Source organism: Streptomyces sp. NPDC059009 (genome assembly GCF_042740175.1).
Taxonomy (GTDB): Bacteria; Actinomycetota; Actinomycetes; order Streptomycetales; family Streptomycetaceae; genus Streptomyces.
This window is the reverse complement of record NZ_JBHYJB010000006.1, coordinates 55,683-259,710: the sequence shown is the minus strand read 5'-3', so window position 1 is coordinate 259,710 and position 204,028 is coordinate 55,683. Positions and strand designations below refer to the sequence as shown.

The following is a 204,028-nucleotide window of genomic DNA, read 5'->3' as shown; positions in this document are numbered from 1 at the left end:
CCGCTGTACTCAGCGGGCCGGGCCGGAGGCGTTTTCAGAAGCTGATCCCGTTGATCGTCTCCGCCACGGAGTTGAGGAACCTGTTTATCTCCGGGGCCATGCCCGTCGACGCCAGGAAGAAGCCGAAGAGCACGGCGACGATCGCCGGCCCCCACTTGAGCGACCCCCCGCGGATCAGCACCACAAGGATGATCGCCAACAGCAGTACCACTGACAGCGAAATGGCCACACTGATCACACCCTAGGTCGGTCGCTTCCCGGCCCGGGGGGTACGACCCCGCACACCCCCGCCAGGTCCATCGTGCCACCAACAGGCGTGTCCTATGCGGCTGGTGACGCATCGTCGGCCACCCTGGCGCGGACCTGCCGCGTCCGCTCCGCATTTGCGGGCCGCGAGCGAGGGAATTCGGCGTGATCGTTTCCATGGGCACACAGGTCGCACACAGAGATTGTTCGCCGTAAATTCGAATTGTCGCCGGGGACACATCGCGCGGTGAGCCGACGCCCGTAACCCGGTTGATGAATCGGACATTTCGCCAGAGTCGCCCGCGGGTGTTATGCGCCATTTAAGCGGGATGAGTTGCGACCTAAGGGACATTTTTTGGGCGATGGGGCGGCGATGAGCGGTCATGATCGGCGCTCGATTGCTTTGTGCATCGCTATGTCGACACCACTGATTCGGGGGTACTCGTACTCAAAGCACGGGCATTACACGGAATTGAGTGACGGGTGAGATGAAGGTTTTACGAAAGCACCCGGGCGACGCTAGGGTGCCTCAGATGTTCCACGCTGCCACGACCCCCGCAAGCGCAGTGCGGTCACGGATCGTCTCCCCGAGCTCTTGGTGGGAGGGCCTGTGACGAACTCGGTGCACCCGCACGGCCGCCACCGGGCGCCGCTCCCTCCGGCGCAGCCCGCGTCCGGAGTGCCGAGCCCGCGCGCCCCACACGCCCCCGAATCCCCTTACTCCCCCAGTTCCACGGCCAGTTCGACGGCCGGCTCCACGGCGACCGCCACCGCTCCGCCGGTCGCCCGCTCCGCGCAGGGCGCCCCCCACGCCAAGCCCGCGAAGCAGCGCGACTCGTTCTTCGACAATGCGAAATATCTGGCCATCGTCCTTGTGGCGATGGGTCATTCATGGGAGCCGCTGACCGACCACAGCCGCGCCGCCGAGGCGCTGTACATGGTCGTCTACACGTTCCACATGCCGGCGTTCATCATCATCTCCGGCTATTTCTCGCGCAGTTTCGACATGCGGCCGGACCGGCTGAAGCGGCTCGTCACGGGCATCGCCGTGCCGTACGTCATCTTCGAGGTCGCGTACACCTTCTTCAAGCGGTGGGCCGACGACGACCCGACGCAGCCGATCAGCCTGCTCGACCCCTGGTACCTCACCTGGTTCCTGGTCGCGCTGTTCGTGTGGCGGCTGACCACTCCCCTGTGGAAGCTGGTGCGCTGGCCGGTGCCGATCGCGCTCGGCATCGCCGTCCTCGCCGTGATCTCGCCGGACATCGGCGACGACCTCGACCTGCAGCGCGTCCTGCAGTTCATGCCGTTCTTCGTGCTCGGCCTCTTCATGAAGCCCGAGCACTTCCAGCTCGTACGGCGTCGTGAGGTACGGATCCTGTCCGTGCCGATCTTCGCCTGCGCGGTGCTGCTCGCCTACTGGGCGGGGCCGCGGATGACGTCGGTGTGGTTCTACCGCCGTGACAGCGCCCAGGAGTTGGGCGTGCCGTGGTGGGTCGGTGTCGTGATGACCCTCGCGCTCTTCGGCTGCTCGCTCGTGCTCACCGCGTGCTTCTTCGCGTGGGTGCCGCGGCGGAAGATGTGGTTCACGGTCCTCGGCGCGGGCACCCTGTACGGCTACCTGCTGCACGGGTTCATCGCGAAGGGGTCCCGTTTCTGGGGCTGGTTCGACGACTACCAGTGGCTGCACAAGCCGTACGGCGAGGTCTTCGTGACCCTGGTCGCGGCGGCCGTGGTGACCGCGCTGTGCACCCCGCCGGTGCAGCGGATGTTCCGGTTCGCGATGGAACCGAAGATGGAGTGGGCGTTCAAGCGGGACGCTGCCGCTCTTGCCCGGGAGCGGGCCAGGTCGTAGTCCCTGAGTCCGTAGGGCCTTGTCACAGCCCCAACAGGGCGCGCATGTGGGCGTATTTCGCCTGCAGGCGCGCCCTTGTCGGTTCGTCGAGGACCGCGAGGCGGGCCGGGTCCGCGTTGTGCGCCAGGTCCGCTTCCTTGACCAGGAGGGCGCCGGGGGTGGCGAGGATGCGGGAGGCGTAGGTCTCGGGGGGTTCGCCCTTGCGCTTGGTGAGGGCGCGCACGATGTCCTTCGTGCGGTGCGGCAGGGGGGCGTCGTGCAGCCACTGTTCCGTGAGGGCGTTGTCCTCGATGGAGTCGTGGAGCCAGGCCGCTGCGATCTGGTCCTCTGTGCCGCCCCTTCGACTGACTCCTTCGGCCACTGCCTGGAGGTGCTCTGTGTAGGGGCGGCCTGCTTTGTCGGTCTGCTGGGCGTGGGCCTTGCGGGCCAGGGCTTCTACTTCGGGGAGGGGGAGGTGGGGGCTTGGGTTCATGCGGGGATTCTTTCCCCAAGCCCGCCCCTTCCCGAAATCCCCCGGCTACGCCGGGCCCGGGGCGTCGTCCTGGGGCTTCGCCCCTTGCCCCCTCGATCGGCGCTTCGCGCCTCGTCCTCAAGCGCCGGACGGGCTGAATGGGCCCCGGAGCGGGCTCAGTTGTTCTTCAGCGCCGCCCTTGCCGGAATGACCGTCGCCGCCAGGCCCAGCGCCAGCGCCGAGCCCGCGAACGAGGCGTAGACGAGCGGGGGGATGTACGGGCCCTCGCCCGTCAGGCCCCTCATCATCGGGATCAGGGTCGCCAGGGCGATCGCCGTGCCCAGGACGATGCCCGCGCCCGCCACGAGGAGGGCCTCCCAGCGGACCATGTTCAGGACCTGGGCGCGGGTCGAGCCGATGAGGCGGAGGGTGCCGAGTTCGCGGCGGCGGTCGAGGACCGTCATCACCAGGGTGTTGACGGCGGCCACGGCCGCGAAGCCGCCCAGCACGGCCGCCATCGTGGTGTTCGCCCAGGCGTTGAGCTCGCGGTCCAGGGACTGTGCCGTGGTGTAGTCGGCGCGGTTCTGGATCGTGGTCCCGGGGGTCAGGGAGGTCAGGGAGGTCAGGGCGTGGGGGGTGCCGCCCTTGGTCCAGAGTTCCGTGTCGAAGGGGGACGTCATGTGCTGCTTCAACGCCGTTGCGGGGAGCGTCACTTGGGAGAGGCCGAGGCCGCGGCCATAGGTGGCCACGATCTTCGGGGACACCTTCGTGCCGTCGGGGAGGCGGAGTTCGAGGTGGTCGCCCGTCTTCACGTGGGCCGTGCGGGCGAGGTTCGCGTCGACGGCGATCTCGTTCCTGCCCAGGGTGAGGGAGCCCGTCTCGACGGACAGGTCCTGGACCTTCGCGAGGTCGCGGGGCGAGCCCGTGATGCCCTGGGCCGTCGCGGACTCCAGCCAGCGGTCGCCGCCCGAGCCCGCCGGGACGAGGACCGAGGACTTGAGGATGCCGACCGCGGCGTCCACTCCCGGGGCCTTGGCCGCGCGGGACTGAGCGTCGGGGGCCAGGCCCGCGCCCGACGCGGATGTGACGATGTGGTCCGCCGTGATGCCGTCGCGCTGCTGGTCCGCCGCCACCTTGTCCTCGCTGGTGTGCATGAAGACCAGGACGGAGGAGAAGGCCATCGCCAGGACGATGGGGGTGATCGCGGAGGCCAGCCGGCGGGCGTTCGTACGGGAGTTGGCGGCCGCGAGCGACGCGGACGCGCCCGCGCCGCGCAGCGGGAGGCCGAAGAGGGCCGCGCAGCCGCGGGCCACCAGGGGGCCGAGCAGCGCGACGGCGAGCATGAACAGCATGACGACGCCGAGCGCCGCGTTGGCCGCGTCCTCGCCGGTGGTGGTCGCGGCCAAGCGGGCGCAGATGATGCCGCCGACCGTCGCCGCGACGCCCAGCGGGGTGCGGATCCAGCCGAGGGGCAGCCGCTCCACGGACGCCTCCGTCAGGGCCTGGCCCGGCTTGATGCGGGAGGCGCGGCGGGCGGCCATGTACCCGGCGGCGAGGGCCGTGAGCATGGCGGTGCCGACCGCCGTGAGGAGGGGGATCCAGGAGACGGAGAGGTCGACGGCCTGCGGGATCGCGCCCTTGTCCTGGAGCTGCCCGAACCACCAGCCGGCCAGGGCGATTCCGGGCAGGCAGCCGAGCACGCCCGCGAGCGGGGCGACGAGGAGGGCCTCGGTGGCGATGGAGCGGCGGATCTGCCGCGGGGTGGTGCCGATGGCGCGCAGCAGCGCGAACTCGCGGGCGCGCTGGCCGACGGAGAGCGCGACGGTGCCCGCGGCGGTGAAGACGGCGACCATCGTGGCGATGCCGCCGAAGGAGCCGCCGAGGCCGGTGAGCAGCTCCTTCGCCTCGGCGAGCTGCGCGTCCTCGACGCTGCCCCGGTCGTCGCCGGTGTGCACCTTGGCCTTGCCGCCGAGCGCGTGCGCGACCTGCGACTTCAGCTGGGCGTCGGTGACGCCGTCCTTGGGCAGGACGGCGATGGCGTCGATGCGGCCGGGGTGCCCCGACATCCGTACGGCTTCGGCGTCGGTGAACCAGGCGGTGGGGGCGCCCTGTTGGGCGGCCGTCCCGGAGACGCGGAAGGTGCGGGGGCCGTCGGCCGTGGTGAGCGTGGTGCGGTCGCCGACCTTGGCGCCGGGGGTGGCGAGGACGACCTCGCCGGAGTGCGGGGCGCGACCCGCCGTGAGGTGCTCGCCGGTGAAGGCGGTGGAGCCCCAGCCGTGCGCGGTGACGGCGGTCTTGTCGGACTGCACGGGGAACGTCAGATCGAGTACGGCGCTGCGCGCGCCGGGCGCCGAAGCGGCCTTCGCCACGAGGGAGTCGTCCAGGCGGGCGCGGTCCGGGACCAGGGCGCCGTTGTCGCTGCTGTCGTCGCCGCTGCCGGTGACGAGGTGGGACTGCTGGTCGGCGGCGGCCACGACGGGGGCGTGCGCGTAGCGCTCCGGGGGCACGGTGGCGCGCAGGCCGGTCTCCAGGAGGATGCCGCACGCCGAGACGATCATCGCGGCCATCGCGAGGGCGACGAAGGTGCCGACGAAGGCGGCGGGCTTGAACCGGAGTGCGGCTCGTGCCAGGCCGTTGGGGGCCATCTGTGTCCTCCCGGAGGGGGCTGGTTGTTTCGGTGCGGCTTGTCGGGGGCTGGGCTCTTGCGCAGTTCCCCGCGCCCCTGATGCGTCGGCTCGGGGCGGTTCTTCGAGTGCGGGCGGTCTTCGCTCTTTGCGCAGTTCCCCGCGCCCCTTATGCGGCTGCCGTCGCGTACGCAGGGCGCGTCAGCGTCGTCATGCGCGTCGCGATCTGGGCCGCCGAGCCGCGCTCCAGGCGGTCCGCGATGGTGCCGTCCGCCAGGAACAGGACCCGGTCCGCGTACGTCGCCGCCGTGGGGTCGTGGGTGACCATGACCACCGTGGCGCCCAGCGAGTCGACGGCCGAGCGGAGAAGTCCGAGGATCTCGGCGGCCGTTGTGGTGTCCAGGGCGCCGGTCGGTTCGTCCGCGAAGACCACGTCCGGCTGGGTGACCAGGGCGCGGGCGATCGCGACGCGCTGCTGCTGGCCGCCGGAGAGCTGGCCGGGGCGGCGCCGGCCCTTGTCGGCGAGGCCGACGCGGGCGAGCATCTCGGCGGCCGCGCGCCGGTCGGGGCGGCGGCCCGCGAGGCGCATCGGCAGAAGCACGTTCTGCTCGACCGTGAGCGAGGGCAGCAGGTTGAAGGACTGGAAGACGAAGCCCAGGCGGGTGCGGCGCAGGGCGGTCAGCTTGTTCTCGCCCATCGACGTGATGTCGGTGCCGCCCAGGCGGACCGTGCCCGACGTCGGCCGGTCCAGGCCCGCCGCGCACTGCAGGAACGTGGACTTGCCGGAGCCCGAGGGGCCCATCACCGCGGTGAAGCTGCCGCGCGGGAGCGTCAGGTCGATGCCCGCGAGGGCGTGCACGGCGCCGGAGCCTCGGCCGTACTGGCGGCGCACGCCGTGGAGTTCGACGGCCCGGTCGCCCTGCGGCGCGTGGCCGTGCGACTCGTGGCCGTGCGGCGTGCCGAGGGTCGGCACCGCGTCCTGTGCCGCCCTGTTCTTCTTCCGCCGCAGTCCCATGACCTGTCCGCCTCTCCGTACGAATTCGACCTCTTGAACGTACGGAGCGGGGGGTGCCGTGGACCATGACGGCTTCCGGCGGATCCGAGGTAGGGCAAACCCCACCCCGTCCCCCAGGAAACCTTTTGGTAAGCTAACTATTGACGCGTTCTTTACGAACCCTTGACTCTCTTGACTCTAAGGAGCGGGCCCATCGGACACGCAGACACGTTGATAGCCATGGGCGGCGCCTTTCTCGCCGCCGCAGTCCTCGCCCGCCTCGGCGGCCGCATCGGACTCCCCACGATCCCCCTGTTCATCCTGGCCGGGATCCTCCTCGGCCCCCACACCCCCGGCATCGTCCTGGTCGCCGACCCGCATGACCTGGAGATGCTCTCCGCGCTCGGCCTCGTGCTGCTGCTCTTCTACCTCGGCCTCGAGTTCCACATGGACGACCTCAAGGCGGGCGGGCGCAAGATGGCGCTCGCCGGTGGCACGTATCTCGCCCTGAACGTCGGCGCCGGCCTCGGTTTCGGATTCGCCCTCGGCTGGGGCACCTCCGAAGCTCTGGTCCTCGCCGGGGTGCTCGGCATCTCGTCGTCCGCGATCGTCACCAAGGTGCTCGTCGACACCGGGCGGCTCGGCAACCCCGAGACCAAGCCGATCCTCGGCATCATCGTCGTCGAGGACATCTTCCTGGCGCTGTACCTGGCGGCGCTGCAGCCCATCCTGTCCGGCGCCGACTCCCTGGCCGCGGCCGTCATGGACGGCGGCAAGGCGTTCGCCTTCCTCATCCTGCTCGCGCTCGCCGCGCGGTTCGGGACCCGGATCACGGACCGCCTCTTCTCCATCAAGGACGACGAACTCCTCGTCATCTCCTTCCTGGGCGCGGCCGTGTTCGTCGCCGGGGTCTCGGAGTGGTTCGGGGTCGCGGACGCCATCGGCGCCTTCATGGTCGGTCTGATGCTGGGCAGCACGGCGTCCGGGGCGCGCATCCTGAAGCTGGTGCACCCGCTGCGCGACGCGTTCGGCGCGATCTTCTTCTTCGCGTTCGGGCTGTCAATTGATCCCGGGGACCTGCCCGTTGTGCTGTGGCCGGTGCTCGCCGCCGTCGCCGTGACGCTGCTCATGAACGTCCTTGCCGGGATCGGCGCCGCGCGCGTGTACGGGTTCGGGGGCGGGCCCGCCGCGAACATCTCCACCACCCTGCTGGCGCGCGGCGAGTTCGCGCTGATCCTCGCGACGATGGCGGCCGGTGCGGGCCTCGACGAGCGGCTCTCGCCGTTCATCGCGGGCTATGTGCTGCTGCTCGCCGTGCTCGGACCGCTGGCGGCCGTGCGGTCGGAGTGGCTGGAGCGGGTGCTGCCGGCGCGGCTGCTGCCCGCGCCGGTGTCGGCACCGGAGTCGGTGTCGGCGCCGGAGTCAGTGTCGGAGCCGGGGGCACCCGAGCCCGTGAGCGTCACGCCTCCCGGCAGATGAGCAGCAGCGCCCTGTCGTCGTTGACGTCCTTGGCGACCGCCTCGATCAAGTGCCAGGCGGCGCCGTGGAATCCGCCCGCGACATAGCGGTCGGCCTCGCCGGTCAGCCGGTCGATGCCCTCCGTGATGTCGCGGTCGGACGTCTCGACGATGCCGTCCGTGAACAGCATCAGGACGTCGCCGGGGCGCAGCGAACCCTTCACCGGGTCGAACTGCGCCCCGTCGTAGACGCCGAGCAGCGGGCCCTCGGCCGCCTTCTCCTCCCAGCGGCCGCTGCCCGCGCTGAGGTGCAGGCCCGGCGGGTGGCCCGCCGAGAAGAGCTCGTAGTCGCCCGAGTCCAGGTCCAGGACCAGGTGGATGGAGGTGGCGAAACCTTCGTCCCAGTCCTGGCGCAGCAGATAGCCGTTGGCCGCCGGGAGGAAGGCGTGCGGCGGCAGCGAGCCGAGCAGGCCGCCGAAGGCACCGGACAGCAGCAGGGCGCGCGAGCCCGCGTCCATGCCCTTGCCGGAGACGTCCGTGAGGACGACCTCCACGGTGCGGCCGCCGTTCGTCCGCGCGGCCACCACGAAGTCGCCCGAGAACGACTGGCCGCCCGCCGGGCGCAGCGCCATCTCGCGGTGCCAGCCGCGCGGCAGCTTCGGCAGCTTGCTCTGCACCCGGATCCGTTCGCGCAGGTCGAAGAGCATCGTGCCGCCGCCCCGCCAGGGCACCCCGACCCGGCTGCGGAACTGCGCGATGAGCAGCCCGAAGAAGCCACAGGCCGCGACCACCAGGACGATGCCAGGGGTGACCCGGGACGGGCCCTGGGTGTACGGGCCGAGCCGGACGGACTCCACGATCAGGGCCGCGGCCGCCGCCGCGTACAGGCCGAGCAGGCTGGCGGGGCGCAGCAGCAGCCCGCCCGCGACGATCGGCAGGACGAGGGCGGCCGGTGAGCACCACATCGAGTTCACGAGCGTGCAGCAGGTGATGACCGGGACCGTGAGGAGCAGACCGGCCAGGGCGACCCAGTCCGAGCCGTCGCCGCGGAAGTAGTCGACACCCGATTTGCGCAGCGCGACGCGGACCCGGTGCATCCTCTTCTTGAACCGGGCCGTGAGCGTCTCCGCTTCCGCGCGTCCACCTGCCATTGCTCGTGGACCCTATCCACCGGGCCAGGCGCTTCGCACGGGAGGTACCACTTGTCCCCCGTCAGGGGCACGGCTGTGGCCGGTTGTCGACGGGTGGCCGGGGCGGGGGCAGGGGTGGGGTGGGTGCAGGGGCGGGGCGGGTGCGGGGCAGGGGCGGCCTCGGTCCGGCTGCGGTCCGGCTGCGGTCCGGCCCTCTTCCGGACCGCGGAAATTCTGTCGCTGCCTGCCGTCGGTCCCTGCTACTCATGGCATATGACGACAGATCTGAGGGTGCTGCGCGAGGCCGAGTGGGACACGTACTACGGGCTCCTGGAGCGCGCCTTCGGCGGGGTCATCGAGTCGCCCGAGGAGCGGCGCCTGTGGCGGGACCTCACCGAGTGCGAGCGGTCCCTCGCGGGCTGGGACGGCGAGGAGTGCGTGGCCACCGCCGGGGCGTTCAGCTTCCGGCTCAGCGTGCCCGGCGGCGCCCTCGTCGACGCGGCGGGCGTCACCATGGTGGGCGTCGCCGCCACCCACCGGCGGCGCGGGCTGCTCACCGCGATGATGCGCCGCCAGCTCGACGACGTGCGCGAGCGCGGGGAGAGCCTCGCGGTCCTCACCGCGTCCGAGCCCGTCATCTACGGCCGCTTCGGCTACGGCGCCGCCACTCAGCAGCTGCGCGCCGACATCGACACCACCCAGGTCCGGCTCACCGTCCCGGACGGCACCGACGAGGTGACGCTGCGGTACGCCGACCCCGCCGAGGTCCTCGACGCCTGCGAGGCGGTGTACGCCCGGCTGGTGCCGCTGCGCCCCGGCATGCTCGCCCGGCGCCCCGGCTGGGAGCAGCTCGGGCTCCTCGACCCGGAGAGCGAGCGGAGCGGGGCGTCGCCGCTGCAGTGCGTGGTCGCCGAGCGCTCCAACTCCGGCTCTGGGGCTGGGGCTGGCATTGGCTCTGGCTCCGGGTCCCGGGAAGTCGTGGGATACGCCCGCTTCCAGGTCAAGCCCGAGTGGGACTACGCCGGCCCCAAGGGCGAGGTGCAGCTGCACGACCTGGAGGCGCTCGACCCGGCGGCGAACGCGGCGCTGTGGCGGTTCCTCTTCGACATCGACCTGACGTCGGTGCTCCAGGTGCGCAACCGCCCCGTGGACGACCCCTTCCTCCACCTCGTCACGGACGTGCGCCGCAGCCGGCTGCGGGTGCGGGACTCGCTGTACGTGCGCCTGGTGGACGTGGGCGCGGCCCTGGAGGCACGCACCTACCGGGCGCCCGTGGACGTCGTGCTGGACGTCGCGGACGACTTCTGCCCCTGGAACAGCGGGCGTTGGCGGCTCACCGGCGACGCGAAGGGCGCGAGCTGCAAGCGGCTGCCGGACGGGGACGGCACCCCGGCCGATCTCGCCCTGTCCGTACGGGAGTTGGGCTCCGCCTACCTGGGCGGCGTCTCGCTGTCGGCGCTGGCCGGGGCCGGGCGGGTGCGGGAGCTGCGGCAGGGGGCGGTGGCGGAGGCGGCGCTGGCGTTCGGGGGGGATGTGGCGCCTTGGTTGCCGCATGGGTTCTAGAGCGGCTTGGGCTCTGGAGCGGCGTGAGTTCTGGAGCCGCTTGGGCTCTGGAGCGGCGTGAGTTCTAGAGCCGCTTGGGTTCTGGAGAGGCGAGGGGGATTTCGGATTCTTCTCGTTCTCTCCTTCCGTTCAACTCACTTGCCTCGCTGGCACTTCGGGCACCAGAAGAGGTTGCGGGCCGCCAGGTCCGCCGTGCGGATCTCCGTGCCGCAGATGTGGCACGGGAGGTTCGCCCTGCGGTACACGTACACCTCGCCGCCGTGGTCGTCGACGCGCGGCGGGCGGCCCATGGCCTCGGGGGTGTGCTCGGGCCTGACCGTGTCGATGCGGTTGAGGCGCACGCCCTCGTGCATCAGCTCGACGAGGTCGGACCAGATCGCGTCCCACCGGTCCTCGGTGATGTCCCTGCCCAGGGTGTACGGGTCGATGCCGTGCCGGAAGAGGACCTCGGCGCGGTAGACGTTGCCGACGCCCGCGATGACCTTCTGGTCCATGAGCAGGGCGGCGATGGTGGTGCGGCTGCGGGCGATGCGGCGGTACGCCTTCTCCGGGTCGTTCTCGCCGGTGTCCGGGTCCGTGGGGCGCAGCGGGTCCGGGCCGAGGCGGTCGTGTATCGCCTGCTTCTCGCCGTCCGTGATGAGGGCGCAGGTGGTGGGGCCGCGGAGGTCCGAGTAGTGGGACTTGTTCGCGAGGCGGAGGCGAACCGTGTCCGTGGGGGGTGGGGCGGGGGCGTCGCCGAGGGTGTACTTGCCGAAGAGGCCGAGGTGGATGTGGACCCAGCCGGTTGCGGCGAAGCCGAGGAAGAGGTGCTTTCCGTGGGCTTCTGTGGTGGTGAGGGGCTGGCCGGTGAGGAGGGCGGCGCTGTCGGAGAACTTGCCTTGGGGGCTGGTTGCCGTGAGGGGGGTGCCGGTTGCGAAGCGGGTGCCGTGGTCCGCTGCGAGGCGGTGGATCGTGTGCCCCTCGGGCATGGTGCTCCTCGTGGTGTGCGGGGGTTTGCCTCCGGCGGCTCTTTCCCCAGTCCCGCCCCTTCCCGAAATACGGCGACTCCGTCGCCCCTGGGGTGCCCGTTTTGGGGCTACGCCCCTTGCCCCCGATCGGCCTGGACGGCCTCGTCCTCAATCGCCGGACGGGCTGAGTTGGTCCAGCCTGTCCGGCGGTTTCGGGAAGGGGCGGGACTGGGGAGAGGAAAGCGCCTCAGCCCTGCGGGTGGTGGGCCGGGATCGGGGGGAGTTCGCCCGTCTCCTCGTAGCGGCTCAGCATCTCGATGCGGCGCGTGTGGCGTTCCTCGCCCGAGTACGGGGTGTTGAGGAAGATCTCGACGAACTTCGTCGCGTCCGCCTCCGAGTGCATGCGGCCGCCGATCGAGATGACGTTCGCGTCGTTGTGCTCGCGGCCGAGCGCCGCCGTCTGCTCGCTCCAGGCCAGCGCCGCCCGTACGCCCTTGACCTTGTTCGCGGCGATCTGCTCGCCGTTGCCGGAGCCGCCGATCACGATGCCGAGGGACTCCGGGTCCGCCGCCGTCTTCTCCGCGGCGCGGAGGCAGAACGGGGGGTAGTCGTCCTGGGCGTCATAGATGTGGGGGCCGCAGTCGACGGGGTCGTGGCCCTGGGCCTTCAGCCATTCGACCAGGTGATTCTTCAGTTCGTAACCGGCGTGATCAGAGCCGAGGTAGACGCGCATGGCTCCGAGTGTGGCATGACCCACCCCGGGCAGGCGTGTCCGGGGCCACAGGGAGCGGGGAGGGGGCGAGCGCGGGTGGGACCTTCGGCCTGAATACAACGATCCGGAGTCGGGACTTCCGTCCCGATCATCCCTGAGTTTGAATGCGGGGGCTCGTGACCGTGAACCTAAGGATTCGCCCATGACCTCGCAATCCTCCCTTGCGAAGGAAGACAGCCGCCCCAACGGCCCTGGGGATCCGCAGTCCGGCGGTGCCGGAACCGGCGGAGACGGACTAGGCAGCAATGACAGTGACGGGCTGAAGGCCGGGCTCAAGAACCGTCATCTCTCCATGATCGCCATCGGTGGTGTCATCGGGGCGGGGCTCTTCGTCGGCTCCGGGTCCGGCATCGCCGCCGCCGGGCCCGCGATCCTCATCTCGTACGCCCTCGTCGGCACCATGGTCGTGCTGGTGATGCGGATGCTCGGGGAGATGGCCGCCGCACGGCCCGCCTCCGGCTCCTTCTCCACCTATGCCGATCAGGCCCTCGGGCGCTGGGCCGGGTTCTCCATCGGCTGGCTCTACTGGTTCTTCTGGGTCGTCGTGCTCGCGGTGGAAGCGACCGCCGGTGCCGTCATCCTCAACGGGTGGATACCGGCCGTGCCGCAGTGGGGCTGGGCCCTCATCGTGATGGTCGTGCTGACGGCGACCAACCTCGTGTCGGTCGGCTCCTACGGCGAGTTCGAGTTCTGGTTCGCGGGGATCAAGGTCGTCGCCATCGGGGCGTTCGTCGTCGTCGGGCTGCTGGCTGTGTTCGGTGTGCTGCCCGGGTCCGACAATCCCGGGGACGGGCTCGCGCATCTGACCGATGCCGGCGGGTTCTTCCCGAAGGGCGCGGGCGCCATCCTCACCGGTGTGCTCATGGTCGTCTTCTCGTTCATGGGCTCCGAGATCGTCACGCTCGCCGCCGGTGAGTCGGAGGACCCGCAGAAGGCGGTCACCAAGGCCACCAACAGCGTCATCTGGCGCATCGGCGTCTTCTACCTCGGCTCCATCTTCGTGGTGCTGACACTGCTGCCGTGGAACGACAAGTCGATCACCGAGGACGGGTCGTACGTCGCCGCGCTGAACTCCATCGGGATCCCGCACGCCGGGCAGGTCATGAATGTGATCGTGCTGACCGCCGTGCTGTCCTGTCTCAACTCCGGGCTCTACACCGCCTCCCGCATGGCCTTCTCGCTCGGCCAGCGCGGGGACGCGCCGAAGGCGTTCGCGCGCACCACCTCGCGCGGTGTGCCGCAGACCGCGATCCTCGGCTCCGTCGTCTTCGGCTTCCTCGCCGTCTGGTTCAACTACCAGTGGAAAGACACCGTCTTCGACTTCCTGCTCAACTCCTCGGGCGCGGTGGCCCTGTTCGTGTGGCTCATGATCTGCTTCACGCAGCTGCGCATGCGCGGCATGATCCTGCGCGAGTCGCCGGAGAAGCTGGTCGTGAAGATGTGGCTCTTCCCGTATCTGACGTGGGCGACGATCGCGATGATCTCGTTCGTGCTCTGCTACATGCTGACCGACGCCGCCAACCGCAAGCAGCTGCTGCTCTCGCTTCTGGTCGCGGCGATCGTGGTCGCCATCTCGCTGGTGCGGGAGAAGATGCGCCCCCGCGTCACCGACGCTCCGTAAGGACGCTCTGCAGGAACCCTTCGTAGGGACGCGAGAAAAGTTGACGGTGCCTGTCAGCTTTCTGCGACAGCCTTCCCCTCGTACGCACCACATCGCGTACGAGGGGATCGCCGTACTTACGGAGGCTGACGTGATCGACCACACCGCCGAGCGACTCGTGTTCCGGCCCGGCGACGCCGGGTACGAGGACGAACTCGCCGGATTCCAGACCGGTTTCGCACAGCGGCCCGCGATCGTCTTCGCCGCCTCCTCCGCCGCCGACGTGGCCGCCGCCGTCTCGTACGCCGCCGAGGCCGGGCTCCCCGTGGGGGTGCAGGCCACCGGGCACGGACTGCCGGACGGCGCCGAGGGAGGGGTACTGATCTCCACCCGGCGCATGGACGCCGTGAGCGTCGACGCCGAAGGCCGCACCGCCACCGTCGGCGCGGGCGTGCGCTGGGGGCAGGTCGTCGCGGCCGCCGCCGAGCACGGGCTCGCGCCGCTCAACGGGTCCGCGCCGGGCGTGGGCGCCGTCTCGTACACGCTGGGCGGCGGACTCGGCATCCTGGCGCGGGAGTTCGGGTACACCGCCGACCATGTGCGGTCCCTCGAGGTGGTGACCGCCGACGGTCGGCTGCGCCATGTCACCGCCGAGTCGGAGCCCGAGCTGTACTGGGGGCTCCTCGGTGGCGGGGCGAACCTCGGTGTGGTGACCCGGCTGGCCGTCGGGCTCGTGCCGTTGACGCGGCTGTACGGCGGGGCGATCGACTTCGACGGGGACGAGGTGGACCCGGCGGAGATCCTGCGCGGGTACACGGAGTGGACACGGTCCGTGCCGGACGAGGTGACCTCGTCGGTCGCCGCCCTCGTCTACCCGGACATCCCGCAGGTCCCGCCCCATCTGCGCGGCCGCTACCTGGTGACGGTGCGCGTCGCGTTCACGGGGAGCGAGGAGGAGGGCGAGCGGCTCGTCGCGCCCCTGCGGGCCATCGGCGCCCCCGTGTCCGACTCGCTGCGGGAGATGCCGTACGCCGACAGCCACACCATCCACAGCGACCCGGACTTCCCGCACGCCTACTACGGGGACGGCGTCATGCTCGACGAGCTCGAACTCGCGGGCGCGACCGAGCTGTTCCGGGTCAGCGGGCCCGCCGCCGACGCGATGCACGTCGTCCAGCTCAACCACCTGGGCGGGGCGCTCGCGGAGCCCGCCGGGAACGCGGTGCCGTACCGGGAGGCGGGCTGGCTGATGCGGATCCTGTCACCGCTGGACGAGCGGACGGACCGCGAGGCCGCCCGGGCCCATCACGCACGGGCCTTCCGCTCCGTCGCGGGCCAGACCCTGGGGCGCTCCCTCAACTTCACCTTCGGGGGCGGGGACCGCGGCGCCGAGGGCCTGTACGACGCGGAGACGCGGAAGAGGCTCGCCGGGCTGAAGGCCACTTACGACCCGGCGAACCTCTTCAGGCGGAACTACAACGTCAACTGAGTTACGGGCGTCAGGAGTTGCGGTCGAGCAGCTTCCACGCGGTGGGCAGCGCGCCCATCGCGAGGGCCGCCTTCAGGGCGTCGCCGATCAGGAAGGGCGTGAGCCCGGCGGCGACGGCCTGGGTCAGCGACATGCCGGTGGCGGCCGCGAGGTAGGGGACGCCGACCGCGTAGATGATCGCGGAGCCGAGCACCATGGTGCCCGCGGTGCGCAGCACGGAGCGGTCGCCGCCGCGGCGGGCCAGGGCGCCCACCACCGTGGCGGCGAGCAGCATGCCGAGGACGTAGCCGAGGGTCGGCAGCGCGGCACCGGACTTGGCCTGGGCGAACCACGGCAGGCCGGCCATGCCGACGAGGGCGTACAGCGCGAGGGAGAGGAAGCCGCGGCGGGCGCCGAGCGCGGTGCCGACGAGGAGGGCCGCGAAGGTCTGGCCGGTGACCGGCACGGGCGAGCCGAGGACGGGCAGCGCGATCTGCGCGGCGAGCCCGGTGAGCGCGGCACCGCCGAGCACCAGGGCGGCGTCCCGCACGCGGGGAGCCACTCGGGAAGAGGGGAGCAGGTCGGCGAGGACCTGGCCCGGGCGGGTGGAGAGGGCAGCCGTGCTCATCGGGGCTCCGCGGGTGGTGTGGGTGGTGAGTGGGACGCGTTGACGCTATCCCAGGGCCCGGGGCGGCCACACGGTCTCCGGCTCACAAAGGGATGAGCCGGGGCTTGGTGGGCTCTGCACAAAGGCGGGGACCAAGGCGCCGGTCGGCGTGACGCGCATCACGGAGGCCAGCCCGTTTTGCGCCGGACGGCTCCCGGCGGGGACACTGTAGGTTCTCCCCAATTTCTCTGAGCACCCCGAGAGCAAGCCGATCACCATGCACGCGCCCCAGACCGACCCGGCCGCCACGGCCGCACCCCTCGGGGACGAGAACGAGCCCCTCGGTGGCGGGCTCAAGCAGCGCCACCTCACCATGCTCGGGCTCGGCGGTGTCATCGGGGCCGGGCTCTTCGTCGGCTCCGGGGCCGGGATCGCCGTGGCCGGGCCCGGCATCGTCGTCTCGTATCTGATCGCGGGCACGCTCGCGATGTGTGTGATGCGGATGCTCGGCGAGATGTCCGCCGCGATGCCCGCGTCGGGGTCGTTCTCCGTGCACGCCGAGCGGGCGCTCGGGCGGTGGGCCGGGTTCTCGGTCGGCTGGCTCTACTGGTTCCTGCTCGTGGTCGTGCTCGCCGTGGAGGCGACCGGCGCCGCGCAGATCGCGAACCAGTGGGTGCCCGGCGTGCCGCAGTGGGCGTGGGTGCTGCTCTTCATGTTCGTGTTCACGGGCGCCAACCTCGCGGCCGTGAAGAACTTCGGCGAGTTCGAGTTCTGGTTCGCCGCGCTCAAGGTCTTCGCCATCGTGGCCTTCCTGGTGCTCGGCCTGCTCGCGGTCTTCGGGGTGCTGCCCGACACCAACCCGGTCGGCTTCACGCATCTCACCGGGGACGGCGGCTTCCTGCCGAACGGCTGGAGCGGGGTCGTCTCCGGCGTGCTCGCCGTCGTCTTCGCCTTCGGCGGCCTGGAGGTCGTGACGATCGCGGCGGCCGAGTCGGACGATCCGGTGCGCTCGGTGGCCCGCGCGGTGCGCAGCGCCGTCTTCCGCATCCTCTTCTTCTACGTCGGGTCGATGCTCGTCATCGTGACGGTGCTGCCGTGGACGGCGCAGCAGTCGGGCATCAGCCCCTATGTCACGGTCCTCGACTCGATCGGCGTCCCCTCCGCCGGGACGATCATGAACATCGTGGTGTTCGTGGCGCTGCTCTCGGCGCTCAACGCCAACCTCTACGGCTCGTCCCGGATGGTCTTCTCGCTGGCCGAGCGCGGGGAGGCGCCGAAGGGCCTGCTGAAGGTGTCCGGGGGCGGGGTGCCGCGGCGTGCCGTGCTCGCCTCCGTGGCCTTCGGGTTCGTCTCCGTGCTGCTGAACCTGGAGTGGCCGGACACCGTCTTCTCGTATCTCCTCAACGCCGTGGGCGCGGTGCTCCTTTTTGTCTGGGCGCTGATCGCGGTCTCGCAGCTGCGCCTTCGCCGGCGCATCGAGCGGGAGGCGCCGGAGCGGCTCGTCCTGAAGATGTGGGGCTTCCCGTACGTGACCTGGGCGGCGCTCGTGGCGATGGCCGTCGTCATCGGGCTGATGCTGAACGACGACGGGGCGCGGCCGCAGCTGCTGTGGTCGGCGGGGGCGACGGCGCTGGTGCTCGCGGTGGCGGGGGTACGGGAGTTGAGGGCACGGCGTACGTGACGCAAGGGGCGTACAGGGCGTACGGGTCTGAGCACGCCTCATGTGACGCAGACGTGAACATGACGTGTCGAGATCTGCACCATGTGTGAGCGTGGTGTCCGTATACCGGTCAGCTGTTCCCTGTGAGCGGTGCGGTTGCTCAGACTGTGGGCGCCTGTCTCCCCTGTCTCACCGTCCCCCGTCTCAGCTACCGAACAGGGCACGCCCATGTCACGGACGTCCGCTCCCCAGGACGCAGCACCTGTCGCAGCACCCCCCGGCGAATCCGCGCTCGGCCACGGACTCAAGCAGCGTCATCTTTCCATGATCGCTCTTGGCGGTGTGATCGGGGCCGGGCTCTTCGTGGGCTCCGGTGCGGGCATCGCCGCGGCCGGTCCCTCGATCGTGCTCGCCTATGCGATATCCGGCTGTCTCGTCATGCTCGTGATGCGCATGCTCGGCGAGATGTCCGCGGCCAACCCGGCGTCCGGCTCCTTCTCCGTGCACGCCGAGCGCGCCATCGGCCCCTGGGCGGGCTTCACCGCGGGCTGGTCCTTCTGGTTCCTGCTGTGCGTGGCCGTCGGCCTGGAGGGGATCGGCGCGGCGCAGATCGTGCACGGCTGGGTGCCCGGGGTGCCGGAGTGGGCCTGGGTCGCCCTGTTCATGCTGATGTTCTGCGGCACGAACCTGGCGGCGGTGAAGAACTTCGGTGAGTTCGAGTTCTGGTTCGCCGCGCTCAAGGTGAGCGCGATCGCCCTGTTCCTCGTCATCGGCGTCCTCGCCATCCTCGGCGTCCTGCCCGACACGGACGCCCCCGGCCTGACGAACCTCACCGGCCACGGCGGCTTCATGCCCAACGGCACGGAGGGGCTGATCGCGGGCCTGCTCGCCTCGGTCTTCGCGTACGGCGGTCTGGAGACCGTCACGATCGCGGCGGCCGAGTCGGAGCACCCCATCCAGGGCGTCGCGAAGGCCGTGCGCACCGCGATGTGGCGCATCGCCCTCTTCTACGTCGGCTCGATGGCCGTCGTCGTCGTGCTGCTGCCCTGGACGAAGGAGGAGATCCCGGCCAAGGGCCCGTACGTCGCGACGCTCGATTACCTGGGCATCCCCGCCGCCGGCCAGATCATGAACGTCGTCGTCCTCATCGCCCTGCTCTCCGCGATGAACGCCAACATCTACGGCGCCTCCCGCATGGCGGGCTCCCTGATCGGCCGCGGCCTCGGCCCGCGGGTGATCGGGGCGATCCACGGCGGGGTGCCGCGCATCGCCGTCGTCACCTCGTCGCTCTTCGGCTTCGTCTGCGTGCTGCTCAGCTACTGGCGGCCCGACGACATCTTCCAGTGGCTCCTGAACACCATCGGCGCGCTCATCCTCGTCGTCTGGTTCTTCATCGCCGCCTCGCAGCTGCGGCTGCGCCGCCGCCTGGAGCGGGAGGCGCCCGAGAAGCTCGTCGTGAAGATGTGGGCGTACCCGTACCTGACCTGGCTGGCGCTCGCGGGCATGGCGACCGTGTTCGTGCTGATGGCGCGCCAGGAGGACACCCGGGTGCAGCTGTACTACGCGGGCGGTCTGACCGTGATCCTCGCGGTCGTCGGCTTCGTGTGGCAGAAGCTCGGCCTGCAGCGCGACGCGGCGGAGTAGCACGCTCCCCCACCCCACCACTCTCGAAGGACCCCCGGGCCGCCAACTGGCCCGGGGGTCCTTCGCGTTGTCCGCCTCCGGCTCCGGCCCTAGGTCCAAGGGCCGATCTTCCTGGTCAGACTCCTGCTGCTAGCCTGCACTTGCACATTGATTGCAATAAGCTCTGCATCATGCAGTCAGAGGGCTCGGAGGGCTCGGACATGGCCATTTACACGCTTCCTGAACTTCCGTACGACTACGCGGCGCTCGAACCGGTCATCAACCCGCAGATCATCGAGCTCCACCACGACAAGCACCACGCGGCGTACGTGAAGGGTGCGAACGACACCCTGGAGCAGCTGGCGGAGGCGCGTGACAAGGAGTCGTGGGGCGCCATCAACGGCCTGGAGAAGAACCTCGCGTTCCACCTCTCCGGGCACATCCTGCACAGCATCTACTGGCACAACATGAACAGCCCCAAGGACGGTGGCGGCGGCGAGCCCACGGCCGCCGACGGCGTGGGCGACCTCGCGGACGCGATCACCGAGTCCTTCGGCACCTTCGCCAAGTTCAAGGCGCAGCTGACCAAGGCGTCGGCCACGACGCAGGGTTCGGGTTGGGGCGTCCTCGCCTATGAGCCGCTCAGCGGCCGCCTCGTCGTCGAGCAGATCTACGACCACCAGGGCAACGTCGGCCAGGGTTCGACCCCGATCCTGGTCTTCGACGCCTGGGAGCACGCCTTCTACCTGCAGTACAAGAACCAGAAGGTGGACTTCATCGAGGCGATGTGGGAGGTCGTCAACTGGCAGGACGTGGCGAAGCGTTACGCGGCCGCGAAGGAGCGCGCCGGAGGTCTGCTGCTGGCTCCCTGAGCCGGCGCATGAGTCGTCCTGCTCGTGATCGTCTTCTCAACCTTCACGTGGCGGGCGGACAGAGGGAAGGCCCCCGTGAGGACGTGACTCACGGGGGCCTTTCGGTGGGCCGGGTTCCGGTGGACGGTGACGTCATGACGACGAGGCGCTGCCTGAACTGCGGTGACACGATGCAGAGCTTCCTGAGGCTCACGGACGACGAAAGGGCGCACGTCGCGACCCGGGTCCATGCGGAGGACGTCGACAAGTACCGGCGCTGCGGGAACGGGACGTGCCTGCGGGTCCAGAACTACTTCAACTGGGACCAGGGCTTCGACCTGCCGCCATCGTTCCGCTGACCGTCTCCCCCACCGCCTCGAACTCCCTTGCAAGACCGGTCTCGTGGAGGCGGGCGAAGGGCGCGAAGGGGACGCCGTACTCGGACTCGCCGCGGTCGAAGTTCCAGGACTTGTGGAAGGCGACCGAGTGGATCGCGCTGGTGCGGGTGCCGTCCGGGGCGACCGTGACCGTGCCGCGGACGCGGTACTGGATGCCGCGCAGGGCCAGCCACCAGTCGAGCGAGTCGCGGCGGGCGACGAGCACGCCGCGCCAGCCGCTGTCGGCGGGGTAGGTGCCGGGCGTCTCGGGGGCCTCGGTGCGCCAGCGGCGCGACTGGGCCGTGACCGCCGCGCGCACCGCGGGGACGGCCAGGAGGCGGTCGGCGTCGAGTTCGTACGGGGTTCCCGTGCCGTCGAGGTAGTGGCGCAGGGTGGCCGCCGCCGCCCGCAGGCCGAGCGCGGACCAGAGGGCCGCGAGGGCCCGGCACCCTGCCCGCACCGCGTGGTCGGTCACGCGCGCGGGCAGGGTGGCATGGGGGGCGTTGTCGTTCGGCAGGGCGGGGTCGTCGCGCCCGCCGTCCCTGCCGATCTCCATACAGGGACGTTAAGCCAGGTCAGGACCGCGCGCCTGTTCAGGCGGCGCGGAGGGTCAGTCGAAGATCGGGCCCTGCGTACGCGTGCGCTTGATCTCGTAGAAGCCCGGGATGCTCGCCACCAGGAGCGTGCCGTCCCACAGCTTCGCGGCCTCCTCGCCCTTGGGGGCGGGGGTGACGACGGGGCCGAAGAAGGCGATCTGCTCGCCGTCGGAGCCGGGGACCGCGATGACCGGGGTGCCGACCTCCTGGCCGACCTTGTCGATGCCCTCCTTGTGGGAGGCGCGCAGCTCCGCGTCGTACGTGTCCTTGTCCGCGTATTCGATGAGGTCGGCGGGGAGGCCGACCTCGGCGAGGGCTCCGGCGATCACCTCGGGGGTGATGCCCTCGCCCTGGTTGTGGATGCGGGTGCCGAGCGCGGTGTAGAGCTTGCCGACGACCTCGTCGCCGTGCAGCTGCTGGGCGGCGGTGACGACGCGGACCGGGCCCCATGCCTTGCCGCCGGGGCGCATGTTCTCCACGTACTGCTCGGGGAGCTCGTCGAGCTTGTCCTCGTTCAGGACCGCGAGGCTCATCACGTGCCAGCGGACCTCGACGTCACGGACCTTCTCCACTTCCAGCATCCAGCGGGAGGTCATCCAGGCCCAGGGGCACAGCGGGTCGAACCAGAAGTCGACGGGGGTGCGGTTGGTGGTGCCGTTCTCCGACATGTCTCTCCCTAGGGAATGGGTGCGCCTGGGCGGGAGAACACCGGGGGCACGTCGGGGCATTCCCGGATGTCGGGGCCCCGCGGCACATGCGAGGATCGTAGACATTCGTACGAGTCATGCCAGCTGTCATGCCAGTCATGCGAGCCACAAGGGAGTGCCGCCCGTGCCCGGTGAGAATCTGTCCCGCGACGAGGCCCGTGAAAGGGCCGCCCTGCTGTCCGTCGACGGGTACGAGGTCTTTCTCGACCTGCGCTCCGCGATCGGCGAGAGCAACGCGGAGGAGGGTGCGCCGCGCACGTTCCGGTCGGTGACCACGATCAGGTTCCGCTGCGCCGAGCCGGGCGCCGCCTCGTTCGCCGACCTCATCGCGCCGAGCGTCACGGCCCTCTCGCTGAACGGCACGGATCTGGACCCCTCCGAGGTCTTCGACGGCACCCGCATCACCCTCGAAGACCTCCAGGGGGAGAACGAGCTGGTGGTGGACGCCCAGTGCGCCTACAGCCGCACCGGCGAGGGCATGCACCGCTTCGTCGACCCGGAGGACGGCGAGGTCTACCTGTACACGCAGTACGAGCCGGCGGACTCCCGCCGCGTGTTCGCCAACTTCGAGCAGCCCGACCTGAAGGCTCCCTTCCGTTTCGAGGCGCAGGCCCCTGAGGGCTGGACGGTCTGGTCGAACGGCGTCGGTGAACTGGCCGACGGAGTATGGAAGTTCGCCGAGACCAAGCCGATCTCGACCTACATCACGGCGGTCGTCGCGGGCCCGTACCACTATGTGACGGACACGTACGAGAAGGTCTTCGAGGACGGCTCCAAGCTGGAGATCCCGCTCGGCGCGATGTGCCGCAAGGGCCTCGCCAAGCACTTCGACGCGGACGACGTCTTCCTGGTGACGAAGCAGGGACTCGACTTCTTCCACGAGCACTTCGACTACCCCTACCCCTTCGGGAAGTACGACCAGGCGTTCGTCCCCGAGTACAACCTCGGGGCGATGGAGAACCCGGGCTGTGTGACCTTCCGCGAGGAGTTCATCTTCCGCGGCAAGGTGACCCAGGCGTCGTACGAGCGCCGGGCCAACGTCATCCTGCACGAGATGGCGCACATGTGGTTCGGCGACCTCGTGACGATGCAGTGGTGGGACGACCTGTGGCTCAAGGAGTCCTTCGCGGACTTCATGGGCTCCTTCTCGATGGTCGAGGCCACCCGCTTCACCGACGGCTGGATCACCTTCGCCAACAACCGCAAGGCATGGGCGTACCGCGCCGACCAGCTCCCCTCGACGCACCCGGTCACGGCCGACATCCGCGACCTGGAGGACGCGAAGCTCAACTTCGACGGGATCACCTACGCCAAGGGCGCCTCCGTGCTGAAGCAGCTGGTGGCCTACGTCGGGCGTGACGCCTTCCTGGAGGGCGCCCGCCGCTACTTCAAGCGGCACGCGTACGGCAACACCCGCCTCGGGGACCTCCTTTCGGTCCTGGAGGAGACCAGCGGGCGCGACATGGCCGCCTGGTCGCGCTCCTGGCTGCAGACGGCAGGCGTCAACTCGCTGACGCCGCAGGTCACTTTGAACGCGGAGGGGCGGATCACCGAGCTCGCCGTGGTCCAGGAGGCGGCGGCCTCGCACCCCGAACTGCGGCCGCACCGCGTGGCCGTGGGCCTCTACCGACGGTCCGCGGGCGGCGAGCTCGAGCGGTACGCGCGCGCCGAGGTGGACGTGGACGGGCCCCGCACCGCCGTCGCCGAGCTGGCCGGCGCCGAGGCCCCCGAGCTCGTCCTCGTCAACGACGACGACCTGACGTACTGCAAGATCCGCTTCGACGAGAACTCCCTGGCGACGCTCCGCGGCCACCTCGGCGACATCAGCGACCCTCTCGCCCGCGCGCTGTGCTGGACCGCGCTGTGGAACCTCACACGCGACGGGCTCATGCCCGCCCGGGACTTCATCGGCCTCGTGCTGCGGTTCGCGGGCCGCGAGTCCGGCATCGGCGTCCTGCAGATGCTGCACACCTGGGCCACCTCCGCCCTCGTCCACTACGCGGCGCCGGGCCGGCGCGAGCAGGGCGGCCGCGACCTCGCCGAGGGCGCGCTGCGCGAGCTGCGCATCGCCGAGCCGGGCAGCCAGCACCAGCTGACGTGGGCGCGCTTCTTCGCCTCGGTGGCCTCGTCGGACGCCGATCTCCAGCTGCTCCAGGGCCTGTTGGACGGCACCGCGAAGATCGACGGTCTGGACGTGGACCAGGAGCTGCGCTGGGCCTTCCTCTCCCCGCTCGCCGCGCACGGCGCCGCCGACGAGGAGGCCCTCGCCGCCGAGCTGGCCCGGGACGACACGGCCTCGGGCAAGCGGCACCAGGTCCGGTGCCTGGCCGCGCGGCCCTCGGCGGCGGTCAAGGCTCAGGCGTGGGCGTCCGTGGTGGAGTCGGACGCGCTGTCCAACGCGCTGGTGGAGGCGACGATCGCGGGCTTCCAGCAGCCGTCCCAGCGGGAGCTGACCGCGCCGTACGCGGCGAAGTACTTCGACGCCATCGAGCGGGTCTGGAGCGAGCGGTCCATCCAGATCGGGATGGACGTGGTGCGGGGCCTGTTCCCGCATCTGCAGGACCGAGAGGAGACGGTGGCGGCGGCGGACGCGTGGCTCGCCGCGCACGAGAGCTCGGCACCTGCCTTGCGGCGGCTCGTACTTGAGGCCCGCGACGACCTGGCGCGGGGGCTGCGGGGCCAGGCGTGTGACGCCGCCTCGACGGCGGGCTGAGTAGCTGATGGCCGAGGGTGCGGGGCTCCGGGGTGGGCTCCGCACCCGGTCGGCAGGCCCCGCACCGGGTCCGGAACCCGGGTCACCGACTTGTGACCCTTGGGTTTGGGAACGGCCGTAACCCCCATACGGACCAGGGGGTTTCGGCTGTCGAACGCCCGTACTTTAGGACGGGCTTGTCCGGTTTTGTCGACGGGACTGTAACAGCGGTTAGGGAGCGGATCGGGCCCGGGAATGGCCTGGTCATGAACCACAACACCCCGCTCTCGCCGCTCCCCCTCCGCCACCTCGCCGCCACCCAGCGCCGCGTCATGAGCTCCGCCCAGCTCCGCGCGCACGGCATCTCGACCGCCGACACCGCCGCCCACTGCCGCCCAGACGGGCCCTGGCAGCAGCTCCTGCCCGGCGTCTGCCTGCTCCACCCCGGCCCCCCGACCAGCGAAGAGCGCCTGCACGGCGTCCTGTTGTACGCGGGGCGCCCGCCGGCCAAGGAGGCGCGCACCGTGCCCGCGCAGCCCGGCGCCGGTGAGCCGCACGCCCCGTACGCCGACGCGATGATCACGGGGCTCGCGGCCCTCGCCCTGCACCGGTTCTCGGCCGCGCCCCCGCTGCTCTCCCTCGACCGGATCGACGTCCTCGTGCCCCGCACCCGGCGACTGCGCTCCACCGGCTGCGCCCACCTGGTGCGCACCCACGCGCTGCCCACGGCGGTACAGATCACCGGCGTCCCCGTCGCCCCCGTGCCGCGCGCCCTCGCCGACGCCGTCGCACAGCTCACCGACGCGGGCGCGGTGCGCAGGCTGCTCACCGAGGCGGTGCGCGGCGGGCACTGCGAACCGGCGGCCATCGTCAAGGAGTTGAACCACGCGCGACTCCTTGGCCGGCCCCATGTCGTGGACGCCGTGGACTCGCTGCTCGCCGAGGGGCGGGCCATCGCCGAGGACCGGCTCTACCGGATGGTGCGGGAGCAGGGGCTGCCCGACCCGCTGTGGAACGTGGACCTGCGGCTGCCCGGCGGGCCGCACCTCGGAGGCGTCGACGCCTACTGGCCGGACCAGGCCGTCGCCGTCGAGCTCGACACCCGCGCGCCCCGCCAGGACGAGGACGCCCTCTGGTCCGAGTACGCACGAAAGCGGGAGCATTTGGAGCGACTGGGAATCACCGTCGTCCACATCACACCCAAGAAGCTGCGGGACTCCCTGGAGCAGCAGGCGGCCGTCGTACGGACCGCGCTGATGGCCTCGGACGACCGCGATCCGGCGGCCTATGTGGTGGTGCTGCCCAGATAGCACCGCCCATGGGGTGCCGGAGGCCCCGCACGCGGGGTTCCGGAAGGGGGCAGGAGGGGAGTGAAGGGGCGGATCACCGGTTGCCACCGGGGTCCGCCCCTTCACCTGTGTGCCAACTGCCCCGCTCTCCGGGCTACTTGGCGCAGAACTCCGCCTCCACGACAGCGAACGCCTTGTTCTGCTCGATGTCCCCGTTCAGGTTCAGCGTGAGCGCGTGACGGCCGTCCGCCGTGGTGCCCGCCAGCGTGGAGGCACCGTGCACATCGCCGCCGTGGCCCCAGAACGTCGGGCCGCAGGACAGCTTGACGGGTTCGAGGCCGAGCCCGTAGCGGCGGCCGCCCTCGCCCGCCGGGACCGTCGTCTTCATCTCGGCCAGCTGCTTCTTCGGCAGGAGCCTGCCGCCGAGCAGCGCCCGGTAGAAGCGGTTCAGGTCGGCCGAGTCGGAGATCATCGAGCCCGCCGAGCCCGCGACCGTCGGGTTGAACTCCGTCAGGTCGTGCAGCGTGGCGCCCGGCGCGTCGGACAGCTTCTTGTACCCCCGTGAACTGGGCGCGGGAACCGTCGGATCGGTGCCGGGGAGGCTGGTGGCGCGCAGGCCGAGGGGCTTGATGACCCGGCGCTCGATCTCGTCCCCGTAGTCATGGCCGGTGACCTTCTTGATGATCATCCCGGCGAGGACGTAGTTGGTGTTGGAGTACTTCCAGCCCTGGCCCGGGGCGAAGTCCGGCTTGTGGCGCATCGCCAGGGACACCATCTGCTCCGGGGTCCAGGTGTCGTAGCGGTGCTTCAGGAAGCGCTCGCTGAAGACCCGATCGCGGAACTCCGGGTCGGCCGAGACGTTGAAGACGCCGCTGGTGTGGTTGAGGAGCTGACGGACCGTGATCCCGTCACCGTCGTGGCCGTGCCCCTTGACCACGCCCGGCAGCCACTTCCCCACCGTGTCGTCCAGGTCGATCTCCCCTTCGCCCTGCAGCTGCAACAGGACCGTCGCCACGAACGACTTCGTGACGCTGCCGACCCGGAAGTGGTCGTCCGCGCCGCGCGGGGCGCCGGTCGCCAGGTCGCCGGTGCCCGAAGCGCCCTTCCACACCCCGTTCTTGTCGACGGCCTGCGCCGTCGCGCCGGGGGCGTCCGGGCCGACGGCGGCGGCGAGGGCCCGCTGCGTGGCCTCGTGCGGCCTCGGCCCGTGGGCGCCCGCTGAACCCGCCGACTGTGCCTGGGCCGCCGGTGCCGCGAGCGCCGCCGTGACGGCCGCCGCGACTGCCGTGGCCGCGAGTCCTCTCGCCGTGCCTGTACGTGCTGACATGTGTCGCTCTCTCCTTCGTGCGTGGGCTACTTGCCGCAGTACTCGGCGGTGACGATCGCGTCGACGCTGTCCTCGTCCGTCCAGTCGCCGTTGTAGTTGAAGGCGAGGGAGTGGCGGCCGTCGCCCGTCGTGACGGCCTGGGACGTGGAGCCGTGGATGCCGCCGCCGTGGCCCCAGACCGGGGCGCCGCCGTCGCAGGGCAGCTTGTTCTTCATCAGGCCGAGGCCGTAGGAGGCGTTCGGCGAGTCCTCGCCCATCGGGACCGTCGTCTTCATCTCGGCCAGCTGCTCCTTCGGCAGGAGCCTGCCGCCGAGGAGGGCCGCGTAGAAGCGGTTCAGGTCGGCCGCGTCAGAGATCATCCCGCCCGCCGGGCCCGCGATCGTCGGGTTGAGCTCGGTGACGTCGTACGTGCGGCCCTGCGCGCCCTCCGACAGCTTCGAGTAGGCACGCGAACTGGGCTGCGGCACCGTCGAGTCGGTGCTCGGGACGCTCGTGGCGCGCAGGCCGAGGGGCTTGATGACCCGGCGCTCGATCTCGTCCCCGTAGTCGTGGCCGGTGACCTTCTTGATGACCATTCCAGCGAGGAGGTAGTTGGTGTTGGAGTACTTCCAGCCCTGCCCGGGGGCGAAGTACGGCTTATGGCGCATGGCCAGCTTCACCTGCTGCCCGGGGGCCCAGGTGTCGTAGCGGTGCTTCAGGAAGCCCTTCGTCTCGAAGACCTTCGCCGTGAAGTCCGGGTCGTCGGTGTAGTCGTAGACGCCGCTGGTGTGGTTGAGCAGCTGCCGGACCGTGATCTTGTCGCCGTCGTGGCCATGCCCCTGCACCACGCCCGGCAGCCACTTCCCCACCGGGTCGTCCAGGTCGATCTTCCCCTCGCCCTGCAGCTGCAGCAGCACCGTCGCCACGAACGACTTCGTGATGCTGCCGACGCGGAAGCGGTCGTGCGCACCGCGCGGCGTCTTCGTCCTCAGGTCGCCGACGCCCGAAGTGCCGCGCCACGCCCCGTCCTTGTCGACGGCGTGCGCGGTCACGCCGGGCACGCCGTCCCGCACGGCGCCGTCCAGTGCCTTCTGGGTGGCCTCGTGCCGTCCCGTGTCCGCCGCGGCGGCCGGCCCGGCGAGACTCCCCGCCACCGCCGCCGCCACGACCACGGCCGCTCCCGCAAGCCGCGTACGTGCCCTCATCCGTTCGTCCCTTCCTCCGCCTGATCCATTCGGTCGGGCGGAGGGACTCGCGGTGCGGGGACGGGGGTTGCCCGGGAGCGGGCCGGTTGGGCGAGATCCGGCCGGTGCGGAAGACGGGTGGTGTCCTCAGGTGCGTGTTGGGGCTGTCCCCCGTCACCTCTTGCGGAGAACCAGCTCCGTGTTGCGGTCACCTGGGTCTCCGCCCAGCGTCGGCTTCGCGCCCGGGGCGTTGAAGGACAACTCGCGGTAGAGCGCGGCGAGTCCGGTCTGGGAGAGATCGGCGAAATCCGTGCGGTGCGGGGCGGACGACTCGATGAGCGTGGTGAACAGGGAGACCGTGCCGTCGTGGTTGTCGACGACCTCCACCACCCGGGCCAGCTGCGGGAAGTCGATGTGCGAGGCGGTGGAGACCTCCCAGAACGAGCCCTTCGCGGTGTGGTGCGGCGTGATGTCGTTCTTGTGGCTGTGGCCGTTGACCCACGCCAGGACGGAGCGGTGCCGGGCGAGGACGGAGACGAGCTCCGGGCCGCCGTGCCGCTTCTCGTGCGGGGCGCCGGGCACGGGGCGCAGGTTGCGCATCGTCTTGCTGGTGTGGTGGCTGAACACGATGACGTGCGCGGCGCCGTCCGCCTTCTTCTCGTTGGCCGCCAGCGTGCGCTCCAGCCAGCGCAGTTGGGCGGTGCCGACCGAACCCTCGTAGTGGCCGCCCGGGTCGGTGGTGTCCAGGCTGACGCCGAGGACGTCGTCGCTGATGCGGAACGTGTAGTACTGGGTGCGCTCGGCGAGGTTCGCCTCGGTGTAGCCGTGGCCGACCGGGCCCTGCCCCTTGTGGGCCGGGTCCAAGTGCGCCTTGAGGTACTCGGCGGGGGTGAAGGGCGCCCGGGACTCGTCCGGGGTGACGGAGCGCATGTGCCGGGCCTCGCTCTTCAGGAGCGCCTTGAAGAGGTCACCCTTGGGGTCGCGCCCCTTCTTCACGGCGTCCCACATGGCGCCGCCCCGGCCGGCGTCCAGGTTCATCAACTTCCGCCCGCCGACGGCGAATTCCTGGAAGTACGGGTCTCCGGGCGCCCAGCAGCCGCCGGGCAGCGCGTCGTGGTTGCCGACCGTCGAGTACCAGGGCAGGCCGAGCCCCGGGCTGTTGACCTCGCGGATCGCGGCCTCCAGGAAGCCGTGCAGCCGGGGGAAGCCCAGCTTCTTGTCGGCGTCGCGCAGCGCGGAGTCCGGGTGCCAGTACAGCTTCAGGCCGCTGTCCTGCACGCCCTCGTAGTGGCGCGGGTCGCCGCTGTTGGGGGTGATCCGGCCGCCGCTCATCACCTTCATGAACCACTCCAGCTCGTTGCGGGAGTTGTTGTCGGTGTTGTCGCCGGTCGTCACCACGCAGTTGAGGGGCGCACCGGTGGCGGGGCCGCCGCGCAGCGCGTTGACGCGCTCCACGAGGGCGATCGCGCCGGGCACCGAGAGGGCTTCCTGCGGGCGCCAGGAGCTGGCGGTCTGCGCCCTCAAGTACTCGTAGCGCAAGGGGTGCTGGACATCGACCAGGTGCAGGTCGGTGAACTGCACGAAGGAGCCGAGCGCGGTGCGCCGCCCGGCCCGCCCCGGCTTGGCGGCGGCGAGGTCCCCGCGGACCACCCGGTCCCACGCCGGGCCGTCGCCGAGCCGCCGGTAGCCGGAGCCACCGCGGGCGGTGGCGACGGTCAGGAGAGTGGTGCCGCGCTCGTACGGCAGCTGCGGCACCGAGACGGGCCGGCCGCGCCCGCCGACGACCGGGGTGCGGGCGATGACGGCCGGGTCGGCGGCGGGCCCCGCGGCCGCCTCGCCGCTGCCGGGGCCGAGCGCGTAGCCGACGCCCGCGGCGACGGAGACGGCGCCGGTGGCCGTGAGGAAGGCCCGGCGGTCGAGACCGGCGAGGGTGCGCGCCGCCGTGGCGGCGGAGTGGGCGGCGGCGGTGGAGGTTGCGGTGGCGACAGAGCGTATGCGCGACATGGCGCGGTCTCCCCGGTTGCGAACGCGTCGGCAGTGGTCGCGGGGGCCCGGGCCGTGGTGCGGCCGGCGAACTCCCCGCTCGTACTGGATCGTTGGCATCGGGGGTGAGCTGGGGGTTAACGCTTACGCAACGGGGGGCGCCGATCACCGTACGTGGATCAGTGCGCACCCTTGAGGGCCATGGGGGAATCGTCTGCGGGAGAGGTGGCGGTCACGGTGTGTTCACCTGTCGGGGTACGGGGTGCCCCGGTGGTGCGCGGGAGGCTACTCCTGGTGCCCCGACGCCGGTCGCTTGCGCCAGAGTTCGAGGCCGACGTCCACGAGGCCCACCCGGTCCAGGTCCGGGACGTCGTCCAGGGGATGCCAGGCCGCCAGGTCGGTGGAGCCGTGCTCCTCGTGGCGGAGCGCCCCGCCGGTGATGTGGCCCTCGTACACGATCCGCAGCCCGTGGAAGTCGGCGACGGCGCCCAGGCGGCGCGGGTAGCGGCGGCGCAGGGAGTCGACGCCGAGGAGGGTGGCGGGCTCGACGACATAGCCCGTCTCCTCGTCGACCTCGCGGATCACCGTGTCGTACGGGTCCTCCCCGTGGTCCATGCCGCCCCCGGGCAGCGTCCAGCGCTTGGAGCCGTCGCCCGCCACCCAGCGGGCCAGCAGCACCTGCCCGTCCCGCACGCATACGGCGTAGGCCGCCACCCGGAGCTCTTTCTGCACAGATTGACGCTAGTCCCCATAAGCGGGATGTGCGTGCCGATGGGCGTGTCAGTGATGCGGGTTGGCGGGCGAGTACTCGGGAGGCGACCAGACCAAGGGGCTCGCGCCCGGGGTCTCCACCGCCTCCGTGAGCGTGAAGCGGACCGTGCGGGTGCCGTCGGGTGCGTGGTCGGTGCGGGCCGTGCCGGTGAGCTGGAGGGTCGTGCCGGTCCGCCAGTCGAGGAAGAGGAGACCCGCGCGGGGGTCGGTGGTGAGGTTGCCGAGGGTCAGGAACATGGCGTTGCCGGGGTAGTCGCGCCAGCTCAGTTCGTACGGGGAGACGACCTCGACGAAGCCGGGGTTGCCGCCGCGGTGGCTGGCGTCGGCGCCGCGGGCGTGGACGGTGGCGAGGAAGAAGGTGTCGGCGGCGGCGATGAACGCCCGCTGGTCTGCGGTGAGTTGGGTGCCGTGGTGCGGCCTGCCGGGCCCGCCGAGGGCCCGGCCGTCGTGGAGGTCCCGCTTCTGCAGGTACTTGGGGCAGTTGGAGAACACCTGGTCCGACTCGATCGCGAGGCCGCGCGGGGTGGGGCGGGCGCGGCCGTTGAGGCGCATGCGGCGGCGGGTGCGGGGGTCGAGGGCGAGGGTGCCGACGGGGACGCCCTCGTGGGCGAGGGCGGCGGAGAGGGGGTCGCTTGCGTGGAGCCCGCCCGTGACGGAGACCTGGTGGGGTCCGGTGGCCCGGACGAAGCCGGGGTCACCGGTGAGCAGCGAGGCCCAGACCCGGCCCTCCCGGGAGGCCGCGCCGAGGACCAGCTGGGGCTGGAGTTCCAGGAAGGCGGCGGCGACGGGGCGGATGCCCTGGCCGATGGAGCGACCCACGTGCTCGGCCGCTTCCCGGACCCCTACGCGGTCCTGCACGGTGCGTGAGCCTTGGTGGTAGGGGGTGTGGAGGGGCATGGTGGGGGGTCCTTTCCGTGGGGGCGTGCTCCCCCACGTGCTGTTACGCCGCGGGGGGGGCGGGGAAGTCGGGGGCGGCTGCGCGGGAGAGAGTGCAGCCCCCCACCCACGCCGCGGAGCGGCGGAGATCCGAGGTCGGCTGCGCGGGAGAGAGCGCCGCCCCCCACCCACGCCGCGGAGCGGCGGAGATCCGAGGTCGGCTGCGCGGGAGAGAGATACGGGCGGGCGGGTGGGAGACCGCCGCGGAGCGGCGGGGTGGTCGGCCGCGGAGCGGCGGGGATCCGGACCGCGGAGCGGTCAGTGCAAGGACCGCGGAGCGGTCAGGGCCAGGCCGCGGAGCGGCCTAGAAGAACCCGCACGTGGGCGCCGCCGCGACCGGCGCCTCGCCCACGACCCCCGCATCCGCGAAGATCTCCAGACGCGCCCCGTCCGGGTCATGGAAGAAGATCCCCCCGGACGCCGCCCCCTCCCCGTGCGGCACCACACCCTCGTACACGAACTCCACCCCGTACGACCGCAGCGCCCGCTCGAACTCCCGCACCCGCTCGATGGAGTCGACCTCGATCGCCAGGTGATGCAGGCCCGCGCGCCCGGCCTCGAAGGGCGCCCCGGCCTGCTGCCAGAGCGTGAGGGTGGGGCGCCCGCCGCCGTCCCCGTCGAGGAAGGCGAACACGCGGCCCTCCTCCTTGCCCTCGCCGAGCACCGCGAAGCCGAGCACATCCCGGTAGAACGCGAGCGAGCGGTCGAGGTCCGTGACATTCAGGCCGACGTGACCGATGCGCAGCACAGACATGGCTCTCCCCTTCGTCGACGGCCGCCCCTCCCCACGGAGTGGCTAACCAGTAAAATGAAGGTTAGAGGTTATGAAGCAAGAGCGTCAACCGCTCACGTACCCTTAAGGGGTTAGCAGCGCCCCGCACCCAAGTACCCCACCCCCAAGCACCCCGCACCCCGCACCCAAGGGAGCCCCCATGCCCGCCGCCACCCCCCACGACCCCCGCCCCCTCACCGGCGAGCCCCTCTCCCTCGACCTGCTCAACACCCGCTGGAACCAGGACGGGGCGGCCCAGGACCTCCTGGCCGACGAGGAGGGGCTCGGGATCTGGCTCGCCGCGGGCGGGCTCGACGACCGCTTCGCCGCCGACGCCCCGACCCTGCGCCACACCCTCACCGCCCGCGACGCGCTGCACGCCGTCGTGGACGGAGCCCCGGGCGACGCAGCCGCCCTCGCCCGGGTCGACAAGGTCCTCGGGCACGGCCGCATCCGGGCCACCCTCACCCCCGAAGGGCCGGGCGAGGAGCCCGAGTTCGGGGACCCGGCGTGGGGGCCCGGCTGGCTGGCCGCCCGCGACTACCTCGGCCTGCTCGCCAAGGCGCCCGACCGCATCCGCGCCTGCGCCCACGACGCCTGCGTCCTGCACTTCTTCGACACCTCGCGCAACGGCACCCGCCGCTGGTGCTCCATGGCCGCCTGCGGCAACCGCGCGAAGGCATCCCGGCACTACGCGCGCTCGCGCGAGAGCTGAGCGCATACAACTTCGCCCCGATTAACCCGACTTGGGCGCGATGGCGCATGGCGGAAGTACGCCATGGCCTCACCCCGCCTCGGACAACTCTCCCCAAGCAGCGGTCACTTACGTAAAGCTATGCGGTCACCTGGTCCCGCATTTCGGACCCTTTCCGCCTTTCCGCCTTTACGTACAGGGATGCTGATGACCCCCGATCCCCAGCGCGCGCCCATAACGGGCGCGAGACGCACGGCCCGCCTCGCGATAGCCGTCGGCCTGGCCGCCGCGCTCGGCGCCGCAGCCCCGCTCCCCCTGGCCCTCGCCGCCGACCACCCGGCGCCCGAGCCGGCGCCCGTGAAGTACGCCGCCCAGAAGCTCGGTTCGGCCGACGCCGAGCTGCTCGCCGACGCGAAGGCCGACGGCGACAAGACCGTCACCATGATGGTCGCCACCGCGCCCGGCGCCACCGAGCAGGTCGCCCGCCAGCTGGACGCCGTCAAGGGCGGCTCCGTGGGCCGCACCCACGACAAGCTCGGCTACGTCCGCGCCACCGTCCCGACCTCCCGGGCCGACGCCGCCATCAAGGCCGCCGAGAAGCTCTCGTCCGTGCACGGCATCGACCTGCGGCACGAGATCAAGCTGGACGACCCCAAGCCGCAGGCCGCGAAGACCGCCAAGGGCGTCAAGTCCCGCTCCGGCGCGGCCGGTTACCCCGCCCCGGGCAAGAACACGCCCGCCAAGAACCCGTACAACCCCTCCTTCGAGACCGGCGCCGTCGACTTCGTGAAGGAGCACCCGAAGGCCGACGGGCGCGGCGTCACCATCGGCATCCTCGACTCGGGCATCGACCTCGGGCACCCGGCGCTGCAGAAGACCACCACCGGCGAGCGGAAGATCACCGACTGGGTGACCGCCACCGACCCCATCGTCGACGCCGACGGGACCTGGCGGCGGATGACCAACCCGGTCACCGGCCCCGTCTTCACCTGGGACGGCGAGACGTGGAAGTCCCCGGCCGGCTCCTTCCAGGTCAACCGGTTCCGCGAGTCGGCCACCACCGGCGGCGACGCCAAGGGCGACATGAACCGGGACGGCGACACCACCGACACCTGGGGCGTCCTGTACGACGCGGCCGCAGGAACCGTCCGCGTGGACCTGAACAACAACCACGACTTCACCGACGACGAGGTGATGAAGCCGTACAAGGACGGCCACCAGGTCGCCTACTTCGGCACGGACAACCCCGACACGGACGTCGTCGAGCGGGTGCCCTTCGTCGTCGAGATCCGCAAGGACGTGCCCACCGACCCGTACGGCGGTGACTGGGTCGGCAAGAAGGCCGACTTCGTGAACATCGGCGTCATCGAGTCGGAGCACGGCACGCACGTCGCGGGCATCACCGCCGCCAACTCCCTGTTCGGCAACAAGAACATGAACGGGGCCGCGCCGGGCGCGAAGCTCGTCTCCTCGCGGGCCTGCACCTGGACCGGCGGCTGCACCAACGTCGCGCTGACCGAGGGCATGATCGACCTCGTCACGAAGCGCGGCGTCGACATCGTGAACATGTCGATCGGCGGCCTGCCCGCCCTCAACGACGGCAACAACGCGCGCGCCGAGCTCTACAAGCGCCTCATCGACACGTACGGGGTGCAGCTCGTCATCTCCGCGGGCAACAGCGGTCCGGGCGCCAACACCATCGGGGACCCCGGCCTCGCCGACCACGTCATCTCCGTGGGCGCCGCCATCTCCAAGGAGACCTGGGCCGCCAACTACGGCTCCGAGGTGACCAAGCGGTACGCGATGATGCCGTTCTCCTCGCGCGGCCCGCGTGAGGACGGCGGCTTCCAGCCGGTCATCTCCGCCCCGGGCGCCGCGATCAACACGACGCAGACCTGGCTGCCGGGCTCCCCGGTCGCCGAGGCGGGCTACCAACTCCCCGCCGGTTACTCGATGCTGCAGGGCACCTCGATGGCGTCGCCGCAGGCCGCGGGCGCGTCCGCGCTGCTGCTCAGCGCCGCCAAGCGCGCGAAGGTGAACCTCACCCCGGCGAAGCTGCGCACCGCCCTGACGTCGACCGCGCACCACATCCGCGGCGAGCAGGCGTACGCCGAGGGCTCCGGTCTCATCGACATCGTGGACGCCTGGGACGCGATCGAGGACGGCGCGAGCGCCCACGAGTACACGGTGAAGGCCCCGGTCGACACGGCGCTCGACCAGGAGCTGAAGAAGCCCGGCACCGGTCTCTACGACCGTGAGGGCGGCCTGAAGGCGGGCCAGAAGAAGACGTACGACGTGACGGTCACGCGCACGTCGGGCCCGGACCGCGCGGTCCGCCACGAGCTGGACTTCGCGAACAACCACGAGGACACGTTCCGGATCGTCGGCAAGGACGAGATCTCCCTGCCGCTGAACAAGCCCGTCACCGTGAAGGTCCAGGCGAAGCCCCGGTCCGCCGGGCTGCACAGCGCGATCCTCACCGTGGACGACGAGCGCACCGAGGGCGTCGACCAGCAGATCATGACGACGGTCGTCGTCTCCACGCCGCTGGCCAAGCCCTCGTACACCTTCTCGGCGTCCGGCTCGGTGCAGCGCAACAGCACCACGTCGTACTTCGTGACGGTCCCGCAGGGCGCCAAGTCCCTCGAACTCGCCCTGGGCGGGCTGAAGGACAAGAGCCAGACGCGGTTCATCGCCGTCCACCCGTACGGCGTCCCGGTCGACCCGACCTCGACCGTGAACTGCTACCCGAACTACCCGAACCCCGCCAACACCTGCCGTCCCGACGTGCGTTCGTACGCGGACCCGCAGTCCGGCGTGTGGGAGGTCGAGGTCGAGTCGCGCCGCACGTCGCCGCTGCTCGACAACCCGTACAAGCTGGAGGTGGCGGCGCTCGGCGTCGCCTTCGACCCGGCCGTGCAGAAGGTCCCGGAGGCGAAGGTCGGCACCCCGGCCCCCGTCACTTGGAAGGCCACCAACCAATTCGCCGCTGTCGAAGGCAAGTTGAAGGGCGGCTCGCTCGGCTCGTCGAAGTCCGGCCGGCCCACCATCAAGCAGGGTGACACGGCCACGTCGACGGTCGAGGTGCCCGCGGGCGCGACCCGGCTCGACGTCGCGATCGGCGGCGTCTCGGACACCGCCGCCGACCTGGACCTGACGGTCCTCAAGGACGGCGTGGTCATGGGCTCCTCGGCGGACGGCGACTCGGAGGAGTCGGTGAGCCTCGACAAGCCCGCGGCCGGTACGTACACGATCGAGGTGGCGGGCTACTCGGTGCCGTCGGGGTCGACCGCGTACGACTACCGCGACGTGTTCTTCTCCCCGTCGCTCGGCACCCTCACCGTCGACGAGAACAAGGCGGTGAACCTCCCCAACGGCGCCTCCGCGGACGTCTTTGGCGAGGTCGTCGCCAAGACCCCGGCGGCCGAGGGGCGCCGGCTCTTCGGCGAGGTGTCGCTCCTGAACGGGCGCGGCACGGTCGCGGGCAAGGGCAGCGTGGTGATCGAGAAGGTCACGCCGTAGTCCCGTAGCGGGCATGCGCGGAGGGCGGGCACTTGACCCCAAGTGCCCGCCCTCTTGCCGTACTTGAGGAGCTACCGCTTGAGCGAGCTCACGTCGTACGCGTACGTGCCGACCGCGTGCGCGATCACGTCGATGTTGAGGTCGAACGCCTTGGGGTCGACGTTCTCCAGGGTGTCCCCGGCGCCGTGGTAGTTCGGGTCGAAGGCCACCCCGGCCTTGCCGCCCCACTTCGCCGCCTGCTCCGGGGTCTTGATCTCCTCGGCCCCGGTGTACGTGCCTCCGGCCGGGATGCCCACCGCGATGAACGGCCCGTAGTCGGAGCGGCCGTCGAAGTCGTAGCCCTCGTGCGGGACGCCGCGCTTGTCGAGGTAGCCGTTGATGAGGCCCTCGATCTGCGCCGAACCGGCCGGGCCCGCGCCCGCGCCCTCCTTGTCGGAGTCGTCGCCGTCGTAGACGAGCTGCGCCGGGTTGGGCGAGCCGATCATGTCGAAGTTCAGGTAGAGCTTGATGGCCTTCTTCTGCTTGGCGCTCAGCTGCTTCACATAGTGGTCGGAGCCCAGCAGGCCCAGCTCCTCGCCCGACCACCAGGCGAAGCGGACCTTGTTGGCGGGCTGCTTGCCGCTCTTCTTCGTGGCCTTGGCGAGCTTCTGGGCGACCTCGATGAGGCCCGCGGAGCCGGTGCCGTTGTCGTTGATGCCCGGGCCCTCGGGCACCGAGTCCAGGTGGGCGCCGAGCGCCACGACCCGGTCGGCGCGGCCGCCGCGGGTCTCCGCGATGACGTTGCGGGTCTTCTTCTCGTTGGCCTTGGTCGCGACGTCGAGGTTGACGGTGACCGGCCCCTTGGCCAGGTCGGCGGCGAGCTGCTCGCCGTCGGCCTTGGTGACCCCGGCGGCCGGGATGTGGGCCTGGGACGGGTCGGAGACGCTGCCCGCGACGGGCTTGTCGCCGGAGTGGTTGTAGACGAGGATCCCGGCCGCTCCGGCCTGCGCGGCTGCGGCCTCCTTCTCGCCGAAGGTGCAGGCGCCGCGCTTCACCAGCGCGATCTTCCCGGTGAAGGTGTCGGACGTGTAGTCGTCGGGCGTGCAGCCGGGCGTCTCGTCGACGCGCGCCGCGGCCAGCTGGGCCTTGAGGCCGCCCTTGGGCGTGGCCTTGCTGAACTCGAAGGCCGTGGTCCTCAGGTCGCGGGGCTGCGGCGCGACGACGGAGAGCTTCTCGCGCAGGGTCGTGGACTCGTGGAAGGTGAAGTACTGGTACTTCACCTTGTACCCGGCCTTCTTGAGCTGGCCGTACACGTACGTGGCGGAGGCGTCGTGGCCCGGCGTGCCGGCGGCCCGGTTGCCGCCGTGGGCGTCCGCTATCTCCTGGAACTTCTCCAGGTGGCGGTGGGCGCTCTTGCCGGAGGACGCCTTGACCAGCTTCTTGGCGAGCTTGGCGCCCTGTTTCGCGGGGCGGTCGTGCGGGTCCTGTGCGCCTGCCGGGGGTGCGGAGGCGAACAGGACCGGGACGGCGACGGCCGCGGTGATGAGGGCGGCCGTCGCGCGGCTGCGGCGGGTTGAGCGCACAGAGGTGTCCTTCCTTGCTGGACCGGGGGCGGGTTCGCCGCCGGTCGCGGTGCGAGGAAGGTAGCCCGGGAAAACCCCAGTTCAGGCCGGTTCCCGGGGTCTGCAACGCCGCCTTCACGGACTTGTCACTCAGCCGCAGGAATCGCCCCCGCCCCGGGCGCCGGGCAGGGCGCGCTCGACCCACAGCCGCGTCGTGGCGATGTCCTTGCCGGTGGACCGGATGTCCGGGGCCCGCTGGCCCCGGGGGATGCCGATGAGGGTGCGGTCCCCGGGCCGGAGCCGCGGGTCCACGTTCACTTCCATCTCGAACGTGACTTTCCGGGCCCCCTTGTCCGGCTTGTAGTAGCGCGCGACGTCGAGGGTGATCCGGTCCCGGACGCCGCCGGGCAGCGGCTCGACGCGCGTCACGGTGCCTTCGACGATGAGCCGGGCGCAGGCGACGTAGCCCTCGGGCGACCTCTTCTCGTTCTGACCGCCGTTCTCGGCACCGCTGTCGTGCCCCGGCGAGCGGGGCGCGGCCGCCTTGCCGTCGCTCTTCGCGGCGTCGGCGTCATCGCCGCCCGTTCCCGTCCCGGACCGGGCCATGAGCAGCCCGAGCCCGCCCACGAGCACGCAGGCGAGCACGGCGGCGAGGGCGAGGAAGGCCCGCCGGGCGGCCGAGGAAGAACCGGACGGGCGGGATGAGCCGGACGTCCCAGGCCGAACGCTGCGCCCCGGGGCAACCGGTCCAGCGGGGTGACCCGACTTCGCCGGCCCCCCGGCCAGCCCGTCCCCCACCACGCGCAACTGCTCCCGCAGCACCCGCACATCCGCCACCGCCGCCTCGTACTCCGCCACCAACCCGGCGTCGTCGTGGGCGTCTTGGGGAAGGGCCTCTCCTGTGACGGCCGCCATCAGAACATCGGGGCTCAGGGCATCGGAGTTCTCGGCCACCGTCACACCACCTCCCCTTCGTGCAGCCGCACCCGCAACTGCCGTACCGCCGCGTGCAGCCTGCTCTTCACCGTGCCCTCCGGGACGCCCAGCTCCTCGGCGATCGCGCGCACCGGCAGATCGGCGTAGAAGCGCAGGACGACGACCTGGCGCTGGGTGTCGGGGAGCTCGCCGAGGCCCTGGGCGACGGCGAGGGAGAGGGCCCGGGACTCGGCGGCGTCATCGGTGGCCTCCCGCCAGGTCGCGGCCAGGCGCTCACCGAGCCGCTCCTGGCGGCGGCGGGCCCGGTGCCAGTCCATGGCGAGGTTCGAGGCGACGACGGCGGCCCACGCGGACACGTCGCGCGGCGCCTCCTGACCGCGCGCCGCCCGCTCCAGGAGCCGCAGCCTGACCTGCTGCACCCCGTCCTGCAGCTCGCCGTGCGGGACCCCGCCGAGCGACAGGACGGCGCGCACCCGGTCCTCCTGGGCCGCGTCCAGCGGATCGGCCGCCTGCGCGCGGCGCGCCTTTCTGCGCAGCAAAGCACTCCCCCTCCCGCGTTTCCCCTAGGACGCCGCACGGGGCGGAAACGTTCGCCACGAATGTGGCGTCCCGCACCTCGGACAATGGATTGGACAAGCCGGGCCTGGACAGACGCATGATGGAGAGCATCAAGCCAGGCCGCCAGGCCGCACCCGCGTACGGAGGACACCCCTGTGAAGGTCGGAATCGTCGGAGCCACCGGTCAGGTCGGCACGGTCATGCGCAAGATCCTCACGGAGCGGAAGTTCCCCGTGGACGAGCTGCGCCTGTTCGCCTCGGCCCGCTCGGCCGGTTCGGTGCTCGACGGCGTGACGGTCGAGGACGCCTCCACCGCCGACTACACGGGCCTCGACATCGTGCTCTTCTCGGCCGGTGGCGCCACCTCCAAGGCCCTCGCCGAGAAGGTCGCCTCCCAGGGCGCCGTCGTGATCGACAACTCCTCGGCCTGGCGCCGTCACCCCGAGGTCCCCCTCGTCGTGTCCGAGGTGAACCCGCACGCGATCAAGAACCGCCCCAAGGGCATCATCGCGAACCCGAACTGCACGACGATGGCCGCGATGCCCGTCCTGAAGCCGCTGCACGCCGAGGCGGGCCTCGAGGCGCTCGTCGTCGCCACCTACCAGGCGGTCTCCGGCTCCGGTCTGGCCGGCGTCGAGGAGCTGTACTCGCAGGTCGAGAAGGTCGGCACGGACGCCACGAAGCTCACGCACGACGGCTCGGCCGCCGAGTTCCCCGAGCCCGACAAGTACGTCGCGCCGATCGCGTACAACGTCCTGCCGATGGCGGGCTCGATCGTCGACGACGGTCTGAACGAGACGGACGAGGAGCAGAAGCTCCGCCACGAGTCCCGCAAGATCCTGGAGATCGAGGACCTGCTGGTCTCCGGCACCTGCGTCCGCGTGCCCGTCTTCACCGGCCACTCCCTGCAGATCAACGCCCGCTTCGCGCGCCCGCTGAGCCCCGAGCGCGCCACGGAGATCCTCCGGGGCGCCGAGGGCGTCGTCGTCACGGAGGTGCCGACGCCGCTGGTCGCCGCGGGCAAGGACGACTCGTTCGTGGGCCGCATCCGCAAGGACGAGACGGTGGCGAACGGCCTGGCCTTCTTCGTCTCCGACGACAACCTCCGCAAGGGCGCCGCGCTGAACGCGGTGCAGATCGCGGAGCTGGTCGCGGCCGAGCTCAAGGGCTGAGCCCCGCTCCCGTACGGCTCAAGGGCTGAGCCCCGCTCCCGTACGAGAGGGGCGGTCATCGCGGATGCGCGGTGGCCGCCCCTTCGTATGCCCTCTCACGCGGCCCGCTCCTCCTCCCGGACGCAGGGCGCGGCCCATTCCTTCTCCCGCGCGCAGGCCACCACGAGCAGCGCGGCCCCCGCGAGGCCGCCGCCCAGCCACAGCACGTGCGAGACCCCGCTCGCGTCGGCCACCCGGCCGCCGGCCAGGGCGCCGAGCGCGATCGCCGCGTTGAACACCCCGGCGAAGAGCGCCGACGCCGACTCACGGGCCTGTGGCGCGGCCGCCATCACCCAGTTCTGCGCCGAGACCGAGACCCCGCCGTACGCGAGGCCCCACAGCACGAGCAGCGTCACCGACGCGGCCAGCGAGCCCCCGGCCGGTTCGAAGGCGAGGACCACCGCGGCGAGCCCGGCCGAGACCACGAGCAGCGCCCGCCGCGGGTCACGGGCGGCCACGGCGCCGCCCGCGAAGTTCCCGACGATGCCCGCGACCCCGTAGGCGAGCAGCACCGCGCTGATCAGCCCGGCGCCCACGCCCGGCACCCGCTCCAGGACGGGCCGGACGTACGTGTACGCGGCGAAGTGCCCGGTCACCAGGAGCGCCACCCCGGCGAGCCCGGCCCGCACCCGCCCGATGCCGAGCACACCCCCGTAGGCGCCGGGGCGCACCGCCTGCTCGGCGGGGAGGGCGGGCAGCCACCGCAGCAGCAGCGCCGCGACGGCCAGCGAGAAGGCCCCCATGACGGCGAACGCCCAGCGCCAGCCCGCGAGTTCACCGAGGAAGGTGCCCGCGGGGACGCCGAGGACGGAGGCGACCGCGATCCCGCTGAAGATGACGGCGGTGGCCCGCCCCGCGTCGGCCGCGCGCACCAGGCGCACCGCGAGCGAGGCGGCGATGGCCCAGACGCCGCCGATGCAGACGCCGACCAGGACCCGGGCGGCGAGGAGCACGCCGAAGGCGGGGGCGAGCGCGGAGAGCAGATTGGCGGCGGCGAGCAGCCCCATGAGCACGCCGAGGACCGTGCGCCGGTCGGCGGCGCGCACCGCGACGGGCAGCAGCAGCGCGGCGAGCGCCGCGACGGCGCCGGGCAGCGTGACGGTCAGGCCCGCGGTGCCGTCGGTGACGCCGAGACCGGCGGCGAGGGAGGTGAGCAGGCCGACGGGCAGCATCTCGGTGGTGACGACGGAGAAGGTGGCGGCGGCCGCGACCAGAACGGAGAGTGGTACCAACTTCCCTTTGCTTGAAGGGAGTTGAGGATCACGAAGGGACCCTGCGGGGGTGGTTGTTTCCATGCCGCCCAGCTTTGGGCGCGCGGGCCCGGGGAACAACGGCGAAGATCTCATCCTTGTATGAGCCAGGCTCATCAATCGCGTGAGCCGCGGTGCTGCGGCTGACGTAGGGCATACGGCGTACGGAGGGATGACCGTTGAACGGTCCGGAGCGGGGCCCGGAGATCCGGGGTCTGGAGATCCGGGAGCTGGAGTGCTTCCTCGTGCTCGCGCAGGAGCTGCACTTCGGCCGGGCGGGCGAGCGGCTCTACGTCTCCCAGAGCCGTGTCAGCCAGCTGCTCGCCTCGCTGGAGCAGCGGATCGGCGCCCGCCTGGTGTCGCGCACGAGCCGCCGCGTCCACCTGACGCCGCTGGGAACCCGCTTCCTCTGCGAACTCACTCCCGCTTACGAGGAGTTGGCCTCCGTGGTGGATCGGGCGCGGTCGGCGGCGCGGGGCGTGGAGGGCACGCTGCGGATCGGCTTCCAGGGGACGGCGGACGCCCGCCTCATGACGGCGATCACCACCTTCCAGGAACGGCACCCCGCCTGTGTCACGGAGATCGTGGAGATCCCGTTCGCGGACCCCTTCGGGGCGGTGCGCGCGGGCGATGTGGACGCGGCGATCGTGCTGCTGCCGGTGGAGGAGCCGGACCTGGTGCTCGGCCCGGCGTTCTCGCAGGAGCGGCAGACGGTGGCGGTGTCGGTACGCCACCCCTTCGCGAGCCGGGCGTCCCTCACCTCGGCGGAACTGGCGCAGACCCCCCTGATCTCCGCGACATCCCCCGCCCCGCCCTACTGGCGCACGGCCCACGCCCCCTCCCAGCTGCCCGCGCCCGCCGTGCGCACGCTCCAGGAGGGGCTGACGCTGGTGGCGGCGGAGCGCGGGGCGATGCTGCTGTGCCGCCCGACGGCGGAGTACCACGGGCGCCGTGACGTCACGTTCGTGCCGGTGGAGGGGTTGCCGGACTCGGTGCTCGGGATGGTGTGGCATCGGGAGGGGGAGACGGAGCGGGTGCGGGAGTTCGCGCGGGCGGTGGAGTCGGTGCCGGTGCCGGTACCGCTGCCCCCGTCCCCGTCCCCGTCCCTCAGCCCTGTCGGCGGACCTCGTAGTGGAAGCAGCCGTACTCCACGGCCCTGACGTGCACGAGGGCGACCTCGGGGTCGGCGAACGCCTCGGCGAAGACCTTGTCGAACTGACCGGTGGGTTCCGCCGAGATCTCCACCAACTGGCCGCCGATGATGTGCCCTTGGGCGTTGTAGCGGCGGACGGTACGGAGGGCGCCGGGCCGGTCGAAGGGATAGGTGCCGTCCGTCGGCCCGGGCCCTTCGCAGCCCGCGTCCTCGGCGTGGATGAACACGGGCCCCGTCTCTTCATAGGCCCCGGGCTCGGCTCCCGTCTCCGCGGCCCAGCGGCGGAGAGGGGCGTAGGAGACGAGGGCGATGCGTTCGCCGGGGCGGACGGGGCGGAGGCAGCAGCGGAGGGGGTCGCCGCCCTCGGGGTCTGTGAAGGGTGCGCAGGGGCGGCCTGCGTCGTCGACTTCGCGGAGCTGGGTGAGGGTTTCCCGGGGGATGGGGAGGGGGGTGTAGGCGGTCGTGGTGGTCATGGGTCGAGGGTCGCGTGGGTGGGGGTGGGTGTGCTGGCGGGTCCCGGACGTCGCACTCGCCTCCGGCGGCTCTTCCCCCATCCCGCGCCCATAGGGATAGCCCGTCCGGCGATTGAGGACGAGGCCGTCCAGGCCGAAAAGGGGGTCTAGGGGCGAAGCCCCAGGAGGAGCGCCCCAGGGGCGACGGAGTCGCCGGATCGGGAAGGGGCGGGACTGGGGAAAGGTCACCCCGACGTCCGCCGGTACGCCACCCCCAACTCCCCCAGCTCCGCAGGAGTGAGCACATCACCCACCCGCTCGAACCCCTCCGGCGCCCGCTCCGCCACAGCCCGCAGCACCCGGTCCGCCGGCATGTCCCGGTTCGCGAGGACCACCGCGTTCGCCACCCCCCGCCGCGCCGCCTCGTACGCCCGCAGCCCCGCCACCCGGTCCGCCCCGGCCCGCACCAGACAGTGGGCGAGGGCCGCCGCGTCCAGGACCGCCTGGGAGCCGCCGTTCGAGCCGACGGGGTACATGGGGTGTGCCGCGTCGCCAAGGAGCGTCACCGGGCCGCGCCCCCACCAGGGCAGCGGGTCGCGGTCCACCATCGGGTACTCCAGGATCCGCCGCGTCGAGGCCAGCAGGGCGGGCACGTCCAGGTCGCCGATGCGCCAGCCCGCGTAGTGCGGCAGCACGTCCGAGAGGCGGCCCGACCGGTTCCAGTCCGCGGGGCCCGACCCGGCCGCCCCGTGGTGGTCCACGGGGAACCGCACCTCCGCCACCCAGTTGAGCACCGCACGCCCCCGCGACTCCGCCTCCCTCGAGACGGGGTACACCACCAGCTTCACGCTCGCGTTGCTCCCCGCCACCGCGACCGCGCGCCCGCCGAGCACCGGGTGCCAGTCCGTGACGCCCCGCCACATGCGGATGCCGTTCCACAGGGGTGGGCCTTCCCCCGGGTGCAAGCGCGCTCTCACCCCCGAGTACAGGCCGTCCGCGCCGACCAGTGCCCGCACCCCCACCCCGTACTCCCGGCCCCGCCCCACGTCCCGCAGGATCACCCGCAGCAGCGAGCCCTCCATCTCGGCGAAGCGCACGAACGCCGTGCCCGTGCGCACCGCGTGCTCGCCGAGACGGTCGCGCACGGCCTCCAGGAGGATCAGCTGGAGCGCGCCGCGGTGCACGGAGTACTGCGGCCAGTGGTGGCCCGCGGCACGGCCGCGCGGTTCGCCCCAGATGCGGTTGCCGTGCCGGTCGTAGTGGACGATCTCGTCGGTGGGGACGGCCGTCGCCGCCAGCTCACCGGCCAGGCCGAGGTTGCTCAACTCCCGTACCGCGTGCGGGAGAAGCGTGATGCCGACGCCGTGCGGGCGCAGCTCCTCGACCGTGTCCACGACCCGGACCGGGATGCCCGCGGCGTGCAGGCTGAGCGCGGCGGTGAGCCCGCCGATGCCCGCGCCTGCCACGAGTACGTCGATTCCCATCACCGCTCCCCGGGGCGTGAGTCGAGAGGCGCGGATGCTAGCGGCGCGGGGACGGCCGGACAATGCCGACTTTCGGCCCCTCGCGAACCCCGTACGGCCCTTGTACGGGGCCTTTCCGCGCCCCGTGCCGAGCACCGGGGCTTATCCCCGCCTTATCGGGAGGCAGGGCCGTGAAGCGCCGTGGAAGGATGGCCGGAAACGTCATAAGTCACCACGTCACCGCATCGAGGAGATGACCGCGTGCCCGGCACCAATCTGACCCGTGAAGAGGCGCAGCAGCGGGCGAAGCTGCTCACCGTGGACGCCTATGAGATCGACCTCGATCTGAGCGGCGCGCAGGAGGGCGGTACCTACCGGTCCGTGACCACGGTGCGCTTCGACTGCGCCGAGGCGGGGGCCGAGAGCTTCATCGACCTCGTCGCGCCCGCCGTGCACGAGGCCGTGCTGAACGGCCGTTCGCTGGACGTGGCCGCCGTCTTCCGGGACTCCCGCATCGCCCTGCCCCACCTGGAGCAGGGGCCGAACGAGCTGCGCGTGGTCGCCGACTGCGCGTACACGAACACGGGCGAGGGCCTGCACCGCTTCGTCGACCCGGTCGACCAGCAGGCGTATCTGTACACGCAGTTCGAGGTGCCGGACGCGCGCCGTGTCTTCGCCTCCTTCGAGCAGCCCGACCTGAAGGCCACCTTCCAGTTCACCGTGAAGGCCCCCGAGGGCTGGACCGTCATCTCGAACGCGCCGACCCCGGAGCCGAGCGACAATGTCTGGCGCTTCGAGCCGACGCCGCGCATCTCCACGTACATCACGGCCCTGATCGTCGGCCCGTACCACTCCGTGCACTCCTCGTACGAGAATCCGGAGACGGGCCAGTCCGTGCCGCTCGGCATCTACTGCCGCCCCTCGCTCGCCGAGTTCCTCGACGCGGACGCGATCTTCGACGTCACCCGGCAGGGCTTCGACTGGTTCCAGGAGAAGTTCGACTACGCCTACCCGTTCGCCAAGTACGACCAGCTCTTCGTGCCGGAGTTCAACGCGGGCGCGATGGAGAACGCGGGCGCGGTGACGATCCGCGACCAGTACGTGTTCCGCTCGAAGGTGACGGACGCCGCGTACGAGGTGCGGGCCGCGACGATCCTGCACGAGCTGGCGCACATGTGGTTCGGCGACCTGGTCACCATGGAGTGGTGGAACGACCTGTGGCTGAACGAGTCGTTCGCCACCTACGCGGAGGCCGCCTGCCAGGCGTACGCGCCGGAGTCGAAGTGGCCGCACTCCTGGACCACGTTCGCCAACCAGATGAAGACGTGGGCGTACCGCCAGGACCAGCTGCCGTCCACGCACCCGATCATGGCGGACATCCGCGACCTGGACGACGTGCTCGTGAACTTCGACGGGATCACGTACGCGAAGGGCGCGAGCGTCCTCAAGCAGCTCGTCGCGTACGTCGGGGAGGACGAGTTCTTCCGCGGCGTCCAGGCATACTTCAAGCGGCACGCGTTCGGGAACACGCGCCTGAGCGACCTGCTCGGCGCCCTGGAGGAGACCAGCGGCCGCGATCTGAAGACGTGGTCGAAGAAGTGGCTGGAAACGGCGGGCATCAACGTCCTGCGCCCGGTCGTGGACGTCGACTCCTCCGGCGCCATCACCTCCTTCGCCGTCAAGCAGGAGGCCCCGGCGCTCCCCGCGGGCGCCAAGGGCGAGCCGACGCTGCGCCCGCACCGCATCGCGATCGGCCTGTACGACCTGGACGACGCGTCCGGCAAGCTGCTGCGCACCGACCGCGTGGAGCTCGACGTCGACGGTGAACTGACCCCGGTGGAAGCCCTGGTGGGCAAGGAGCGCCCGGCGGTGATCCTCCTCAACGACGACGACCTGTCGTACGCGAAGGTCCGCCTCGACCCCGAGTCCCTGGCCTTCGTCACGGAGCACCTCGGCGACTTCGAGGCGTCCCTGCCGCGCGCCCTGTGCTGGGCCTCGGCCTGGGACATGACCCGCGACGCCGAACTGCCCACCCGCGACTACCTCTCGCTCGTCCTCTCCGGCATCGGCAAGGAGTCGGACATCGGCGTGGTCCAGTCGCTGCACCGCCAGGTGAAGCTGGCCCTCGACCTGTACGCGGCCCCGGCCGGCCGGGACGCGGCGCTGGCCCGCTGGACCGAGGCGACCCTGGAGCACCTGCGGGCGGCCGAGCCGGGCAGCGACCACCAGCTGGCGTGGGCCCGCGCCTACGCGGCGACGGCCCGCACGGACGCCGAACTCGGCCTGCTGGAAGACCTGTTGACCGGCAAGGAGACGGTCGAGGGTCTCGCCGTCGACACGGAGCTGCGCTGGGCGTTCGTCGCCCGGCTCGCGGCGACGGGCCGCCTGGACGAGGCGGGCATCGACGCGGAGCTGGAGCGCGACAAGACGGCGGCGGGCGAGCGGCACGCGGCGTCGGCGCGGGCGGCGCGCCCCACCGAGGAGGCGAAGGCGGCCGCGTGGGCGTCGGTCGTGGAGTCCGACACGCTGCCGAACTCGACGCAGGAGGCCGTCATCGCCGGCTTCGTCCAGACCGACCAGCGTGAACTCCTCGCCCCGTACGCGGAGAAGTACTTCGCGGCGGTCAAGGGCGCGTGGGACTCCCGCTCGCACGAGATGGCCCAGCAGATCGCGATCGGCCTCTACCCGTCGATCCAGGTGTCCCAGGGGACGCTGGACGCGACGGACGCGTGGCTTGCCGACGCCGACCCGTCGGCGGCTCTCCGTCGCCTCGTCTCGGAATCCCGTGCCGGGATCGAGCGGGCGCTGAAGGCCCAGGCCGCCGACGCGTAACGGGAGTTGGGGCGCCCTCGTCACCACGGGGGCGCCCCGCCCCGCTACGGCCTGACGCCCAGCTTGTGGCGGAAGGTGTCGCGCGGGTCGTACGCCGCCTTCACCCGCTGCAGCCGCGCGTAGTTGCCCTTGTAGTAGAGCTCGTGCCACGGCACCCCCGACGTGTTCTGCGCCGGGTCCGCCAGGTCCGTGTCCGGGTAGTTGATGAACGCCCCGTCGCTCCCGGCGCCCGGCGCGGGCACGCCGCCGCTGTCCGCGTACACGGACCGGTACAGCGAGCGCACCCACTCCAGGCGGGAGCCGGCGTCCTGTTCCGGCTTCCAGTCCGTCATGTAGATGGCCTTGAGGACCGAGTCGCGCTGGGCGACGGCGGTCGCGTCGGGCGCGACGGTGTTGACCCGGCCGCCGTACGAGACCAGCCACAGGGACCCGCTGATCCCCTCCCCCGCCCTGCCGCCCGCCAAGTGGTCGTGGACCGCGGCGATCTGACGGTCCGTGAACCTTCGCCGCAGATAGCCGGACTTGATCTTGAAGGGCGCCGAGCCGCCCTCCTGGACGGCCGCGACCGACTGCAGCCACGGCCGCTCCTCCACCGTCCGTACGGGCCGCGCGCCGACCCCTCGCCCGACGGCGTCCACATACGCGTCGACCAGGCGGTGCGCCCCGGGCAGGGTGGCGTCGAGCAGGCCGCTCAGCGGGAGGAAGCCGAGCGAGCGGTGGTTGGCCATCAGGGCGCTGAGCATCCCGGCGTACGGGGAGTCGGGCGCGCTGTTGCGCTCGTACCACTCGCCGTGGTTGCGCAGCAGCCGCGCGAAGTCCCGGGCGTCGAGATCGTGCCACCCCCAGGTGGCCGAGAAGGTCAGCATCGCGGCGGGCGGGCTCGGCAGCAGGCGCGCGGGCGCGGCGTCCCGGTCGGCGCGCGGGTCGCGGAACCAGTACCGGGTGACGACCCCGAAGTTGCCGCCCCCGCCGCCGGTGTGCGCCCACCACAGGTCGTGGTGCGGGTCCCCCGGGTCCCGCGTCGCCACGACGGCGCGGGCGCCGCCCGCCCGGTCCACGACGACGACCTCGACGGCCTCCAGGTGGTCCACGCACAGGCCGTGGCGCCGGGACAGGGTGCCGTACCCGCCGCCGAGGACATGGCCGCCGACGCCGACCTCGGCGGTGGCGCCCGCCGGGATCGTCACGCCCCAGCCGAGGAACAGCTGCCGGTACACCTCGCCGAGCAGGGCGCCCGGCTCGACCTCGAAGGCGCGGCGCTCCTCGTCGAAGGAGACCCGGCGCATCGGGGACATGTCGATGACGACGCGGACCTCGGGGGCGTCGACGAAGTCCTCGAAGCAGTGGCCGCCGCTGCGGACCGCGATGCGCTTTCCTTCCCCGACCGCGTGCCGTACCGCGTCGACGACCTGTTCCGTCGTCTCGACGAGGCGGACGTAGTCGGGCTTTCCCACGAAGCGGGCGTTGGCTCCGCGGGTGGTGAGGGAGCGGTAGCGGGGGTCCTCCGGCCCCACGGGCCCCGGTGCCCTGGGGGTGGGCCCGGCTGCGGCCGCGGAGGTCGCCCCCACGGCTGCGGCGCCCGCTGCCGCGGTGGCCAGCACCTTTCGCCTGGTCAACTGCCCCGGGTGGGGCGCCCTTGATCGCGCTTCGCGCTCTTCCTCAAACGCCGGACGGGCTGATAGAGGGTTGCCGCTGGTCGTCAACTGACTGCTCCTGCCGGATGCCCTTCATGATCGTTTGGCACCCTCGCACGGCCACGGCGGCCAGCCCCCGAGGCGGGGAGCCTCAGCGTGTCTCCACCGCCTCCCGCAGCGCCCCCAGAACGCGGCCCAACCCCGCCCCGTCCTCCGCACCCCTGCGCACCGCCGCGACCACATGGCGGCGCGGGTTGTCCTCCTCCAGGACGCGCATCACCACGCCCTCCCGGCTCGTCGCCGCCATCCGCGGGACCAGGGCCACGCCCATGCCCGCCTCGACCATCGCCAGGATCGCCGTCCAGCCGGACGCACTGTGGGCCTGCTCCGGTGTGAAGCCCGCCGCCTCGCACGCGGCCCGGGTGATCTCCGACCAGGGGCCGGAGCCGCCGAAGATCCAGGGTTCGCCGGAGAGGTCCGCGAGCCGCAGGCCCTCGTCGGCGGCGCGCGGGTGCCCGGCGGGCAGCGCCACGTCCAGCGGGTCGGCGAGCAGCGGCACCCGGGTGAAGCGGCGGTCGGTGTCGGTCGGGGCGTGCGCGGCGAGCGACAGGGTGAGATCGACCTCGCCCGCCGCGAGCAGCTCGTACGCCTCGGCCGCCTCGGCTTCCCGGACCCGCACCGTGATGCCGGGGTGGGCCGCGCGCAGCGCCCGTACCGCCGGGACGACGAGGGCGGGCACGGCCGTCGAGAACGCGCCGACCCGGACCTCGCCCGCCTCCCCCTGCGCATAGGCCGCCAACTCGGCGTCGGCGCGCTCCAGTTGGGCGAAGACGGCCTCGGCGTGCCGCAGCACGAGATGGGCCGCGTCGGTCAGGCGGACGCGGCGGCCGTGGGCCTCAAGGAGCGGGACGCCGAGCTGCTTGGCCAGGTTGGACAGCTGCTGCGACACCGCCGACGGCGTCATCAGCAGGGCCTGCGCCGTGGCCGTGACGGTCCCGCGGTCCCGCAGGGTCCGCAGGATCTGCAGCTTCTTGATGTCCCACTCGCTCATCTCCCCAACGTACCCAGGCATGTCCCGCTCCCGATCACCGGCCGAAGGAACCCGCAACGCCCGGGGCGCCGGACCGCGACGCGATGCTGTTGCTCGCGCGCGCTCCGGCGTCCCGTCCCCCGTCGGGGGTGTGAGGCGGCGGTCACCGCCGCCGGGCCGCGGAGCCCAGGATCACACCACCGAGGATCAGCACCATGCAGACCACCTGGAGCCGGCCGATGCCCTCGCCGAGGAGCGCGAAGGAGAGCAGGGCCACACAGACGGGCTGGAGGTAGTAGATGACTCCGGCGCGGGCGGCGCCGATGAGGGAGATCGCCTTGTTCCAGGCGAAGAAGGCGACGGCCGAGGAGACGACACCCACGTACAGGAGCGGCGAGACCGTGCCGACGGTGGGCGTGAAGCCGCCCTGCACGGCGAGGCTGACGAGGAACACCGGCAGCAGCATCAGCGCGCCGAGCACGAACGTGGTGAAGAGGAAGGCGAGCCCGCCGATCTCCTGGGGCTTGCGGCGCAGCACCGCGCTGTAGGACCCGAAGGCGAAGGCCCCGCCGATCACCCACAGGTCGCCGGCCGCGAAGTCCATGGCGAGGGAGCCCTTGCTGACCAGGAGCAGCACTCCGGCGCAGGCGACCAGCATGCCCGTCACGCGGCGCGCCCCGAGCCGGTTGCCGCCGAGGCGTTCGTAGACCGCCATGAGGACCGGCGACGCGGCCATGATCATGCCCATGTTCCCGGCGGTGGTGGTCACGCCGGCCTGGTTGACGAGGGTGTTGTAGACGGTGACGCCGAGGAGGGAGGCGAGGAGCAGAAAGCGGATGTGCTGACGTATCAACTCCCGCTGCTGCCAAGCCTGTCGGGCGGCGAAGGGCGCGACCGCGGCGATCGCGATGAGCCAGCGCCAGAAGGCGTGCTGGATCGGGGGGACGGTGTCGGCGAGAGCGCGGGAGGTGACGAAGCTGCCCGACCAGACGACCGTGGCGAGGGCGGCGAGGGCGAGCCCGATGCCGACGGACCGCGGCACACCCTTGGTTCCGCCGGCCCTCCTCTCCGGCTCGGTCTGTGCCTCGGCCGTCTTCGGCTCGGCGTGAAGGGGGGTCCGGTCCAGGACGGTAGCCACTGATATCCCTTGTCTCTCTTCCCCGTTGGGAGGCCCGCGGGGGAGGTCGCGCCTCCCTGCCGGGAGGTCTTGATCGCTTACGGGGACTACCGTCGCACCGCACCAACAGTTACGTCCATCGAATCTTTGCGAGCGATCTTTGAAGCTGAGCTGAACATTTGCGGGCGCTGCGGCATCAGCTGCCCCGTGAGCGTCGCCCCGAACGCGAGCACCATGCCCGCGACTTGGAGCGGGCTCAGCGCCTGGCCGAGCGCGGCCCAGCCGATGACCGCAGCCGTCAGCGGGGAGAGCGGGCCGAGGAGGCTGGCCTGGGTGACGCTGAGGCGGCCGATGCCACGGAACCAGAGCCAGTACGCGACCGCGGTGTTGGCCAGGGCGAGGTAGAGGTAGCCGCCGATGTTCCGCCCGTCCAGGGCCGGGGGCGCCCCCTCGACCAGGAACGCGACCGGGGCGATCAGGAGCCCGCCCATGCTGAGCTGCCACCCGGTGAGAGCGAGCGGCCCGATCCCCGCGGGGCGCCCCCACCGCTTGGTGAGGACCGTGCCCGTCGACATCGACGCCGTCGAGGCCACCGCCGCGAGCACGCCGACGAGGTCGAACGCCCCCGCCGACTTCAGCACGACCAGACTGACGCCGAGCGCGGCCGTGGCTCCGGTGAGCAGCGTCCGGACGCTGGGCCGCTCACTGAGCAGCACCGTCGCGAGGCCCGCGACGAAGAGCGGACCGACGGAGCCGACGACCGCGGCCATCCCGCCCGGAAGCCGGTACGCGGAGAGGAACAGGAGCGGGAAGAAGGCGCCGATGTTCAGCGCCCCCAGGACGGCCGACTTCCACCACCACTCCCCTCTCGGCAACCGCCTGGCCAGGGCGACGAGCAGCAGCCCCGCGGGCAGGGCCCGCATCATGCCGGTGAACAGCGGGCGGTCGGCGGGCAGGAATTCGGTGGTCACGAAGTAGGTCGAGCCCCAGGTGACGGGGGCGTAGGCGGTGAGCAGGATCGTGGCGGCGCGGTTCATGGCGGTTCCCCTCGGCAGGAGTGGCTGAGCGACCGAGCGGTGGCGGCTCAGCCGGAGTAGCTTGGCAAGAAGTAGCTTAGCTCTAAGCTACTTTTCGTCAAGCTACTTGCTTGCAAGCAATTGAAACCGCCCGGATACTGGAACCCATGAACGCCAACGCCACCCCCGGACCCGACACGGCTGACGCGGTCGACGCGATCATCGAGCAGTGGGCCACCGTGCGGCCCGACCTGGAGACGACTCCGATGGAGGTCTTCGGCCGCGTGTACCGCACCTCCCACGCGATGGCCGAGCACGTGGAGCGGGCGTACCGCCAAGTGGGCACGTCCCGGGGCGAGTTCGACGTCCTGGCGACGCTGCGCCGGTCCGGGGAGCCCTACACGCTCTCACCGCGCCGGCTCGCGACGACGCTGATGCTGACGACGGGCGGCATGACGGGCCGCCTCGACAAGCTGGAGCGCGCCGGGCTGCTGCGCCGCTCCCCCGATCCGCACGACCGGCGGGGGCTTCAGGTGACGCTCACGGAGGAGGGGCTCGCCCTGGTGGACCGGGCGGTCGTGGCGGGGCTCGCGGCGCAGCGGAAGGCGTTGGAGGCGGCGGGGCTCGAGGAGAGGGAGGCGGCTCAACTGGCGGATCTGCTGCGGAAGTTGCTGGCGGGCACGCAGTCGTCGTGAGCGGTTCCCTTTCCCCAACCCCGCCCCTAGCCGAATCCGCGACTCCGTCGCCCTGGGCGGGCCTCCTGGGGCTGCGCCCCTAGACCCCGCTATCGGCGCTGAACGCGCCTCGTCCTCAAACGCCGAACGGGCTGAAATGCCCCCAGCCTCGGCCGAGCACACTCAGCCCGTCCGGCGTTTGAGGACGAGCCCTTAAGGCGATACAGGGCGCCCCAGGGGCGACGGAGTCGCCGTTTCGGGAAGGGGCGGGATCGGGGAAGAAGAATCCTCCGACGCCCACGCCACATACCCGTCCGGCCGAACCAGCACGGCCCGCCGCCGCCCCTTCTCGGCCCACCGAACCACCCGCACCCCCTCCCCCTCGTACGCCACCCCTTCCGGCACCACCAGCACGAACTCCCCACCCCGCAGCACCTCATACAGCCGGCGCCCTCCCCGCAGCGCGAGGTCCGGCGCCCGCCGGCCCACCAGCGCGTGGGCGCCCTTCGGCGCGGGGTAGGCGATGCCGACGCCGGTGATCTGGCCGACGGCCTTCCGCCGCACCGGCCGCGCGTGCCCCACCACACCCGCCACCACACCCCGCGCCGCCCGCGTCCACGGCCGCTTCGCCATGGCGAGACGCACCAGGCCGCCGCTGCTCCGCAGTACCGCCTTGCCCACCGGGTGCCGCTCCGCCTCGTAACTCTCCAAGAGTTCCTCCACCGCATCCCCCGCCCGCCACTGCACGGCCCGCACCAGCTTCCAGCTGAGGTTCGCCGCGTCCTGAAGGCCCGTGTTCATGCCCTGGCCGCCCGCCGGCGAGTGCACATGCGCCGCGTCACCCGCGAGGAACACGCGGCCCACCCGGTAGGCGGGGGCCTGGCGTTCGTCGCTGTGGAAGCGGGACGTCCAGCGGGCGTCGTGCATCCCGAAGTCATGGCCGAACGCCTGCCGGACGATCTCCTTGACCTCGTCCAGGCCGAGCGGCTCGCTGTCGGGGACGTTGCGGGTCCGGTTCCAGCCGATGACCCGGTAGTAGCCGTCCGCGAAGGGCGCCAGGAGCGCGAACGCGTCCCCGGCCGCGCTGACCGTGAGCGCCGAGTCCGGCTTCTCGGCGAGCCGCACATCGGCGAGGACGAGCGACTTGATGACCGACTTCCCCGGGAAGGGCAGACCGATCGCCTGCCGGACGCCGCTGCGCATCCCGTCGGCGCCGACCACGTACGCGGCCCGCAGCGTGCTCGACTCACCGTCCGCGCCCCGGACTTCGAGCGAGACGCCGTCCCCGTCCTGTCGCAGCCCGGTGACCTCCGTCTCGTAGCGGAACCGCACCCCCGCCGCCACCGCCCGCCGCTCCAGGACCCGCTCCACCTCGTACTGCGGCAGCACCAGGACGTAGTTGAAGCGGGACGAGAGCGTGGAGAGGTCGACGGTGAGCCGCGTGAAGAGGTTCAGGTCGGTCAGCCGCTCGCCCTTGGCCACCAGTTCGTCGGCGAGGCCCCGGGCGTCGAGCTGTTCGAGGGTGCGGGCGTGCACGACCAGGGCGCGCGACAGGTTGCTGATGTGGTGGGCGCGCTTCTCGACGAGTGTGACGGGGACGCCCGCCGCGGCCAGATCTCCGGCGAGCAGCAGCCCCGTGGGGCCCGAACCGACGACGATCACAGTCATGACTGCCTCCTGAAGCCGCTGATGTCAGCAATGCCAACGCCTGTTGGTCAACGCTTGTTGGCCAACGTAGAACCGCGGTCCTGGACTGTCAACGCTTGTTGGCCTACGTTTGTTGGCATGACCGAAACCAGCTCAGGACCGGCCGTCGCGCGCCGCTCCGACGCGACCCGCGGCGCCATCCTGACGGCGGCCCGGGAGCGCTTCGCGGCCGACGGGTACGAGCGGGCCACCATCCGGGCCATCGCCCGGGACGCCCGGATCGACCCGTCGATGGTGATGCGCTACTTCGGCAACAAGGAGGGCCTGTTCGCCGCGGCCATCACCTTCGACCTGCGGCTGCCCGATCTGGCGGCGGCACCGCGCGAGGACGTCGGGCGGGTGCTCGTGGGGCACTTCCTGCGCGTGTGGGAGGAGGCCGAGGTGCTCACCGCCGTGCTGCGCGTGGGCATCACCAACGCCGCGGGGGCCGAGCGCATCCAGGACATCTTCAAGGAGCAGCTGCTGCCGGTCGCGCGCCGCGTCTGTCCCGATCCGGCCGCCGCCCCGGCCCGCGCGGCACTCGTCGCCTCACAGATCCTCGGCATGGCCCTGACCCGGTACGTGCTGCGCCTGCCGCCGTCCGTCGCGCTCGGCCAGGAGGAGATCGTCGACTGGCTGGCGCCGACGGTGCAGCGCTATCTGACCGCCGAGCGGCCGTAGACGTTCACGAACACGTCGAGGGCGCCCCTCAGCAACGTACGTATTCCGTACGGGCGTTGCCGACGAGCGCCCTCGACGAGGAAAAGGCGGGGCTCAGCCCTGCTTGGTCTGCTTGCGGGACTTGTCGCCCACCATCACGAGACCCGCGATCACCAGGAACAGCACGATGGGCGCCACGACATAGAGGCCGAGCGTCTCGATCACGCTCAGGCCGGGACCCGGGTCGTCGCCGTCGTCACGAATGTTCGCGAGCGCGGGGGACGACATGAGCAGCATCATCAGCGTCGTACCGGCCGCCAGGGCACCGGCGCGCAGTGCGTTCTTCTTGTCCACGGGCCAAACGTAGCGAACCGCTAAACGGGCCGCGCGCCCGGGGGTGCCGTACGGGGAGCCGTACGGGTGGCGGCGGGGCTCCGGAACACCTCCATGAACGCGTGCAGACGGCGGCTCGCGGTGAGCTCCTCCAGGCTGAGCGGGCGGCCGTCGGCGTCGGCGAGGGGCAGCCGCCAGTTGGGGTACTCGTCCCGGGTGCCGGGGAGGTTCTGCGGGCGTCGGTCGCCGACCGTGTCCGGGAGCCAGACGCCGACCATGCGGGCCGGGGTGCGCAGCAGGAAGCGGTGCACGGCGCGGATCTCGTCCTCCTCCCAGCCCCCGCCGCCCGGCAGCAGGCCGAGCAGGGACAGGACGCCGAGCCACTCCGCGACGTCCGCGGCCGCGGCGGCCCGCTCCACGGCGAGGGGGCGGGCCAACAGGCCGAGCCGGTGCCGGAGTTCGACGTGCTCACCGGTGATCCGGGCGGCCGTGGGCGGCAGGTCGTGGGTGGTGGCCGTGGCCAGGCAGCCGGCGCGCCAGCGCTCGGGCGGCAGCGGGCGTCCCGTGCCCGCGCCCCCGTCCGCGCCGACCCACTCCCGCTCGAACCAGAGCACGGACGTGCCGAGCACCCCGTGCCGGTGCAGGGTCTCGCGCACGCCCGGCTCGACCGTGCCGAGGTCCTCGCCGATGACGAAGGCGCCCGCGCGGTGCGCCTCCAGGCAGAGCACCGCGAGCATCGCCTCGGCGTCGTAGTGGACGTACGTGCCGTCGGTGGGCCGCCCGCCGACGGGGATCCACCAGAGCCGGAACAGGCCCATGATGTGGTCGACGCGCAGCGCCCCCGCGTGCCGCAGGAGCCCGCGGACCACGGCGCGCAGGGGGGCATAGCCGGATGCGGCCAGGCGGTCGGGGCGCCAGGGCGGCAGCCCCCAGTCCTGGCCGTGGGCGTTGAAGGCGTCCGGCGGGGCGCCCACGGACATGGCCGCCGCGAAGACGTCGCGCTGCGCCCAGGCGTCGGCGCCGTCCGGGTGCACGCCCACCGCGAGGTCGTGCACCAGGCCGGTCGCCATGCCCGCCTCCCGGGCGGCGCGCTGGGCGGCGCCGAGCTGGGCGTCGGTGAGCCAGGCGAGCCGGGAGTGGAAGTCGACGCGGTCGAGGAGCGCGTGCCGGGCGCGGGCGGTCCGGGCCGAGGCGGGGTCGCGCAGGGCGGGCGGCCAGACACTCGTGTCCGGGCCGTACGCCTCGGCGAGCGCGCACCAGGTGGCATGCGCCTCCAGGTCCTCGCCGTGCTCGGCGAGGAAGTCCCCGTAGTCGGCGCAGCGGCCGGGCCCGAGGGGGATCTCCGCGATGAGTTCGAGGGCTTCCTTCTTGAGCGCCCACACGGCGTCCCGGTCGATCAACGCGCCCTTGCGCAGCACCGATTCGCGGAGTTCGGCGGCCCGCCGCAGCAGCACGTCGACGCGGTCGCGGGCGGCCCCCGTCAGGCGGGTGTACTCGGGGACCTCCTCGACGCGCAGGTGTACGGGATCAGGGAAGCGGCGCGAGGACGGACGGTACGGGGACGGGTCGGTGGTGCCGCCGGGCGGCCCGGGCACGGCCGCGTGCAACGGGTTGACCTGCACGAAGTCACAGCCGACGCGGCGCCCCGCCCAGGACGCGAGCTCGGCGAGGTCCCCGAGGTCGCCCATGCCCCAGGAGCGGGCCGACAGGAGCGAGTAGAGCTGCACGAGGAAGCCGTGCCCGCGGCCGGGCGGCCCGGTGATCTCGTACGGGGCGACGACGAGGTGCGCGGTGACGGGTCCGTCGCGGCCGGGCACGGTGGCGGTGAGGCGGTGGACGCCCAGGGGCAGCTCTTCGGGCCGGGGCTCGCTCGGGCCGGTCGCGGCGGCGGCCGAGGTCGCGGCCGTGGGCTCCCACTCGAGGCGGGCGCCGTCTTCGGTGTCGAGGCGCAGGTGCGTGCCGGGTGGCAGCCCGTCCCAGGGGCTCGTGTCCGAGTCGCCGTCGGCAGCGGCGGGACCGCCCTGCCAGCACACCACGGTCGGCGGCAGGACACGCTCCCGTAACTCCGACTCCCCCAGTTCCAGGGCGTGTTGAACCCCTTGCGGGGTGCTCGCGTCGACGTCCAGGGCGGCGAGTGCGGCGATCACGGCGGCGTCGGTCGCGCGGACCGTGCGGTCCGGTGAAGGAGAGTACGACGTGGCCACTCCGTATAAGGCGGCCAGCCGGGAAAGGGTCATCTAGACCCCCATGAAGTCCAGGCCCGCGGCCGTGCCCGTGGCGGTCGGCTCGCTGGTCAGAGGGGCGGCGTCCGCGAGGGGCGGCTCGCTGGTGAGGGGGGCGGCGTCGGCGAGCGGGGGCTCGCTCGTCAGGGGCGGCTCGAGGCAGCCGCAGGAGCAGGAGCCGTCGAGGCCGGAGTCGGGGTCGGACACGCGCAGCGGCATCGCGGAGACCTGGAGCGGGACAGCCGGGAGCTCGGTCTGTTTGGAGAGGGCGTCGAGCAGAAGGTTCGCGGAAGCAGCCACGTGGGACTCCTCGTCAGGGGGCAGGTTGCGCCTGTATCTACCCAGCGGGCGGCGGCGCACCCGTATCCCGTTCGGCTTCGTGTCGCGCGTCACATTCCGCCTCCCTCGCGGGAGTTATTTCTCTGCCCTCCGTGTTCGCCCGGAGATCCTGTGTCACACCCCGCCCACCGGGGCATTCTGTCCCGCCCGCCCCTACGGCACATCGCTACGCTCCGTTGACACCCCATACGCCTGAGTGATGGGCTCGGGGGCCGACCATGCGGTGGGCTCCGGAGCCTGAAGTCTGCGGAGAGGGCGGCCTCTGCGAGAGCACAGCCGAGGAGCCCGGTGAGTGAAGGAGCGGGCCGTGCACGTGCGGCGCAGGAAGGGCGCGGCGGCCGTCGCCGTCGCCGTCATCGCGGGCACGCTCGGCAGCGCCCCCACCGCACTCGCCGCCCCCACGTCCCCCGGCACCCCCGCCACCACACCCGACGCGGACTCCTCGACACCCCTCCCCTCGATCTGGCCACGCCCCCAGTCGATGTCACCGCGCGCGGCGGACCAGTCGATTCCCCTCACGGACGAGGCGGTCCTCGTCGCCGGGGAGGACACGGACCCGTACGCGCTGGAGGTGATCCGCGCGGCGCTGCGGGAGGCGGGGGCGCGACGGATCACGCGGGTCATGGACGAGTCAGGACTGCCTGCCGGCGGCTCGCTGGTGGTGCGGGCGGGCGGACCACCGGGCGCAACGGCACTGGCGGCCCTGGGTGCACCGGCCCGCGGCGACCTGCCGTCCGGCGGCTACAGGCTGGCGACGGGCCGGTACGCGGGCCGCGGCACGGTCGCGCTGGACGGGGTCGGCGAGGACGGCCTGTTCCACGCGGCACAGACGTTCCGCCAGATCCTGGAGTCACGGGAGACACGGGAGTCACGGGAGCCGACGGCGGCCGGTGGCACGCGCACGCTCCCGGGCCTGACCGTGCGGGACTGGCCGGCGACGCCGGTTCGGGGCCTGACCGAGGGCTTCTACGGCACTCCGTGGACGCGGGAGCAGCGGGCGGCCCAACTCGACTTCATGGGCCGGACGAAACAGAACCGCTACCTGTACGCACCGGGCGACGACCTGTTCCGCCAGGCCCGCTGGCGGGAGCCCTACCCGGCGGACCAGCGGGCCGACTTCCGCGCCCTGGCCGAGCGGGCCGCGCGCAACCACGTGACCCTGGCGTGGGCGGTCGCCCCGGGCCAGGCCCTGTGCATGTCCTCGGACGCCGACATCAGGGCCCTGAACCGCAAGCTGGACGCGATGTGGGCGCTGGGCGCCCGCGCCTTCCAGTTGCAATTCCAGGACGTGAGCTACAGCGAGTGGCACTGCGACGAGGACGCCGAGACGTTCGGCTCGGGCCCGCGCGCGGCGGCGAAGGCGCAGGCACGGGTGGCGAACGCGGTGGCCCGGCACCTGGCGGAACACCACCCGGAGGCCCGCCCTCCCGCGCGCACCCTCTCCCTGATGCCGACGGAGTACTACCAGGACGGCGCGACGGAGTACCGGACGGCGCTCGCGCGGGAGCTGGACCGCCGGGTGGAGGTGGCGTGGACGGGCGTGGGCGTGGTCCCCAAGACGATCACGGGCCATGAACTGTCGTCCGCGAGAAGGGCGTTCGGCGCCCACCCCTTGGTGACGATGGACAACTACCCCATCAACGACTTCGCGCAGGACCGTATCTTCCTCGGCCCCTACACGGGCCGCGAGCCGGCGGTGGCGAACCGCTCGGCGGCGCTCCTGGGCAACGCCATGGAACAGCCGACGGCCTCCCGCATCCCGCTCTTCACGGCGGCGGACTACGCCTGGAATCCACGGGAGTACAGGCCCGCTGACTCCTGGCGGGCGGCGATCGACGACGTGGCGGGCGACGACGCGAAGGCGCGGGGCGCGCTGCGGGCCCTGGCGGGCAACGAGGCGTCGTCGGTCCTGGGCGCACGCGAATCGGCGTACCTGCGCCCCCTGATGGCGGACTTCTGGCACGCGCGATCGACGAACGACCCCACGCACACGGCCGCTTCGGCCAAGGCCCTCCGAGCCGCCTTCACGGTGATGCGCGAGACCCCGCGCCGCCTCAGCTCGAGCCCCACGGCGGGACTGGACGGCCTGGGTTCCGAAGTACGCCCGTGGACGGCTCAGTTGGCGCGATTCGGAACGGCGGGCGAGACGGCGATCGACATGCTGCGCGCACAGGAGCAGGGCGACGGCGCGACAGCCTGGCGTTCATACCGCGAACTGCGGCACCTGCGCGGGCAGTTGAGGTCGAGGTCCCACGAGGTGAAGGTGGGCGAGGGCGTCCTGCTCCCCTTCGTCACCCGTGCTCTCACGTCGTACGAGAGGTGGGCGGGCCTGGACCAGAAGCAGGCGTCGAGGCGGGCCACGGCCCACCTCCCCCGCGCCCACCGCCTCGCCGCGGTGACGGCGCTGACGGACCCGGGCAGCAAGGGCAGCGTGGAGGCACACGTACCGGGCGAGGGCTGGCGCCGCGTCGGCCCCCTCTCCGAGACGGGCTTCACGGAACCGACGCCGCCACCGCACCTACGGGCGGACGCGGTCCGGGTGACCCTCACCGAGGGCACGGTCCACCACGTGGTGCCCTGGTACGCGGACACTCCCTCGGCGCGCCTGACCCTGGCCCGCTCGGAGGCGGACGTGGAGATCGGCGGCGCGCCGCAGCGGGTGACGGCACGCCTGCTGTCCCGCCGCCCGTCGACGGTGACGGGCACTCTGAGGGCGAGGCCCCCCAAGGGAATCAGGGTGACGACTCCTGGTCTTTCAACTCTCGCGCGCGGCACGGAGATTGAGGTCCCTCTGGAGGTACAGGTCCCGGCAGGAACACCCTCCGGAACCTACGACATCCCGGTGACCTTCGAGAACGGCGAGACGCGCACGCTCTCGGTACGGGCGTTCCCACGCACGACGGGCCCGGACCTGGCACAGGCAACGGGCGCGAAGGCATCATCCTCGGCCGACGAGACCCCGGACTTCCCGGCGGCCGACGCGATCGACGGCGACGTGAAGACACGCTGGTCGTCTCCGCCGGAGGACGGCGCGTGGTGGCAGCTGAAACTGCCCGAGAAGGCTCGGGTCGGCCAGGTGATCCTCCGCTGGCAGGACGCGTACGCGACGTCGTACCGCATCCAGACGTCGGCGGACGGCAGGACGTGGCGCACGGCGGCGACGGTGCGGGACAGCAAGGGCGGCCGGGAGTCGGTCCGCATGGACGCGCCGGGCACGCGGTACGTGCGCGTACAGGGTGTGAAAAGGGCTACGCGGTACGGGTATTCGCTGTGGTCGGTGGAGGTTTTCGCGGTGGGGTGAGCGGTATCAGATGCCTGCTGCCTCACACGATCACGGGTACCGGATGGCCAGGACTGTCGAGCCAGTAGGTGGCTTCCCTCATCGGCTTGACTGTCATCCCGAACCGGTCAGGCCCAGGCTTGCCCTGGCCCGTCCACCACGCATAGGCAGTCTCCACCTCCGTCCACAGCTCACGGTGTCCGGACTGGTAGACCTCGAATGCCTCAGCCTCCGGAATGAAGTCCACCGTGGCCCAGGACTTCACGGCCCGATCACGCAGCCACAGGGTGTACGAACCGTCGCCGTACGACTCCATCCACGGCGCGAAGCCACGCGTCTGAAGGCCGATGACGAACATCGTCGCCCATGCTCCAACGTCGTCGGGATTGAGGCTGGTCATGCGGCGCACGCCAGCTGCGGGCCACTTCTGGCCCCGAAGGTATACGTCCGTGCCGGGCCATACGCCACGTTGCTGGCGTAGGCGCATGAACGCCGACGAACCGGCGAACTTGCCGGAGGCGTGACCGTCACCGCCGACCTTCAGCCCCACATTCGCACCACCCCCGTAGGTCGTCGAGTACGGGGCAACAATGATCGTGTCCTCCCGGCATTGCCTGATCACGTCCGGAGGAAAATCGAGCAAGGAAGCCGTGAACAGAACACGGTCGTAGGGCGCACCCGGAAGGTATCCCAGTGAGCCGTCGCCGAAGATCAGCGTCGGCTTGTATCCGGCTCCTGCCACATGCCGCCTGGCCGACCGGGCATTGTTCGGGTCGAATTCGACGGAGAAGACGCTCTCGTCGCCGGCACGCTCACTGAGAAGACCAGCGCACCAACCCATCCCGGTACCGATCTCCAGTACCCTGTGCTCGCGGCGTACATCAAGGTCCTTGAGCATCGAGAACACCATGCTGGGCTGGCTGACAGAGCACGTCGGGACCCGGCCCTTGCCACGGCCCGTGTGCTTTCCGTCGTCCCACTGCGTCGTCAGGGATACGTCGCTGTAGACCGCCCTGAACCAGGCATCAGGATCTTCTCTGCGGTCGATCGACTCGCCCTGTCCAGATCCTTCGACACGCCCCGGCCAGATCACGTCCGGTATGAACAAGTCCCGCCGGGCTGCGGCGTAAGGACCCATCCACTCCGCCGAGAGCACACCCTTGTCGACGAGCACGGAAGCCAACCGCTCAGCCTCGTCCTCCATCACGTCGTCCGCATTCACCTGCTGCTGCCGTTCGTGTCGCTGTGGCCGGAGTCGTCACCCTCACCCTGGCCCCCACCGCCGTGCTTGTTACCGGAGTGGGAGTCGTCCTCTCCGCCTCGTACGATCCACGGCTCTCTCATGTGCTGGTTCATTGGTCCTCCTAGTCATCGTTCTTGCTGTGGCCCGTCACTGACCCACCGGGCGGAACAGGGTCAGGATCGGGTGGCGCAGGAGGTGTTGCCATGACTGCCTCCCCATGACTCGCCCCCGAAGCGAGCGGTCCACTTCCCCGGTCCGCGTCGCACGACGAGTGTTTCTGGCGATGCTCCGAGCATCGATCTACGGGGTTCTGCGGCTCAATTGACTTCTACGAACTTGCACGGATTCACTCGCAGGCATTGATGGCCGCAGCGATCAGCTTCCTGGCCTCTGCCCCATAGACAGCGATACCGGCCAGCGCGGCGAAAGCCTTGGCGTATTCGGCGATCTCGCGAGGTTGCGTAACGGTGAGACCTGCGGAGACCAACTCGACCGACACCTGGGCGTCGTCATTGACGGCGAATGACTCCGTCGGCCACGCGTCGCCTCGCCGCACACCCATGGGGATCACACCGAGACTTACGGCAGGCGTTGCCGTCATCCCGGCCAAGTGCCCGAGTTGGGACACCATCGTCTTCATGTCACCGATGACCGTGCGGAGAACCCATTCCTCAATCAGGAAGGCAAATCGGCGCCCGCCGGTATGCAGGACGCGCTGCCGCTCCATTCGTGCCGCGACAGCCTCTTCGGTGTCATCCACGGTGCCCCTGACGGATACAACCGTCTTGAGGACGGCTCGGGTGTAGTCCTCGGTCTGGAGGAGCCCCGGAACGACCCACGACTGATAGAAGCGGAACCGGTGGGTGCCTTCGAAGAGCGGCAGCACCGACTGCTGAACGCGTTTGAGGCCACTGCTTTCGAGACGTCGCCACTCGACGTACATGCCGTCGATGCCACGGGCGGTGGCGATGAGATCCGCGGTCTGGTCCTCCGCCGCGCAGATGCGGGTCCAGATGCGAATGTCCTCGTCCGAGGGCGGGGTCCGCCCATTCTCCAGACGGGAGCTCTTCGACTCGTGCCATCCCGCCGCCTCCGCCACGGCACGAGCGGACAGACCTGCATCCTTCCGGATCTCCCGAAGACGCCTCCCGAGCGCCTCCTTGGCGCGCTGGACGCTTGATGAAGGCGACGACGGCGACGGCAGCGGCGGTGACACAGGAATCCGTTCCTACTTGTGGGTCAGACCGGCCTGTACTCCTTGTGCGGCGTTGCCCGTTCCCACACCGCTTCAAAAGCCGTGGAGCACAGTCGCACGACTTCCGGTTCGGCCGTGCGCTCCTCATCGCCCTCCGGAGACAACTCGCCGTCGCCGGTGAAGTGCAGGAAGACGACGAGGTCGTCATCGAACAGCCAGAAGTCATTACCAGGGAGAGCCAAGTCCGATGCCTTGCGGCGGGACAGCCAGCGGACCTCCTCCCCTGCCGCGATGTTGCTGGGCGTCAGGTGGTGCTCAAAGCGCAGATAGTCGCTCATGGGCTCCGAGAAGATCCGGGCCCGGCGCACCTGAATGCCCCGACCGGTGATCTCTTTCATCAGCGTGAACCAGGGCCGTGGGTGAGGGTCGCGCTCCGGCATGACGCTGCGTGGGTCCTTTGCCCAGGAGACGTACCTTGAGTCCGACGTCATATAGCCGTCCCGCATCTCCAGATGCACGGCCGATCGCTGCGCCCGCCTGAACAGCCCTTCAAACGTCGGCTCCTGAACCACCATTCACCTCCGGGAAGAACTGCGCCATGTACGTGGGGATCTCCACAACAGTCTCGTGTTCGGGAAGATCCATCTGTGAGAGACGCTCCTCGTCCAACACCTTCAGCCCTTGGACGAGATACCTCTCCGCCACATCGTCGTAGTAGACGGTCGCCGACTTGCCCTCGGGAGAATTCGGGTCCTTGCCCAACATGTGCAACGCCACGACGCCCACCTCGCTCGTTGAGGACGATCTCTTGTGTATGAGCTTGCGCTCAACTCACCGTGCTGCGCACCGAACTTGCACGAACTTGCATCGGCTTGAGGTTACGCGGGGATGGATACAGCCCTCTTCCGGGGAAGGCCGGCGCACACGGCCACTGTCGGCGGTCGCGCACGGGGTGGGCGGGGTGGCGGGTGGGCCAGGACGGCACGGAGCAGGAAACGCCCACCACGACGAGCCGGGCACCCTCATCGTGGCGTGCCTCTCGCAGCGCGAGGGGGCACCGTACGAGAGGTGCTCAGCGCGCGAGACCTCTCACGTTGGGAGTCCTGTCAGCACGCGAGACCTCTCACCGTACGAGACCTCTCACCGTACGAGTCCTGTCACCGTACGAGACCCTCACTGAACGAGACCTGCCACCGCGTGAGACCTACTCACCGTGCCACATCTCTCACACCACGCACCGTCCTGGCCCACCCACCACCCCCCGCCCACCCGGGACGAGAGGTGCACCGGCGACCGGGCTCAGCTCACCTCGAACTCGCTTGCACCACGGCCAGGAAGCTGGACCACACGGTGGGCGCGAGCCGGAGTATCGGACCTTCGGGGTCAGAGTCCTGGGAGTCGCGAACGGCGACCGCGCCAGGTACGTTGACGGCGACTTCCACGCACTCGCCGCTCCCACTGCTGTAGCTGGACTTGCGGAAGTCGAAGGCGGTCACGGTCCTACATCTCCTTGCGGATCCTGCCGATGGCTCTCTGGGAGCTTTGCTTGGCGAGCCCCAGCCTGGCGGCGCGGTCGAAGATGCTTGGTGTTGCGCGGCGCCAGTGCAAGTGCAAGTGCTCCAAGCGGTCACGCATGACGCCTCTACCTCCCACGAGTTGGCGGAGCAAGCCCTCGTGGAGCACGGCCCAGAGACTCAGAGGGCGCCCGCTACGCACCAGGGCGGCGGGGGTGGCGGGTGGGCCAGGGCGGTACCGAGCGGGAAACGCTCACCACGAACTCGCGCGCACCGCAGCCAAGAAGCTGGACCATGCGGTGGGCGCGAGCCGGAGTATCGGGCCCTCCGGGTCGGGTTCCTTGGAGTCGCGGACGGCGACGGTATCGGGGACGTTGCGAGCCACCTCTACACACTCGCCACCCGTGCTGCTGTAGCTGGACTTCACGAAGTGGAAGGCGTTGGTCACTGCATGTCCTCGCTGATGCTCTCGATCAGTCTGAGCGAGTCCCTCGGGGCCAGGCTCAGCCGTGCCGTGCGGTCGAAGAACGAGCTGTACGTGGCGCTTTCGGCCTCGTTCTCGATCCATACGGTAGCCGCGATGGTGTCGACGTGAACCACATCCATCGCCCCCGCTTCGGCGAAGGAGACGATGGTGAAGGCCCCAGCCATGCAGGCATGACCGCCCGCCCGGAACGGCAGTACCTGGATTCTTACATTGGGCAGTTGGGCCTGCTCCAGGATGTGCAGCAACTGGGGACGCATCACCTCTGGCCCGCCCACCTGTTGCCGGAGCGCCGCCTCTCCGATGACCGCGTACACATGAAGCGGTTCGCTTCCCTCCAGACGGGCCTGCCTCTTTACTCGCACGTCGACGACCCCCTCGATCTCATCGGGGTCGGTCCACCCTCCCTCGCTGACCGCGAGGGCCCTCGCGTACTCAGGTGTCTGCAGTAGCCCGGGAACGAATGCCTGTTGCCAGGTCCGTACGCCGACGGCAACGTCTTCCATAGCGATGTACTCGGCCATCGAGCCTGCTTGCGGCGAGTGATGCCACCACCCCTTCGCCTTCCGGCGCTCCCGGTCCAGCTTGGCCAACTCCAGTAGCCGGGCAACGGACTTCGGGTCCTCGACCCCGTAGAACTCGCACAGCACCCGGATGTCCGGATCCCGCATGGGGACCCAACCTCGCTCCATCTTCACGATCTTCGTGCCGGTCGCATTGATGGACTCGGCGGCCTGCTGCTGCGTTCTCCCTGCGGCATCACGCAGACGCAGCAGGTCGCCACCAAGCCTGCGGGCCAGCACAGTTGACGCTCGATTGCCTGCGGACTGAGTCGATCGGTTCACGGTCACAGTGTGTCCTCCCAACGTCACCAGGTCGACGTCATTCACACTTTGGGGAATATCTTCCCCGATTGGATTGCCTCCAGAGGCACGACTCGCTACTTTCAGTACTCAACCGCTAACGCAGCGGCCCCAGTTGGCGGAAGAGCACCACCCACGCCCACCCCGGCAGGGGACCTGGCAGAGCCACCGCCACCCCGACCGCACAAGGAGGTGCGCGTCATGGCCGAACCAGTCGCGCGATCCGAACCGCCCCATCCCCCGGCCCTCCTCCACGAGGACGCCCTCAACTACACCCCCACCCCCCGCAGCGTCCCCCTCGCCCGCCACAGAACCGCCCGCCTCCTCACCGACTGGGGCCACCCCACCCTCGCGGGAGACGCCGCCCTCATCACCTCCGAGCTGATGACCAACGCCCTCCTCCACGGCAGCCACCGCGACCGCCTGATCCACGTACGGATCGCCCTCACCTCGACCACGCTCCACATCGAAGTCAGCGACCCACGAGGCGAGCGACTCCCGAGCCCCCGCCCGGCAGAGGGCACGGACCAGTTCGGACGGGGCCTGCACCTCGTCGGGGCGCTGGTCGACGACTGGGGCGTCTGCCCTCGCGAAGGCGTCGGAAAGACCGTCTACGCAGTGTGGGCACTCGGCGCCACAGCAGGACCCAGTCCGGTCGTCACCGAGAAGGGGCGAGGCGGATGACGCTAGCGTGGGCGTGTGCCGGAATGGCGCTCGACGAGCAGAAGGGGCGGCCGATGACCATGCCGTACGCGGACGGGGACGCACCACTCATCCCCCGGCCCGAACTCACGCTTCCGGCCCTGCGGCAGGCCGTGGCCACCGTCGCCCCGTCCCGGCTGCCCGAGTTCTTCGAGGACCTGCAGCGCGCGTTCGTGCGAGCGGGCGACGAGGACAGCGTCGTACCGATCCGGATGTTCTACCGGCAGTGGGGCGTCATCGTCGAGATCGAGCGGCACCCCGAGACCGCGCGTCGGCTGCACGCCGCCGAGGCGGCCCTGAACAGTTCAGACCCTGCGGAACGAGACCGGGCGGTCCAAGAGGCCGGAGACATCGTGCGCGCCGCGCACCGCGAGGTAGCCGGTGGCTGACTGGCACTGGGAGCAGTTCCGGGACGACCTCTTCGACGGCCTCCCCGAGGAAGCACGAGCCGAAGCTGAGCGCCTGGCCAACGAGATCACCGTGCGCGAGTCCATGGTCTTCTTGGAAGGCGCCGCCTACACCGGGCCAGGGCCAGGGGTGCGGACCGAGAGCCGGGGCCTGCTCATGCTCGAGTATCTGACAGACGTACGTGGCGAGCGGATCGTGGTGGTCCAGGTGAGCTGGTTCGGCTGATGCCTCACAGCCGCATGAGCGGAACACAATTCGAAGAAATCGCCCGGCACGCGTCCCGCACCTCCGAAGGTGCACGGCTGGAGTTCATCCACGGGCGCCTAGGAGAGAAAGCCGGGGTCGACGGAAATCGCGGAGCCGTCATCGCATGGCTGACCCGCCTCTTCCTGCGGAGCCGTCCGGAGCTGTGGCTCGACCCACTGCAGGGGTTGGTGGTCGAGAGCAACAAGGAAGGCCGCGCCCGCCCCGACGGCTCCCTCGTCCCCAGTCACGCCTTCGTCGGCGCCGGCGAATGGGCCGACCCCACCCCCGTCCTCATGGTCGTCGAAGTCACCTCGTACGACTCCGACACCGACCGCCGCGACCGCGTCGACAAGCCCCGCGCCTACGCCGCGACCGGCATCCCGGTCTATCTGCTCATCGACCGCGAGACCTGCGAGATCAAGGTGCACAGCCAGCCCGACGGCGGCCGCTACGAGCAGGTGATGACCCTCCCCTTCGGCAAGGACGTCACGCTGCCCGGCCCCGTCGGCATCACCCTCGACACCGAGCCGCTGAAGAACTGGGTGCGCTGAGGGGCTGAGGGAGAGACAGCGAGCGCGCATACACGTGGATGGGGCGCCCGGAAGCAATCCGGGCGCCCCATCCACGTATGAACGAGAAGATGAACGAGAAGAACTACTTCGCCAGGTTCGGCGGCGGCGCTATCGGCGCCGTGGCAAGCGACTGCGGCGACGTCGTCGACGCATAGGCGGAAGGCGCCGCGACCCCCGCCGTCGGATCCGGAGCCGCCGACTCCTCGACCGCGACCGGCACCCCACCCACGATCCGGATGCCCGCCTCGTCGAACGCCCGCTTGATCCGCCAGCGCAGCTCCCGCTCGACGCCCAGCGACTTGCCCGGCATCGTCTTCGCGGAGACACGGACGACCATCGAGTCGAGGAGCACGCTGTCCAGACCCAGGATCTCCACCGGGCCCCACAGCCGCTCGTTCCAAGGCTCTTCCTTGGCCATCGTCTCACCGACCGCGACCAGCGTCGCCTGCACCTTCTCCAGGTCCTCGTCCGAGCGGACCGTCACGTCCACGCCCGCCGTGGACCAGCCCTGCGAGAGGTTGCCGATGCGCTTGACCTCGCCGTTGCGGACGTACCAGATCTCGCCGTTGTCGCCGCGCAGCTTCGTCACGCGCAGACCCACCTCGATGACCTCGCCGGAGGCGACCCCCGCGTCGATGGAGTCGCCGACCCCGTACTGGTCCTCAAGGATCATGAAGACGCCCGAGAGGAAGTCCGTCACCAGGTTGCGGGCGCCGAAGCCGATCGCGACACCGGCCACACCCGCCGACGCGAGCAGCGGGGCCAGGTTGATGTCGAAGGTGCCGAGGATCATCAGGCCCGCCGTGCCCATGATCAGGAACGAGGCCACGGAGCGCAGCACCGAGCCGATCGCCTGCGAGCGCTGGCGGCGGCGCTCGACGTTGACCAGAAGGCCGCCGAGAGCCGTGCCGTCCACCGCCTGCGCCGTGCGGTTCATCCGGTCTATGAGCTTGGTGATCGCCCGTCGGACCAGGACGCGCAGGACCAGCGCGATCACGACGATCACGAGGACCCGCAGCGAGATGGCGAGCCACGTCGACCAGTTCTGCTCCACCCAGCTCGCCGCGTTCGTCGCGCTCTCCTGCGCGTCCTCGAGCGTGACGGGCTTCTTGGTTCCGGTCGGGTCCGGGTCCGGTCGTGTGGCCGACAGAACGGCCGGTACGGCGGACAAGATCACGGCAGGTACCTCCAGGCATCGCGTCCTGCCCGGCGAAGGGGACAGCGGGACAGACAAGGGAGCAAGACGTCTGGACTGCGAGCCGGGCAGACCCACCACACTAACGGGGCATTGTGTGTGGATCGTTGTGATGTTCGAGGGAGAGACGGTGCTCACGTAGTGACGCCGGGGCACGGGACACGGCGCTCACCCCCGCACGCCCGCAGACACTCCCGCACGCCCGCAGACACCCCCGGACACCACCGGACACCCCCGGACATCCGCGCACGCGCTCCCCCGCTCCCCTCGCCCCACCCGCCCCAGCAGCCCATGTGGTCGAAAACACTCCAAGGCCGTTACCGGGACATGGTGGCGCTACGACCAGGCATGAGGGGAAACTGGCTACAGATCGTCCCGGCGCGAGCCACGCGCCGCCGGCGTACAAGGAGGCATCCGTGCCGCATGTCCTGGTCCTCAACGCGTCGTACGAGCCGCTCGGCGTCGTACCGCTCCGCCGCGCGCTCGTTCTCGTCCTGGAGAACAAGGCTCTCTGTCTGGAAGAGTCCGGCGCCTTCATGCACAGCGCCACCCGCACCGTCCCCGCACCCAGCGTGGTCCGCCTCAAGCGGTTCGTCCGGGTCCCTTACCGGGGGCCCGTTCCTCTGACCCGGCGTGCACTGTTCGCCCGTGACGGCGGCCGGTGCATGTACTGCGGTGGCGTCGCAACCAGCGTCGACCACGTCATTCCGAGGAGCCGTGGCGGCCAGCACGTCTGGGACAACGTGGTGGCTTCGTGCCGCCGCTGCAATCACGTCAAGGCCGACCGTCATCTCGTCGAGATCGGGTGGCGCCTTCGGCACAAGCCCGCCCCGCCCTCGGGGCTCGCCTGGCGCATCATCGGGACCGGACATAGGGACCCGCGCTGGCTGCCGTACTTGCAGCCATTCGGCGCGGACGACGCCTTGGCCCGGATCGACGGCATCTCTGCCTGACGTCCGGGCTTTTTGTACGTCGCGTCCGCTGCGTCCTCGCGAGCGCCCCCGCAGGTAACGACTTGGTTGCCGCGGGGGCGCTCGCTATTGACGCCCCATTCACGGCGGACTTACGTTCAACCCACCCAATAGGAAACCTTCCTAACAGTACTGGTCGGCAACCGCGAAGGAGCAGCTCATGGGTGGTTCGACCCCGGGAACACCCCGCGTCCTGCGCGCCATGAACGACCGCGCGGCACTCGATCTGCTCCTCGCCCACGGTCCCCTCTCCCGCACCCGCATCGGCAACCTCACCGGGCTCTCCAAGCCGACCGCCTCCCAGCTGCTCGCCCGCCTCGAAGCGGCCGGGCTCGTGCGCGCGACCGGGACGAGCGAGGGGCGACCGGGGCCCAACGCCCAGCTGTACGCGGTCAACCCTGGCGCCGCGTACGCCGCCGGGCTCGATGTGAACCCGGACCGCATCCTCGCCGCCGTCGCCGACATCACCGGACGGACGGTCGGCCGGTTCGAGCTGCCCACGCCGGGCCGCCGCGCCGACCCCGTCGTACGCCAGGTGACCGACGCCCTGGACGGGGCGGTGAAGGCCGCCGGGCTCGCCCGGTCCGACATCCACCGGCTCGTGATCGGGACGCCCGGCGCCTTCGACCCGAACACCGGCCGCCTGCGGTACGCGAGCCATCTGCCCGGCTGGCACTTCGCCACGCTCCTGGACGAGCTGGCCGCCGCCCTGCCGATGCCCGTCGAGTACGAGAACGACGTCAATCTGGCCGCCATCGCCGAGCAGCGGCTCGGCGCCGCCCGCGGCCACGAGGACTTCGTGCTGCTGTGGAACCAGGAGGGGCTCGGCGCCGCCCTGGTGATCGGCGGGCGGCTGCACCGCGGCTGGACCGGGGGCGCGGGCGAGATCGGCTTCCTGCCGGTGCCGGGCGCGCCCCTCGTACGGCAGGTCACCAAGGCGAACAGCGGTGGCTATCAGGAGCTCGCGGGCGCCCAGGCACTGCCGCGGCTCGCCCGTGAGCTGGGCATCGCGCCGATCCCGCAGGGCTCGCACGCGGAGGCCGCCAGCGCGCTGCTCGCCGAGGCCGCCGCCGCCCTCACGGACGACCCCGGCCACGAAGGGCCCTACCGGCGGCTCCTGGAGACCTACGCGACCGCGCTCGCCACCGGTCTCGCCTCGCTCATCGCCGTCTTCGACCCCGAACTCGTCGTGCTCAGCGGCTCGTTGCAGACCGCGGGCGGTGAGCCGCTGCGTGAGCTGGTCGCCGCCGAGCTGGAGGAGCTGGCCGCCTCCCGGCCCCGCCTCGTCGTGGGTGACGTCGCCGAACACCCCGTGCTGCGGGGCGCGTTGGAGAGCGCCCTGGCCGCCACCCGCGACGAGGTCTTCGACACCTCCCGCTAGCCCCCTCAGTTCCCCTTCCGAGAGATCTCCGCACCCCTCGTCCCGTCCCACCCCGCCACAGGGAGACCTTGTCATGCCCGCAACTAATCGACGTATGGCCGTGGCCCTCGCGGCCGCCGCCTCCATAGCCCTGCTCGCGACCGCCTGCACCGGCCAGTCCGAGTCGGGCGCCAACGACGACGCCTCCAAGGAGACGACGCTCAACTTCTGGCACGCCTGGTCCGCGCCCTCGGAGCTGAAGGCCGTGAAGAAGCTGGTGGCCGGGTTCGAGGAGGCGCACCCCAACATCCATGTGAACGTCACCGGCGGCATGACCGACGACAAGATCAACCAGGCGCTGCGGGCGGGCGGCAGCAAGTCGCCCGACGTCATCTCCTCGTTCACGACGAACAACGTCGGGAAGTTCTGTTCATCGGGCGCGCTCGTCGATCTGAATCCCTTCTTCAAGAAGTCCTCCATCGACCCGGAGAAGACCTTCCCGAAGGCGATGAACGAGTACACGCAGTTCGAGGGCAACCGCTGCACCGCCCCGCTCCTCGGCGACGCGTACGGCCTCTACTACAACAAGGACGCCTTCAAGAAGGCCGGGATCAAGAGCCCGCCCAAGACGTGGACCGAGTTCGAGGCCGACGCCAAGAAGCTGACGAAGGAGAAGGGCGACTCCTACGAGCAGCTGGGCTTCATGCCGAACTACCACGGCTGGGAGTCCACGACCGAGCACTACTTCGGGCAGTTCTCGCCCACGTACTTCGACAAGAGCGGCAAGTCGAACCTCGCGAAGGACCCCGCCTTCAAGGACGGCTTCACGCTCCAGAAGCGGCTCGTGGACGGGCTCGGCGGCTTCCAGAAGCTGGAGAAGTACCGCTCCAAGCTGGGTGATGAATGGGGTCCCAAGCATCCCTTCCACACTGGGCAGGTCGCGATGCAGCTGGACGGCGAGTGGCGGCTCGGGATGGCCGAGGAGGCGGGGCCCGGCTTCGAGATCGGCGTCGCGCCGCTGCCCGTACCGGACGAGCAGAAGGACGAGTACGGCAAGGGCTATCTGACCGGCACCATCGCGGGCATCGCCGCCACCAGCAAGAAGCAGAACGCGTCCTGGGAGCTGGTGAAGTACATGACCACCGACACCGACGCCGTGGTCGGCTTCGCCAACGACATCCACAACGTCCCCTCCACGCTCGCCGCCCTGAAGTCCCCGAAGCTCAAGTACGACCCGCGCTTCAAGACCTTCCTGGACATCGCGGCCGACCCGAAGTCGACCACGAGCCCGGCCTCCCTCAACGGCGGCACCTACCTCGTGACGATCCAGCAGTTCGGCTACGACTACGAGAGCGGCAAGACCAAGGACCTCGACGCGGGCCTGAAGAAGACCGCCGAGCAGATCGACACCGACATCGCGCAGGCCAAGTAGGCGGCGGCCACCGGGACTTGGACTCGCCATGACCAGCACGTACACGCTCCGCGCCAAGCGGCGCCGCTCCGCGCTTCGCACGCTCGCCTTCATGTCGCCGTGGCTGATCGGCTTCGCGGTCTTCTTCGCCTACCCGCTGATCTCCACCGTCTACTTCTCGTTCATGCACTACGACGGCTTCAAGCCGCCGACATGGAGCGGGACGAAGAACTGGACCTACGTCTTCCAGCACTACCCGCTCTTCTGGCCCGCCCTGCGCAACACCCTGTGGCTGGTCGCGATCATGGTCAGCCTGCGGGTCCTGTTCGGGCTCGGCATCGGGCTGCTCATCACGAAGATCAAGACGGGTACGGGGGTTTTCCGCACCCTCTTCTACCTGCCCTACCTCGCGCCGCCCGTCGCCGCGACCATGGCCTTCGCCTTCCTGCTCAACCCCGGTACGGGGCCGGTCAATTCGATCCTCGACGCGGTCGGGCTGCCCAGCCCCGGCTGGTTCAACGACCCCACCTGGTCCAAGCCCGCCCTGACGATGCTGGCCCTGTGGGGCGTCGGCGACCTCATGGTCATCTTCATGGCCGCGCTGCTCGACGTGCCGAAGGAGCAGTACGAGGCGGCGGAGCTGGACGGGGCCTCGGCCTGGCAGCGGTTCCGCTTCGTGACGCTGCCGAACATCTCGCCCATCGTGATGTTCGCCGTGGTCACCGGCGTGATCCAGACGATGCAGTACTACACGCAGCCGCTGATCGCCGGGAAGGTCGCCTCGGGGGTGATCCAGGGCGCCGGTACGCAGTTCGAGCCCGGCTACCCGGACAAGTCGACCCTCACCCTGCCCCAGCTCGTCTACAACCTCGGCTTCCAGCGCTTCGACTACGGCTCGGCGTGCGTGGTCGCCCTTGTGCTCTTCGCCCTGTCCATGGTGTTCACCGCGCTCCTGATGCGGCGCCGGGGCGGCCTCATCCAGGCAGGTGACTGACCCGTCATGACCCCCGTGCAGACATCTCAAGTCCTTGAGAAGCCCGTCCAGTTGCAGGCTCCCTCGCCCGCCGAGCGCACCGCCCGTCGCAAGCTTCTGCTGGAGTGGATCGGCGTGCACGCCCTCGGTGTCGCGGCCGCCCTCTTCTTCGTGCTGCCCTTCGTCTTCGTCCTGCTGACCTCGCTGATGAGCGACAGCCAGGCGCTGAGCCGCGACCTGATCCCGGACACCTGGGAGTGGGGCAACTACAAGAAGGTCTTCGACACCCCGGGCTTCCTGACCTGGTGGAAGAACACCCTGATCTACGCGGGCCTCGGCACCGTCCTGACCGTCGTGTCGTCCATCCCGGTCGCCTACGCCCTCGCCAAGTTCCGCTTCCGCGGGCGCAATCTGTCGCTGATGCTGGTCATCTCGATGATGATGCTGCCGCCGCAGGTCGTCGTGATCCCGATGTACCTGTTCTGGGCGAAGCAGCTGGACCTGTCCGGGACGCTGTGGCCGCTGATCATCCCGATGGCGTTCGGCGACGCGTTCTCCATCTTCCTGCTGCGGCAGTTCCTGATGACCATCCCGAACGAGTACGTGGACGCGGCGAAGGTCGACGGCTGCGGCGAGTTCAAGACCCTGGTGCGGGTCGTCCTGCCGATGGCGAAGCCGGGCATCGCGGCCGTCGCCCTGTTCCAGTTCTTCTACGCCTGGAACGACTACTTCGGACCGCAGATCTACGCGTCCGAGAACCCCGGTGCCTGGACGCTGAGTTACGGCCTGGAGTCCTTCAAGGGCGCGCACCACACCGACTGGAACCTGACCATGGCCGCGACCGTTCTGGTCATGGCCCCCGTGATCCTCGTGTTCTTCTTCGCCCAGAAGGCGTTCGTCGAGGGTGTCACGCTGACCGGAGTGAAGGGCTGAGTGAGAGCTGACATGAAGCTGGCTGTAGTGGGCGGGGGCTCCACGTACACCCCCGAACTCATCGACGGTTTCGCCCGGTTGCGGGACACCCTGCCCGTCGAGGAGCTCGTCCTGATCGACCCGGCGGCCGACCGCCTGGAGCTCGTCGGCGGCCTCGCCCGGCGCATCTTCGCCAAGCAGTGCCACCCGGCCCGCGTCGTCACCACGCCGGACGTGGACGCGGGCGTGGAGGGCGCCGACGCGGTCCTGCTCCAGCTGCGCGTGGGCGGGCAGGCGGCCCGGAACCAGGACGAGACGTGGCCGCTCGAGTGCGGCTGCGTCGGCCAGGAGACGACGGGCGCGGGCGGCCTCGCCAAGGCGCTGCGCACCGTCCCCGTGGTCCTGGACATCGCCGAGCGGGTGCGCCGCACCAACCCGGACGCCTGGATCATCGACTTCACGAACCCGGTCGGCATCGTGACCCGCGCCCTGCTCCAGGCCGGGCACAAGGCGGTCGGCCTGTGCAACGTGGCGATCGGCTTCCAGCGGCGGTTCGCGGGGCTCCTCGGGGTCACCCCGGGCGACGTCCACCTGGACCACGTGGGCCTCAACCACCTCACCTGGGAGACGGGGGTGCGCCTCGGCGGCCCCGACGGGGAGAACGTGCTGCCCAAGCTCCTCGCCGAACACGGCGACGAGATCGCGGCCAGTCTGAGCCTGCCGCGCTCGCTCCTCGACCGCCTGGGCGTCGTCCCCTCGTACTACCTGCGCTACTTCTACGCCCACGACGAGGTCGTGCGGGAGCTGCGCACCAAGCCGTCGCGGGCCGCCGAAGTCGCCGAGATGGAGCGGCAGTTGCTCCAGATGTACGGGGACCCGGCGCTGGACGAGAAGCCGGAGCTGCTCGCCAAGCGGGGCGGCGCCTTCTACTCGGAGGCGGCCGTGGACCTCGCGGCGTCGCTGCTCGGCGGGGGAGGCAGCCCGTACCAGGTGGTGAACACGTACAACAACGGCACGCTGGCGTTCCTGCCGGACGACGCCGTCATCGAGGTGCAGGCGGCCGTGGACGCGAACGGCGCCCGGCCGCTGCCGGTGCCCGAACTCGACCCGCTGTTCGCGGGGTTGGTCGCCCATGTCACGGCGTACGAGGACCTCGCCCTGGAGGCCGCGACGCGCGGCGGCCGCGACCGGGTCTTCAAGGCCCTGCTGGCCCACCCCCTGGTGGGCCGGCACGAGGACGCCGACGGGCTCACCGACCGGCTGATCGCGCACAACCGGGAGCACCTCGCGTGGGCATGACGGCAACGCCCGCCGCGGTCCTCGGGACCGGCTCGGTCCTCGCGATCGACGCGGGCAACAGCAAGACCGACGTCGCACTCGTCGCCGCCGACGGCCAGGTGGTCGCGGCGGCGCGCGGCGGCGGGTTCCAACCGCCGCTGGTCGGGGTCGAGGCGGCCGTGGACGTCCTGGCCGACGCCGTGGCGCGGGTGTTCGCGGAGGCGGGGCTGATCCCGGGCACCCGGATCGGCCATGTCTCGGCGTGCCTCGCCAACGCCGATCTCCCGGTGGAGGAGAAGCAGTTGGCGGCCGCGCTGCGGGCCCGCGGCTGGGGTGAGAGCGTCACCGTCCACAACGACACCTTCGCGATCCTGCGTGCGGGCGTCGAGGAGCCGCGCGGCGTGGCCGTGGTGTGCGGCGCGGGCATCAACTGCGTGGGCCTGCGGCCGGACGGGCGCACGGCGCGGTTCCCCGCGATCGGCCGCATCTCCGGTGACTGGGGCGGCGGTTGGGGCCTCGCCGAGGAGGCGCTGTGGCACGCGGCCCGCGCCGAGGACGGCCGCGGCGGCCCCACGGAGCTGGCCCGTGCCCTGCCCGCGCACTTCGGCCTGGACTCCATGTACGCGCTGATCGAGGCGCTGCACCTGGAGCGCATCGACGCGGTGCGGCGCCATGAGCTCACCCCGGTCCTGTTCGCCACGGCGGCGGCCGGCGACCCCGTGGCCCACTCCCTCGTGGACCGGCTCGCGGACGAGGTGGTGGCCCTGTCGACGGTCGCCCTCACCCGTCTCGACCTGCTCGGCGAGGAGACGCCGGTGCTGCTCGGCGGCAGCATCATGGCCGCGCGCCATCCACAACTCGACGACCGCATACGGGCGTTGCTGGCCGACCGGGCCCCGAAGGCGGTGCCCCGGATCGTCACGGCCCGTCCCGTTCTGGGCGCGGCGCTGCTCGGCCTTGACCGGGTGGGGGCGGCGCGCGAGGTGCACGCGCGCGTGCGGGCGCATTACGAGGCACGGTGAGCGCCTGAAGGGACGTGAGGGGAGTTCCTGACGCGGCTGGAGAGGGCGCGGCGGCGCCGAAGGGAACCGAACAGATCCGAAACTCGTGTTCATGGGCAGGGGGATGTGCGGGGGATGCCCTTCGCCGCGCGCCGCGATCCCGTGCGTGATCCGAACAAGATCCAGTCAATGCCTGTGCGGATGTCAGTCCCTGCGGCAATACTTGCGGCCGTGCACCTCTTCCCGCGCCGGGCGGAGGTGACGTCCAGTGACCAAGGGGGAGGTCGGGGTCAAGGTGACACACCCGCCGAACGGCAGCGCGGCACCGCCGGGAGCGCCAGGGGCGCCGGGCGCGCCGGGACAGGCACCCGCGCGGTCCGCACCCACGATGCCCGCGGTCCCGCCGCAAGCGGCGACGCCCACCGCCGCGCCCACCACGGCCCCCGCCGCCGAGCCCCCCTCTCCCCCGCGCCGCACGGCCTGGGCGGAGGGCACGGACCGGCTGCGCGCGGCGGCGACGACGGAGCCGGGCAGGCTGCGCATCATCGGCGCCGTCCTGGCCCTCCTGGTCGTCGCGTTCGGCGCCGTCACCACCTGGCAGATGTCCGACCGCTCGGCCGCCGCCGACGACGTGCTGCACCGCAGCCAGCCCCTGAGCGCCGACGCCGCCGCCATCTACCGCTCCCTCGCGGATGCCAACACCGCGGCCTCCAGCGGCTTCCTGGCGGGCGGCCAGGAGCCCGCGAGCGTCCGCCAGCGCTATGAGCGGGACATCCGGACGGCGTCCGAGAAGCTCGCCACGGCGGCGTCGAGCGCGGGGCCGGACTCCTCGTCGGCCGCCGCCGTCGCCGAGCTCAACAAGCTCCTGCCGCAGTACACCGGCCTGATCGAGCGCGCCCGCGCGGGCAACCGCCAGGGACTGCCCCTCGGCGGCGCCTACTTGCGGTACGCGAACGACAAAATGCAGGAGCAGATGCTCCCCGCCGCCGAGAAGCTCTACCAGGCGGAGAACGACCGGCTCGGCTCGGACTACGGCGACGCGAAGCCCTACCCCTGGGCCGCGATCGGCCTCGGCGTCGTCGCGATCGCCGGCCTCGTCTGGGCCCAGCGCCGCAACTACCGCCGCACGAACCGGGTGTTCAACCACGGACTGCTCGCCGCGACGGCCGCGTCCGGCGTGGTCCTGCTCTGGCTCGTCGCGGGCCACAGCATCGCCCGCGCGGATCTCACCGACTCGTACGACCACGGCGTGAAGTCGCTGAACGTCCTGCAGGACGCCCGCATCAACTCCCTGAAGGCCCGCGGCAACGAGAACCTGACACTGGTCAGCCGCGGCGCCGAGACGGTCAAGGTGGGCGAGGACGTCAAGGACAAGTTCGACGTCGCCTTCAAGGCCCAGATGAAGGCGCTCGGCGACACCGACAGCGGCCTGCTGGGCGACGCGGCCGGCCTCGCCGACGACTCGAAGGGCGAGCAGCCGGTGACCAAGGCTGTGGCGAGCGTCAAGGAGTGGAAGAAGCGCCATCAGGAGGCCCGCGTGGCCGACGACGGCGGTGACTACCAACAGGCTCTCGACCGGGTCATCGGCAGCAAGAAGGACGTCCCGACCGGCGAGTGCTTCGACAATGTGGACACGGCCCTGGAGCAGGCGCTCACCCACGAGCAGGCCGAGTTCAAGCAGGCCGCCTCGGACGGCAGGGGGGCCATGACCGGGCTCCCCGTGGGCGCCGCCGTGCTGGCCGTGCTCGCCGCGGCGGGCGCCGTGCTCGGCATCGGGCGCAGGCTTTCGGAGTACCGATGAGAGGGGGCGCGCGGACGATGCGTACGCGACGGGGCACGACGTCGAGGCTGCGCGGCTGGGGCGGCGTCGCCACCATGGGCGCGGCCTGCGCGCTGACGGCCACGCTGGTGGTGGCCCTGCCCCGGGGAGCGGACGGCGACTCCGGCCGGGCGCCCAACGGCTCGCAGCGTGTCTCGGAGGCGGCGCAGGCGCGTGTGCCGGGTGCTCCGCGCGCGGACGCCAAGAACTGCGTCGACCAGAGCCCCCGGGCCTCGACCGACGACGGTCCGACGATCGATGAGATCAAGAAGCGCAAGGTCAAGAAGCTCATCGTGGGCGTCGACCAGAACAGCCTCGGCTGGGGCTACCGCGACCCGAACAAGCCCGGGGGTGAACTGGAGGGCTTCGACATCGACTTGGCGCACGCGATCGCCAAGGAGATCCTCGGCGACCCCGAGGCCGTGCTGTTCCGCGCCATCCCCACCAACCAGCGCATCCCGGCCCTCAAGAACAAGCAGGTCGACATGGTCGTGCGGACCATGACCATCAACTGCGAGCGCCTGAAGGACGTCGCCTTCTCCACCCCGTACTTCGAAACCGGCCAGCAGGTCCTCGCCCCCAAGACGTCCACTGCGATCAAGGGCTACGACGACTCGCTCAAGGGCAAGAAGGTCTGTTCGGCCGAGGGCTCCATCGCGCTCGAAGAACTACAGAAGGACTCCAAGGGTGCCGATATCAGCACCACGGTGCCGAACCAACTCGACTGCCTGGTAAGGCTCCAGCTCGGCGAGGTCGACGCGGTGGTGACCGACAGTGCGCTCGGCGCGAGCCAGGCCGCACAGGACCCGACCGTCGAGCTCAAGGACGACAAGCCGTTCACCACGGAGTTCTACGGAGTGGCGATGAACAAGGACGCGACCGACCTGGTCAAGCGGGTCAACGCCGTCCTGGAGGACTACCGCAAGGACGACAACGGCTGGAAGAAGTCATACGACGACTGGCTCAAGGACAACCTGGGCGGCAAGACGGCGAGCCCGCCCGCCGCCCAGTACGGCTCCGACTGACGTACGGGGTACGGCGGTTCAGGGCCCCACAGACAGAGAGGTGATCGATGAGCGTCGCGGGACCCCCCGGTCCTGTGATGGACCGGGACGAGGTGGACCGTGCGCTGGCACGGCTCGACGCCGAGCACGAGGCGATCGAGACGTCGCTCCTCGCCCTGCAGGACCACGCGGGCCGCCGACTGCTCGAAGGCGCCCGGCTCACCGGCACCACCCACGACAGATGGGGCGCCACGGAGCGCGCCATCACCCAGCTCTGGGCGTACTTCGACGCGTACGCGGACGCCCTGCGCTCCGCCCGCGACCTGCGCGCACGGCGCCGCTGGCCGAGCCGGGACGACCTGGTGGAGCTGACCGACCTGCTGCGCGGCGAGAGCATCACCGTCCCCGGCACGGCGAACGCCCCCACGTCCCCCTCGATCACCGGACCCGCCAAGCTCACCGAGCGCTTCACCCTCGCCGAACTCGTCGACCGGATGAACGAGTTGTACGCCCACTCCCTGGACGTCGTCGTCGCCGCGGACGCCGTCTGGTCGGCGCTGCCCGCCCGCATCGACCTGCTCGCCGCCGAGCTGGCCCGCACCCGCCAGCTCGCGCACTCCGTCGGCGTACGGCCCGGGGAGCACCCTTCGGGGGACGACCTGGAGCGCATCACGGCGGCGCTCACCACGCTGCGCGAGGAGGTGGTGTCCGATCCGCTCGCCTACTGGCAGCCCGCGCAAGGGAGTTCGGCACCCGGCGGCGGCAGGCCCAGCACGGACGCGTACGACCGTCAGGCCCGCGCCCTGGAGGAGGTGCGCCGCGAGATCGACGCGGTGCTCACGGTCCGCCAGGACGCGGAGGCCCGCCTCGGCCGCCTCCGGGACGTGCTGTCCCGCGCGGACCGCACGCTCGCCGAGGCCCGCTCCGCGCGCGGGGAGGTCCTCGCGAAGATCGCCGCCTCCGAGGTGCCCGCCGTCAGCGGCCCGCCGACCGCGCTCCAGGAGCAGCTGGCCATGGCCGCCGACTACCGCAGGCACGCCCAGTGGCACCGCCTCTCGCCGCTCCTGGAGTCCCTGGAGCAGAAGGCGGAGGACGAACTGCTGCGCGCACGGGAGTCGTTGACGGCGGTCACGGCCCCGCTCGCGGTCCGCGCCGAGCTGCGCGGCCGCCTCGACGCGTACAAGGCGAAGGTCGCGCGGCACGGCCTCGCCGAGGACTCGCTCCTGATCGAGCGGTACGACGCGGCGCGCCGCATGCTGTGGAGCGCGCCCTGCGACCTGCGCGTGGCCGAGGAGGCCGTGCTGCGCTATCAGCGGGCGGCCGCCGAGGCGTTGGCGCCCAGGGTCCCGCAGCAGGGCGGGCCCACCGACCGGAGGGGGGAATCATGAGCCAGCAGAAGAGTTGCCAGCGGCCCGGGTGCACCGGTTCGTACGAGGACGTGGGCGGCGGCGAGCTGTACTGCGACACCTGCGGCCTCGCCCCGGTCGTCTCGCCCAGCGGGATGGTGAGCTCACCCCCGACGGGCATCACGGCCGGCGGCAAGGACTCCAGCAGCAGCTCCAGGAGCGGAAGTTCGCGCTCCTCCCGGTCGGCGCGCTCGCAGTCCTCGCGGCGCTCCGTGTCGGGCCGCCTGTCCCGCTCGCTCTCGGGGCGCACGTCGTCGCGGTCGGTGTCCGTGCGCAGCTCGGGCACGGCGGCTTCGTCGGGCCGCAGCAGGCTGGGCGTCGGCCTGGTCTCGGTGCCGCAGGTGCCGCGCCCGGACCCGGCGCAGGCGGTGCAGGAGAACCCGGAGGTGCCCGAGCGGAAGCGCTTCTGCTCGCGCTCGGACTGCGGCGCCCCGGTAGGCCGCGCGCGCGGTGAGCGGCCGGGCCGCACCGAGGGGTTCTGCACCAAGTGCGGCCACCCGTACTCGTTCGTGCCGAAGCTGAACCCGGGCAACATCGTCCACGGCCAGTACGAGGTCGTGGGCTGTCTCGCGCACGGCGGCCTCGGCTGGGTCTATCTCGCCATCGACCGCGCGGTGTCCGACCGCTGGGTGGTCCTCAAGGGCCTCCTCGACACGGGCGACCAGGACGCGATGGCGGCCGCGATCTCCGAGCGCCGCTTCCTCGCCGAGATCGAGCACAGCAACATCGTGCGGATCTACAACTTCGTGGAGCACCTGGACCAGCGCACGGGCTCCATGGACGGCTACATCGTCATGGAGTACGTCGGCGGCAAGTCCCTCAAGGAGATCGCCAACGGCCGCCGCACGGAGGCCGGCAAGCGCGATCCGCTGCCGGTCGAGCAGGCGTGCGCGTACGGCATCGAGGCCCTGGAGGCCCTCGGCCACCTGCACAGCCGCAACCTCCTGTACTGCGACTTCAAGGTCGACAACGCGATACAGACCGAGGACCAGCTCAAGCTCATCGACATGGGCGCCGTCCGCCGCATGGACGACGACGAGTCGGCGATCTACGGCACGGTGGGCTACCAGGCCCCGGAGGTCGCGGAGGTCGGCCCGTCCGTCGCCTCCGACCTCTACACGGTGGCGCGCACCCTCGCCGTCCTGACCTTCGACTTCCAGGGCTATACGAACGTCTTCGTGGACTCCCTGCCCGACCCCGACAACATCGAGGTCTTCCACAAGTACGAGTCCTTCTACCGCCTCCTGGTCCGCGCCACCGACCCGGACCCGGCCCGCCGCTTCGCCTCGGCCCAGGAGATGGCCGAGCAGCTCACCGGCGTCCTGCGCGAGGTCGTGGCCCTCCAGACGGGCCGCCCCCGCCCCTCCCTGTCCACGCTCTTCGGCCCCGAACTGAAGGTCACGGACACGGAGTTGTTCGCGGAGCTCACGGGCGAGGTGTCCCGGCTCGGCGCCCGGACGCCGGATGCCGCCGCTCCCGCCCTCGTCGGCGGCGCCAGCCTGGTACGGCCGCTGGACGCCCCCGCGACCTCGCTCGCCCTGCCCATCCCCCGCGTCGACCCGAACGACCCGAACGCGGGCTTCCTCGCCGGTCTCATCGCCTCCGCACCCGGCGAGCTGATCAGCGCCCTGGGCGCGGCGCCCACCCCGTCCATGGAGCTCCAGCTGCGCGGTCTGCGGGCCCGCCTCGCGATGGGTGAACTGGAGCCCGCGGCACGGGCGTTGGCGGACCTGGAGCTGCAGCACCCGGCCGACTGGCGGGTGGTCTGGTACCGGGGCGTCGCCGCCCTCGCGACCGGCGACCACGAGAACGCGGCGCTGTCGTTCGACGCCGTCTACGACGCGTTCCCCGGCGAGCCCGCCCCCAAGCTGGCCCTCGGCGTCTGCGCGGAGGTCCTCGGCCAGCTGGACAACGCCGCCGAGTACTACCGCCTCGTGTGGACCACCGACCCCAGCTATGTGAGTGCCGCGTTCGGCCTGGCCCGGGTGCAGCTCGCCGCCGACGACCGGCGCGCGGCCGTGCGCACCCTGGAGTCCGTGCCGGAGGCGTCGATCCACTACACGGCGGCCCGGGTCGCGGCCGTACGGGCCCGGCTGCGGCAGCGCTCCGCGCCGGAGTCCGCCCCGGCGGCGGTGCACCTCCTCCTGGACGATCTGACGGCGGCGGCCGGGCAGGTCGAGGCCCTCGCGGGCTTCGGTCTGGACGCGGTGCGCAGGGAGCGCCTGTCGACCGAGGTCCTCGGCACCGCACTCGACTGGGTACTCTCCGGTGAGCACTCTGGCCACGCCTCGGCTCCGCCGTCCCCCACCGCGCGGACGGTGCTGCTCGGCAGCGACCTGGACGAGCGTGGCCTGCGATTCGGCCTGGAGCGTTCGTACCGGACGCTGGCCCGGCTCGCTCAGGGTGGCGACGAGAGGATCCAACTGGTGGAGCGGGCAAACCGTTTCCGCCCCCGGACGTGGGTGTGAGTGATGGCGCAGATGCACCAACTGTCGGCCTGCCCCAGCTGCGAGGAGCCGCTGGAGTCCGGCGACCTGTTCTGTGGCGCCTGCGGGTACGACCTGTCGGCGGTCCCGGAACCGCCGGACGACCGCCCCACGATCGCGATCAACGGCGCACGGGCGGAATCCCCCGCCCCCGACGCCGGCTGGCCCGTCGCCCCTGACGTGGACAGCTCCGACGTGCCCGTCCCGACGCATCTGCCCACGGACCTGCCGGGCACGGACTCGGGCGGCCATGAACTGTCGGCGGAGGCTGCTGCCGTACGAGGGCCGGGACGGGAGCCGGGCGAGGTCCGGACCGACGAGCCGGACGAGTACCCGCTGCCCGCCCCCGACGGCGGCCCGGACGGCCGGGACAACCGGGACAGCCGGGATGACGCGGCCGCGGCGGCGACTCCGGGCACCCCCATGCCCGCACCCGCACCCGCGCCCGAGCCCGCGGCGCCCGCCGACCCCCGTACCACCGCGCCCGACGCCACACCCGCCGCGGGCACCAAGCTCTGCGTCGCCTGCCGCTCCGGCCGCGTCGACCCGGACGGCTACTGCGAGAACTGCGGCCACGCCCAGCCGCGCGAGCGCGACCACATGGAGCAGGAGCTGGACCAGGTCGCCGCGGTGAGCGACCGCGGTCTGCGCCACCACCGGAACGAGGACGCGTTCGCGATCTCCTCGGCCGCGCTGCCGGGCGGCGCTCCGGCCGTCGTCGCGATCGTCTGCGACGGCGTCTCCTCGGCGACCCGCCCCGACGAGGCGTCCCTCGCCGCGTCCCGGGCCGCCAACGAGTCGCTCCAGGAGGCCCTGCCGCGCGGCATCCACCCGCAGCAGGCCATGCACGACGCGATCCTGGCGGCGTCGGACGCCGTCAACGCCCTTGCCCTGGAACCCGCTTCGGCCCGCGAGCACTCCCCGCACCAGAACGCCCCGGCGTGCACCCTCGTCGGCGGCGTCGTCGCGGGTGAGCTCCTGGTCGTCGGCTGGGTCGGCGACAGCCGCGCCTACTGGATCCCCGACGACCGCACCGGCCCCACCGTCCGGCTCACCGAGGACGACTCGTGGGCCGCGCAGATGGTGGCCGCCGGGCTGATGAGCGAGGCGGAGGCGTACGCGGACGAGCGCGCCCACGCCATCACGGGCTGGCTCGGCGCGGACGCGTACGAACTGGAGCCGCACACCGCTTCCTTCAAACCGGACCGGCCGGGTGTAGTGGTCGTATGCACCGACGGACTGTGGAACTACGCGGAGGCGGCCGAGGAGATGGCGCAGGCCGTGCCCGGCGACGCCGCGGTCCGTCCGCTGCACAGCGCCCAGGTCCTCGTCGGCCACGCCCTGGACGGCGGCGGCCACGACAACGTAACAGTGGCGGTGCTCCCGTTCTCCGTGGCGCCACAAGGGGCAGGATCGGCCTAGCACCACAGGGGGTAGCACCACAGGGGGCAGCACCGCTCGGCGGGACTCCGTCCACGGGGACATCAGGGTCCCCACGGGCAACGGGCCGCCGTACACCCGCACTTGATCACCCACGTGCCGTGGGAGAAGCCTGAGGGGGAGCAGCATCCATGGCCAATTTCAGCAAGTCCACCGTGCCCCAGTTCACGGTCGACGTGTACCAGAACGAGTTCCTGCCGGACGGCGGCCGCGACGTCAACGCGATCGCCACGGTCACCGCGACCGGTGGCGGCACCATCGGCACCGCGGTCTCCGCGCCGCACCTCTACTCGGCGGGCCAGGCACCGGACGCCGCAGTCGCGATCATGGTCGACTGCTCCGGCTCGATGGACTACCCGCCGACGAAGATGCGGGGCGCCCGGGACGCCACGGCCGCCGCGATCGACGCCGTGCGCGACGGTGTGCGCTTCGCCGTGATCGGCGGCACCCACGTCGCCAAGGAGGTCTACCCCGGCGGCGGCCGGCTCGCGGTGGCCGACGCCCAGACCCGCGAGCAGGCCAAGCAGGCGCTGCGCAAGCTCAGCGCGGGCGGCGGCACGGCGATCGGCACCTGGCTGCGCCTGGCCGACCGCCTGCTCAACTCGGACGACGTTCCCACGTCCTCGGTGCGCCACGGCATCCTGCTCACCGACGGCCGCAACGAACACGAGTCGCCCGAGGACCTCAGGGCCGCCCTGGACTCCTGCGCCGGACGCTTCACGTGTGACGCCCGGGGCGTCGGCACGGACTGGGAAGTGAAGGAAGTCACAGGCATCGCCTCGGCGCTGCTCGGCACCGCCGACATCGTTGCCGACCCGGCCGGGCTCTCCGCCGACTTCACGCAGATGATGGAGACGGCCATGGGCAAGGAGGTCGCCGACGTGGCGCTCCGGCTGTGGACGCCGATGGGCGTGGAGATCCAGTTCGTGAAGCAAGTGGCACCCACCGTCGAGGAGTTGACCGACCGGCGCACCGAGGCGGGGCCGCGCGCCGGGGACTATCCCACCGGTTCCTGGGGCGACGAGTCCCGTGACTACCACATCTGTGTACGGGTGCCCGGGGCCGAGCTCGGCCAGGAGATGCTGGCGGCCCGGGTCTCGCTGGTGATCCCGCAGGGCGACGGGACCGTGCAGACGCTCTCCCAGGGCCTCGTACGGGCGGTGTGGACGGACGACATGGCGGCCTCCACCTCCATCAATCCGCAGGTCGCGCACTACACGGGCCAGGCGGAACTGGCACAAGTCATCCAGCAGGGTCTGGACGCCCGCAAATCGGGCGACATGGACGGTGCAACGGCCAAGCTGGGCCGGGCAGTTCAGCTCGCCAGCGCCTCGGGGAACGCGGATACCGCGAAACTGCTTTCGAAGGTGGTGGACGTCGTGGATGCCGCGGCAGGTACTGTTCGATTGAAGGCGAAGGTCGCCGAGGCCGACGAGATGACGCTCGAGACCCGGTCCACGAAGACCGTTCGCGTGAAGAAGTAGCCAGCAGCAGCCGGAAGCGGCCGCCAGAAGCAGCCACACTTCCTGCACCACCCAGCGAGAACACGGCCCCTCGGGCCGGAGAAGAGAGGGGGAAGCGCCGACATGCCGACCTGCCCGAACGGACACCAGTCGGGTTCCGACGACTGGTGCGAGGTCTGCGGTCACCGCATGGCCGGTGCCGTACCTCCGCCCCCGCCCCCGCCGCCCCCCGCCCAGGGTTACGGCTACCCGCCGCCGCCCCCGGGCGCGGACCAGGGCTACGGCTACCCGCCGCCGCCTCCGGGCGCGGGTCAGCCGGGTCCCGGTGGTTTCGACGGTCCCGGTGGTCCTGGCGGCCCCGGTGGCCCCGGTGGTTTCGACGGTCCCGGTGGTCCTGGCGGCCCCGGCCGTTCGCATCTGTCCGCCGTGCCGGACCTCGCGCCCGAGCCCGAGCTCTGCCCCCAGTGCCGCACCCCGCGCGAGGCGAACGCCCCGTTCTGCGAGGAGTGCCGCTGGAACTTCCTCACGAACACGGCGACGTCGTACACCCCCGCCGCCCCCAACCCGCCGCTGCCGACGCCCGGGCCCAGCCCCGCGCAGCAGTTCCAGCAGCAGCCGCCTCCGCCGCCGATGGGTGGCGGACCGGGTGGTCCGGGCGGACCGGGCGGTCACGGTGCCCCCGGCCCAGGTGGCCCCGGCGGGCCCGGCGGCCCTGGTGGCCCGCAGCCCGGTCAGGACCCCTTCGAGTACCAGGGCTCGCGCCCCTCGCAGATGAACCGCCCGGCTGAGCCGATCCCGCCGTACGGCAACGGCGCGGGCAACGGCACCCCGCCGCCCGGTCAGAACCAGCCCGGCCCGAATCCGCCGGGCGCCCCGCAGGCGTACCACCAGGGCCCGCCCGCACCCGCCTTCCCGCAGGAGGGCGGCGCCCCGCAGGGCCCGCCGCCCCCGTCGGGCCCGTCCTTCGGCGGTGGTGGCGACGACTGGGTGATCTCTCCGCCGTCGGCGCCGGTCACCGGTCCGGGCGGTCCTGGTCCGGGCGCTCCGGGTCCGGGTGGCCCGGGTGGTCCCGGCACGGCTCCCGGTCCCGACGACTGGGGCCAGCCGCAGGGTCAGCAGCCCCACGCCCCGCAGGGCTTCCCGGGCGCGGCCCCCGGCACCCCGGGCGGCCCCGGCGGCCCGAGCGTCCAGGGCGTGCCCAGCGGCCCGGCCACGAACCACGGCCCCGGCACCTGGTCGGCGACGATCGGCCCCGACCGCGAGTACTTCATGGCGATGATGCAGCGCAGCGGCCCGGAGGCATCGGGCCTGAACCTGCCCGCGTACTCGCCGGAGCAGCAGCGCCAGCTCGCCGGGAACCAGATCACGATCGGCCGCCGCCGCCACTCCACGGGTGACACCCCGGACATCGACCTGTCGGTGCCCCCGGAGGACCCGGGCGTCTCGCACCAGCACGCGGTCCTGGTCCAGCAGCCGGACGGCAGTTGGGCGGTCGTCGACCAGAACTCGACGAACGGCACGACGGTCAACAACGGCGAGGAGCCCATCCAGCCCTTCGTCCCGATCCCGCTCCAGGACGGCGACCAGGTGCACGTGGGCGCCTGGACGACGATCACGATCCGCCGCGACTGACCTGACGCCGGTGGGGCGACTCAGAGGGGCCAGACGTACGGCCCCTCGGGGTCGTCCAGCCAGGCCCACGCGTACGGGCCGCTGACCGTGACGCCGAACCGTTCGCGGTTCGGCCGCCCCTCGCGCTGCCACAGCGCGAGCGCCTCGTGCGGATCGAGGCTCCCCGCGGTCAGTTCGAGCAGAAAGCGGAAGAGTTCGTTCTGCAGGGCCCGGCGCGGCAGCCCCCCGATGTGCTGCTCGCGCGGGGCCCTGTCGCCGCCGCCCCGCAGCGGCACGAAGTACGCGGGCGTGTGCAGGAACCGCCCCTCGGCGTGCTCGGCGTCCCGCACCTCCACGGAGATCAGCCCCGTCGCGAGCGGCGCGAGAATACGGGCGCCGGGCCGGCACTGGGCGAGCCAGGGCCGCGGCAGCGACGTCAGGGTGCAGGTCGCGATGATCCGGTCGTAGGGCGCCCGCTCGGCACAGCCCGCGGCCCCGTCCCCGGTCACGACCGCCGGGTGGTACCCGGCCGCCGTGAGGTGTCTGCGCGCCGACTCCGTGATCTCCGGGTCGAGATCCACGGTCGTGACGTGCGCGTCCCCGAGCCGGTGCGCGAGCAGCGCGGCGTTGTACCCGGTCCCGGCCCCGATCTCCAGCACGTCGCAGCTGTCCCCGTCGACCTCCCCCACCGCGAGCTCGGCGAGCATCTTCGCCATGAGCGAGGGCTGGCTGCTGGACGAGAGCAGCTCCCCGTCCCGTACCCGGGTGGCGAGCGGCGCGTCCGCGTAGGCACCGCGCAGCCACCGCTCCCGCCTGCCGGGGTCGGGGTCCTCCCCCCAGAGCCGCTCGTACCCGCCCCCGGCGCTCACGTAGTAGTAGGGCACGAAGAGCTGCCGGGGCACGGCCTCGAACGCCTCCCGCCAGGCCGGATCGTCGTCCCACGCCCCACTGGCCCCGATCTCCCGAACGAGAGCGGCGCGAGCGAGGACGGCGGGGTCGGCGGCGGGACCTGCATGCGTGCCCATACGTCTACTGTGCTGCGCGACGGCGCCTGAGGCGAGTGGCAGGGAGAAGCCGGGAGGCGGCGGGAGAAGCCGGGGGACGGCGAGGGGACGGCGAGGGGACCTAAGCCTTCGGTCCTCGTCCACCCCGTCTGAGACCATGGAAGGGTGAATGAGATCCCGCGCGGCACGCTTCAGGAGCAGACCTTCTACGAACAGGTCGGTGGCGAGGAGACCTTCCGGCGCCTGGTGCACCACTTCTACGAGGGAGTCGCACAGGACCCGCTCCTGCGTCCCATGTACCCGGAGGAGGACCTCGGCCCCGCCGAGGAGCGCCTCGCCCTGTTCCTGATGCAGTACTGGGGCGGCCCCCGCACCTACAGCGACAACCGCGGCCACCCGCGCCTGCGCATGCGCCACGCCCCCTTCACGGTCGACCGCGCGGCCCACGACGCCTGGCTGAAGCACATGCGCGCGGCGGTGGACGCCCTGGACCTCACCCCGGACCAGGAGCAGACCCTCTGGAACTATCTGACGTACGCGGCGGCCTCGATGGTCAACTCGGAAGGCTGACAGCGACCTTGCCGTTGCGGTCAGTCGTGCCGCAGGGCGGCTCCCGTCCCACAGATAGGCACCCCGTCGCCGGGCAACGCCTCAAACAGGGGCCACCGACAACGGCCCAAGTCCCGCCCCACGTACGGCAGTAGAGCCGTACGGGGTGCGCAATCGCAGCCAGTTCCCCGCCGACAGCAGGTCGACCGACTCCCCGCGCAGGAACCCAAGGGACTGCGCCGCATGAGCCGCCCGCACGGGCAGCCCCGTGTCCCCCACGGGCCGCGACCAGATCTCCCGCCCCACCCGGTCGAGTTCAGCCCGAACCCTCAGCTCGGGCGCCAACTCCTCCACCCGGCCCCGGAATTCACGCACGGCACCGGCGACCATGCCCCGCAGAGCCACCATCCCCGGCAGCCCGGGCTCCTGCTGCCACCCACCCCGAGGCGGCAGCACCCCGGCCCAGGGCGGCCCGGTGACGGCGCCGGGCACCACGGCCGTCCCGGCCGTCTCGACGGCATCCGCCGACTCCCCCACGGACTCCAGGAGTTCACCGGCGGAGACGGTGACGTCGAGCGAGGTCTCGAGCCCGTATTCGTACGGCTTCGCCAGCCGCGCCGTACGGATCGCGAGCACCTCGAACGACGGCGGCCGCCCGAACACGGCGACCGCGTCCCCGTGCACCTGCAGCCGCACCGCGGCGGCCTTGTCGTAGTGGATGAGGCGTGCCAGGAAGGCGGCGAGGTCCGCCGCCTCCCCGGCATCCGCGAAGTGCAGCCGCCCGCTCATGCGGCGAGCGCCCCCGAGCCCCCGTCGCGCTCATCGTCCGCGTCGTCCATGTAGCCCTCGAGCACGGCACGCTCCTCGGCGGTGATCCGCCGCGGCCGCTGCGCCCGGAGGTCGTAGGGCACGACGACGGTCGAGGCCCGCACGTACACCTGCTCCTCGTCCTTCACCTCGTACGAGATGGTGAGCGAGGCCGCGCCGATCTTCGTGACCCATGACTCGACGGTCACCGGGGCGTGCCGGTGCACCAGCGGCCGCAGGTAGTCGATCTCGTGGCGGGCCACGACGGACCCGCCCGCGAAGGAGGGTCCGTCATCGTCCGCGGGCTTCAGCCGGAACATGAAGTCGATCCGCGCCTCTTCCAAGTACTTGAGGAAGACGGCGTTGTTGACGTGCCCGAAGGCATCCATGTCCGACCACCGCAGCGGGCACTCGTAATAGTGGCGAGTCATCAGCCGCGGGTCAGCTTCTTGTACGTGGCGCGGTGCGGACGAGCCGCGTCCGGACCGAGCCGCTCGATCTTGTTCTTCTCGTACGACTCGAAGTTGCCCTCGAACCAGAACCACTTGGAGTCACCCTCGTAGGCGAGGATGTGTGTGGCGACCCGGTCCAGGAACCACCGGTCGTGGGAGACGACCACGGCGCAGCCGGGGAACTCAAGAAGCGCGTTCTCCAAGCTGGACAGGGTCTCGACGTCGAGGTCGTTGGTCGGCTCGTCGAGGAGCAGCAGGTTGCCGCCCTGCTTGAGGGTCAGCGCCAGGTTGAGGCGGTTGCGCTCACCACCGGACAGGACGCCCGCGGGCTTCTGCTGGTCCGGGCCCTTGAAGCCGAAGGCGGACACGTAGGCCCGCGACGGCATCTCGACCTGCCCGACGTTGATGTAGTCGAGCTCATCGCTGACGACGGCCCAAAGGGTCTTCTTCGGGTCGATGTTGGAGCGGTTCTGGTCGACGTAGGAGATCTTGACGGTGTCGCCGACCTTGATGGAGCCGGAGTCCGGCGTCTCCAGGCCCTGGATCATCTTGAACAGCGTGGTCTTACCGGCACCGTTCGGGCCGATGACACCCACGATGCCGTTGCGCGGCAGCGTGAAGCTCAGATCATCGACAAGGACCTTGTCGCCGAACGCCTTGCTGAGGTTGTTGACCTCGACGACGATGCTGCCCAGGCGCGGGCCCGGCGGGATCTGGATCTCCTCGAAGTCCAGCTTCCGCATCTTCTCGGCCTCGGCCGCCATCTCCTCGTAGCGGGCCAGACGCGACTTGGACTTGGTCTGGCGCCCCTTGGCGTTGGAGCGGACCCACTCGAGCTCTTCCTTGAGCCGCTTCTGCCGCTTCTCGTCCTTCTTGCCCTCGACCTTGAGGCGCTCGGACTTCTTCTGCAGGTACGTCGAGTAGTTGCCCTCGTAGGGGATGGCGCGACCGCGGTCGAGCTCAAGAATCCACTCGGCGACGTTGTCGAGGAAGTACCGGTCGTGGGTGATGGCCACGACGGTGCCCGCGTACTGGGCGAGGTGCTGCTCCAGCCAGTTCACGGACTCGGCGTCGAGGTGGTTGGTGGGCTCGTCGAGGAGCAGCAGGTCCGGGGCCTCGATCAGCAGCCGGCACAGCGCGACGCGACGCTTCTCACCACCGGAGAGGTTGGTGACGGGCCAGTCGCCGGGCGGGCAGCCCAGGGCGTCCATGGCCTGCTCCAGCTGACCGTCGAGGTCCCACGCGTTGGCGTGGTCCAGGTCCTCCTGGAGCTTGCCCATCTCCTCCATGAGCTCGTCCGAGTAGTCGGTGGCCATGAGCTCGGCGACTTCATTGAAGCGCTTGAGCTTGCCCATGATCTCGGCGGCGCCGTCCTGGACGTTCTCCAGCACGGTCTTCGTCTCGTCCAGCTCGGGCTCCTGCATGAGGATGCCGACGCTGTAACCGGGCGAGAGGAACGCGTCACCGTTCGACGCGTGCTCGACGCCTGCCATGATCTTCAGGACCGTCGACTTACCGGCACCGTTCGGACCCACGACACCGATCTTCGCGCCGGGCAGGAAGTTCAAGGTGACATCGTCGAGGATCACCTTGTCGCCGTGCGCCTTGCGCGCCTTGCGCATGGTGTAGATGAACTCAGCCAAGAGAAACCGTCCGGCAATCAGTGTGTGGGCAGATACACCCCATCTTGCCGTACGGCCAGGCCCCGGAGGAAACCGGATAGCTTCGCTCCGGGGCCCGGCCGTACGGCGGCCGCCGTGGCCGCGCGACTACGTTCCGTGCACGCCTACGCGCTGTGCACGTCACGCTCCGTGCGCGTCCACGTCCGCGTCCACGTCCGCGTGGAGCCGCTCAGTCCTCCGTGGATGTGGAGGGCGACTGCGTGGGGTCCTTCTTCTTGCGGAGGACGAGGACCGTCGCGCCGCCGAGGACGACCAGGACGATCGCTATGCCCGCGATCATCGGGGTCGCGTTCGAACCGCCCGTCTCGGCCAGGTCGCCGCCGCCCCCGGAGGCGCCGCCGGCCGACGCGGGGCTCGGCTCGGAGGCGGGCTGGGCCTTGTTGCCCACGGTGCTGCCCGCCGTGCGGCAGTCGAGGACGCCCTTGAAGCGCTTCTCGAAGCCGTTCGGTCCCTTGATCGTGAAGTCGTAGGGCTGGTCTTCCTGGAGGGGGATCGTGACCGTCCGGGACGCGCCGGCCTCGATGGTGTGCTTGAAGCCCATGAGGCGGAACGTGAACGGCTCGTCCCCCTTGTTGCTCGCCGTGATGTCCACGCCGCCCTTGGCGCAGTTCTTCTCCGCCGAGAGCGCGGGGACGGCGCCCTTCTTGGCCCAGTTCGCGGTCGCCGTGGCCGAGACCGTGGACTCGCTGGAGCCCGCGAGGATCTGGGTCTGGCTGTGGGTCTCGGAGGTGAAGGCCCGGCCGACCGGGATCGTGGTGGACGCCTGCACGGCGAGCGCGGCAGAGCCGTCCGTCGCGTCCTTGGGGACGTCGAAGTAGAGCTTGCTGCCGTTGGCCGCGGACTTCGCGGGCTTGCCGTCCTTGCCGACGACCTTCACGCCGGTCGCCGCCGAGTCGGCGGGCTGGGCCACGCTCACGCTCTCCGCGTCGGTCCGCACGGTGACGGGGCCGATCCGCTCGCCCGCGCGCCCGGAGAGGGCGGGCGGGTCGAGGGTGAGGGACGCCTTGGGCTCCGCGCCGCCACGGGCGCTGCGCTGCAGATAGTCCGCGAGCTTCTCGGCCTGCGGGTCGAGCGCCTCGACCTTGGCGTCGTCCGAGTAGCGCCAGATCGCCACCTGTGTGCCGGCCGCCGCCGACTTCTCGGTCAGGGACCGCGCGCCCGCCTTCCTGGCGAGCTCCGCGAGGTCGTTCACCTGCGGGTAGGAGTGCTGGAGGATCCAGCGGATCTTGCCCGCGTTCCTGTTGGCGCTCAGGGACGTGCCGCTCCAGGGGGTCTCCTGGTACTTCGCGTCCTTCTGCGTGGGGTTGTGGATGTCGATGCAGTACGTCTGCAGCGTGCCGCCGTCCTCCACGGACATCTCGAAGAGCCCGGCCGGGACCTGACGGCTGCCGCCCTCGTCCTTGATGACCGCCTGGTCGTACGTCTGCAGCCCGCCCAGGGTCGCGGTCGCGCCACCTCTGTGCTGCGGAGCCTCCTCCGCCGCGGCCGGACCCGCGACGGCTATCGCGCCCGCCGCGACGAAGCCCGACACCACGGTCGCCGCCGCCAGGCGGACAGCACCCCGACTACGTATGGACAACGCAGAAAACACTGAATTCCCCTCCGGGCGGGACCTCTTGCACATGGGGGGTGTGGTCCCGCAGCCGATTCACATGAGCAGGCATGACTGAGCAACTGCCTCTTGCGCTACGCCCGGCATCCTAGAGACGCGGCGCACCACGCTCCCCAGTCATACCTTTGGATAACCGATCCGACTCGGAATCGTTATCGGGGACACCCTTTTTGAGCTGGGGTTATCGACAAATCAATGCTTCCGGATGTGGGCCATCTGTGATCATGTGTGGCGGAGTCCGGAGTGCTGACGATTCGTCACCCCACGGCAGCCGGTGCGGTATCGGGAGCCTTCTCCCACTCCGGCACGTCCTGCTCCGGCCGCTCCGACTGTTCCGGCTGCTCCTGCTGCTTTCGCTCCGCCCGGTCCGGTTCCGCCCGGTTGTACACGCGCCGGAACGCCGAGGTGCCACGCGCCAGATCGTGGCCGATCGCCACCGCGTCGATGTCCGCCGACATGAAGTGCTGTCCGCCGCGCTCCTCGCTGCGCACCCTCAACTTCCCCCGCACGATGACCGGTTCACCGACCGCGACCGACCCCTGCACGTTCAACGCGAGCCCGCGCCAGGCGCACACCGTGAAGAAGTTGGTGTGCCCGTCCGCCCACGTCTGCTGCTCGCGGTCGAAGTGCCGTGCCGTCACCGCGATCCGGAACCGCGTCACCGGGCCGGAGGGCAACTCCCGGAAAACCGGGGTCGTCGCGACATTCCCCACCACCGTCACCAAGGTCTCGTTCATCCCGAACCACTCCCCCGTCCATCCGCGGCCGCCGCACACCGGCGGGCCCGTCCCGTCCGGTCGCGACCGCGCATTCAGATTGCCCCGGACGGAACGGGCCCGCTGAGCCCTGTGCCCTACCTGCCAGTTGTGGACATCCCCGTCACCCACACGGGGTGGTGACCCGCACGTACTGCTCCCGCACCTCGCGGTACCGCAGCAGCTCCGCCGCCACCGGATCGAGCACCCGCGCCCTGCCGCACCCGGCCGCCGCCTCCCGCAACCGGCGCTCCGCGTCGAGCCCGTACCGCCGGGCCGGCCCTCTCGCCGCCATCCGGCTCGCCCACTCCACGCACGGACCGCCGACGATCCCCGCCAGCATCAGCAGCACCGGCACGCCCAGGTTCGGCGCGGAGACCCCGACGATCTGCGCCACCAGCCAGAGCCCGCCGATGACTTGGAGCAGCGTCATCGCCGCCTGCGCGAGCACCGCGACCGGCCACCAGCCGGGCCGCGGCGGCCGCCCGGCCGGGAGGCCCGCCGTCACGGCCAGCTCGTCCAGCGCCTCCGGCAGCCCCTCGGCGCCGCGCACCGCCGCCTCCCGCACGGCCTGCCCCCACGGCGCGGGCAGCCCCGTCGCCGCTTCGTCGGCCACCGTGCGCACCGCGTGCTCGACGCGCTGGCGTGCGGTGGCCTCCTCGTCCACCGGGGCCCGCAGTACCGGTCCCGGCAGGCCGTGGGGTGCGCGCTGCGCCTCGTACCACCGCCACAGCCGCAGCCACGGCGTGCCGCAGGCCCGGTTCGCGTGCCTGCGCCAGGCACGCTCCGCCGCCTCCCCCGCGGCCGCCGCGCCCACCGCGTCCGCGAGCCGGTCGGCGAACTCCTCGCGCGCCTGCTCGCTCAGCCCGGTCCGGCCCCGCGCCGACGCCGCCTGCCCCGCCACGTACACCGGACGGAGCCGCTGCGCGGCGGCGTCCACGTCGGCGGAGATCCGGCGGGCGGCGGCACCCCGCTCCTGTGTGAACTGCCCGAGCGCGTCCCGGAGTTCACCCATGCCCTCCCCCGTCAGGGCGGACAGCGCGAGCACCGTCGCACCCGGCTCGCCGTGCTCCCCGAGGGCGATGCCGTCCTCGTCGAGCAGCCGCCGCAGATCGTCGAGCACCTGGTCGGCGGCGTCGCCGGGGAGCCGGTCGATCTGGTTGAGGACGACGAAGGTGACCTCGGCGTGGCCCGCCATGGGCCGCAGATAGCGCTCGTGCAGCATCGCGTCGGCGTACTTCTCGGGGTCGACGACCCAGATGACGGCGTCGACGAGGGTGAGGATCCGGTCCACCTGCTCGCGGTGGTCGGTCACCGCCGAGTCGTGGTCGGGCAGGTCGATCAGGACGAGGCCCTGCAGCGCCTCGGCGTCGGGCCCCTGCAGGGGGCGGCGGCGCAGCCGCCCGGGGATGCCGAGGCGGTCGAGCAGCCCGGCCGCGCCGTCCGTCCAGCTGCACCCGATGGGTGCCGCGGTGGTCGGCCTGCGCACGCCGGTCTCCGAAATCATCACTCCGGCAAGGGAGTTGAACAGCGTGGACTTGCCGCTCCCGGTGGCACCCGCGATGGCGACGACGGTGTGCCGGTCGGAGAGCCTGCGCCGGGCGGCGGCCTCGTCGAGCACCCGGCCCGCCTCGGCGAGGGTGCGACCGTCGAGGCGTGTCCTGGAGAGGCCGACGAGTTCGCGCAGCGCTTCGAGGCGGCCGCGCAGGGGCCCTTCGTACGGGCCCTTGGGCGCCGTCACCGCCGTGTCGCCGCCTGCGCCCGGGGCGGTCGCTGGGTCCGTACGGGCTCCGCTCGCGACGCGCCGCGCGATGAGCCCGTCGTCCCACGCTCCTTCGGAGATCCGTTCAGAGATCCCTTCAGAGATTCCCTCAGCGACTCCTTCGGCGCCCCCTCCAGCGCCTCTCTCGGAGTCTCCGGCGCTCCCTCCGGAGCCCCGCGACGGGTCGGCGTGATCGGTGTGGTCCGTGACGGCGGTCACCGCGGTCACCTCTCCTTCTTCAGTACGGACAGCGCGGCGATCAGCTCGGCCTGCGGTTCCGGGTTCACGTCGAGGGCATCGAGGGGGGCGAGGCGCCGCTCCCGCTCGGTGGCGAGGACCTTGTCCAGGTAGTCGGTGAGCAGCCGCCCGCCCCGGTCGCGCAGGCGCAGCGCCCCGTGCGCGCCGATCCGCTCGGCGAGGGTCTCGCCCGCCGACCGCGCGCGGCGCCCGCCGAGCAGGGCGGTGGCCAGGAGGGCCGCGACCACTTCGGAGTCGGGCAGGACGTTCTTGTCGGCCCGGTCGAGCCCGCGGATCTCCTCCTCCGCGTACTCCTCCAGGACGCGCCGCCACCTCCGTACGGCCATGCCGATGCGGTGTTCGGCGTTCTCGCCTTCCTGGTCGGGGCCGGTGAGCCCGGGCACTCCGGCGGCGGGCTCACGGCGCCACGCCTCGTCGATGCGCTCGTCGGCGGCGGTCACGGCGCACAGGAGGAGCGCCTCCAGGCTGCCGGCGACGGCGTCCAGGAGCTCGCCCGCCGTGCAGTCCAGGGGGTAGCTGCGCCACCGCTTCAGGGCGTCGCCCGCGAGCACGGCGCCCGCCTGCAGCCGCCCCCGCACGCGCGCGTGCTCGTTCTCGTACGCCTCGTCGACGGCCGAGGTCAGCCGCAGCGCGGCCGCGTACTGGGCGGCGACGGCGCCCGCGAGCTCCGGCATCCGCGCGTCCAGGGAGCCGATGACCCCGCGCGCGGTGCGGGCGATGGCGTCCTCCCGCGCCCCCGGGTCCTGGGTCCGGTGGGTGAGCCAGGCCCGCAGCGGCGCGACGGCGGTGGCCGGCAGGAGTCCGCCGCCGCCCGCCGACTCGGGCAGCTCGGGCACCGTGAACCGCGGCACGTCCCCGAGCCCCGCCTTGGCGAGGAGGGCCCCGAACTGCCGCGACACCTCGGCCACCACCTGGTGCGGCACCCGGTCGAGGACGGTGACGAGGGTGGCGTCGTGCTCCTTGGCGGTACGCAGGAGGTGCCAGGGCACGGCGTCGGCGTACCGGGAGGCGGTGGTGACCATGACCCAGACGTCGGCGGCGGAGATCAGCTCGGCGGCGAGCACCCGGTTCTCGGAGACGAGCGAGTCGACGTCCGGGGCGTCGAGGAGGGCGAGCCCCCGCGGGAGGCTGTCGGCGGTCTCGACCCGCAGGGCCCGCTCGTCCCCGTCCCCGGACTCACCGCTCGGGCAACCACCCCTCTCGCCCTCTTCTTCGTCCGGACGGGGCACCCACACGCGCGTGAGGTCGGGCAGGACCCGCAGTCCGGCGAACCAGTGGTGGTCCTCCGGGTGGCACACCAGGACCGGCGTGCGCGTCGTCGGCCGCAGCACCCCCGCCTCGCTGACCTGCCGCCCCACGAGGGAGTTGACGAGCGTGGACTTGCCCGCCCCCGTCGACCCCCCGACGACCGCGAGGAGAGGCGCTTCGGGCGCCTTCAGTCGGGGCACCAAGTAGTCGTCGAGCTGCGCGAGCAGCTCCTCGCGATTGGCACGCGCGCGTGGCGCCCCCGGAAGGGGGAGCGGAAAGCGTGCGGCGGCGACGCGCTCACGCAGGGCGGAGAGAGCGTCGAGCAATTGAGGCCGTACGTCCAAGGTCACCACATGCGAAGAATGCCCAATTTTGACGGCTTTCTAAAGCATATGGACGCCCCTGCGTGCCGATCGGACACATGGAATGGAAGGGGCGACTGGGGCGCAGGCATAACGAGTGCACAACACCCGGGGCGGGAGACGCCAAAAGCGGTGCGCGATTCGCACCTGCCTGCGATTATCAGGACCGCTTCACTGAACCTCCACATCACGTCGGGGAGGCGAAGCACCAGGGACAAGGACCCGGGAGCCCTATCCTTGTCCCCGGCAAGGTCACGGATCTCCCCCCACGTCCGTGCTCCACGCCACGGCCACCCGCCACCATCCGGCCCCCGTAGCTCAGTGGATAGAGCAGGCGCCTTCTAAGCGCTTGGCCGCAGGTTCGAGTCCTGCCGGGGGCGCTTTCCGTGCCTCTCCTTCGGGAGGGGCCTGCCGGCTTCGGCGGCGGGCGGACCGAGGGGTGCCGCCAGGCCGGGATCAGGCCGGGATCACGCACATGTTGGGCACGTAGCCCTTGACGCCGCGGTACGAGATGTAGCCCCAGCCGTCCCAGTTCTTGGGGGCGCCGCACTTGCTGGTCTTGCCGCCGGAGACGCCGTCGAGCCAGCAGCCCTTGGTGTTCTTGTACATGAGGCGCAGCGTCGTGGCCTTGTGGCTCGGCTTCTTGTGGATCTTGACGTTGTTGGGGGCCTTGATGGGCTCCTTGCACGCCTTCGCCTGGGCGCCGGCGGCGACGGTCGCCTTGGCGCCGGCCGCGGAGGTCGCCGTTGCCGCCGGGGCCGCCCCCAGGAGAGCGACGGCGGTCAGGACCGCGGGGACGATCAAGCGCTTCTTCATTCAGTTGCTCCGTACTGTGCGCATCGAGCCTTGTGCATCGAGCGGAACTCGCATCTCTACCTGATCGCACACCCGTTCAACAAGCTTGATTTGCTGGTCCGTTACAGTCGAATGTCCACGGCACCGACGGCATTGACGGCATTGATGGCCTTGACGGCATCGACGCCGTCCACGACTTCATCCACAGGGGGACCGACATGGCACTGTTCGGGAACGCGCACGCCATCGACCCGATGTCCGCGCAGCAGGAGTACGCACGGCTGCTGGGCCAAGGGGAGCAGGTGCACGCCGCGTACCTGCTGATACGCGACACCATGCTCTTCACCGACCGCCGGCTCATCATGATCGACAAGCAGGGCATCACCGGTAAGAAGGTGGAGTACCACTCCGTCCCGTACAAGAGCATCTCGCACTTCGCGGTGGAGACCGCCGGGCACTTCGACCTCGACGCCGAGCTCAAGATCTGGATCTCCAGCAGCACCGTGCCGATCGAGAAGACCTTCACCAAGGGTGTCGACATCTACGAAGTGCAGGCCATCCTGACGCAGTTCGTGGCTCGCTAGGGGGCACCAGGGAGCCCCCCGTCATCAGCCAGGAACGTCCGGCAGCTTCAGTTCCCCGTACGCGCCCTTCGGGACCGTCGGGTGCCGTGGCGCGACCGGCCGCACGCGCGCGTACGGGGTGTCCGGTGCCGGACGGGGGTCGGCCTCGCCCTTGTTGGGCCAGAGCGACATCGCCCGCTCCGCCTGGGCCGTGATCGTCAGGGACGGGTTGACGCCCAGGTTCGCCGAGACCGCCGAGCCGTCGACCACCGAGATGCCGGGGTGGCCATGGAGGCGGTGGTAGGGGTCGAGGACGCCGGTGGCGGGGGTCGCGCCCAGGGGGCAGCCGCCCAGGAAGTGGGCCGTCAGGGGGCGGTTCGTCAGCTCGCCCACGTTGGTGCCCGCGAAGCCGTTGATGCGGTCCGCGACCAGGCGGGCCGTCTCCCAGCCCTCGGGGATGTGGACGGGGTTGGGTTCGCCGTGGCCCTGGTCCGCGGTGAGGAGTCGGCGGCGGCCGAGGCGGGTCGTGAGGGAGTTGTCGCGGGTCTGCATCACCAGGCCGATGATCGTGCGCTCCGACCAGCGGTACGTCGTCGCGACCCGGGCCACCAGGACGGGGTGGGAGACGAAAGCCAGGGCCGCTGCCAGGGGTTTGGGGATGTTCTTGCGGTACTGGGGGACACAGATGAGGGCCATGAGGTTGGAGCCCTTGCCGTAGCGCACGTTCTCTATGTGGGTCGTGGGGGTGGGGTGGATCGAGGACGTGATCGCCACTCCGTGGGTGAAGTCCAGGGGGCCGTCGCCGCGCTTCTTGCGGTAGCGGCGCGGGAACGTCACCGCGCCCACCAGGGATTCCGAGTTGGTGCGTGTCAGGGTGCCCAGGCGGGGTGAGAGGCGGGGCAGGGCCCCGGTGGACTTCATGCGGTGGAGGAGCGTCTGGGTGCCGTAGGTGCCCGCCGCCAGGATCACCCGGGGAGCGCGCAGCGTCGAACGGGGGCCTCTGCGGCGCCTGTTGGTGGGCACCGTCTCCACCTCGAAGCCCCGCCCCGCCGCGCGTTCGCGCAGGCCCACCACCGTCGTCATGGGGTGGATCCTCGCCCCGGCCCGTTCCGCCAGGTACAGGTAGTTCTCCGTGAGGGTGTTCTTCGCGCCCACCGTGCAGCCCGTCATGCACGATCCGCACTCCGTGCAGGCCGTGCGGTGCGGGCCCGCGCCGCCGAAGTAGGGGTCCGGAACCTCCTTGCCCGGCTTGGCCGTTGACTCGCCCGTCGCGTCCGCGCCGTCGCCGAAGAAGACCCCCACCGGCGTCAGGCGGAACGTGTCCGCCACGCCCATCTGCTCCGCCGCCGCACGCAGGTGTTCGTCCGCCTCCGTCGTCGTGGGGTTCTGGCGCACCCCCAGCATGCGGCGCGCCTGGTCGTAGTACGGGGCCAACTCGCTCTGCCAGTCGGTGATCTCGGACCATTGGGGGTCCTCGAAGAAGGCCGGGGGCGGTACGTAGAGGGTGTTGGCGTAGTTGAGGGAGCCGCCGCCCACTCCTGCGCCTGCCAGCACCATGACGTTGCGCAGCACATGGATGCGCTGGATGCCGTAGAGGCCAAGGCGCGGGGCCCATAAGTACGTCCGCAGGTCCCAGGAGTTCTTCGGCAGCGTCTCGCGCGTGAAGCGGCGGCCCGCCTCCAGGACGCCCACCCGGTAGCCCTTCTCCGTCAGGCGCAGGGCCGCCACCGAGCCGCCGAAGCCGGAGCCCACGACGATCACGTCGTAGTCGAACTCCCCTTCATCGGCAGCGCCTTCACCCTCATCGGGAGCGCCTTCACCAGGAGCCGTCTCACTCACCGTAGAGCCCCTCGATCTCCGCCGCGTACGCCCGCGCCACCGCGTGCCGCTTGATCTTCAGGGACGGGGTGAGCAGGCCGTTGTCCTCCGTGAACTCGCCCTCGACCAGGACGAATTTACGGATCGACTCCGCGCGCGAGACCGACTCGTTCGCGTAGTCCACCGCCTTCTGGACCGCCGCGATCATCTTCGGGTCGCGGCACACCTCGGCGAGCGGGGTGTCCTTGGGGCGCTTGCGGACGGTCAGCCAGTGTTCGACGGCCTCCGGTTCGAGGGTGATCAGTGCGGCCACGTACGAGCGGTTGTCGCCGACCACCATGCACTGGCCGACCGGGGCACGGCTGCGGAGCCGGTCCTCCAGGACCGCCGGGGAGACGTTCTTGCCGCCCGACGTGACGATGATGTCCTTCTTGCGGCCGGTGATGGTGAGATAGCCGTCGCCGTCGAGCGCCCCCAAGTCCCCGGTCGCGAACCAGCCGTCGGTGAGGACCGCGTCCGTCGCCGCCTCGTTGTTCCAGTACGCGCCGAAGACGATGCCGCCCTTGATGAGGACCTCGCCGTCGTCCGCGATGCGCACGGCGGTGCCGGGGACGGGGAGGCCGACCGTGCCGGGGCGGGGCTTGAGGGGCGGGATGATCGTGGCGGCCGCGCTCGTCTCCGTCAGGCCGTACCCCTCGTAGATGATGATCCCGGACGCGTAGAAGAAGAGGTTGAGGTTGCGGTCGAGCGGGGAGCCGCCGCTGATCGCGTAGCGCAGCTTGCCGCCGACCTCCTTGCGGATGCGCCGGTACACCAGCAGCTCGTAGAGCGCCCAGCCGAGATAGAGGCCGAGGGACGGGCCGGGTCCGGTGCCGAGGAACTTGTTCAGGTACGCCTCGCCGAAGCGGACGCCGATGCGCTCGGCCCGGTCGAAGGAGGCGCCCCGGCCGATCTTCTCGGCGGTCGCACGGCCCGTGTCATGGATCTTCTCGAAGAGGTACGGGACGCCGACGAGGAAGGTCGGTTTGAACGAGCGCAGTTCCGGGCGGAGTTCGTCCGGCTTGATGCTGGGGAAGTGGCCGAGCTCGATGCGGGCCAGCAGGCAGGCGATCTGGATCGTGCGGCCCAGGATGTGGGCGAGCGGGAGGAAGAGGAGCGTCGCGGCCGTCTGGCCGGTGACCTCCTTGAAGATGGGGTGCAGCAGGTCGACCGTGTTGGCCGCCTCCGCGTGCAGGTTGCCGTGCGTGAGGACGCAGCCCTTGGGCTTGCCCGTGGTGCCCGAGGTGTAGCAGATGGTGGCGACCGTGTCGGGGGTGAGGGCGGTGCGGCGCTTGGTGACCTCCTCGTCCGGCACGTCGCGGCCGTGCGCCACCAGGTCGGTGACGGCGCCCTCGTCGATGCGCCGGATGCGGGGCCGGTCGGCCTCGTCGAGGGTGGCGAACGCGGTCTCGGCCGTGCCCGCGTTCTCGGCGGTCTCGGCGATGAGGAAGCGGGCGCCCGAGTCGCGCACGATCCACTCGATCTGTTCGGCGGAGGACGTGGCGTAGATCGGGACCGTCTGGCCGCCCGCCGCCCAGATCGCGAAGTCGAGGACCGCCCACTCGTAGCGGGTGCGGGACATCAGCGCGACGCGGCCGCCCGGTTCGAGGCCCGCGGCGATCAAGCCCTTGGCGGCGGCGGTGACTTCGCGCGCGAACGCCGCGGCCGTGACCGGACGCCAGGCGCCGCGCTCCTTGCGGCGCAGCACGACCGCGTCCGGGTCCTCGGCGGCATTGGTGAAGGGGATGTCGGCGGTCGAGCCCGTCGTGGCCTTCGGCGTGAGGCGGGCGGCGTGCACCTCGCGCACGGTGCCGTGCTCGTCCCGGATGAGTTCGACCCGGGCGCGGTCGGCCAGGTCGCTGCGGCGCTGTGCCTGCTTCAAGTCCTTGCGTACGCCCATGACGGCTCCCGGCTCCCAGCTGCGTGCAAGAGGTCGTGCAGAGGTGGTGCGGTGCGCGATGCAGTACTTACTGGGAGGTCAACTTACCGACGCGTAAGGAAAATTCAATGGGTCCGACGGCAACAAGTTGGGGGCGCGACCGCCAGGGCGCGACCATCAGGGAGTGGCCGGGACCCAGACCTCGCCCTCCAGGACCCGCCCCATCCCCACCCACACCATGTTCATCAGCCGCAGCGTGACCCCCTCCGGCGACTGGTCCGGGTGGCGGCTCATCCAGTCGGTCAGCGAGTCCGCCGCGCCGACCAGCGCATGGGCCACGAAGTCGGCGTCCTCGTCGTCGAGTTGCGAGCCGCCGCCGCTCTCCGTGATGCCCGCCCAGACGAGGCCCGCAACCTCCGCCATGACCGCGCGGCGGGCCTCGGCGACCGTGGCCGCGATGGTCTCGCTGAGCTCGGACGCCTGGCGGTGCAGCACGACCCAGCTGTCGCGGTGCTCGGCGACGAAGGCGAAGAAGGCGGAGAGCCCGGCGTGCAGGCGCAGCTCGGGGGCGGCGCCGCCGGCCTGGGCGGCGCCCTGGAACGCGGCGACCAGGCGGTCCGCCTCGCGCCGGATGCAGGCGAGGAAGAGACCCTCCTTGGAGTCCAGGTAGAGGTAGACCATCGGCTTGGAGATGCCCGCGAGTTCGGCGATCTCGTCGACGGACGCGGCGTGGTAGCCGCGCTTGGCGAAGACCTGCACGGCGACGTCGATGATCTGCTGCTCGCGCTCCTGGCGGGGGACTCGTCGCTTGCGCCGGGGGCGCTCCTGGGAGTTGGTCACCGTCGCATCCTCCCCGAACCCGTTGCCAAGCTCTCCATCCCTCGCTACCTTACCCAATAGTAATCTTACTAAAGAGTAAGGAGATTGCCGTGGCGGACGGCACCGCGGACGGACTGGCCGGCCTCGACTTCGCGAGCGTGACCCCCGAGGAGTTCGCGAAGATCGTGAAGGGCCTGTCCCACAAGGAGATCGGCGAGATCGCACAGGACGGCGCGCTGCGGGCCCGCGTCCTTCAGGAGGTCTTCGGGCGCATGGGGCGGCAGTTCAAGCCGGACGCCGCGGGCTCCCTCAAGGCGCTGATCCGCTGGAAGATCACCGGCTCCGGCGACAACCCGGAGGCCGTCTACGAGACGGAGATCGCGGACGGCACCTGCACGGTCCGCGAGGGCCGCTCGAACGCCGACCCGCGCGTGACCCTCGTCCTCGGCGACGCGGAGTTCCTCAAGCTGGTCTCCGGCAACGCCAACCCCGTCACGATGTTCATGATGCGCAAGCTCAAGGTCGCGGGCGACGTCGCCCTCGCCTCGGGGCTCACGCGCTACTTCGACATCCCGAAGGCGTGAGGGGCCCGCGACCATGGCGTTCTCCCTCGAACTGACCGAGGAACAGCGGGACTTGCGGGACTGGGTGCACGGCTTCGCCAAGGGCGTGGTGCGCCCGGCCGCCGCCGAGTGGGACGAGCGGGAGGAGACTCCGTGGCCCGTCATCCAGGAGGCCGCGAAGATCGGCCTGTACGGCTTCGAGTCGCTGGCCGACCTGTTCGGCGACCCGAGCGGCCTCTCGCTGCAGATCGCGAACGAGGAGCTCTTCTGGGGTGACGCCGGCATCGGCATGGCCCTGTTCGGCACCTCCCTCGCGGTCGCCGGGATCTTCTCGTCCGGCACCCCCGACCAGCTCGCGGAGTGGGTGCCGCAGTGCTTCGGGGACGAGTCGGAGCCGAAGGTCGCGGCCTTCTGCGTATCGGAGCCGCAGGCGGGCTCGGACGTCTCCGCGATGCGCACCACCGCCCGCTACGACGAGGCGAAGGACGAGTGGGTGATCAGCGGGCAGAAGGCGTGGATCACCAACGGCGGGATCGCGAACGTCCATGTGGTCGTCGCCTCCGTGGAGCCCGGGCTCGGGGCGCGCGGGCAGGCCGCCTTCATCGTGCCGCCGGGCACCCCCGGCCTCGAAGGGGCCAAGAAGATACGGAAGTTGGGGCTGCGCGCCTCGCACACGGCTGATGTTTTCCTCGATGACGTACGGGTACCCGGCGCCTGCCTGCTCGGCGGCAAGGAGAAGCTCGACGCCCGCCTCGCCCGGGCCCGCGAGGGCGGCCGGGCCAAGGGACAGGCCGCGATGGCCACGTTCGAGGTGAGCCGCCCCACGGTCGGCGCGCAGGCGCTCGGCATCGCCCGGGCCGCGTACGAGTACGCGCTGGACTACGCCGGGGACCGGGAGGCTTTCGGGCGTCCGATCATCGAGAACCAGTCGATCGCGTTCGCCCTCGCGGACCTGCGCACCGAGATCGAGGCGGTGCGCCTGCTGATCTGGCAGGCCGCCTGGATGGCCCGGAACGACAAGACCTTCGACGCCGGGCAGGGCTCGATGTCGAAGCTCCGCGCCGGTGAACTCGCCGTCACGGCAACGGAGAAGGCCGTGCAGGTGCTCGGCGGCGCGGGGTACAGCCGGGAACACCCCGTCGAGCGCATGTACCGGGACGCGAAGATCTACACGATCTTCGAGGGGACGAGCGAGATCCAGCGCCTGGTGATCGCGCGGGCGATCTCGGGCCGCCAGATCCGCTAGTCCCGCTTCGGGGGACACCGATACGCCCCTGGGAGCCCAACCACACCCACGCCGCTCCCAGGGGCCCCTCTCTGCTGGCAGCCGTTCAAGCAGGTGCTGACCTGCGCCGATGAGGGGAGCATGACGTCTACGCACACTCCTGTACGAGAGTCCGGCGGCGGCACCGGGCTCCTCGGCCTCTCCCCCGGGCGGCCGGACGACCGACGCGCGCGCCGGTGGCCCCGGTTGCGGCCCGCGGTGTGGCTGCTGCCCGCGCTCGTGATCGGCTGCGCCGGGTTCCAGCGGCGGTGGATGTCCGACGACGGGCACATCTACCTCAGGACCGTGCGGCAGATCCTCGCGGGCAACGGGCCCGTCTTCAACGCGGGCGAGCGCGCCGAGTCCTCCACCGGCACGCTGTGGCAGTGGCTGCTCGTGCTCGCGGGGCTGCCCGGCGGCGACCTGGCCGTCATCGCGATGTACGGGGGGCTGCTGTGCACGGTGGCCGGATTCGCGCTCGCCGGGCTCGGCGCGGTGCGCCTGCGCGGAGGGGACCGGGCCCTCGTCCCCGTCGGCGCGCTGGTCCTCCTCGCCCTGCCGCCCGTCTGGGACTTCGCCACCTCCGGCCTGGAGACGGGCCTCGCCACCTGCTGGCTCGCCGCCGCCTGGCTGCTCCTCGTCGCCCGGCCCACCGCCCTGACCACCTCCGTCGTGCTCGGCCTCGGACCGCTCGTACGGCCGGACCTGGCGCTGGTGTCGGTGGTGTTCCTGGGGGCGCAGTGGCTCATGGTGCGGCCCTCGCGGCGGGCGGCGCTCGGCGGGCTCGGGGCGGCGCTCGCGCTTCCGGTCGCGTACGAGGTCTTCCGGCTCGGGTACTACGGGCAGCTGATGCCGCTGCCCGGCGTCACCAAGGAGGCGTCACAGAGCCTGTGGGGGCGCGGGTTCACCTATCTCGGTGACTTCGCCGGGCCCTATCTGCTGTGGCTGCCGCTGCTGTTCGTGGCGGCCGCCGCGCTGCCCGCCGGGCGCGCCCGCACCGAGGCGCCGCCCCTGGTGCCCGCGCTCGCGCCCGTCGTCGCGGGGGCGCTGTGCTGGGTGTACGTCATCAAGGTGGGCGGCGACTTCATGCACGCCCGGATGTTCCTGCCCGGCCTCTTCCTGATGCTGCTGCCCGTGTTCCTGGTGCCCGTCACGCGCGCGTGGGCGATCGCGGCGGTCGGGGTCGGGGTGTGGGCCGTGGGGTGTGCGGGGTGGCTGCGCCTTCCGTACGAGGGGCGGATCGGGCCGCACGGGATCGCGGACGAGCGGGGCGTGTACGTCCAGCAGAACGCGGCCGCCCACCCCGTGCACCACACCTTCGCGGGCAAGCCCGGCAACGCGCACTTCGGGCAGCTGGTGCGCGCGGCGGAACACTCGGGCAAGCCGACGCTGCTGCTCGCCTGGACCCCGACGGCGGCCAACTCCCCTTCTGTGACCGGCATTTACAACACCCTCGGCTACAGCGGCACCGTCATCCCCCTCACCGGCGCCGCCCTCGACCCGATCGGGCTCGCCTACCCCCTGGCCGCCCACTCCGAGCGCCTCGCCCACGGCCGCGTGGGCCACGACAAGCAGCTCCCCAACGAGTGGGTCGTCGCCGACCGGGGCACCGACGCACTGCCGCCCGGCTACGACCGGGCCCGCGTCGACGCCGCCCGCCGGGCCCTGCGCTGCGGCCCCCTCGCCGAGCTGCGGGCGGCGACGCGGGAGCCGATGACGGCGGGGCGGTTCTGGCGCAACCTCAGCGGGGCCTGGGAGCGGACGACGTTCCGCTTCCCCGCCGACCCGGTGCGGGCGGAGCGGGAACTGTGCGGCCCGTCGAACTGAACAACATCCCGGAGCAGATTCCAACGCCCTTGTCCTGCACAGGACTTGTGTGGTGCGTGAATCTGTCTGAGGCTGAGGGTTCTTGTTGCCTTGCGTGGGGAGTCACCGCATGAGCGCACATCGACCGAGCCGCCGTTCGTTCCTCGTCACCGGTACCGCCCTCGTCGGGTGGGCCGCGTTCGCCGCGCAGAAGCAGGCGTTCGCCCGGGATGCACCGGGCGGTGGCGGCACCGAGTGGGACGCGAACCCCCGCGTCTTCCAGGTCGGCAGAGAGCCGGCGAGAACCAGACTCGTCCCGTACGCGAGCACCTCCGCGGCCCTGCGCGGCAGGCTCACCGAGTCCCCCTACCACCGCTCCCTCAACGGCAGTTGGCGCTTCCACTGGTCCAAGAACCCCGACGAGCGCCCGGTCGGCTTCGAGGCGCCGAGCTACGACGTGAGCGGCTGGGGCCGCATCACCGTGCCCTCCAACTGGGAGATCGAGGGCTACCCGGAGCCGATCTACCTCAACATCCGCTACCCGTGGGAGGGTTACGAGAAGCCGGACTTCCCGGACGTCCCGCACGAGTTCAACCCGGTCGGCTCCTACCGGCGCACCTTCACCGTCCCCGACGACTGGGACGGCCGCCGCACCCTCCTCTCCTTCCAGGGCGTGAAGTCCGCGTTCTTCGTGTGGGTCAACGGCAAGAAGGCCGGCTACAGCGAGGACAGCTACACCCCGGCCGAGTTCGACATCACCGCGCACCTGAAGCCCGGCACCAACTCCCTTGCCGTGGAGGTCTACCGCTGGTCCGACGGCAGCTGGCTGGAGGACCAGGACATGATCGACCTGTCCGGGATCTTCCGGGACGTGTACCTGTACGCGATCCCCGCCGTGCATGTGCAGGACCTCTTCGTGCGGACCGACCTGGACGCGGCCTACCGCGACGCGACGCTGTCCGTCACGACCGTCGTACGCAACAGGGGCGGCGGCGATCCGGGGCGGCACCGTGTCGAGGCCATGCTCTACGACGGCACGGGGCGGCCCGTCCTCGGTCAACCCCTGCGCGGGCAGGCCGAGTTCGACAAGGAGCTCGTGCTGGAGGCGGACGTGCGGGCGCCCGCCCTGTGGTCCGCCGAGAGCCCGAACCTCTACACCCTCGTCCTCACGCTCCTCGACCCGAAGGGCCGCAGGACCGACATCCAGCGCGCCCGGGTCGGCTTCCGCAAGGTCGAGTTCGGGCCCGGCAAGTGGACTGTCAACGGCGAACACATCATGTTCCACGGCACCAACCGGCACGAGTCGCACCCCGACTTCGGGCAGGCCGTCCCGGAGTCCGTCATGGAGGACGACGTCCGCCTGATGAAGCGGCACAACATCAACGCGCTGCGCACCTCGCACTACCCGAACCACCCGCGCATGCTCGAACTCTGCGACGAGTACGGCCTGTACGTCATCGACGAGACCAACCTGGAGACCCACGGGGTGCGCGACCGCCTGCCCGGCTCGCTGCCCGACTGGACCGACGCCTGCGTGGACCGCGTCCGCTCCCTCGTGGAGCGGGACAAGAACCACGCGTGCGTGGTCGCCTGGTCGCTCGGCAACGAGGCCGGGCAGGGCGACACCTTCAAGGCCATGGCCGCCTGGGTGCGCGCCCGCGACACCTCGCGGCCCGTGCACTACGAGGGCATGAACTCCGTCGCCGACGTGCACAGCGAGATGTACACCACGCCCGCCGACGTCGAGAAGTACGGGGCGTCCGGGAACACCACCCCCTTCATGCTGTGCGAGTACACGCACGCCATGGGCAACAGCAACGGCAACCTCCCCGAGTACTGGGAGATCTTCGAGAAGTACCCGAACCTGCACGGTGGCTTCGTCTGGGACTGGGTCGACCAGAACATCCGCCGCCCGATCCCCGGCGACAAGAAGCACACCTACCTGTCGTACGGCGGCGACTGGCACCCCGGCTACCCGACCGACGGCAACTTCAGCTGCAACGGCCTGGTGGCGTCGACCCGTTCACCCCACCCCGGCCTGATGGAGATCAAGAAGGTCTACCAGCCGGTGGCGGTCGCGGCGGGCGACCTCGGCGTGGGCGCCGTGACGGTCCGCAACAAGCAGCTGTTCAGCGCCCTGGACGCGTACGAGCTGCGCTGGAACGTGACCCGTGACGGGGAGGCCGTCCAGCACGGTGCGCTGCGCGCCCCCGACGTGGCGCCCGGTGCGACGGGCACCGTCCGGATCCCCTACCGGAAGCCCGCCGCACCCGAGCCCGGCGCCGAGTACTGGCTGAACGTGTCCTTCACCCTGCGCGAGGGGACGCGCTGGGCCGGGGCCGGGCACACCGTCGCCACCGAACAGCTCGCCCTCGACTGGCACACTCCCGCCCCGGCCGACCCCTCCCCCGGCACCCTGCCCCCGCTCGAACTCATGGAGACGGACCGGGAGTTCACGGTGAGCGGGCGCGATGTGGAGGTGGTGCTCTCGAAGGCGGCCGGCACCCTCACCTCGTACAAGGTCAAGGGGCAGGTGCTGCTCGCGGGCGGGCCCGTGCCGAACTTCTGGCGCGGCCCCACGGACAACGACATCGGCCGCAAGTACCAGGAGGAGGCCGCCACATGGAAGGAGGCGGGAGCCAGGGCGAAGGTCGAGGGGACGAAGGCGGCGCAGCCCTCCCCCGGCGAGGTCACCGTCGAGGTGACCGCGACGCTGCCCACCGCGCCCGCGCCGTCGGTGTGGACGACCGTGTTCACGGTGCGCGGCGACGGCGAGCTGCGCGTCCGCCACACCCTGAAGGCGGCGGCCGGTCTGCCCGACATCCCGATGGTGGGCGCCCTGCTGACCGTGCCGGAGGGGTTCGACCGGCTCGACTGGTACGGGCGCGGGCCGCACGAGAACTACCAGGACCGCAAGTCGGCCGCGTTCGTGGGCCGTTACCGCTCGACAGTGGATGAGCAGGTCGCGCCGTACGTCCGCCCCCAGCAGACCGGCAACATGACGGACGTACGGCGGATCGCCCTCACCGACCGCTCGGGCACCGGTCTCGTGGTCACCGCCGACCCCGCCGAAGGCGAGGAGCTCCTGGAGACGAGCGCCCTGCACCACTCCCCGTCCGACCTGGACGGGCCGAAGCACCCGTACGAGGTGAAGCGGCGCAAGGAGACGGTCCTCGGGGTCAACCACCGGCAGATGGGCGTCGGCGGCAACGACTCCTGGGGCGCGCCGCCGCTGGAGAAGTACCTGCTGCACGCGGGCAGGACGTACACGTACGCGTACCGGGTGGGCCCGGCCGGGAGGCTCACCCCTTGAGGCGGTCCGCCTGCTCGATCGCGTCCGCGAGGTGGCGTACGTCTCCGCCGTCGGAGCCGTCCGCCAACTCGCGGGCACGGGACGCCAGTTCACCGAGCGGCAGGCCGCCCGGCAGGCCGCTCCAGCGGGAGTCGCCGGAGCGCAGGGCGTCCGCGAAGTAGGCGGCGGTCGCGGCGACGCGCAGGCCGCGCGGGGTCGAGCCGTCCCACACGCCGTGGCGCACCGCGTCCGCCTCGATCGACCGCGACTCCTCGTGCGGGGCGCGGCTGTCGGGGTCGAGCCAGCGGACGCTCGCCGTCGCGAGACGGCCGCTCGCGCCGGGCCGGAGGCGGACCGCGTACAGCGCCGTCACCGTGTGGCCCGGGCCGACCTCGCCGCCGTCCACGGTGTCGTCGCGGAAGTCGTCGTCGGCGACCTGCCGGTTGTCAAAGCCGATGAGGCGGAAGTTGACGACGGCCTGCGGGTCGAAGGCGACCTGCGCCTTCGCGTCGCGGGCGCGCAGCTCGAGATGGGCGGGGAGCTGCTCGCAGAACACCTTGCGGGCGTCCTCGTCGCTGGAGACATACGCGGTGTGGCCGTCGCCCTTGTCGGCGAGGCGCTCCATCAGGGCGTCGCCGTAGTCGCTGCCGACGCCGACGCCGAAGAGGGTGATGCCGTGGGTGCGGCGGGCGTCGGCGATGCGGTCGAGGATGGCGTCGGCGCGGGTCTCGCCGGTGTTGGCGAGGGCGTCGGAGAGGAGGACGACGCGGTTGGTGGCGCCTTCGCGCAGGCCGCGGGTGGCGGTCCCGTAGCCGGTGGTGACGCCCGCTTCGAGGTTGGTGGAGTCGGTGGGTTCGAGGGTGTCGATGGCCTCGTGGACGCGGGCGCGGTTGCTGTCCTTGGCGTAGGAGCGGTCGGCCGGGGCGCCCTTGAGCCGGTAGCCGTCCTCCGATCCGGCTCCCTCCGCGTGCACGCGCCGTCCGCCGAGCCGGGTCATGGGCAGGACCGTCTCGGCCTCGTCGCTGAAGGTCACGAGGGCCACCGAGTCGTCGGGGCGCAGCTGGTCCGTCATGGTGTCGAGGGAGCGCTTGACGAGGTCGAGGCGGCCGGGCTCGGACATGGAGCCGGAGATGTCGATGACGAAGGTGAGGGCGGCGGGCATACGACCGGGGAGCGACGCGACTTCCTTGGAAGGGCGGTGGCGGGAGACGGGCGGGCGTTGGGCGTCCGAGGTGTCGGGGCTGGTGGCGAGGCCGACGCGGAGGAGGGACCAGTCGCCGCCGTCCTCGCGGGTGTCGGTGCCCGTACCGGCGCGGGCGCCGTCCACCGTCACCGAGAAGCCGTCGCCGTCCGGGCGCGGATAGTCCTGGCGGAAGCTGTTGACGAACTCCTCGGGGCGGACCGTCGCCGGGTCGGGCAGGCGGCCGTCGGCGAGGGTGCGGCGGGCGTAGCCGTACGAGGCGGTGTCGACGTCGAGGGCGAAGGTGGAGAGGTAGTCGGGGGCGGGCGTCACCTCGCGCTTCCCGTCGCCCTGTTGGTCCTCCGGGGTGGCCGCGTCGCCTCCCGTTCCGGTTCCGGCGGAGGGGTGCGCGGGGGCGGGCAGGGGTGCGCCGTCGTGGGCGCCGCCGCTGTGGCCGGTCGCGCTGTCGGCCTTCTCCTTGCCCCCGTTGTCGCCCCCGCTGCACCCGGTGAGCAGCAAGCCGCCCGCCAGGGCGAGCGGGACGAGCCCTCGCCGTATCGCCCCGCCCCGTATCGCCCGGATCCGCATCGCGGCCCCCTCTGGTCGTCGTCGACATTCGTGACTGTGACGCGGGAGGCGGCCCGGACGATCGCTCCGGGGCGTTGCGGAAATGTCTCGATGCGGCCACGGCGTAGAGCCTCCGTGACCGGTAGGAGACGTACCGGAGACCCGGAGATCCCGGGCCGGGAGGGTCAGGACACCACGTCCTTCCTGGCGAACCCCCGGAACGCGAGCGCGAAGAGCACCAGCGCGTACGTGACCGAGACGGCCGCGCCCTGGATCATGCCGCCCCACTCAGGGCGGGGCTGGATCGCGTCGGCCCAGGCGAACTGCCAGTGCGCGGGCAGGAAGTCGCGCCAGTCGCCGAGCGCCGTCACCGCGTCCAGGACGTTGCCCACGATCGTCAGGCCGACCGCGCCGCCGACCGCGCCGAGCGGGGCGTCGGTCTTCGTCGACAGCCAGAACGCGAGGGCGGCGGTGACGAGTTGGGACACGAAGACGTACGCGACGACGATGAGCAGCCGCTGCCCCGCCGTGCCCGCCGAGAGGGTGCCTCCGGTGGGGATCTCCAGCGGCCCCCACCCGTAGGCCACCGTGCCGACCACGAGGGCGACCAGCGGCAGCAGCAGCATCGCGGCGGCGCTGAGGCCGAGCGCGACGGTGAGCTTGGACCACAGGAGGCGGGCCCGTGGCACGGGCGCGGCGAGCAGATAGCGCAGCGACGACCAGCTCGCCTCGGAGGCGACGGTGTCCCCGCAGAACAGGGCGACGGGGATGACGAGGAGGAAGCCGGCGGACACGAACAGGCACACCGCCGCGAAGTTCGCGCCGGACGCGGTGGCCGTGTCCATCAGCGTCACCGCGCCGTTGCGCGCGCCCGGCGAGCCGCCGATGGCGAACGCCGCGACGAGCACGAAGGGCAGCAGCGCGAGGACGCCGAACATCAGCAGCGTGCGGCGCCGCTTCAACTGCCGTACCGCCTCGACCCGCAGCGGCAGGGTCCGTCCCGCCCGGTAGCCGGGCGCGGTGGCGCGAGCCGCCCAGGGCGGGGTCGCCGCGCTCTTCGCCGCACTCATGCGGAGCCTCCGATCAGGGTCAGGAACGCGTCCTCGAGGCGCCGGTGGGGGCCCATGGACGCGACGGGGATGTCCAGGCGTACGAGTTCCGGCAGCAGCTTTGCGGCGCCTGCCGTCCCGCCGGCCCCATCGGTCCCGGTGGCGTCGAGCCGGACCAGGAGCCCGCTCTCCGCGCGCACCGCCGAGGCCACGCCCGGCAGGGCGCCGACCTTCTCCACCAGGGCGTCCGGGACGTCGGCGGCGAGGCCCACCAGGAGCGTGTCCCCGGAGCCGACGATCTCGGCGACCGGGCCCGCCTGGACGAGGCGGCCTCGGTCCATCACCACGAGGTGGGTGCAGGACTGCTCGACCTCGGCCAGGAGGTGGCTGGAGACGATGACGGTGCGGCCGCCGCGCGCGTAGCGGATCATCACCTCGCGCATCTCGCGGATCTGGGGCGGGTCGAGGCCGTTGGTCGGCTCGTCCAGGATCAGCAGGTCCGGCAGGCCCAGCATGGCCTGGGCGATGGCGAGGCGCTGGCGCATGCCCTGCGAGTACGTCCGCACCGCGCGGGCCAGGGCGTCGCCGAGACCGGCGATCTCCAGGGCCTCGTCCAGGTGGGCGTCCTCGGCGGGCCGTCCGGTGGCCTTCCAGTACAGCGACAGGTTCTCCCGGCCGGACAGGTGGGGCAGGAAGCCCGCTCCTTCGACGAACGCGCCGACGCGGGAGAGCACCGGGGCGCCCGGCCTGATGGCGTGCCCGAAGACGCGGATCTCGCCCTCGTCCGGGCGGATCAGGCCCATGAGCATGCGCAGCGTCGTCGTCTTGCCCGCGCCGTTCGGCCCGAGCAGGCCGAGGACCTGGCCCTTCTCGACGCGGAAGGAGACGCCCTTGACCGCGTACCGGTCCGTCGACTTCGCGTACCTCTTGGTCAGGTCCGTGATCTGGAGCGGGACGTCGGCGAGGTCCGGGTCGGGGGCGGGGGCCGTGGTGCGGCGGCGCGCGGTGACCAGGAGGGCCAGGGCGAGGACGGCTCCGGTGATGGGCAGCCACCACACCCAGGAGGGCAGCGGGGCGGCGGCGGTCTTCACGCCGGGTGCCGTCGGCACCGTCAAGTCGCCCTTCAGGGAGACCTGGTAGGTGGCGGGCTCGGCCGGGGAGGCGTAGCCGAGGTCGGTGGAGGAGAGGGCGAGGCGCAGGCGGTGGCCCTTCTGCACCTCGTGGTCGATGGCGGGGAGGGTCAGCTCGACGTCCTTGCCGCCCTTCGCGTCCGGCACCCGCACGGGGGCGACGAGCTGGGCGGGCAGGACCTGCTGGCGGCCGTCCGGGCCGACGTCGTAGACCTTCCCGAAGAGCACCGCGTCATCGGTGGACGACTTCACATGGACCTTGACGGTCGGGGTGCCGGTGACGCGGAGGTTCGCGCCGAGCGGGCGTGAGTCGAACCGGGCGTACTGGCCGGGGAAGTCGAGGGAGACGCCGATGCCGAGGGCGGACAGCTGGGAGAGACCGCCCCCGGCGCCGCCACCGCCGCCACCGCCACCGGCGGCGCCCGAGTCGTCGTCCTCGCCACCACCGCCACCGCCCCCGCCGCCGAGGCCGGGCACGCCGGAGATCGCGGGCGGGGAGCCGCCCGCCGGATTGGTGACGCTCTGCTCGCGCCCGCTCAGCTCCACGGACCGCCGCCCGCTCTCCAGGCCGGGGTAGCTGTCCCCGCTCGCGCCCCTCAACTGGGCGGCGCCATCGGTGGAGTCGATGCCTCCGGTGCGGGTGACCCGGAACGCGGGGCCGGTGTCGGCGCCCTTGTCGTCCTTCAGATAGCGGTCGAACCAGGAGGTCACCCGGGAGTCGAGCCGGCCCGTCTCGGGGTCGCCGCCGTCATGGCCGCCCGCGAGCCAGTCGACCTTCACGGGCGCGTGGTTGGCGCGGATCGCCTTCTCCATCGCGTCGGCCTGGCCGAGCGGGAAGAGCGAGTCCGACTGGCCCTGCATGATCAGCGCGGGGACCTTGATGCGGTCGGCGACGGCGGCGGGGCTGCGCTCGGCGAGCAGCTCGCGCGCCTGCGCGTCCGGCTTCCCGGCGGCCGCCACCCGGTCGTACATGGCGCACAGGCCGGCCTCGAACTTGTCGCAGCCGCCCCCGGAGTTGATGAAGATCCCGGCCCACAGCTTCTTGAAGACGCCGTTCGGCAGCAGCGCGTCCGCCAGGTTCCAGTACGTGATCTTCGGGGCGATGGCGTCGACCCGCTGGTCGTACCCGGCGGCGAGCAGGGAGATCGCCCCACCGTACGAAGCGCCGGTGACGCCCACGCGCGGGTCGCCCGCCTTGTCGAGGCGGACCTCGGGGCGCTTCGCCAGCCAGTCGATGAGCCGGGAGACGTCGGCCACCTCGGCCTTGGGGTCGTTCAGCCCGATCTTTCCGGTGGACTTGCCGAAGCCGCGCGCGGACCAGGTCAGGACCGCGTACCCGTCGCGGGCGAGCTGCTCGGCCTGGGCGCGGGTCTCTGCCTTGCTGCCGCCGAAGCCGTGGCCGACGAGGACGGCGGGGCGCTTGGCGGCGGGGTCGCCCGCGGTGAAGTACGACGTGTCGATCCGCGCGCCGTCCGTCGTCATCATCCGGTCGGCGCGGTGCACGGCGGGCTCGTCGTCGGACGCGACCGCCGTCCAGGTGCCCGCGCCCGCGAGCACCGCCACGGCGGCCGCGGCGGCGATCCAGCGGCGAGGGCCGCGCAGCGCGGACAGCCTGGGCCTGGGCAATCGGAGATCCATGCGTCAACGGTACGGTCGCCCACCGACAACCGCGGCAGCCGACGGTCGGAACCCGCGTACCTCCCGGGGAAGTAGACTCCGGCCCCCGCATACCACCAACGTGGTACGCATGCGCATCTCACCCGCGACCACACCCGCCCAACTCCTCGCCGCCGGGCCCCTCTTCGACGGCCCCACCCGCCCCGAGTGGGCGGAGCGGTTCCTGGCCGCCCCGGGGCACCACCTTTTCCTTGCATACAGGGAGGAGTCAGACATTCCCGTCGGCTTCGTCAGCGGCGTCGAGACGATCCACCCCGACAAGGGCACGGAGATGTTCCTGTACGAGCTCGGGGTCGCCGAGACGCACCGGCGCCATGGCGTGGGCCGCGCCCTCGTCGAGGCCCTGGCGGCGCTGGCACGGGAGTTGGGGTGCTACGGGATGTGGGTGGGCGTCGACACCGGCAACGAGGCGGCCCTCGCCACGTACCGGAGTGCGGGGGCCAAGGACGAGGGCCGCTTCGCGATGCTGAACTGGGACCTGCGGTAGAGCCCCCGTCGGATGAGGCGCTAGCCGATCCGCTCGTCCTCCGGCAGGGTCACCAGCCACCGCGTGTCCGCGCGCGGGCGCAGGTACCCCGCCCAGTACACCGTCGCCACCGCCACGATCCCGCCCGTCCACGCCAGGTACGACAGCTCCTGCCGGCTGAGGATGTAGCCGAGCACCGCGATGAGCAGCACCGGGAGCGCGGGCCACAGCGGCATCCGCCAGGCGGGCACGTCGCGGTGGCCGCCCCGGCGGGCGAGCAGCGCGGCGACCGCGACCAGCAGGTACATGCCGGTGACGGAGACGCCCGTCACGCCGTACAGGGTGTCGAGGCTGACGAAGCAGAGGGCCGCGCCCGGCACGCCCACCACGAGGGTGGCGACCCAGGGGGAGCCGAACCGGCCGAGCCTGCTGAGGGCGTGGTTGACCGGCTCGGGCCACGCCTTGTCGCGGGCCGAGGCGAACAGGACGCGGGAGTTCTGGATCACCATGACGATGCCCGCGTTGATGATCGCGAGGGCGACGCAGAGGCTGACGAAGGTGCCGACCGCCGAGCTGCTCCACGCCTCGACCATGCCGCTGATGTCGCCCGAGGTGAGCGCCGTGAGGTCCCGGGCGCCGAGGGTGATCGCGACGACCGGGACCAGGATGATCACGGAGGAGATGGCGAGGGTGGCGAGGACCGTGCGGGCCACGGACTTCCGCGGGTTCTCCAGCTCCTCGGAGAGGTAGACGGCGGTGGAGAAGCCCTGGGTCACGAACAGCGCGATGGCGAGGCCCGAGACGATCAGCATGGCGGTCACGGTGTCGGTGTGCCCGTGCGCGCCCGCGACCTCCATCGACACGAGCGAGCCCGCGCCGCGCTCGGTGTGCGTGAAGCCGAGGACGGCCACGACGGCCGCGGCGATCACTTCGAGGACCAGGAAGACGCCGGTGATCCACGCGTTGGCCCGCAGGTCGAGCAGGCCCGCGAGGGTGGCGAGGAGCATCACGCCCGCGCCCGCCACCGAGGGGTCGAGGTGGACGAGGGGCGCCAGGTAGTCCGCCGTGCCCATGGCGATCACCGGCGGGACGATCATCACGACCAGGAGCGAGAGCACGAAGACCAGCCAGCCCGCGAGGCGGCCCGCCATCGTGGAGACCATCGCGTACTCGCCGCCCGCGCTGGGGATGAGGGTGCCCAGCTCCGCGTAACAGAAGGCGACGGCTATGCACAGGAGCGAGCCGATCGCGATGGTGAGGGCGGTGGCGGTGCCGAGCGAGGAGAAGAGGTCGGGGACGACCACGAAGAGCGTGGAGGCGGGCGTCACGCAGGACAGCGTGAGCAGGGTGCCGCCGACGACGCCGATGGAGCGCTTCAGCTGCTGGGGGCGGCCGGGCGCTGCGGGGGCCTCAGCGGGAGCCTCGGCGGGGGACTGGAGCGGGCGGAGCGTGTCGGTCATGGAGCGGTATCCGATCGACTCGTGCGGCAGAAGGTGCGCGTCGGGGCGCCCGGCGCGTTATGGAACCCCGCCACAACCGGAACGTCAACGGCCGTTTCCCTACGGATTTCGCAGGGTCCACCACGGGCTCACCGACCCCAACTGGCCATACTTTCCCAGGGCTTTACATCCATAGGTGGCGATGACCAAGCGGTGCCATCTGTTGACCTTGATAACGAAGGCACTTCGCCGACTACACCTACGTCGCCCGATTTGCCCTCTCCGCCCGGGGAGCGCACGGGAACCGCAGCCACTCCCCCAAAAAAGAAGCGGGGCCGTCCGGAATCCGGACGGCCCCGTCGCGCCGGGCGGCTGCCCGTGCGACCTCGCTCAGTGGTTGCGCGGGAACCCGAGGTCCACGCCCGCCGGGGCGTCGGAGGGGTCGGGCCAGCGCGTGGTGACGACCTTGCCGCGGGTGTAGAAGTGCGTGCCGTCGTTGCCGTAGATGTGGTGGTCCCCGAAGAGGGAGTCCTTCCAGCCGCCGAAGGAGTGGTAGCCCACGGGCACCGGGATCGGCACGTTCACGCCGACCATGCCCGCCTCGACCTCCAGCTGGAAGCGGCGGGCGGCGCCGCCGTCACGGGTGAAGATCGCGGTGCCGTTGCCGAACGGCGAGGCGTTCATGAGGGCCACGCCCTCCTCGTACGTGTCGACGCGCAGCACGCACAGGACCGGGCCGAAGATCTCGTCCTTGTACGCCTGGGCCGTGACCGGCACCCGGTCGAGCAGCGAGAGGCCGATCCAGTGGCCGTCCTCGAAGCCCGCCACGGTGTAGCCGGTGCCGTCGAGGACGACCTCGCAGCCCTCGGCAGCGGCGCCCGTCACGTACGAGGCGACCTTGTCGCGGTGGGCGGCGGTGATCAGCGGGCCCATCTCGGAGGACGGGTCGTTGCCGGGACCGATCTTGATCTTCTCGGCGCGCTCCTTGATCTTCGCGACCAGTTCGTCACCGACCGAACCGACCGCGACCACGGCCGAGATGGCCATGCAGCGCTCGCCCGCCGAGCCGTACGCGGCCGAGACCGCGGCATCCGCGGCGGCGTCCAGGTCGGCGTCCGGGAGGACCAGCATGTGGTTCTTGGCACCGCCAAGTGCCTGCACCCGCTTGCCGTTTGCCGAGGCGGTGGTGTGGATGTAGCGGGCGATCGGCGTCGAGCCCACGAAGGAGACCGCCGCCACGTCCGGGTGCTCCAACAGCCGGTCCACGGCCACCTTGTCGCCGTGCACGACGTTGAAGACACCGTCGGGCAGTCCGGCCTCGGCGAGCAGCTCGGCGATCTTCATCGACGCCGACGGGTCCTTCTCGCTCGGCTTCAGCACGAAGGTGTTGCCGCACGCGATGGCCAGCGGGAACATCCACATCGGCACCATGGCCGGGAAGTTGAAGGGCGTGATGCCCGCGACGACGCCCAGCGGCTGGCGGATCGACGACACGTCCACCCGCGAGGCGACCTCGGTCGACAGCTCGCCCTTCAGCTGCACCGTGATGCCGCAGGCCAGGTCGACGATCTCCAGGCCGCGCGCGACCTCGCCGAGCGCGTCCGAGTGCACCTTGCCGTGCTCGGCGGTGATCAGCTCGGCGACCGCGTCGCGGTTGGCGTCGAGCAGGGCACGGAACTTGAAGAGGACCGCGGTGCGCTTGGCGAGCGAGGAGGTGCCCCACGTCGCGAAAGCCTCACGGGCGGAGGCGACGGCGGCGTCCACCTCGTCCACGTTCGCGAAGGCGACCTGCGTCGTGACGGCGCCGGTCGCCGGGTCGGTGACCGGACCGAACGTGCCCGAAGCGCTCTCGACAGCCTTCCCGCCGATCCAGTGCTGGACGGTCTTCGTCATGACAAGCATCCCTACTCTCACAGGTGGCGGCGTCGGGCGGTGACGTGCCGGTCGTACTCTTCCCTGGCCTTGACCGCCGCCTGACGGGTCGCGGTCTCGGCCACGGGCACATCCCACCACGCCTGTGCGGGGGGCGGGCCCGACACTGTGTCTGCCGTTTCCGTCTCCACGTAGACACATGTGGGGCCGTCCGCGGCGCGCGCCTCGCGCAGCGCGCCGCGCAGTTCGTCGACGGTCCTCGCGCGCAGCACGCGCATCCCGAGCGAGGCCGCGTTGGCGGCGAGGTCGACGGGCAGCGGGTCGCCGGTGTACGTGCCGTCGGGCGCCCGGTAGCGGTAGGCGGTGCCGAACCGCTCGCCGCCCACGGACTCCGAGAGCCCGCCGATCGACGCGTATCCGTGGTTCTGCAGGATGACGACCTTGATCGGCAGGCGTTCCTGGACGGCGGTGACGATCTCCGTCGGGTTCATCAGATACGTCCCGTCGCCGACCAGCGCCCACACCGGCCCCCCGGGCTCGGCCAGGCACACCCCGATCGCCGCCGGGATCTCGTAACCCATGCAGGAGTAGCCGTACTCGACGTGGTACTGCCGGGGCGAGCGGGCCCGCCACAGCTTGTGCAGATCGCCGGGGAGCGAACCGGCCGCGTTGATCAGGACGTCGGCGCCGGTGACGATCTCGTCGAGGGCGCCGAGCACTTGGGCCTGGGTGGGCCGGGCGTCGATCTCGGCGGCCTCGAAGGCGGCGGCCACCCGGTGCTCCCAGCGCGCCTTGTCGCCGCCGTACGCCACCGCGTAGGCGTCCTCGACGCGGTGGCCGCGCACCGCTTCCGTCAGGGCCTCAAGTCCCGTACGGGCATCGGCGATCAGCGTCAGGGCCGCCATCTTGTGGCCGTCGAACGGCGCGATGTTGAGGTTCAGGAAGCGGACGCCGGGGGCGGCGAAGAGGGTGCCCGAGGCGGTGGTGAAGTCGCTGTAGCGGGTGCCGACGCCGATCACCAGGTCGGCGGTGCGGGCGAGTTCGTCGGCGGCGGCGGTGCCGGTGTGGCCGATGCCGCCGACGTCCGCGGGGTGGTCGAAGCGCAGCGAGCCCTTGCCGGCCTGGGTGGCGGCGACCGGGATCCCGGTCGCGTCGGCGAACTCCGCCAGCGCCTCCTCGGCGCCGCTGTGGTGGACGCCGCCGCCCGCGATGACCAGGGGCCGCCGGGCCGCCCGCAACGCCCGTGCGGCGGCCTCGACTTCACGCGGGTCGGGGGCGGGGCGGCGCACGCTCCACGTCCGCTCGGCGAAGAACTCGCGCGGCCAGTCGTACGCCTCCGCCTGCACGTCCTGCGGCAGGGCGAGGGTGACGGCGCCGGTGTCGACGGGGTCGGTGAGCACGCGCATCGCCTGCAGCGCGGCCGGGATGAGGGCCTCGGGCCGGGTGATCCGGTCGAAGTACTTCGACACCGGCCGCAGGCAGTCGTTCACCGACACATCGCCCGCGTACGGGACTTCGAGCTGCTGGAGCACCGGGTCGGCGGGCCGGCTCGCGAAGACGTCACCCGGCAGCAGCAGCACCGGCAGGTGGTTGACGGTGGCGAGCGCGGCGCCGGTCACGAGGTTGGTGGCGCCGGGCCCGATCGACGTGGTGACGGCGTGCGCCGCGAGCCGCCCCGACTGCCGCGCGAACCCCACGGCGGCATGCACCATGGCCTGTTCGTTGCGCCCCTGGTGGAAGGGCATCTCGTCCCCGTACTCGACGAGCGCCTGCCCGATCCCCGCCACGTTGCCGTGCCCGAAGATCCCCCAGGTCCCGCCGATGAGCCGCCGCCGCGCGCCGTCCCGCTCGGTGAACTGCCGCGACAGGAAGCGCACCAGAGCCTGCGCGGTGGTGAGCCGGACGGTGGGGGCGGCCTGGGTGGAGCCGGTGCTGGTCATCGGTACGCCTCCGTGTGATCGGGGTGGAAGCAGATCCGCCACTCCCGCTCGGGGCCGGGGCCCGCCATCACGTTCAGGTAGTACAGGTCATGGCCGGGCTGGGCGATCGACGGGCCGTGCCAGCCGTCGGGCACGAGCACGACGTCACCCGTGCGGACCTCGGCGAGGACGTCGGTGCCACCGTCGCGGGACGGAAACACCCGCTGATACCCGAACCCTTCGCGCCCGTCCCGGGTCCGCTCCACCTCGAAGTAGTAGATCTCTTCGAGCTCGGACTCGATGCCCGGGCGGTGTTCGTCGTGCTTGTGCGGCGGATACGAGGACCAGTTGCCGCCGGGCGTGATGACCTCGACGGCGATGAGGCGGTCGCACGCGAAGGCGTCGGCGGACGCGAAGTTGCGGACCTGGCGCGCGCAGTTGCCGCTGCCACGGGCCTCGACGGGAACCTCCGGCGCGGAGCCGTAGCGGGCGGGGAGTCGACGCTCGCACTTCGCTCCTGCCAGGGCGAAGCGGCCTCCCGCGCCGGAGGCGATCTGGATATGGGCATCCCGGGGCACATAGGCGAAGTCGCTGACTCCACTGAACACGCTGTCCCGGCCCAGTAGTTCGATGATCCCGCCTTCGGCGTGCACCGTACAGCCGCCGGCCAGGGGCAGCACGATCCATTCACTCTCACCGGTGGCGAAGGAGTGCAGGCCGCCGGGCGGCAGTTCGACGATCCGCAACGCCGAGTGAGCGAGCGGTGTCTGCTTCGGATCGATGTCGAGGGCGTAGGCACCCCCGGCCGTACTGCCCCTGGGTACGTACGCCATGGAACGCCTCCTCGCTACAGCAGTCTCACTCGTGGCGGTCACAACAGTCCTACGGCGGTGTCGACCGCTCCGGCCACGTCCCCGTCGGGCGGGTACAGCAGGGCACGCCCGGCGACCAGGCCCTGCACGGTGGGCAGTTGCAGCGCACCGCGCCACTTCTCGTACACCGCGTCCTCGTCGTTCGCACCGTTTCGATCATCCCCCACATCGCCGCCGAGCAGCACCGCGGGCAGCGTCGAGGTCTCCAGGACGCGCGCCATGTCGTCCGGGTTGCGGGTGACGGGCACCTTCAGCCAGGTGTACGCGGAGGTGCCGCCGAGGCCCGAGGCGATGGCGATGGAGGTGATGACGGCTTCGGGACTCAGGTCGTTGCGCAGCACGCCGCTCCCTTCTCGTCTGCCACCGTCGCCTTCTCTTCTGCTCAGGAACGGTTCGACGAACACGGGGAGGCGGTGCTCGGCCATCGCGTCGACGGCGCGCGCGGCGGCGTGCAGCGTGTCGAGGGAGCCCGGGTCCCGGTGGTCGACGCGGAGCAGCAGCTTGCCCGCGTCGAACCCGATCCTGGCCAGGTCCTGGGGCCGGTACCCCGTGAACCGGTCGTCCAGCTCGAACGCGGCACCGGCGAGGCCCCCTCGGTTCATGGACCCCATCACGACCTTCCCGTCGAGGGCACCGAGCAGCAGCAGGTCCTCGAGGATGTCGGCGGTGGCGAGGACGCCGTCCACGCCGGGGCGGGACAGGGCGAGGCAGAGGCGTTGGAGGAGGTCGGTCCGGTGGGCCATGGCGAGGGGGTCGCGGCCGACGCCGAGGGCGCCCCGTGCGGGGTGGTCGGCGGCCACGATGAGCAGCCGCCCGCTCCGGCCGAGGAGGGGGCGCCGGGGGCGGCGGGCCGCGGCCTCGGCGATGGCTTCGGGGTGGCGGGCACGGGTTCTGGCGAGGGCGCCCGGGTCGATGGTCATTGGCATTTCCCCAACCCCGCCCCTTCCCGAAGTCCCGGACGGGCTGTCCCTAGCCCGTCCGGCGATTGAGGAGGAGGCGCGTTCAGCGCCGATGGGGGTCTAGGGGCGCAGCCCCAGGACGGGCACACCGGGGCCGCGGCAGCGGTTTTCGGGAAGGGGCGGGGTTGGGGAAAAGTCACGTCACCGCCCCTGCCCGCACCGCCGCCTCGACCTCATCCGGGTACGGCATCGCGGACGAACACTCAAGACGCGAAGCGACGATCGCCCCCGCCGCGTTGGCGTACCGCACCACCCGCTCCAACTCCCACCCCGCCAGCAGCCCATGACACAGCGCCCCACCGAAGGCATCCCCGGCCCCGAGCCCGTTCAGCACCGTCACCGGCAGCGGCGGGACCTCCGCACACTCCCCCGCCGCACTCATCGCAAGCACCCCCTTGGGCCCCTGCTTCACCACCGCGAGCTCGACCCCCGCGTCCAGCAACGCCCGTGCCGCAGCACCCGGTTCACGCTCCCCGGTGGCCACCTCCACCTCGTCGAGGTTCCCGACGGCGACGGTGGCGTGCCCGAGCGCGGCCCGGTAATGGGCCCGCGCCTCGCTCGCGTCCGCCCAGAACATCGGCCGCCAGTCGAGATCGAAGACGGTGGTCCCCGACGACCGGGCACCCAGGGCCGTCAGCGTCGCCCCGCGACTGGGCTCCGCGCACAGCCCCGTCCCCGTCACCCAGAAGATCCGCGCCGCCGCGACCGCGCCCAGGTCCAGTTCGTCGCCCCGGATCTCCAGATCGGGCGCCTTCGGCAGGCGGTAGAAGTAGAGCGGGAAGTCGTCCGGCGGGAACACCTCGCAGAAGGTGACCGGCGTGGGCAGGCCCGCGACCCCGGTCACCCAGCGGTCGTCGACGCCGAACTCCCGTAGCGCCCGGTGCAGATACTCCCCGAAGGGGTCCTCACCGGTGCGCGTGATCACCGCGGTCCGCCGCCCCTGCCGCGCCGCCGCGACCGCGACGTTCGTGGCCGAGCCGCCGAGGAACTTCCCGAAGGACGTGACCTCCGCGAGCGGCACCCCGGCCTGAAGCGGGTAGAGGTCCACCCCGATCCGGCCCATGGTGATGACGTCATACGGATCGGTCACCGCGTCCTCGCTTCCTGTCGTCTCCCCCAGGTCTAATCCCGCCCCGGGAACCCTGTCAACATTTTGTCCTTACATTCGGACCACCCTTGACACCCTTCTGAAGCGGCCGGGAGGCTTGGGCCATGACGACGCTGCCCCGCCTGTCACACATCCGGATCGGTTCGGCTCCCGACTCGTGGGGCGTGTGGTTCCCGGACGACCCGGGGCAGGTCCCCTGGCGCCGCTTCCTGGACGAGGTCGCGGAGTCCGGCTACGAGTGGATCGAGCTCGGGCCGTACGGATATCTCCCGACCGACCCGGTCGTGCTCGGCGAGGAGACCGCGCGGCGCGGCCTGAAGGTGTCCGCCGGGACCGTCTTCACGGGGCTGCACCACGGGCCCGCCGTCTGGGACGAGACCTGGGCCCACGTCGCGGACAACGCCGCGCTCGCGCGGGCGACCGGCGCCGGGCACCTCGTCGTCATCCCCGCCTTCTGGCGCGACGACAAGACCGGTGCGGTCCTCGAGGACTCGACGCTCACGCCGGAGCAGTGGCGCCATCTCACCACGCAGACCGAGCGGTTGGCGCACGAGGTGCGCGAGCAGTACGGGCTGCGCGTGGTGGTCCACCCGCACGCGGACACCCACATCGACGGCGAGGAGAACGTCGCCCGCTTCCTGGACGCGACCGACTCCGACCTGGTCTCGCTCTGCCTGGACACCGGCCACTACGCGTACTGCGGCGGCGACAGCGTCAAGCTCATCGAGACGTACGGGGAGCGCATCGGCTATCTCCATCTCAAGCAGGTCGACCCGGCTGTGCTCGCCCAGGTCCGGGACGAGGAGCTGCCGTTCGGGCCCGCCGTGGCGCGGGGCGTGATGTGTGAACCGCCGGCCGGTGAGCCGGCCCTGGAGCCGGTCCTCGACGCGGCGCAGCGCCTCGGCGTCGACCTCTTCGCCATCGTCGAGCAGGACATGTACCCCTGTCCGCCGGAGCAGCCGCTGCCCATCGCCCGGCGGACCCGCTCGTTCCTACGATCATGCGGGGCCTGACGGGGAGGTAGGACATGAACGGGGGGACGGGCAGGAGGCCGGCGGGACGGGGAGTCGGCGGGATCGGCCTGCGCGGCCTGGGGCTCGACGGGCTGCGCGCCCCGGCCCGCTCCGCCCGCTCCCGGGACGGGAGTTGGGAGATCGCGACGGGGCTGCCGCATCCGCGGCTGCGGCCCGGCGTGATCAGCTACCGGGGGATGCGGTTCGCACTGCCGGGCCCGCGCCGCCGCCTCGAAGTGCCGATCGGCGCGGTCACGCTGCTGCTCGGCTTCGACCGGCCGGTGCGGATCACCGGCCTCGCGGGCTCGACCCGCCCCTCGGTGTCGCTGGTCTCGGTGCTCTCGGGGCTGTGCACGGAGCCGGTGATGGGCGAGCACGACGGCCGTCTCGCGGGGATCGAGGTGCTGCTCACGCCCTGGGCCGCGTTCACGCTCTTCGGCACCGCCCTGCACGAGCTGTCGCACCGCAACATCGACCCCGACGCGCTGGACCTCGGGGGCCCCGCGCACGGCCGGTGGGAGAGTGTCGGCGAACTCGCCGCCGCCCTCGGCGACCTGCCCTCCTGGACCCAGCGCTTCGCCCTCCTCGACGACGCGTTCGCGCGCTGGGCCGAGAGCGGCCCGCCGTCGTCGGCGCGCACGGTGCGGGCCTGGGGCGAGCTGGTCCGCACCCAGGGCGCCGCGCCGGTCGCGCACATCGCCGAGGAAGTCGGCTGGAGCGTACGGCAGTTGGAGAACCGCTTCCGGGAACAGATCGGCATCGGCCCGAAGGCGGCCGGGCGGGTGCTGCGGCTCCAGCGGGCCCGGCGGCTGCTCGCGGCGGGGCGCAGCCAGGCGGAGACGGCGGCGCTCTGCGGCTTCTACGACCAGGCGCATCTGAGCGGCGAGTTCAAGGCGATGACGGGGTGCACCCCGGGGGAGTTCTCGGTGGCCCGGCGCCGGGGGCCGCTGCCCGGGGGGCCGCCGCAGCCGGACCGCCTCGCGGGCGAGCCGACGAGCCTGATCCTGCCCTCCGACCCCTCGGCGCGTGCCGCGTTTTTCTCCAAGACCCGGGGGCGGCGCTGAGGCACGCTGTGCCCTTCGAGCCGCACGACGAGCCACATGACCCCGGGGGAAGCGGGGAAGCCGGCGGGCCGGACCTGGCGCAGCAGGCCCGGCCCGCTCAGCTTGCTCCGTTCGCAGCTTGCTCCGTTCTCAGCTTGCGCCCCGTGAGCGCCCTGGCGACGCGCCCCTCGCACGCATCGCACGCGTCACAAATCCGCCCGTCCTGTCACACATGTCCCGCATACGCGGGTCTTGCGTCACAGCCGGACGACAGCCGCCCCCCTGCGCGCCCCCCGCGTCGTTCACCGGGCACAGGCTGAGTGATCGCCAGCGTCCGCGCCGCAGCTCCCCCGACGGCTCTCCCGAGCCGCCCCTGCGGCGCCCGCAGGGAGGTGCCACTGATGACCGACCGAAGGCTCTGGTCGTACAAGGAGATCGCCGCGCACATCCGGGTCCAGCCCGACACCGTGCGCTCGTACCGGAAGCACGGGCTGCTCCCCGCCCCCGACCACGTGGAGGGCGGCAAGCCCTACTGGTACGCGGACACCATTCGCGCCTGGGTGGCGGCGCGCCCCGGCAATCGCGGCCGGAGATTTGATTGATACCCCCTAGGGGTATAGTGTGGGACGTGTCAGAGGGTCCCCGGCGACTCCGGGGCTCCTCCTGCACGTTACGACTCCCCCTGCACGCCCGCTTCACCGAGTCACCGAGGAGAACGCCATGAGCGCCCAGACCGAGCTCCCCCAGGTCAGCACCGAGTCGACCGGCTCCTGCTGCTCCCCCAGCGGCTCCTGCCACTCCGGCGCCGCCGCCGAGACCTCGCAGGGCGCCACCACCACCGTGTACGAGGTGACGGGGATGACCTGCGGCCACTGCGAGGGCGCCGTCTCCGGCGAGATCTCCGAGATCGCCGGGGTCACCTCCGTGACGGCCGTCGCCGCCACGGGCCTGGTGACCGTCGTCTCCGACGCCCCGCTCGACGAGGAGGCCGTGCGCGCCGCCGTCGACGAGGCGGGCTACGAGCTCGCCGGAGTCAGCAAGAGCTGACCCGCACCTGCACCGCAGTCGGCCGGGTACCCGCGAGGGTCCCGGCCCGCTCGGCGTTCCCCGCTCGGCGTTCCCCACCCCTCGTACGCGCAGCGAAAGCTCGTCCTCGTAGCGAAAGAACCACCGCCATGACCACTCGCGAAGCCGAACTCGCCATCGGCGGGATGACCTGCGCCTCCTGCTCGGCCCGCATCGAGAAGAAGCTGAACCGCCTGGAAGGGGTGACCGCGTCGGTCAACCTCGCCACGGAGAAGGCGAAGGTGTCGTACGCCGACGGGGTCGAACTCCCGCAGCTGATCGCGACGGTCGAGAAGCTGGGCTACACCGCGGCGGAGATCGAGCCCCCGCCCCCGGAGCCGGAGTCGGACCCGGAGGGTGCGGAGCCCGGTGGGCCGTCCGGCGACGGTGAGAGTGCCGCGCTGCGGCAGCGGCTGCTCGTCTCCGCCGCGCTCTCCCTGCCCGTGGTCCTGCTCGCGATGGTCCCCTCGCTGCAGTTCGACAACTGGCAGTGGCTCTCGCTGACCCTCGCCGCGCCCGTCGTGGTCTGGGGCGGGTTCCCCTTCCACCGGGCCGCGTTCACCAATCTGCGGCACGGCGCCGCCACCATGGACACCCTGGTCTCGGTGGGCACCCTGGCCGCCTTCGGCTGGTCGCTGTGGGCGCTGTTCTTCGGGACGGCGGGGATGCCGGGGATGCGGCACGGCTTCGACTTCACCGTCAGCCGTACGGACGGCTCGTCGACCGTCTATCTCGAAGTGGCCGCGGGCGTCGTCACGTTCATCCTGCTCGGCCGCTATCTGGAGGCCCGCTCCAAGCGGCGGGCGGGCGCCGCGCTGCGGGCCCTGCTCGAACTGGGCGCGAAGGACGTCTCGGTGCTGCGCGGGGGCGCGGAGGTGCGGGTTCCGGTGGCGCGGCTCGCCGTGGGCGACCGGTTCGTGGTGCGGCCCGGGGAGACCGTCGCCACCGACGGGACCGTGGTCGAGGGCGCCTCGGCCGTCGACGTGTCGATGCTGACCGGTGAGTCCGTGCCCGTCGACGTGGCGGTGGGCGACGCGGTGACCGGGGCGACCGTGAACGCCTCCGGGCGGCTCGTCGTCGAGGCCACCCGCGTCGGCGCCGACACCCAACTGGCCCGGATGGCCCGGCTCGTCGAGGACGCGCAGACCGGCAAGGCCGAGGTGCAGCGGCTCGCCGACCGGATCGCCGCGGTCTTCGTGCCCGTCATCTTCCTCATCGCGCTCGGCACGCTGGTGGGCTGGCTGCTCGCCACGGACGACGCCACCGCCGCGTTCACCGCGGCCGTCGCCGTCCTGATCATCGCCTGCCCCTGCGCCCTCGGGCTCGCCACCCCGACCGCGCTGATGGTGGGCACGGGACGCGGCGCGCAGCTCGGCATCCTGATCAAGGGACCCGAAGTCCTGGAGTCCACCCGGCGGGTGGACACCGTCGTCCTGGACAAGACCGGGACGGTGACGACCGGGCGGATGACCCTTGCGGACGTCCATGCCGCCGAGGGCGCGGACATCGAGGCCACCGAGGAGAAGCAGCTGCTTCGGCTCGCCGGGGCCCTGGAGCACGCCTCCGAGCACCCCCTCGCGCGGGCGGTGGCGGCGGGCGCGGCCGAGCGGCTCGGCCTGGACGCGGGCCAACTGCCCGTACCGGAGCGGTTCGAGAGCGTCGCCGGGCAGGGCGTGCGGGGCGTGGTGGACGGGCACGAGGTGCTCGTGGGGCGGGAGCGGCTGCTCGCCGGGGCCACGGTGACGGGACTCGACCGGCTCGCCCCGGCGCGGGAGGCGGCGCGGGCCGCCGGGCGCACCGCCGTGCTGGTCGCCTGGGACGGACAGGCGCGCGGCGTCCTCGAAGTGGCCGACGCCGTCAAGGAGTCCAGTGCCGAGGCGGTCCGCGCGCTGCGCGCCCTCGGCCTCGCCCCGGTCCTGCTCACCGGCGACGGCCGGTCGGTCGCGGAGGCGGTGGCCCGCGAGGTGGGCATCGACACCGGCGCCGTGTACGCGGAGGTGCTCCCCGAGGACAAGGTCGACGTCGTACGGCGGCTGCAGGGCGAGGGCAGGGTCGTGGCGATGGTCGGGGACGGCGTGAACGACGCGGCCGCGCTCGCCACCGCCGACCTGGGCCTGGCCATGGGCACCGGCACGGACGCCGCGATCGAGGCGAGCGATCTGACGCTGGTGCGCGGGGACTTGCGCGTGGCGGCCGACGCCATCAGGCTCTCCAGGAAGACCCTCGCCACGATCAAGGGCAACCTCTTCTGGGCCTTCGGCTACAACGTCGCCGCGGTGCCGCTCGCGGCCGCCGGTCTGCTGAACCCGATGATCGCGGGCGCCGCGATGGCGTTCTCTTCGGTCTTCGTGGTCACCAACAGCCTTCGTCTGAGGACCTTCACATAGCCCCCGCAGGCTCGTTGCGGCATTCTCACCTCTGACGCCGGATCGGCATATCGGGCCTCTTGCGTACCTTCAGGACATATGCAAGAGACGCAGATCACAGTCTTCCGAACGTAACCATTGAGGGGGCTCGCGAGTCTAAGAGTGCGATGCCAAGGACGTCTTGGGGGACGTCTCGGGCATCGGGGACAGAGTGTCTTGGGGGATGCTCTGGAATTGCGTTGCCGGGGCACGTGCACCGGGGAGCTTTGAGCGGCCCTCCCGTACGTACGCGTCCCGGCAGACCGCAGCGGCGCGCTGCCCACAGTCGCCCGGCCGGATCCCGTGGGGGGAATCCGCACCGGGACACAGGAAAGCGCCCCGACCGTCGACCCGTGGGGGGATCGGCGGCGGGGCGCTTTTCGCCGTATCAGGACCCGTTCAAGGCCCGCTGAATCAGCGGGCCTTGGTCTGGCGGACCGTGCTCAGCGGGCCTCGACCGGGACGAAGTCCCGAAGGACCTCCCCCGTGCTGTGCCAGCCCGGGGGACGACCCCCGGACCCCCAGCCGTTGGTCAGCGAGCCTCCACGGGCACGAAATCCCGAAGAACCTCACCCGTGTAGATCTGGCGCGGGCGGCCGATGCGGGAGCCCGGCTCCTTGATCATCTCGTGCCACTGGGCGATCCAGCCCGGGAGGCGGCCGAGGGCGAACAGGACCGTGAACATCTCGGTCGGGAAGCCCATGGCGCGGTAGATCAGGCCCGTGTAGAAGTCCACGTTCGGGTAGAGCTTGCGCTCGACGAAGTAGTCGTCGGCCAGCGCGTGCTCTTCCAGCTTCAGGGCGATGTCGAGCAGCTCGTCCGACTTGCCGAGGGCGGAGAGGACGTCGTGCGCGGCGGCCTTGATGATCTTCGCGCGCGGGTCGAAGTTCTTGTAGACCCGGTGCCCGAAGCCCATGAGCTTCACGCCGTCTTCCTTGTTCTTCACCTTGCGGATGAAGGTGTCGACGTCGCCGCCGGATGCCTGGATGCCCTCCAGCATCTCCAGGACCGACTGGTTGGCGCCGCCGTGCAGCGGACCCCAGAGGGCGGAGATGCCCGCGGAGATCGACGCGAACATGTTGGCCTGCGAGGAGCCGACCAGACGGACCGTGGACGTCGAACAGTTCTGCTCGTGGTCCGCGTGCAGGATCAGCAGCTTGTCGAGCGCGGCGACGACGACCGGGTCCAGGTCGTACTCGGCGGCGGGCACCGAGAAGGTCATGCGCAGGAAGTTCTCGACGTAGCCGAGGTCGTTGCGCGGGTAGACGACCGGGTGGCCCTGCGACTTCTTGTACGCGTAGGCCGCGATCGTCGGAAGCTTGGCGAGAAGGCGGATCGTCGAGAGGTGACGCTGCTTCTCGTCGAACGGGTTGTGGCTGTCCTGGTAGAACGTCGACAGCGCGCTGACCACGGACGACAGCATCGCCATCGGGTGGGCGTCGCGCGGGAAGCCGTCGTAGAACCGCTTGACGTCCTCGTGCAGCAGGGTGTGCTGCGTGATCTCGTTCTTGAACGTGGCCAGCTCGTCGACCTTCGGCAGCTCGCCGTTGATCAGGAGGTACGCCACCTCGGTGAAGGTGGAGCGCTCGGCCAGCTGCTCGATCGGGTAGCCGCGGTACCGGAGGATGCCCTGCTCGCCGTCGAGATAGGTGATGGCGGATTTATAGGCGGCCGTGTTGCCATAGCCGCTGTCCAGGGTCACCAGACCGGTCTGGGCGCGCAGCTTCCCGATGTCGAAGCCCTTGTCGCCGACGGTCGATTCGATCACCGGGTAGGTGTACTCGCCATCGCCGTACCGCAGTACTACAGAGTTGTCGCTCACGTCATCCCTCACCGACGTTGTGCCTCTTCTTCGAGGTGCCCTGACTGTCTCTACCATCCCCCATTTGGCCCTGGAGAGTGCACTCGGGGTCGACCATTGGGCCTATTGACGGCACTGAGTGCCGCCAACCTGCTCATCCTGCCGCCTATGCCGTGGTTCCGGAAGTGGTCTGTGACCTTTGCGACTCATTTGATCGATCAAACGTGACCTGCCCGTAGTGGATACGGGTGTTGAGCCGCCTCGACCCCTTCAGGCGGGCCTCCGTCCCGAGAGGCGGAAGTCCAGCGCCGTACAGCGCCTGCCCGCCGAGACCGTGCGCACCGCTTGTCCGAGAGCCTTGCGCGAACCGACCAGGACGACCAGCTTCTTGGCGCGGGTCACGGCGGTATAGAGCAGATTCCGCTGGAGCATCATCCAGGCGCCGGTGGTGACGGGGATCACCACCGCCGGGTACTCGCTGCCCTGCGAGCGGTGGATCGTCACCGCGTACGCGTGGGCCAGCTCGTCCAGTTCGTCGAAGTCGTACGGGACCTCCTCGTCCTCGTCGGTCAGGACCGTGAGGCGCTGGTCGTCGACGGACAGGGCGGTGACCACACCCACCGTGCCGTTGAACACGCCGTTCAGGCCCTTCTCATAGTTGTTGCGGATCTGGGTGACCTTGTCGCCGACGCGGAAGACGCGGCCGCCGAAGCGCTTCTCCGCCAGGTCGGGGCGGGCGGGGGTGATGGCCTGCTGGAGCAGGCCGTTGAGGTTGCCCGCGCCCGCGGGGCCGCGGTGCATGGGGGCCAGGACCTGGATGTCGCGGCGCGGGTCCAGGCCGAACTTGGCGGGGATGCGGTGCGCCGCCACGTCCACCGTGAGCCGGCCCGCGTCCTCCGTCTCCTCCTCGACGAACAGGAAGAAGTCGCTGAGGCCCGAAGTCAGCGGCGGAACACCCGAGTTGATCCGGTGGGCGTTGGTGACCACGCCGGACTGCTGGGCCTGGCGGAAGATGCGGGTGAGGCGGACGGCGGGGACGGGGCTCCGTTCGCTGAGCAGATCCCGCAGGACCTCGCCCGCGCCGACGCTCGGCAGCTGGTCCACATCGCCCACGAAGAGCAGATGGGCGCCCGGCGGCACGGCCTTCACCAGCTTGTTGGCGAGCAGCAGGTCCAGCATGGACGCCTCGTCGACCACGACCAGGTCGGCGTCCAGGGGGCGGTCCTTGTCGTACGCCGCGTCCCCGCCGGGCTTCAGCTCCAGAAGGCGGTGGACCGTGGACGCCTCGGCGCCGGTGAGCTCGGCCAGGCGCTTGGCGGCCCTTCCGGTGGGCGCGGCGAGCACAACCTTGGCCTTCTTGGCGCGGGCCAGCTCGACGACGGAGCGGACCGTGAAGGACTTGCCGCAGCCGGGGCCGCCGGTGAGGACGGCGACCTTGCGGGTCAGGGCGAGCTTGACCGCCTCCTCCTGCTCGGGCGCGAGCTCCGCGCCCGTGCGGTCCGCGAGCCAGGCCAGGGCCTTGTCCCAGGCGACGTCCTGGAAGGCGGGCATGCGGTCGTCCGCCGTGGTGAGCAGGCGCTTGAGCTGGGCGGAGAGGGACAGCTCGGCGCGGTGGAAGGGGACCAGGTAGATCGCGGTGACGTCGCCCTCGCCCTCGGGTCCTGGCACCGATTCACGGACGACGCCAGGGCCTTCTTCGTCGCTCTCCTCCTGCGCCGCGAGCTCGGCGAGGCAGTCGATGACGAGGCCCGTGTCGACCTGCAGGAGCTTCACCGCGTCCGCGATCAGGCGCTCCTCGGGCAGGAAGCAGTTGCCCTGGTCGGTGGATTGCGAAAGGGCGTACTGCAGACCGGCCTTGACGCGCTCCGGGCTGTCGTGCGGGATGCCGACGGACTGGGCGATGCGGTCGGCGGTGAGGAAGCCGATGCCCCAGACGTCGGCGGCCAGGCGGTACGGCTGGTTCTTCACGACCGAGATCGACGCGTCGCCGTACTTCTTGTAGATGCGGACGGCGATGGAGGTGGAGACGCCCACTCCCTGGAGGAAGACCATGACCTCCTTGATGGCCTTCTGCTCCTCCCAGGCGGCGGCGATCATCTTCGTGCGCTTGGGGCCGAGGCCGGGGACCTCGACGAGGCGCTTGGGCTCCTGCTCGATGATGTCGAGGGTGTCGGCGCCGAAGTGTGTGGTGATGCGGTCCGCCATGACCGGGCCGATGCCCTTGATGAGGCCGGAGCCCAGGTAGCGGCGGATGCCCTGGACGGTGGCGGGGAGCACTGTCGTGTAATTCTCGACGGTGAACTGCTTCCCGTACTGCGGGTGGGAGCCCCAGCGGCCCTCCATGCGCAGGGACTCGCCGACCTGGGCGCCGAGGAGCGAGCCGACCACCGTGAGCAGGTCGCCGGCGCCGCGGCCCGTGTCCACGCGCGCGACCGTGTAGCCGGTCTCCTCGCTCGCGAAGGTGATCCGCTCCAGGACCCCCTCGACGACCGCCTGCCGCGGGGGCGGCACCGCTCCTGAACTCGCCATGATCCGACGTTACCGCCGGGCGCCGACAGCGTGGCCGGGCTGTGGATAACCGGACAGTTTCGAGGGGCCCGGCCGATCGGCCGGGCCCCTCAGGTGTCTCCCTCCCCTGTCGATGGCTCCCGAGATCCCCCCGGATCTCCCCCTCCGGAAACACCGACGCCCAGTACGACCCGCGTCGGCCGCGAAGGGTTGCACGGAGTCGCCGAAAAGTTTCCCAGAGTGCCGACATATCGGGTCAGACGTAGCGTTTATGGCATGAGTGATGACGCTTCTTCCTTTGAGCAGGACGTGCTCGACCAGCTCGGCGATGACCAGCTCCAGGAGCTGGGGCAGCTGCCCGGCGTCGCCGAGGCGGGCGGTCCTCAGCAGTTCGTCTCCCACACCGTGTCCGCGCTCGCGGGCGGGCTCCAGGACAAGGCGGCGGGGGCGCCCGAGGACGCCGACGAGGTGAAGCAGGCCGTCGCGGAGGTCGCGGAGGCTCCCGCCGACGGTGCGGCGCCCCTCCAAGGTGTTGCCACCCTCGGGGGCGGGCTGGGTGGGCTTCTCGGCGGGACGATGATGTCGGGCATGCTCGCGAAGATGAGCAAGCCCGTCGCCTCGGCCGTCTCCAAGAAGACGGGGCTTCCGGAGGCCACGGTCAGCCGGGGGATCGAGATGCTGATCCCCATCGTGCTGGCGGTGATGGCCAAGCGGGCCAGTGGGGCGAAGGCGCCGGGGGCGGGGGCCGGGGGCGGGGGCGGGGCGCAGGCTTCTGGGGGCTTGGGTGATCTGCTGGGTGGCATCTTGGGGGGCGGGAAGAAGTAGCCCCTGGCCCGCCCCTTCCCGAAACCGGGGGCAGGCCCCCGGGCCCCCGGGGCGGGTGGGCCTTGCGGGGGCTGCGCCCCCTGCGCCCCTGCTCCGGGGCTCCGCCCCTTGCCCCCATCGGCGCTGAACGCGCCTCGTCCTCAAACGCCGGACGGGCTGGGAAGGAGGAAGGGGTGGCGCTACGCGCCTTGTCCTCAAACGCCGGACGGGCTCAGAGATCTCCGCCGGACAGGCTGATGCGGAACCTCTTCGCCGTCTCCGCCAGCAGCTCCCGCCCGTCCCCCGCCCACAACTCCTCGTTGAACAGCTCCACCTCGATGGGGCCGGCGTACCCGGCCGCCTCCATGTAGGCGTGCCACTCCCTCATGTCGATCGCGCCCTCCCCCAGCTGGCCCCTGCCGTTGAGGACCCCCTGGGGCAACGGTGTGATCCAGTCGGCCAGTTGGAAGGCGTGGAGGCGGCCCGTGGCTCCCGCGCGCGCGATGTGCGCGGGGGCCGTGTCGTCCCACCAGACGTGGTACGTGTCCACGCAGACGCCGACCTGGTCGGCGGGGAAGCGTTCCGCGAGGTCCAGGGCCTGGGACAGCGTCGACACCACGCAGCGGTCCGAGGCGAACATGGGGTGCAGGGGCTCGATGGCCAGGCGGACGGAGCGGTCGGCGGCGTAGGGGGCCAGTTCCGTGAGGGCCTCCGCGATGCGTTCGCGGGCGCCGTGCAGGTCGCGGCTGCCCTTGGGGAGGCCGCCCGAGACCAGGACCAGGGTGTCCGTGCCCAGCGTGGCCGCCTCGTCGATCGCCGCCTTGTTGTCGTCGATGGCCCACCCACGCGCGCGTGCCTCGATGTCCGTCAGGAAGCCGCCCCGGCAGAGGGTGGTGACCGTCAGGCCCGCGTCGCGCATCAGCCGCGCCGTCTCCGCCAGGCCGTACGCGTGCACCGGTTCGCGCCAGAGGCCCACCCTTCGTACGCCCAGGTCCGTGCAGGCCGTGGCGAGTTCGGGGAGGCCGAGTTGCTTCACCGTCGCCTGGTTGATGCTGAAGCGCGCCGGCACGGTCTCTGTCGGCGTCGCCGTCGTTGTAGGTGTCGCTGTCACTGGTCCGCTCCGTACACCCGGTCCGCTCCGTACACCTGGTCCGCTCCGTACACCTGGTTGAACGTCTTCATGCGGGTCGCCGCACGCTCCGGTTCATCGAACAGGTCCAGGTCGCGGGCGAGTTCGTAGGCGCGCCGCAGATGGGGCAGCGAACGGGCCGACTGGAGGCCGCCCACCATCGTGAAGTGCGACTGATGGCCCGCGAGCCAGGCGAGGAAGACGACGCCCGTCTTGTAGAAGCGGGTCGGCGGCTGGAAGAGGTGGCGGGACAACTCGACGGTGGGGTCGAGGAGTTCGCGGAACCTCGTCACGTCTCCTGTGTCCAGGGACCGGACCGCTCGCGCCGCCAGGGGCCCCAGCGGGTCGAAGATGCCCAGGAGCGCGTGGCTGAAGCCGTGGGCGTCGCCCGCGATCAGCTCGGGGTAGTGGAAGTCGTCTCCCGTGTAGCAGCGCACGCCCTTGGGGAGGCGGCGGCGCAGGGCGATCTCGCGGTCCGCGTCCAGGAGGGAGATCTTGACGCCGTCCACCTTGTCAGGGTGGGCCGCGACGACCTCCAGGAAGGTCTCGGTCGCGGCGTCGAGGTCCGGGCTCCCCCAGTAGCCGGTGAGCGCCGGGTCGAACATCGGGCCGAGCCAGTGGAGGATGACCGGTTCGGATGACTGGCGGAGCAGCCATCCGTACGTCTCGATGTAGTCCTCGGGGCCGCGCGCGGCCTTCGCCAGTGCGCGTGAGGCCATCAGGATCGCCTGGGCGCCCTCGCCCTCGACGAGTTCGAGCTGTTCCTCGTAGGCCGCCCTGACGTCCGCCAGGCGGGCCGGGACGGGGAGTTGGTCGGTGCCGACGCCGCACGCGACGCGGCCGCCGACCGCGCGCGCCTCGGCGGCGGAGCGGCGGATCAGCTCGGCCGCGGCCGTCCAGTCGAGGCCCATGCCGCGCTGCGCGGTGTCCATGGCCTCGGCGACCCCGAGCCCGTGCGACCAGAGGTGGCGGCGGAAGGCGAGCGTCGCGTCCCAGTCGATGGCCGCAGGGGAGTCCGGGGAGACGTCGGCGTGCGGGTCGGCGACGACGTGGGCCGCCGAGAAGACGGTCCGGGAGACCAAGGGGGAAGTAGGGGCCGAGGGGGACGAGGGGGACGAGGGGGACGTGGGGGGTCCGTCCGCGGGTGCGGGGGTCACAGGGTGATCTCCGGTACGTCGAGGCGGCGGCCCTGCGCCGCCGAGCGCAGGCCGAGTTCGGCGAGCTGGACGCCGCGGGCGCCTGCCAGGAGGTCCCAGCGGTAGGGCGCGTCCGCGTACACGTGCTTGAGGAAGAGCTCCCACTGGGTCTTGAAGCCGTTGCCGAAGCCGCCGGAGGCGTCCGGTCCGTTGTCGGGGACCTCCTGCCACTGGTCGCGGAAGGAGTGGGTGGCGGGCAGGTCCGGGTTCCAGACCGGCTTCGGGGTCGAACCGCGGTGCTGGATGCGGCAGTTGCGCAGGCCCGCGACGGCCGAGCCCGCCGTCCCGTCGACCTGGAACTCGACGAGTTCGTCGCGGTTGACGCGCACCGCCCAGGAGGAGTTGATCTGTGCGACGGCGCCGCCCTCCAGCTCGAAGAGGCCGTACGCGGCGTCGTCGGCGGTGGCGTCGTACGGCTTGCCGTTCTCGTCCCAGCGCTGCGGAATGTGGGTGGCGGTGAGCGCCTGGACGGTGCGCACGCGGCCGAACAGCTCGTGCAGGACGTACTCCCAGTGCGGGAACATGTCGGTGACGATGCCGCCGCCGTCCTCGGTGCGGTAGTTCCAGGAGGGGCGCTGGGCGCTCTGCCAGTCGCCCTCGAAGACCCAGTAGCCGAACTCGCCCCGCACGGACAGGATCCGCCCGAAGAAGCCGCCGTCGACGAGCCGCTTCAGCTTGAGCAGGCCCGGCAGAAAGAGCTTGTCCTGGACGACGCCGTGCTTGATGCCCGCGTGGTGCGCGAGGCGGGCGAGCTCCAGGGCGCCGTCGAGGCCGGTGGCGGTGGGCTTCTCGGTGTAGATGTGCTTGCCCGCGGCGATGGCCCGCTTGAGGGCGGTCTCGCGGGCGGCGGTGACCTGGGCGTCGAAGTAGATGTCCACGGCGGGGTCGGCGAGGACCGCGTCCAGGTCGGTGGTGAAGTGCTCCAGGCCGTGCTCGGCGGCGAGGGCGCGCAGGGCGTGTTCGCGGCGGCCCACGAGGACCGGCTCGGGCCACAGGACCTCGCCGTCGCCCAGGTCGAGGCCGCCCTCCTCGCGCAGGGCGAGGATCGAGCGGACCAGGTGCTGCCGGTGGCCCATCCGTCCCGTCACGCCGTTCATGGCGATGCGCACCGTCTTGCGTGTCACGTCGAGTCCGTCCCTCCGCAGAGCGAATAGCGAGCTGATGGTCGAGCGAGATAGCAAGCGCTTTCTACACGAGAGAAAGTTAGCCTGCCTCCAAGGCCCGGACAAGACGGAGGATGACCAGATGACCGTGACCCTGGCGGACGTGGCGGCCCGCGCCCAGGTCTCCCCCGCCACCGTCTCCCGCGTCCTGAACGGGAATTACCCCGTCGCCGCCGCCACCCGCGAGCGGGTGCTGCGCGCGGTGGACGAGCTGGACTACGTCCTGAACGGCCCGGCGAGCGCGCTCGCCGCCGCCACCTCCGACCTGGTCGGCATCCTGGTCAACGACATCGCCGACCCCTTCTTCGGGATCATGGCGAGCGCGGTCCAGTCGGAGATCGTCGGGCCCGGGGGGCGTGCGGGCGGGGAGCGGATGGCGGTCGTGTGCAATACGGGCGGCTCTCCGGAGCGCGAACTCACCTATCTGACGCTCCTCCAGCGCCAACGCGCCGCCGCCGTCATCCTCACCGGCGGGGCGATCGAGGACACGGAGCACGCGGAGGCGATCGCGGGGAAGCTGCGGCGGCTCGCGGAGGCGGGGGCGCGGGTGGTGCTGTGCGGCCGGCCGCCGTCGCCGTCCGCGGACACCGAGGCGGTGGCGCTCGCCTTCGACAACCGCGGCGGCGGACGGCACCTGACGGAGCATCTGCTCTCGCTCGGCCACCGCCGCATCGGCTACATCGCGGGCCCCGAGGAGCGCACCACGACCCGCCACCGCCTGGAGGGCCACCGCGAGGCGCTCGCCGCGCACGGCGTCCCCGACGACCCGGCCCGTACCCTGCACGGCCCGTACGACCGTCGCTCCGGCTACGACGCGACGGCCGAACTGCTGCGCCGCGAGCCGGAGTTGACGGCTGTCGTGGCCGCGAACGACACGGTGGCCCTGGGCGCCTGTGCCGCCCTGCGCGACCGCGGCCTGCGCATCCCCGAGGACGTCTCGGTGGCGGGCTTCGACGACCTCCCCTTCAGCGTCGACGCGGTCCCCGCGCTGACGACGGTGCGCCTGCCCCTGTACGAGGCGGGGGCGCGGGCGGGCCGCATCGCGATGGGGCGGGAGACGGCGCCGCCCGGGGGTGTGGCGACGGTGCACGGGGAGCTGATGGTGCGGGGGTCGACGGGGGCGCCGTGCCGGTGAGCCCTTGATGTCGTTGACATGACTGGGAAAGGGAGGCTCATATGTCAGTCATGGTCATGGATGCACCCAGCGCCTGGGACGTACTGGACGGCGTCAATCTTCCCCGCGGCTACCGCGTCGAGATCACGGAGGGGAAGATCATCATGACGCCTCAGGGCGAGTACCAGTGGAAAGTCATCCTCAAAGCGGCTCCTCAGATCGAGCAGCAGCTCGCCGCTCACGACGACATCCTCTCGGACGTCATGATCGACTTCCCGTCCAGCCAGTACGGCTACGCACCCGACCTGGCGATCGTCGCGCCGGGAGCCGAGCGCAACAGCCGCGACCGCTTCGAGTGGCACAGCCTCGAAGCGGTCCTTGAGATCGTGCCGGAGAGCAGCCGCGACAACGACTTCACGAAGAAGTTCCACCTGTACGCCGAGTGCGGCATCCCCCTGTACGTCGTGATCGACCCCGAGAACGGCGTCTGCACTCTCTACCGCCGCCCGACCAGGACCGGAACATACGAGGACGAGGCGCAGGTCCCGTTCGGGCAGGACCTCGTCCTGCCCCTGGAGGGGCGGGACATCACCATCCGGACCGATGGCTTCCCCAAGATGGGCGAGCTCGGCTGAACCGGGAGGGTTCCCCTCTCCCTCACCCCGCCGTACCGTTGACTAAGTCAAAGGAACCTCGGGGTGATCCGCCATGGTGATCAGGAAGTCCGAGAGCGTGGCCGCTGCCGCGCTCGCGCCCGTGCAGGAGCTGCGCGCCTTCAACCGGTTCTACACGAACCTCATCGGCGCCCTCGACTACAGCCGCCACCTCTACGTCCCGTACACCCTCACCGAGTCCCGCGTGCTGTACGAGCTGGCGCACAGCCCGCGGACCGACGCCGCCGACCTGCGGGGCGAACTGTCCCTCGACGCCGGGTACTTGAGCCGTCTGCTCGCCAAGTTCGAGCGGGACGGGCTGGTCGAGCGCGGGCCCTCCGCGCGGGACTCGCGGCGACAGCGCATCACCCTCACCGCACGCGGGCGCTCCGCCGCCGATCTGCTGGACGAGCGCTCGCGCGAGGCCGTGGGGGCGCTGCTGTCCGGGGTGTCCGCCGGGGACCGGGTGCGGCTCGCGGCGGCCCTCGGGACCGTGCGGGAGATCCTGAGCGGCTCCCGGGAGAGAGCCCGGCGGGCCGAGGACGTGGTGCTGCGCGAGCCCGGCGCCGGGGATCTCGGGTGGATCGTGGAGCGCAACGCCGCTGTGTACGCGGCCGAGTTCGGGTGGAACACCGACTACGAGGGCCTCGTCGCGCGGATCGTCGCCGACTTCGCCGAGGACCACGACCCGCACCTGGAGCGGGTGTGGATCGCCGAGCTCGACGGGCGGCCCGTGGGGTGCGTGATGTGCGTGCGCGACGAGGCCCCGGGCACCGCCCGGCTGCGGCTGCTGCTCGTGGAGCCGGACGCCCGGGGCCTGGGCGTCGGGGACCAACTCATCGGCTGCTGTGTGGAGTTCGCGCGCGGAGTGGGCTACCGCGAGCTCGTGCTGTGGACCAATGACGTGCTCGAAGCGGCCCGGGTCCTCTATCAGCGGCACGGCTTCGTGCTGGCCGCGGAGAAGCCGCACCGGTCCTTCGGGGTCGACCTCGTGGGGCAGGACTGGCGGCTCGGGCTGCATGCCGCGCCCGCGTAAGAGCGGGCCCGGTGCGAAAGCGCCCGGCAACGGGGGCTCGGCAACGCGGGGTTGACCCTGTTCGCACGGCGGATAGTGTCCCCGCCATGAAGCTCGCCTTCTCCACCCTCGGTGTCCCCGGCCTCCCCCTCCCCGACGTGCTGCGCCTCGCCACCGAGCACGGCTACGACGGGGTGGAGCTCCGCGCCCACCCCGAGGAACCCGTGCACCCCGGCATCGACCTGGTCCAACGGGCCGACGTGGCCGCCTCGTTCAAGGAGAGCGGCGTGCGGATCCTCGGTCTCGCGGGGTACCCGCGCATGGCCGAGCCCGGGGACGACGAGCCCGTGCTCGCGGAGGTGCGGGCACTGGTCGACCTCGCCCGTGACGTGGGCGCACCCTTCGTCCGGGTCTTCCCCGGCGGCGGCACCGAGCAGAGCCCCGAGGAGGCCGACGCGACGGCGGCCCGACGCCTCGGCACCGCAGCCGAGTTCGCCGCCGACGCCGGGGTCCGCATCCTCCTGGAGACCCATGACTCGCACCGCACCGGAGCCGCCGCCGCCCGCGTCATCGGCACGGTCGGGCACCGCCAGGTCGGCGCCCTGTGGGACGTGATGCACACCTGGCTGGGCGGCGAGCGCGTCGCCGCCTCGTACGCGGCGCTCGCCCCGCAGCTCGGCTACGTCCAGGTCAAGGACATCGCGTCCGCCGACGACACCACGCCCCTCGCGCTCGGCACGGGCGTCCTGCCGCTCGCGGAGTGCGTGGGGCTGCTGCGGCGCGAGGGCTGGGACGGGTGGCTGTGCTGGGAGTACGAGAAGCGGTGGTACGAGGACGCGGCGCCGCTGCCCCAACTCCTCAGCGCCGGGCGGGAGTACCTGGCGCGGCTGCTCGCGACGGACGGGCGGCGGACACAGCCACAGGGCTGACCCCACCGGAACCCGTACCGGATGATCCGGAACCCGTACGCGACGCGGGGCCCAGCGACGTCAGTGCCACCCCCGCCACCAGCAGCGCCCCCGCACACCACCGCAGCCCGGTCACGGACTCCCCCAGGAACAGCGCCGACGAGGACATCCCGACGACGGGGACGAGCAGCGAGAACGGCGCGACCGTCGACGCGGGGTGGCGGCGCAGCAGATAGCCCCAGGCGCCGAAGCCGAAGACCGTGGTGATCCACGCGACGTAGACGATGATCCCGGCGCCCTGCCAGTCCAGGGAGCGCAGGGCCGCGAGGTCCTCGGACGGGCCCTCGAAGAGGAGCGAGAGGGCGAGCAGCGGCAGGACCGGGACGGTGCTGACCCACACCATGAAGTTGAGGGCGTCGGGCGGGGCGGCCTTGCGGGTGAGGACGTTCGAGACGCCCCAGCAGGCGGCGGCGCCGATCAGCAGCGCGAAGGCGCCGAGCGGGCCCGTCTCCCCCTCGTCGACGGCCGCGACGGCGATCCCGGAGAGGGCGATCACCATGCCCGACGCCCGTATTCCGCCCGGCCGTTCACCGAGCGCCACGAAGGCGAAGAGGGCCGTGAAGACCGCCTGGATCTGCAGCACGAGCGAGGAGAGCCCGGCGGGCATCCCCGCGTCCATGCCGATGAACAGCAGCCCGAACTTGGCGACGCCGAGAACCAGGCCCACACCGACGATCCACTTCCACGCGACCTTCGGGCGGCCCACGAAGAACACCGCGGGCAGCGCCGCGACGAGGAAGCGCAGCGCGGAGAAGAGGAGGGGCGGGAAGTGGCCGAGGCCCACCTCGATGACGACGAAATTGACGCCCCAGACCGCGGTGACGAGCACGGCCAGGCAGATGTGAGCAGGTCGCATGCGTCGAGGATCACCCGCCGCGACCATGTAGGACCAGCGCGGATCTCTGCATGATTGGATGAAGCAACGCTAATGAATGGGGGGTTCATGTACGGGGGTTCATGTACGGGGGTTCGTCCATGAGGAGTCGATGTGCTTGATCTCGCCCGGCTGCGCGCCCTGCACGCCGTCTCCGTGCACGGCACCGTGGGCGCCGCCGCCACCGCGCTCGGCTACACCCCGTCCGCGGTCTCGCAGCAGATAGCCAAGCTGGAGCGGGAGACCCGCACCACGTTGCTCGAGCGGCGCGGCCGCGGGGTCGCGCTCACCGAGGAGGCGCTCCATCTCGCCGAGACGGCACGGGAGTTGATGGCGATCGTGGAGCGCGCCGAGACCGAGCTGGAGGAGCGGCGCGGGGTGCCCGCGGGACGGCTCACCGTCGCGGCGTTCGCCTCGGCCGCGCGCGGGCTGCTGCCCCAGGTGCTCGCCGAGCTCGCCCGGGACCACCCCCAGCTCGACGCCCGTATGTCGGAGGTGGACCCGCACCTCTCCATCGACCTGGTCGCCAAGGGCGCCGTCGACCTCGCGGTCGTGCACGACTGGGACATCGCCCCGCTGCCCACCCCGCCCGGCGTGGACCAGGCGGTCATCGGCGACGACCTCTGCGACCTCGTCGTCCCGGCGGGGCACCGGCTCGCGGGGCGCGCCTCGGTGCGCCGCGAGGAGCTGAAGGGCGAGCGCTGGATCACCCAGCCGCCGGGCCTGGTCTGCCACGAGTGGCTGATCAGGACGCTCCGCGAGGCGGGCTGCGAGCCGGACATCGCCCACCAGGCCGAGGAGAACCCGACGCTGGTCGCGCTCGCCGCGGCGGGCCTCGGCATCGCGCTCATCCCGCGCCTCGGCCGCGGTCCGCTGCCTCAGGGCGCGGTGACGGTGCGGCTCGACCCGCTGCCGGTGCGCAGGCTGTACGCGCTGTGGCGCACGGGGGCGGCGCGGCGGCCCGCGATCGCCGAGACGGTACGGGTGCTGCGGGCGCACTGGCCGGTGGCCGACGCGTGACCGCGCCCCGTGTCCCACGCGGCCCCACTCATCCCGGCCGTACCAACTTCCGTGAATTGCCCGTTCCCCGGGAACCCTCGCGACGGGCCGTCCGTCCAAGCAGCATGCTGCCGGAGAGTCTCCGCGTGGCGGTGTCGGCATCGCTGCTGGCTGCGAACGCTGACCACCCTCTCCGCCGCCTGCGGCCGGCAGCACGCCGTCACCGGTGCGCCCCCTCCACACAGTGCCGGTGACGGCCCCTTCCCCGGCCCTTCGCCGGCCCTTCCCCAGCCCTTCCCGCACCCTTCCCCCGCACGCTCGTTCGCCTAAGCTCCGAGGCATGTCCGATGCCGAAGCCGCACCTGCACCCGCGTCCGACGACGGCCGTCTGCGCGAGCTCATCGGCCGCATGACCCTGGAGGAGAAGGTCGGCCAGCTCTTCGTCCTCCATGTGTACGGGCACTCCGCCGACGCCCCGGACGCGGCCGACGCCGACGCCAACCTGAAGGAGCTCGGCGTGCGCAACGCCGTCGAGCTCGTCGCCAAGTACCGCCCCGGCGGCATCATCTACTTCGGCTGGGCCCACAACACCCGCACGCCGCACCAGATCGCCGCCCTCTCCAACGGCATCCAGGCGGCGGCCCTCGCCCACGACCCGCGCATCCCTCTCCTCCTCTCCGTCGACCAGGAGCACGGCGCCGTCGCCCGCATCGGCGCGCCCGCGACGCTGCTGCCCGGCGCGATGGCGCTCGGCGCCTCCGGGTCCCGCTCCGACGCCCGCGAGGCCGCCCGGATCGCGGGCACCGAGCTGCGCGCCCTCGGCGTGCGCCAGAACTACGCACCGCTCGCCGACGTGAACGTGAACCCGGCCAACCCCGTCATCGGCGTCCGCTCCTTCGGCGCCGCCCCGGACGCGGTCGCCGCCCTCCTCACCGCGCAGGTCAAGGGGTACGAGCGGGACGCCGAGGTGGCCGCCACGGCCAAGCACTTCCCGGGGCACGGCGACACGAGGACCGACAGCCACACCGCCCTGCCTTACATCCACCACACCCGCGAGCAGTGGCAGGAGCTGGACGCGCCGCCGTTCCGCGCGGCCGTAGCCGCCGGCATCGACTCGGTCATGACCGCGCACATCGTGGTGCCCGCCCTCGACCCGGCCGAGGACCCGGCCACCCTCTCGCGCCCCATCGTGACCGGCATCCTGCGCGAGGAGCTCGGCTACGACGGCGTCGTGGTGACCGACTCCCTCGGCATGCAGGGCGTCCGCACCAAGTACGGCGACGACCGGGTGCCCGTGCTCGCCCTGAAGGCGGGCGTCGATCAGCTCCTCAACCCGCCGAAGCCGGAGATCGCCTGGACGGGGGTGCTGCGGGCCGTCCAGGACGGCGAGTTGACGGAGGAGCGCCTCGACGCGTCGCTCCTGCGCATCCTGCGCCTGAAGCGGAAGCGGGGCCTCTTCGACGACCCCTACGCCTACGGGCAGCGCCGCGTGGACCGCGTCGTCGGCACCCGCGCCCACCTCGCGGCGGCCGACCGCATCGCGGAGCGCACGACGACGCTGCTGCGCAACGAGGGCCCCCTGCTGCCCCTCTCCCCCACCACCCACGGCGACGTCCTGGTGGTGGGCGCGGACCCCTCCTCCCCCTCCGGGACGACGGGCCCGCCCACGGCGGTGCTGGGCGCCGAACTGACCCGACTGGGCTTCACGGCAACGGTGTTGTCAACGGGAACGGCACCCAAGGAAGCGAAGGTCACCGAGGCGGTGGCGGCGGCGCGGGGACGGAACGTGGTGGTCGTGACCACGTACAACCTGGCGGGCGGCGACGCACAGGGCGCGCTGGTGTCGGCCCTGGTGGCGACCGGCGTCCCCGTCGTCACGCTCGCCGTCCGGAACCCTTACGACGTGGCGTTCCTGCCGGAGGGAGTGGCTGCTTCGCTCGCCTCGTACGGCTGGACGGACGTCGAAGTGCGGGCGGCGGCAAGGGTGTTGGCGGGCCGGGCCGGTCCCCGGGGACGGCTGCCGGTGGCGGTGCCGCGCGCGGACGACCCGGAGCGGGTGCTGTATCCGGTGGGGTACGGGCTTTCGTACGAGACCTCGCAGGGTCTCGCCGCGGAGTGACGTACGCGGCATACGCACCGCGCCCGGCGCACCACCCCCAAAGGGACCAAAGCACCCCGCGCACCTGGCGTGCGCCCGCCCGCGCGGGCCACGCTGGGTGCGGATATCGGGGGGTTTGCCATGCTTGCCAGGTCCATGGGGACGACGGGGGTGATGTGCGCCGCGGTGCTGCTCGCGGTCACCGCGGCGCTCACCGGGTGTCAGCGGAACGGCGGTTCGGGCTCGTCGTCGGACGGGAGCCTCGACGACGGCGGGCGCGGCGGACGCCCGACCGCGAACGGGTCGGCGACGGCCGGGGGCGGGGCGGTGTTCCTCGGGGTCGGCGCGTGCAGCTCGCGGGGGCAGCGCACCTTCACCGAGGTGTCGTGCGGGAGCGAGCGGGCGGCGGCGCGGGTCGTCGCGCGCCACGACGGCAAGGTCTCGGAGGGGCCACTGTGTCCGGCGCGGACGGACTTCGTCCTGCACATCAGCGAGAACCGGCCCGCGGTCGACGAGGACGGGGACGGGGAGGTTCCGCAGGGGTACGCGTGCATGCGGAACCTGGAGGCCCCGCATCCCGGGGACCCCGGGGGCGGGGGTGGGCCCCGGACCGTGGTGGGGGACTGTGTGTACGGGGTGGGGCGGGGGGAAGTGCGGGAGACGGCGTGCTCGGGGGCGGGGAACCGCAAGCCGCAGTACCGGGTGCGGGTGGCGGTCTCGGACCGGTCCAAGTGCCCTGCGGACACGGCGCTTTACGTTTCCCTGGGAGGGGAACGGCCGGTGGGGTGCGCGGTCAGAGTGTGAAGCTTCCCCGATATCGCCGCTGACGCGGCTCGTCCTCAAGCGCCGGACAGGCTACAGATAGCCCGTCCGGCGATTGAGGACGAGGCCGTCCAGGCCGAAAAGGGGGGTCTAGGGGCAAAGCCCCAGGACGGGCGCCCCAGGGCGACGGAGTCGCCGTTTCGGGAAGGGGCGGGACTGGGGAAAAAGAAAAACTACGGACGCAAGGTCAACTCACCCTGCTTGGCAGGCCGGTCCAGCTTCGCGTCGTACGGGGCCTTGGCCGAGGACTTGGAGAGCCCCGCCCACGCGAGAATCCGCTCCGTGGCCTTCGCCTTGTCGGCGGCCACGAGACCCTCCACCTTCGCCCCGTGATTCGCGTTCGGCGCCGTGAAGACGTACGAGTCGTGCTTCTCGCCCTGCGCGGGGCGGAACGGCTCCGCGCCCCACGGGTCGTCGGCCCCGTACACGTACAGCATCTGGTGCGCGTTCTTGTGGACCCAGCGGTCCACGTCCTTCATCGCGCCCTTCTGGAACTTCATGGGGATGTCACGGGGCACGAAGTTCCGCGGCGGCTGGTAGCCGTAGCGCGAGAGGTCGCCCAGCCAGGGCTGCGTGATGGTGGGCGCGCCCAGCTGCGTGCCCGCCTGGTAGTAGTACGGGGTGTACGGGTCGAGGCCCTGGTCGGTGTAGGAGGACCAGCCGCCGACGTTCTCGACGTAGTCGAAGAGGGCCTGGTCGGTGACCGTCTTCGCGTCCGGCACCTTCGCGCACGCGGTCGCCGCCGGCTGGTACTGCCAGAAGCCCCACACCAGGTCCAGGACGACGGCCTCAAACGCCTTGTCGAGGGTGCCTATCGTCTTGAAGGTGTACTTGTTCTCCTCCGCGTACGCGGCGAGCTTCTTCGACAGCGGTTCGCGGCGCACCAGCGCCTCGCGCTGCACGGCCTCCAGCTTGGTGCGGCACTCCTTGGTGCCGACCGTCTTGAAGAAGTCGTCGTACGCCGAGTCCTCCTTGTTGTTCACGTCGTTGGGCGCGACGTACGCGACGACGCCGTCCATGTCGCGCGGGTAGAAGCGCTCGAAGTACGTGGCGGTCATGCCGCCCTTGGAGGCGCCGGTGGTCAGCCACTTCTTGTCGTAGAGGGGCTTGAGGGCCTCGAAGATGCGGTGCTGGTCGCTGGCGGCCTGCCAGATGTCGAGCTTGGACCAGTCGGCCGGTTCGGGCCGGGACGGCTTGAAGAAGCGGTACTCCGTGGAGACTTGGTTGCCGTCGACGATGCGGGTCGGCTCCGCGCGGCTCGGCGTGGTGGAGAGGCCGTAGCCGGAGGTGGAGAAGACCGTGGGCCGGTTGGTGTCCTTGTGCAGCACCGTCAGGCGCTGCTTGAAGGTCCCCTTGGAGGGGTGCCGGTGGTCGATCGGCTGGACGTAGTTGAGGACGAAGTAGCGGTAGCCCTCGTACGGTTTCTCTTCGATCAGGCTCATGCCCGGTATCGCGAGCAGTCTGTCCTTGATGTCTGGCTCCGCGGGCGCGGCTGTGGCCGCACCGGCGGTCGCTCCGGTCAGGCTCACGGTGCCTATGAACACCACGAGCGACAGGAGCCATCTGAGCGCCTTGCGCATGCACCCTCCCTTTGACACAGCGGTGACCGGAACCTAACCGAGCCAACCGGTGTCACACCAGGGGCAATTGGCGCCAGGCCCGCGCGCCCTCAGAAGATCGCCGCTCTCCTCGGCAGGAGATCCGGCACCGTGCTCCTCAGCAGAGGATCCAGCCCTTGCTGACCCCGCTCCCGCCGACCTTCCCGCGCACCCACACGCAGCGGTGTCCCACGTACACCTTCACCGGGCCCGCGTGGTGCGTATAGCGGCCCTTGTCGCGGGCCGGGCGGCTGCCGCGCACCTGGATGCTGACGGACATGGTCCGGCGCACGCCGGGGCGCTTCGTGTAGGTCACGGCGCACACATAGCGGTCGTCCTTGTAGACGACGAGCTTGCCGGTGCTGAACGCGAAGGTGTGCACCTTGCGGCCGGCGCAGTCCGCGGCGACGGCGGCGCCCGCCGTGCCCGCGGCGGGGCCGGTGAGCACGAGGAGCGCGGCGGCGGTCAGGACGGCGAGCGGCCCCGCGAAGCGGCACCATATCCGGCCACGTCGACCACGTCGGCCACGGCTGCCAGCACCTCTCACGACTTCCCCTCCCACCACAACGGCATCAGCGTACTGAGGTACCGACGCACGGCCGCAGGCAGGCGGTTGCGGAATCTCTCGTACTTTTTGCCGTGTTTGGGGGCAACCTCCCGTGCACACCCGATGTCCAACAGGGCAGAGCGTGAAAGGGGTCTCTGATGACTCGTTTGACCCGTACGCCGTGGCGCGGCAAGACCGTTCTGGCCTCCGCCGCGCTGCTCGTCGCCGGAGCGGCGGTCCCGTCCGCCGCGTACACCCACACCTCCACCTCCTCCACCTCCTCCCCCGCCTCCCCCGTGTCCGCCGAGGCCGGGCCCGCCGGGCACCCCGCCCGCAGCGGCAGCCCCGGACCCGCCTACGACCGGGTCGCCCACTTCTACGGCGCGTACATCGACGTGGCCAACGACCCGGGCAGCAACGCCCTGGCCGCGCAGGCGCGGAACTTCTACCTGACCAAGGACCTGCGGGCCCGGCTGCTCACCTGGGAGAAGCGGCACGACGCGGACGGCGTGCTGCGCGCCCAGAACGTGCCGAGCGCCTGGAAGGTGACCCCGGGCGACAACGCCATGGGGCACACCTACTCGACGGTCCGGCTCACCTGGGGCACCGGCAAGCACGTCACGTACACGTATCTGAGCGTCCGTTCGGACCTGGAGACGCGGAAGATCTCCGACATCACCGCGAAGTACTGACCCCCGCCGGGGCCTCGGCCCCGTCCGGGGATTCCCCGACGAACGTCCGCCACAGCTCCGCGTACCGGCCCCCGCGCGTCACGAGTTCCTCGTGCGTGCCGTCCTCCGCGACCCGGCCGTGGTCCATCACGACCACGCGGTCCGCGCGGGCGGCCGTGGTCAGGCGGTGGGCGACCACGAGCGTGGTGCGGCGGCCCGCGATGCGGTCCGTGGCGTGGTTGACCTGGGCCTCGGTCGCGAGGTCCAGGGCGGCGGTGGCCTCGTCGAGCAGGAGGATGTCCGGGTCGACGAGCTCCGCGCGGGCCAGGGCGATCAACTGCCGCTGTCCGGCGGAGAGGTTGCGGCCGCGCTCGGCGACCTCGTGGAGGTAGCCGCCGTCGAGGGTGGCGATCATCTCGTGCGCGCCGACCGCGCGGGCCGCCGCCTCCACCTGGGCGTCGGTGGCGTCGGGGCGGCCGTAGGCGATCGCGTCGCGCACGGTGCCCGCGAAGAGGTACGCCTCCTGCGGCACGACGCCGAGGCGGTGCCGGTACGAGGTCATGTCCAGCTCGCGCAGATCGGCGCCGTCCACGGTGACGCGGCCGTCCGTCGGGTCGTAGAAGCGGGCGACGAGCTTGACGAGGGTCGACTTGCCCGCGCCCGTCTCGCCGACGAAGGCGACGGTCTGGCCGGCGGGTATGTGCAGGCGCACGTCGCTCAGCGCCTCCTCCGGCGCGCCCTCGCCGTCCGCGGCGTTGTAGGCGAAGCCGACGTCCTCGAAGGCGATCTCGCCGCGCAGCGACAGGACGTCGCGCGGGGCGTCGGCGGACTTCGTGGACGCGGGCTCGCGCAGCAGCTCCTGGATGCGGCCGAGGGAGACCGTGGCCTGCTGGTAGCCGTCGAAGACCTGGGACAGCTGCTGGACGGGGGCGAAGAACAGGTCGATGTAGAGGAGGTAGGCGACCAGGGCACCGGTCGTCAGGGTGCCCGCCTCCACCCGGTTCGCGCCCACGACGAGCACCGCGACGACGGCGACCGACGACAGGAGCTGCACGAACGGGAAGTACACGGAGATCAGCCACTGGCCGCGGATGCGGGCCTGCCGGTAGCTGTGGCTGTTCGCGGCGAACCGCTCGCCGCCCGCGCGCTCCCGCCCGAACGCCTGCAGGATCCTGAGGCCCGCGACGGACTCCTGGAGGTCGGCGTTGACCACCGACACCCGCTCGCGCGCCAGCTCGTACGCCTTCACGCTGGCCTTGCGGAAGAAGTACGTGCCGATGACGAGCAGCGGCAGCGTCGCGAAGACCACGAGGGCCAGCTGCACGTCGAGCACCAGCAGCGCGCCCATGATGCCGAGGAAGGTGACGACGGAGACGAAGGCGGTGACGAGCCCGGTCTGCAGGAAGGTGGACAGGGCGTCCACGTCGGTCGTCATCCGGGTCATGATGCGCCCGGTCAACTCCCGCTCGTAGTAGTCGAGTCCGAGTCGCTGGAGCTGCGCGAAGATCTTGAGGCGGAGTGAGTAGAGGACCCTCTCCCCCGTACGTCCGGTCATCCGCGTCTCACCGGTCTGCGCCGCCCACTGCACCACGACGGCGGCGAGCGCGAGCCCGGCGGCGGTCCAGACGGCGCCCATCGCGAGGCGGTTGACGCCGTCGTCGATGCCGTGCCGGATCAGGACGGGGAGCAGCAGGCCCATGCCCGCGTCCACGGCGACCAGGAGCAGCGCGAAGAGAAGCGGCTTGCCGAATCCGGCGAGGAGCCTGCGCAGCCCGTACGACTCCTCGGGCGTGACGGCACGCGCCTCGTCGATGTCGGGGGTGTCGGTGGCCGGAGGCAACGCGTCGACCTGGGCGAGGAGTTCGGGCGTCGACGGCATCCCGGACAGCGCGGTGTCCTTCGGCTCGCGGTCGCCGGTCCACAGGGCGGGCGTGATGCCGCGCTCGGCGTCGAACTCGGCGTCGAGCTCTTCTCGTACGGTCGTGTCCTCGGGCACCTCGACGGGCACGGCCCGCCCCGGCGAGACCCCGCCGAGCTCGTCCGGGTCGGTGAGCAGGCGCCGGTAGAGGGCGGAGCGCTCCTGCAGCTCCTCGTGGGTGCCGAGGTCGGCGAGGCGGCCGTCGTCGAGGACGGCGATGCGGTCGGCGAGGCCGAGGGTGGAGCGGCGGTGCGCGATGAGGAGCGTCGTGCGGCCCGCCATGACGCCCCGGAGCGCCTCGTGGATCTCGTGCTCGACGCGGGCGTCCACGGCGGAGGTGGCGTCGTCCAGGACGAGGAGGCGGGGGTCGGTGAGGATGGCGCGGGCGAGGGCGATGCGCTGGCGCTGGCCGCCGGAGAGGGTGAGGCCCTGCTCGCCGACCTTGGTGTCGTAGCCCTCGGGCAGCTCGGCGATGAAGCGGTCGGCCTGGGCGGCGCGCGCGGCCGTCTCGATCTCCTCCTGGGTGGCGCCGGGATGGCCGTACGCGATGTTGGCGCCGACCGTGTCGGAGAAGAGGAAGGAGTCCTCGGGCACGAGCCCGATGGCGGAGCGCAGCGAGTCGAGGGTCAGCTCGCGCACGTCGTGGCCGCCGATGAGGACGGCGCCGTGCGTCACGTCGTAGAAGCGCGGCAGGAGCAGCGAGACGGTGGACTTGCCGCTGCCGGAGGAGCCGACGACGGCGAGGGTCTCGCCCGGGGATATCTGGAAGGTCAGTCCGTCCAGGACCGGCCGCCCTTCCTCGTAGGCGAAGCCGACGTCGTCGAATTCGACAGTCGCCGGGGCGTCGGCGGGCAGCTCCTTCGCCCCGTCCGCCAGCGTCGGCTCGGTGTCGATGAGTTCGAGGACGCGCTCGACGCCGGCGCGGGCCTGCTGGCCGACGGTGAGGACCATGGCGAGCATCCGCACGGGCCCGACGAGCTGCGCGAGGTAGGTGGAGAAGGCGACGAAGGTGCCGAGGGTGATCTCGCCGCGCACCGCGAGCCAGCCGCCGAGCGCCAGCATCGCGACCTGCCCGACCGCCGGGACGGCCTGGAGGGCGGGCGTGTAGCGGGAGTTGAGCCGGATGGTGCGCAGCCGGCCCGCGAAGAGCTTGCGGCCGACCTCCCTGAGCTTCCCGGTCTCCTGCTCCTCCTGCCCGAAGCCCTTCACCACGCGGACGCCGGAGACGGCGCCGTCGACGACGCCCGCGACGGCGGCGGCCTGGGCCTGCGCGTACCAGGTGGCGGGGTGGAGGCGGGAGCGGGAGCGGCGGGCGATGTACCAGAGGGCGGGGGCGACGGCGAGGGCGACGAGGGTGAGCGGCAGGGAGAGCCACGCCATGATCACGAGGGAGATCAGGAAGAGCAGGATGTTGCCGATCGTCATCGGCAGCATGAAGAGCAGGCCCTGGATCAGCTGCAGGTCGCTGGTGGCACGCCCGACGACCTGCCCGGTGGACAGCTCGTCCTGGCGCCGCCCGTCCAGCTTCGTGATCGTCCCGTACATCTCGGTGCGCAGGTCGTGCTGGACGTCGAGGGCGAGGCGGCCGCCGTAGTAGCGGCGGACGTAGGTGAGGACGTAGACGAGGACGGCGGCGCCGATCAGGGCGCCCGCCCAGGGGGCCATGGAGCGGGTGCGGTCCTCGACCACGTCGTCGATGATCACCTTCGTGATCAGCGGGACGAGGGCCATGACGGCCATGCCGCCGAGGGAGGACCCGAGCGCGAGGACGACGTCCTTGGGGTAGCGCCAGGCGTACCCCGCCAATCGCTTGCCCCAGCCCCGTTGCTCAGCCACCGTGTGTGCCTCTCGTCGACCTGACCTGCCGAGAGCCCCAACACAAGGGTGACCGGATTTCATCCCTCCGCAACAAAACGGGGACCAGCGGCCGAGGCCACTGGTCCCCGGGACGTACGCCTGCGGAGACGTACGTCCTACGCCTGCGGAACCGCCACGAACGCCTCCTGGGGCGCGGTGGTGGGCGCGTACCGGCGCTGTGTGCGCGGCGCCAGGTCCTTGTGGACGGCCTTGGCCACGCCCTGGATGGTGGTGACGCCGTAGTTCATGGAGCTGTTGCCGTGCGTGAGCACCGAGATCGTGTAGTCGTGGCCGCCGCCCTTGAAGGCGCCGATGCTGTGCACCCGCCAGCCGTGCGTGGACCGCTGCAGCCAGCCGTTCTTGACGTGGATCGCGGTGCCGGACGGCGCTCCCGCCGGGGTGCCCCAGCGCTGGGACGGGACGACCTTGCCCATCAGCTTCAGGACGTAGGCGCGGGCGTTGTCGCTGAGGACCGTGTTCTTGGCGGTGATCAGCGCGAGGAGCTTCTGCTCGTCGGTCGCGTTGATGCGGGTGAGCCCCCAGTAGCCACCCGAACCGGGTACGGTCCTGGTCATCTTGGCGGCCTTGAGGAAGCCCTTGACCTTGGTGGTGCCGAGCTGGCGCCAGAGCTTGCTGGTGGCCGCGTTGTCCGACTTGGTGATCATGGCGTACGCGAGGTCCGACTCCCGCGTCGACAGCCGCCGCTCGGTCTTCTTCGCGTCCCACAGCAGCGTCGCGAGGACGGTCACCTTGACGACGCTCGCCGAGTCGAAGGAGGTGCCCGCGCGCAGGGTGCAGCTGGTCCTGGTGGTGCGGTCGTAGAGGCCGACGGCGACGGTGCCCTTGCGGTTCTTCAGGGCCGCGGTGATGTCCTTCTTCAGCTTCGCGGCGAGGCCCGCCTGCTGCGAGGAGCAGCTGACCTGGGGCGTTGCCGCCGCGGCGGCGGGCGTGGCGGCGGCCGCGGTCAGGCCGAGCGGTGCGAGCACTCCGATGGCGAGGCCCGCCGAGAGCGTGCGGGCGCGGCCGGGTATCCGGGACGTCCCGGATATCGGGTGAGTCATGGAGGTTCCCCCTGGGATCTGTGCGAGCGCGCCCCCCGGCGCACTCGCCCCACATGACTCACCAGTACCGGTGAAAGGTTGTACGGAAATCGGGGCAGGTCAGGAATGTCACAGCCCCGCGGGCGTCGGCCTCAGCCCAGATGCGTCGGCGCGAACATCTTCAGGACCGCCGGGAGCACCACGACCGAAGGCCCCGGCTCGGCCAGCGCCTTCGCGAGGTCGTCGCGGAGCGCGTCCGGGGTCGTGCGCACACCCGGCACCCCGAAGGACTCCGCGAGGGCGACGAAGTCGGGGCGGGCCAGCTCCGTGCCCGTCGGCTCCCCGAAGGCGTCCGTCATGTACTCGCGCAGGATGCCGTAGCCGCCGTCGTCGACGATCAGCCAGGTCACCGGCAGGTCGTACTGCCGGGCCGTGGCCAGCTCGGCGATCGAGTACATCGCGCCGCCGTCGCCGGAGACCGCGAGGACCGGCTGCGAGGGGTCCGCGACGGCCGCGCCCAGGGCGGCGGGGAAGGCGTAGCCGAGGCCGCCCGCGCCCTGCGCCGAGTGCATCGTGTTGGGGCGGCGGGCGTCGAAGGCGGACCAGGCCCAGTACGCCAGGATCGTCATGTCCCAGAAGGACGGGGCCGCGGCCGGGAGCGCCGCGCGGACCGAGGCGAGGAGCCGCTGCTCCAGGCCGAGCTCCTGGCCGTCGATGCGCTCGCGCACGCGGTCGAGGACGGCCCGCACCCGCTCGGGCGCCGACGGGTCCTGGCGGGGCGCCTCGATGGTCTCCAGGAGGGCGGAGAGGGCGAGGCGGGCGTCCGCGTGGATGCCGAGCGCCGGGTGGTTGGACTCCAGCTTCCCGGCGTCGGCCTCGATCTGGACGACCCGGCCGCGCGGGGTGAACGTGTGGTAGTTCGAGGACAGTTCGCCGAGTCCCGAGCCGACCACGAGAAGGACGTCCGCGTCCTCCAGGAAGTCCGTGGTGTGCCGGTCCTCCAGCCAGGACTGGAGCGAGAGCGGGTGCTCCCAGGGGAAGGCGCCCTTGCCGCCGAAGGTGGTGACGACCGGGGCGTTCACCAGCTCGGCGAGGGCCCGGAGCTTGCCGCTCGCGTCGGAGCGCACGACGCCGCCGCCCGCGATGATCGCCGGGCGCTCGGCGCGGGACAGCAAGTCGGCGGCTACGGCGGTCAGTTCGGGACGCGGCACGACCTCCTCGGGCGTGGCGTCCACCGCCGTGACGACGGGCAGCTCCGCCTCGGCGAGCAGCACGTCCTGCGGGATCTCCACCCAGACCGGTCCGTGCGGTGCGGTCAGCGCCGACTCCCAGGCCGCGGCGATCGCGGAGGGGATCTGCGACTGCGTGCGCGCGGTGTGGACCGACTTGACCACGTCCCTGAACGAGGCGGCCTGGTCGCGGAGTTCGTGCAGATAGCCGCGGCGGCCGCCGCCGAGCCCGGCCGCCGGGACCTGGCTGCCGATGGCGAGGACCGGCGCGGACGCGGCCGCCGCCTCCTGGAGCGCGGCGAGCGACATCAGCGCGCCGGGCCCGGTGGACAGCAGCAGCGGGGCGGCCTCACCGGTGATTCGCCCGTAGGCGTCCGCCGCGAACCCCGCGTTGTTCTCGACGCGCAGCCCGACGTACGTCAGCGAGGAGCGGCGCAGCGCGTCGAACATGCCGAGCGCGTGCTGGCCGGGCAGTCCGAAGACGGTGGTCGCGCCGAGCCCGGCGAGGGTCTCCACGACCAGGTCTCCGCCCCGGCGGCCCGGTGGAGGGTTCAGCGCGGCCTCCGTCTGGGCCGGGGTCGGACGGAGCACCAGGTCGTGGTCGTGAGTCACTTCGCGCGGGCCTCGGCAATCTGGCGGGACATGATCGTCGTCAGTTCGTACGCGGTGTGGGAGGCGGCCACGGCCGTGATCTCGGCGTGGTCGTAGGCGGGCGCTACCTCGACCACGTCGGCGGAGACCAGGTTGCAGGAGGCGAGCCCGCGCAGGATCTCCAGGAGCTCGCGCGAGGTCATGCCGCCGGCCTCCGGCGTGCCCGTGCCGGGCGCGTGGGCCGGGTCGAGGCAGTCGATGTCGATGGAGATGTACAGCGGCCGGTCGCCGATGCGCTGGCGCAGCTGGTCGGCGACCTCGTCGGCGCCACGGCGGTAGATGTCCGCCGAGGTGACGATGCCGAAGCCCATCTTCTCGTCGTCGGTGAGGTCCTGCTTGCCGTAGAGCGGCCCGCGGGTGCCCACGTGCGACAGGGCGGAGGTGTCGAGGATCCCCTCCTCCACCGCCCGCCGGAAGGGGGTCCCGTGCGTGTACTCGGCGCCGAAGTACGTGTCCCAGGTGTCCAGGTGGGCGTCGAAGTGGAGCAGCGCGACCGGCCCGTGCTTCTTGGCGACGCTCCGCAGGAGCGGCAGGGCGATGGTGTGGTCACCGCCGAGGGTCATCATGCGGGCGCCGGAGCCGAGCAGGTCGTCGGCGGCCGCCTCGATGGTCTCGACGGCCTCGTTGATGTTGAACGGGTTGGCCGCGATGTCCCCGGCGTCCGCGACCTGCGCGAGCGCGAAGGGCGAGGCGTCCTGCGCCGGGTTGTAGGGCCGAAGGAGCCGGCTCGCCTCCCGGATGGCGTTGCCCCCGAAGCGGGCGCCGGGCCGGTAGGACACCCCGGTGTCGAAGGGCACGCCGACGACGGCGACGTCCGCCTTCCCGCCCACCTCGTCGAGCCGGGGCAGCCGGGCGTACGTGGCGGGGCCGGCGTAGCGGGGGATGCGGGAGGAGTCGACGGGGCCGCGGGGCGCTTCGTTGCCGTTCATGTAGGTGTGCCTTCTTTCCTGCGTAAAACTGCTGATTCTGACTTTACTGAGGTACGGGAGTGGCCTGAGCCACGGGTTCGACGCCCCGCCCGGCGAGCCGCTCACGCCAGGCGGCGAGCACCGCCGCGTCTGTCGGCTTCGTGGCCAGCGAGACCCCCACATACACCACGAGCGAGCTCAACAACCCGTAATACACAGGCTCGTTGGCGAGGATCCCGTACCCCCACATGAGCCCGACGACGGAGAGCCCGCCCGCGCCGACGGCCGCGAGCGCCCCCGCCCCCGTCCCCCGCCGCCACAGCAGCCCGCCGAGGATCGGCACGAGCAGCCCGCCGACGAGCAGGTTGTAGGCGACGGTCAGGGCCTCGACGACGTCGTTGAGGGCGATGGCGATGAGGATCACGGCGACGCCCATGACGAGGATGAAGGCACGGTTGCCCCGCACCTCGTCGTGCGGCTCGTCGCCCGCACCGGCCCGCACGGCGCCGCGCAGCCGCGACCAGATGTCGTTGTTGGCGACGGTGGCGCAGGCGATGAGCGCTCCGGAGGACGTCGACATCACGGCGGCCAGCGCGGCGGCCAGCACCAACCCCCGTATCCCCACCGGCAGTTCGTCCTTCACGATCGTCGCGAACGCGGAGTCCGCACTCGGCAGCTTCGGGTACATGACCTTCGCGGCCGTCCCGATGACGGCACCCGCGAGCGCGTAGACGAGGCAGTACGTGCCCGCGACAGTGCCCCCGTAGCGGGCGACCTTGTCGCTGCGGGCCGTGAAGACGCGCTGCCAGATGTCCTGCCCGATGAGCATGCCGAACGTGTAGATCAGCACGTACGTGAAGATCGTCTCGCCGCCGATCCCCAGCGGCTCGAAGTACGCACCGGGCAGCTCGGCCTTCATCTCGCCGAAGCCACCGGCCTTGACGACGGCGATCGGCAGCAGCAGGAGCAGCACCCCGATGGTCTTCACCACGAACTGCACCATGTCGGTGAGGGTGATCGACCACATCCCGCCGAGCGTCGAGTACGCGACGACGATGGAGCCGCCGAGGACGATCGCCACGGTCCGGTTCAGGTCGAAGAGCACGTCGAAGATCGTGGCGTAGGCGATGGTCGAGGTGACGGCGAGCATCAGCGTGTACGCCCACATGACCACTCCGGAGAGGACGCCCGCGCGTCCGCCGTAGCGCAGGTCGAGCATCTCGGAGACGGTGTAGACCTTCAGGCGCGCGATGCGGGCGGAGAAGAAGACACTCAGGGCCAGCAGGCCGAGCCCGATGGTGAAGACCATCCAGGCGCCGGAGAGCCCGTACCGGTAGCCGAGCCCGACGCCGCCGATCGTGGAGGCGCCGCCGAGGACGATCGCGGCCATGGTGCCGGAGTACATCCAGGGGCCGAGGCGGCGGCCCGCGACGAGGAACTCGGCCTTGGACTTCGCGCGGCGCATGCCCCACCAGCCCATGGCCAGCATCCCCGCCAGATAGACGACGATCACGGTGTAGTCGACGGCCATGGGAGCTCGCTCTCTCGCGGGTACCTCGTTCATCGGGGGGTGGCTCGGCCCCTGACCTTAGGTGGCCGGAAAGAGACGGAGAAGTGTACGTTTCCTCCATCTCCCACGCTTGAGATGGATGGATCGTCCACCATGCCCGACCGCGCCGCCCCGTCCCTCCCCGCTCCGCCCACTCCTCCCGCTCCTCCCGCGCCCCCCACCCCGCCCGTCCCGCTCACCGCCCTCCTCGCCCGCGAGGACCTGGGCCTGCGGCAGATCGCGGGCCCGGACGCCGCCGGGACGGCCGGCACCGCCGTCCACTGGGTGCACACCTCAGAGATGGCGGACCCCTACCCGTACCTCCTCGGCGGCGAGTTGCTGCTCACGGCGGGCGTGCACATCGCGGACCCGACGGGCGCCGACGGCCATCTCGACGCCTATGTGGAGCGGATCGTCGCGGCGGGCGGCGCGGCCCTCGGCTTCGGGGTCGCGCCCGTGCACGACACGGTTCCGGCCGCCCTCGTGGCGGCCTGCGAGCGCGCCGGCCTGCCGCTCCTGGAGGTGCCGGAGCGCACGACGTTCAGCGGGGTCGCCCGCGCCGTGTGGCAGCTGATGGCGCAGGCCCGGCACGCGGAGCTGCGCCGGGTCACCGAGGCGCAGCAGGGCCTGGCCTCGGCGGCGGCCCGGCCGCACCCGGTCGCCGCGGTGCTGCGCCAACTGGCGTCGCGGATCGGCGGATCGGCGGTCCTGTACGGCCCCGACGGGGCGGAGCTCCAGGCCGCGGGGCGCCCGCCACACGGTGCGCGGGCGGCGCTGGGAGAGCTCGCCGCGGTGGTACGGGGACCGGGGCGCCCCGCCTCCGCGTCGGACACCGTGGCGGGCGCCCACCTCACGGCGTACGCGCTCGGCGGCCGCCGCGGCTTCGCCCTGGCGCTCGCCACGGAGGGCCGCGCACCGGGCGACCACACCATCGCGGGCGCCGCCGTCGTGCTCCTGTCGCTGCTCACCGGGGAACACCAGGGCGCCCCCGAAGCGGCCCGCTCCGCCGCCCTCGTACGGCTGCTGCTCGGCGCCGCTCCCGGGGACGTCGGGCCTCTTCTGGGCGGCGATCGCTGGAGCGTGGTGCACGCGCGCGGGGAGCGCGGTCCGCTGGCCGCGGCCGCGCTCGCGGCGGCGCTCGGCACCGCGCTGGTGGATGCCGCTGCAGATGCCCCTGCGACCGCCCCCGTGGCGGCGCGGGACGATGTCGTACGTCTCCTTGTCGCCGCCGACAAGGAGGTGGCTCCCCTGGACGGCTGGACCCTCGGCCTCTCCGCCCCCGCCGCCCCCGGCGACCTGGCCGCCGCCGACACCCAGGCGGCCCGAGCCCTGCGCCGCGCCGAGGCCACCCGCGCTCCCCTGGTGCGCCACCGCGACGGCGGGCTCGCCTCCTTGGTCGCGCCCGCCGAGGCCGACGCCCACGCGCGCGTGCTGCTCGCCCCGCTCGGCGACAGCGCGCCGCTGACCGAGACCCTGCGCACCTGGCTGTCCCTGCACGGCAGTTGGGACCGCACGGCGGTCGCACTCGCCGTGCACCGCAACACGGTGCGCCAGCGGATCGGCCGCTGCGCGAGCCTGCTCGGCACGGACCTGGACGACCCGGACGTCCGCATGGAGCTGTGGTTCGCTCTCGGGCGCCTCCTTGACAGGGTGTGAGCCGCGTCCACCGTTCGGAACTGCCGCGCCCTCCGCCCGCATGCAGCGGCACAATAGATCCATGCCGATACCCAGCCGTGCCGCGCTCGTCGAACACCTCGTCCGCTCCCGCATCGCGGGCGACGTCGCCACGCCCCGCGAGAACAACCTCTCCCACTACCGGAAGCTCGCGAACGGCGACCGGCACTACTGGCTCGGCCTGGAGCTCGGCGACCGCTGGACCGACGAGCAGGACGTCCTCGCGGTGATGGCCGAGCGCTGCGGCGTGAACGACGACGCGGAACACCGCCACGGCCAGGACACCATCGACCCGGAGCTCACCGTCGACGCCCTGGAGCGGATGGCGGCCCGGCTGCGCAAGGCCGCCGCGGGCAAGCAGAGCGTCCTGTTCGCGACCGGCCACCCGGGCGGCCTGCTCGACGTGCACCGGGCGACGGCGGCGGCCCTGCGCGCGGCGGGCTGCGAGATCGTCGTGATCCCCGAGGGCCTGACGGCCGACGAGGGCATGGTCTTCCAGTTCGCCGACGTCGCGGTCCTGGAGCGCGGCGCGACGCTGTGGCACACCCACTCCCCCGAGCCGATGAACGCGATCCTGGACGGCCTGGAGCGCGCGGGCCGCCCGCAGCCCGACCTCGTCGTCGCCGACCACGGCTGGGCGGGCCGCGCGGGCCAGCGCGGCCTGGACTCCATGGGCTACGCGGACTGCAACGACCCGGCGCTGTTCATCGGCGAGGCCGAGGGCACGCTGCAGGTGACGGTGCCCCTGGACGACCACGTCACGAGCCCGCGCTTCTACGACCCGATGACCGCCTACCTGCTGGACGCGGCGGGGCTCTCCGGCGACTCCTGAGCGGTCCCCGGCGTCGGGTCCAGATAGACCCGCCTGATCGCCGGGAACCGCTCCTGCAGCCGGCGCGCCATCGTGTCGCAGGCCCGCTCGATGTCCCCGGCCGTGGCCATGTCCCGGAAGTCCACCTTGGCGGCGACGAGGACCTCGCCCGGCCCCTGGAGCAGCGTGGTCAGCTCCAGGACGTCCACCACGTGCGGGTCGGCGAGCAGCTCCTCGCGTACGGCGGCGCGCATCTCCTTGGGCAGCGGACGCCCGATCAGGAGCTCGGAGTTGGCGTGCCCGAGCACCCAGGCCACGTACACGAGCAGCACGCCGATGCACAGCGAGGCGACGCCGTCCCACACCCCCGACCCGGTGAGCTGCCCGCCGAGCAGTCCGCCCGCCGCGAGGACGAGGCCGACGAGGGCGGCGGAGTCCTCCATCACGACGGCCTTCACCGCGGTGTCCGGGGTGTGCCGCAGGTAGTGCTTCACGTGCACCCCGAAGCGGTCCGCCTCGCCGCGCGCCTGCTTGAGGCCGGTGCGCAGCGAGTAGCCCTCCAGGAGGAAGGCGACGCCCAGGACGACGTACGAGACGAGCGGGTTGCCCGGTTCCTCGCCGTGCGTGAGGGTGTGGATCCCGTCGTACACGGCGAAGACGCCACCGCCGACGAAGGTGGCGACGGACGCGAGCAGCGCCCACACGTAGCGGGCACCGCCGTAGCCGAGCGGGTGGTCCTCGTCGGCGGGGCGCTCGCTGCTCTTGAGCGAGACGAGGAGCATCAGCTCGGTGACCGTGTCGGCCACCGAGTGCGCCGCTTCGGAGAGCATCGCGCTGGAGCCGCTGATGACGCCCGCGACGGCCTTGGCGGCCGCGATGCCGAGGTTGGCGGCGGCCGCGACGATGACGGTGAAGGTGCTCTCGCCGCCGCCCGCTGACGCTTGCTCACTCATGTACGGGACGTTATGTCCGATCCGCACGGAACGCGAACGGCCGTCAGCGGGGAACCCGCACCACACCCTCCTGAATCACCGTCACCGCGAGCCGCCCGTCCCGCGTCCAGATCCGCGCCTGCCCGAGGCCGCGCCCGCCGGAGGCCGACGGCGACTCCTGGTCGTAGAGCAGCCACTCGTCCGCGCGGAAGGGCCGGTGGAACCACATCGCGTGGTCGAGCGAGGCCCCGACCACGTCGCCGACCGCCCAGCCGCCCCGGCCGTGCGCGAGCAGCACCGAGTCGAGCAGCGTCATGTCGGACACGTAGGTGGCGAGGCAGACGTGCAGCAAGTGTTCGTCGATGGCGCCGTCGAGCTTGCCGTTGGTGCGGAACCACACCTGGGAGCGGGGCTCGCGGGGCTGTCCGACGGTGCCCCATGGCGGCACGTCGGCGTAGCGGAGGTCGACGGCTCCGCGCGCCTTGACGAGGCGGTCGGCCACGTCCGCCGGGAGGTGCCGGGGCAGCATCTCGGCGGCGGTGGGCAGCGACTCCGGGTCGGGTGCGGCCGGCATCCGCTCCTGGTGGTCCAGGCCCTCCTCGTACGCCTGGAAGGAGGCCGAGAGGTGGAAGATCGGCTGTCCGTGCTGGACCGCCACGACGCGGCGCGTGGTGAAGGAGCGCCCGTCGCGGATCCGGTCGACGGTGTAGACGATGGGCGCGCCGGGGTCGCCGGGGCGCAGGAAGTACGCGTGCAGGGAGTGCGCGTACCTGTCGTCGGGGACGGTGCGTCCGGCCGCGACGAGGGCCTGTGCGGCGACCTGCCCGCCGAAGACGCGGGGCACGATCGCCGGCCGGCTCACGCCCCGGAAGATGTCCTCCTCGATCCGCTCCAGGTCGAGCAGATCGAGGAGTGACTCAAGTGCCGTACTCATGGTGGGAGTTGATGCTCGCCCGTCGCGTCAGAGGCCCATGTCCTTCGCGATGATCATCTTCATGACCTCGTTGGTGCCGCCGTAGATCCGGTTGACGCGGTTGTCCGCGTACAGGCGGGCGATCGGGTACTCGTTCATGAAGCCGTAGCCGCCGTGCAGCTGGAGGCAGCGGTCGATGACGCGGTGCGCGACCTCGGTGCAGAACAGCTTGGCGGAGGCGGCCTCGGCCGGGGTCAGCTCGTGCGCGTCGAGGGCCTCCAGGGCGCGGTCGGCGACGGCCTCGGCGGCGTCCACCTCGGCCTGGCAGGCGGCCAGTTCGAACTTCGTGTTCTGGAAGGACGCGACCGTCTTGCCGAAGACCGTGCGGTCCTGGACGTACTCCTTGGCGAACCGGACGGCGGCCTTGGCCTGCGCGTAGGCGCCGAAGGCGATGCCCCAGCGCTCGGAGGGCAGGTTCTGGCCGAGGTAGTAGAAGCCCTTGTTCTCCTCGCCGAGCAGGTCCTCGACGGGCACCTTCACGTCGACGAACGCCAGCTCGGCGGTGTCGGAGACCTTCAGGCCGAGCTTGTCGAGCTTGCGGCCGACCGAGTAGCCCTCGGACTTGGTGTCGACGGCGAACAGAGAGATGCCGTGGCGGCGGTCCTGCTCGGTCGGGGCGGCGGTGCGGGCGCAGACGATGACGCGGTCGGCGTGCACACCGCCGGTGATGAAGGTCTTGGCGCCGTTGAGGACGTAGTGCGTGCCGTCCTCGGAGAGCTTGGCGGTGGTCTTCATGCCCGCGAGGTCGGAGCCGGTGCCCGGCTCGGTCATCGCGAGGGCCCACATCTCCTCGCCGGAGCAGAACTTGGGCAGGTAGCGCTTCTTCTGCTCGTCACTGGCGAGCATCTGGATGTACGGCAGGCCGAGCAGCACGTGCACGCCGGAGCCGCCGAAGGAGACACCCGCGCGCGCGGTCTCCTCGTACATCACGGCCTCGAACTTGTGCGAGTCGATGCCCGCGCCGCCGAACTCCTCGGGGACGCGGATGCCGAAGATGCCGAGCTCGGCGAGCTTGTAGTAGAAGTCGCGGGGGGCCTGACCGGCGGCGAACCACTCGTCGTAGACGGGGACGACCTCGGCCTCGATGAAGGCCCGGAGTGTCTCCCGGAACGCCTCGTGGTCCTCGTTGAATACGGTACGGCGCACGGAAAGACTCCCTCTACCTACGGTGCCCACGGCAACTAAGCGCTTGCTCAGAGGCACGTTACCCGGGAGTCACCAGAGCGTCCAGAGATGTGAGTCACGCGGAGGTGGCCGGGGAGCTCACCCGGCGGCGGCCGCGAACGCCCCGCGCGCGAGGCGGTGCAGCAGCTCCGCCATGCCGGTGCGGCTCGGCACCGCGTCCCTGCGGCTGAGGTGCGGGGTGGAGTTGAGCAGGCCGAAGACCGCGTGCACCGAGACCCGCGCCGCGTTCTCCGCGAGGTCCGGGTAGACCTGGCGGACCACGTCGACCCAGAGCTCCACGTACTGCCGCTGGAGCTGGCGGACCAGCTTGCGGTCGCTGTCCCGGAGGCGGTCGAGCTCGCGGTCGTGCAGGGTGATGAGCGGGCGGTCGTCGAGCGCGAAGTCGATGTGGCCGTCGATGAGCGAGTCGAGCAGCGCGTCCGGCGACCCGTCGGACTCCGCGACCCGGCGCTTGCCGCCCGTCAGGAGCTGCCCGCTGATCCCGACGAGCAGCTCGGCGAGCATCGCGTCCTTGCCCGCGAAGTGCCGGTAGAGACCGGGGCCGCTGATGCCGACGGCGGCCCCTATCTCGTCCACGCCGACGCCATGGAAGCCGCGCTCGGCGAAGAGCCGGGCGGCCTCCCGGAGGATCTGCTCGCGGCGGGTGGGGGCGTCGGTTCTGGTGGCCATGAAAGCAATTCTAGACAGGCCGGTTAGCGGTCGTTAACCTTAAGGAAACGCGTTAACGCTCATTAACCGAGCAAGGGGGCTCGACGGATGCAGCAGGCACCGGTGCTGACGAGCGCGGCTGATCCCGCGTCCGACACCTGGCGGGCGAACGAGGCGGGACATCGCGCCCTGGTCGACGAGTTGCGGGCCAAGCTCGCCGCGGCGGCCCTCGGCGGCGGCGAGCGCTCCCGGGCCCGCCATGTGGCGCGCGGCAAGCTGCTGCCCCGCGACCGCGTGGACACCCTCCTCGACCCCGGCTCCCCGTTCCTGGAGCTGGCCCCTTTGGCGGCCGACGGGCTGTACGGGGGCGATGCCCCGGCGGCCGGCGTCATCGCGGGCATCGGCCGGGTCAGCGGCCGCGAGTGCGTGATCGTCGCCAATGACGCCACGGTCAAGGGCGGCACGTACTACCCGATGACGGTGAAGAAGCACCTCCGCGCCCAGGAGGTGGCCCTGGAGAACCGCCTCCCCTGCGTCTACCTGGTGGACTCGGGCGGCGCTTTCCTGCCCATGCAGGACGACGTCTTCCCCGACCGGGAGCACTTCGGGCGGATCTTCTACAACCAGGCGCGGATGTCGGGGGCCGGGATCCCGCAGATCGCGGCCGTCCTCGGCTCCTGCACGGCGGGCGGCGCCTATGTGCCCGCGATGAGCGACGAGGCGGTGATCGTCCGCAACCAGGGCACGATCTTCCTGGGCGGCCCCCCGCTGGTGAAGGCCGCGACCGGCGAGGTCGTGACGGCCGAGGAGCTCGGCGGCGGCGAGGTGCACTCCCGCGTCTCCGGCGTCACCGACCACCTCGCGGAGGACGACGCGCACGCGCTGCGGATCGTCCGCACCATCGCCTCGACCCTCCCCGCGCGCGGGGAGCTGCCCTGGGCGGTGCGGACCCCGCAGGAGCCCAAGGTCGACCCGGCGGGCCTCTATGGAGCGGTGCCCACGGACTCGCGCACTCCCTATGACGTACGGGAAGTCATCGCGCGCGTGGTGGACGGCTCTCAATTCGCCGAGTTCAAGGCCGAGTTCGGGCAGACCTTGGTGACGGGCTTCGCGCACCTGCACGGCCACCCGGTCGGCATCGTCGCGAACAACGGCATCCTGTTCGCCGAATCCGCCCAGAAGGGCGCCCACTTCATCGAGCTGTGCGACCAGCGCGGCATCCCGCTGGTCTTCCTGCAGAACATCTCGGGCTTCATGGTCGGCCGGGACTACGAGGCGGGCGGCATCGCCAAGCACGGCGCCAAGATGGTCACGGCGGTGGCCTGCACCCGGGTGCCCAAGCTGACGGTCGTCATCGGCGGCTCGTACGGGGCGGGCAACTACTCGATGTGCGGCCGCGCCTACAGCCCCCGCTTCCTGTGGATGTGGCCCAACGCCAAGATCTCCGTCATGGGCGGCGAGCAGGCCGCGTCGGTCCTCGCGACCGTCAAGCGCGACCAGTTGGAGGCGCGCGGCGAGCAGTGGCCCGCCGCGGACGAGGAGACGTTCAAGGCCCCCATCCGCGCGCAGTACGAGACCCAGGGCAACGCCTACTACGCGACGGCCCGCCTCTGGGACGACGGCGTGATCGACCCCATGGAGACCCGACAGGTCCTGGGTCTGGCCCTGACCGCCTGCGCCAACGCGCCACTGGGCGACCCCCAGTTCGGCATCTTCCGGATGTAAGGGGAGCGACAGTGACTTCGAAGAGCCCGACGATGTTCGACACGGTCCTCGTCGCCAACCGTGGCGAGATCGCGGTCCGCGTCATCCGCACGCTGCGCGCCCTCGGCGTCCGCTCGGTCGCCGTGTACAGCGACGCGGACGCGGACGCCCGGCACGTGAAGGAGGCCGACACCGCCGTACGGATCGGCCCGGCCCCCGCCACCGAGAGCTACCTCTCCATCGAGCGCATCCTGGAGGCGGCCGCCCGCACCGGCGCCCAGGCCGTCCACCCGGGCTACGGCTTCCTCGCGGAGAACGCGGAGTTCGCGCGCGCCTGCGCCGGGGCGGGCCTTGCCTTCATCGGCCCGCCCGCCGACGCGATCTCCCTCATGGGCGACAAGATCCGCGCCAAGGAGACGGTCGCGAAGGCCGGCGTCCCGGTGGTCCCCGGCTCCTCCGGCAGCGGCCTGACCGACGACCAACTGGCGGCCGCCGCACGGGAGATCGGCACGCCGGTCCTCCTCAAGCCCAGCGCGGGCGGCGGCGGCAAGGGCATGCGCCTGGTGCGCGACGAGGCGCTGCTCGGCGACGAGATCGCCGCCGCCCGGCGCGAGGCCCGCGCCTCCTTCGGCGACGACACACTGCTCGTGGAGCGCTGGATCGACCGCCCCCGGCACATCGAGATCCAGGTCCTCGCGGACGGCCAGGGGAACGTGGTCCACCTCGGCGAGCGCGAGTGCTCCCTGCAGCGCCGCCACCAGAAAATCATCGAGGAGGCGCCCTCGGTCCTGCTCGACGAGAAGACGCGGGCCGCGATGGGTGAGGCCGCGGCCCAGGCGGCGCGCTCCTGCGGGTACGCGGGCGCGGGCACGGTGGAGTTCATCGTCCCCGGCACTGACCCCTCCTCGTACTACTTCATGGAGATGAACACCCGCCTCCAGGTGGAGCATCCGGTCACGGAGCTGATCACCGGCCTGGACCTGGTGGAGTGGCAGCTCCGGGTGGCGGGGGGCGAGCAACTCCCCTTCTCCCAGGACGACATCACCCTCACCGGCCACGCGGTGGAGGCCCGCATCTGCGCCGAGGACCCATCCAGAGGCTTCCTCCCCTCGGGCGGCACGATCCTCGCCCTGCACGAGCCGTCCGGCGACGGCGTGCGCACGGACTCGGGGCTCAGCGAGGGCACGGAGGTCGGCAGCCTCTACGACCCGATGCTGTCCAAGGTCATCGCGTACGGCCCCGACCGCGCGACGGCCCTGCGCAAGCTGCGCGCGGCTCTCGCGGAGCTGGTCACGCTGGGCGTGCCCACCAACGCGGGCTTCCTCAGGCGCCTCCTCGCCCATCCGGCCGTGGTGGCGGGCGAGTTGGACACGGGCCTGGTGGAGCGGGAGGCGGAGTCCCTCGTGGAGGCCGGGGTGCCGGACGAGGTGTACGCGGCCGCGGCGGCGGTGCGCACCGAACGGCTGGCCCCGAAGGGCGACGGCTGGCGGGACCCGTTCGCCGAGCCCAGCGGCTGGCGGCTCGGCGGCACCCCAGCGCCGCTCACCCACTGGCTCCGGGCGCCGGGCCAGGAGCCCGTCACGCACGCCGCCCCCGAAGGCGCCACCGTCACGCACGAGCGGGTCTCGGTCGCCCACGAAGGGGCGCTGCACACGTTCACGTACGCCGACGACTGGCTGGGCCGCGACGGCGACTCCTGGCGCGTGCAGGACCACGACCCCGTCGCGGCGAGCCTCACCGGCACCGCCCGCTCCGGCGCCGACTCGCTCACCGCCCCCATGCCCGGCACCGTCACCGTCGTGAAGGTGGCCGTGGGCGACGAAGTCACCGCGGGACAGGGCCTGTTGGTGGTGGAGGCGATGAAGATGGAGCACCTCATCTCCGCGCCCCACGCGGGCACCGTCACCGAGCTGGACGTCACCCCGGGCACCACCGTCGCCATGGACCAGGTGCTCGCCGTGGTCGCCCCCGCAGCGGAGGAGGACGCCAAGTGAGCGTCGACGGACTGCCCATGACCGTTCCCGCACCCGACCTGCCCGCGCGGGTCCGCATCCACGAGGTGGGCGCCCGGGACGGCCTGCAGAACGAGAAGACGGCCGTGCCGACCGAGGTGAAGGCCGAGTTCATCCACCGCCTCGCCGACGCGGGGCTCACCACCGTCGAGGCGACCAGCTTCGTGCGCCCCGAGTGGGTGCCCCAACTGGCCGACGCGGAGCAGCTGTTCCCGCTCCTCGGGGACCTGAAGGGTGTCCACCTCCCGGTCCTGGTGCCGAACGCCCGCGGCCTGGACCGCGCCCTGGCCCTCGGCGCGCACCGCGTCGCCGTCTTCGCCAGCGCCACCGAGTCCTTCGCCAAGGCCAACCTCAACCGCTCGCTGGACGAGGCCCTCGCCATGTTCGAGCCGGTGGTGGCCCGCGCCAAGGCGGACCGGGCCGCGAAGGTGCACGTGCGCGGCTATCTCTCGATGTGCTTCGGCGACCCCTGGGAGGGCGCGGTCCCCGTCCATCAGGTCGTCCGCGTCGCCAAGTCCCTGATGGACATGGGCTGTGACGAGCTGAGCCTCGGCGACACCATCGGCGTGGCCACCCCCGGCCACGTCCAGGACCTCCTCTCCGAGCTCAACGAGGAGGGCGTGCCGACCGACCGCATCGGCGTGCACTTCCACGACACGTACGGGCAGGCGCTCGCCAACACCCTGGCGGCCCTGCAGCACGGCGTGACGACGGTGGACGCGTCGGCGGGCGGCCTCGGCGGCTGCCCGTACGCGAAGAGCGCCACCGGCAACCTCGCCACCGAAGACCTCGTGTGGATGCTGCGGGGACTCGGCATCGACACCGGGGTCGACCTGGGCCGTCTCACCGCCACCAGCGTGTGGATGGCCGAGCAGTTGGGCCGACCGAGCCCGTCCCGCACCGTCCGCGCCCTGAACCACCAGGAGCAGTGAGAACGATGGACCACCAGCTCTCTTCCGAGCACGAGGAACTCCGCCGCACCGTCGAGGAGTTCGCGCACGACGTCGTCGCCCCGAAGATCGGCGACTTCTACGAGCGCCATGAATTCCCGTACGAGATCGTGCGCGAGATGGGCCGCATGGGCCTGTTCGGGCTGCCCTTCCCCGAGGAGTACGGGGGCATGGGCGGCGACTATCTGGCGCTCGGCATCGCCCTGGAGGAGCTCGCCCGGGTCGACTCGTCCGTGGCGATCACCCTGGAGGCGGGCGTCTCGCTCGGCGCGATGCCGCTGCACCTGTTCGGCACGGAGGAGCAGAAGCGCGCGTGGCTCCCCCGTCTCTGCGCCGGTGAGGCGCTCGGCGCCTTCGGCCTCACTGAGCCGGACGGCGGCTCAGACGCGAGCGGCACGCGCACGACGGCGGTGCGCGACGGCGACGACTGGGTGATCAACGGCTCGAAGTGCTTCATCACCAACTCCGGTACGGACATCACGGACCTGGTCACGGTGACGGCGGTCACCGGCCGCAAGCCCGACGGCCGCCCGGAGATCTCCGCGATCATCGTCCCGTCCGGCACCCCGGGCTTCACGGTCGCCGCCCCGTACTCGAAGGTCGGCTGGAACGCCTCGGACACCCGGGAGCTGTCCTTCTCGGACGTCCGCGTCCCCGCGGCGAACCTGCTGGGCGAGGAGGGCCGCGGCTACGCCCAGTTCCTGCGCATCCTCGACGAGGGCCGGGTCGCGATCGCGGCGCTCGCGACGGGGCTCGCGCAGGGCTGCGTGGACGAGTCGGTGAAGTACGCGAAGGAGCGGCACGCGTTCGGCCGCCCGATCGGCGCGAACCAGGCGATCCAGTTCAAGCTGGCCGACATGGAGATGCGGGCGCACATGGCCCGCATCGGCTGGCGGGACGCGGCCTCGCGCCTGGTGAGCGGCGAGCCGTTCAAGAAGGAGGCGGCGATCGCGAAGCTGTACTCGTCGACGGTGGCCGTGGACAACGCGCGCGAGGCCACACAGATCCACGGCGGCTACGGCTTCATGAACGAGTACCCGGTGGCGCGCATGTGGCGCGACTCCAAGATCCTGGAGATCGGGGAGGGCACGAGCGAGGTCCAGCGCATGCTGATCGCGAGAGAGCTGGGCTTCACGGGCTGACGGGCCCACGGGCCGACCGGGCTCGGCGAGGGCCTGGGGCCACTGGCCGGAACAGGTCTTAGGTTAGGTTAACCTAAGCCCCGTTCCAGCCAGCGCAGTGAAAGCAGGACCGTCCCATGGCCCACGCCCGCCTCCCTCAGCTCTCCCGCCGAGGCGTCCTCGCCGCAGGCGGCGCCCTCGGGCTGACCGCCGCGCTCGCCGCCTGCGGCAGCGAGAAGAAGGACGGCTCGGGCGGCGGCAACACGGCGGGCGCGGGCACGTCCGGCCCCTGGAGCTTCAAGGACGACCGCGGCACCACGGCCAAGCGCGACACCGCCCCCAGGAACATCGTCGCGTTCACCGGCGTCGCCGCCGCCCTCCACGACTACGGGGTCCAGGTCAAGGGCGTCTTCGGCCCGACGAAGACCAAGGACGGCAAGCCCGACGTGCAGGCCGGCGACCTCGACATCTCCAAGGTCGAGATCCTCGGCAACGCCTGGGACCAGTTCAACATCGAGAAGTACGCCGCCCTCGCGCCCGAGCTCCTGATCTCGACGATGTTCGACGCCAAGGGCACCCTCTGGTACGTCCCCGAGGACTCCAAGGACAAGATCCTGAAGCTCGCGCCCAGCGTCGGCATCAGCGTCTACGACCGCCAGATGACCCAGCCCCTGCAGCGCCTGCTCGCGCTCGCCGAGTCGCTCGGCGCCGACGTGAAGGCCGCCAAGGTCGTCGCGGCGAAGAAGCGCTTCGAGGCCGCCGCGGAGCGGCTGCGCAAGGCCGCCAAGGCGCGCAAGGACATCAAGGTCATGGTCGGCTCCGCGAGCCAGGAGCTGTTCTACGTCTCCGGCACGAACCTCTCCGCCGACCTGGAGTACTTCAAGGCGCTCGGCGTGAACTTCGTCGAGCCGCCCGCCAAGACCCTGAAGGCGTCCGGCGGCTGGTTCGAGAACCTCAGCTGGGAGAACGTCGACAAGTACGACGCGGACATCATCATGATGGACAACCGCACCTCGGCCATCCAGCCCGCCGACCTGGACAAGCCGACCTGGAAGAAGCTCCCCGCGGTCAAGGCCGGACAGGTCATCCCCCGTGTCACGGAGCCCATTTACTCGTACGACAAGTGCGCGCCCATCCTCGAGAACCTCGCCGAGGCCATCGAGAAGGCGAAGAAGGTGAGCTGAGCCCACCCGGGCAGCAGCCCCGCCCGGCGCCCCGAACCGCCCCCTCCGCTCACCGGAGGGGGCGGTTCTGTTTCCCCCTGCCTCCGGACCCGAAGGAGAGGTAAATTAGGTTAGGCTTACCTTAGTTACTACCCCTCCTGCCCCGAGGACAGTTGATGCGCTCGCACCTGCTCAATGACACGACCGCGGAGCGGTACCGCGGCTCCGTGACCGAAGGAATCGAGCGGGTGGCGGCCGGACTCGCCACCACCGACCGGCCGTTCACCGAAGTCACCGCCGACGGCCTCGCCCCGCGCGTCGAGGCCGTCGACCTGGACGCCCCGCTGCACGACACCATCGCCGCCCTGGACGAGCTCGACGAGCTCTACCTGCGCGACGCCGTCCACTCCCACCACCCCCGCCACCTCGCCCACCCCAACTCCCCCGTCGTGATCCCCGCCCTCCTCGGCGAGGCCGTGCTCTCGGCGGTCGGCTCCTCGCTCGACACCTGGGACCGGTCCACGGGCGCCACCCTCATCGAGCGCAGGATCGTCGACTGGACCACCGAGCGCCTCGGCCTCGGACCGGCCGCCGACGGCACGTTCACCGGCGACAGCGCCCAGGCCGACCTCCAGGCGCTCCTGCTCGCCCGCGAGGAGCGCGAGGAGGCCGGGGAACCCGACCCCGCCCGACTGCGCGTGTTCACCTCCGCGGCGGGCGACCGGGGCGTCCGGCGGACCGCCCGGCTGCTCGGACTCGGCGCGGACGCCGTCGTCACCGTCCCCGTCGACCGGCACAAGCGCATGCACACCGTCGCGCTCGCCCGCGAGCTGGCGCGCTGCCGCCGCGAGGGCCTCGTCCCCATGGCCGTCGTCGCGACCGCGGGGACCGCCGACTTCGGCTCCATCGACCCGCTCCCCGAGATCGCCGAGCTCTGCGCCCAGTACGAGACATGGCTGCACGTCGACGCCTCGTACGGCTGCGGACTGCTGGCCTCCACCACCCGGCGTCACCTCCTCGACGGGATCGAGCACGCCGACTCCGTGACGGTCGACTTCCACAAGTCCTTCTTCCAGCCGGTGAGTTCATCGGCGGTCCTGGTGCGGGACCGCCGAGTCCGGGACCGCGGGGTCCGGGACCACGGCGTGCGCGCGAGCGTCCCCGGCCAGGCCGACGAGTCCCCGCAGCCCACCCGCCGCTTCGACGCCCTCAAACTGTGGATGACGCTGCGCGTGATGGGCGCCGACGCGATCGGCTCGCTCTTCGACGAGGCGTGCCGACTGGCCTCCGCCGGCTGGAAGATGATCGCCGCCGACCCCCGATTCGACGTCGTCGTGGAGCCCCGGCTCGCCACCCTCGTCTTCCGCTACATCCCCTCGGCCGTCACGAGCCCCGCCGACATCGACCGCGCCAACCTCTACGCCCGCAAGGCCCTGTTCGCCGCCGGTGACGCGGTCGTCGCCGGGGTCAGGGCGGGCAACCGCCAGTACCTGAAGTTCACCCTGCTCAACCCCGAGACGACCACCGCCGACATCGCGGCCGTCCTGGACCTCATCGCCGGTCACGCCGAGCAGTACCTGGGAGACTCCCTTGTTCGCGCCAGTTGACTTCACCGTCCGCGCCCTCGACCCCCTCACCGACTCCGAGACCGTCCACCGCTGGGTGACCCGCACGCGCGGGTCCCGGCTCGTCGACGTGGAGCGGGAGTGCATGGCCGTCGCCGCGTCCGAGCACCGCGAGGCGTTCCTCGGGCTGCGCGACGGCACGCCCGCGTTCCTCCTGGAGCGCTACGACCCGCGGCACAGCGACGAGTTGGCCGGCCTGTACGAGCCCGAGCCCGGCGACGTCGGCATGCGCTTCCTCATGCCGGCGGACGACCGGCCCGAGCACGGCTGCGTCCGGGCCGTGCTCACCACGATCATGGAGTTCCTGTTCGCCGACCCGGCGGCCGCCCGCGTCGTCGTCGCCGAGGACGATGTGAGCGACACGGCCGCGCAGGACCTGCACGAGCTGGTCGGCTTCGAAGTCGTACGCGAGACCGAGAGGCCGGAGGCACCGGAGGCGGGTGTACTGCTGAGCTTCTGCACGCGCTCCCAGTTCGAGGCGGCGGCCATCCGATTCGCCGTCCTGGAAAGGGCGTTGGCGGTCTGAGCCGAAGGGCTGTGCCCGGCCGGCCGTGTCCAGTCGGCCGAGCACAGTCAACTAGGACCTGTCCGGCGGATCTTGCCGCGGTCGCGGGCTGTTCCACGCCGATCTGCGGCGTTGTCGTCGGTTGCCAACGCTCCGCGTTGTCGCCCTCCTCCGCCTTGCATCTCGACGCACCACAGCCCGCTCACCAGCGACGGACGGCACAGCTCGGAATCATGCGGCCTGATCCGCCGGACAGGCCCTAGGCGCTCGGCCAGGGAACTTGCGGCGACTTGTAGTAGTTGATCCCCATCGCGTCCCAGCGCGGCCCCTGCTGCGCGAGCCGCACCTTGTACGCGTTCCAGTCGTGCGTCGAGGCGGGCGACCAGCCGAGCTCCGCGATGCCGGGCAGCCGCGGGAAGGCCATGTACTCGATGTGCGCGGAGGTCGAGAGGGTCTCCGACCACAGCGGCGCCTCGACGCCCGCGATCGAGTCGGCGGGCGCGCCCGCGAGATACGCGCCCGGGTCCCAGTCGTAGGAGCGCTGCACCTCGACGTACCCGGCCCAGGCGAGGCCGAGCGGGGTGTCCTTGGTGTACTTCATGTCGAGGTAGGCGCGATCGGCCGGGGAGATGACCAGCTTGGTGCCGTTCTTCGCGGCGTTCACGACCTGGTCGCGCTCGGCCTGGCCGGTCCTGTCGTAGCCCCAGTACTGGGCGAGGGCGCCCTTCGCGGGGTGCGCGCCGGTCAGCTGGTGCCAACCGACCGCGGTCTTCCCGTACTTGGCGACGACCGGCTGCACCTTGTCCATGAAGGCGACGTAGTCCTCGTGGCTGGTGGAGTGCGCCTCGTCACCGCCGATGTGGACGTACTTGCCGGGGGTCATCGCGGCGATCTCGCGGATGACGTCGTCCACGAAGTCGTACGTGATGTCCTTCTTCACGCACAGCGAGCTGAAGCCGACCTCGGTACCGGTGTAGAGGGGCGGCGCGACGCCGTTGCAGTTGAGGTCCGCGTACGAGGCGAGGGCCGCGTTCGTGTGCCCCGGCATGTCGATCTCCGGGACGACCTCCAGGTAGTGCGCGGAGGCGTAGTCGACGATCTCCTTGTACTGCGCCTTGGTGTAGTAGCCGCCCTTGCCGCCGCCGACCTGGGTCGAGCCGCCGTAGGTGGCGAGCCGCGGCCAGGAGTCGATGGCGATGCGCCAGCCCTGGTCGTCGCTGAGGTGCAGATGCAGCTTGTTGACCTTGTACAGCGACATCTGGTCGATGTACCGCTTGACCTGCTCCACGGTGAAGAAGTGCCGCGACACATCGAGCATCGCGCTCCGGTACCCGTACCGCGGGGTGTCCTCGATGGTGCCGCCCGCGACCAGCCAGGGCCCCTTCTGCGCCGTCTTCTCCTCGGCGGCGGCGGGCAGTTGCTGGCGCAGGGTCTGCACGCCGTGGAAGAGCCCGGCGGGCCTGCGGGCGGTGATGGTGACGGCGCCGCGGTCGGAGGTGAGCCGGTAGCCCTCGTCGCCGAGGCTCTTGTCCTTCGCGCTGAGCCGCAGCCGGATGCCGTCGCGCCCGGCGTCGTCGGTGACCTTCAGGCGGTAGCCGGTGGAGGGCCGCAGGACGCCCGCGAGGTAGTCGCCGATGCGGTGCGCGGCCCGCGAGCGGTCGTCCACCCGTATCCGGGTCTTGGCGCTGATCTGGTACGGGGATCCGCCCGCGGCCACCTTCGCGGGCGCGGGGACGACCTGGCCGAGGGGGGTGGGGGTCGCGGCGGCCTGGGGGGTGCGGGCGGCGCCGGAGGAGGGGGCGGCGCCCACGGCGGAGACGCCGGCTGCGGCGACGAGCAGCAGTGCGCCGAGGAGTCGGGTCGATCTGAGGTGCTGTCTCACAAGCGGTCCCTTCGACGGGCCGGGCGGCGCGGGCGCCGCACTGTGGGGCATCGCAATCGAACGGCCATGCAAGCGCGCGCCCTACACCGGGTCAAGGGGTGTAGACCAACTCGGAACATCTCTCCAACAGGTCGGATGCGAGAATCCATGCATGGCGGAAATCATCCAGCGCGACGGCACCTGGACCTTTGACGGGGAGACCCTGCGGCTCGTGCCCGGGCACGACAAGAGCGTCTCGTTGCTCCGCAAGACCCTGGGTGAACTGGCCGTCCCGCTGCGGGCGTTGGCGGGCATCGCCTTCGAACAGGGCAAGAAGTCGGGCCGGTTGCGCCTGAGGCTGCGGGACGGCGCCGACCCGCTGCTCCAGGTGACCGGCGGCAAGCTCAAGGACGCCACGGACCCGTACCAGCTCACGGTGGAGCCCGACCGCCACGGCGTCGCCGAGTACCTGGTGGACGAGGTCCGCAATGCCCTGCTCCTGGAACAGGTCCCCGCCACCCCCTGCGACAGCTACCTCCTTCCGGGCCCCGCCGTCCCGCTCTCGGTCTCGGCGGGCGACGGCACGGCGAGCTTCGACGGGGAGCGGATCCGCCTGGAGTGGAACTGGAAGACGGAGGAGGGCAAGGCCGCCTCGGGCACCCGGTCCCTGGCGCTCGCCGACATCCAGGCCGTGGAGTGGCACCCGGCGCTCGGCCTGGAGAACGGCCACCTCCGCTTCACCGTGCGCAACTCCCCCACCAAGGCCCCGCCGAAGTACGACCCGAACGCGGTCGAGCTGTGGGCTTCAAGAAGGACCCGCTGATGGCCCTGGTCGGCGCCGCGGTCCAGGTCCGGCTCGCCCACCCGGCGGCCCCCGCGGCCACCGACACCCCGGCCGAGACCCCCGCGCCCGCCCCGGCGGCACCCGGCGCTCCCGAGGCCCCGGCCGACGACCACGACGCGCTCCTTCGCCGACTGCGCGAACTGGGCGAGCTGCACCAGGCCGGGATCCTCACGGACGAGGAGTTCAGCGCGGCGAAGCAGGCAGTTCTGAAGCGCATGTGACAGCGCATGTGACGGCACAGGGGAAGCGCAGGTGCGACAGCACGCGATCTGCTCGTGACGCGTTCAGGTCTTGCCTGCGACACGTCTGTGCCCGAAATCGGGCAGGATTCTTGCGAATGGGTCGTAGATACCCCAGGATCAACGAATGCACGACGACCTGGTGGATCATCTGACGCGCAGCACCCCGCTCCAGCGGGGCGAAGCCCTGCGCGTCATCCAGGACGTGCTCGCCTACTTCGACGAGACGACCGAAGAGTTCGTCCGTCGCCGCCATCGCGAACTCCAGGGTCAGGGCCTGGTGAACGCGGCGATCTTCGAACGGATCGCGGCGGACCTGGAATACCGCGCGGTCGCGCCGCCCGAGCTCACGCTGAGGCAGCTGCGCCGCATCGTCTACGGCTGAGGAAAACCCCTATGTGCGGAATCGTCGGTTATATCGGCAAGCGAGACGTAGCCCCCCTCCTCCTGGAGGGACTCCAGCGCCTGGAGTACCGCGGCTACGACTCCGCGGGCGTCGTCATCACCAGCCCCAAGGCCACGGGCCTGAAGATGGTCAAGGCCAAGGGCCGCGTCCGTGACCTGGAGGCCAAGGTCCCCGCCCGCTTCAAGGGCACCACCGGCATCGCCCACACCCGCTGGGCCACCCACGGCGCCCCGTCCGACGAGAACGCCCACCCGCACCTGGACGCCGAGAACAAGGTCGCCGTCGTCCACAACGGCATCATCGACAACGCCTCCGAGCTGCGCGCCAAACTGACCGCCGACGGCGTCGAGTTCCTCTCCGAGACCGACACCGAGGTCATCACCCACCTCATCGCCCGCTCCCAGGCCGAGAAGCTGGAGGACCGGGTCCGCGAGGCGCTGCGCCACATCGAGGGCACCTACGGCATCGCCGTCATGCATGCCGACTTCAACGACCGCATCGTGGTGGCCCGCAACGGCTCCCCGGTCGTCCTCGGCATCGGCGAGAAGGAGATGTTCGTCGCCTCGGACGTCGCCGCCCTCGTCTCGCACACCCGCCAGGTCGTCACCCTCGACGACGGCGAGATGGCCACCATCAAGGCCGACGACTACCGCACGTACACGACCGAGGGTTCGCGCACCTCGGCCGAGCCGACCACCGTGGAGTGGGAGGCCGAGTCGTACGACATGGGCGGCCACGACACGTACATGCACAAGGAGATCTGCGAGCAGGCCGACGCCGTGGACCGTGTCCTGCGCGGCCGCATCGACGACCGGTTCGCCACCGTGCACCTCGGCGGCCTCAACCTCGACGCCCGCGACGCCCGCACCGTGCGCCGCGTGAAGATCCTGGGCTGCGGCACCTCGTACCACGCGGGCATGATCGGCGCCCAGATGATCGAGGAGCTGGCCCGCATCCCCGCCGACGCCGAGCCCGCCTCCGAGTTCCGCTACCGCAACCCGGTCGTCGACCCCGACACCCTGTACATCGCGGTCTCCCAGTCCGGCGAGACCTACGACGTGCTCGCCGCCGTGCAGGAGCTCAAGCGCAAGGGCGCCCGGGTCTTCGGCGTCGTGAACGTGGTGGGCAGCGCCATCGCGCGCGAGTCGGACGCGGGCGTGTACGTGCACGCGGGCCCCGAGGTCTGCGTGGTGTCCACCAAGTGCTTCACCAACACGACGGTCGCCTTCGCGCTGCTCGCCCTGCACCTGGGCCGCATCCGCGACCTGTCCGTGGCCGACGGCAAGCGGATCATCGAGGGCCTGCGCAAGCTGCCCGGCCAGATCGCCGACATCCTCAAGCAGGAGGAGGAGATCAAGAAGCTGGCGAAGCGGTACGCCGACGCCAAGTCGATGCTCTTCATCGGCCGGGTGCGCGGCTACCCGGTGGCCCGCGAGGCGTCCCTGAAGCTCAAGGAGGTCTCGTACATCCACGCCGAGGCGTACCCGGCCTCCGAGCTGAAGCACGGCCCCCTCGCCCTCATCGAGCCCGCGCTGCCGACGGTCGCGATCGTCCCCGACGACGACCTGCTGGAGAAGAACCGCGCCGCGATGGAGGAGATCAAGGCCCGCAGCGGCCAGATCCTCGCGGTCGCGCACCAGGAGCAGGAGAAGGCCGACCACACCATCCTGGTCCCGAAGAACGAGGACGAGCTGGACCCGATCCTCATGGGCATCCCGCTCCAACTCCTCGCCTACCACACGGCGTTGGCCCTCGGCCGCGACATCGACAAGCCGCGCAACCTGGCGAAGTCGGTGACGGTCGAGTAGTTCCTCCGTGCCGCGGGGCCTGTCCCCCCGCGTGAACGGTCCCCCGTGCGTGCCACCAAGCACACGGGGGACCGTTCTTCAAGGGCCGGGGTCGCCCATTACCCCGGCCCGCGCCTGCCTCAGCCGGCGGCCGTCACCCCCCGGCCGGCAGGCCGCCCCGGCAGCTCCGTACGCCACTTGGCGAGAGCGGCCGTCGCGCCGTACCAGGCGAGGAGCCCGCTGACCGCGGCGAACCAGCCGCCGACCTTGGCGAGACCGTCACCGTCGCCGAACGCCGCGACGGCGAGCAGCAGAAGGGCCACGAAGAGCAGCCCGTACGTGCCGCGCACGAGGGTCCCCGAGCCGGCCGCGCCGAGCGTCAGGCTGAGGGCGACGAGCGCGAAGAGCAGCAGGAAGAGACCGGCCGCGTTGGCGGAGACCTGTGCGTCGGCGGTGACGCCCCAGGTGAACCAGAGGGCGCCGAGCGAGGCGTACGCCGTGCCGTTGCCGGCGTCGCGGTCGCGGAAGGCGAAGAGGCCCGCGACGAAGAGCGCGATGCCGCCGACATAGGTCGCGAGCGAGACGGCGTCCGCCGCCGTCACGCCGTCGATCACTTCGGTGTGACCGAGTCCGAAGGCCAACAGGGTGAGGCCGAGGGCGAGTTGCCCGAGCGTCGAAGTGGTGCTTCCCGCAGAGACTTCGTTGTCCACGGCGGGCTCCCTTCAGAGAAGAGCACATGTGCAGTTGTGCAGTCGTGCTGCGCGGTGCTGGGCCGTGCGTTGTGCCAGCGACCCTTATGTACCCTTCACAAGCGAACAAACCACCTCTACGCACGAGTAGATTTATCTATTCAACAAAGACGTCCGCAAAGGAAGTTGACGGCACGACCCTTCATCTCACCTGGGGGAACGGCGAGTTACGGGATGACGACGACGGGGCGCTGCGCCCGCCGCGCGAGCCGGCCCGCGACCGAGCCGAAGATGCGGCCCACGATGCCGTGCGTGGTGCCGACGACGATGGCGTCCGCCGAGTACTCCCGGCCGACCTCCTCGAGCTCGTGGCAGATGTCGCCGCCGCGCTCGACGAGGATCCAGGGGACCTCGGACAGATACTCCGCACAGGCGAGTTCGAGTCCGAGCACTTCCGTGCGGTGGTCCGGCACGTCGACGAAGACCGGTGGTTCACAGCCCGCCCAGACCGTGGTGGGCAGGCGGTTGGCGACGTGGACGATGATCAGCCCCGAGCCGGAGCGATGGGCCATGCCGATCGCGTACGCGAGCGCCCGCTCGCTGGACGTCGAGCCGTCGAAGCCGACGACGACGCCGTGCCGGAAGGCGGGGTCGCAGGAATGACGTGGTTCTTCCGCCGCTTGGGGGGTCGCTGTCGGATCGGCGACCTGCCGCTTGCGGTCCGCGTGTTCGGAGAATTCGTGACCGGCCATCGGTGTCTCGGCGAAGGAGTCCTCGTGTGGGAGGGTCGGCTTTTCCAGGTGGCCCGCGGTGCGGAGCCAGGTGAGCAGGGGCAGGACGTGCAGGTCAGCTGAGAACCGGTGCTGTGACCGGTTATCACCTTTCCAACCCCATACCCCCAAGGGTACGGCGACACTCCTCTCCTGCCCAGGTCCTGCGCCAGGCCCCGTAAGGGCCGCCCGGCGTTCACCGGAGCATGCATGAGCGACGCCCGTATGGCAATGGCTGCTGCCCCGTACAGGCGGTTTGTACCCGGTCTGCAGCACCCCGATGTTTACGCCAGTGACCGCCTCGCCGACCGCGCGTTGAACCTCCGAAGCCATCGCCACAGGGAGCACGCCGTGCCTGGACCTTCCACCGCGTCTGCAGCCGCCCCCAAGCTCTCGACCGCGCTCGACCAGGGGGGACCCCCCTCCCCTCAGCGTCGCCGGCACCCGTCCGAGGGGACGCGCGAGCGCCGCCTCCCCACGCAGCCCGCGCCGCCCGCCCCGCGCGGCCCCGAGGCGCCGCCCGCCGCGGCCCCCGCGCGGGCCGGCCAGCAGGACTCGGTGAGCGACGTGGTCCGCTGGGCCGCCTTCAGCTGTGTCCTCGTCCCGGTGGTCCTCATCGGATACGGGAGTTCGCTCGCGGGCGCGGCCGGGTCCGCGCTCGGGCTCGCGGCCGTCACCGGAGTTTGCCGAGTGCTACTGCGACAGTCCGAGCGGGGTGCCGCGCGGGCGTACGCCGAGCGGCACGCGGCGCAGCACGGCCGGCACGGGCGGGCGGGTGCGGGAGTGCGCCGGGGCGGCCACCGCGCTTAGAAGAGAGGAGGGGCGGCGCGCAGCGCTTCGGGTAGGGCAGTGGTGGGAGACGGGTGGGCGTACGCCGGTCGACTGACTGATTCACACACACGCCCACAGCACTTTTCAGCCAACTTCCTACATGCACACATTCCTTGGCGGAACAGGGCCCCAACCCCCGTCCGACCAGGGCTGAAAGACGTCCAGAAGTCGCTCGCACCATACGGGGACCGGCCATGGAGCGGAGGCGCACTTCCCAGCAACGCCCCAGAGTGCAACGCTTCGTGATCGAATGCTTCACGCCAAGTTGCCATGTCGACAATGTGCCAGGTGCTGAACTGGTCATCCCGGGATGACGGGACGCAGTAGATTCGATCTTGACTGTAATACGGCGGGGGACTGGTGGAGGACCGAGGGGAAACGTGCAGGAGCGACAGGTCCAAGAACAGGGAGCCGCGACGTCCGAGGGGGGCTTAGCGACATGAGCCACGACTCCACTGTCGTGCCGGAGACCGCGGCACGGAAGCTGTCCGGGCGCCGCCGCCGGGAGATCGTAGCGGTGTTGCTGTTCAGCGGTGGCCCCATCTTCGAGAGTTCCATACCGCTCTCCGTGTTCGGCATCGACCGGCAGGACGCCGGAGTTCCGCGGTACCGGCTGCTGGTGTGCGCCGGAGAAGAGGGGCCGCTGCGTACTACTGGGGGGGCTCGAACTCACCGCGCCCCATGGGCTCGACGCCATCGGGCGGGCGGGCACCGTCGTCGTACCGGCCTGGCGGTCGATCACGTCACCGCCGCCGCCGGAGGCGCTCGACGCGCTGCGCCGCGCCCACGAGGAGGGGGCCCGCATCGTCGGGCTCTGTACCGGAGCCTTCGTGCTCGCGGCGGCCGGGCTGCTCGACGGCCGCCCGGCGACCACGCACTGGATGTACGCACCGACGCTGGCCAAGCGCTATCCGTCCGTGCACGTGGATCCGCGCGAGCTCTTCGTCGACGACGGCGACGTCCTGACGAGCGCCGGCACCGCGGCCGGAATCGATCTCTGTCTGCACATCGTGCGGACAGATCACGGCAACGAGGCGGCGGGTGCGCTCGCCCGCCGGCTCGTGGTGCCACCGCGCCGGGCGGGCGGCCAGGAGCGCTATCTCGACCGGTCGCTGCCGGAGGAGATCGGCGCCGACCCCCTCGCAGAGGTGGTCGCCTGGGCCCTGGAACACCTCCACGAGCAGTTCGACGTGGAGACCCTGGCCGCGCGGGCGTACATGAGCAGGCGCACCTTCGACCGGAGGTTCCGCTCGCTCACTGGGAGCGCTCCTCTGCAGTGGCTGATCACCCAGCGGGTGCTCCAGGCGCAGCGGCTCCTGGAGACCTCCGACTATTCGGTGGACGAGGTGGCGGGCCGCTGCGGCTTCCGCTCCCCCGTCGCGCTGCGCGGGCACTTCCGCCGCCAGCTCGGCTCGTCCCCCGCCGCCTACCGGGCCGCCTACCGCGCCCGCAGGCCGCAGGGCGACCGCCCGCCGGAGGCCACGGCACCCCCCGTACCGCCGCCCCCGCCCATGGTGGAGGCCGGTCCGGTGCCCACGCAGACCCGGCGCACCGCGGCCGCCAGCTCCCTGGGACCGGCGGCCTCGCTGCCCATGGAACCCGGCAAACCGCACTCCGATGTGTTCGCGTCAGGGCGTCCGACTCTGCCCGGCCCGAGGAGCGCGCCGTAGGGTAAGACGCATGAACGATCGCATGGTGTGGATCGACTGCGAGATGACCGGGCTCTCGCTGACGGATGACGCACTTATCGAGGTGGCCGCACTGGTCACCGACTCGGAACTGAACGTGCTCGGCGAAGGTGTGGACATCGTGATCCGCCCGCCGGACGCGGCGCTGGAGACCATGCCCGAGGTGGTGCGGCAGATGCACACCACCTCGGGGCTCCTCGACGAGCTGGCGGGCGGCACGACGCTCGCCGACGCCGAGGAGCAGGTCCTGGCGTATGTACGTGAGCACGTCAAGGATCCGCGGAAGGCGCCACTGTGCGGCAACTCCGTCGGCACCGACCGCGGCTTCCTGCTGCGGGACATGCCGGTCCTCGAGGACTTCCTGCACTACCGGATCGTCGACGTCTCCTCCATCAAGGAGCTCGCCCGGCGCTGGTACCCCAGGGCGTACTTCAACAGCCCGGACAAGAACGGCAACCACCGCGCGCTCGCCGACATCCGTGAGTCGATCGCCGAGCTCCGCTACTACCGCGAGGCGATCTTCGTCCCGCAGCCCGGACCGGACTCGGACACCGCGAAGGCCATCGCGGCGCACCACGTGCTGCCTGCGGAATAGCCGCTGAGACGGTCCCGGGAGCCGTCTCGTACAGGGTCCGTAAAAGGCGGGCGCGAGCACCCCTTCGGACCCTGTACACTTTTTCTCGGCCGGTCGGAAGAACGACAAAAGACCGGGCATGGTGGGTGTAGCTCAGTTGGTAGAGCACCTGGTTGTGGTCCAGGTGGCCGCGGGTTCAAGTCCCGTCACTCACCCTGAAGGGCAAAGGCCCCGGTTCTCGGAACCGGGGCCTTCGTCGTGTGTGCGTCCCCAGGCGCACGTCCCCAGGCACACGCTCACGGGCTCACGACGAGGCCCGCTCCACCAGCTCCGTCGGCAGCACGATCTGCGGCCGCAGCAGCCTGCGGGACGCCGTCGGGCGGCCCTCGGCGGCCTGGGCGATCTCCTCCAGGAGCAGCTCCGTCATCACCCGGCCCATCTCGGTGATCGGCTGGCGCACGCTCGTCAGCGGTGGCTCCATGTGCCGGGCGATCGCCGAGTCGTCGAAGCCGACCAGGGCCACCTCGTCCGGTATCCGGCGGCCCGCCGCGCGCAGCACCCGGCGGGCGCCCGCCGCCATCACGTCCGAGCCCGCGAAGACCGCGTCCAGGTCCGGCCTGCGCACCAGCAGCTCCGTCATCGCCCGGTGGCCGCCCTCCTCCGTGAAGTCGGCCGGGGCGATCAGGTCCTCGGGCGCGAGGTGCCCGGCCTCCGCGAGGGCGTCGCGGTAGCCCGCCAGGCGGCACTGGGCGCCGTACACGTCCAGGCGGCCGGTGATCGTGGCTATGGTGCGGCGGCCGCGGGACAGCAGGTGGGCGACGGCGGCGCGGGCGCCCGCGTAGTTGTCGGAGTCGACCGAGGCGAGGGTCTCGTCGGCCGAGCGGCGGCCGCTGATCACCGCGGGGATCTCCAGCTGCTCCAGAAGCGCGGGCAGCGGGTCGTCGGCGTGCACGGAGATCAGCAGGACGCCGTCCACGCGGTGCGCCGCGAGGTACTGGGCCAGCCGCCTGCGCTCGCCCTCGCCGCCCGCGAAGGTCAGCAGGAGCTGCAGGGAGGTGTCGGCGAGCGCCGTGCCCACGCCATGGATGATCTCGGAGAAGTAGGGCTCGGCGAAGAAGCGGGACTCAGGCTCGGGGACCACGACGGCGATGGAGTCCGTGCGGTTGGCGGCCAGCGCGCGGGCCGCGGTGTTCGGCACGTAGCCCAGCTCGGCGACGGCCTCCTCGACGGCGGCGCGGGTGTGCTCGCTGACCCGCGGCGAGCCGTTGATGACCCGGGACACCGTGCCCCGGCCCACGCCCGCGCGCGCGGCCACCTCTTCGAGGGTCGGACGCCCCCCGCGCCGCCCCTTGGGCTGACGAGCCGTCATTTTGGCCTCCCAACTCTCCACCGTCCGGCGCCTTGACACTCCCCCGCCAAGCTACGACTCTTCAACACATCACATATGGGAGCGCTCCCACCGTACCCGGCCCGTCAGCGACCCGCACCTCCCCCGAACGGCAACAACGAGTCAACTCACCTTCATCAGCACCGTAGTTGAGACCGGAGGACGTCATGCGCCACAGGACCACACCGCGCTACAGGAGTCGAACATCCCGCAAGGTGGTGGTCCTCGCCGCCGTCGCCGCCCTCTCGGCCGGCCTGCTCGCGGGCTGCGCCGAGGACACCGACGAGCCCGGCGGTTCCTCGGGCGGCGGCGGGGGCGGCAAGGGGAAGACCACCATCAGCATCGGGGTGTTCGGCAACTTCGGGCTGCAGGAGGCGGGGCTCTACAAGGAGTACGAGAACCAGCATCCCGACATCAAGATCGTGCAGTCCTCGATCGAGCGGAACGAGAACTACTATCCGCAGCTGCTCACCCACCTCGGCTCCGGCAGCGGGCTCGCCGACATCCAGGCCGTCGAGGTGAACAACATCGCGGAAGTCACCGCCACCCAGGCGGACAAGCTCGTGGACCTCACTTCCGTTCAAGGAGTGAAGCAGAGCAACTTCCTTGACTGGAAGTGGAAGCAGGGCACTGCGAAGAGCGGGACGACGGTCGCGCTCGGCACGGATGTCGGCCCGCAGGGCATCTGCTACCGCCGGGACCTCTTCAAGAAGGCCGGGCTGCCGACGGACCGCGAGGCGGTCGGGAAGCTGTGGGCCGGTGACTGGAGGAAGTACCTGGAGGCCGGGAAGCGATACCGGGCCAAGGCGCCCGAGGGCACGGCCTTCGTGGACGGGGCGGGCGGCGTGATGGCCGCGATCACCGGCAGCAGCGCGCACCGGTACTACGACAGCGACGGCAAGGTCATCTACAAGACCAACCCCGCCATAAAGGAAGCCTGGGACATCTCCGCGGAGTTCGCGAGCGCGGGCCTGACCGCGAAGCTCCAGCAGTTCCAGCCCTCCTGGAACTCGGCGTTCGCCAACGGCAAGTTCGCCACCGTCTCCTGCCCCGCCTGGATGCTCGGCTACATCAAGGACAAGGGCGGCGAGGCGGCCGAGGGCAAGTGGGACGTCGCGGCGGCGCCGAAACCCAGCAACTGGGGCGGCTCCTTCCTCGTCGTGCCGAAGGCCGGCAAGGGCAAGCACCCCGAGGAGGCCGCCAAGCTCGCCGCGTGGCTGACGGCACCCGAGCAGCAGGCGCGGTTCTTCGAGAAGCAGGGCAGCTTCCCCAGCTCCACCGCCGCCTATGAGCTGCCCGTGGTCAAGGACGCCAAGCACCCGTACTTCAACAACGCGCCCATCGGCAAGATCTTCGCCAAGGCCGCCGAGGACGCGCCCGTCCAGATCCTCGGCCCGAAGGACCTGGTCATCGCCACGAACCTGGCCGACGTCGGGATGCTCCAGGTCGACCAGAAGGGCAAGTCGTCGGCGGCCGGCTGGAAGGCGGCGACCAAGGCGATCGACAACGCACTGGATCTGTGAGCCGGATGGCGAGCGAGTACGAATACGGCGACAAGTACGAGAGTTCCCGCCCCAAGTCGTCGGCGGTGCGCGGGAGTTCCGAGGCCGAGGAGCGGCGGCGGGCGCGCCGCAGCCGCCGCTACCGCTGGGACGTGAAGTGGAGCCCGTACGCGTATGTGGCGCCGTTCTTCGTCTTCTTCGCGGCCTTCGGGCTCTTCCCGCTGCTCTACACGGGCTGGGCCTCGCTGCACCGCGTGGAGCTGACCGCGCCGAACGACATGGAGTGGGTGGGGCTCCGGAACTTCTCGCGGCTGCTGAGCGACGACTTCTTCTGGAACGCCCTGCAGAACACCGTGACCATCGGGCTGCTCTCGACCGTGCCGCAGCTGATGATGGCGCTCGGGATCGCGCACCTGCTCAACTACAGGCTGCGCGGCTCGATGTTCTTCCGGATCGCGGCCCTGACCCCGTACGCCACGTCGGTGGCGGCCGCGACCCTCGTCTTCGTGCTCCTCTTCGGGCACGACTACGGAATGATCAACTGGGGCCTCGGGCTCATCGGCATCGACGCCGTGGACTGGCAGAACGGGCCGCTGGCTTCGCAGATCGCGGTGTCGACCATCGTGATCTGGCGGTGGACGGGGTACAACGCGCTGATCTACCTCGCCGCGATGCAGTCCATCCCGAACGACCTGTACGAGTCGGCGGCGCTGGACGGGGCCTCGCGCTGGCGGCAGTTCCTGCATGTGACGCTGCCGTCGCTGCGGCCGACGATCCTCTTCACGTGTGTGGTGTCGACGATCGGCGCGATGCAGCTCTTCGGTGAGCCGCTGCTCTTCAACGGCAGCGCGGTGCCGAACGGAGGCTCCGACCACCAGTTCCAGACGCTCGGCCTGTACCTGTACGAGCAGGGCTGGTTCAACCTGCACCTGGGCCGGGCCTCCGCGATCGCCTGGGCGATGTTCCTGATCCTGCTGGTGATCGGCCTGGTGAACTGGCTGATCGCCCGGTACATCCGCAAGAGCGAGGGGGAGCTGTGAGCCAGTCAGCGGGCACGTCGGTGAGTACGTCGGACAAGCCGGTGCGCAGGCCGAAGAGCCGCGCCGGGCGCACCCTGCACGGCGGGAAGCTCACCTACGCCGTGCTCGTCGTCTTCACGGTCCTCTCGCTCTTCCCGCTGGTGTGGACGGCGATCGCCGCGTCCCGCAACAACACGCGGCTCGCGCAGTCCCCGCCGCCCCTGTGGTTCGGCGGCAACCTCTTCAAGAACCTCGAGATCGCCTGGACCGACGCCAACATGGGCACGGCGCTCCTGAACACGATGGTGGTGGCGAGCCTCGTCACGATCGGCACCGTGCTCTTCTCCACGCTCGCCGGGTTCGCCTTCGCCAAGCTGCGCTTCCGGTTCAAGAACGCGCTGCTCCTGATGGTGATCGGCACGATGATGGTGCCGCCCCAACTGGGCGTCGTACCGCTGTACATGCTGATCGCCAAGCTCTCCTGGACCGACCAGCTGCAGTCGGTGATCCTGCCGGGCCTGGTCTGTGCCTTCGGGGTGTTCTTCATGCGGCAGTACCTGATCCAGGCGCTGCCCACGGAGCTCATCGAGGCGGCCCGGGTGGACGGCGCGAGCAGCATCCGCGTCGTCTGGCACATCGTGTTCCCGGCGGCGCGGCCCGCGATGGCGGTGCTCGGCATGCTCACCTTCGTGCAGTCCTGGAACGACTTCTTCTGGCCGATCATCGCGCTGACCCAGAGCGGCAGCCCCACCGTGCAGGTCGCCCTGACCGGGCTCGGCCGGGGCTATATCCCCGACCAGTCCGTGATCATGGCGGGTGCGCTGCTCGGGACGCTGCCGCTGCTGCTCGTGTTCATCGTGTTCGGCAAGCAGATCGTGGGCGGGATCATGCAGGGCGCGATCAAGGGCTGAGCCCTCCCCCTCCCCTGCCCGAGGAAACATCAACTCCCCCTTCCCGTACGACACTTGGGAGCGCTCCTATGACCGAGACGAACCTGCGCTTTCCCCCCGGCTTCCTGTGGGGCTCCGCCACCGCCGCGTACCAGATCGAGGGCGCGGCCCGGGAGGACGGCCGCACCCCGTCCATCTGGGACACCTTCAGCCATACGCCGGGCAAGGTGCTCGGCGGCGACACCGGCGACGTCGCCGTGGACCACTACCACCGGTGGCGGGACGACGTGCGCCTGATGGCGGACCTGGGCCTGTCCGCGTACCGCTTCTCGGTGTCCTGGACCCGGGTGCAGCCCACCGGGCGCGGCCCCGCCGTCCAGCGCGGCCTGGACTTCTACCGGGCCCTCGTCGACGCGCTCCTGGAGCACGGCATCCAGCCGATGGTCACCCTCTACCACTGGGACCTGCCCCAGGAGCTGGAGACGGGCGGCGGCTGGCCGGAGCGGGAGACCGCGCTGCGCTTCGCCGAGTACGCGGGGCTCGTCGGGGCCGCGCTCGGCGACCGGGTGGAGCTGTGGACGACCCTCAACGAGCCCTGGTGCAGCGCCTTTCTGGGGTACGGGGCGGGGGTGCACGCGCCGGGGCGGACCGACCCGGTGGCCGCCCTGCGCGCCGCCCACCACCTCAACCTGGCGCACGGGCTCGGCGCGGCGGCGCTGCGCGAGCACCTGCCCGCCCGCGCCCGCATCGGCGTCAGCCTCAACCCGAGCGCGGTCCGCCCGCTCACCGCATCCCCCGCCGACCACGACGCCCGCCGCCGCATCGACGCGCTCGCCAACCGGATCTTCACCGGGCCGATGCTGCACGGCGCCTACGACGACGACCTGTTCGCCGACACGGCCCCGCTCACCGACTGGTCCTTCAACCGCGACGGCGACGCGGCGGCCGCCCACCACCCGCTCGGCTTCCTCGGCGTCAACTACTACGCGCCCGCCGTGGTGTCCGCGGGCCCGGGCACCCCGACCGGGGAGCCGTCGCCCTGGCCGGGCGCCGACGGGCACGTCACCTTCCACCAGGCGCCCGGCGAACTCACCGCGATGGACTGGCCGGTGGACCCTACGGGCCTGACCGACCTGCTGCTCGGCTATGCCGCCGAGGCGCCGGGGCTGCCGCTGTACGTGACGGAGAACGGGGCGGCGTACGACGACAAGCCGGGCGAGGACGGCCGGGTGCACGACCCCGACCGCATCCGCTACGTCCACTCCCACCTCTCGGCGCTGCACCGGGCGATCGAGGCGGGCGCCGACGTACGCGGGTACTTCCTGTGGTCCCTCCTCGACAACTTCGAGTGGGCCTACGGCTACAGCAAGCGCTTCGGGGCGGTGTACGTGGACTACGAGACGCAGGCGCGGACGCCCAAGTCGAGTGCCCGCTGGTACGCGGGGGTCGCGGCGGGCGGGGAGCTGCCCCTGGAGGTGGCGCTGGAGCCGGGCGGGTTCTGAGACCGGGGTGAGTCAGGAGGCTCCTGTGGCGGTTTGCCCAGGAGCTTCTTACTTTTCCTCTATGTCACATAACGTCGATCTCCGATCACGCTGAGCCGCGATGGGTGTCATCAAGGACCACCCCGAGTTCGCGCTGTTCATCTGCCTCGCCGGGGGCTATCTCCTCGGCAAGCTGCGCGTCGGCCCGCTCACCCTGGGCGGCATCTGCGGGACGCTGATCGTCGCGCTGCTCCTCGGCGCCTGGACCAAGGTCCAGATCGACGGGGACGTGAAGACGATCTTCTTCGCGCTCTTCATCTTCGCCCTCGGCTATATGGCCGGACCGCAGTTCTTCGCCAACCTCAACCGCAAGAGCCTGCGCTTCTTCGCGCTGTGCGGGATCGAGCTGGTCTGTGTGCTCGGCATCGCGTACGGCCTGGCGAAGGCGTTCGACCTGGACGTCGGCACGGCCTCGGGCATCCTCGCGGGGGCCGCGACCGAGTCGGCCGTGGTCGGTACGGCCACCGAGTCCATCGGGGAGCTCAGCGGGCTCAGCGCCCAGCAGATCTCCGAGTACCAGGGGCACGTCGCCACCGCGTACACCGTCTGCTACCTCTTCGGCCTGATCACGATCGTGCTCTACACCAGCCAGATCATGCCGATGATGATGCGCATCAACCTCGCGGACGCCTCCCGTCGGCTGTGGGAGCAGATGCGTGGCGGCAGCGAGGGCCTGGAGCACGACGAGCGCCCTGCGATGCCCGGCCTCGTCGGCCGGACCTACCTGGTGACCAGCGCCGACGGCCGCACCGTCGGTGACCTGGAGACGGCCATGGACGGCCGCATCACCGTCGAGCAGATCAAACGCGGCAGCAAGGCCCTCACCCCCTCCCCCGATCTCGCGCTGACCCTCTCCGACCTGGTGCTCGTCGTCGGACGGCGGGCCAACGTCATCGAGGCGGGCCGCGAGATCGGCGTCGAGACCCCCGGAGTGCCGGGCCTGGACTCGCCGCTGGCCTCCACCCAGGTCGCCGTCACCGAGAAGAGCGCCGCCGGGCAGAGCCTCAACCAGCTGCTCCGCACCTACCCGGAGTTCATCAAGGACGGCGTGTACGTCACCGAGGTGCTCCGGAACGACCAGCGGCTGCCCGCCACCGCCGACACCGTGGTCCACCGGGGCGACGTGCTGACGCTGACCGGCGCCCGCTCGGGCCTGGCCAAGATCGTCACGAAGATCGGCGCCGTCGTGAAGAACGACGCCACCGACTTCATCTACCTGGGCCTCGGCATCGCCGCCGGTTCGCTGCTCGGGCAGATCGTGGTGAACTTCGGCGACGTCCCGATGTCGCTCGGCACCGGCGGCGGCTGTCTGATCTCGGGGCTGCTCTTCGGCTGGTTCCGCTCCCGCAGACAGACCTTCGGGGCCTTCCCGCCACAGGCCGCCACCACGATCAAGGACATGGGCCTCGCGGTCTTCATCGCCTGTACGGGCCTGCTCTCCGGGCCGCAGGCGTGGCCGCTGCTCAAGCAGTACGGGGCGCTGCTCCCGGTCGCGGGGATCCTCATGGTCCTGGTGCCCGCGACGCTCTCGCTCATCGTCGGGCGCAAGCTCCTGAAGATCGAGCCGCCGCTCCTGGTCGGGGCCATCGCGGGCCAGCAGTGCTCGACCCCCGCGATCACCTCGGTCACCCAGGTGGCCCAGAGCTCCGTGCCGATGCTCGGCTACACGATCACGTACACGCTCTCGAACTTCCTGTTGCCCCTGACCGGCCCGCTCCTCGTGGGCGTCCTCGGCTCCTAGGCGCGGAGAATCATGATCGATTTCCTCAACCGGAACATCTTCCAGCCGCACCCGGAGCTGCTGGTCTTCATCACGGTCGCCTTCGGCTTCCTCGTCGGGAAGATCCGCTACAAGGCCATCGCGCTCGGCGCGGTCACCGGCTGTCTGATCGCCGGGCTGCTGCTCGGCGCCCAGTTCAAGGTGACGATCGACGGAACGGTGAAGAACCTCTTCTTCACGATGTTCCTGTTCGCCCTCGGCTACAAGGTCGGCCCGCAGTTCTTCCGCGGCCTGAAGAAGGACGGCCTGCCGCAGGTGCTCAACGCCGTCGTGGTGTGCGTGACGGGCCTGCTGGTCTGCTGGGGCTTCGCGGCGATGCTCGGCTACGGCCCCGGCCTGTCCGCCGGTCTGCTCGGCGGCGCCCTCACCCAGTCCGCGGTGATCGGTGTCGCGCAGGACGCCATCGGCAATCTGCCCGGCCTGTCGTCCGGGGACGTGAAGACGCAGGAGAACCTCGTCGCCATCGGGTACGCGGTCTGCTACCCGCTCGGCACCATCCTGTGCGCGATGCTCCTCGCCAACATCCTGCCCAAGCTCTACCGCAGGGACCTGGCCGCCGAATCCGCCCAGCTGGCCAAGGAGTTGGACGCCCCGGCCGACAACCCCGACCTCGGCGAGGGCTATTACGAGGTGGTCCTGCGGGCCTACACGGTGGAGCGGCCCGACATCGAGGGCCGCACCATCGACGACTTCGAGAAGCAGCAGAAGGAGCTCGGCCGCCGCGTCTACATCACGGGCGTACGACGGGACGGCACCGTCCTGCCCCCCGACCAGCGGACCGTGCTGCGCGAGGGCGACACCGTGGCCCTGAGCGCACTCCGCGGCGACCTCGTCACCTACGACGCCCGCACCCACATCGGCAGCGAGGCCGACGACATCGAACTGCTCGGCTACCAGACCGAGTCACTGCACGTCGTCGCCTCGGAGAAGGCCCAACTCGGCAAGACCATCGCCGAGTTGCGGGCCGAGCCCTTCATGACCGGCGTCTACGTCGACAAGCTCTACCGCGCGGGCGCCGACTTCCCCTACCGCCTCGCCACCAAGCTCGAGCACGGCGACACCCTGATCCTGACCGGCCCCAAGCGCCTCGTGGACCCGGCGGGCCGGGAGATCGGCAAGCCGGTGCCGACGTCGTTCGCCACCGACATGATCTGGGTGGGCCTCGGCATCTTCCTCGGCGGCTGCATCGGCATCCCCGCCCTGACCGCGGGCGGCGTGCCGATCTCGCTCTCCACCTCCGGCGGCGCGCTCATCATGGGTTTGGTCTTCGGCTGGATCCGCGGCAAGTACCCCACGTACGGCAATGTGCCGCCCGGCGCCCAGTGGTTCATGGACACACTCGGCCTCTGCCTCTTCGTGGCCGTCGTCGGCATCAACGCGGGCCCGAGCTTCACCTCCGGCCTGTCGACGGCCGGCTGGGGCCTGCTCGTCTTCGGCGCGGTGGCGACGGTCATCCCCCTCGTCGTGGGCTTCCTCTTCGGCCACTACGTCCAGAAGATCCGCTTCCCGATCCTGATGGGCGTCCTCGCGGGCGGCCAGACCACGACGGCCGCGATCGGCGCGATCAACGAACAGTCCAAGTCCCAGGTCCCGACGCTCGGTTACACCATCCCGTACGCGGTGGCCAACGTCCTGCTCACCATCTGGGGCGCCGTCATCGTCCTGCTCCACCACTGACCACGCCCCACCCGAGGAGCCTCCGTGCCCAAGAGCACCATCCCCCGCGAGAAGATCAAGGAATACGCGCAGCTCTCCCCGTTCGAGCTGAAGAACATCTTCATCGACATCGCCAAGAAGGCGCAGGCCGACCAGCCGGGCCAGAAGGGCAAGTCGTCGGTCCAGATGCTCAACGCGGGCCGCGGCAACCCCAACTGGCTGGCGTCCGGCCCCCGCGAAGCCTTCTACGCGCTCGGCTACTTCGCCCTCTCCGAGTCGCGCCGCGTGTGGACCGCCGACAACCTCGGGGGCATGCCCGACATCCCGGGCTCCGGCGAGCGGTTCGACACGTTCGTGCGCCGGCACCCGGACCTGCCGGGCATCGAACTCCTCCAGAAGTGCGTGGAGTTCGCGGTCAAGCGCTTCGGCTTCGAGAAGGACGCCTTCGTCCACGAGCTCACCGACAGCTCCGTCGGCGACAACTACCCCGTCCCCGACCGCATCCTGACCCACACCGAGCAGATCGTGCGCGGCTACATCGAAGACGAGATGTTCGACAAGCGGCCGCCCGCGGGGAACGTCTCGTACTTCGCGACCGAGGGCGGCACCGCCGCCATGTGCTACATCTTCGACTCCCTCATGAAGAACGGGATCCTGAAGAAGGGCGACAGGATCGCCCTGATGGTCCCCGTCTTCACCCCGTACATCGAGATCCCCGAACTCGACACGTACGAGTTCGACGTCACGTACATCGAGGCCAACAAGTTCGTCGAGACGGGCGTGCGCGAGTGGCGCTACCCGGAGGAAGAGGTCGCCAAGCTGGCGGACCCGGAGATCAAGCTGGTCTGCCTGGTCAACCCCTCCAACCCGCCCTCCCTGGCGCTCAGTCAGCGCGTCGCGGACCAGATCAAGGACATCGTCGCGACCAAGAACCCGAACCTGCTGCTCGTCACCGACGACGTCTACGGCACGTTCGTGGAGGGGTTCCGGTCCATCGCTGCCGACCTGCCCCGCAACACCCTGCTCGTGTACTCGTACTCGAAGCACTACGGCTGCACGGGCTGGCGGCTCGGCGTGATCGGCCTCAACGACGACAACGTCATCGACGACATGCTGAAGGCGCTCCCCCAGGCCGACAAGGACCGCCTCGACAAGCGGTACGGGACGCTGTCCCTCGAGCCCGGGAAGATCCGGTTCATCGACCGGCTGGTCGCCGACTCCCGCCAGGTGGCCCTCAATCACACCGCGGGCCTCTCCTTGCCCCAGCAGGTCATGATGTGCCTGTTCTCGCTCTTCGACATGCTGGAGGAGGGACAGGAGTACAAGAGCAGGATCCGCGCCACCGTCCAGCAGCGCCTCGAACTCCTCCTCGAAGGCGCCCAGATGAAGATCAGCGACGACCCGAAGCGGGCCGGGTACTACATCGAACTCGACCTGATCGCCCAGGCGGAGCTCGAACACGGCAAGGACTTCGCGGACTTCCTGGAGAAGAACTACGAGCCCATCGACCCGCTGTTCCGCCTGGCCGAGCAGACCGGCGTGGTGCTCCTCAACGGTGGCGGCTTCGAAGGACCGGAGTGGTCGGTGCGGGTGTCACTGGCCAACCTCGACGACCTGGACTACCTGAAGATCGGGCATCATCTGCGGGCGATCTTCGATGACTATGCGCGGGAGTGGGAGGGGTCGAGGGCCTGAACAGGGCGGTGCCCCGGCCGGGTTGGGGTTCCGGCCGGGGCACCGTGTGGGGGGGATGCAGCTGGCTTGGTGTGACGCCTGCTTGTACGCGTCCACTTGTACGCGTCTGCTTGTACGCGTCTGCTCGTACGCGTCTGCTTGTACGTGCCTACTTGTACGCGTCTGCTTGTACGTGCCTACTTGTACGCGCCGAACGCCTTCGTGAAGTCGAGCGGGGACTGCTCGATGGAAGAGCACGTCGGCTGCGCGGAGTTGGACGGGCCGCCCTCGCACGCCTTGTCGCGGGTCGAGGACCACATCGACAGCCAGCCGAGGCCCTTGTCCGCGGCGAACTTCACGAGCTCGTCGGCGTCGTCCTTCTTGAACACCTCGACGTTGACGTCGTTGACGCCGATCATCGGGGTGACCGCGACGGCGTTCCACGCGGCGGTGTCCGAGAGGCCGAGCACGCCCTTGATCTGCGCCTGCGTGGCGGTCGCCGCCTGGGTGGCGTACTTGCCCATGTCACCGCTGTAGGACGGCCCGTAGTCCATCGCCATGATGTTCACGGCGGAGACCTTCACCCCGTTCTTCTTGGCGTTGGCGACGAGGTCCACGCCGGGCTGGGTGAGCCCCTCCGGCATCACCGGCAGCGTGAAGGAGACGTCGAGCCCGGGGTGCGCCTTCTGGAGCTGGGCGATGGCCTGGGCGCGCCGGGTGTTGGCGGCCGTCTCGGGGAGCGCCGCGCCCTCGATGTCGAAGTCGACCTTGGTGAGCTTGTACGTGTCGATGACCTTGCCGTACGCCTTGGCGAGCGAGTCGGCACTGTCGCACTTGAGCCCGAGCTCGGAGCCGGCGGCCCCGCCGAAGGACACGCGGACGTCGCCGCCCTTGGCCCGCAGGGCCCCGATCTGCGAGGCGACCTTGTCGTCGTCGAGCCCGGTGACCCCGCCCCACAGCGGCTCGCAGCTGCCGCCGGAGGTGATGAAGGCGAGGTTGAACTCCTTCACGCCGGTCTTGGTGGCGGTGTCGACGAGGTCGTAGGCGGGGGCGAGGGAGGTGTCGACGAAGGGGGCGAACTTGGCTCCGCCCTTGCCGCCTTGGGGCTTGGTGGGCGTGGGCGTGGGGGTGGGCTTGGTGGTCGCGGTGGGCTTGGGCTTGGCCGTGGTGGTCGGCTTGGCCGTGGGCTTGCCGGTGGCCGTGGCCGTGGGCTTGGGGGTGTCGGTGGGGCGGCCGCTCGGTGCGGGGGTGGCGCCGTCGTCCACGGCGCACTTGGCGTCGTTGATCAGGCACTTGGCGGGGTCGGCGGTGCCCGAGACGACGAAGCCGACGGTGACGGACTTGCCGGGGGCGAGCTCCTTGTCGTAGTTGGCGGGCGTCACGGTGACGTGCTGGCCCTTGACGGTGTGCTCGGCGTTCCAGAGCGAGCTGAGCTTGGTGCCGGCCGGCAGGTCGAACTCCAGCTTCCAGTCGGACTGGGCCTTGTCGGTGGCGTTCTTCACGACGTACTGGGCGGTGTAGCCGCCGGCCCACTGGCTGGTCTTGGTGTACGCGGCGCCGACCGCGGCCGCCTGTGCGGTCCCGGAGAGGAAGAAGGCGCCGCCGCCCACGACGGCAGCGGCGACGATCCCGCCTATCGCCTTGGTCTTGCCGCTGACTCTGCGCCGATGGGTGCTGCTCATCGCGTGCCTGCCTTAGCTCTACGGGGAGGGGGTGGGGGTGGAGAGGAGGGGGTGGAGAGGAGGGGGTGGGGGTGGAGAGGAGGGGGTGCGGGCAGCACGCTAGCGACACCGAACGCGACAATTCGGGCGAGAGGGGCGGTTGTTGAGGTTCTTAGGCCGGGCTTAAGGAAGGGATGGGGGCGCATTAAAGGTCGAGACCAAACGGCCAACTGGCCCTGCCTGGGGGCGCCTGTCTCGTCTCGGGTGACGGGGACGGGGGCGGGTATGTCCGTCCTCGGGCCGCAGCACCGTGATGGTCAGAGCCAACCGGCGAATGACCTGGAGTACTGCGGGCGGACATACCCGCCCCCGTCCCCTCAGGCCGAATCGCGCCTGCAGACCGGATCCACACCCCCCGCAAACCGAAACCACACCGCAGCCACACCGCAGCCGCACCGTTGGCGGACCGAAGCCACATCGCCTGCGGGCCGAGGGAGCCGATGCCCCACAGCCCAGCCGTCCACCGCCTACGGGAGGGAAGGCGCCTATGCCCGCCAGCATCCGCCGCCCGCGGGAGCAAGGACGCCGACACCCGCCAGCATCCGCCGCCTGCGGGAGCGAGAGCGCCTATGCCCGCAAGCATCCGCCGCCTGCGGGAGCGAGGACGTCTATGCCCGCAAGCATCCGCCGCCTACGGGAGCGAGGACGCCGACACCCGCAAGCATCCGCCGCCCACGAGAGCGAGAGCGCCTATGCCCGCAAGTGTTCGCCGCCTGCGGGCAGTCGTGCCGCAGGGCGGCACGGGTGGGCGCAGGCACCCCGGCGCCGGGCGACTGTTCCGCACCTGGCCCGCCACGACGCAGCTCGGAGCAACCACGAATGAGCTCCGCCCCGAGGTACGTACGTACCGCTCAGCTCGCGCTGGAAGCCCTCTTGCGGCGGCGCACCGCAGCGCCCCGGTGGCCCCGCCGGACCGGGCGGCGCCCATCCAGTTGGATCCAGATGCGGACCTCGGTGCCGCCCAGCACGGAGCGCCCGATCCGGACATCCCCTCCCGTCGACTCCGCCAGCCGCCGCACGATGTCCAGGCCGAGCCCCGTGGACCCGTCCTCCCCCGACCCCGCGCCCCGCGCCAACGCCGTCTCCGGATCCACGATCCCCTCCCCCGCGTCGGAGACGAGAACGATCACCGCGTCGTCCCCGTTGTGCACGTCCACCGCGAAGGCCGTGCCCTCCCGCGTGTGCCGGAAGACGTTGCCGAGCAGCGCGTCGAGCGCGGCCACCAGGTCGGGGCGCGCCACCGGGATGCGTACGGGGCGCTCCACCCCGGCCACCCGCACCTCACGCCCCTCGTCCTCCGCGAGCGCCGACCAGAAGGCCATCCGGTCCCGGATCACCTCGGCGGCGTCGCACCCGGACCCGGGTCCCGCCGAGGCCGTCTGGGGCTTGGCCTCGCGCGCGGTGCGGATGATCGTGTCGACCTCCCGCTCCAGGGTCTCCACGGCCGTACGGGTCTGCTCGGCGGCGGGCCCGTCACCGAGGGACGCGGCGTTCAGGCGCAGGACCGTGAGCGGCGTGCGCAGGCGGTGGGACAGGTCCGCCGCCAACTCCCGCTCATTGGCGAGGAGTTGCACCACCTGGTCCGCCATCGAGTTGAAGGCGACCCCGGCCTGCCGGAGCTCCGTGGGGCCCTCCTCGCGCACCCGCGCGCCCAGCTTCCCCTCCCCCAGGTCACGCGCCGCACCCGCAAGCCGCTTGGCCGGCTGGACCATCCGTACGCCCAAGCGGTCCGCCACCGCCACGGAGCCGATGATCAGCGCGACGCCCACACCCGCGAGCACCACCCACGCCGTGGTGACGCCGTTGCTGACCTCGCTCTCGGGGACGTAGATCTCCACGACGGCGACCCCGGAGCTGAGCGCGGTGGGGGCCAGGAGGGCGAAGCCGCCGGGCACCTTCACCGTGCGGGCGCGGCCCTCCTTGCGGGTCTCCTCGACGTCGGCGGGCGTTGCGCGGCGGTCGCCGATCTTGAGGGCCGGGGCGTCGCCTATCGCCGGGACGTACACCGCCATCCGCCCGTCGCCGCCCGCCTCGGAGGTGGCGACGGCGCGGTTCAGCTGGTCGCGGTCGGTGGTGATGGAGAGTGTCGGGCCCATGCCTGCCGCGTGCCGCTCCGCCGCCGAGAACGCGCGGTCCCGCGCCATCTCCTTGATGACCAGGCCGAGCGGCACCGCGAAGGCCACCACGACCATCGTCGTGACGGCCAGACAGACCTTGACCAGGGCCCATCTCACTGCGGTGGCTCCAGCTTCACGCCGACGCCCCGCAGCGTGTGCAGATAGCGCGGGCTCGCGGCCGTCTCGCCCAACTTCCGCCGCAGCCACGACAGATGGACGTCGATGGTCTGGTCGTCCCCGTAGCTCTGCTGCCAGACCTCGGCGAGCAGCTCCTTGCGGGGCACGACGACGCCGGGCCGCCCGGCGAGGAAGGCGAGGAGGTCGAACTCGCGCCGTGTCAGGTCCAGGCGCACCCCGTCCAGCTCGGCCTGGCGGCGCAGCGGGTCGATGGCCAGGCCGCCGACGCGTATCTCGCGGCTGGGCGGGGCCTCGCCGCCGCCCCCGCCGCGCGAGCGGCGCAGCACGGCCGCCATCCGGGCCGAGAGGTGCTCGACCGAGAACGGCTTCGTCAGGTAGTCGTCGGCGCCGTCGTTCAGGAGCCGGACGATCTCCGCCTCGTCGTCGCGGGCCGTGGCGATGATCACGGGTACGTCGGTGATGCCGCGCAGCATCTTCAGGGCCTCGGCCCCGTCGAGGTCGGGCAGACCGAGGTCCAGGATCACCACGTCGAACCGGAAATGAGCGACCTCGCGCAGCGCCTCCAGGGCCGTCCCGACGCTCCGCACGGTGTGCGAGGCGTCCGTCAGATGCCGGATGAGGGCGGAGCGCACGAACTGGTCATCCTCGACGACGAGCACACTTGCCATGGGCGGCACCGTACGCCATACGAGGGAACGCGGTCCTCCGCGGTCACACCCTGGTCGCACACGACAGCGAAGGCGTCCGTGGTGCAGTATGGCCCGCGATGCGCAGAGGACTCATACACGCAATGGCCTGGTCGCTCGCCACCGGCGCGGCGGTCACGCTGTCCTGGTGGGGTGTCCACACGGTGATGGCGGGCACCGCCTACGACCCGCCGCGCGCCCTTCCGCTGCAGAGCGGGGCGGGCGCCGAGCCGCTCGTCTCCGCGACCCAGCGCCCCGAGAACCCGCCGTCCTCCGGCAAGCCGTCGAAGAGCCACAAGCCGTCCGGCAAGCCCTCGAAGCCGACCCCCTCGAAGTCGTCGAAACCGGGCACGAAGAACCCCGAGCCGCCGCCCTCGTCCTCGTCCTCGTCCTCGGCGTCCTCGTCGGCGTCCGCGGGGAATGTGAAGAGCTACAACACCGACGGCGGCCGGGTCGTCTTCGACATCGGCGAGGACTCCGCGACGCTGGTCTCCGCGACCCCGGCGTCGGGCTGGTCGGTGCAGGTGTGGAAGCAGGAGTCGTGGATCCGCGTGGAGTTCACCGGCGGCGCCGCGAAGGTCTCGGTCTTCTGCACCTGGCACGACCACAAGCCGATGGTCGAGATCGACAAGTACTGACCCTCGTACGGCTTCGGCTTTTTGTACGTCTTCTTGTGCGCCCTCTTGTGCGTCTTCATCTGAAGACCGAGGGCGGTGGTGCCGGTGAAGCCACCGCGGCCGCGTCCGTCACGGCCGCCGCTCCCCCGGTGAAGTCCGCCAGCGCCCGGCCGTGTTCGACCCTTCCGGGGTGCGGGTCGCCCGCGCTGCGCCGGGTCAGCTCCGGGACCGGCAGCGGGGTGTCGGAGCCGAGGAGCACCGCGTTCCCGAACCGCTTGCCGCGCAGCACCGTCGGGTCGGCGACGAGGGCGAGCTCGGGGAAGACGGCGGCGGCCGTGGCGACCTGCCCGCGCAGATAGGCGAGCGGCGGACCGTCGGCGAGGTTGGCCGCGTAGTACCCGCCGGGCTTGAGGACTCTGCGGACGGCGGTCAGGAATTCCGTCGTGGTGAGGTGGGCGGGGGTGCGGGCGCCGCTGAAGACG

Annotated in this window: 164 protein-coding genes, 2 tRNA genes and 2 pseudogenes (1 of these 168 running past the window's edge); 83 read left to right on the top strand and 85 right to left on the bottom strand. The window is 71.4% G+C overall.

The features are described from left to right. Window positions 1-34: 34 nt before the first annotated feature. Complete coding sequence (locus ACFWYM_RS08695; protein WP_384832077.1) at window positions 35-229, bottom strand: hypothetical protein; 195 nt, start codon at window positions 227-229, stop codon at window positions 35-37. A 627-nt stretch (window positions 230-856) separates the two neighbouring features. On the opposite strand from ACFWYM_RS08695, the gene ACFWYM_RS08690 reads away from it, so the two are divergent. Next, the gene (locus tag ACFWYM_RS08690) at window positions 857-2,101 is read left to right on the top strand and encodes an acyltransferase family protein (protein ID WP_384832074.1); all 1,245 of its coding nucleotides are present in this window, start codon (window positions 857-859) and stop codon (window positions 2,099-2,101) included. A gap of 22 nt (window positions 2,102-2,123) precedes the next feature. Here ACFWYM_RS08690 and ACFWYM_RS08685 read toward each other — a convergent pair whose 3' ends face one another. From ACFWYM_RS08685 to ACFWYM_RS08675, 3 genes are all read right to left on the bottom strand, one after another. After that, on the bottom strand, window positions 2,124-2,573 hold the full coding sequence (locus ACFWYM_RS08685; RefSeq protein WP_384832071.1) for an HD domain-containing protein: 450 nt from the start codon (window positions 2,571-2,573) through the stop codon (window positions 2,124-2,126). A 155-nt stretch (window positions 2,574-2,728) separates the two neighbouring features. After that, entirely contained in the window at window positions 2,729-5,197 is a 2,469-nt protein-coding gene (locus ACFWYM_RS08680; protein WP_384832068.1) for an FtsX-like permease family protein, read from the bottom strand. A 148-nt stretch (window positions 5,198-5,345) separates the two neighbouring features. Beyond that, the gene (locus ACFWYM_RS08675) at window positions 5,346-6,191 is read right to left on the bottom strand and encodes an ABC transporter ATP-binding protein (RefSeq protein WP_384832065.1); all 846 of its coding nucleotides are present in this window, start codon (window positions 6,189-6,191) and stop codon (window positions 5,346-5,348) included. A 219-nt stretch (window positions 6,192-6,410) separates the two neighbouring features. Here ACFWYM_RS08675 and ACFWYM_RS08670 point away from each other — a divergent pair, with 219 nt between their 5' ends. Beyond that, complete coding sequence (locus ACFWYM_RS08670) at window positions 6,411-7,649, top strand: cation:proton antiporter (protein ID WP_384832062.1); 1,239 nt, start codon at window positions 6,411-6,413, stop codon at window positions 7,647-7,649. Here the strand turns inward: ACFWYM_RS08670 and ACFWYM_RS08665 are convergent. Continuing rightward, window positions 7,630-8,778 carry a PP2C family protein-serine/threonine phosphatase gene (locus ACFWYM_RS08665; RefSeq protein WP_384832059.1) on the bottom strand — a complete coding sequence of 383 codons (1,149 nt, stop codon included), beginning with the start codon at window positions 8,776-8,778 and terminating at the stop codon, window positions 7,630-7,632. The two genes, ACFWYM_RS08670 and ACFWYM_RS08665, sit on opposite strands and share 20 nt — an antisense overlap. 252 nt (window positions 8,779-9,030) lie before the next feature. Between ACFWYM_RS08665 and ACFWYM_RS08660 the strand changes: the two genes are divergently transcribed. Further along, window positions 9,031-10,320, top strand: coding sequence for a GNAT family N-acetyltransferase (locus ACFWYM_RS08660; RefSeq protein WP_384832056.1), 1,290 nt, complete (start codon window positions 9,031-9,033; stop codon window positions 10,318-10,320). A gap of 134 nt (window positions 10,321-10,454) precedes the next feature. Here the strand turns inward: ACFWYM_RS08660 and ACFWYM_RS08655 are convergent, their stop codons facing one another. After that, the gene (locus ACFWYM_RS08655; RefSeq protein ID WP_384832053.1) at window positions 10,455-11,288 is read right to left on the bottom strand and encodes an Fpg/Nei family DNA glycosylase; all 834 of its coding nucleotides are present in this window, start codon (window positions 11,286-11,288) and stop codon (window positions 10,455-10,457) included. 226 nt (window positions 11,289-11,514) lie between these two features. After that, window positions 11,515-12,000 (bottom strand): ribose-5-phosphate isomerase, encoded by a 486-nt coding sequence (locus tag ACFWYM_RS08650; protein WP_384832051.1) that lies wholly within the window; start codon window positions 11,998-12,000, stop codon window positions 11,515-11,517. 181 nt (window positions 12,001-12,181) lie between these two features. Between ACFWYM_RS08650 and ACFWYM_RS08645 the strand changes: the two genes are divergently transcribed. Together ACFWYM_RS08645 and ACFWYM_RS08640 are read left to right on the top strand one after the other, a co-directional pair. Further along, complete coding sequence (locus ACFWYM_RS08645; RefSeq protein ID WP_384832049.1) at window positions 12,182-13,660, top strand: amino acid permease; 1,479 nt, start codon at window positions 12,182-12,184, stop codon at window positions 13,658-13,660. A 130-nt stretch (window positions 13,661-13,790) separates the two neighbouring features. Then, window positions 13,791-15,128, top strand: coding sequence for an FAD-binding oxidoreductase (locus tag ACFWYM_RS08640; protein ID WP_384832046.1), 1,338 nt, complete (start codon window positions 13,791-13,793; stop codon window positions 15,126-15,128). Window positions 15,129-15,138: 10 nt separating this feature from the next. On the opposite strand, the gene ACFWYM_RS08635 is transcribed toward ACFWYM_RS08640, so the two are convergent. Then, entirely contained in the window at window positions 15,139-15,735 is a 597-nt protein-coding gene (locus ACFWYM_RS08635; protein WP_384832043.1) for a biotin transporter BioY, read from the bottom strand. 256 nt (window positions 15,736-15,991) lie between these two features. Between ACFWYM_RS08635 and ACFWYM_RS08630 the strand changes: the two genes are divergently transcribed. The 4 genes from ACFWYM_RS08630 to ACFWYM_RS08615 all read left to right on the top strand — a co-directional run bounded on the left by ACFWYM_RS08630 (window position 15,992) and on the right by ACFWYM_RS08615 (window position 20,207). Continuing rightward, on the top strand, window positions 15,992-17,395 hold the full coding sequence (locus ACFWYM_RS08630; protein ID WP_384832040.1) for an amino acid permease: 1,404 nt from the start codon (window positions 15,992-15,994) through the stop codon (window positions 17,393-17,395). Window positions 17,396-17,602: 207 nt separating this feature from the next. Continuing rightward, a complete protein-coding gene (locus ACFWYM_RS08625) occupies window positions 17,603-19,018 on the top strand; it encodes an amino acid permease (protein ID WP_384832037.1) in 1,416 nt (471 codons plus the stop codon). A gap of 200 nt (window positions 19,019-19,218) precedes the next feature. Beyond that, window positions 19,219-19,869: a superoxide dismutase gene (locus tag ACFWYM_RS08620; RefSeq protein WP_384832123.1), complete on the top strand. Its 651-nt coding sequence runs from the start codon at window positions 19,219-19,221 to the stop codon at window positions 19,867-19,869. Between the two features lie 134 nt (window positions 19,870-20,003). Then, on the top strand, window positions 20,004-20,207 hold the full coding sequence (locus ACFWYM_RS08615; protein WP_384832035.1) for a hypothetical protein: 204 nt from the start codon (window positions 20,004-20,006) through the stop codon (window positions 20,205-20,207). Here the strand turns inward: ACFWYM_RS08615 and ACFWYM_RS08610 are convergent. After that, window positions 20,164-20,781 (bottom strand): hypothetical protein, encoded by a 618-nt coding sequence (locus ACFWYM_RS08610; RefSeq protein WP_384832032.1) that lies wholly within the window; start codon window positions 20,779-20,781, stop codon window positions 20,164-20,166. The two genes, ACFWYM_RS08615 and ACFWYM_RS08610, sit on opposite strands and share 44 nt — an antisense overlap. 54 nt (window positions 20,782-20,835) lie before the next feature. After that, window positions 20,836-21,489: a DsbA family protein gene (locus ACFWYM_RS08605; protein WP_384832029.1), complete on the bottom strand. Its 654-nt coding sequence runs from the start codon at window positions 21,487-21,489 to the stop codon at window positions 20,836-20,838. A 163-nt stretch (window positions 21,490-21,652) separates the two neighbouring features. On the opposite strand from ACFWYM_RS08605, the gene pepN (ACFWYM_RS08600) reads away from it, so the two are divergent. Both pepN (ACFWYM_RS08600) and ACFWYM_RS08595 read left to right on the top strand, forming a co-directional pair. Further along, window positions 21,653-24,241 (top strand): aminopeptidase N, encoded by a 2,589-nt coding sequence (pepN, locus tag ACFWYM_RS08600; RefSeq protein WP_384832025.1) that lies wholly within the window; start codon window positions 21,653-21,655, stop codon window positions 24,239-24,241. 245 nt (window positions 24,242-24,486) lie between these two features. Further along, the gene (locus tag ACFWYM_RS08595; protein ID WP_384832022.1) at window positions 24,487-25,530 is read left to right on the top strand and encodes a hypothetical protein; all 1,044 of its coding nucleotides are present in this window, start codon (window positions 24,487-24,489) and stop codon (window positions 25,528-25,530) included. Window positions 25,531-25,663: 133 nt separating this feature from the next. Here ACFWYM_RS08595 and ACFWYM_RS08590 read toward each other — a convergent pair whose 3' ends face one another. From ACFWYM_RS08590 to ACFWYM_RS08565, 6 genes are all read right to left on the bottom strand, one after another. After that, window positions 25,664-26,836: a serine hydrolase domain-containing protein gene (locus ACFWYM_RS08590; protein ID WP_384832019.1), complete on the bottom strand. Its 1,173-nt coding sequence runs from the start codon at window positions 26,834-26,836 to the stop codon at window positions 25,664-25,666. A 26-nt stretch (window positions 26,837-26,862) separates the two neighbouring features. Further along, window positions 26,863-28,020, bottom strand: coding sequence for a serine hydrolase domain-containing protein (locus tag ACFWYM_RS08585; RefSeq protein ID WP_384832016.1), 1,158 nt, complete (start codon window positions 28,018-28,020; stop codon window positions 26,863-26,865). A gap of 153 nt (window positions 28,021-28,173) precedes the next feature. Beyond that, window positions 28,174-30,003, bottom strand: a complete 1,830-nt coding sequence (locus ACFWYM_RS08580) for a TIGR03767 family metallophosphoesterase (RefSeq protein ID WP_384832013.1) — start codon at window positions 30,001-30,003, stop codon at window positions 28,174-28,176. A 264-nt stretch (window positions 30,004-30,267) separates the two neighbouring features. After that, the gene (locus ACFWYM_RS08575; protein ID WP_384832010.1) at window positions 30,268-30,714 is read right to left on the bottom strand and encodes an NUDIX hydrolase; all 447 of its coding nucleotides are present in this window, start codon (window positions 30,712-30,714) and stop codon (window positions 30,268-30,270) included. A 48-nt stretch (window positions 30,715-30,762) separates the two neighbouring features. Then, window positions 30,763-31,650, bottom strand: coding sequence for a pyridoxamine 5'-phosphate oxidase family protein (locus ACFWYM_RS08570; RefSeq protein WP_384832007.1), 888 nt, complete (start codon window positions 31,648-31,650; stop codon window positions 30,763-30,765). Between the two features lie 343 nt (window positions 31,651-31,993). Beyond that, on the bottom strand, window positions 31,994-32,443 hold the full coding sequence (locus ACFWYM_RS08565; protein WP_384832004.1) for a VOC family protein: 450 nt from the start codon (window positions 32,441-32,443) through the stop codon (window positions 31,994-31,996). Window positions 32,444-32,621: 178 nt separating this feature from the next. Between ACFWYM_RS08565 and ACFWYM_RS08560 the strand changes: the two genes are divergently transcribed. Together ACFWYM_RS08560 and ACFWYM_RS08555 are read left to right on the top strand one after the other, a co-directional pair. Further along, entirely contained in the window at window positions 32,622-33,176 is a 555-nt protein-coding gene (locus tag ACFWYM_RS08560; RefSeq protein WP_384832001.1) for a CGNR zinc finger domain-containing protein, read from the top strand. A 186-nt stretch (window positions 33,177-33,362) separates the two neighbouring features. Continuing rightward, on the top strand, window positions 33,363-36,677 hold the full coding sequence (locus ACFWYM_RS08555; RefSeq protein WP_384831998.1) for a S8 family serine peptidase: 3,315 nt from the start codon (window positions 33,363-33,365) through the stop codon (window positions 36,675-36,677). 71 nt (window positions 36,678-36,748) lie between these two features. On the opposite strand, the gene ACFWYM_RS08550 is transcribed toward ACFWYM_RS08555, so the two are convergent. From ACFWYM_RS08550 to ACFWYM_RS08540, 3 genes are all read right to left on the bottom strand, one after another. Continuing rightward, on the bottom strand, window positions 36,749-38,239 hold the full coding sequence (locus tag ACFWYM_RS08550) for a M28 family metallopeptidase (protein ID WP_384831995.1): 1,491 nt from the start codon (window positions 38,237-38,239) through the stop codon (window positions 36,749-36,751). Window positions 38,240-38,368: 129 nt separating this feature from the next. After that, on the bottom strand, window positions 38,369-39,178 hold the full coding sequence (locus tag ACFWYM_RS08545) for a hypothetical protein (protein ID WP_384831992.1): 810 nt from the start codon (window positions 39,176-39,178) through the stop codon (window positions 38,369-38,371). Continuing rightward, the gene (locus ACFWYM_RS08540; protein ID WP_384831989.1) at window positions 39,175-39,693 is read right to left on the bottom strand and encodes an RNA polymerase sigma factor; all 519 of its coding nucleotides are present in this window, start codon (window positions 39,691-39,693) and stop codon (window positions 39,175-39,177) included. Before ACFWYM_RS08540 ends, ACFWYM_RS08545 begins: the two co-directional genes overlap by 4 nt. Window positions 39,694-39,867: 174 nt before the next feature. On the opposite strand from ACFWYM_RS08540, the gene ACFWYM_RS08535 reads away from it, so the two are divergent. Continuing rightward, on the top strand, window positions 39,868-40,884 hold the full coding sequence (locus tag ACFWYM_RS08535) for an aspartate-semialdehyde dehydrogenase (RefSeq protein ID WP_384831987.1): 1,017 nt from the start codon (window positions 39,868-39,870) through the stop codon (window positions 40,882-40,884). A gap of 95 nt (window positions 40,885-40,979) precedes the next feature. On the opposite strand, the gene ACFWYM_RS08530 is transcribed toward ACFWYM_RS08535, so the two are convergent. Next, window positions 40,980-42,155 (bottom strand): MFS transporter, encoded by a 1,176-nt coding sequence (locus tag ACFWYM_RS08530; RefSeq protein ID WP_384831984.1) that lies wholly within the window; start codon window positions 42,153-42,155, stop codon window positions 40,980-40,982. Between the two features lie 224 nt (window positions 42,156-42,379). Here ACFWYM_RS08530 and ACFWYM_RS08525 point away from each other — a divergent pair, with 224 nt between their 5' ends. Next, the gene (locus tag ACFWYM_RS08525; protein ID WP_384832120.1) at window positions 42,380-43,333 is read left to right on the top strand and encodes a LysR family transcriptional regulator; all 954 of its coding nucleotides are present in this window, start codon (window positions 42,380-42,382) and stop codon (window positions 43,331-43,333) included. Here the strand turns inward: ACFWYM_RS08525 and ACFWYM_RS08520 are convergent. Both ACFWYM_RS08520 and ACFWYM_RS08515 read right to left on the bottom strand, forming a co-directional pair. Beyond that, entirely contained in the window at window positions 43,281-43,799 is a 519-nt protein-coding gene (locus ACFWYM_RS08520) for a DUF1203 domain-containing protein (protein WP_384831981.1), read from the bottom strand. The genes ACFWYM_RS08525 and ACFWYM_RS08520 overlap by 53 nt on opposite strands. A gap of 224 nt (window positions 43,800-44,023) precedes the next feature. Beyond that, on the bottom strand, window positions 44,024-45,262 hold the full coding sequence (locus tag ACFWYM_RS08515) for a flavin-dependent oxidoreductase (protein WP_384831979.1): 1,239 nt from the start codon (window positions 45,260-45,262) through the stop codon (window positions 44,024-44,026). A gap of 240 nt (window positions 45,263-45,502) precedes the next feature. Here ACFWYM_RS08515 and pepN (ACFWYM_RS08510) point away from each other — a divergent pair, with 240 nt between their 5' ends. Further along, window positions 45,503-48,073, top strand: coding sequence for an aminopeptidase N (pepN, locus tag ACFWYM_RS08510; protein WP_384831976.1), 2,571 nt, complete (start codon window positions 45,503-45,505; stop codon window positions 48,071-48,073). 44 nt (window positions 48,074-48,117) lie between these two features. Here pepN (ACFWYM_RS08510) and ACFWYM_RS08505 read toward each other — a convergent pair whose 3' ends face one another. The 4 genes from ACFWYM_RS08505 to ACFWYM_RS08490 form a co-directional block, all read right to left on the bottom strand. Next, entirely contained in the window at window positions 48,118-49,689 is a 1,572-nt protein-coding gene (locus ACFWYM_RS08505) for an FAD-binding oxidoreductase (protein ID WP_384831973.1), read from the bottom strand. Between the two features lie 169 nt (window positions 49,690-49,858). Continuing rightward, window positions 49,859-50,758: a LysR family transcriptional regulator gene (locus tag ACFWYM_RS08500; RefSeq protein ID WP_384831970.1), complete on the bottom strand. Its 900-nt coding sequence runs from the start codon at window positions 50,756-50,758 to the stop codon at window positions 49,859-49,861. Window positions 50,759-50,900: 142 nt separating this feature from the next. Continuing rightward, window positions 50,901-51,875, bottom strand: coding sequence for a DMT family transporter (locus tag ACFWYM_RS08495; RefSeq protein ID WP_384831967.1), 975 nt, complete (start codon window positions 51,873-51,875; stop codon window positions 50,901-50,903). A gap of 86 nt (window positions 51,876-51,961) precedes the next feature. Beyond that, window positions 51,962-52,891, bottom strand: coding sequence for an EamA family transporter (locus tag ACFWYM_RS08490; protein WP_384831965.1), 930 nt, complete (start codon window positions 52,889-52,891; stop codon window positions 51,962-51,964). Between the two features lie 146 nt (window positions 52,892-53,037). Here ACFWYM_RS08490 and ACFWYM_RS08485 point away from each other — a divergent pair, with 146 nt between their 5' ends. Continuing rightward, on the top strand, window positions 53,038-53,565 hold the full coding sequence (locus tag ACFWYM_RS08485) for a MarR family winged helix-turn-helix transcriptional regulator (RefSeq protein ID WP_384831962.1): 528 nt from the start codon (window positions 53,038-53,040) through the stop codon (window positions 53,563-53,565). A gap of 192 nt (window positions 53,566-53,757) precedes the next feature. On the opposite strand, the gene ACFWYM_RS08480 is transcribed toward ACFWYM_RS08485, so the two are convergent. Beyond that, a complete protein-coding gene (locus ACFWYM_RS08480) occupies window positions 53,758-55,212 on the bottom strand; it encodes an FAD-dependent monooxygenase (RefSeq protein WP_384831959.1) in 1,455 nt (484 codons plus the stop codon). A gap of 117 nt (window positions 55,213-55,329) precedes the next feature. Between ACFWYM_RS08480 and ACFWYM_RS08475 the strand changes: the two genes are divergently transcribed. Then, on the top strand, window positions 55,330-55,911 hold the full coding sequence (locus ACFWYM_RS08475; protein ID WP_384831957.1) for a TetR family transcriptional regulator: 582 nt from the start codon (window positions 55,330-55,332) through the stop codon (window positions 55,909-55,911). A gap of 93 nt (window positions 55,912-56,004) precedes the next feature. On the opposite strand, the gene ACFWYM_RS08470 is transcribed toward ACFWYM_RS08475, so the two are convergent. From ACFWYM_RS08470 to ACFWYM_RS08460, 3 genes are read right to left on the bottom strand one after another with little or no spacing between them, the layout of a single operon-like run. After that, complete coding sequence (locus tag ACFWYM_RS08470; protein ID WP_384831954.1) at window positions 56,005-56,244, bottom strand: hypothetical protein; 240 nt, start codon at window positions 56,242-56,244, stop codon at window positions 56,005-56,007. A gap of 20 nt (window positions 56,245-56,264) precedes the next feature. Continuing rightward, window positions 56,265-58,460 carry a 4-alpha-glucanotransferase gene (gene malQ, locus ACFWYM_RS08465; RefSeq protein WP_384831951.1) on the bottom strand — a complete coding sequence of 732 codons (2,196 nt, stop codon included), beginning with the start codon at window positions 58,458-58,460 and terminating at the stop codon, window positions 56,265-56,267. Beyond that, the gene (locus ACFWYM_RS08460; RefSeq protein WP_384831948.1) at window positions 58,461-58,745 is read right to left on the bottom strand and encodes a hypothetical protein; all 285 of its coding nucleotides are present in this window, start codon (window positions 58,743-58,745) and stop codon (window positions 58,461-58,463) included. Between the two features lie 346 nt (window positions 58,746-59,091). On the opposite strand from ACFWYM_RS08460, the gene ACFWYM_RS08455 reads away from it, so the two are divergent. Continuing rightward, window positions 59,092-62,085 carry a beta-N-acetylglucosaminidase domain-containing protein gene (locus ACFWYM_RS08455; RefSeq protein WP_384832117.1) on the top strand — a complete coding sequence of 998 codons (2,994 nt, stop codon included), beginning with the start codon at window positions 59,092-59,094 and terminating at the stop codon, window positions 62,083-62,085. A 22-nt stretch (window positions 62,086-62,107) separates the two neighbouring features. Here the strand turns inward: ACFWYM_RS08455 and ACFWYM_RS08450 are convergent, their stop codons facing one another. The 8 genes from ACFWYM_RS08450 to ACFWYM_RS08415 all read right to left on the bottom strand — a co-directional run bounded on the left by ACFWYM_RS08450 (window position 62,108) and on the right by ACFWYM_RS08415 (window position 67,345). Further along, window positions 62,108-63,286, bottom strand: coding sequence for a protein-L-isoaspartate(D-aspartate) O-methyltransferase (locus ACFWYM_RS08450; protein WP_384831945.1), 1,179 nt, complete (start codon window positions 63,284-63,286; stop codon window positions 62,108-62,110). Window positions 63,287-63,653: 367 nt separating this feature from the next. Next, window positions 63,654-64,511: a helix-turn-helix domain-containing protein gene (locus tag ACFWYM_RS08445; protein WP_384832114.1), complete on the bottom strand. Its 858-nt coding sequence runs from the start codon at window positions 64,509-64,511 to the stop codon at window positions 63,654-63,656. Between the two features lie 35 nt (window positions 64,512-64,546). Further along, the gene (locus tag ACFWYM_RS08440; RefSeq protein ID WP_384832112.1) at window positions 64,547-65,074 is read right to left on the bottom strand and encodes a DUF6879 family protein; all 528 of its coding nucleotides are present in this window, start codon (window positions 65,072-65,074) and stop codon (window positions 64,547-64,549) included. After that, window positions 65,052-65,279 carry a hypothetical protein gene (locus tag ACFWYM_RS08435; RefSeq protein ID WP_384831942.1) on the bottom strand — a complete coding sequence of 76 codons (228 nt, stop codon included), beginning with the start codon at window positions 65,277-65,279 and terminating at the stop codon, window positions 65,052-65,054. Before ACFWYM_RS08435 ends, ACFWYM_RS08440 begins: the two co-directional genes overlap by 23 nt. A 527-nt stretch (window positions 65,280-65,806) precedes the next feature. Then, window positions 65,807-65,998 (bottom strand): DUF397 domain-containing protein, encoded by a 192-nt coding sequence (locus ACFWYM_RS08430; protein ID WP_384831939.1) that lies wholly within the window; start codon window positions 65,996-65,998, stop codon window positions 65,807-65,809. A gap of 4 nt (window positions 65,999-66,002) precedes the next feature. Then, window positions 66,003-66,218, bottom strand: coding sequence for a Scr1 family TA system antitoxin-like transcriptional regulator (locus ACFWYM_RS08425; protein WP_384831936.1), 216 nt, complete (start codon window positions 66,216-66,218; stop codon window positions 66,003-66,005). A gap of 51 nt (window positions 66,219-66,269) precedes the next feature. Further along, complete coding sequence (locus ACFWYM_RS08420; RefSeq protein ID WP_384831934.1) at window positions 66,270-66,464, bottom strand: DUF397 domain-containing protein; 195 nt, start codon at window positions 66,462-66,464, stop codon at window positions 66,270-66,272. Then, entirely contained in the window at window positions 66,461-67,345 is an 885-nt protein-coding gene (locus ACFWYM_RS08415; RefSeq protein ID WP_384831931.1) for a helix-turn-helix domain-containing protein, read from the bottom strand. Before ACFWYM_RS08415 ends, ACFWYM_RS08420 begins: the two co-directional genes overlap by 4 nt. Before the next feature lie 219 nt (window positions 67,346-67,564). Here ACFWYM_RS08415 and ACFWYM_RS08410 point away from each other — a divergent pair, with 219 nt between their 5' ends. Genes ACFWYM_RS08410 through ACFWYM_RS08395 form a run of 4 tightly spaced genes read left to right on the top strand, consistent with a single transcriptional unit; the run spans window position 67,565 to window position 69,270 of the window. Continuing rightward, window positions 67,565-68,047 carry an ATP-binding protein gene (locus tag ACFWYM_RS08410; protein WP_384831928.1) on the top strand — a complete coding sequence of 161 codons (483 nt, stop codon included), beginning with the start codon at window positions 67,565-67,567 and terminating at the stop codon, window positions 68,045-68,047. Next, window positions 68,044-68,454 carry a hypothetical protein gene (locus tag ACFWYM_RS08405; protein WP_384831926.1) on the top strand — a complete coding sequence of 137 codons (411 nt, stop codon included), beginning with the start codon at window positions 68,044-68,046 and terminating at the stop codon, window positions 68,452-68,454. The genes ACFWYM_RS08410 and ACFWYM_RS08405 overlap by 4 nt, the downstream gene beginning before the upstream one ends. After that, window positions 68,447-68,698 (top strand): hypothetical protein, encoded by a 252-nt coding sequence (locus tag ACFWYM_RS08400; RefSeq protein ID WP_384831923.1) that lies wholly within the window; start codon window positions 68,447-68,449, stop codon window positions 68,696-68,698. The genes ACFWYM_RS08405 and ACFWYM_RS08400 overlap by 8 nt, the downstream gene beginning before the upstream one ends. Window positions 68,699-68,712: 14 nt before the next feature. Continuing rightward, complete coding sequence (locus ACFWYM_RS08395) at window positions 68,713-69,270, top strand: Uma2 family endonuclease (RefSeq protein WP_384831920.1); 558 nt, start codon at window positions 68,713-68,715, stop codon at window positions 69,268-69,270. A 103-nt stretch (window positions 69,271-69,373) separates the two neighbouring features. On the opposite strand, the gene ACFWYM_RS08390 is transcribed toward ACFWYM_RS08395, so the two are convergent. Continuing rightward, on the bottom strand, window positions 69,374-70,462 hold the full coding sequence (locus ACFWYM_RS08390; protein WP_384832109.1) for a mechanosensitive ion channel family protein: 1,089 nt from the start codon (window positions 70,460-70,462) through the stop codon (window positions 69,374-69,376). 440 nt (window positions 70,463-70,902) lie between these two features. Between ACFWYM_RS08390 and ACFWYM_RS08385 the strand changes: the two genes are divergently transcribed. From ACFWYM_RS08385 to ACFWYM_RS08320, 14 genes are all read left to right on the top strand, one after another. Then, window positions 70,903-71,439: an HNH endonuclease gene (locus ACFWYM_RS08385; RefSeq protein ID WP_384831917.1), complete on the top strand. Its 537-nt coding sequence runs from the start codon at window positions 70,903-70,905 to the stop codon at window positions 71,437-71,439. A 178-nt stretch (window positions 71,440-71,617) separates the two neighbouring features. Continuing rightward, window positions 71,618-72,838 (top strand): ROK family transcriptional regulator, encoded by a 1,221-nt coding sequence (locus tag ACFWYM_RS08380; RefSeq protein WP_384831914.1) that lies wholly within the window; start codon window positions 71,618-71,620, stop codon window positions 72,836-72,838. 73 nt (window positions 72,839-72,911) lie between these two features. Beyond that, complete coding sequence (locus ACFWYM_RS08375; protein ID WP_384831911.1) at window positions 72,912-74,249, top strand: ABC transporter substrate-binding protein; 1,338 nt, start codon at window positions 72,912-72,914, stop codon at window positions 74,247-74,249. A gap of 28 nt (window positions 74,250-74,277) precedes the next feature. Further along, the gene (locus ACFWYM_RS08370; RefSeq protein WP_384831908.1) at window positions 74,278-75,222 is read left to right on the top strand and encodes a carbohydrate ABC transporter permease; all 945 of its coding nucleotides are present in this window, start codon (window positions 74,278-74,280) and stop codon (window positions 75,220-75,222) included. Window positions 75,223-75,228: 6 nt separating this feature from the next. Beyond that, window positions 75,229-76,134 (top strand): carbohydrate ABC transporter permease, encoded by a 906-nt coding sequence (locus tag ACFWYM_RS08365; protein ID WP_384831905.1) that lies wholly within the window; start codon window positions 75,229-75,231, stop codon window positions 76,132-76,134. A gap of 12 nt (window positions 76,135-76,146) precedes the next feature. Further along, complete coding sequence (locus tag ACFWYM_RS08360) at window positions 76,147-77,412, top strand: 6-phospho-beta-glucosidase (protein WP_384831901.1); 1,266 nt, start codon at window positions 76,147-76,149, stop codon at window positions 77,410-77,412. Next, window positions 77,409-78,413: an N-acetylglucosamine kinase gene (locus tag ACFWYM_RS08355; RefSeq protein WP_384831898.1), complete on the top strand. Its 1,005-nt coding sequence runs from the start codon at window positions 77,409-77,411 to the stop codon at window positions 78,411-78,413. The genes ACFWYM_RS08360 and ACFWYM_RS08355 overlap by 4 nt, the downstream gene beginning before the upstream one ends. A 274-nt stretch (window positions 78,414-78,687) precedes the next feature. After that, window positions 78,688-80,193, top strand: coding sequence for a hypothetical protein (locus ACFWYM_RS08350; RefSeq protein ID WP_384832107.1), 1,506 nt, complete (start codon window positions 78,688-78,690; stop codon window positions 80,191-80,193). Between the two features lie 17 nt (window positions 80,194-80,210). Continuing rightward, window positions 80,211-81,236: a glutamate ABC transporter substrate-binding protein gene (locus ACFWYM_RS08345; protein WP_384831895.1), complete on the top strand. Its 1,026-nt coding sequence runs from the start codon at window positions 80,211-80,213 to the stop codon at window positions 81,234-81,236. Window positions 81,237-81,283: 47 nt separating this feature from the next. Then, window positions 81,284-82,603 carry a hypothetical protein gene (locus ACFWYM_RS08340; protein WP_384831892.1) on the top strand — a complete coding sequence of 440 codons (1,320 nt, stop codon included), beginning with the start codon at window positions 81,284-81,286 and terminating at the stop codon, window positions 82,601-82,603. After that, window positions 82,600-85,089 carry a tetratricopeptide repeat protein gene (locus ACFWYM_RS08335; RefSeq protein WP_384831889.1) on the top strand — a complete coding sequence of 830 codons (2,490 nt, stop codon included), beginning with the start codon at window positions 82,600-82,602 and terminating at the stop codon, window positions 85,087-85,089. The genes ACFWYM_RS08340 and ACFWYM_RS08335 overlap by 4 nt, the downstream gene beginning before the upstream one ends. A 3-nt stretch (window positions 85,090-85,092) precedes the next feature. Beyond that, entirely contained in the window at window positions 85,093-86,529 is a 1,437-nt protein-coding gene (locus tag ACFWYM_RS08330; RefSeq protein ID WP_384831886.1) for a PP2C family serine/threonine-protein phosphatase, read from the top strand. Window positions 86,530-86,678: 149 nt separating this feature from the next. Continuing rightward, a complete protein-coding gene (locus ACFWYM_RS08325; RefSeq protein WP_384831883.1) occupies window positions 86,679-88,031 on the top strand; it encodes a VWA domain-containing protein in 1,353 nt (450 codons plus the stop codon). Window positions 88,032-88,133: 102 nt separating this feature from the next. Next, window positions 88,134-89,642, top strand: a complete 1,509-nt coding sequence (locus tag ACFWYM_RS08320; protein WP_384831880.1) for an FHA domain-containing protein — start codon at window positions 88,134-88,136, stop codon at window positions 89,640-89,642. Window positions 89,643-89,662: 20 nt separating this feature from the next. Here the strand turns inward: ACFWYM_RS08320 and ACFWYM_RS08315 are convergent, their stop codons facing one another. Beyond that, on the bottom strand, window positions 89,663-90,646 hold the full coding sequence (locus tag ACFWYM_RS08315; RefSeq protein ID WP_384831877.1) for a methyltransferase domain-containing protein: 984 nt from the start codon (window positions 90,644-90,646) through the stop codon (window positions 89,663-89,665). A gap of 144 nt (window positions 90,647-90,790) precedes the next feature. Here ACFWYM_RS08315 and ACFWYM_RS08310 point away from each other — a divergent pair, with 144 nt between their 5' ends. Next, complete coding sequence (locus ACFWYM_RS08310; RefSeq protein ID WP_384831874.1) at window positions 90,791-91,195, top strand: globin; 405 nt, start codon at window positions 90,791-90,793, stop codon at window positions 91,193-91,195. A gap of 81 nt (window positions 91,196-91,276) precedes the next feature. Here ACFWYM_RS08310 and ACFWYM_RS08305 read toward each other — a convergent pair whose 3' ends face one another. From ACFWYM_RS08305 to ACFWYM_RS08275, 7 genes are all read right to left on the bottom strand, one after another. Further along, window positions 91,277-91,963: a hypothetical protein gene (locus tag ACFWYM_RS08305; RefSeq protein WP_384831872.1), complete on the bottom strand. Its 687-nt coding sequence runs from the start codon at window positions 91,961-91,963 to the stop codon at window positions 91,277-91,279. Beyond that, complete coding sequence (locus tag ACFWYM_RS08300; protein ID WP_384831869.1) at window positions 91,960-92,412, bottom strand: acyl-CoA thioesterase; 453 nt, start codon at window positions 92,410-92,412, stop codon at window positions 91,960-91,962. The genes ACFWYM_RS08305 and ACFWYM_RS08300 overlap by 4 nt, the downstream gene beginning before the upstream one ends. Further along, on the bottom strand, window positions 92,412-94,076 hold the full coding sequence (ettA, locus tag ACFWYM_RS08295) for an energy-dependent translational throttle protein EttA (protein WP_384831866.1): 1,665 nt from the start codon (window positions 94,074-94,076) through the stop codon (window positions 92,412-92,414). The genes ACFWYM_RS08300 and ettA overlap by 1 nt, the downstream gene beginning before the upstream one ends. Before the next feature lie 208 nt (window positions 94,077-94,284). Continuing rightward, window positions 94,285-95,739 (bottom strand): Cys-Gln thioester bond-forming surface protein, encoded by a 1,455-nt coding sequence (locus ACFWYM_RS08290; protein WP_384831862.1) that lies wholly within the window; start codon window positions 95,737-95,739, stop codon window positions 94,285-94,287. Window positions 95,740-95,984: 245 nt separating this feature from the next. Next, entirely contained in the window at window positions 95,985-96,464 is a 480-nt protein-coding gene (locus tag ACFWYM_RS08285; protein WP_384831859.1) for a single-stranded DNA-binding protein, read from the bottom strand. Window positions 96,465-96,606: 142 nt separating this feature from the next. Then, window positions 96,607-98,223, bottom strand: a complete 1,617-nt coding sequence (locus tag ACFWYM_RS08280; RefSeq protein WP_384831856.1) for a GTPase — start codon at window positions 98,221-98,223, stop codon at window positions 96,607-96,609. A gap of 245 nt (window positions 98,224-98,468) precedes the next feature. Further along, the gene (locus ACFWYM_RS08275; protein ID WP_384831853.1) at window positions 98,469-100,103 is read right to left on the bottom strand and encodes a dynamin family protein; all 1,635 of its coding nucleotides are present in this window, start codon (window positions 100,101-100,103) and stop codon (window positions 98,469-98,471) included. Between the two features lie 316 nt (window positions 100,104-100,419). Between ACFWYM_RS08275 and ACFWYM_RS08270 the strand changes: the two genes are divergently transcribed. After that, window positions 100,420-100,492, top strand: a tRNA-Arg gene (locus ACFWYM_RS08270). Window positions 100,493-100,568: 76 nt separating this feature from the next. Here ACFWYM_RS08270 and ACFWYM_RS08265 read toward each other — a convergent pair. Continuing rightward, window positions 100,569-100,928, bottom strand: a complete 360-nt coding sequence (locus tag ACFWYM_RS08265; RefSeq protein WP_384831850.1) for a hypothetical protein — start codon at window positions 100,926-100,928, stop codon at window positions 100,569-100,571. Window positions 100,929-101,125: 197 nt separating this feature from the next. Here ACFWYM_RS08265 and ACFWYM_RS08260 point away from each other — a divergent pair, with 197 nt between their 5' ends. After that, the gene (locus ACFWYM_RS08260) at window positions 101,126-101,491 is read left to right on the top strand and encodes a PH domain-containing protein (protein WP_384831847.1); all 366 of its coding nucleotides are present in this window, start codon (window positions 101,126-101,128) and stop codon (window positions 101,489-101,491) included. A gap of 24 nt (window positions 101,492-101,515) precedes the next feature. On the opposite strand, the gene ACFWYM_RS08255 is transcribed toward ACFWYM_RS08260, so the two are convergent. From ACFWYM_RS08255 to ACFWYM_RS08245, 3 genes are all read right to left on the bottom strand, one after another. After that, window positions 101,516-103,309 carry a GMC oxidoreductase gene (locus ACFWYM_RS08255; protein ID WP_384831844.1) on the bottom strand — a complete coding sequence of 598 codons (1,794 nt, stop codon included), beginning with the start codon at window positions 103,307-103,309 and terminating at the stop codon, window positions 101,516-101,518. Beyond that, the gene (locus ACFWYM_RS08250; RefSeq protein ID WP_384831841.1) at window positions 103,302-105,227 is read right to left on the bottom strand and encodes an AMP-dependent synthetase/ligase; all 1,926 of its coding nucleotides are present in this window, start codon (window positions 105,225-105,227) and stop codon (window positions 103,302-103,304) included. Before ACFWYM_RS08250 ends, ACFWYM_RS08255 begins: the two co-directional genes overlap by 8 nt. 156 nt (window positions 105,228-105,383) lie before the next feature. Next, entirely contained in the window at window positions 105,384-106,046 is a 663-nt protein-coding gene (locus ACFWYM_RS08245) for a TetR/AcrR family transcriptional regulator (RefSeq protein ID WP_384831838.1), read from the bottom strand. Between the two features lie 89 nt (window positions 106,047-106,135). Here ACFWYM_RS08245 and ACFWYM_RS08240 point away from each other — a divergent pair, with 89 nt between their 5' ends. From ACFWYM_RS08240 to ACFWYM_RS08225, 4 genes are all read left to right on the top strand, one after another. After that, the gene (locus ACFWYM_RS08240) at window positions 106,136-106,609 is read left to right on the top strand and encodes an SCP2 sterol-binding domain-containing protein (RefSeq protein WP_384831835.1); all 474 of its coding nucleotides are present in this window, start codon (window positions 106,136-106,138) and stop codon (window positions 106,607-106,609) included. Between the two features lie 13 nt (window positions 106,610-106,622). Continuing rightward, the gene (locus ACFWYM_RS08235) at window positions 106,623-107,834 is read left to right on the top strand and encodes an acyl-CoA dehydrogenase family protein (RefSeq protein ID WP_384831832.1); all 1,212 of its coding nucleotides are present in this window, start codon (window positions 106,623-106,625) and stop codon (window positions 107,832-107,834) included. Between the two features lie 120 nt (window positions 107,835-107,954). Next, entirely contained in the window at window positions 107,955-109,679 is a 1,725-nt protein-coding gene (locus ACFWYM_RS08230) for a hypothetical protein (RefSeq protein ID WP_384831829.1), read from the top strand. A gap of 109 nt (window positions 109,680-109,788) precedes the next feature. Then, on the top strand, window positions 109,789-112,971 hold the full coding sequence (locus ACFWYM_RS08225; RefSeq protein WP_384831826.1) for a glycoside hydrolase family 2 TIM barrel-domain containing protein: 3,183 nt from the start codon (window positions 109,789-109,791) through the stop codon (window positions 112,969-112,971). Here ACFWYM_RS08225 and ACFWYM_RS08220 read toward each other — a convergent pair. The 3 genes from ACFWYM_RS08220 to ACFWYM_RS08210 all read right to left on the bottom strand — a co-directional run bounded on the left by ACFWYM_RS08220 (window position 112,961) and on the right by ACFWYM_RS08210 (window position 118,514). Next, window positions 112,961-114,718, bottom strand: coding sequence for a von Willebrand factor type A domain-containing protein (locus ACFWYM_RS08220; RefSeq protein WP_384831823.1), 1,758 nt, complete (start codon window positions 114,716-114,718; stop codon window positions 112,961-112,963). The two genes, ACFWYM_RS08225 and ACFWYM_RS08220, sit on opposite strands and share 11 nt — an antisense overlap. Before the next feature lie 164 nt (window positions 114,719-114,882). Continuing rightward, window positions 114,883-115,767 carry an ABC transporter permease gene (locus tag ACFWYM_RS08215; protein WP_384831820.1) on the bottom strand — a complete coding sequence of 295 codons (885 nt, stop codon included), beginning with the start codon at window positions 115,765-115,767 and terminating at the stop codon, window positions 114,883-114,885. Next, window positions 115,764-118,514 (bottom strand): alpha/beta fold hydrolase, encoded by a 2,751-nt coding sequence (locus ACFWYM_RS08210; protein ID WP_384831817.1) that lies wholly within the window; start codon window positions 118,512-118,514, stop codon window positions 115,764-115,766. Before ACFWYM_RS08210 ends, ACFWYM_RS08215 begins: the two co-directional genes overlap by 4 nt. Window positions 118,515-118,623: 109 nt before the next feature. Between ACFWYM_RS08210 and ACFWYM_RS08205 the strand changes: the two genes are divergently transcribed. Further along, window positions 118,624-119,040 carry a GNAT family N-acetyltransferase gene (locus ACFWYM_RS08205; RefSeq protein ID WP_384831815.1) on the top strand — a complete coding sequence of 139 codons (417 nt, stop codon included), beginning with the start codon at window positions 118,624-118,626 and terminating at the stop codon, window positions 119,038-119,040. 20 nt (window positions 119,041-119,060) lie between these two features. Here ACFWYM_RS08205 and ACFWYM_RS08200 read toward each other — a convergent pair whose 3' ends face one another. The 6 genes from ACFWYM_RS08200 to iolC form a co-directional block, all read right to left on the bottom strand. Then, the gene (locus ACFWYM_RS08200; RefSeq protein WP_384831813.1) at window positions 119,061-120,479 is read right to left on the bottom strand and encodes an APC family permease; all 1,419 of its coding nucleotides are present in this window, start codon (window positions 120,477-120,479) and stop codon (window positions 119,061-119,063) included. Between the two features lie 369 nt (window positions 120,480-120,848). After that, window positions 120,849-122,351: a CoA-acylating methylmalonate-semialdehyde dehydrogenase gene (gene mmsA, locus ACFWYM_RS08195; protein WP_384831810.1), complete on the bottom strand. Its 1,503-nt coding sequence runs from the start codon at window positions 122,349-122,351 to the stop codon at window positions 120,849-120,851. A gap of 17 nt (window positions 122,352-122,368) precedes the next feature. Continuing rightward, window positions 122,369-124,270 carry a 3D-(3,5/4)-trihydroxycyclohexane-1,2-dione acylhydrolase (decyclizing) gene (gene iolD / locus ACFWYM_RS08190; RefSeq protein WP_384831808.1) on the bottom strand — a complete coding sequence of 634 codons (1,902 nt, stop codon included), beginning with the start codon at window positions 124,268-124,270 and terminating at the stop codon, window positions 122,369-122,371. Then, window positions 124,267-125,082, bottom strand: coding sequence for a 5-deoxy-glucuronate isomerase (gene iolB / locus ACFWYM_RS08185; protein ID WP_384831805.1), 816 nt, complete (start codon window positions 125,080-125,082; stop codon window positions 124,267-124,269). Before iolB ends, iolD begins: the two co-directional genes overlap by 4 nt. A gap of 38 nt (window positions 125,083-125,120) precedes the next feature. Continuing rightward, window positions 125,121-126,041, bottom strand: a complete 921-nt coding sequence (locus ACFWYM_RS08180; RefSeq protein ID WP_384831802.1) for a deoxyribose-phosphate aldolase — start codon at window positions 126,039-126,041, stop codon at window positions 125,121-125,123. 175 nt (window positions 126,042-126,216) lie between these two features. Further along, window positions 126,217-127,143 (bottom strand): 5-dehydro-2-deoxygluconokinase, encoded by a 927-nt coding sequence (gene iolC, locus ACFWYM_RS08175; RefSeq protein ID WP_384832104.1) that lies wholly within the window; start codon window positions 127,141-127,143, stop codon window positions 126,217-126,219. A 149-nt stretch (window positions 127,144-127,292) separates the two neighbouring features. Here iolC and ACFWYM_RS08170 point away from each other — a divergent pair, with 149 nt between their 5' ends. From ACFWYM_RS08170 to ACFWYM_RS08150, 5 genes are all read left to right on the top strand, one after another. Further along, window positions 127,293-128,201, top strand: a complete 909-nt coding sequence (locus ACFWYM_RS08170) for a sugar phosphate isomerase/epimerase family protein (RefSeq protein ID WP_384831799.1) — start codon at window positions 127,293-127,295, stop codon at window positions 128,199-128,201. A gap of 14 nt (window positions 128,202-128,215) precedes the next feature. Beyond that, on the top strand, window positions 128,216-129,265 hold the full coding sequence (locus ACFWYM_RS08165; RefSeq protein ID WP_384831796.1) for a helix-turn-helix domain-containing protein: 1,050 nt from the start codon (window positions 128,216-128,218) through the stop codon (window positions 129,263-129,265). 380 nt (window positions 129,266-129,645) lie between these two features. Further along, on the top strand, window positions 129,646-129,846 hold the full coding sequence (locus ACFWYM_RS08160) for a helix-turn-helix transcriptional regulator (protein WP_384831793.1): 201 nt from the start codon (window positions 129,646-129,648) through the stop codon (window positions 129,844-129,846). A 118-nt stretch (window positions 129,847-129,964) separates the two neighbouring features. Next, window positions 129,965-130,291 (top strand): heavy-metal-associated domain-containing protein, encoded by a 327-nt coding sequence (locus ACFWYM_RS08155; protein ID WP_384831790.1) that lies wholly within the window; start codon window positions 129,965-129,967, stop codon window positions 130,289-130,291. Window positions 130,292-130,419: 128 nt separating this feature from the next. Further along, window positions 130,420-132,696 (top strand): heavy metal translocating P-type ATPase, encoded by a 2,277-nt coding sequence (locus ACFWYM_RS08150; protein WP_384831787.1) that lies wholly within the window; start codon window positions 130,420-130,422, stop codon window positions 132,694-132,696. Between the two features lie 550 nt (window positions 132,697-133,246). Here ACFWYM_RS08150 and ACFWYM_RS08145 read toward each other — a convergent pair. After that, window positions 133,247-134,593, bottom strand: coding sequence for a citrate synthase (locus ACFWYM_RS08145; RefSeq protein WP_384831784.1), 1,347 nt, complete (start codon window positions 134,591-134,593; stop codon window positions 133,247-133,249). A 192-nt stretch (window positions 134,594-134,785) separates the two neighbouring features. Next, window positions 134,786-137,044, bottom strand: coding sequence for an ATP-dependent RecD-like DNA helicase (locus tag ACFWYM_RS08140; RefSeq protein ID WP_384831781.1), 2,259 nt, complete (start codon window positions 137,042-137,044; stop codon window positions 134,786-134,788). Window positions 137,045-137,299: 255 nt separating this feature from the next. On the opposite strand from ACFWYM_RS08140, the gene ACFWYM_RS08135 reads away from it, so the two are divergent. Beyond that, window positions 137,300-137,848 (top strand): DUF937 domain-containing protein, encoded by a 549-nt coding sequence (locus tag ACFWYM_RS08135; protein WP_384831778.1) that lies wholly within the window; start codon window positions 137,300-137,302, stop codon window positions 137,846-137,848. Window positions 137,849-138,059: 211 nt separating this feature from the next. On the opposite strand, the gene ACFWYM_RS08130 is transcribed toward ACFWYM_RS08135, so the two are convergent. The 3 genes from ACFWYM_RS08130 to ACFWYM_RS08120 are packed head-to-tail and all read right to left on the bottom strand — an operon-like array spanning window position 138,060 to window position 141,276. After that, window positions 138,060-138,938 (bottom strand): sugar phosphate isomerase/epimerase family protein, encoded by an 879-nt coding sequence (locus tag ACFWYM_RS08130; RefSeq protein WP_384831775.1) that lies wholly within the window; start codon window positions 138,936-138,938, stop codon window positions 138,060-138,062. Then, window positions 138,935-140,113 (bottom strand): dihydrodipicolinate synthase family protein, encoded by a 1,179-nt coding sequence (locus ACFWYM_RS08125; protein WP_384831773.1) that lies wholly within the window; start codon window positions 140,111-140,113, stop codon window positions 138,935-138,937. Before ACFWYM_RS08125 ends, ACFWYM_RS08130 begins: the two co-directional genes overlap by 4 nt. Next, a complete protein-coding gene (locus ACFWYM_RS08120; RefSeq protein WP_384831770.1) occupies window positions 140,110-141,276 on the bottom strand; it encodes a Gfo/Idh/MocA family protein in 1,167 nt (388 codons plus the stop codon). Before ACFWYM_RS08120 ends, ACFWYM_RS08125 begins: the two co-directional genes overlap by 4 nt. Before the next feature lie 121 nt (window positions 141,277-141,397). Here ACFWYM_RS08120 and ACFWYM_RS08115 point away from each other — a divergent pair, with 121 nt between their 5' ends. From ACFWYM_RS08115 to ACFWYM_RS08100, 4 genes are all read left to right on the top strand, one after another. Beyond that, the gene (locus ACFWYM_RS08115; protein WP_384831767.1) at window positions 141,398-142,450 is read left to right on the top strand and encodes a LacI family DNA-binding transcriptional regulator; all 1,053 of its coding nucleotides are present in this window, start codon (window positions 141,398-141,400) and stop codon (window positions 142,448-142,450) included. 41 nt (window positions 142,451-142,491) lie between these two features. Then, complete coding sequence (locus tag ACFWYM_RS08110) at window positions 142,492-143,064, top strand: Uma2 family endonuclease (RefSeq protein WP_384831764.1); 573 nt, start codon at window positions 142,492-142,494, stop codon at window positions 143,062-143,064. A 73-nt stretch (window positions 143,065-143,137) separates the two neighbouring features. Then, entirely contained in the window at window positions 143,138-144,118 is a 981-nt protein-coding gene (locus ACFWYM_RS08105) for a GNAT family N-acetyltransferase (RefSeq protein ID WP_384831762.1), read from the top strand. A gap of 86 nt (window positions 144,119-144,204) precedes the next feature. After that, the gene (locus tag ACFWYM_RS08100; protein ID WP_384831761.1) at window positions 144,205-145,026 is read left to right on the top strand and encodes a sugar phosphate isomerase/epimerase family protein; all 822 of its coding nucleotides are present in this window, start codon (window positions 144,205-144,207) and stop codon (window positions 145,024-145,026) included. On the opposite strand, the gene ACFWYM_RS08095 is transcribed toward ACFWYM_RS08100, so the two are convergent. Continuing rightward, entirely contained in the window at window positions 144,956-145,921 is a 966-nt protein-coding gene (locus tag ACFWYM_RS08095) for an EamA family transporter (protein WP_384831758.1), read from the bottom strand. The two genes, ACFWYM_RS08100 and ACFWYM_RS08095, sit on opposite strands and share 71 nt — an antisense overlap. Window positions 145,922-146,053: 132 nt before the next feature. Here ACFWYM_RS08095 and ACFWYM_RS08090 point away from each other — a divergent pair, with 132 nt between their 5' ends. From ACFWYM_RS08090 to ACFWYM_RS08080, 3 genes are all read left to right on the top strand, one after another. Further along, entirely contained in the window at window positions 146,054-146,959 is a 906-nt protein-coding gene (locus tag ACFWYM_RS08090) for a LysR family transcriptional regulator (protein ID WP_384831755.1), read from the top strand. Window positions 146,960-147,278: 319 nt separating this feature from the next. Then, window positions 147,279-149,057 carry a glycoside hydrolase family 3 protein gene (locus tag ACFWYM_RS08085; RefSeq protein WP_384831752.1) on the top strand — a complete coding sequence of 593 codons (1,779 nt, stop codon included), beginning with the start codon at window positions 147,279-147,281 and terminating at the stop codon, window positions 149,055-149,057. 120 nt (window positions 149,058-149,177) lie between these two features. Then, complete coding sequence (locus ACFWYM_RS08080; protein ID WP_384831749.1) at window positions 149,178-149,840, top strand: hypothetical protein; 663 nt, start codon at window positions 149,178-149,180, stop codon at window positions 149,838-149,840. A 191-nt stretch (window positions 149,841-150,031) separates the two neighbouring features. Here ACFWYM_RS08080 and ACFWYM_RS08075 read toward each other — a convergent pair whose 3' ends face one another. Together ACFWYM_RS08075 and ACFWYM_RS08070 are read right to left on the bottom strand one after the other, a co-directional pair. Next, window positions 150,032-151,438 (bottom strand): S28 family serine protease, encoded by a 1,407-nt coding sequence (locus tag ACFWYM_RS08075; RefSeq protein ID WP_384831746.1) that lies wholly within the window; start codon window positions 151,436-151,438, stop codon window positions 150,032-150,034. Between the two features lie 136 nt (window positions 151,439-151,574). Further along, entirely contained in the window at window positions 151,575-152,003 is a 429-nt protein-coding gene (locus ACFWYM_RS08070) for a hypothetical protein (protein ID WP_384831743.1), read from the bottom strand. A gap of 158 nt (window positions 152,004-152,161) precedes the next feature. Here ACFWYM_RS08070 and ACFWYM_RS08065 point away from each other — a divergent pair, with 158 nt between their 5' ends. Further along, window positions 152,162-152,695, top strand: a complete 534-nt coding sequence (locus ACFWYM_RS08065) for a hypothetical protein (RefSeq protein WP_384831740.1) — start codon at window positions 152,162-152,164, stop codon at window positions 152,693-152,695. Here ACFWYM_RS08065 and ACFWYM_RS08060 read toward each other — a convergent pair. The 5 genes from ACFWYM_RS08060 to ACFWYM_RS08040 all read right to left on the bottom strand — a co-directional run bounded on the left by ACFWYM_RS08060 (window position 152,679) and on the right by ACFWYM_RS08040 (window position 161,808). Beyond that, a complete protein-coding gene (locus tag ACFWYM_RS08060) occupies window positions 152,679-156,428 on the bottom strand; it encodes an ABC transporter ATP-binding protein (RefSeq protein ID WP_384831737.1) in 3,750 nt (1,249 codons plus the stop codon). The two genes, ACFWYM_RS08065 and ACFWYM_RS08060, sit on opposite strands and share 17 nt — an antisense overlap. A gap of 137 nt (window positions 156,429-156,565) precedes the next feature. Further along, a complete protein-coding gene (locus tag ACFWYM_RS08055; RefSeq protein ID WP_384831734.1) occupies window positions 156,566-157,510 on the bottom strand; it encodes a serine hydrolase in 945 nt (314 codons plus the stop codon). 131 nt (window positions 157,511-157,641) lie between these two features. After that, window positions 157,642-159,330 carry a thiamine pyrophosphate-binding protein gene (locus ACFWYM_RS08050; RefSeq protein ID WP_384831731.1) on the bottom strand — a complete coding sequence of 563 codons (1,689 nt, stop codon included), beginning with the start codon at window positions 159,328-159,330 and terminating at the stop codon, window positions 157,642-157,644. After that, the gene (gene speB / locus ACFWYM_RS08045; protein WP_384831728.1) at window positions 159,327-160,298 is read right to left on the bottom strand and encodes an agmatinase; all 972 of its coding nucleotides are present in this window, start codon (window positions 160,296-160,298) and stop codon (window positions 159,327-159,329) included. The genes ACFWYM_RS08050 and speB overlap by 4 nt, the downstream gene beginning before the upstream one ends. A gap of 43 nt (window positions 160,299-160,341) precedes the next feature. Then, complete coding sequence (locus ACFWYM_RS08040) at window positions 160,342-161,808, bottom strand: sodium:solute symporter (RefSeq protein ID WP_384831725.1); 1,467 nt, start codon at window positions 161,806-161,808, stop codon at window positions 160,342-160,344. A 132-nt stretch (window positions 161,809-161,940) separates the two neighbouring features. Between ACFWYM_RS08040 and ACFWYM_RS08035 the strand changes: the two genes are divergently transcribed. Then, window positions 161,941-163,482, top strand: a complete 1,542-nt coding sequence (locus ACFWYM_RS08035) for a PucR family transcriptional regulator (RefSeq protein WP_384831722.1) — start codon at window positions 161,941-161,943, stop codon at window positions 163,480-163,482. A 61-nt stretch (window positions 163,483-163,543) separates the two neighbouring features. Further along, the gene (locus ACFWYM_RS08030) at window positions 163,544-164,332 is read left to right on the top strand and encodes a phosphatase (RefSeq protein WP_384831719.1); all 789 of its coding nucleotides are present in this window, start codon (window positions 163,544-163,546) and stop codon (window positions 164,330-164,332) included. Here ACFWYM_RS08030 and ACFWYM_RS08025 read toward each other — a convergent pair. From ACFWYM_RS08025 to ACFWYM_RS08010, 4 genes are all read right to left on the bottom strand, one after another. Then, window positions 164,293-165,264, bottom strand: coding sequence for a cation diffusion facilitator family transporter (locus tag ACFWYM_RS08025; RefSeq protein ID WP_384831716.1), 972 nt, complete (start codon window positions 165,262-165,264; stop codon window positions 164,293-164,295). The genes ACFWYM_RS08030 and ACFWYM_RS08025 overlap by 40 nt on opposite strands. Window positions 165,265-165,307: 43 nt before the next feature. Next, entirely contained in the window at window positions 165,308-166,177 is an 870-nt protein-coding gene (locus tag ACFWYM_RS08020; protein WP_384831713.1) for an acyl-CoA thioesterase, read from the bottom strand. 27 nt (window positions 166,178-166,204) lie between these two features. Continuing rightward, on the bottom strand, window positions 166,205-167,362 hold the full coding sequence (locus ACFWYM_RS08015; protein WP_384831710.1) for an acyl-CoA dehydrogenase family protein: 1,158 nt from the start codon (window positions 167,360-167,362) through the stop codon (window positions 166,205-166,207). Window positions 167,363-167,479: 117 nt separating this feature from the next. Then, window positions 167,480-168,070, bottom strand: coding sequence for a TetR/AcrR family transcriptional regulator (locus ACFWYM_RS08010; protein WP_384831707.1), 591 nt, complete (start codon window positions 168,068-168,070; stop codon window positions 167,480-167,482). 87 nt (window positions 168,071-168,157) lie between these two features. On the opposite strand from ACFWYM_RS08010, the gene ACFWYM_RS08005 reads away from it, so the two are divergent. From ACFWYM_RS08005 to ACFWYM_RS07975, 7 genes are all read left to right on the top strand, one after another. After that, window positions 168,158-169,774, top strand: a complete 1,617-nt coding sequence (locus ACFWYM_RS08005) for a carboxyl transferase domain-containing protein (RefSeq protein ID WP_384831704.1) — start codon at window positions 168,158-168,160, stop codon at window positions 169,772-169,774. 32 nt (window positions 169,775-169,806) lie between these two features. Further along, on the top strand, window positions 169,807-171,747 hold the full coding sequence (locus ACFWYM_RS08000) for an acetyl/propionyl/methylcrotonyl-CoA carboxylase subunit alpha (RefSeq protein WP_384832101.1): 1,941 nt from the start codon (window positions 169,807-169,809) through the stop codon (window positions 171,745-171,747). Between the two features lie 17 nt (window positions 171,748-171,764). Continuing rightward, the gene (locus ACFWYM_RS07995; RefSeq protein WP_384832098.1) at window positions 171,765-172,697 is read left to right on the top strand and encodes a hydroxymethylglutaryl-CoA lyase; all 933 of its coding nucleotides are present in this window, start codon (window positions 171,765-171,767) and stop codon (window positions 172,695-172,697) included. 5 nt (window positions 172,698-172,702) lie between these two features. Next, window positions 172,703-173,857, top strand: coding sequence for an acyl-CoA dehydrogenase family protein (locus tag ACFWYM_RS07990; protein ID WP_384831701.1), 1,155 nt, complete (start codon window positions 172,703-172,705; stop codon window positions 173,855-173,857). A 116-nt stretch (window positions 173,858-173,973) separates the two neighbouring features. Next, on the top strand, window positions 173,974-175,020 hold the full coding sequence (locus tag ACFWYM_RS07985) for an ABC transporter substrate-binding protein (protein ID WP_384831698.1): 1,047 nt from the start codon (window positions 173,974-173,976) through the stop codon (window positions 175,018-175,020). 155 nt (window positions 175,021-175,175) lie between these two features. Continuing rightward, complete coding sequence (locus ACFWYM_RS07980; protein WP_384831695.1) at window positions 175,176-176,606, top strand: pyridoxal phosphate-dependent decarboxylase family protein; 1,431 nt, start codon at window positions 175,176-175,178, stop codon at window positions 176,604-176,606. After that, window positions 176,590-177,150, top strand: a complete 561-nt coding sequence (locus ACFWYM_RS07975) for a GNAT family N-acetyltransferase (RefSeq protein WP_384831693.1) — start codon at window positions 176,590-176,592, stop codon at window positions 177,148-177,150. Before ACFWYM_RS07980 ends, ACFWYM_RS07975 begins: the two co-directional genes overlap by 17 nt. A 238-nt stretch (window positions 177,151-177,388) precedes the next feature. On the opposite strand, the gene ACFWYM_RS07970 is transcribed toward ACFWYM_RS07975, so the two are convergent. Beyond that, complete coding sequence (locus ACFWYM_RS07970; protein WP_384831690.1) at window positions 177,389-179,011, bottom strand: beta-N-acetylhexosaminidase; 1,623 nt, start codon at window positions 179,009-179,011, stop codon at window positions 177,389-177,391. A 151-nt stretch (window positions 179,012-179,162) separates the two neighbouring features. On the opposite strand from ACFWYM_RS07970, the pseudogene ACFWYM_RS07965 reads away from it, so the two are divergent. The 3 genes and pseudogenes from ACFWYM_RS07965 (at window position 179,163) to glmS (ending at window position 182,287) form a co-directional block, all read left to right on the top strand. Next, a pseudogene (locus tag ACFWYM_RS07965) lies at window positions 179,163-180,055 on the top strand (DUF4429 domain-containing protein). 145 nt (window positions 180,056-180,200) lie between these two features. Continuing rightward, the gene (locus ACFWYM_RS07960) at window positions 180,201-180,458 is read left to right on the top strand and encodes a hypothetical protein (protein ID WP_384831687.1); all 258 of its coding nucleotides are present in this window, start codon (window positions 180,201-180,203) and stop codon (window positions 180,456-180,458) included. 11 nt (window positions 180,459-180,469) lie between these two features. After that, on the top strand, window positions 180,470-182,287 hold the full coding sequence (gene glmS / locus ACFWYM_RS07955; RefSeq protein WP_384831684.1) for a glutamine--fructose-6-phosphate transaminase (isomerizing): 1,818 nt from the start codon (window positions 180,470-180,472) through the stop codon (window positions 182,285-182,287). A gap of 119 nt (window positions 182,288-182,406) precedes the next feature. On the opposite strand, the gene ACFWYM_RS07950 is transcribed toward glmS, so the two are convergent. Together ACFWYM_RS07950 and ACFWYM_RS07945 are read right to left on the bottom strand one after the other, a co-directional pair. Then, window positions 182,407-182,976 carry a GPR1/FUN34/YaaH family transporter gene (locus ACFWYM_RS07950; RefSeq protein ID WP_384831682.1) on the bottom strand — a complete coding sequence of 190 codons (570 nt, stop codon included), beginning with the start codon at window positions 182,974-182,976 and terminating at the stop codon, window positions 182,407-182,409. Window positions 182,977-183,182: 206 nt separating this feature from the next. Further along, the gene (locus tag ACFWYM_RS07945) at window positions 183,183-183,707 is read right to left on the bottom strand and encodes a universal stress protein (protein WP_384831680.1); all 525 of its coding nucleotides are present in this window, start codon (window positions 183,705-183,707) and stop codon (window positions 183,183-183,185) included. A gap of 576 nt (window positions 183,708-184,283) precedes the next feature. On the opposite strand from ACFWYM_RS07945, the gene ACFWYM_RS07940 reads away from it, so the two are divergent. The 4 genes and pseudogenes from ACFWYM_RS07940 (at window position 184,284) to ACFWYM_RS07925 (ending at window position 187,033) form a co-directional block, all read left to right on the top strand. Continuing rightward, window positions 184,284-184,535, top strand: a complete 252-nt coding sequence (locus ACFWYM_RS07940; RefSeq protein WP_384832095.1) for a hypothetical protein — start codon at window positions 184,284-184,286, stop codon at window positions 184,533-184,535. Window positions 184,536-184,995: 460 nt separating this feature from the next. Then, window positions 184,996-186,226, top strand: a pseudogene (locus ACFWYM_RS07935) (GlxA family transcriptional regulator). A 10-nt stretch (window positions 186,227-186,236) separates the two neighbouring features. Beyond that, window positions 186,237-186,839, top strand: a complete 603-nt coding sequence (orn, locus tag ACFWYM_RS07930; RefSeq protein ID WP_384831677.1) for an oligoribonuclease — start codon at window positions 186,237-186,239, stop codon at window positions 186,837-186,839. Between the two features lie 121 nt (window positions 186,840-186,960). Further along, a tRNA-His gene (locus ACFWYM_RS07925) sits at window positions 186,961-187,033 on the top strand. A gap of 89 nt (window positions 187,034-187,122) precedes the next feature. On the opposite strand, the gene ACFWYM_RS07920 is transcribed toward ACFWYM_RS07925, so the two are convergent. Then, on the bottom strand, window positions 187,123-188,187 hold the full coding sequence (locus tag ACFWYM_RS07920) for a LacI family DNA-binding transcriptional regulator (protein ID WP_384831674.1): 1,065 nt from the start codon (window positions 188,185-188,187) through the stop codon (window positions 187,123-187,125). 185 nt (window positions 188,188-188,372) lie between these two features. Here ACFWYM_RS07920 and ACFWYM_RS07915 point away from each other — a divergent pair, with 185 nt between their 5' ends. The 7 genes from ACFWYM_RS07915 to ACFWYM_RS07885 all read left to right on the top strand — a co-directional run bounded on the left by ACFWYM_RS07915 (window position 188,373) and on the right by ACFWYM_RS07885 (window position 198,288). Then, a complete protein-coding gene (locus ACFWYM_RS07915) occupies window positions 188,373-189,728 on the top strand; it encodes an extracellular solute-binding protein (RefSeq protein ID WP_384831672.1) in 1,356 nt (451 codons plus the stop codon). 5 nt (window positions 189,729-189,733) lie between these two features. Beyond that, on the top strand, window positions 189,734-190,747 hold the full coding sequence (locus tag ACFWYM_RS07910; protein ID WP_384832092.1) for a carbohydrate ABC transporter permease: 1,014 nt from the start codon (window positions 189,734-189,736) through the stop codon (window positions 190,745-190,747). Further along, a complete protein-coding gene (locus ACFWYM_RS07905) occupies window positions 190,744-191,637 on the top strand; it encodes a carbohydrate ABC transporter permease (RefSeq protein ID WP_384831669.1) in 894 nt (297 codons plus the stop codon). Before ACFWYM_RS07910 ends, ACFWYM_RS07905 begins: the two co-directional genes overlap by 4 nt. 68 nt (window positions 191,638-191,705) lie before the next feature. Continuing rightward, a complete protein-coding gene (locus tag ACFWYM_RS07900) occupies window positions 191,706-193,118 on the top strand; it encodes a GH1 family beta-glucosidase (protein WP_384831666.1) in 1,413 nt (470 codons plus the stop codon). 100 nt (window positions 193,119-193,218) lie between these two features. Next, entirely contained in the window at window positions 193,219-194,898 is a 1,680-nt protein-coding gene (aspT, locus tag ACFWYM_RS07895) for an aspartate-alanine antiporter (protein WP_384831663.1), read from the top strand. Between the two features lie 12 nt (window positions 194,899-194,910). Then, entirely contained in the window at window positions 194,911-196,614 is a 1,704-nt protein-coding gene (aspT, locus tag ACFWYM_RS07890; protein WP_384831660.1) for an aspartate-alanine antiporter, read from the top strand. A gap of 24 nt (window positions 196,615-196,638) precedes the next feature. Beyond that, window positions 196,639-198,288: a bifunctional aspartate transaminase/aspartate 4-decarboxylase gene (locus ACFWYM_RS07885; protein ID WP_384831657.1), complete on the top strand. Its 1,650-nt coding sequence runs from the start codon at window positions 196,639-196,641 to the stop codon at window positions 198,286-198,288. Between the two features lie 176 nt (window positions 198,289-198,464). Here the strand turns inward: ACFWYM_RS07885 and ACFWYM_RS07880 are convergent, their stop codons facing one another. The 3 genes from ACFWYM_RS07880 to ACFWYM_RS07870 form a co-directional block, all read right to left on the bottom strand. Next, a complete protein-coding gene (locus tag ACFWYM_RS07880; RefSeq protein ID WP_384831653.1) occupies window positions 198,465-199,949 on the bottom strand; it encodes a cellulose binding domain-containing protein in 1,485 nt (494 codons plus the stop codon). Between the two features lie 890 nt (window positions 199,950-200,839). Further along, window positions 200,840-202,222, bottom strand: a complete 1,383-nt coding sequence (locus tag ACFWYM_RS07875; RefSeq protein WP_384831650.1) for an ATP-binding protein — start codon at window positions 202,220-202,222, stop codon at window positions 200,840-200,842. Next, window positions 202,219-202,911: a response regulator transcription factor gene (locus tag ACFWYM_RS07870; RefSeq protein WP_384831647.1), complete on the bottom strand. Its 693-nt coding sequence runs from the start codon at window positions 202,909-202,911 to the stop codon at window positions 202,219-202,221. Before ACFWYM_RS07870 ends, ACFWYM_RS07875 begins: the two co-directional genes overlap by 4 nt. Before the next feature lie 98 nt (window positions 202,912-203,009). Here ACFWYM_RS07870 and ACFWYM_RS07865 point away from each other — a divergent pair, with 98 nt between their 5' ends. After that, entirely contained in the window at window positions 203,010-203,567 is a 558-nt protein-coding gene (locus ACFWYM_RS07865) for a hypothetical protein (RefSeq protein ID WP_384831644.1), read from the top strand. A 55-nt stretch (window positions 203,568-203,622) separates the two neighbouring features. Here ACFWYM_RS07865 and ACFWYM_RS07860 read toward each other — a convergent pair whose 3' ends face one another. Further along, window positions 203,623-204,028 carry the 3' end of a spermidine synthase gene (locus ACFWYM_RS07860; RefSeq protein ID WP_384831641.1) on the bottom strand. It continues 458 nt past the right edge of the window, so only the last 406 of its 864 coding nucleotides appear in the window; its start codon lies beyond the right edge, outside the window — the gene reads right to left on this strand; its stop codon occupies window positions 203,623-203,625.

Coding starts and splice junctions, on each gene's coding strand:
- ACFWYM_RS08480 (WP_384831959.1), bottom strand. CDS start 55,212: ATGACTGTGATCGTCGTCGGTTCGGGCCCCACGGGGCTGCTGCTCGCC.
- ACFWYM_RS08040 (WP_384831725.1), bottom strand. CDS start 161,808: ATGGCCGTCGACTACACCGTGATCGTCGTCTATCTGGCGGGGATGCTG.
- ACFWYM_RS08005 (WP_384831704.1), top strand. CDS start 168,158: ATGCAGCAGGCACCGGTGCTGACGAGCGCGGCTGATCCCGCGTCCGAC.
- ACFWYM_RS07870 (WP_384831647.1), bottom strand. CDS start 202,911: ATGGCAAGTGTGCTCGTCGTCGAGGATGACCAGTTCGTGCGCTCCGCC.
- ACFWYM_RS08305 (WP_384831872.1), bottom strand. CDS start 91,963: ATGAGCGGGCGGCTGCACTTCGCGGATGCCGGGGAGGCGGCGGACCTC.
- ACFWYM_RS07900 (WP_384831666.1), top strand. CDS start 191,706: ATGACCGAGACGAACCTGCGCTTTCCCCCCGGCTTCCTGTGGGGCTCC.
- ACFWYM_RS08000 (WP_384832101.1), top strand. CDS start 169,807: ATGTTCGACACGGTCCTCGTCGCCAACCGTGGCGAGATCGCGGTCCGC.
- ACFWYM_RS08105 (WP_384831762.1), top strand. CDS start 143,138: ATGGTGATCAGGAAGTCCGAGAGCGTGGCCGCTGCCGCGCTCGCGCCC.
- iolC (WP_384832104.1), bottom strand. CDS start 127,143: ATGGGCCGGATCGGGGTGGACCTCTACCCGCTTCAGGCCGGGGTGCCG.
- ACFWYM_RS08235 (WP_384831832.1), top strand. CDS start 106,623: ATGGCGTTCTCCCTCGAACTGACCGAGGAACAGCGGGACTTGCGGGAC.
- ACFWYM_RS08250 (WP_384831841.1), bottom strand. CDS start 105,227: ATGGGCGTACGCAAGGACTTGAAGCAGGCACAGCGCCGCAGCGACCTG.
- ACFWYM_RS07995 (WP_384832098.1), top strand. CDS start 171,765: ATGACCGTTCCCGCACCCGACCTGCCCGCGCGGGTCCGCATCCACGAG.
- ACFWYM_RS08500 (WP_384831970.1), bottom strand. CDS start 50,758: ATGAGCGAGTGGGACATCAAGAAGCTGCAGATCCTGCGGACCCTGCGG.
- ACFWYM_RS07985 (WP_384831698.1), top strand. CDS start 173,974: ATGGCCCACGCCCGCCTCCCTCAGCTCTCCCGCCGAGGCGTCCTCGCC.
- ACFWYM_RS08215 (WP_384831820.1), bottom strand. CDS start 115,767: ATGAGTGCGGCGAAGAGCGCGGCGACCCCGCCCTGGGCGGCTCGCGCC.
- ACFWYM_RS07880 (WP_384831653.1), bottom strand. CDS start 199,949: ATGAGCAGCACCCATCGGCGCAGAGTCAGCGGCAAGACCAAGGCGATA.
- ACFWYM_RS08560 (WP_384832001.1), top strand. CDS start 32,622: ATGCCCGCCGCCACCCCCCACGACCCCCGCCCCCTCACCGGCGAGCCC.
- ACFWYM_RS08570 (WP_384832007.1), bottom strand. CDS start 31,650: ATGCCCCTCCACACCCCCTACCACCAAGGCTCACGCACCGTGCAGGAC.
- ACFWYM_RS08595 (WP_384832022.1), top strand. CDS start 24,487: ATGAACCACAACACCCCGCTCTCGCCGCTCCCCCTCCGCCACCTCGCC.
- ACFWYM_RS08655 (WP_384832053.1), bottom strand. CDS start 11,288: ATGCCCGAGGGGCACACGATCCACCGCCTCGCAGCGGACCACGGCACC.
- ACFWYM_RS08670 (WP_384832062.1), top strand. CDS start 6,411: ATGGGCGGCGCCTTTCTCGCCGCCGCAGTCCTCGCCCGCCTCGGCGGC.
- speB (WP_384831728.1), bottom strand. CDS start 160,298: ATGAACGGCAACGAAGCGCCCCGCGGCCCCGTCGACTCCTCCCGCATC.
- ACFWYM_RS08210 (WP_384831817.1), bottom strand. CDS start 118,514: ATGGATCTCCGATTGCCCAGGCCCAGGCTGTCCGCGCTGCGCGGCCCT.
- ACFWYM_RS08620 (WP_384832123.1), top strand. CDS start 19,219: ATGGCCATTTACACGCTTCCTGAACTTCCGTACGACTACGCGGCGCTC.
- ACFWYM_RS08080 (WP_384831749.1), top strand. CDS start 149,178: ATGCTTGCCAGGTCCATGGGGACGACGGGGGTGATGTGCGCCGCGGTG.
- ACFWYM_RS08650 (WP_384832051.1), bottom strand. CDS start 12,000: ATGCGCGTCTACCTCGGCTCTGATCACGCCGGTTACGAACTGAAGAAT.
- ACFWYM_RS08230 (WP_384831829.1), top strand. CDS start 107,955: ATGACGTCTACGCACACTCCTGTACGAGAGTCCGGCGGCGGCACCGGG.
- ACFWYM_RS08035 (WP_384831722.1), top strand. CDS start 161,941: ATGCCCGACCGCGCCGCCCCGTCCCTCCCCGCTCCGCCCACTCCTCCC.
- ACFWYM_RS08675 (WP_384832065.1), bottom strand. CDS start 6,191: ATGGGACTGCGGCGGAAGAAGAACAGGGCGGCACAGGACGCGGTGCCG.
- ACFWYM_RS08170 (WP_384831799.1), top strand. CDS start 127,293: ATGACGACGCTGCCCCGCCTGTCACACATCCGGATCGGTTCGGCTCCC.
- ACFWYM_RS08610 (WP_384832032.1), bottom strand. CDS start 20,781: ATGGAGATCGGCAGGGACGGCGGGCGCGACGACCCCGCCCTGCCGAAC.
- ACFWYM_RS08315 (WP_384831877.1), bottom strand. CDS start 90,646: ATGGGCACGCATGCAGGTCCCGCCGCCGACCCCGCCGTCCTCGCTCGC.
- ACFWYM_RS08685 (WP_384832071.1), bottom strand. CDS start 2,573: ATGAACCCAAGCCCCCACCTCCCCCTCCCCGAAGTAGAAGCCCTGGCC.
- ACFWYM_RS08375 (WP_384831911.1), top strand. CDS start 72,912: ATGCCCGCAACTAATCGACGTATGGCCGTGGCCCTCGCGGCCGCCGCC.
- ACFWYM_RS08025 (WP_384831716.1), bottom strand. CDS start 165,264: ATGAGTGAGCAAGCGTCAGCGGGCGGCGGCGAGAGCACCTTCACCGTC.
- ACFWYM_RS08110 (WP_384831764.1), top strand. CDS start 142,492: ATGTCAGTCATGGTCATGGATGCACCCAGCGCCTGGGACGTACTGGAC.
- ACFWYM_RS08360 (WP_384831901.1), top strand. CDS start 76,147: ATGAAGCTGGCTGTAGTGGGCGGGGGCTCCACGTACACCCCCGAACTC.
- ACFWYM_RS08010 (WP_384831707.1), bottom strand. CDS start 168,070: ATGGCCACCAGAACCGACGCCCCCACCCGCCGCGAGCAGATCCTCCGG.
- ACFWYM_RS08665 (WP_384832059.1), bottom strand. CDS start 8,778: ATGGCAGGTGGACGCGCGGAAGCGGAGACGCTCACGGCCCGGTTCAAG.
- ACFWYM_RS08615 (WP_384832035.1), top strand. CDS start 20,004: ATGACGACGAGGCGCTGCCTGAACTGCGGTGACACGATGCAGAGCTTC.
- iolD (WP_384831808.1), bottom strand. CDS start 124,270: ATGACCAGCACCGGCTCCACCCAGGCCGCCCCCACCGTCCGGCTCACC.
- ACFWYM_RS08370 (WP_384831908.1), top strand. CDS start 74,278: ATGACCAGCACGTACACGCTCCGCGCCAAGCGGCGCCGCTCCGCGCTT.
- ACFWYM_RS08095 (WP_384831758.1), bottom strand. CDS start 145,921: ATGCGACCTGCTCACATCTGCCTGGCCGTGCTCGTCACCGCGGTCTGG.
- ACFWYM_RS08645 (WP_384832049.1), top strand. CDS start 12,182: ATGACCTCGCAATCCTCCCTTGCGAAGGAAGACAGCCGCCCCAACGGC.
- ACFWYM_RS08320 (WP_384831880.1), top strand. CDS start 88,134: ATGCCGACCTGCCCGAACGGACACCAGTCGGGTTCCGACGACTGGTGC.
- ACFWYM_RS08565 (WP_384832004.1), bottom strand. CDS start 32,443: ATGTCTGTGCTGCGCATCGGTCACGTCGGCCTGAATGTCACGGACCTC.
- ACFWYM_RS07865 (WP_384831644.1), top strand. CDS start 203,010: ATGCGCAGAGGACTCATACACGCAATGGCCTGGTCGCTCGCCACCGGC.
- ACFWYM_RS08055 (WP_384831734.1), bottom strand. CDS start 157,510: ATGACTCACCCGATATCCGGGACGTCCCGGATACCCGGCCGCGCCCGC.
- ACFWYM_RS08585 (WP_384832016.1), bottom strand. CDS start 28,020: ATGAGGGCACGTACGCGGCTTGCGGGAGCGGCCGTGGTCGTGGCGGCG.
- ACFWYM_RS07945 (WP_384831680.1), bottom strand. CDS start 183,707: ATGGCCGGTCACGAATTCTCCGAACACGCGGACCGCAAGCGGCAGGTC.
- ACFWYM_RS08265 (WP_384831850.1), bottom strand. CDS start 100,928: ATGAAGAAGCGCTTGATCGTCCCCGCGGTCCTGACCGCCGTCGCTCTC.
- ACFWYM_RS08205 (WP_384831815.1), top strand. CDS start 118,624: ATGCGCATCTCACCCGCGACCACACCCGCCCAACTCCTCGCCGCCGGG.
- ACFWYM_RS08145 (WP_384831784.1), bottom strand. CDS start 134,593: ATGGTAGAGACAGTCAGGGCACCTCGAAGAAGAGGCACAACGTCGGTG.
- iolB (WP_384831805.1), bottom strand. CDS start 125,082: ATGGCGTACGTACCCAGGGGCAGTACGGCCGGGGGTGCCTACGCCCTC.
- malQ (WP_384831951.1), bottom strand. CDS start 58,460: ATGACCCTTTCCCGGCTGGCCGCCTTATACGGAGTGGCCACGTCGTAC.
- ACFWYM_RS08135 (WP_384831778.1), top strand. CDS start 137,300: ATGAGTGATGACGCTTCTTCCTTTGAGCAGGACGTGCTCGACCAGCTC.
- ACFWYM_RS08340 (WP_384831892.1), top strand. CDS start 81,284: ATGAGCGTCGCGGGACCCCCCGGTCCTGTGATGGACCGGGACGAGGTG.
- ACFWYM_RS08260 (WP_384831847.1), top strand. CDS start 101,126: ATGGCACTGTTCGGGAACGCGCACGCCATCGACCCGATGTCCGCGCAG.
- orn (WP_384831677.1), top strand. CDS start 186,237: ATGAACGATCGCATGGTGTGGATCGACTGCGAGATGACCGGGCTCTCG.
- ACFWYM_RS08115 (WP_384831767.1), top strand. CDS start 141,398: ATGACCGTGACCCTGGCGGACGTGGCGGCCCGCGCCCAGGTCTCCCCC.
- ACFWYM_RS08330 (WP_384831886.1), top strand. CDS start 85,093: ATGGCGCAGATGCACCAACTGTCGGCCTGCCCCAGCTGCGAGGAGCCG.
- ACFWYM_RS08200 (WP_384831813.1), bottom strand. CDS start 120,479: ATGACCGACACGCTCCGCCCGCTCCAGTCCCCCGCCGAGGCTCCCGCT.
- aspT (WP_384831660.1), top strand. CDS start 194,911: ATGATCGATTTCCTCAACCGGAACATCTTCCAGCCGCACCCGGAGCTG.
- ACFWYM_RS07960 (WP_384831687.1), top strand. CDS start 180,201: ATGCACGACGACCTGGTGGATCATCTGACGCGCAGCACCCCGCTCCAG.
- ACFWYM_RS08485 (WP_384831962.1), top strand. CDS start 53,038: ATGAACGCCAACGCCACCCCCGGACCCGACACGGCTGACGCGGTCGAC.
- ACFWYM_RS08300 (WP_384831869.1), bottom strand. CDS start 92,412: ATGACTCGCCACTATTACGAGTGCCCGCTGCGGTGGTCGGACATGGAT.
- ACFWYM_RS08220 (WP_384831823.1), bottom strand. CDS start 114,718: ATGCGGATCCGGGCGATACGGGGCGGGGCGATACGGCGAGGGCTCGTC.
- ACFWYM_RS08325 (WP_384831883.1), top strand. CDS start 86,679: ATGGCCAATTTCAGCAAGTCCACCGTGCCCCAGTTCACGGTCGACGTG.
- ACFWYM_RS08225 (WP_384831826.1), top strand. CDS start 109,789: ATGAGCGCACATCGACCGAGCCGCCGTTCGTTCCTCGTCACCGGTACC.
- mmsA (WP_384831810.1), bottom strand. CDS start 122,351: ATGACGAAGACCGTCCAGCACTGGATCGGCGGGAAGGCTGTCGAGAGC.
- ACFWYM_RS08075 (WP_384831746.1), bottom strand. CDS start 151,438: ATGCGCAAGGCGCTCAGATGGCTCCTGTCGCTCGTGGTGTTCATAGGC.
- ACFWYM_RS08020 (WP_384831713.1), bottom strand. CDS start 166,177: ATGAGTACGGCACTTGAGTCACTCCTCGATCTGCTCGACCTGGAGCGG.
- ACFWYM_RS08100 (WP_384831761.1), top strand. CDS start 144,205: ATGAAGCTCGCCTTCTCCACCCTCGGTGTCCCCGGCCTCCCCCTCCCC.
- ACFWYM_RS08365 (WP_384831905.1), top strand. CDS start 75,229: ATGACCCCCGTGCAGACATCTCAAGTCCTTGAGAAGCCCGTCCAGTTG.
- ACFWYM_RS08630 (WP_384832040.1), top strand. CDS start 15,992: ATGCACGCGCCCCAGACCGACCCGGCCGCCACGGCCGCACCCCTCGGG.
- ACFWYM_RS07920 (WP_384831674.1), bottom strand. CDS start 188,187: ATGACGGCTCGTCAGCCCAAGGGGCGGCGCGGGGGGCGTCCGACCCTC.
- ACFWYM_RS08335 (WP_384831889.1), top strand. CDS start 82,600: ATGAGCCAGCAGAAGAGTTGCCAGCGGCCCGGGTGCACCGGTTCGTAC.
- glmS (WP_384831684.1), top strand. CDS start 180,470: ATGTGCGGAATCGTCGGTTATATCGGCAAGCGAGACGTAGCCCCCCTC.
- ACFWYM_RS08085 (WP_384831752.1), top strand. CDS start 147,279: ATGTCCGATGCCGAAGCCGCACCTGCACCCGCGTCCGACGACGGCCGT.
- ACFWYM_RS08395 (WP_384831920.1), top strand. CDS start 68,713: ATGAGCGGAACACAATTCGAAGAAATCGCCCGGCACGCGTCCCGCACC.
- ACFWYM_RS08180 (WP_384831802.1), bottom strand. CDS start 126,041: ATGACCATCGACCCGGGCGCCCTCGCCAGAACCCGTGCCCGCCACCCC.
- ACFWYM_RS08520 (WP_384831981.1), bottom strand. CDS start 43,799: ATGACCACCACGACCGCCTACACCCCCCTCCCCATCCCCCGGGAAACC.
- ACFWYM_RS08405 (WP_384831926.1), top strand. CDS start 68,044: ATGACGCTAGCGTGGGCGTGTGCCGGAATGGCGCTCGACGAGCAGAAG.
- ACFWYM_RS08625 (WP_384832037.1), top strand. CDS start 17,603: ATGTCACGGACGTCCGCTCCCCAGGACGCAGCACCTGTCGCAGCACCC.
- ACFWYM_RS08140 (WP_384831781.1), bottom strand. CDS start 137,044: ATGGCGAGTTCAGGAGCGGTGCCGCCCCCGCGGCAGGCGGTCGTCGAG.
- ACFWYM_RS08555 (WP_384831998.1), top strand. CDS start 33,363: ATGACCCCCGATCCCCAGCGCGCGCCCATAACGGGCGCGAGACGCACG.
- ACFWYM_RS08150 (WP_384831787.1), top strand. CDS start 130,420: ATGACCACTCGCGAAGCCGAACTCGCCATCGGCGGGATGACCTGCGCC.
- ACFWYM_RS08680 (WP_384832068.1), bottom strand. CDS start 5,197: ATGGCCCCCAACGGCCTGGCACGAGCCGCACTCCGGTTCAAGCCCGCC.
- ACFWYM_RS08290 (WP_384831862.1), bottom strand. CDS start 95,739: ATGTGCAAGAGGTCCCGCCCGGAGGGGAATTCAGTGTTTTCTGCGTTG.
- ACFWYM_RS08410 (WP_384831928.1), top strand. CDS start 67,565: ATGGCCGAACCAGTCGCGCGATCCGAACCGCCCCATCCCCCGGCCCTC.
- ACFWYM_RS08165 (WP_384831796.1), top strand. CDS start 128,216: ATGAACGGGGGGACGGGCAGGAGGCCGGCGGGACGGGGAGTCGGCGGG.
- ACFWYM_RS08635 (WP_384832043.1), bottom strand. CDS start 15,735: ATGAGCACGGCTGCCCTCTCCACCCGCCCGGGCCAGGTCCTCGCCGAC.
- ACFWYM_RS08155 (WP_384831790.1), top strand. CDS start 129,965: ATGAGCGCCCAGACCGAGCTCCCCCAGGTCAGCACCGAGTCGACCGGC.
- ACFWYM_RS08605 (WP_384832029.1), bottom strand. CDS start 21,489: ATGTCGGAGAACGGCACCACCAACCGCACCCCCGTCGACTTCTGGTTC.
- ACFWYM_RS08580 (WP_384832013.1), bottom strand. CDS start 30,003: ATGTCGCGCATACGCTCTGTCGCCACCGCAACCTCCACCGCCGCCGCC.
- ACFWYM_RS08285 (WP_384831859.1), bottom strand. CDS start 96,464: ATGAACGAGACCTTGGTGACGGTGGTGGGGAATGTCGCGACGACCCCG.
- ACFWYM_RS08660 (WP_384832056.1), top strand. CDS start 9,031: ATGACGACAGATCTGAGGGTGCTGCGCGAGGCCGAGTGGGACACGTAC.
- ACFWYM_RS07910 (WP_384832092.1), top strand. CDS start 189,734: ATGGCGAGCGAGTACGAATACGGCGACAAGTACGAGAGTTCCCGCCCC.
- ACFWYM_RS08475 (WP_384831957.1), top strand. CDS start 55,330: ATGACCGAAACCAGCTCAGGACCGGCCGTCGCGCGCCGCTCCGACGCG.
- ACFWYM_RS08590 (WP_384832019.1), bottom strand. CDS start 26,836: ATGTCAGCACGTACAGGCACGGCGAGAGGACTCGCGGCCACGGCAGTC.
- ACFWYM_RS08160 (WP_384831793.1), top strand. CDS start 129,646: ATGACCGACCGAAGGCTCTGGTCGTACAAGGAGATCGCCGCGCACATC.
- ACFWYM_RS08345 (WP_384831895.1), top strand. CDS start 80,211: ATGCGTACGCGACGGGGCACGACGTCGAGGCTGCGCGGCTGGGGCGGC.
- ACFWYM_RS08515 (WP_384831979.1), bottom strand. CDS start 45,262: ATGGGAATCGACGTACTCGTGGCAGGCGCGGGCATCGGCGGGCTCACC.
- ACFWYM_RS08380 (WP_384831914.1), top strand. CDS start 71,618: ATGGGTGGTTCGACCCCGGGAACACCCCGCGTCCTGCGCGCCATGAAC.
- aspT (WP_384831663.1), top strand. CDS start 193,219: ATGGGTGTCATCAAGGACCACCCCGAGTTCGCGCTGTTCATCTGCCTC.
- ACFWYM_RS07990 (WP_384831701.1), top strand. CDS start 172,703: ATGGACCACCAGCTCTCTTCCGAGCACGAGGAACTCCGCCGCACCGTC.
- ACFWYM_RS08065 (WP_384831740.1), top strand. CDS start 152,162: ATGACTCGTTTGACCCGTACGCCGTGGCGCGGCAAGACCGTTCTGGCC.
- ACFWYM_RS07980 (WP_384831695.1), top strand. CDS start 175,176: ATGCGCTCGCACCTGCTCAATGACACGACCGCGGAGCGGTACCGCGGC.
- ACFWYM_RS08030 (WP_384831719.1), top strand. CDS start 163,544: ATGCCGATACCCAGCCGTGCCGCGCTCGTCGAACACCTCGTCCGCTCC.
- ACFWYM_RS08355 (WP_384831898.1), top strand. CDS start 77,409: ATGACGGCAACGCCCGCCGCGGTCCTCGGGACCGGCTCGGTCCTCGCG.
- ACFWYM_RS08490 (WP_384831965.1), bottom strand. CDS start 52,891: ATGAACCGCGCCGCCACGATCCTGCTCACCGCCTACGCCCCCGTCACC.
- ACFWYM_RS07915 (WP_384831672.1), top strand. CDS start 188,373: ATGCGCCACAGGACCACACCGCGCTACAGGAGTCGAACATCCCGCAAG.